Origin of the sequence: Microbacterium meiriae (assembly GCF_040685015.1) — a bacterium.
GTDB classification, from domain to species: Bacteria; Actinomycetota; Actinomycetes; order Actinomycetales; family Microbacteriaceae; genus Microbacterium; species Microbacterium meiriae.
The window spans coordinates 1,230,959-1,454,894 of record NZ_JBFBHD010000001.1 but is presented as its reverse complement, the minus strand read 5'-3'; the positions used below and the strand labels follow the sequence as shown (position 1 = coordinate 1,454,894).

224 protein-coding genes, 4 tRNA genes and 1 pseudogene (2 of these 229 cut by a window edge) are annotated in these 223,936 nt (G+C 69.9%); 103 read left to right on the top strand and 126 right to left on the bottom strand.

All coding sequences use genetic code 11. The features are described from left to right. The 9 genes from AB0N68_RS07160 to AB0N68_RS07120 form a co-directional block, all read right to left on the bottom strand. A protein-coding gene (locus AB0N68_RS07160; RefSeq protein ID WP_187662638.1) for a FadR/GntR family transcriptional regulator crosses the window boundary here: on the bottom strand, positions 1-116 show its start. 601 nt of this gene lie to the left of the window's left edge; the window shows 116 of its 717 coding nt (coding positions 1-116); the start codon lies at positions 114-116; its stop codon lies off the left edge, out of view. Positions 117-298: 182 nt separating this feature from the next. After that, on the bottom strand, positions 299-1,168 hold the full coding sequence (locus AB0N68_RS07155) for a dihydrodipicolinate synthase family protein (protein WP_280564492.1): 870 nt from the start codon (positions 1,166-1,168) through the stop codon (positions 299-301). Continuing rightward, positions 1,165-2,835, bottom strand: coding sequence for a tripartite tricarboxylate transporter permease (locus AB0N68_RS07150; RefSeq protein ID WP_280564491.1), 1,671 nt, complete (start codon positions 2,833-2,835; stop codon positions 1,165-1,167). Before AB0N68_RS07150 ends, AB0N68_RS07155 begins: the two co-directional genes overlap by 4 nt. Further along, complete coding sequence (locus AB0N68_RS07145) at positions 2,832-3,371, bottom strand: tripartite tricarboxylate transporter TctB family protein (protein WP_259953788.1); 540 nt, start codon at positions 3,369-3,371, stop codon at positions 2,832-2,834. Before AB0N68_RS07145 ends, AB0N68_RS07150 begins: the two co-directional genes overlap by 4 nt. A gap of 59 nt (positions 3,372-3,430) precedes the next feature. Next, positions 3,431-4,390 carry a tripartite tricarboxylate transporter substrate binding protein gene (locus AB0N68_RS07140; RefSeq protein WP_292797988.1) on the bottom strand — a complete coding sequence of 320 codons (960 nt, stop codon included), beginning with the start codon at positions 4,388-4,390 and terminating at the stop codon, positions 3,431-3,433. Between the two features lie 93 nt (positions 4,391-4,483). Then, entirely contained in the window at positions 4,484-5,269 is a 786-nt protein-coding gene (locus tag AB0N68_RS07135; protein WP_259955107.1) for a class I SAM-dependent methyltransferase, read from the bottom strand. 100 nt (positions 5,270-5,369) lie between these two features. Then, positions 5,370-6,734, bottom strand: coding sequence for an extracellular solute-binding protein (locus tag AB0N68_RS07130; RefSeq protein ID WP_292797992.1), 1,365 nt, complete (start codon positions 6,732-6,734; stop codon positions 5,370-5,372). A gap of 26 nt (positions 6,735-6,760) precedes the next feature. Further along, positions 6,761-7,714, bottom strand: a complete 954-nt coding sequence (locus AB0N68_RS07125) for a carbohydrate ABC transporter permease (RefSeq protein ID WP_187662644.1) — start codon at positions 7,712-7,714, stop codon at positions 6,761-6,763. Then, positions 7,714-8,634: a carbohydrate ABC transporter permease gene (locus tag AB0N68_RS07120; RefSeq protein ID WP_187662645.1), complete on the bottom strand. Its 921-nt coding sequence runs from the start codon at positions 8,632-8,634 to the stop codon at positions 7,714-7,716. Before AB0N68_RS07120 ends, AB0N68_RS07125 begins: the two co-directional genes overlap by 1 nt. A 198-nt stretch (positions 8,635-8,832) precedes the next feature. Here AB0N68_RS07120 and AB0N68_RS07115 point away from each other — a divergent pair, with 198 nt between their 5' ends. From AB0N68_RS07115 to AB0N68_RS07100, 4 genes are read left to right on the top strand one after another with little or no spacing between them, the layout of a single operon-like run. Then, on the top strand, positions 8,833-9,987 hold the full coding sequence (locus AB0N68_RS07115; protein ID WP_292797997.1) for a PP2C family protein-serine/threonine phosphatase: 1,155 nt from the start codon (positions 8,833-8,835) through the stop codon (positions 9,985-9,987). Beyond that, positions 9,984-11,948: a glycosyltransferase family 2 protein gene (locus tag AB0N68_RS07110; protein ID WP_292798000.1), complete on the top strand. Its 1,965-nt coding sequence runs from the start codon at positions 9,984-9,986 to the stop codon at positions 11,946-11,948. Before AB0N68_RS07115 ends, AB0N68_RS07110 begins: the two co-directional genes overlap by 4 nt. Continuing rightward, a complete protein-coding gene (locus AB0N68_RS07105) occupies positions 11,932-12,264 on the top strand; it encodes an STAS domain-containing protein (protein WP_187662648.1) in 333 nt (110 codons plus the stop codon). Before AB0N68_RS07110 ends, AB0N68_RS07105 begins: the two co-directional genes overlap by 17 nt. After that, complete coding sequence (locus AB0N68_RS07100) at positions 12,254-12,685, top strand: ATP-binding protein (protein ID WP_187662649.1); 432 nt, start codon at positions 12,254-12,256, stop codon at positions 12,683-12,685. The genes AB0N68_RS07105 and AB0N68_RS07100 overlap by 11 nt, the downstream gene beginning before the upstream one ends. A 4-nt stretch (positions 12,686-12,689) precedes the next feature. Here the strand turns inward: AB0N68_RS07100 and AB0N68_RS07095 are convergent, their stop codons facing one another. From AB0N68_RS07095 to AB0N68_RS07065, 7 genes are all read right to left on the bottom strand, one after another. After that, a complete protein-coding gene (locus AB0N68_RS07095) occupies positions 12,690-13,133 on the bottom strand; it encodes a DoxX family protein (RefSeq protein ID WP_313366519.1) in 444 nt (147 codons plus the stop codon). 124 nt (positions 13,134-13,257) lie between these two features. Further along, positions 13,258-13,917, bottom strand: a complete 660-nt coding sequence (locus AB0N68_RS07090) for a GntR family transcriptional regulator (RefSeq protein ID WP_187662651.1) — start codon at positions 13,915-13,917, stop codon at positions 13,258-13,260. A 47-nt stretch (positions 13,918-13,964) separates the two neighbouring features. Further along, positions 13,965-14,378: a heat shock protein transcriptional repressor HspR gene (locus AB0N68_RS07085; protein WP_187662652.1), complete on the bottom strand. Its 414-nt coding sequence runs from the start codon at positions 14,376-14,378 to the stop codon at positions 13,965-13,967. Between the two features lie 94 nt (positions 14,379-14,472). Beyond that, complete coding sequence (locus AB0N68_RS07080; protein ID WP_187662653.1) at positions 14,473-15,456, bottom strand: DnaJ C-terminal domain-containing protein; 984 nt, start codon at positions 15,454-15,456, stop codon at positions 14,473-14,475. A 7-nt stretch (positions 15,457-15,463) separates the two neighbouring features. After that, entirely contained in the window at positions 15,464-16,108 is a 645-nt protein-coding gene (locus tag AB0N68_RS07075; protein ID WP_292794702.1) for a nucleotide exchange factor GrpE, read from the bottom strand. Between the two features lie 2 nt (positions 16,109-16,110). Then, positions 16,111-17,973, bottom strand: coding sequence for a molecular chaperone DnaK (gene dnaK, locus AB0N68_RS07070; protein ID WP_187662654.1), 1,863 nt, complete (start codon positions 17,971-17,973; stop codon positions 16,111-16,113). Positions 17,974-18,123: 150 nt separating this feature from the next. Continuing rightward, positions 18,124-19,389, bottom strand: a complete 1,266-nt coding sequence (locus AB0N68_RS07065; protein ID WP_292794704.1) for an HNH endonuclease signature motif containing protein — start codon at positions 19,387-19,389, stop codon at positions 18,124-18,126. Between the two features lie 190 nt (positions 19,390-19,579). Between AB0N68_RS07065 and AB0N68_RS07060 the strand changes: the two genes are divergently transcribed. Continuing rightward, positions 19,580-20,188, top strand: coding sequence for an HAD-IA family hydrolase (locus tag AB0N68_RS07060; RefSeq protein ID WP_292794706.1), 609 nt, complete (start codon positions 19,580-19,582; stop codon positions 20,186-20,188). A 41-nt stretch (positions 20,189-20,229) separates the two neighbouring features. Here AB0N68_RS07060 and AB0N68_RS07055 read toward each other — a convergent pair whose 3' ends face one another. After that, positions 20,230-20,691 carry a DUF3817 domain-containing protein gene (locus tag AB0N68_RS07055; protein WP_187662657.1) on the bottom strand — a complete coding sequence of 154 codons (462 nt, stop codon included), beginning with the start codon at positions 20,689-20,691 and terminating at the stop codon, positions 20,230-20,232. Between the two features lie 84 nt (positions 20,692-20,775). Between AB0N68_RS07055 and AB0N68_RS07050 the strand changes: the two genes are divergently transcribed. Beyond that, positions 20,776-21,741 (top strand): helix-turn-helix domain-containing protein, encoded by a 966-nt coding sequence (locus AB0N68_RS07050; protein ID WP_313366518.1) that lies wholly within the window; start codon positions 20,776-20,778, stop codon positions 21,739-21,741. Between the two features lie 151 nt (positions 21,742-21,892). Here AB0N68_RS07050 and AB0N68_RS07045 read toward each other — a convergent pair whose 3' ends face one another. After that, positions 21,893-23,089, bottom strand: coding sequence for an MFS transporter (locus tag AB0N68_RS07045; protein ID WP_187662658.1), 1,197 nt, complete (start codon positions 23,087-23,089; stop codon positions 21,893-21,895). A gap of 250 nt (positions 23,090-23,339) precedes the next feature. On the opposite strand from AB0N68_RS07045, the gene AB0N68_RS07040 reads away from it, so the two are divergent. Beyond that, positions 23,340-24,212 (top strand): serine protein kinase RIO, encoded by an 873-nt coding sequence (locus AB0N68_RS07040; RefSeq protein ID WP_292794710.1) that lies wholly within the window; start codon positions 23,340-23,342, stop codon positions 24,210-24,212. An 8-nt stretch (positions 24,213-24,220) separates the two neighbouring features. On the opposite strand, the gene speB is transcribed toward AB0N68_RS07040, so the two are convergent. From speB to AB0N68_RS07020, 4 genes are read right to left on the bottom strand one after another with little or no spacing between them, the layout of a single operon-like run. Continuing rightward, entirely contained in the window at positions 24,221-25,168 is a 948-nt protein-coding gene (gene speB, locus AB0N68_RS07035; protein ID WP_292794712.1) for an agmatinase, read from the bottom strand. 30 nt (positions 25,169-25,198) lie between these two features. Next, positions 25,199-26,815 (bottom strand): thiamine pyrophosphate-binding protein, encoded by a 1,617-nt coding sequence (locus AB0N68_RS07030; RefSeq protein ID WP_292794714.1) that lies wholly within the window; start codon positions 26,813-26,815, stop codon positions 25,199-25,201. Positions 26,816-26,825: 10 nt separating this feature from the next. Further along, on the bottom strand, positions 26,826-28,493 hold the full coding sequence (locus tag AB0N68_RS07025) for an amidohydrolase (protein WP_292794716.1): 1,668 nt from the start codon (positions 28,491-28,493) through the stop codon (positions 26,826-26,828). Positions 28,494-28,534: 41 nt separating this feature from the next. Continuing rightward, entirely contained in the window at positions 28,535-29,878 is a 1,344-nt protein-coding gene (locus tag AB0N68_RS07020; protein WP_187662663.1) for an MFS transporter, read from the bottom strand. A 218-nt stretch (positions 29,879-30,096) separates the two neighbouring features. On the opposite strand from AB0N68_RS07020, the gene AB0N68_RS07015 reads away from it, so the two are divergent. The 4 genes from AB0N68_RS07015 (at position 30,097) to AB0N68_RS07000 (ending at position 34,333) form a co-directional block, all read left to right on the top strand. Further along, positions 30,097-30,993, top strand: a complete 897-nt coding sequence (locus AB0N68_RS07015) for an Lrp/AsnC family transcriptional regulator (protein WP_187662664.1) — start codon at positions 30,097-30,099, stop codon at positions 30,991-30,993. Positions 30,994-31,290: 297 nt separating this feature from the next. After that, positions 31,291-31,803, top strand: a complete 513-nt coding sequence (locus AB0N68_RS07010) for a DUF3253 domain-containing protein (RefSeq protein WP_187662665.1) — start codon at positions 31,291-31,293, stop codon at positions 31,801-31,803. Positions 31,804-31,876: 73 nt separating this feature from the next. Further along, a complete protein-coding gene (locus AB0N68_RS07005; protein WP_187662666.1) occupies positions 31,877-33,283 on the top strand; it encodes an MFS transporter in 1,407 nt (468 codons plus the stop codon). Positions 33,284-33,415: 132 nt separating this feature from the next. Next, positions 33,416-34,333: a cation diffusion facilitator family transporter gene (locus tag AB0N68_RS07000; protein WP_187662667.1), complete on the top strand. Its 918-nt coding sequence runs from the start codon at positions 33,416-33,418 to the stop codon at positions 34,331-34,333. Between the two features lie 6 nt (positions 34,334-34,339). Here the strand turns inward: AB0N68_RS07000 and AB0N68_RS06995 are convergent, their stop codons facing one another. Continuing rightward, positions 34,340-34,897 carry a MarR family winged helix-turn-helix transcriptional regulator gene (locus AB0N68_RS06995; RefSeq protein ID WP_232089121.1) on the bottom strand — a complete coding sequence of 186 codons (558 nt, stop codon included), beginning with the start codon at positions 34,895-34,897 and terminating at the stop codon, positions 34,340-34,342. Between the two features lie 126 nt (positions 34,898-35,023). Between AB0N68_RS06995 and AB0N68_RS06990 the strand changes: the two genes are divergently transcribed. Continuing rightward, positions 35,024-35,803, top strand: coding sequence for a helix-turn-helix domain-containing protein (locus AB0N68_RS06990; protein ID WP_363332390.1), 780 nt, complete (start codon positions 35,024-35,026; stop codon positions 35,801-35,803). Positions 35,804-36,462: 659 nt separating this feature from the next. Here the strand turns inward: AB0N68_RS06990 and AB0N68_RS06985 are convergent. Then, complete coding sequence (locus AB0N68_RS06985; protein WP_313366473.1) at positions 36,463-37,110, bottom strand: TetR family transcriptional regulator C-terminal domain-containing protein; 648 nt, start codon at positions 37,108-37,110, stop codon at positions 36,463-36,465. Between the two features lie 72 nt (positions 37,111-37,182). Between AB0N68_RS06985 and AB0N68_RS06980 the strand changes: the two genes are divergently transcribed. Further along, complete coding sequence (locus AB0N68_RS06980; RefSeq protein ID WP_313366474.1) at positions 37,183-38,184, top strand: alpha/beta fold hydrolase; 1,002 nt, start codon at positions 37,183-37,185, stop codon at positions 38,182-38,184. On the opposite strand, the gene AB0N68_RS06975 is transcribed toward AB0N68_RS06980, so the two are convergent. Next, on the bottom strand, positions 38,117-38,590 hold the full coding sequence (locus AB0N68_RS06975) for a hypothetical protein (RefSeq protein WP_280564478.1): 474 nt from the start codon (positions 38,588-38,590) through the stop codon (positions 38,117-38,119). The two genes, AB0N68_RS06980 and AB0N68_RS06975, sit on opposite strands and share 68 nt — an antisense overlap. Before the next feature lies 1 nt (position 38,591). Further along, positions 38,592-39,197: a dCTP deaminase gene (gene dcd, locus AB0N68_RS06970; RefSeq protein WP_025102697.1), complete on the bottom strand. Its 606-nt coding sequence runs from the start codon at positions 39,195-39,197 to the stop codon at positions 38,592-38,594. 86 nt (positions 39,198-39,283) lie between these two features. Here dcd and AB0N68_RS06965 point away from each other — a divergent pair. Beyond that, a tRNA-Gly gene (locus tag AB0N68_RS06965) sits at positions 39,284-39,357 on the top strand. A gap of 174 nt (positions 39,358-39,531) precedes the next feature. After that, positions 39,532-41,562 (top strand): MMPL family transporter, encoded by a 2,031-nt coding sequence (locus AB0N68_RS06960; RefSeq protein WP_280564471.1) that lies wholly within the window; start codon positions 39,532-39,534, stop codon positions 41,560-41,562. A 25-nt stretch (positions 41,563-41,587) separates the two neighbouring features. On the opposite strand, the gene AB0N68_RS06955 is transcribed toward AB0N68_RS06960, so the two are convergent. From AB0N68_RS06955 to AB0N68_RS06945, 3 genes are read right to left on the bottom strand one after another with little or no spacing between them, the layout of a single operon-like run. After that, complete coding sequence (locus tag AB0N68_RS06955; RefSeq protein WP_280564469.1) at positions 41,588-42,148, bottom strand: dihydrofolate reductase family protein; 561 nt, start codon at positions 42,146-42,148, stop codon at positions 41,588-41,590. Next, positions 42,145-42,759, bottom strand: a complete 615-nt coding sequence (locus AB0N68_RS06950) for a DUF1684 domain-containing protein (RefSeq protein ID WP_259952500.1) — start codon at positions 42,757-42,759, stop codon at positions 42,145-42,147. The genes AB0N68_RS06955 and AB0N68_RS06950 overlap by 4 nt, the downstream gene beginning before the upstream one ends. A gap of 39 nt (positions 42,760-42,798) precedes the next feature. Continuing rightward, complete coding sequence (locus AB0N68_RS06945; protein ID WP_280564467.1) at positions 42,799-43,608, bottom strand: Rossmann-fold NAD(P)-binding domain-containing protein; 810 nt, start codon at positions 43,606-43,608, stop codon at positions 42,799-42,801. Positions 43,609-43,658: 50 nt separating this feature from the next. Here AB0N68_RS06945 and AB0N68_RS06940 point away from each other — a divergent pair, with 50 nt between their 5' ends. Then, positions 43,659-44,687 carry an FUSC family protein gene (locus AB0N68_RS06940; protein ID WP_280564465.1) on the top strand — a complete coding sequence of 343 codons (1,029 nt, stop codon included), beginning with the start codon at positions 43,659-43,661 and terminating at the stop codon, positions 44,685-44,687. Between the two features lie 54 nt (positions 44,688-44,741). On the opposite strand, the gene AB0N68_RS06935 is transcribed toward AB0N68_RS06940, so the two are convergent. After that, on the bottom strand, positions 44,742-45,395 hold the full coding sequence (locus AB0N68_RS06935; RefSeq protein ID WP_187662677.1) for an MIP/aquaporin family protein: 654 nt from the start codon (positions 45,393-45,395) through the stop codon (positions 44,742-44,744). A gap of 171 nt (positions 45,396-45,566) precedes the next feature. Here AB0N68_RS06935 and AB0N68_RS06930 point away from each other — a divergent pair, with 171 nt between their 5' ends. Further along, on the top strand, positions 45,567-46,922 hold the full coding sequence (locus tag AB0N68_RS06930) for an APC family permease (RefSeq protein ID WP_187662678.1): 1,356 nt from the start codon (positions 45,567-45,569) through the stop codon (positions 46,920-46,922). Then, on the top strand, positions 46,909-47,118 hold the full coding sequence (locus tag AB0N68_RS06925) for a multidrug transporter (protein ID WP_259952527.1): 210 nt from the start codon (positions 46,909-46,911) through the stop codon (positions 47,116-47,118). Before AB0N68_RS06930 ends, AB0N68_RS06925 begins: the two co-directional genes overlap by 14 nt. Before the next feature lie 17 nt (positions 47,119-47,135). Here AB0N68_RS06925 and corA read toward each other — a convergent pair whose 3' ends face one another. Both corA and AB0N68_RS06915 read right to left on the bottom strand, forming a co-directional pair. After that, positions 47,136-48,152: a magnesium/cobalt transporter CorA gene (gene corA / locus AB0N68_RS06920; RefSeq protein WP_187662680.1), complete on the bottom strand. Its 1,017-nt coding sequence runs from the start codon at positions 48,150-48,152 to the stop codon at positions 47,136-47,138. Between the two features lie 28 nt (positions 48,153-48,180). After that, entirely contained in the window at positions 48,181-49,461 is a 1,281-nt protein-coding gene (locus AB0N68_RS06915) for a serine hydrolase domain-containing protein (RefSeq protein ID WP_187662681.1), read from the bottom strand. Between the two features lie 85 nt (positions 49,462-49,546). On the opposite strand from AB0N68_RS06915, the gene AB0N68_RS06910 reads away from it, so the two are divergent. Both AB0N68_RS06910 and AB0N68_RS06905 read left to right on the top strand, forming a co-directional pair. Then, the gene (locus tag AB0N68_RS06910; protein ID WP_232089122.1) at positions 49,547-49,861 is read left to right on the top strand and encodes a DUF2470 domain-containing protein; all 315 of its coding nucleotides are present in this window, start codon (positions 49,547-49,549) and stop codon (positions 49,859-49,861) included. A 57-nt stretch (positions 49,862-49,918) separates the two neighbouring features. Further along, positions 49,919-50,566: a biliverdin-producing heme oxygenase gene (locus AB0N68_RS06905; protein WP_060922936.1), complete on the top strand. Its 648-nt coding sequence runs from the start codon at positions 49,919-49,921 to the stop codon at positions 50,564-50,566. A gap of 13 nt (positions 50,567-50,579) precedes the next feature. Here AB0N68_RS06905 and AB0N68_RS06900 read toward each other — a convergent pair whose 3' ends face one another. Further along, entirely contained in the window at positions 50,580-51,989 is a 1,410-nt protein-coding gene (locus AB0N68_RS06900; RefSeq protein ID WP_280564450.1) for an ATP-dependent DNA helicase, read from the bottom strand. A 117-nt stretch (positions 51,990-52,106) separates the two neighbouring features. Here AB0N68_RS06900 and AB0N68_RS06895 point away from each other — a divergent pair, with 117 nt between their 5' ends. Beyond that, positions 52,107-53,177, top strand: a complete 1,071-nt coding sequence (locus AB0N68_RS06895) for a hypothetical protein (protein WP_187662683.1) — start codon at positions 52,107-52,109, stop codon at positions 53,175-53,177. 13 nt (positions 53,178-53,190) lie between these two features. On the opposite strand, the gene AB0N68_RS06890 is transcribed toward AB0N68_RS06895, so the two are convergent. The 17 genes from AB0N68_RS06890 to AB0N68_RS06810 all read right to left on the bottom strand — a co-directional run bounded on the left by AB0N68_RS06890 (position 53,191) and on the right by AB0N68_RS06810 (position 69,383). Next, positions 53,191-55,203, bottom strand: a complete 2,013-nt coding sequence (locus tag AB0N68_RS06890) for a bifunctional copper resistance protein CopD/cytochrome c oxidase assembly protein (protein WP_280564447.1) — start codon at positions 55,201-55,203, stop codon at positions 53,191-53,193. A gap of 82 nt (positions 55,204-55,285) precedes the next feature. Beyond that, positions 55,286-55,573, bottom strand: a complete 288-nt coding sequence (locus AB0N68_RS06885; protein ID WP_017203554.1) for an HU family DNA-binding protein — start codon at positions 55,571-55,573, stop codon at positions 55,286-55,288. Between the two features lie 324 nt (positions 55,574-55,897). Beyond that, positions 55,898-56,203: a 30S ribosomal protein S14 gene (gene rpsN / locus AB0N68_RS06880; RefSeq protein ID WP_017829734.1), complete on the bottom strand. Its 306-nt coding sequence runs from the start codon at positions 56,201-56,203 to the stop codon at positions 55,898-55,900. Between the two features lie 3 nt (positions 56,204-56,206). Beyond that, on the bottom strand, positions 56,207-56,377 hold the full coding sequence (gene rpmG, locus AB0N68_RS06875; RefSeq protein ID WP_017203558.1) for a 50S ribosomal protein L33: 171 nt from the start codon (positions 56,375-56,377) through the stop codon (positions 56,207-56,209). Further along, positions 56,377-56,613, bottom strand: a complete 237-nt coding sequence (rpmB, locus tag AB0N68_RS06870) for a 50S ribosomal protein L28 (RefSeq protein ID WP_017203559.1) — start codon at positions 56,611-56,613, stop codon at positions 56,377-56,379. The genes rpmG and rpmB overlap by 1 nt, the downstream gene beginning before the upstream one ends. Positions 56,614-56,804: 191 nt before the next feature. Continuing rightward, the gene (locus tag AB0N68_RS06865) at positions 56,805-57,527 is read right to left on the bottom strand and encodes a DNA-3-methyladenine glycosylase (RefSeq protein WP_313366475.1); all 723 of its coding nucleotides are present in this window, start codon (positions 57,525-57,527) and stop codon (positions 56,805-56,807) included. A 1-nt stretch (position 57,528) separates the two neighbouring features. Further along, on the bottom strand, positions 57,529-59,376 hold the full coding sequence (locus AB0N68_RS06860; RefSeq protein ID WP_313366476.1) for an Ig-like domain-containing protein: 1,848 nt from the start codon (positions 59,374-59,376) through the stop codon (positions 57,529-57,531). Continuing rightward, positions 59,366-60,178, bottom strand: coding sequence for a TIGR03943 family putative permease subunit (locus tag AB0N68_RS06855; RefSeq protein WP_363332381.1), 813 nt, complete (start codon positions 60,176-60,178; stop codon positions 59,366-59,368). Before AB0N68_RS06855 ends, AB0N68_RS06860 begins: the two co-directional genes overlap by 11 nt. Further along, a complete protein-coding gene (locus tag AB0N68_RS06850; RefSeq protein WP_313366478.1) occupies positions 60,171-61,211 on the bottom strand; it encodes a permease in 1,041 nt (346 codons plus the stop codon). The genes AB0N68_RS06855 and AB0N68_RS06850 overlap by 8 nt, the downstream gene beginning before the upstream one ends. Next, entirely contained in the window at positions 61,208-61,624 is a 417-nt protein-coding gene (locus AB0N68_RS06845; protein WP_187662687.1) for a Fur family transcriptional regulator, read from the bottom strand. The genes AB0N68_RS06850 and AB0N68_RS06845 overlap by 4 nt, the downstream gene beginning before the upstream one ends. A 120-nt stretch (positions 61,625-61,744) precedes the next feature. Then, positions 61,745-62,617: a metal ABC transporter permease gene (locus AB0N68_RS06840; protein ID WP_370428264.1), complete on the bottom strand. Its 873-nt coding sequence runs from the start codon at positions 62,615-62,617 to the stop codon at positions 61,745-61,747. Then, positions 62,614-63,465, bottom strand: coding sequence for a metal ABC transporter ATP-binding protein (locus tag AB0N68_RS06835; RefSeq protein WP_370428263.1), 852 nt, complete (start codon positions 63,463-63,465; stop codon positions 62,614-62,616). Before AB0N68_RS06835 ends, AB0N68_RS06840 begins: the two co-directional genes overlap by 4 nt. Then, entirely contained in the window at positions 63,462-64,475 is a 1,014-nt protein-coding gene (locus AB0N68_RS06830) for a metal ABC transporter substrate-binding protein (RefSeq protein WP_313366479.1), read from the bottom strand. The genes AB0N68_RS06835 and AB0N68_RS06830 overlap by 4 nt, the downstream gene beginning before the upstream one ends. Positions 64,476-64,539: 64 nt before the next feature. Further along, a complete protein-coding gene (locus tag AB0N68_RS06825) occupies positions 64,540-66,231 on the bottom strand; it encodes a glycoside hydrolase family 13 protein (RefSeq protein ID WP_313366480.1) in 1,692 nt (563 codons plus the stop codon). 37 nt (positions 66,232-66,268) lie between these two features. Continuing rightward, entirely contained in the window at positions 66,269-67,147 is an 879-nt protein-coding gene (locus AB0N68_RS06820; RefSeq protein ID WP_085605188.1) for a carbohydrate ABC transporter permease, read from the bottom strand. Beyond that, positions 67,147-68,061, bottom strand: a complete 915-nt coding sequence (locus AB0N68_RS06815) for a carbohydrate ABC transporter permease (RefSeq protein ID WP_101848001.1) — start codon at positions 68,059-68,061, stop codon at positions 67,147-67,149. The genes AB0N68_RS06820 and AB0N68_RS06815 overlap by 1 nt, the downstream gene beginning before the upstream one ends. Beyond that, on the bottom strand, positions 68,058-69,383 hold the full coding sequence (locus AB0N68_RS06810; RefSeq protein ID WP_259952563.1) for an ABC transporter substrate-binding protein: 1,326 nt from the start codon (positions 69,381-69,383) through the stop codon (positions 68,058-68,060). Before AB0N68_RS06810 ends, AB0N68_RS06815 begins: the two co-directional genes overlap by 4 nt. Positions 69,384-69,479: 96 nt before the next feature. Here AB0N68_RS06810 and AB0N68_RS06805 point away from each other — a divergent pair, with 96 nt between their 5' ends. Continuing rightward, positions 69,480-70,694 (top strand): ROK family protein, encoded by a 1,215-nt coding sequence (locus tag AB0N68_RS06805; RefSeq protein ID WP_313366481.1) that lies wholly within the window; start codon positions 69,480-69,482, stop codon positions 70,692-70,694. Positions 70,695-70,942: 248 nt separating this feature from the next. Here AB0N68_RS06805 and AB0N68_RS06800 read toward each other — a convergent pair whose 3' ends face one another. The 6 genes from AB0N68_RS06800 to AB0N68_RS06775 all read right to left on the bottom strand — a co-directional run bounded on the left by AB0N68_RS06800 (position 70,943) and on the right by AB0N68_RS06775 (position 77,071). Then, positions 70,943-71,614 carry an ArsR/SmtB family transcription factor gene (locus AB0N68_RS06800; protein WP_313366482.1) on the bottom strand — a complete coding sequence of 224 codons (672 nt, stop codon included), beginning with the start codon at positions 71,612-71,614 and terminating at the stop codon, positions 70,943-70,945. A gap of 17 nt (positions 71,615-71,631) precedes the next feature. Next, positions 71,632-72,255 carry a flavin reductase family protein gene (locus tag AB0N68_RS06795; protein ID WP_259952566.1) on the bottom strand — a complete coding sequence of 208 codons (624 nt, stop codon included), beginning with the start codon at positions 72,253-72,255 and terminating at the stop codon, positions 71,632-71,634. A gap of 51 nt (positions 72,256-72,306) precedes the next feature. After that, positions 72,307-73,671, bottom strand: coding sequence for a dihydrolipoamide acetyltransferase family protein (locus tag AB0N68_RS06790; RefSeq protein ID WP_363332376.1), 1,365 nt, complete (start codon positions 73,669-73,671; stop codon positions 72,307-72,309). 122 nt (positions 73,672-73,793) lie between these two features. Further along, a complete protein-coding gene (locus AB0N68_RS06785; RefSeq protein WP_187664256.1) occupies positions 73,794-74,759 on the bottom strand; it encodes an alpha-ketoacid dehydrogenase subunit beta in 966 nt (321 codons plus the stop codon). Between the two features lie 11 nt (positions 74,760-74,770). After that, the gene (locus AB0N68_RS06780) at positions 74,771-75,898 is read right to left on the bottom strand and encodes a thiamine pyrophosphate-dependent dehydrogenase E1 component subunit alpha (RefSeq protein ID WP_280569136.1); all 1,128 of its coding nucleotides are present in this window, start codon (positions 75,896-75,898) and stop codon (positions 74,771-74,773) included. Between the two features lie 105 nt (positions 75,899-76,003). Then, positions 76,004-77,071 carry a histidinol-phosphate transaminase gene (locus AB0N68_RS06775; protein ID WP_268776919.1) on the bottom strand — a complete coding sequence of 356 codons (1,068 nt, stop codon included), beginning with the start codon at positions 77,069-77,071 and terminating at the stop codon, positions 76,004-76,006. A 67-nt stretch (positions 77,072-77,138) separates the two neighbouring features. Between AB0N68_RS06775 and AB0N68_RS06770 the strand changes: the two genes are divergently transcribed. From AB0N68_RS06770 to AB0N68_RS06760, 3 genes are read left to right on the top strand one after another with little or no spacing between them, the layout of a single operon-like run. Next, positions 77,139-77,345 carry a ribbon-helix-helix protein, CopG family gene (locus AB0N68_RS06770; protein WP_101847995.1) on the top strand — a complete coding sequence of 69 codons (207 nt, stop codon included), beginning with the start codon at positions 77,139-77,141 and terminating at the stop codon, positions 77,343-77,345. A gap of 3 nt (positions 77,346-77,348) precedes the next feature. Continuing rightward, complete coding sequence (locus AB0N68_RS06765) at positions 77,349-77,732, top strand: type II toxin-antitoxin system death-on-curing family toxin (protein ID WP_292794957.1); 384 nt, start codon at positions 77,349-77,351, stop codon at positions 77,730-77,732. A 34-nt stretch (positions 77,733-77,766) separates the two neighbouring features. Beyond that, positions 77,767-78,171 (top strand): phage holin family protein, encoded by a 405-nt coding sequence (locus AB0N68_RS06760; RefSeq protein WP_187662697.1) that lies wholly within the window; start codon positions 77,767-77,769, stop codon positions 78,169-78,171. Between the two features lie 35 nt (positions 78,172-78,206). Here AB0N68_RS06760 and AB0N68_RS06755 read toward each other — a convergent pair whose 3' ends face one another. Together AB0N68_RS06755 and AB0N68_RS06750 are read right to left on the bottom strand one after the other, a co-directional pair. Next, positions 78,207-79,502 (bottom strand): hypothetical protein, encoded by a 1,296-nt coding sequence (locus AB0N68_RS06755; protein WP_313366485.1) that lies wholly within the window; start codon positions 79,500-79,502, stop codon positions 78,207-78,209. Beyond that, on the bottom strand, positions 79,499-79,753 hold the full coding sequence (locus AB0N68_RS06750; RefSeq protein ID WP_292798010.1) for a hypothetical protein: 255 nt from the start codon (positions 79,751-79,753) through the stop codon (positions 79,499-79,501). The genes AB0N68_RS06755 and AB0N68_RS06750 overlap by 4 nt, the downstream gene beginning before the upstream one ends. A gap of 165 nt (positions 79,754-79,918) precedes the next feature. On the opposite strand from AB0N68_RS06750, the gene AB0N68_RS06745 reads away from it, so the two are divergent. Both AB0N68_RS06745 and purB read left to right on the top strand, forming a co-directional pair. Next, the gene (locus AB0N68_RS06745) at positions 79,919-80,440 is read left to right on the top strand and encodes a low molecular weight protein-tyrosine-phosphatase (protein ID WP_187662700.1); all 522 of its coding nucleotides are present in this window, start codon (positions 79,919-79,921) and stop codon (positions 80,438-80,440) included. A 14-nt stretch (positions 80,441-80,454) separates the two neighbouring features. Then, a complete protein-coding gene (purB, locus tag AB0N68_RS06740; protein WP_292798033.1) occupies positions 80,455-81,837 on the top strand; it encodes an adenylosuccinate lyase in 1,383 nt (460 codons plus the stop codon). Between the two features lie 10 nt (positions 81,838-81,847). On the opposite strand, the gene AB0N68_RS06735 is transcribed toward purB, so the two are convergent. Genes AB0N68_RS06735 through AB0N68_RS06725 form a run of 3 tightly spaced genes read right to left on the bottom strand, consistent with a single transcriptional unit; the run spans position 81,848 to position 84,337 of the window. After that, complete coding sequence (locus AB0N68_RS06735; RefSeq protein ID WP_292798016.1) at positions 81,848-83,281, bottom strand: MFS transporter; 1,434 nt, start codon at positions 83,279-83,281, stop codon at positions 81,848-81,850. A gap of 49 nt (positions 83,282-83,330) precedes the next feature. Further along, on the bottom strand, positions 83,331-83,690 hold the full coding sequence (locus AB0N68_RS06730; RefSeq protein WP_187662702.1) for a hypothetical protein: 360 nt from the start codon (positions 83,688-83,690) through the stop codon (positions 83,331-83,333). Beyond that, entirely contained in the window at positions 83,687-84,337 is a 651-nt protein-coding gene (locus tag AB0N68_RS06725) for an acyl-CoA synthetase (protein ID WP_292798019.1), read from the bottom strand. The genes AB0N68_RS06730 and AB0N68_RS06725 overlap by 4 nt, the downstream gene beginning before the upstream one ends. Positions 84,338-84,626: 289 nt before the next feature. Here AB0N68_RS06725 and AB0N68_RS06720 point away from each other — a divergent pair, with 289 nt between their 5' ends. Continuing rightward, positions 84,627-85,553 (top strand): hypothetical protein, encoded by a 927-nt coding sequence (locus AB0N68_RS06720; protein ID WP_187662704.1) that lies wholly within the window; start codon positions 84,627-84,629, stop codon positions 85,551-85,553. Here AB0N68_RS06720 and AB0N68_RS06715 read toward each other — a convergent pair. After that, on the bottom strand, positions 85,541-86,380 hold the full coding sequence (locus AB0N68_RS06715) for a sulfurtransferase (protein WP_280569897.1): 840 nt from the start codon (positions 86,378-86,380) through the stop codon (positions 85,541-85,543). The genes AB0N68_RS06720 and AB0N68_RS06715 overlap by 13 nt on opposite strands. Positions 86,381-86,495: 115 nt before the next feature. Between AB0N68_RS06715 and AB0N68_RS06710 the strand changes: the two genes are divergently transcribed. From AB0N68_RS06710 to AB0N68_RS06700, 3 genes are all read left to right on the top strand, one after another. Next, on the top strand, positions 86,496-87,146 hold the full coding sequence (locus tag AB0N68_RS06710; RefSeq protein WP_187662706.1) for a GTP cyclohydrolase II: 651 nt from the start codon (positions 86,496-86,498) through the stop codon (positions 87,144-87,146). Between the two features lie 17 nt (positions 87,147-87,163). Continuing rightward, positions 87,164-87,634, top strand: a complete 471-nt coding sequence (locus tag AB0N68_RS06705; protein ID WP_280569893.1) for a MarR family winged helix-turn-helix transcriptional regulator — start codon at positions 87,164-87,166, stop codon at positions 87,632-87,634. Positions 87,635-87,696: 62 nt separating this feature from the next. Next, the gene (locus AB0N68_RS06700) at positions 87,697-88,047 is read left to right on the top strand and encodes a helix-turn-helix domain-containing protein (RefSeq protein WP_187662708.1); all 351 of its coding nucleotides are present in this window, start codon (positions 87,697-87,699) and stop codon (positions 88,045-88,047) included. Positions 88,048-88,117: 70 nt separating this feature from the next. On the opposite strand, the gene AB0N68_RS06695 is transcribed toward AB0N68_RS06700, so the two are convergent. Beyond that, the gene (locus AB0N68_RS06695) at positions 88,118-88,720 is read right to left on the bottom strand and encodes a ClpP family protease (protein ID WP_187662709.1); all 603 of its coding nucleotides are present in this window, start codon (positions 88,718-88,720) and stop codon (positions 88,118-88,120) included. Beyond that, positions 88,717-89,331, bottom strand: coding sequence for a ClpP family protease (locus tag AB0N68_RS06690; RefSeq protein ID WP_187662710.1), 615 nt, complete (start codon positions 89,329-89,331; stop codon positions 88,717-88,719). The genes AB0N68_RS06695 and AB0N68_RS06690 overlap by 4 nt, the downstream gene beginning before the upstream one ends. A 136-nt stretch (positions 89,332-89,467) precedes the next feature. Between AB0N68_RS06690 and AB0N68_RS06685 the strand changes: the two genes are divergently transcribed. Next, complete coding sequence (locus AB0N68_RS06685; protein WP_081811533.1) at positions 89,468-89,938, top strand: acyl-CoA thioesterase; 471 nt, start codon at positions 89,468-89,470, stop codon at positions 89,936-89,938. Between the two features lie 94 nt (positions 89,939-90,032). Here the strand turns inward: AB0N68_RS06685 and AB0N68_RS06680 are convergent, their stop codons facing one another. Together AB0N68_RS06680 and AB0N68_RS06675 are read right to left on the bottom strand one after the other, a co-directional pair. Next, complete coding sequence (locus AB0N68_RS06680; RefSeq protein WP_313366486.1) at positions 90,033-91,439, bottom strand: hypothetical protein; 1,407 nt, start codon at positions 91,437-91,439, stop codon at positions 90,033-90,035. A 150-nt stretch (positions 91,440-91,589) separates the two neighbouring features. Beyond that, entirely contained in the window at positions 91,590-92,828 is a 1,239-nt protein-coding gene (locus tag AB0N68_RS06675) for a trans-sulfuration enzyme family protein (protein ID WP_292797938.1), read from the bottom strand. A gap of 112 nt (positions 92,829-92,940) precedes the next feature. Here AB0N68_RS06675 and AB0N68_RS06670 point away from each other — a divergent pair, with 112 nt between their 5' ends. Both AB0N68_RS06670 and AB0N68_RS06665 read left to right on the top strand, forming a co-directional pair. Continuing rightward, positions 92,941-93,408 carry an Lrp/AsnC family transcriptional regulator gene (locus tag AB0N68_RS06670; protein ID WP_292797935.1) on the top strand — a complete coding sequence of 156 codons (468 nt, stop codon included), beginning with the start codon at positions 92,941-92,943 and terminating at the stop codon, positions 93,406-93,408. A gap of 42 nt (positions 93,409-93,450) precedes the next feature. Next, positions 93,451-95,160 carry an AMP-binding protein gene (locus AB0N68_RS06665; protein WP_292797932.1) on the top strand — a complete coding sequence of 570 codons (1,710 nt, stop codon included), beginning with the start codon at positions 93,451-93,453 and terminating at the stop codon, positions 95,158-95,160. A 3-nt stretch (positions 95,161-95,163) separates the two neighbouring features. On the opposite strand, the gene AB0N68_RS06660 is transcribed toward AB0N68_RS06665, so the two are convergent. Then, positions 95,164-95,565, bottom strand: a complete 402-nt coding sequence (locus AB0N68_RS06660; protein ID WP_187662715.1) for a hypothetical protein — start codon at positions 95,563-95,565, stop codon at positions 95,164-95,166. Between the two features lie 113 nt (positions 95,566-95,678). Then, positions 95,679-97,151 carry an MATE family efflux transporter gene (locus tag AB0N68_RS06655; RefSeq protein WP_280567737.1) on the bottom strand — a complete coding sequence of 491 codons (1,473 nt, stop codon included), beginning with the start codon at positions 97,149-97,151 and terminating at the stop codon, positions 95,679-95,681. Between the two features lie 176 nt (positions 97,152-97,327). Here AB0N68_RS06655 and cycA point away from each other — a divergent pair, with 176 nt between their 5' ends. Further along, entirely contained in the window at positions 97,328-98,791 is a 1,464-nt protein-coding gene (gene cycA / locus AB0N68_RS06650; protein WP_292794749.1) for a D-serine/D-alanine/glycine transporter, read from the top strand. A gap of 4 nt (positions 98,792-98,795) precedes the next feature. Here the strand turns inward: cycA and AB0N68_RS06645 are convergent, their stop codons facing one another. The 3 genes from AB0N68_RS06645 to AB0N68_RS06635 form a co-directional block, all read right to left on the bottom strand. Further along, a complete protein-coding gene (locus tag AB0N68_RS06645; protein WP_259952648.1) occupies positions 98,796-99,248 on the bottom strand; it encodes a DUF2871 domain-containing protein in 453 nt (150 codons plus the stop codon). A gap of 78 nt (positions 99,249-99,326) precedes the next feature. After that, positions 99,327-99,950 carry a response regulator gene (locus AB0N68_RS06640; protein WP_025102775.1) on the bottom strand — a complete coding sequence of 208 codons (624 nt, stop codon included), beginning with the start codon at positions 99,948-99,950 and terminating at the stop codon, positions 99,327-99,329. Further along, on the bottom strand, positions 99,947-101,191 hold the full coding sequence (locus AB0N68_RS06635) for a sensor histidine kinase (RefSeq protein WP_187662718.1): 1,245 nt from the start codon (positions 101,189-101,191) through the stop codon (positions 99,947-99,949). The genes AB0N68_RS06640 and AB0N68_RS06635 overlap by 4 nt, the downstream gene beginning before the upstream one ends. Positions 101,192-101,324: 133 nt before the next feature. On the opposite strand from AB0N68_RS06635, the gene AB0N68_RS06630 reads away from it, so the two are divergent. The 5 genes from AB0N68_RS06630 (at position 101,325) to AB0N68_RS06610 (ending at position 105,899) form a co-directional block, all read left to right on the top strand. Continuing rightward, positions 101,325-101,978: an IMPACT family protein gene (locus AB0N68_RS06630; protein ID WP_313366487.1), complete on the top strand. Its 654-nt coding sequence runs from the start codon at positions 101,325-101,327 to the stop codon at positions 101,976-101,978. Positions 101,979-102,042: 64 nt separating this feature from the next. Continuing rightward, a complete protein-coding gene (locus AB0N68_RS06625) occupies positions 102,043-102,960 on the top strand; it encodes a J domain-containing protein (RefSeq protein WP_187662720.1) in 918 nt (305 codons plus the stop codon). Between the two features lie 68 nt (positions 102,961-103,028). Continuing rightward, positions 103,029-103,448: a Fur family transcriptional regulator gene (locus tag AB0N68_RS06620; protein WP_187662721.1), complete on the top strand. Its 420-nt coding sequence runs from the start codon at positions 103,029-103,031 to the stop codon at positions 103,446-103,448. A 64-nt stretch (positions 103,449-103,512) separates the two neighbouring features. Next, complete coding sequence (locus AB0N68_RS06615) at positions 103,513-104,982, top strand: catalase (protein ID WP_136052327.1); 1,470 nt, start codon at positions 103,513-103,515, stop codon at positions 104,980-104,982. A gap of 116 nt (positions 104,983-105,098) precedes the next feature. Then, positions 105,099-105,899: an alpha/beta fold hydrolase gene (locus AB0N68_RS06610; RefSeq protein ID WP_259952660.1), complete on the top strand. Its 801-nt coding sequence runs from the start codon at positions 105,099-105,101 to the stop codon at positions 105,897-105,899. Positions 105,900-105,986: 87 nt separating this feature from the next. On the opposite strand, the gene msrA is transcribed toward AB0N68_RS06610, so the two are convergent. After that, positions 105,987-106,529, bottom strand: a complete 543-nt coding sequence (gene msrA / locus AB0N68_RS06605) for a peptide-methionine (S)-S-oxide reductase MsrA (RefSeq protein WP_268776906.1) — start codon at positions 106,527-106,529, stop codon at positions 105,987-105,989. Next, the gene (msrB, locus tag AB0N68_RS06600) at positions 106,526-106,993 is read right to left on the bottom strand and encodes a peptide-methionine (R)-S-oxide reductase MsrB (RefSeq protein WP_102209798.1); all 468 of its coding nucleotides are present in this window, start codon (positions 106,991-106,993) and stop codon (positions 106,526-106,528) included. Before msrB ends, msrA begins: the two co-directional genes overlap by 4 nt. Before the next feature lie 152 nt (positions 106,994-107,145). Between msrB and AB0N68_RS06595 the strand changes: the two genes are divergently transcribed. From AB0N68_RS06595 to AB0N68_RS06580, 4 genes are all read left to right on the top strand, one after another. After that, a complete protein-coding gene (locus AB0N68_RS06595) occupies positions 107,146-108,063 on the top strand; it encodes a DUF808 domain-containing protein (protein ID WP_292795787.1) in 918 nt (305 codons plus the stop codon). A 2-nt stretch (positions 108,064-108,065) separates the two neighbouring features. Then, a complete protein-coding gene (locus AB0N68_RS06590) occupies positions 108,066-108,593 on the top strand; it encodes a GNAT family N-acetyltransferase (protein ID WP_268776902.1) in 528 nt (175 codons plus the stop codon). Positions 108,594-108,595: 2 nt separating this feature from the next. Further along, complete coding sequence (pnuC, locus tag AB0N68_RS06585; RefSeq protein ID WP_187662726.1) at positions 108,596-109,303, top strand: nicotinamide riboside transporter PnuC; 708 nt, start codon at positions 108,596-108,598, stop codon at positions 109,301-109,303. Positions 109,304-109,376: 73 nt separating this feature from the next. Next, positions 109,377-110,741, top strand: coding sequence for an LLM class flavin-dependent oxidoreductase (locus tag AB0N68_RS06580; RefSeq protein WP_187662727.1), 1,365 nt, complete (start codon positions 109,377-109,379; stop codon positions 110,739-110,741). Positions 110,742-110,811: 70 nt separating this feature from the next. Here the strand turns inward: AB0N68_RS06580 and AB0N68_RS06575 are convergent, their stop codons facing one another. Both AB0N68_RS06575 and AB0N68_RS06570 read right to left on the bottom strand, forming a co-directional pair. Continuing rightward, positions 110,812-110,988, bottom strand: a complete 177-nt coding sequence (locus AB0N68_RS06575) for a hypothetical protein (RefSeq protein ID WP_268776900.1) — start codon at positions 110,986-110,988, stop codon at positions 110,812-110,814. 9 nt (positions 110,989-110,997) lie between these two features. Continuing rightward, complete coding sequence (locus AB0N68_RS06570; protein WP_292795793.1) at positions 110,998-111,363, bottom strand: DUF4406 domain-containing protein; 366 nt, start codon at positions 111,361-111,363, stop codon at positions 110,998-111,000. Between the two features lie 54 nt (positions 111,364-111,417). Between AB0N68_RS06570 and AB0N68_RS06565 the strand changes: the two genes are divergently transcribed. Continuing rightward, complete coding sequence (locus tag AB0N68_RS06565) at positions 111,418-112,167, top strand: DeoR/GlpR family DNA-binding transcription regulator (protein ID WP_292795795.1); 750 nt, start codon at positions 111,418-111,420, stop codon at positions 112,165-112,167. Here the strand turns inward: AB0N68_RS06565 and AB0N68_RS06560 are convergent. Then, positions 112,100-112,897, bottom strand: a complete 798-nt coding sequence (locus AB0N68_RS06560; RefSeq protein WP_259952672.1) for a MerR family transcriptional regulator — start codon at positions 112,895-112,897, stop codon at positions 112,100-112,102. The two genes, AB0N68_RS06565 and AB0N68_RS06560, sit on opposite strands and share 68 nt — an antisense overlap. A 61-nt stretch (positions 112,898-112,958) precedes the next feature. Between AB0N68_RS06560 and AB0N68_RS06555 the strand changes: the two are divergent. The 7 genes and pseudogenes from AB0N68_RS06555 to AB0N68_RS06525 form a co-directional block, all read left to right on the top strand. Further along, a pseudogene (locus tag AB0N68_RS06555) lies at positions 112,959-113,084 on the top strand (DUF6194 family protein); the annotation flags it as partial. Positions 113,085-113,184: 100 nt separating this feature from the next. Continuing rightward, positions 113,185-113,418 (top strand): DUF6194 family protein, encoded by a 234-nt coding sequence (locus AB0N68_RS06550; RefSeq protein ID WP_292795799.1) that lies wholly within the window; start codon positions 113,185-113,187, stop codon positions 113,416-113,418. Positions 113,419-113,423: 5 nt separating this feature from the next. Continuing rightward, positions 113,424-113,966 (top strand): putative immunity protein, encoded by a 543-nt coding sequence (locus AB0N68_RS06545; RefSeq protein WP_363332512.1) that lies wholly within the window; start codon positions 113,424-113,426, stop codon positions 113,964-113,966. Positions 113,967-114,085: 119 nt separating this feature from the next. Beyond that, complete coding sequence (locus AB0N68_RS06540; protein WP_187662732.1) at positions 114,086-114,763, top strand: response regulator transcription factor; 678 nt, start codon at positions 114,086-114,088, stop codon at positions 114,761-114,763. Beyond that, the gene (locus tag AB0N68_RS06535) at positions 114,756-116,081 is read left to right on the top strand and encodes a sensor histidine kinase (protein ID WP_187662733.1); all 1,326 of its coding nucleotides are present in this window, start codon (positions 114,756-114,758) and stop codon (positions 116,079-116,081) included. The genes AB0N68_RS06540 and AB0N68_RS06535 overlap by 8 nt, the downstream gene beginning before the upstream one ends. Before the next feature lie 170 nt (positions 116,082-116,251). Further along, positions 116,252-117,151, top strand: coding sequence for a hypothetical protein (locus tag AB0N68_RS06530; protein WP_292795803.1), 900 nt, complete (start codon positions 116,252-116,254; stop codon positions 117,149-117,151). A gap of 28 nt (positions 117,152-117,179) precedes the next feature. Further along, positions 117,180-117,407 (top strand): RNA-binding S4 domain-containing protein, encoded by a 228-nt coding sequence (locus AB0N68_RS06525; protein ID WP_187662734.1) that lies wholly within the window; start codon positions 117,180-117,182, stop codon positions 117,405-117,407. Here the strand turns inward: AB0N68_RS06525 and AB0N68_RS06520 are convergent. After that, positions 117,347-118,336 carry a DMT family transporter gene (locus AB0N68_RS06520; protein WP_363332360.1) on the bottom strand — a complete coding sequence of 330 codons (990 nt, stop codon included), beginning with the start codon at positions 118,334-118,336 and terminating at the stop codon, positions 117,347-117,349. The two genes, AB0N68_RS06525 and AB0N68_RS06520, sit on opposite strands and share 61 nt — an antisense overlap. Before the next feature lie 32 nt (positions 118,337-118,368). On the opposite strand from AB0N68_RS06520, the gene AB0N68_RS06515 reads away from it, so the two are divergent. Continuing rightward, entirely contained in the window at positions 118,369-118,974 is a 606-nt protein-coding gene (locus AB0N68_RS06515) for a TetR/AcrR family transcriptional regulator (protein ID WP_187662736.1), read from the top strand. Here AB0N68_RS06515 and AB0N68_RS06510 read toward each other — a convergent pair. Then, positions 118,971-119,447, bottom strand: coding sequence for a hypothetical protein (locus AB0N68_RS06510; RefSeq protein WP_187662737.1), 477 nt, complete (start codon positions 119,445-119,447; stop codon positions 118,971-118,973). The two genes, AB0N68_RS06515 and AB0N68_RS06510, sit on opposite strands and share 4 nt — an antisense overlap. A gap of 91 nt (positions 119,448-119,538) precedes the next feature. On the opposite strand from AB0N68_RS06510, the gene AB0N68_RS06505 reads away from it, so the two are divergent. Beyond that, on the top strand, positions 119,539-120,171 hold the full coding sequence (locus tag AB0N68_RS06505) for a winged helix-turn-helix transcriptional regulator (protein ID WP_292795815.1): 633 nt from the start codon (positions 119,539-119,541) through the stop codon (positions 120,169-120,171). A gap of 9 nt (positions 120,172-120,180) precedes the next feature. Here AB0N68_RS06505 and dnaB read toward each other — a convergent pair whose 3' ends face one another. Then, complete coding sequence (gene dnaB / locus AB0N68_RS06500; protein ID WP_268776890.1) at positions 120,181-121,554, bottom strand: replicative DNA helicase; 1,374 nt, start codon at positions 121,552-121,554, stop codon at positions 120,181-120,183. Between the two features lie 518 nt (positions 121,555-122,072). On the opposite strand from dnaB, the gene AB0N68_RS06495 reads away from it, so the two are divergent. Together AB0N68_RS06495 and AB0N68_RS06490 are read left to right on the top strand one after the other, a co-directional pair. Continuing rightward, a complete protein-coding gene (locus tag AB0N68_RS06495; protein ID WP_292795818.1) occupies positions 122,073-123,137 on the top strand; it encodes a hypothetical protein in 1,065 nt (354 codons plus the stop codon). A 102-nt stretch (positions 123,138-123,239) separates the two neighbouring features. Further along, positions 123,240-124,934 carry a beta strand repeat-containing protein gene (locus AB0N68_RS06490; protein WP_363332357.1) on the top strand — a complete coding sequence of 565 codons (1,695 nt, stop codon included), beginning with the start codon at positions 123,240-123,242 and terminating at the stop codon, positions 124,932-124,934. Between the two features lie 201 nt (positions 124,935-125,135). On the opposite strand, the gene AB0N68_RS06485 is transcribed toward AB0N68_RS06490, so the two are convergent. Further along, complete coding sequence (locus AB0N68_RS06485) at positions 125,136-125,501, bottom strand: cupin domain-containing protein (protein ID WP_062637798.1); 366 nt, start codon at positions 125,499-125,501, stop codon at positions 125,136-125,138. A 16-nt stretch (positions 125,502-125,517) separates the two neighbouring features. Beyond that, the gene (locus AB0N68_RS06480; RefSeq protein WP_313366489.1) at positions 125,518-127,644 is read right to left on the bottom strand and encodes a CapA family protein; all 2,127 of its coding nucleotides are present in this window, start codon (positions 127,642-127,644) and stop codon (positions 125,518-125,520) included. A gap of 87 nt (positions 127,645-127,731) precedes the next feature. Here AB0N68_RS06480 and AB0N68_RS06475 point away from each other — a divergent pair, with 87 nt between their 5' ends. Next, positions 127,732-129,426 carry a S1 family peptidase gene (locus tag AB0N68_RS06475; RefSeq protein WP_292797032.1) on the top strand — a complete coding sequence of 565 codons (1,695 nt, stop codon included), beginning with the start codon at positions 127,732-127,734 and terminating at the stop codon, positions 129,424-129,426. An 80-nt stretch (positions 129,427-129,506) separates the two neighbouring features. Here the strand turns inward: AB0N68_RS06475 and rplI are convergent, their stop codons facing one another. The 4 genes from rplI to rpsF form a co-directional block, all read right to left on the bottom strand. After that, the gene (rplI, locus tag AB0N68_RS06470) at positions 129,507-129,959 is read right to left on the bottom strand and encodes a 50S ribosomal protein L9 (protein ID WP_187662744.1); all 453 of its coding nucleotides are present in this window, start codon (positions 129,957-129,959) and stop codon (positions 129,507-129,509) included. 11 nt (positions 129,960-129,970) lie between these two features. Continuing rightward, positions 129,971-130,225 carry a 30S ribosomal protein S18 gene (gene rpsR / locus AB0N68_RS06465; protein WP_017829850.1) on the bottom strand — a complete coding sequence of 85 codons (255 nt, stop codon included), beginning with the start codon at positions 130,223-130,225 and terminating at the stop codon, positions 129,971-129,973. 71 nt (positions 130,226-130,296) lie between these two features. Next, positions 130,297-130,800: a single-stranded DNA-binding protein gene (locus AB0N68_RS06460; protein ID WP_025102815.1), complete on the bottom strand. Its 504-nt coding sequence runs from the start codon at positions 130,798-130,800 to the stop codon at positions 130,297-130,299. Positions 130,801-130,805: 5 nt separating this feature from the next. Beyond that, positions 130,806-131,174, bottom strand: a complete 369-nt coding sequence (rpsF, locus tag AB0N68_RS06455) for a 30S ribosomal protein S6 (RefSeq protein ID WP_021201450.1) — start codon at positions 131,172-131,174, stop codon at positions 130,806-130,808. 226 nt (positions 131,175-131,400) lie between these two features. On the opposite strand from rpsF, the gene AB0N68_RS06450 reads away from it, so the two are divergent. Together AB0N68_RS06450 and AB0N68_RS06445 are read left to right on the top strand one after the other, a co-directional pair. After that, on the top strand, positions 131,401-132,105 hold the full coding sequence (locus AB0N68_RS06450; RefSeq protein ID WP_292797027.1) for a hypothetical protein: 705 nt from the start codon (positions 131,401-131,403) through the stop codon (positions 132,103-132,105). An 89-nt stretch (positions 132,106-132,194) separates the two neighbouring features. Continuing rightward, positions 132,195-132,434 carry a DUF2283 domain-containing protein gene (locus AB0N68_RS06445; RefSeq protein WP_292797024.1) on the top strand — a complete coding sequence of 80 codons (240 nt, stop codon included), beginning with the start codon at positions 132,195-132,197 and terminating at the stop codon, positions 132,432-132,434. Positions 132,435-132,467: 33 nt separating this feature from the next. On the opposite strand, the gene AB0N68_RS06440 is transcribed toward AB0N68_RS06445, so the two are convergent. From AB0N68_RS06440 to AB0N68_RS06420, 5 genes are read right to left on the bottom strand one after another with little or no spacing between them, the layout of a single operon-like run. Beyond that, entirely contained in the window at positions 132,468-133,307 is an 840-nt protein-coding gene (locus tag AB0N68_RS06440; RefSeq protein ID WP_259952709.1) for an ABC transporter ATP-binding protein, read from the bottom strand. Continuing rightward, a complete protein-coding gene (locus AB0N68_RS06435) occupies positions 133,300-134,115 on the bottom strand; it encodes an ABC transporter ATP-binding protein (protein ID WP_187662748.1) in 816 nt (271 codons plus the stop codon). The genes AB0N68_RS06440 and AB0N68_RS06435 overlap by 8 nt, the downstream gene beginning before the upstream one ends. Then, the gene (locus AB0N68_RS06430; protein WP_292797019.1) at positions 134,112-135,023 is read right to left on the bottom strand and encodes an ABC transporter permease; all 912 of its coding nucleotides are present in this window, start codon (positions 135,021-135,023) and stop codon (positions 134,112-134,114) included. Before AB0N68_RS06430 ends, AB0N68_RS06435 begins: the two co-directional genes overlap by 4 nt. Next, positions 135,020-136,081: an ABC transporter permease gene (locus tag AB0N68_RS06425; RefSeq protein ID WP_280567911.1), complete on the bottom strand. Its 1,062-nt coding sequence runs from the start codon at positions 136,079-136,081 to the stop codon at positions 135,020-135,022. The genes AB0N68_RS06430 and AB0N68_RS06425 overlap by 4 nt, the downstream gene beginning before the upstream one ends. A gap of 11 nt (positions 136,082-136,092) precedes the next feature. Then, positions 136,093-137,676, bottom strand: coding sequence for an ABC transporter substrate-binding protein (locus tag AB0N68_RS06420; protein WP_292797014.1), 1,584 nt, complete (start codon positions 137,674-137,676; stop codon positions 136,093-136,095). Positions 137,677-137,827: 151 nt separating this feature from the next. Here AB0N68_RS06420 and AB0N68_RS06415 point away from each other — a divergent pair, with 151 nt between their 5' ends. Beyond that, on the top strand, positions 137,828-138,415 hold the full coding sequence (locus tag AB0N68_RS06415; protein WP_234024180.1) for an Lrp/AsnC family transcriptional regulator: 588 nt from the start codon (positions 137,828-137,830) through the stop codon (positions 138,413-138,415). A 2-nt stretch (positions 138,416-138,417) separates the two neighbouring features. On the opposite strand, the gene AB0N68_RS06410 is transcribed toward AB0N68_RS06415, so the two are convergent. After that, a complete protein-coding gene (locus tag AB0N68_RS06410; RefSeq protein ID WP_292797011.1) occupies positions 138,418-138,777 on the bottom strand; it encodes an avidin-fold protein in 360 nt (119 codons plus the stop codon). A 65-nt stretch (positions 138,778-138,842) separates the two neighbouring features. Here AB0N68_RS06410 and AB0N68_RS06405 point away from each other — a divergent pair, with 65 nt between their 5' ends. Both AB0N68_RS06405 and AB0N68_RS06400 read left to right on the top strand, forming a co-directional pair. Further along, entirely contained in the window at positions 138,843-139,748 is a 906-nt protein-coding gene (locus AB0N68_RS06405; protein WP_292797008.1) for a hypothetical protein, read from the top strand. Beyond that, complete coding sequence (locus tag AB0N68_RS06400; protein ID WP_292797005.1) at positions 139,745-140,833, top strand: hypothetical protein; 1,089 nt, start codon at positions 139,745-139,747, stop codon at positions 140,831-140,833. The genes AB0N68_RS06405 and AB0N68_RS06400 overlap by 4 nt, the downstream gene beginning before the upstream one ends. Before the next feature lie 223 nt (positions 140,834-141,056). Here AB0N68_RS06400 and AB0N68_RS06395 read toward each other — a convergent pair whose 3' ends face one another. Beyond that, complete coding sequence (locus tag AB0N68_RS06395; RefSeq protein ID WP_259953767.1) at positions 141,057-142,367, bottom strand: glycosyltransferase; 1,311 nt, start codon at positions 142,365-142,367, stop codon at positions 141,057-141,059. 63 nt (positions 142,368-142,430) lie between these two features. Here AB0N68_RS06395 and AB0N68_RS06390 point away from each other — a divergent pair, with 63 nt between their 5' ends. Both AB0N68_RS06390 and AB0N68_RS06385 read left to right on the top strand, forming a co-directional pair. Further along, the gene (locus tag AB0N68_RS06390; RefSeq protein ID WP_259953765.1) at positions 142,431-143,069 is read left to right on the top strand and encodes a TetR/AcrR family transcriptional regulator; all 639 of its coding nucleotides are present in this window, start codon (positions 142,431-142,433) and stop codon (positions 143,067-143,069) included. A 61-nt stretch (positions 143,070-143,130) separates the two neighbouring features. Continuing rightward, the gene (locus tag AB0N68_RS06385; RefSeq protein WP_292797000.1) at positions 143,131-143,559 is read left to right on the top strand and encodes a hypothetical protein; all 429 of its coding nucleotides are present in this window, start codon (positions 143,131-143,133) and stop codon (positions 143,557-143,559) included. Positions 143,560-143,590: 31 nt separating this feature from the next. Here AB0N68_RS06385 and AB0N68_RS06380 read toward each other — a convergent pair whose 3' ends face one another. The 4 genes from AB0N68_RS06380 to AB0N68_RS06365 all read right to left on the bottom strand — a co-directional run bounded on the left by AB0N68_RS06380 (position 143,591) and on the right by AB0N68_RS06365 (position 147,583). Beyond that, a complete protein-coding gene (locus AB0N68_RS06380) occupies positions 143,591-143,995 on the bottom strand; it encodes an arsenate reductase ArsC (protein WP_292796997.1) in 405 nt (134 codons plus the stop codon). An 84-nt stretch (positions 143,996-144,079) separates the two neighbouring features. Beyond that, the gene (locus AB0N68_RS06375; RefSeq protein WP_259953760.1) at positions 144,080-144,469 is read right to left on the bottom strand and encodes a DUF779 domain-containing protein; all 390 of its coding nucleotides are present in this window, start codon (positions 144,467-144,469) and stop codon (positions 144,080-144,082) included. A 70-nt stretch (positions 144,470-144,539) separates the two neighbouring features. Next, the gene (gene exaC, locus AB0N68_RS06370) at positions 144,540-146,090 is read right to left on the bottom strand and encodes an acetaldehyde dehydrogenase ExaC (RefSeq protein WP_292796991.1); all 1,551 of its coding nucleotides are present in this window, start codon (positions 146,088-146,090) and stop codon (positions 144,540-144,542) included. A 170-nt stretch (positions 146,091-146,260) separates the two neighbouring features. Further along, positions 146,261-147,583 carry a GAF domain-containing protein gene (locus AB0N68_RS06365; RefSeq protein WP_268777862.1) on the bottom strand — a complete coding sequence of 441 codons (1,323 nt, stop codon included), beginning with the start codon at positions 147,581-147,583 and terminating at the stop codon, positions 146,261-146,263. A 206-nt stretch (positions 147,584-147,789) separates the two neighbouring features. Here AB0N68_RS06365 and AB0N68_RS06360 point away from each other — a divergent pair, with 206 nt between their 5' ends. Genes AB0N68_RS06360 through treZ form a run of 4 tightly spaced genes read left to right on the top strand, consistent with a single transcriptional unit; the run spans position 147,790 to position 154,335 of the window. Next, on the top strand, positions 147,790-148,074 hold the full coding sequence (locus tag AB0N68_RS06360; RefSeq protein WP_060922071.1) for a hypothetical protein: 285 nt from the start codon (positions 147,790-147,792) through the stop codon (positions 148,072-148,074). Continuing rightward, on the top strand, positions 148,071-150,251 hold the full coding sequence (glgX, locus tag AB0N68_RS06355; RefSeq protein ID WP_292796986.1) for a glycogen debranching protein GlgX: 2,181 nt from the start codon (positions 148,071-148,073) through the stop codon (positions 150,249-150,251). The genes AB0N68_RS06360 and glgX overlap by 4 nt, the downstream gene beginning before the upstream one ends. Then, the gene (gene treY, locus AB0N68_RS06350; protein WP_313366492.1) at positions 150,248-152,596 is read left to right on the top strand and encodes a malto-oligosyltrehalose synthase; all 2,349 of its coding nucleotides are present in this window, start codon (positions 150,248-150,250) and stop codon (positions 152,594-152,596) included. The genes glgX and treY overlap by 4 nt, the downstream gene beginning before the upstream one ends. Then, positions 152,593-154,335, top strand: a complete 1,743-nt coding sequence (gene treZ, locus AB0N68_RS06345) for a malto-oligosyltrehalose trehalohydrolase (RefSeq protein WP_313366493.1) — start codon at positions 152,593-152,595, stop codon at positions 154,333-154,335. The genes treY and treZ overlap by 4 nt, the downstream gene beginning before the upstream one ends. An 88-nt stretch (positions 154,336-154,423) precedes the next feature. Here the strand turns inward: treZ and AB0N68_RS06340 are convergent, their stop codons facing one another. After that, complete coding sequence (locus AB0N68_RS06340) at positions 154,424-155,851, bottom strand: CCA tRNA nucleotidyltransferase (RefSeq protein ID WP_292796798.1); 1,428 nt, start codon at positions 155,849-155,851, stop codon at positions 154,424-154,426. Positions 155,852-155,993: 142 nt separating this feature from the next. Between AB0N68_RS06340 and AB0N68_RS06335 the strand changes: the two genes are divergently transcribed. The 10 genes from AB0N68_RS06335 to AB0N68_RS06290 all read left to right on the top strand — a co-directional run bounded on the left by AB0N68_RS06335 (position 155,994) and on the right by AB0N68_RS06290 (position 166,995). Then, complete coding sequence (locus AB0N68_RS06335) at positions 155,994-158,555, top strand: purple acid phosphatase family protein (RefSeq protein ID WP_292796801.1); 2,562 nt, start codon at positions 155,994-155,996, stop codon at positions 158,553-158,555. An 85-nt stretch (positions 158,556-158,640) separates the two neighbouring features. Beyond that, a complete protein-coding gene (locus tag AB0N68_RS06330; protein ID WP_292796804.1) occupies positions 158,641-159,294 on the top strand; it encodes a hypothetical protein in 654 nt (217 codons plus the stop codon). A gap of 53 nt (positions 159,295-159,347) precedes the next feature. Continuing rightward, positions 159,348-160,373 carry an Lrp/AsnC family transcriptional regulator gene (locus AB0N68_RS06325; protein ID WP_025102843.1) on the top strand — a complete coding sequence of 342 codons (1,026 nt, stop codon included), beginning with the start codon at positions 159,348-159,350 and terminating at the stop codon, positions 160,371-160,373. A 115-nt stretch (positions 160,374-160,488) separates the two neighbouring features. Further along, positions 160,489-161,979, top strand: coding sequence for an aldehyde dehydrogenase family protein (locus AB0N68_RS06320; protein ID WP_280567657.1), 1,491 nt, complete (start codon positions 160,489-160,491; stop codon positions 161,977-161,979). Next, a complete protein-coding gene (locus AB0N68_RS06315; protein WP_363332345.1) occupies positions 161,976-162,734 on the top strand; it encodes a gamma-glutamyl-gamma-aminobutyrate hydrolase family protein in 759 nt (252 codons plus the stop codon). The genes AB0N68_RS06320 and AB0N68_RS06315 overlap by 4 nt, the downstream gene beginning before the upstream one ends. Then, a complete protein-coding gene (locus AB0N68_RS06310) occupies positions 162,731-163,201 on the top strand; it encodes a DUF3830 family protein (protein WP_268777852.1) in 471 nt (156 codons plus the stop codon). The genes AB0N68_RS06315 and AB0N68_RS06310 overlap by 4 nt, the downstream gene beginning before the upstream one ends. Positions 163,202-163,242: 41 nt before the next feature. Beyond that, positions 163,243-164,325, top strand: a complete 1,083-nt coding sequence (locus AB0N68_RS06305; RefSeq protein WP_268777851.1) for an ABC transporter substrate-binding protein — start codon at positions 163,243-163,245, stop codon at positions 164,323-164,325. Continuing rightward, complete coding sequence (locus AB0N68_RS06300; RefSeq protein WP_280567650.1) at positions 164,322-165,149, top strand: ABC transporter permease; 828 nt, start codon at positions 164,322-164,324, stop codon at positions 165,147-165,149. Before AB0N68_RS06305 ends, AB0N68_RS06300 begins: the two co-directional genes overlap by 4 nt. 2 nt (positions 165,150-165,151) lie before the next feature. Further along, the gene (locus AB0N68_RS06295; protein WP_280567648.1) at positions 165,152-165,952 is read left to right on the top strand and encodes an ABC transporter permease; all 801 of its coding nucleotides are present in this window, start codon (positions 165,152-165,154) and stop codon (positions 165,950-165,952) included. Next, positions 165,952-166,995 carry an ABC transporter ATP-binding protein gene (locus AB0N68_RS06290; RefSeq protein ID WP_280567645.1) on the top strand — a complete coding sequence of 348 codons (1,044 nt, stop codon included), beginning with the start codon at positions 165,952-165,954 and terminating at the stop codon, positions 166,993-166,995. Before AB0N68_RS06295 ends, AB0N68_RS06290 begins: the two co-directional genes overlap by 1 nt. A 28-nt stretch (positions 166,996-167,023) precedes the next feature. Here the strand turns inward: AB0N68_RS06290 and AB0N68_RS06285 are convergent, their stop codons facing one another. From AB0N68_RS06285 to AB0N68_RS06265, 5 genes are all read right to left on the bottom strand, one after another. Beyond that, positions 167,024-167,872, bottom strand: a complete 849-nt coding sequence (locus tag AB0N68_RS06285; protein ID WP_280567644.1) for a PrsW family glutamic-type intramembrane protease — start codon at positions 167,870-167,872, stop codon at positions 167,024-167,026. A gap of 122 nt (positions 167,873-167,994) precedes the next feature. Further along, positions 167,995-168,645: a dihydrofolate reductase family protein gene (locus AB0N68_RS06280; protein WP_292796818.1), complete on the bottom strand. Its 651-nt coding sequence runs from the start codon at positions 168,643-168,645 to the stop codon at positions 167,995-167,997. Between the two features lie 107 nt (positions 168,646-168,752). Then, the gene (locus AB0N68_RS06275; protein WP_292796821.1) at positions 168,753-169,220 is read right to left on the bottom strand and encodes a GNAT family N-acetyltransferase; all 468 of its coding nucleotides are present in this window, start codon (positions 169,218-169,220) and stop codon (positions 168,753-168,755) included. 35 nt (positions 169,221-169,255) lie between these two features. Then, positions 169,256-170,314 (bottom strand): LLM class flavin-dependent oxidoreductase, encoded by a 1,059-nt coding sequence (locus AB0N68_RS06270; protein ID WP_259953747.1) that lies wholly within the window; start codon positions 170,312-170,314, stop codon positions 169,256-169,258. A 28-nt stretch (positions 170,315-170,342) separates the two neighbouring features. Continuing rightward, entirely contained in the window at positions 170,343-171,851 is a 1,509-nt protein-coding gene (locus AB0N68_RS06265) for a DUF7059 domain-containing protein (protein ID WP_292796826.1), read from the bottom strand. Between the two features lie 96 nt (positions 171,852-171,947). Here AB0N68_RS06265 and AB0N68_RS06260 point away from each other — a divergent pair, with 96 nt between their 5' ends. From AB0N68_RS06260 to trxA, 4 genes are all read left to right on the top strand, one after another. Then, positions 171,948-174,143, top strand: a complete 2,196-nt coding sequence (locus tag AB0N68_RS06260) for a DUF6049 family protein (protein ID WP_292796829.1) — start codon at positions 171,948-171,950, stop codon at positions 174,141-174,143. Then, a complete protein-coding gene (gene murJ, locus AB0N68_RS06255) occupies positions 174,136-175,752 on the top strand; it encodes a murein biosynthesis integral membrane protein MurJ (RefSeq protein ID WP_280567634.1) in 1,617 nt (538 codons plus the stop codon). The genes AB0N68_RS06260 and murJ overlap by 8 nt, the downstream gene beginning before the upstream one ends. A gap of 79 nt (positions 175,753-175,831) precedes the next feature. Further along, positions 175,832-176,806 carry a thioredoxin-disulfide reductase gene (gene trxB, locus AB0N68_RS06250; protein WP_280567630.1) on the top strand — a complete coding sequence of 325 codons (975 nt, stop codon included), beginning with the start codon at positions 175,832-175,834 and terminating at the stop codon, positions 176,804-176,806. Positions 176,807-176,874: 68 nt separating this feature from the next. Next, entirely contained in the window at positions 176,875-177,198 is a 324-nt protein-coding gene (gene trxA / locus AB0N68_RS06245) for a thioredoxin (RefSeq protein ID WP_025102859.1), read from the top strand. Between the two features lie 71 nt (positions 177,199-177,269). Here the strand turns inward: trxA and AB0N68_RS06240 are convergent, their stop codons facing one another. The 12 genes from AB0N68_RS06240 to rpmH form a co-directional block, all read right to left on the bottom strand. Then, a complete protein-coding gene (locus AB0N68_RS06240; RefSeq protein ID WP_280567628.1) occupies positions 177,270-177,794 on the bottom strand; it encodes a GrpB family protein in 525 nt (174 codons plus the stop codon). A gap of 6 nt (positions 177,795-177,800) precedes the next feature. After that, on the bottom strand, positions 177,801-178,136 hold the full coding sequence (locus tag AB0N68_RS06235; protein ID WP_025102860.1) for a hypothetical protein: 336 nt from the start codon (positions 178,134-178,136) through the stop codon (positions 177,801-177,803). A 9-nt stretch (positions 178,137-178,145) separates the two neighbouring features. Further along, complete coding sequence (locus tag AB0N68_RS06230) at positions 178,146-179,594, bottom strand: sugar porter family MFS transporter (protein ID WP_187662780.1); 1,449 nt, start codon at positions 179,592-179,594, stop codon at positions 178,146-178,148. 61 nt (positions 179,595-179,655) lie between these two features. Next, positions 179,656-180,630 (bottom strand): ParB/RepB/Spo0J family partition protein, encoded by a 975-nt coding sequence (locus AB0N68_RS06225; RefSeq protein WP_187662781.1) that lies wholly within the window; start codon positions 180,628-180,630, stop codon positions 179,656-179,658. Then, a complete protein-coding gene (locus tag AB0N68_RS06220) occupies positions 180,630-181,553 on the bottom strand; it encodes a ParA family protein (protein ID WP_280567624.1) in 924 nt (307 codons plus the stop codon). The genes AB0N68_RS06225 and AB0N68_RS06220 overlap by 1 nt, the downstream gene beginning before the upstream one ends. Before the next feature lie 2,268 nt (positions 181,554-183,821). Then, positions 183,822-183,974, bottom strand: a complete 153-nt coding sequence (locus tag AB0N68_RS06215; protein ID WP_363332337.1) for a hypothetical protein — start codon at positions 183,972-183,974, stop codon at positions 183,822-183,824. Positions 183,975-184,720: 746 nt separating this feature from the next. Further along, positions 184,721-185,368 (bottom strand): 16S rRNA (guanine(527)-N(7))-methyltransferase RsmG, encoded by a 648-nt coding sequence (gene rsmG / locus AB0N68_RS06210; RefSeq protein ID WP_280567620.1) that lies wholly within the window; start codon positions 185,366-185,368, stop codon positions 184,721-184,723. A gap of 24 nt (positions 185,369-185,392) precedes the next feature. After that, positions 185,393-185,884 carry a Jag family protein gene (locus tag AB0N68_RS06205; RefSeq protein WP_187662783.1) on the bottom strand — a complete coding sequence of 164 codons (492 nt, stop codon included), beginning with the start codon at positions 185,882-185,884 and terminating at the stop codon, positions 185,393-185,395. After that, entirely contained in the window at positions 185,881-186,951 is a 1,071-nt protein-coding gene (gene yidC / locus AB0N68_RS06200) for a membrane protein insertase YidC (protein WP_187662784.1), read from the bottom strand. Before yidC ends, AB0N68_RS06205 begins: the two co-directional genes overlap by 4 nt. Positions 186,952-186,954: 3 nt before the next feature. Further along, entirely contained in the window at positions 186,955-187,305 is a 351-nt protein-coding gene (gene yidD / locus AB0N68_RS06195) for a membrane protein insertion efficiency factor YidD (protein WP_259954822.1), read from the bottom strand. Next, complete coding sequence (gene rnpA, locus AB0N68_RS06190) at positions 187,302-187,652, bottom strand: ribonuclease P protein component (protein ID WP_187662786.1); 351 nt, start codon at positions 187,650-187,652, stop codon at positions 187,302-187,304. The genes yidD and rnpA overlap by 4 nt, the downstream gene beginning before the upstream one ends. A gap of 6 nt (positions 187,653-187,658) precedes the next feature. After that, positions 187,659-187,796: a 50S ribosomal protein L34 gene (gene rpmH / locus AB0N68_RS06185; protein WP_022879826.1), complete on the bottom strand. Its 138-nt coding sequence runs from the start codon at positions 187,794-187,796 to the stop codon at positions 187,659-187,661. A gap of 314 nt (positions 187,797-188,110) precedes the next feature. Here rpmH and dnaA point away from each other — a divergent pair, with 314 nt between their 5' ends. The 12 genes from dnaA (at position 188,111) to AB0N68_RS06125 (ending at position 201,484) form a co-directional block, all read left to right on the top strand. Beyond that, positions 188,111-189,502 (top strand): chromosomal replication initiator protein DnaA, encoded by a 1,392-nt coding sequence (gene dnaA / locus AB0N68_RS06180; RefSeq protein WP_187662787.1) that lies wholly within the window; start codon positions 188,111-188,113, stop codon positions 189,500-189,502. Positions 189,503-189,987: 485 nt separating this feature from the next. Further along, positions 189,988-191,130: a DNA polymerase III subunit beta gene (gene dnaN / locus AB0N68_RS06175; protein WP_259954814.1), complete on the top strand. Its 1,143-nt coding sequence runs from the start codon at positions 189,988-189,990 to the stop codon at positions 191,128-191,130. A 49-nt stretch (positions 191,131-191,179) separates the two neighbouring features. Next, positions 191,180-192,394 carry a DNA replication/repair protein RecF gene (recF, locus tag AB0N68_RS06170; RefSeq protein ID WP_280567582.1) on the top strand — a complete coding sequence of 405 codons (1,215 nt, stop codon included), beginning with the start codon at positions 191,180-191,182 and terminating at the stop codon, positions 192,392-192,394. Next, positions 192,387-192,896 (top strand): DciA family protein, encoded by a 510-nt coding sequence (locus AB0N68_RS06165; RefSeq protein WP_268777835.1) that lies wholly within the window; start codon positions 192,387-192,389, stop codon positions 192,894-192,896. Before recF ends, AB0N68_RS06165 begins: the two co-directional genes overlap by 8 nt. Positions 192,897-193,014: 118 nt before the next feature. Further along, positions 193,015-195,096, top strand: coding sequence for a DNA topoisomerase (ATP-hydrolyzing) subunit B (gyrB, locus tag AB0N68_RS06160; RefSeq protein ID WP_187662791.1), 2,082 nt, complete (start codon positions 193,015-193,017; stop codon positions 195,094-195,096). Between the two features lie 72 nt (positions 195,097-195,168). Beyond that, positions 195,169-197,724 (top strand): DNA gyrase subunit A, encoded by a 2,556-nt coding sequence (gene gyrA / locus AB0N68_RS06155; protein WP_280567578.1) that lies wholly within the window; start codon positions 195,169-195,171, stop codon positions 197,722-197,724. Beyond that, entirely contained in the window at positions 197,721-198,125 is a 405-nt protein-coding gene (locus tag AB0N68_RS06150; RefSeq protein ID WP_025102877.1) for a DUF3566 domain-containing protein, read from the top strand. Before gyrA ends, AB0N68_RS06150 begins: the two co-directional genes overlap by 4 nt. Before the next feature lie 162 nt (positions 198,126-198,287). Continuing rightward, a complete protein-coding gene (locus AB0N68_RS06145; RefSeq protein WP_280571630.1) occupies positions 198,288-199,640 on the top strand; it encodes a sensor histidine kinase in 1,353 nt (450 codons plus the stop codon). After that, positions 199,628-200,317, top strand: a complete 690-nt coding sequence (locus AB0N68_RS06140) for a LuxR C-terminal-related transcriptional regulator (protein WP_280569997.1) — start codon at positions 199,628-199,630, stop codon at positions 200,315-200,317. The genes AB0N68_RS06145 and AB0N68_RS06140 overlap by 13 nt, the downstream gene beginning before the upstream one ends. Continuing rightward, positions 200,314-201,222, top strand: coding sequence for a DUF4097 family beta strand repeat-containing protein (locus tag AB0N68_RS06135; protein WP_280569999.1), 909 nt, complete (start codon positions 200,314-200,316; stop codon positions 201,220-201,222). The genes AB0N68_RS06140 and AB0N68_RS06135 overlap by 4 nt, the downstream gene beginning before the upstream one ends. Before the next feature lie 86 nt (positions 201,223-201,308). Beyond that, a tRNA-Ile gene (locus tag AB0N68_RS06130) sits at positions 201,309-201,382 on the top strand. Between the two features lie 26 nt (positions 201,383-201,408). Continuing rightward, positions 201,409-201,484: transfer RNA gene (locus tag AB0N68_RS06125), tRNA-Ala, on the top strand. 20 nt (positions 201,485-201,504) lie between these two features. Here AB0N68_RS06125 and AB0N68_RS06120 read toward each other — a convergent pair. Both AB0N68_RS06120 and AB0N68_RS06115 read right to left on the bottom strand, forming a co-directional pair. Next, complete coding sequence (locus AB0N68_RS06120; protein WP_268777832.1) at positions 201,505-202,626, bottom strand: M24 family metallopeptidase; 1,122 nt, start codon at positions 202,624-202,626, stop codon at positions 201,505-201,507. Positions 202,627-202,677: 51 nt separating this feature from the next. After that, a complete protein-coding gene (locus AB0N68_RS06115) occupies positions 202,678-203,124 on the bottom strand; it encodes a hypothetical protein (protein ID WP_268777831.1) in 447 nt (148 codons plus the stop codon). Positions 203,125-203,260: 136 nt separating this feature from the next. Between AB0N68_RS06115 and AB0N68_RS06110 the strand changes: the two genes are divergently transcribed. After that, a complete protein-coding gene (locus AB0N68_RS06110) occupies positions 203,261-203,683 on the top strand; it encodes an NUDIX hydrolase (protein ID WP_187662798.1) in 423 nt (140 codons plus the stop codon). Between the two features lie 11 nt (positions 203,684-203,694). On the opposite strand, the gene AB0N68_RS06105 is transcribed toward AB0N68_RS06110, so the two are convergent. After that, a complete protein-coding gene (locus AB0N68_RS06105; protein WP_232089133.1) occupies positions 203,695-204,177 on the bottom strand; it encodes an aminoacyl-tRNA deacylase in 483 nt (160 codons plus the stop codon). Continuing rightward, positions 204,174-204,671 carry a hypothetical protein gene (locus AB0N68_RS06100; protein WP_025102885.1) on the bottom strand — a complete coding sequence of 166 codons (498 nt, stop codon included), beginning with the start codon at positions 204,669-204,671 and terminating at the stop codon, positions 204,174-204,176. Before AB0N68_RS06100 ends, AB0N68_RS06105 begins: the two co-directional genes overlap by 4 nt. 145 nt (positions 204,672-204,816) lie before the next feature. On the opposite strand from AB0N68_RS06100, the gene AB0N68_RS06095 reads away from it, so the two are divergent. Beyond that, complete coding sequence (locus tag AB0N68_RS06095) at positions 204,817-205,374, top strand: peptidylprolyl isomerase (RefSeq protein WP_187662799.1); 558 nt, start codon at positions 204,817-204,819, stop codon at positions 205,372-205,374. 21 nt (positions 205,375-205,395) lie between these two features. Then, positions 205,396-206,289, top strand: a complete 894-nt coding sequence (locus tag AB0N68_RS06090) for a rhomboid family intramembrane serine protease (RefSeq protein WP_187662800.1) — start codon at positions 205,396-205,398, stop codon at positions 206,287-206,289. A gap of 151 nt (positions 206,290-206,440) precedes the next feature. On the opposite strand, the gene AB0N68_RS06085 is transcribed toward AB0N68_RS06090, so the two are convergent. Further along, positions 206,441-206,680 carry a cell division protein CrgA gene (locus AB0N68_RS06085; RefSeq protein ID WP_025102888.1) on the bottom strand — a complete coding sequence of 80 codons (240 nt, stop codon included), beginning with the start codon at positions 206,678-206,680 and terminating at the stop codon, positions 206,441-206,443. Positions 206,681-206,784: 104 nt separating this feature from the next. On the opposite strand from AB0N68_RS06085, the gene AB0N68_RS06080 reads away from it, so the two are divergent. From AB0N68_RS06080 to AB0N68_RS06070, 3 genes are read left to right on the top strand one after another with little or no spacing between them, the layout of a single operon-like run. Next, entirely contained in the window at positions 206,785-207,579 is a 795-nt protein-coding gene (locus tag AB0N68_RS06080; RefSeq protein ID WP_187662801.1) for a class E sortase, read from the top strand. Between the two features lie 25 nt (positions 207,580-207,604). Further along, positions 207,605-207,760 carry a DUF4175 domain-containing protein gene (locus AB0N68_RS06075; RefSeq protein WP_136051341.1) on the top strand — a complete coding sequence of 52 codons (156 nt, stop codon included), beginning with the start codon at positions 207,605-207,607 and terminating at the stop codon, positions 207,758-207,760. Continuing rightward, a complete protein-coding gene (locus AB0N68_RS06070) occupies positions 207,757-208,389 on the top strand; it encodes an anthranilate synthase component II (protein WP_292796862.1) in 633 nt (210 codons plus the stop codon). Before AB0N68_RS06075 ends, AB0N68_RS06070 begins: the two co-directional genes overlap by 4 nt. Before the next feature lie 19 nt (positions 208,390-208,408). Here AB0N68_RS06070 and pknB read toward each other — a convergent pair whose 3' ends face one another. The 7 genes from pknB to AB0N68_RS06035 are packed head-to-tail and all read right to left on the bottom strand — an operon-like array spanning position 208,409 to position 217,283. Beyond that, positions 208,409-210,100, bottom strand: coding sequence for a Stk1 family PASTA domain-containing Ser/Thr kinase (pknB, locus tag AB0N68_RS06065; RefSeq protein WP_280570303.1), 1,692 nt, complete (start codon positions 210,098-210,100; stop codon positions 208,409-208,411). 44 nt (positions 210,101-210,144) lie between these two features. Further along, on the bottom strand, positions 210,145-211,896 hold the full coding sequence (locus AB0N68_RS06060; RefSeq protein ID WP_292796865.1) for a serine/threonine-protein kinase: 1,752 nt from the start codon (positions 211,894-211,896) through the stop codon (positions 210,145-210,147). Beyond that, on the bottom strand, positions 211,893-213,347 hold the full coding sequence (locus AB0N68_RS06055; protein WP_268777826.1) for a peptidoglycan D,D-transpeptidase FtsI family protein: 1,455 nt from the start codon (positions 213,345-213,347) through the stop codon (positions 211,893-211,895). The genes AB0N68_RS06060 and AB0N68_RS06055 overlap by 4 nt, the downstream gene beginning before the upstream one ends. Position 213,348: 1 nt before the next feature. Continuing rightward, positions 213,349-214,734 (bottom strand): FtsW/RodA/SpoVE family cell cycle protein, encoded by a 1,386-nt coding sequence (locus AB0N68_RS06050; protein WP_187662805.1) that lies wholly within the window; start codon positions 214,732-214,734, stop codon positions 213,349-213,351. Then, a complete protein-coding gene (locus AB0N68_RS06045; protein ID WP_060922719.1) occupies positions 214,731-216,035 on the bottom strand; it encodes a PP2C family protein-serine/threonine phosphatase in 1,305 nt (434 codons plus the stop codon). Before AB0N68_RS06045 ends, AB0N68_RS06050 begins: the two co-directional genes overlap by 4 nt. 7 nt (positions 216,036-216,042) lie before the next feature. Next, positions 216,043-216,561: an FHA domain-containing protein FhaB/FipA gene (locus AB0N68_RS06040; RefSeq protein ID WP_187662806.1), complete on the bottom strand. Its 519-nt coding sequence runs from the start codon at positions 216,559-216,561 to the stop codon at positions 216,043-216,045. Further along, positions 216,558-217,283 carry an FHA domain-containing protein gene (locus tag AB0N68_RS06035; protein WP_025102897.1) on the bottom strand — a complete coding sequence of 242 codons (726 nt, stop codon included), beginning with the start codon at positions 217,281-217,283 and terminating at the stop codon, positions 216,558-216,560. Before AB0N68_RS06035 ends, AB0N68_RS06040 begins: the two co-directional genes overlap by 4 nt. Positions 217,284-217,427: 144 nt before the next feature. Between AB0N68_RS06035 and AB0N68_RS06030 the strand changes: the two genes are divergently transcribed. From AB0N68_RS06030 to AB0N68_RS06020, 3 genes are all read left to right on the top strand, one after another. Further along, a tRNA-Leu gene (locus tag AB0N68_RS06030) sits at positions 217,428-217,510 on the top strand. A gap of 87 nt (positions 217,511-217,597) precedes the next feature. Continuing rightward, entirely contained in the window at positions 217,598-218,059 is a 462-nt protein-coding gene (locus AB0N68_RS06025) for a hypothetical protein (RefSeq protein ID WP_280568258.1), read from the top strand. A gap of 121 nt (positions 218,060-218,180) precedes the next feature. Next, positions 218,181-223,936, top strand: partial view of a CLIPPER-2 domain-containing protein gene (locus AB0N68_RS06020; protein WP_280568255.1) — the 5' portion only. Its footprint extends 979 nt past the window's final position; only the first 5,756 of its 6,735 coding nucleotides appear in the window; its start codon is at positions 218,181-218,183; its stop codon lies off the right edge, out of view.

Below are 223,936 nucleotides of genomic sequence, written 5' to 3'. Positions count from 1 at the left end.
GCCTCGGTGGGCAGCGGGTCGCCGATCTCCAGCCCGGAGCGCTGCAGGTGCTGAGCCAGACGTCGAGCGAGCGCGTCTGACAAGTCGGACCCGGTGATCTCGATCTTGTCTGACATGTCCCGTTCGCTCCTTCGCGACATCGGCGGAATTTCCGTTCCTGAGCCTAGACACATTCCCTGCGTGTCGTCAAGTAGGCTCCTGCCTGCGCTCACTTGTCGGACAAGTAAAAGCGAGTCCATGCAGAAATGCCGCGACCCGAAGGCCGCGGCATCCCGCCCGTGTAGGTCCCGGAGTCGTGTCAGCGGTGCGTGGCCACCACCTGTGCGACGGCGGCCCGCTCGTCGGCGGAGGGTTCGGCGATCGCCATGCGGCAATGAGTGTCCACGACGTCGAGCACGCGGTACGCCTCCTTCATGCGCGCCATGTCGCCGCCGATGAGCGCGACGACGTCGTCGACGGCTGCCTGTGCCGCCGCGATGGCCTCGGCATCTCCGGAGCGCCCGGCATCGGCGAGGGCGCGGAAGGGCTTCGGCGTCACGGAGGAGACGCCCGAGACGACACCCTGCGCCCCCGCCTCGACGGCCGCGATGAGGTCACGGTCGGCGCCGGTGTAGAGCTCGAAGCCCGTCGGCACGGCCGCACGATAGGCCGCGATGTCGTCGAGCGACAGCTCGCTCACCTTCGCTCCCACCACGTTCGGAAGCGCGGCGATGCGCACGAGCAGCTCCGGCGAGACCGGGTTCCCGCTACGCGCGGGGTAGATGTAGACGTACAGGCGCCCGTCGCCCACCGCCGCCGAGACGGCACGGTAGTAGTCGAGGATCGCATCGTCCGTGGCACGCAGGTAATAGGGGGTGAGGGCCGCGAACTCCGTGGCCCCGAGCTCCTTCGCGATGCCGACCAGACGCACGGCCTCGAACGTGCTCGGCTGCCCGACGTGCACGATGACGCGCATCCGGCCGGCCAGCTCCTCCAGCGCGGCGGCCACGAGCGCCCGGAACTCGTCCGCGTCCACCGCGGGGAACTCGCCCGTGGTGCCGAGGATGAAGGCGCCCTCGTTCCCCGAGTCGGCCACGAATCGGAAGATCGCGCGCGACCCCTCGAGGTCGAGGGTCCCGTCGCGGTGGAACGCGGTCGGGACGGCGGTCAGGATGTCGTAGCGGGTCACTTCTCGGTCTCCTCGGGGGTCGTGCTCTGGCGGTTCTTGCGGTCGGCGCGTCCCCGGCGCGCACCGGCGTGGACGTTGCGGACGGTGGAGGTGAGCAGGTCGGGCTGCGCCGCGAGCTCGTCGTGCGCCTTCTCGATCTGCACGATGCTGTCGGTGTGGAGGATCGAGTCCTCCAACGAGGCCCGCTCGGCGCGGGGCGTGCGGGCGGCACGGATCGCCGGCATGACGATCGACAGCACCGCGAGCGCGAGCAGCACGAGGGCGATCGGGCTGACGACCTCGAAGAACGGCCGCGTCGGCAGGATCGCCAGCGTGCGGGCGAGGTTCTCCTCGGCGAGCGGACCGAGCAGCAGGCCGAGCACCACGGGTCCTGCCGGGACCTGCATGCGCTTGAGCAGCACGCCGATCACCCCGAAGACGAGCATCGTGACGACCGTCGACAGGCTGTTCGAGGTGGCGTAGGTGCCGATGATGCAGAAGATGAGGATGCCGCTCCACAGGTACGGCTGCGGCACGTCGAGCAGCTTGACCATGCCCTTCATCCGCACGAGGCTCAGCGCGAGCGACAGGAGGGTCGCGACGAGCATGATGCCGACGATCGAGACGACGAGGTCGGGGCGGTTGGTGAACAGCGTGGGCCCGGGGGTGATGCCCCAGATGATCATCGAGCCGATCATGACCGCCATCACGGAGTCGCCGGGGATGCCGAGCGCCATCGTGGTGGTGAGCGAGCCGCCGAGCGTGGCGCTGGAGGCGGTGTCGGACGCGGCGACGCCCTCGATCGACCCCTTTCCGAACATCTCCGGGTGCTTCGACGCCTTCCGCGCCCGCTCCCAGCCGATGAGCCCGGCGATGTCGCCGCCGGCCGCGGGGATGAGGCCGACGCCGAGGCCGACCGCCCCGCCGACCGCGGTGGCCCGTCCGCTCTGCTTCAGCTCGGCGCGGTTCGGCCACCACCGGCCGAGGCTCGAGATCGGTCGGACGTGCGACTTCCGGTGCGTGAGGAGCTGATCGAACAGCTCGGCGATGCCGAAGAGACCGATGATGACGGCGATGAAGTTCACGCCCTCGACGAGTTCCAGCACGCCGAACGTGAAGCGCTGGTCGGCGGTGGCCGCGTAGGTGCCGACGCTGCCGAGCATCAGCCCGAAGAGACCGGCCAGGATGCCCTTGAGCATCGACTTCGACGAGATGCCGATCATGATCGCGATGCCGAAGACGACGAGCGCGAACAGCTCGGGCGACTTGAAGTAGTCCCGGGCGAAGCTGGCGATCGGCACGGCGGCGACCGAGAAGAGCACGAGCGAGGCGAGGATGCCGACGGCCGACACGATCGCGGAGATCGTCAGCGCCAGACCGGCCCTGCCCTGCTTCGCCATGGGATAGCCGTCGAGGGTGGTGGCGATGGAGGCGGGTGTCCCCGGGGTGTTGATGAGGATGGACGGCACCCGGTCGCCGAAGTTCGCCGCGACGTAGATCGTCAGGAGCACCGCGAGGCCCTGCACGGGCTCCAGGGTCATGGTGAAGCCGGCGGCGAGTGCGACGGCCATGGTCGCGGTGATGCCGGGGAAGGCGCCGACCATGAAGCCGAGCACGAGGCCGACTGCCATGTACAGCAGGATCGAGATGTCGAGGAGCGAGTTCAGCCCCTCCAGGAGCGCGTTCACAGGGGGATCCTCAGGAGCATGCCGAAGACGACGTAGACGAATGCCGTGACGGCGGCGGAGTAGATGACGAGGCTCAGCCAGCGGCGGTGGCCGTAGAGGAGCATCAGTGCGGCCATGAGCAGGGCACAGGCGATCGGGAAGACCTCGATCCGGTAGCCGAAGAGGATGACCGAGCCGAGGGACCACAGCGCGATGAAGGCGCCGGCGATCGCGATCGTCGCGATCACCCGGAGGACGCCGCCCGGCTGGATGCGCTCGAGATCCTCACGCGTGGGTGCCGGTCGCGTGATCGCCACGGCGAGCAGGGCGATCGCGATCACGACGCCGGTCACGCCGATGACGAGCGGCCAGAAGCGGGCGTCGATCTGTCCGGGGGCGGCCTCGCGGCGCAGCGGGATCTGCGTGGCGAGGAAGAGGTAGCCGGCGGTGATCGCGAGGGCGACGGCGGCGAACGCGATCTCGAGGGGACGGGAGGCGGTCGCTCCCTCGTAGCCGCCCGGCGCGACCGGCTCGGCCGCGGTGTCGGGGCTGGTCATGGTGCTCCTTCGTCGGAGGACCCGGTGGGGTCGGCGCGTGCCGACCCCACCGGAGGTGTTCAGCCCAGGAGGTCCTGGAACAGGGCGAACTGGTCGTCGACGAACCCGGTCCACTCCTCGGAGTCGCGGTAGACCACGAGGTTGCCGGCGTCGGCCTGGAACTTCTGGTAGCTCTCGGACTCCACGGCCTCCTTGACGGCGGCTTCGAGGGCGTCGTGCACGTCGTCCGGCAGTCCGGCCGGTGCGTAGATGCCGCCCCAGCCGCCGAAGACGACCTCTTCGCCGATGGCCTCCTCGACCGTCTCGACATCCTCCGCGTCGGGGTGACGCTCGTCGTTCATGACCGCGAGGATGCGGACGGCCTCGCCCTGCGCGAGCGCCTCGCCGAGTCCGGAGACGGCGGCGACGGTCTCACCGGACGCGGCGGCCGCGACCGCCGTGGCGCCGCCGTCGTAGGGGACGGGGGTGAAGTCGGCGTCGGTCGCCTGGCCGAGGCCGAGGGTGGCGGCCTCCCAGATCGAGCCGGCACCGGAGTTCGCGACCGTGACCGCGCCGGACTTCGCCTGCGTCACGAGGTCGTCGAGGGTCTCGATGCCGCTGTTGGCACCCACCGTGATGACGCCGGGAGCGAGCATGATCTGGCCGAGCAGGTCGAAGTCGTCGGGCAGCACGTCGGCGCTCTGGGTCGTGTTGAGCATCGCGATCTCGACGGGCGCGAAGCCGATGACGTAGCCGTCCGGATCCTGCGAGCCGACGTACTCCATCGCGAGCGCTCCCGCGGCACCGGGCATGTTCTCCGGGATCACGCTGACACCGAGGATCTTCTCGAGCTCGGTGGCGAGCGCGCGGGACGACAGGTCGGAGCCGCCGCCGGGATTGGCCTGGATGATCAGCCGGATGTCGTCCTCGGGATAGGTCGAGGCGGCCCCCTCGCTCTCGTCGACCTTCGTGCAGGCCGACAGCACCAGAGCGGTGGCGGCGAGGGCGGCGAAGGCAGCGGCCGCCCGAGTGATGCGCATGCGGGGCATCTTTGCTCCTCTACGTGGGTCGACCGTGTTGTCGACACCGCGAGGCTACCAGTGTTGACTGTTAACAGTCAACACTGCAGAGCGTCACCGCACCCGGCTCACGACCAGGAGGTGCGGGCTGAGCTCCCGGATTCCGGGAACGGTGCTCCCGGCTCGCGCCAGCAGGAGAGCCGCCTGTGTGAGCGCCGTCTCCTCCGCAGGCATCTCCTCCAGCAGCAGCCCGCCGGGCCCTTCGACGCCATGGACCTCCACAACGTCGAGTCCGGCGGCGGCGGCCTCCTCGGCGAGCGAATCCGCCGTGTGGAAGTGCCCGGCAGGGAAGCGACCTCGCGAGGAGGGCGCCCCGTGCTCCAGCAGTGCGCCGTGTTCATCGTCGAGGTGGAGGTCGGTCACGCCCAGCGCGAGCTGACCGAATCCGACGAATCGCGAGAGGCCTGCCGCGAACACCCAGCCGCCGGATCGCACCACCCGTGCGGCCTCGCCGAGCGCCTGGAGGCGGTCCGCGCGATCCGCCAGGTGGTACAGCGGACCGAGGAGAAGAGCGGCATCGAAGCTGTCCGCGGTGAACGGCAACGAGCGCGCGTCCCCTACACGAGCATCCACGCCCCGCTGCGCCGCGCTGTGGACGTGCCCGCGCACCGGGTCGACGAGGATGACCTGATGGCCACGGTCCAGGAGCGACCGCGCATGGACGCCCGCCCCGCCTCCGACATCGATGACGCGACCCTCGGGGAGGTGCGCGGCGATCAGCTCCTGGATGCGCTGGTGCTCCAGAGGTCCTTGCGCCGAGCGGGTCGTCAACCGCGCCGATTCGTCGAACTGGTCCTCGTAGTAGTCGCGGATCCGCTCATCGAGCTCACGCTGGTCCATGGTCGACCTCCGATCGGTAGGCCTCCATCATCCACGCCGACCCGATCGGTCGACGAGCGCCAGGCGAACATGGCCGCCTGGCGCTCTGCCCCTCCGGGGTCTAGCCGGCCGTGGCGTTCTCGTACGCCCGCATCGCCGCCTCCTGCGCCTCCTTCAGCGCGTCCTCGGGAGACTTGTCCCCGAGGAGCGCTGCGGTGATGGCGTTGTTGAGTTCGTTCTGGATCTCCTGGCCCGCGGGCGAGGAACCGAAGGACTGTCCGTAGTCCACCACGTCGTAGTAGGTCGAGATGACCTGGTCGAAGCCGGCGTTGCCGCTGTCCGTCACGAAGGTCTCACGGATCGACTGATCGGCGGACGGCGATCCGGTGAAGAGCCCGGTGTTGATACCGCCGTCGGTCTTCAGCGTCTCGGCACGGGCCTCGCCCGCCGCGTTCCAGGCGTCGTCCGAGGTGAGGTTCACCATCCAGGCGCACGCCGCCGCGGGGTTCTCCGCGCCGGCCGGGATCACGAACGCGGTGCCGGACGCGACCGAGAACGGCTCCCCGTCGGCATTCCGGAACGGCACAGCCTCGAGGTCGATCTGGTCGGCGTAGGGGCTGAGCACGTTCGGATACCACTGCGCGTTCACCTGCGCGCCGACCTGCTGGGCGACGAACTGGTTCTGGTCGCCGAAGGCGTCGAACGAGTCGGTGAAGCTCTTGACGGCCGCGAAGCCGCCCTGCGCGTCTGTGATCTGCTTGAGCATCTCGATGCCGGCCACGTTGCTGGGGTCGTCCAAGGTCGGCGCCCCCTTCTCATCGTTGAGCTGGCCGCCCATGCCGAGGATCCACAGCCCGGCCTGACCGGTCGCCACGGGGTCGAACCCGAGCCGCGTCGGCACGCCGCCGGACTCCTGGTACATCTTCTCGATCGCGCCGAGCAGCACGTCGGGCTGCGAGGTGTCGATCTCGTCCGCCGTCACCCCCGCCTCGTCGAGCACGGCCTTGTTCAGCAGGATCGCCGGCGGCTGGTAGAACTGCGGCACCGCCCACACGGCATCGTCGTAGGTGACGTCGTCGACGACGAAGGGGTACCAGTGGTCCCGCGGCGAGACGTCCTGGGCGGCGAAGCACTCGTCGAGCGGCATGATGAGGTCCTGCGCGGCATACGTGGTCACGTACCGGCGGTCCATCTGCACGACGTCGGGCACGTCGCCGCTCGCGATCCGCGTGGTGAACTTCTGCGCGTCGAAGGCCGTCGCGTCGAGGTCGACCTCGACGTCCTTCAACTGCTCGGCGGCGTAGTCCATGCGCGAGGTGCCGACGTCGTCGGCGTTCTCGAAGCCCCACGCCTTGAGCGTGCCGCTCGGCTCCGCGCCGAAGTCGGCGTCGGCCGCCTGGTCGTCTCCCCCTCCCCCGCCGCACCCGGCGAGGACGAGGACGGATGCCGCGGCGACCGCGGTGATTCCCAGCATGCGTGTGCGCATGACTGCTCCTTTCGATCTGTGGTTCGTCATCCCTTGCGCCCCTGGGTGGCGACGCCCTCGATGAAGGCACGCTGCCCGAAGGCGAAGAGGATGAGCATGGGGAGGGTCACCAGGAGGGAGGCGACCATGACGTACTGGTAATCACCGTGACCGCCCGCCGTGGGGCTGTACTTGGTCATCGCGTAGGCGATGCCGAGCGGCGCGGTGAACTCGTCCACCGACCCGGCGTTGAGGTAGATGAGGGCGGCCTGCAGGTTGTTCCAGCTCGCCTGGAACTCGAACAGGAACACGATGACGAACGACGGTATCGACAGCGGCATCGCGATCCGCCAGAAGAGGCCCCAGGCGCTGGCCCCGTCGAGCCGCGCCGCCTCGAACAGCTCCCGAGGAAGGCCGAGGAAGAACTGCCGCTGCAGGAAGATGTAGAAGGCCGAGCCGAACAGGTTCATGCCCCACAGCGGCACCCAGGTGCCGAGGAGTCCGGTCTCCTTCCAGATGAGGTAGATCGGGATCATCGTCACCGCGCCGGGGAGCATCATCGTCGCGAGCACGAGGCCGAACAGCAGCCCGCGCCCCGGGAAGCGGAAGTAGGCGAAGCCGAACGCCACGATCGAGCTGGAGATCGCCACGGCACCGGCGGCGAGCAGCGCGATGGCGATGCTGTTGCCCATCCAGTTCAGCAGCGGGAGCTGATTCCACACCTCGACGTAGTTCTCCGGCACGAACGTCTTCGGGATGAGGGCGTTGTCGAACACCTCCCCCCGCGGCTTGAAGCTGGCAGCGATGAGCCACGCGAAGGGGTACAGGAACAGCAGCGCGAACAGCACGAGGATGATGTTCAGCACGATCCGGGCGACGAGGCTCTTCGGCTGTCGCAGGCGCCGTCGCCAGCGCGACCGGGCCGGGGCGGGAGCCGCGACGGCCTCCGGGAGGTCGTCCCCGGTGGCCTCGACGGGGACCTGACGCAGGGTCTGGGACATCAGCGGTCTCCCTCGTAGTAGACGAAGCGGTTGCCGACCTTCACCTGGATGAGCGTGATGATCATGATGATGACGAAGAGCAGCCACGCCATCGCCGCCGCGAAGCCGAAGTTGAACTGCCGGAAGGCCTGTTGGAACAGGTAGATCGCGTAGAAGAGCGACGCCTCAGGAGACGAGTTGCTCTGATCCCGCCAGAACAGCAGATACGCCTGATCGAAGATCTGGAAGGCGGCGATCGAGAGCACGATGACGTTGAAGAACATGGCCCCCGAGATCATCGGCAGGGTGATCGAGAAGAACTTCCTGATCGGTCCCGCCCCGTCGAGCGAGGCCACCTCGTACAGCTCGACCGGCACGTTCTTGAGGGCCGCCAGGAAGATCACCATGGTTCCCGCGACGGTCCACAGCGTCATGATCACGATGCTCGGCTTGACCCACGCGGGGTCGACGAGCCACTGGGGCCCCTGGATGCCGAACAGTCGGAGGAACTGGTTGATCGCCCCGGAATTGCCGTTCAGGAGGAGGAAGAACACGGCGGCCGTGGCGACGGCCGGGGTCATCTTCGGCAGGTAGTAGAGCACGCGGAAGAATCCCGCACCTCGCCCGACCCGGTTGAGCAGCAGCGCGAGGACGAGCGCGAACACGATCTCCAGCGGCACCGCCATCACCACGTAGAACAGCGTGTTGGCGAGCGAGACGCCCACCCGCGGGTCCTCGAAGAGGTTGGCGTAGTTGTCGATGCCGACCGGGCGCGCGCTGTTCGTGGCGAGGTTGTAGCTGCTGAACGAGATGTACAGGCTGTAGACCATCGCGCCGGCCGTGAAGATGAGGAATCCGATGAGCCATGGCGAGATGAAGAGATAGCCGGCGAGGGCTTCTCGGCGGTTGTACCGGTCCCGCTGGCGGGTCTTGAGCGGCATCCACCTGCCTCCTTTCCGAGGACGCGCAGACACGGCGCTCTGGTCCTGGCGCGATGGTAGATCCGGAGAAGCGGTTCTCCGCGGGGCTTGCGCAGAACCGTTTCCTGTGGTTCACCTGAATGCCGCCGGGCGGCCTGGCGCCCCGGGTGCGGTTCCTCCCTAGGATGAGGGGAATAAACACGGAGGAGGGCCGGGGGAATGTTCGACGAGCGACGGCGACAGGCAGCGCTCGAGGAACTGGGGATCCTTGACACGCCACCCGATGAGCGGGTGGATCGGGTGGCACGACTGGCGAAGGAGATGTTCGGCGTGCCGATGGTCAGCGTCTCGCTGATCGATCGCGACCGGCAGTGGCGCAAATCGCAGATCGGCCTCGGGGGGAACGAGGCACCGCGACAGGATTCGTTCTGCGACTACACCGTGTCGCAGGACCGGACGGTGGTGGTGGAGGATGCGAGCACGACCGACCTCTTCGCCGAGAATCCGTTCGTGACCGGCGACCCGCACCTGCGCTTCTACGCGGCCCATCCGCTGCACGCGCCGGGAGGGGAGCCGGTCGGGACGCTGTGCGTGCTCGACACCGAGCCGCACACGTTCACCGACGCCCAGCAGGACCTCCTGCGCGACCTCGCGTTCTGGGTGCAGACGGAGCTGGCACAGGACGCCGACGTCGACCACGCCGCCGTGGTGCAGCGAGCGCTGCGCCCGCGGGCGCACCCGGAGATCGCCGGGTACACGATCGCCGCCGGTGCCGCCCCGCGGGGAACGCTCGCCGGGGACTACTACGACTTCTCGCGCCACGGCGAGGCCCTGCGGGTGACCCTGGCCGATGCCATGGGCAAGGGCACGGGGCCGGCGTTGGTCGCGGCCACGGTTCGGGCGTCCCTGCGCACGGCGCCGGAGCGCTCGCTGTCCGACGCCGTGATCGAGGTGGACCGCCTGCTCGAGGACGATCTCGCGGACACGTCGATGTTCGTCACGGCGGTCGTCGCCGAGCTGCGGCCGGAGACGGGAGAGCTCGAGGTCATCGACGCGGGCCACAGCCTCGCGTTCGTCGTCCGCGCAGACGGGTCGTGGACGCCCCTGCGCTCCACGAACCTGCCCTTGGGCATGGGGATGGGCCTCGCCGACCCCCGGGTCCCGGTGACGACGCGGCTCGAGGTGGGGGACGCCTTCATCTGCTGCAGCGACGGTCTCCTCGACGTCCTCGACGCCGACGACCCGTTCGGCCACGTGGAGCGGGTGCTCACCGCGATGGGACCGGACGGCGCCGTGCGCGAGGCCCTGCGACTCGCGAACGATGAGCGCGCCACCGACGACATCACCGTCGTGGTCGTGCGGAGGGACGCGTGACCGCCCGGTTCGCGACCATCCGCGTCCTCGCGCTGCTGTCGGTCCTGCTCGGCGTGAACTACGTCGCCTGGCGCTGGCTGGAGTCGGTGAACTGGTCGGCCTGGTGGATCGCGGTGCCGCTCGTGATCGCCGAGACGTACAGCCTCATCGACACGTTCCTGTTCTGCCTGACGATGTGGCGCGCGAAGGAGCGTCCGGCGCCGGTGTCGCCTCCGCAGGGCACCGTCGACGTGTTCATCACCACCTACGACGAGCCGATCGAGCTCGTCATGACCACCGCGAAGGCGGCGAAGCGGATCGCCTACCCGCACTCGACCTGGATCCTCGACGACGGCTCGCGCCCCGAGCTCGAAGCCGAAGCCCGGGCCGCCGGCGTCGGCTATCTCACGCGTTCCGAGGACTGGACGGGCAAGCCCCGGCACGCCAAGGCGGGCAATCTCAACAGCGCCCTCTTCCAGACCGACGGCGAGTTCCTCCTCATCCTCGACGCCGACCAGGTGCCGGACCCGCTGATCCTGCACCGCACGCTCGGCTACTTCGCCGATGATCCCGAGGTCGCCCTCGTGCAGACGCCGCAATGGTTCGTGAACGTCGACGAGGCCGACCCGCTCGGCAGCCAGGCGCCCCTCTTCTACGGGCCGATCCAGCAGGGGAAGGACGGCTGGAACGCGGCCTTCTTCTGCGGCTCGAACGCCGTGCTCCGCCGCGAAGCACTGATGCAGCTCGGCATCGTCGGCTACGTGCGGAACGTGACCGACTCCGCCACGCGGGCCCTCAAGACGTCCGAGGCCCTCATCGCCCGCGAGGCCGAGGCGGCGACCGACCCGGCGCTCGCCACCGAGCTCGGCGCGCTCCGCATCGCGATCGCACGCGGACGCAAGGAGCTCGCCGCGGGCGAGTCGGTCGCCGAGGTGGCCGCCCGCGTGGGGGAAGCCGTAGACAGCGCCTCCTGCATCCTCGTCGCCCACGACCTCGAGGGCATCCGTGCCGACCTCGCAGTGATCGAGTCCCTGCCGGTGCAGCAGGACGCGGAGCTCGGGCAGGTGATCGTGGACGAGGCCGGACTCGACGCGCTCGCCGCCTCCGACCTCTCCCCCCTCACCGCCGTCGAGGCCGTCCGCGGACTGCTCGATGCGCTCCGCCTCGACCGTGCGGATGAGGCGCAGCCGATCCTCCCCCTCGCCACGATCTCGGTGACGGAGGACATGGCGACGGCGATGCAGCTCCACGCCCTCGGCTGGAAGAGCGTCTACCACCACGAGATCCTGGCGCACGGGCTCGCCCCGGAAGACCTCCGGACGATGCTCACGCAGCGGCTGCGGTGGGCCCAGGGCACGCTCCAGGTCATGCTGCGCGACAACCCCCTGGCCAAGCGCGGACTCTCTGTGGGGCAGCGCCTCATGTACTTCGCGACGATGTGGAGCTACCTCTCGGGCTTCGCCGCGATCGTCTACCTCGCCGCCCCGGTGATCTATCTCGTGTTCGGCGTGCTCCCCGTCACCGCCTGGTCGGTCGACTTCTTCGCGCGCTTCCTGCCGTACTTCCTCGTCAATCAGGCGCTGTTCCTCGTGGTCGCGAAGGGGGTGAAGACCTGGCGAGGTCAGCAGTACTCGCTTGCGCTGTTCCCCGTGTGGATCCGCGCGTGCTGGACGGCCTTCGCCAACGTGGTGCTCGGCCGACCGCTGTCCTTCGCCGTGACCAGGAAGGACGGCCGCGATCCTCGGGGCATCCCGTGGCGCGAGATCTGGCCGCAGCTCACCGCCATGGTCGTCCTCGTGATCGCCCTCGTCATCGGGGTCGCCCGGGTCATCGTCGGCACCGGCGACGGCACCGGCACCCTCGTCAACACCGCCTGGGTCCTGTACGACCTGGTCGTCCTCAGCGTCATCATCCAGGCGGCACGCTACCGCGGTCCGGCCGCGAAGGTCCTCGAGAAGGAGTCGAATGAACGTCAGCACTGACACCAGGGACGGCTATGCCGTCGTCACGATCACGGGCCGCCTGACCGCCTCGGGAGCGCCGTTGCTGCGCAACGCGGTGAGCGACCTCGTCGCCGCGGGGCAGCCGCGCATCGCGATCGATCTGAGCGGCACCGAGTTCGTCGACTCCTCCGGTCTCGGCGCCCTCGTCGGCGGCCTCAAGAGCGCCCGCGTGGCCGGCGGCGATCTGCGCATCGCCGCCGTTCCCGAGGCCGTGCGCACCGTCCTCCACCTCACCAACCTGGATCGCGTGCTCCGCGACTACCCGACGCCGGAATCGGCGTTCGATGGACGCTGACATCCGGGCCTTCCACATCGACGGGCCCGCCGGGCTCGCCCTCGTCGACCGCGCCCTCGACGAGCTCGACCGGCTGTGGCCGCTGGCTCCGGAGGTACCTGCCCAGGATCAGGTGCTGTTCACCCTGGCGCTGAGCGAGGTCACGACCAACGTCGCCCAGCACAATGAGCACGCGGACGTCGTGCTGAGCATCGACGTCCGCGTGACAGCGGAGGAGCTGCGCGCCTACATCCGCGACACCGCCCCGCCGGCACCGATCGACTGGGACGCCGTGTCGATGCCGGGCGAGGAGGCGGAGAGCGGACGCGGGCTCGCGCTGTCGCAGGCCGCGCTCGACGAGTTCACCCACACGGTCACCGATCTCGGCAACACCTGGGTCCTCGTCCGGCGCGTGGATCCCGCGCGCGAGGCGGGCGACTGACCGGTCAGGCGAGCCAGGCCGGCGCGCGCCCGCGGAGGGCCGCGGCGTCGATGGAGTAGCGCCCGGCGCCGGTGAGCGCGAGCGCGAGAGCCGCGGCGCCGAGCACGGCGACGAACTCGTAGCCGCCGGCCGTCACCCACAGGCCGGCGGGCAGGTGCACGAGCACGAGTGCCACCAGCATGTCGACGGCGAGGAGGATGCCGACCGGGCGCGTCAGCAGGCCGAGGATCAGCAGGATCCCGCCGATGAGCTCGAGGAAGGCGACGACTGGTGCGGCGATCTCGGCGAGCGGGACCCCCATGCCGGCGAAGCTGCCGATGGTGCCGGGGATCGTGAACTCGAAGATCTTCTGAGCGCCGTGGGCGGCGAAGATCGCGCCGACGACGACGCGTAGGACGAGGAGTCCGAGCGACGAGGCGGAGGTGGCGGAGGCTGTGGTGTTCGTCATGAGGAGGTTCTTCCTTCGTGGCAGGACACCCGCGCGGGCGCGGACCAGGGCTCTTGCCCTGGCCCCCACGGTAGGAACCGTTCTTTTCCGTCCGCTGAACGCCTCGCCGCCGGCGGACGCAGGCTCAGCGGGAGCCGACCTCGTGGAGCATCCGCTCCCGGGCGCCGTCGAGGTGAGCCGAGAGGACCGCGGCGGCGTCCTCCGGGGCTCCCGTGCGCATGACGTCGAGCAGCGTCACGTGATCGTCCGACGACTCGTGCAGGTCCTCGTCGTGGTTGATCGTGACCTCGAGGAGGGCCGTGAAGGTCGGGAGGTACTGGTTCCAGGCACCCTCCAGCCGGGGATGATCGGCGAGGGCGTAGATCTGGGAGTGGAAGTCGAGGTCGGCCGTGACGAAGGCCGCATGGTCGCCGGCGTCCGCGGCCTCGGCCATGCGCTGGACGGCGTCGGCCATCGGCTGCCACCGCTCGTCGTCGTCGACCCGCATCGCGCGCGAGAGGGCGAGCTGCTCCAGCGCGCCCCGGAGGCTGTAGAGCTGGTCGACGTCGTCGCTCGTGAGGCCCACGATGTAGACGCCGCGGGGACGCTGCACCTCGACGAGCTTCTCGAAGCTGAGCTGGGTCAGGGCGTCGCGCACGGGGCCGCGGCTGACGGCGAACTCCTCGGCGAGGGCCTCCTCGGTGAGCCGGGCCCCCGGGGCGAGCTCCCCTCGCACGATGCGCTGGCGCAGCACGCGTGCGACCTGCGCTCCGAGCGACTCCCCGCGCGTGACGGTCTGCGTCATGGTGACCTCCTGTTAACAGTTGACAGGATACACACCGGGGTACGCGGTCAGGCTCCGGAGCGCGGACTCCAGAGCACGAGTTCCGTCGAGCGCCGGATGCGGCGGCCGGTCGGCATCGGCACGACCCCCGCGGAGCCGGCGGCGAACACCCGCACGCCGGGGCGGTTCTCCCGCTCGGCACGGAGGGCGCCCTCCAGCGCGAGCACGCGGTCGCGCAGCATCCGGTTCTCGTCCTCCAGGTCGAGGAGACGTGCGATCGCCGGGAGACTGACCCCTTCGGAGGAGAGCTGGGCCACCTCGCGCAGCTGCTCGATGTTGCGGTGCGAGTAACGACGGGATCCGCCGGGCGTCCGACCCGGCACCACGAGGCCGATCCGGTCGTACTGACGGAGGGTCTGGGGGTGCAGGCCGGAGAGCTTGGCGGCTGCGGCGATCGCGAAGACCGGAGTGTCCGCGTCCATCACGCCTTCCTTCCTGGTTTCACGTCAGGCCGTCGCGCCTGGTCAGGCAGCTCCTTCCCGGAACCGCCTGACCCGGCGCGAAAGCCTGTTCTCGTCAACGGCGGGCTTTCGCCATGAGCTCGGCCCGCGGGTTCTCCTGAGGCTCCAGCTCCTGGAACCTCTCGAGGGCCTCGCGCGCGGCGTCGTCGAGGTGCGTCGGAACCGCGACCTGGAGCTCGGCGAGCAGGTCACCGGTCCCCTTCGCGGTCGCGACACCCCGACCCTTGACGCGGAGCACGCGGCCCGACGGGGTCCCGGGGGCCACACGCAGCTTCACCACGTCGCCGCCGAGCGTCGGGACCTCGATGGTCGCGCCCAGCGTCGCCTCGGTGAAGGTCACGGGGACCACCACGCGGAGGTTGAGGCCGTCCCGCGTGAAGACCGGGTGCGGGCGCACCGTGATCTGCACCACGATGTCCCCGTTCTCCCCGCCATCGGGCGAGGGGCGACCACGGCCGCGCAGCCGGATCTTCTGCCCATCGGCGACACCCGCGGGGATCTTCACCTTGAACGGCTTGCCGTCCTCGCCCTGCAGGGTGATCGTCTCGCCCTGCACAGCGGTGCTGAAGTCCAGCGTGGTGCGGGCCGTGACGTCGGCGCCGCGCTGCGGACCGCCGAAGCCACGGAAGCCGCCGCTCGGCTGCCCGAATCGGCCACCGCCGAACGAGCTGCCCTGGCCCTGGTTGAACATCGCGAAGATGTCCTCGAAGTCGGCGGTCTGGCCGCGCCCCTGCTGTCCGAACCGGCTGAAGACGTCTTCGAACCCGCCGGCGCCCGAGCCGCTCGCCGTGAAGCGAGCGCCCGAACCCATGGCGCGGATCTCGTCGTACTCCTTGCGCTGCTCGGCGTCGGAGAGCACCGAGTAGGCCTCGCTGATCTCCTTGAACTTGGCCTCGGCCTTCGCATCGCCCTGATTGGAATCGGGGTGATACTTGCGCGCGAGCTTGCGGTACGTCTTCTTCAGGTCAGCGTCGCTGACGTCCTTCGAGACCCCGAGGGTCTTGTAGAAGTCCTTGTCGAACCAATCCTGGCTGGCCATCGATCACCTACTCCGCAGGGACGGCGACGACGACCTTCGCAGGACGCAGCTCGACCTCGCCGAGGCGGTAGCCCACCTCGACGACCTCGAGCACCGTGGTCTTCGAGGTGCCGGGGGTCGGCTGCTGAAAGATCGCCTCGTGACGCTGGGGGTCGAACTCCTCGCCCTTCTCGCCGTAAGCGACCACGCCGAGGCGCTCCACGACCGCGCGCACCTTCTCGGCGATCACGGCGAAGGGGCTGCCCTCGACCAGATCGCCGTGCTGCTCGGCGCGGGCCAGGTCGTCGAGCACGGGGATGAGGCCCTTGGCGGCCTCGCCCTTCGCGCGCTCGATCTCGATCTGGCGCTGCTCCTCGGTGCGGCGGCGGTAGTTCGCGTACTCGGCCTGCAGGCGCTTGAGGTCGGTCAGCAGGGCGTTCTCGGCGTCGGCGATCGCGGCGTCGCCGGCGGCGGCATCCGCGGTCTGGGTGGCGCCGAGGATGTCCTCGACCGTCAGCCCCTCCTCGGTCTCGGCAGCCGCGTCGACCGGAGTCTCGTCGGAGCCCTCGGCGGCCTTCGCCTCGCGGGAGTCCTGGTTCTGCGGCACGGGGCCGGATGCCTGAGCATCCGACCCCTCCGGAACCTCGTTCTCGTCGAAGTTCTTGTCCGTCATGATTACTTCTTCTCGTCCTCGTCGTCGACGACCTCGGCGTCGATGACGTCCTCCTCGGAGGAGGGGGCGTCACCGGTCGGGGCCTCGCCCTCGGCCGAAGCGCCGGCGGCGTCCGCCTGCGAGGAGGCGTAGATCGCCTCGCCGAGCTTCGACTGGGACTGGTTGAGCTTCTCGAACGCGGTCTTCACGGCCTCGTCGTCGTCGCCGGCCAGAGCCGTCTTGAGCGCGTCGACGTCGGCCTTGACCTCCGTCTTCACGTCCTCGGGGAGCTTGTCCTCGTTCTCGGAGATGAGCTTCTCGATCGAGTAGGCGAGGGTCTCCGCCTGGTTGCGGGTCTCCGCGGCCTCACGGCGCGCCTTGTCCTCGGCGGCGTGCTCCTCGGCCTCGCGCACCATGCGCTCGATGTCCTCCTTCGACAGCGACGAGCCGCCGGAGATGACGATCGACTTCTCGGTGCCGGTGCCCTTGTCCTTCGCGGACACGTGCACGATGCCGTTGGCGTCGATGTCGAAGGTGACCTCGATCTGCGGGATGCCGCGGGGAGCCGGGGCGATGCCCGTCAGCTCGAACGTGCCGAGCGGCTTGTTGTCGCGGGTGAAGTCGCGCTCACCCTGGAAGACCTGGATCGCGACGGACGGCTGGTTGTCGTCGGCCGTGGTGAAGGTCTCGCTCCGCTTGGTCGGGATGGCCGTGTTGCGCTCGATGAGCTTGGTCATCATGCCGCCCTTGGTCTCGATGCCGAGGGAGAGCGGGGTGACGTCGATGAGGAGGACGTCCTTGCGCTCGCCCTTGAGGACACCGGCCTGCAGCGCGGCGCCGACGGCGACGACCTCGTCCGGGTTCACGCCCTTGTTGGCCTCCTTGCCGGTCTCGCGCTTGACGAGCTCGGCGACGGCCGGCATACGGGTCGAACCACCCACGAGGACGATGTGGTCGATGTCGGACACCTTGATGCCGGCTTCGCGGATGACGTCCTCGAACGGCTTCTTGGTGCGGTCGAGCAGGTCCTTCGTGAGGTCCTCGAACTTCGCGCGGGTCACGGTCTCGGAGAGCGAGACGGGGCCCGAGTCGGTCAGCGACAGGTACGGGAGGTTGATGCTCGTGGACGTGGAGCTGGAGAGCTCCTTCTTCGCCTGCTCCGCAGCCTCCTTGAGGCGCTGCAGCGCGATCTTGTCACCCGAGACGTCGACGCCCGTGGTCTCCTTGAACTGCTTGATCAGGTAGTCGACGAGGCGCTGGTCCCAGTCGTCACCACCGAGGCGGTTGTCACCGGCAGTGGCGCGCACCTGGATCGTGGAGAAGTCGTCGTCCTTGCCCACCTCGAGGAGGGAGACGTCGAACGTTCCACCACCGAGGTCGAAGACGAGGATGAGCTCGTCCTCCTTGCCCTTGTCGAGGCCGTAGGCGAGGGCCGCAGCGGTCGGCTCGTTGATGATGCGGAGCACGTTGAGGCCCGCGATCTCACCGGCCTCCTTGGTGGCCTGACGCTCGGCGTCGTTGAAGTACGCGGGGACCGTGATGACCGCGTCGGTCACGGTGTCGCCGAGGTAGGACTCGGCATCGCGCTTCAGCTTCTGGAGGATGCGCGCGGAGATCTCCTGCGGCGTCCACTTCTTGCCGTCGACGTCGAAGCTCCAGTCGGTGCCCATGTGGCGCTTGACCGAGGCGATCGTCCGGTCGACGTTGGTGACGGCCTGGCGCTTCGCGGTCTCGCCGACGAGCACCTCCCCGTCCTTGGTGAAGGCGACGACCGAAGGGGTCGTGCGGAAGCCCTCGGCGTTGGCGATGACCTTGGGCTCGCCACCCTCGAGGACGCTGACGACGGAGTTGGTGGTTCCGAGGTCGATACCGACAGCACGTGCCATGTGTTCTCTCCTTTGTTGGGAAGTCTGTAGTGGTCCGAAAACCTGCGGCGATCAGGGAAACCTGAGTCGCGATGGCTCAAGTGTACGCCGGGGTCGAAAGGCTGTCAAATGAACTTGATATGAACAGGCTCAAGTTTTCCCGCCGGGCGGTCAGAACGGCGCGTCCGTCGATCCTTCGGCGAAGGTGACGGTGTTCGACGGCGGCGGGCGGTCGATGTATACCCTCCCCGTCGGACTCGTCCAGGCATAGAGGCCGTCGCCACGCGACTCGACATGCCAGGCGGACTGATGTTTCAAGACATGATGTCGACGGCACAGATGGCCGAGATTCGAGGCGGACGTCTCCCCGCCCAGCGCGGCGTCCCGGTGGTGATCGATGTCGCACTCCGCGGGCGGATATCCGCAACCGGGGAAGCGGCATCGCTGATCTCGGGCCCGCAGGTGGCGTCGCAGTTCCGCGCTCGGGCGATACCGGTCGACGGCGAGGACGGTGCCCGTGACGGGGTGCGTGAGGATGCGATCCCATCCGGAGGCAGCCCCTGCCAGCCTCCGTGCCGTGGCGGGGTCGATCGGGGTGCGCCCGTCGAGTTCCGCCGGCGCCCGGCCACGGCCGAGGAGGGTCATGACGGGGACCGTGATCGCGACCGTGGGGACGATGGCGGCCAGGGTGCCGTCAGGATCATCATGGCCGGCCGGCGCACCGTTGAGGAGGAGGTCGAGCGCGAGGTCGGCCCGGGACTGGGCGATGGTTCGCAGGTCCGTCGGGTCGTCGCCGGCCTGCGTGGTCGTGGCCATGGTGGTCAGCCGGTCGAACACGCCGTGCACCAGCGCCGCCGGCCCCAGAAGTCCGAGCTCAGCCATCCCGTCAGGGGCATCCCGTACCCACACGCGCCGCCGCTCACGGGCATCCTCGTGACGGTCCGCGAGGGTATGCGGCTGAAACTCCTCCGCGGCCCGGCGCGCCATGCGCGCGACCCGGTTCGGCGCCTCGCTCTCGGCGAAGGCGATCATCCGCGCGGAGAAGGCGTCGCGATCCGCCTCGTCTTCGAGGTGCGCACCCGCCTCCGCGATGACGCGGGCTTGCTGGGCGGTGACCTGCCCCGCGCCCCATGCACCCCACAGCCGCGGAAAGCGCTCGACGATCCAGACCGCATCGGCCATCCGCCGCTGCACCGTCCTGTCGCTCGCCCGCAGCGCGGCAGCGAACTCGGCCGCGACCGTGCGCACGCTCAGATCCGCGCCGTCCGGATGGGCGGCCTGCGCCGCGACCTCCACGGCCAGGCGCGACCCCAGCGCCAGGATCCCGTCCCGCGCGGCCTGCAGTCCATTGATCGACCGCTCGACACCGACGAGCATCTCGGTGAGCGCTCGGAGCGCCTCCACCTGCTCGATCGTCGCGTCCGCCAGTCCTGTCATACCCCGAGTGAAGCAGGGACCACCGACATTGAAACCCCAGTTCAGGTGGAGTAAACGATATGCCGGGATGCAGTGCCTGCGTAGGCGATCACGCCGAGCATGCTCCGCCTCGGTGGCCGCGAGCCGACGTGCTTGACTCTCACACGGTGTCAGACGGGAGAACTGAGACATGTGCGGGCAGGATGGGGGCATGATCCGTGCCGTGCTCTTCGACCTCGACGGGGTCGTCCGTCACTTCCTCCACGACCCCGACCTGGAGGCGCGGCACGGAATTCCGGCCGGGATGATCGCCCACATCGCGTTCGCGTCACCGTTGATCGACGCGGTCACCACGGGGAACCTCACTCGCGAGGAGTGGATCGTCCGAGTCGGCGAGGCCGCGGGATCCGCAGCCGCCGCGCGGGAATGGGGACGCACACCGTTCGCCGCCGACCCGGACGTGCTCGCGCTCGTCGACGAGCTGCGCTCCCACGGGATGATGTGCGCCATCCTCACGAACGGCACGGACACCATCGCCGAGGAGCTTCACGACAGCGGCATCGCCGCGCACTTCGATCGCGTGTTCAACTCCGCAGACATCGGATACGCCAAGCCGGATGTCCGGGCGTTCGGACACGTGGTCGCCGACCTCGCCATCGCGCCGGAGGAGGTCTTCTTCCTCGACGATTCGCCGGGGAAGCTCAGCGGCGCACGGACGCTCGGCATGACCACGCACCACTACACGGGAGTCTCCGCGTTGCGCACCGCTCTCGACGCCGCCGGCGTTCCCGGCGCGACGGCATCGACGCCGATCCCTTAGGGCGCCACATCCTTCGGGCGTCGCGCCGTTCGGGATCGGGGTCACTTGCCCCCGGGCGGGCCGACCAGCAGGAGGATCACGTACAGCGCGACGATTCCCACGACGAGCAGCACCGCGAGCACCCAGGGGCGACGCAGGAACCAGCGCATCAGGCGGTCGTACCAGCGGTGGTCACGCGGGTCGTCGGACGCGTCGAGGCGCCAGTCACCCCGGAGACGACCGGTGCGGTGCAGCCAGATCTCCATCGGGATGGTCGCGTACGGGACGACGGCGCTGACGACCGCGAGCACCCCGACGCCCGGGTGCCACCGCTGGTTGAGCGCGACGAGGACGGCGGTCGCGGCATAGGCGAGGAACACGAACCCGTGGATGCCGCCGCCGACCGTCACCACGACTCCGGGGGCTCCGACGGCCCGGGCGATGATCGCGGCGATGAGGATGGTCCAGGTGATCGCCTCCGCGATCGCGAGGACACGGTACAGGCGGCCAGGGGTGCGGAACACGGAACTCCTCGGGTGGGGTACCCCTCCAGCGTATCCCGCTTCGAATCGCCCACTGTGCCCCATCCGCCGCCTGGATGGAGCAAGGTGAGCGACTCGAAGGGGAATAGGGGGACGGCGGTCAGCGTTGCCGAAGGCATGGTGACGGTGGATGCGGATGCGCTGTCCTCTGTGCTCGGCACGGTGGACCTGCGCGTGGGGATCGCCCGTCGGGTGCAGCTGGGCCGCGGGGGACTGCTGCCGCTGGCTCCCGGCCGGATCACCCTCGTCTACATCGCCGACGGCGCCGTGCATGGGCATCCGCCTCTCGGCACCGGCTGCCGTCTCGACGTGGACCGCTCGTCGCAGCAGCTCACACTCGAGGAGCCCGGCCGCCGAGACCGCCTCGTCACCGGCGATGCCTTCCTGCTGCTCCGCGGCGACACCTTCGCACTGGAGGCCGCCGTCGAGACTGCACTCCTCGTCGTCGACATCGAGCTCGCGGACACCGCGTCTCCCCTCCCGGCACTCCTGCCGCCCTTCCTCACGGTGACAGGGTTCGACGCGCTGGAGCCGGCCGCCGCCGCCCTCGCCGAGAACATGGGGATCGTCGACGCGGCCGCGTGCCCCGTGCGCCAGGGCGACCCGCTGATCTGCCGGATGATGGCGACCACCGTGCTGCTCTCGGTGATCCGAGCCTGGGCGGCCAACGGCTGTGCGCCCGCCGGATGGCCCTCGCTGTCGAAGGACCCCTTCCTCGACCGCGTCGTGGACGCCATCCACGAGCAGCCGGGCCGGGACTGGACCGTCGAACGCCTGGCCGCTGTCGGCGCCATGTCACGGTCGGCCTTCGCGGAGCGGTTCCGTCTCGCCGTCGGCCGCTCCCCCGCCGACTACGTCACCGAGGTGCGCATCGACGCCGCGAAGCGGATGCTCCAGGCCGGGCAATCCGTGTCGAGCGTCTCGCGCGAGCTCGGCTACGCCTCGGACGAGGGTTTCAGCCGCGCGTTCCGTCGCCGCACGGGCATGACCCCGTCCTCCTGGCGCGGCTCGCACTCCCTCGTGCCTGCCTGATCCGCCTGATCCCCACACCCTCGTCCCAGCCTCGGGGCGGGCACGACTTCGGAGACCCGGGGCGACACGCCGGCTCCGAAGCCCGAGGCGACGGCGTGTCGGCGGCCGGCTCCGAAGTTGTGCCCGGGCAACCAGGGGTCAGGAGCAGGGGTCAGGAGCGGGAGCTGCGGCGGTTGGAGAGGCCGAACAGCACGGCGCCGGCGAGGAGCGAGACCGCGCCGATCGTGTAGACGAGCTCGACGCTCAGGGTGTCGACGAGGAGCCCACCGACGCCGGCCGCGAGCGTGATCGCGCCCTGGAATCCGACGACCACGAGGCTCCCCCCGGCCTCCAGGCGGTCCGGCATGCGGTGACCCACCCAGGTGTTCACGACGATCAGCCACGACGAGAAGAAGAACCCCCAGAGGAGCACGACGGCGCCGATCCCGATGATCGATCCGGAGAAGAGCACCATCGACAGCACGGCGGCCGAGATCACCAGCGGCGCGAACACCGCGAAGAAGGCGAAGGAGCGGTCGATCACGAGGCCGATGGAGAGGTTGCCGAGAAGGCCTCCGACACCGAACAGCGCCAGCAGCACGACGATCGTCGAGGCGTCCACGTCCGGGATGCGCTCCAGCGCGAGGCGGACGTAGGTGTAGGCGAGGAAGTGGCCGAGCACGACGAGGACGTGTCCGACCATGCCGAGGCCGATGCCGGGCCGCCGTACCGTGTCGACGAGCAGACGGAGGCTCGACGCGCGCTCGGCCGGAACGGTCGGCAGCGCCCACCGCAACGCGACGGCGAGCACCACCATCAGCACTCCCGCGATCGCGAACACGGCACGCCAGTCGACGACCTCGCTCAGCATGACCCCGAGCGGCACTCCGGCGACCGTGGCGAGGGAGACCCCGGCGGAGGTGAACATCACCCCGCGACCGAGATGCTCGGGCCCCGCGAGCCGCGCGGCGACCGTGATCGACATCGTCCAATAGGCGCTGATCGCCGCTCCCAGCAGGAACCGCGCCAGCAGCACGACGACGAGGTTCGGCGCGATCGCGACGATGAGGTTCGACACGGCCGCGGCGAGCGCCATCCACACCAGCAGCGATCGGCGGTCCAGACGGGGGAACACGAGGCCGACGGTCGGAGCGACGAAGAGTCCGACGAGAGCCGTGACGGTGACGGTCTGCCCGGCCTGCCCGGGGGTCACCCCGAGGCCGTCCGCCATCTCGGTGAGCACCCCGTTGGGGAGGAACTCGGCGGTCACCAGCAGGAACCCCATCACCATGAGGGCGATGAGCCCTCCGTAGCGGATGCGATCGGCGCGGGTCGTCGGCAGGGTCGGGACGGGGGCGGTCGTGGTCATGCTTCCAGACTCGCAACGGGAACGGGGCCGCGCCCGACCAGTCGTCCGCCGCATCCGACCGATCGTCCGGCCCTGGACAATCTCCGATCAGACCCCCTAGGCTCGACGACGCACCGGGAAGCGCCCGGGAAGCCCGAGCGAAGGAGGCGATGAGATGAACGCTGTCGTCGTCGCGCCTATCGCCGACCACCTTCCCTTCGAGGCCACCCGCTCCTGATCGCCGCGTGGCCTCCCTTCCCGGAGCCACACCGTGACCGAATCCCCCGCTTCCTCGGAAGCCGCGTCCTTCGACGCCACCTCCTTCGATTCCCTCGAGACCGCCCTCTCCTTCGCCGAGGTCGAGCCCGGCGCCAACCAGCGCTGGACGACCTGGCCGTCATCCACCCCCACCGAGCGCGGGCCGGAACCGCGCCCCGCGTGGGTCGTGACCTCCGCCGGCGCCCTGGACACCGAGCTCGGCATCCTGAAGACCGGCAAGGAGGCCGACGTGTTCCTGCTGGAGCGCGCCGTGCCCGACGACCCCGCGCAGCGTACGCTCCTCGCCGCCAAGCGCTACCGCGGCATCGAGAACCGGAGCTTCCAGCGCTCCGCGGTCTACACCGAGGGGCGCAGCACGCGGAACACCCGCGACACCCGCGCCCTCGCCAAGAAGACCGCCCACGGACGAGAGGTCGCCGCAGCCCAGTGGTCGCTCGCGGAGTTCGAGGCGCTGTGCCGGATGTGGGAGCGCGGTGCCCCGGTGCCGTATCCCGTGCAGGTCAGCGGCACGGAGGTGCTCATGGAGTTCCTCGGCGACGACCGGGGCATCGCGGCACCCCGGCTCGCGCAGGTGCGCGGGTCGAACGCCGAACTGCAGGAGTACTTCGCGCAGGTGGTCGAGCTCATGCGGGTCTTCGCCACCGCGGGCTTCGCGCACGGCGACCTCTCCGCCTACAACCTCCTCGTGCACGAGGGGTGCGTGCGGGTTATCGACCTGCCGCAGATCGTCGACGTGATCGCGAATCCGCAGGGCCTCGACCTGCTGCACCGCGACTGCGTCAACGTGTGCGACTGGTTCACGCGGCGGCGGGTGCAGTGCGACGCCGAGGCCCTGTTCGCCGACCTCCTCGGGACCCTGTTCTGACTCCCGTGTCAGGAGGCGAGTCGGGCGGCGAGAAGGGTCACCAGCTCGTAGACGACATGGCTCGCGGCGATCCCGGTCATCTGGGCGTGATCGTACGCGGGCGACACCTCCACGACGTCCGCGCCGACGATGTCCCGCTCGCGCAGGGCACGGAGGATGCGCAGCAGCTCGCGGCTCGTGAGCCCACCGGCCTCGGGGGTCCCCGTGCCGGGCGCGTGCGCGGGATCGAGCACGTCGATGTCGATCGAGACGTACAGCGGCTTGTCGCCGATGCGGGTGAGGATGCGGTCGATCGCCGCCTCCACCCCGTGCTCCTCGATGTACTCGCTGGAGACGATGGAGAAGCCGAGGCGCTCGTCGTCCTCGAGATCCTGCTTGGAGTACAGGGGGCCGCGGGTTCCGACGTGGCAGCTCGCCGTGAGGTCGATCAGCCCCTCCTCGCTCGCGCGCCGGAAGGGGGTGCCGTGCGTGATGGGCGCCCCGAAGTAGGTGTCCCACGTGTCCAGGTGGGCGTCGAAGTGGAGGACGGCGACGGGACCGTGCTTCGCGGCCACCGCGCGCAGCAGGGGGAGGGCCACGGTGTGGTCGCCGCCGATCGTGACGATGCGCTGCACCTGCTCGCCGAGCGCCAGCGCCGCGCGCTCGACCTCGGTCACGGCCTCGGTGAGGTCGAAGGGATTCACCGGGATGTCCCCCGCATCCACCACCTGGGCGAGCTGGAACGGCGATACGTCCTGCGCGGGGTTGTAGGGCCGCAGCAGCCGGGACGACTCCCGCACGTGGGACGGGCCGAAACGGGTGCCGGGACGATAGCTCACGCCGGAGTCGAACGGGATGCCGACCACGGCGATGTCGGCGCGCGGCACGTCCTCGATGCGGGGCAGGCGGGCGAAGGTGGCGATGCCGGAGTACCGCGGGTTCACGGAGGCGTCGACGGGGCCGATGTTGTCGGTCATTTCTCGTTCCTGTTCGTCGGGAGGTGGGTCTCAGAGGGCGTGCTGCGGGATGTGCACGAGCTGCACCCCGCCGTCGGCGATGGCTGCGCGGATGCTCGGGGCGATGTCGGCGCGCGATGCCACCCGTCGCCCGGTCGCCCCGAGCGCGGTGGCCAGGGCGGCCCAGTCCGGCTGCACGAGGTCGACGCCCACCGGGGTCATGCCGCGGTCGAGCTCGTTCTGCCGGATCTCGGCGTACCCGCCGTTGTCCACACAGACCACCGTGACGTCGAGGCGCTGCTCGACGGCGGTGGCGAGCTCGTTCACGCAGAACATCAGGGCGCCGTCGCCGATGACGGTGACGACGGGGCGCTCCGTCTGCGCGACCGCCGCACCGATCGCGGCGGGGAGGCCGTAGCCGAGCGTGGCGTAGGTCGGCGTGTAGAGGAGGGAATGCGGATGCTCCTGCCGCAGCACGCTGCCGAGCGCCAGATAGACGATCTGGGAGGAGTCGCCCGCGATGATCGCGTCGGCGGGGAGGGCGTCGGCGATGACCTCGGCGAGCGCGACGGTGTCCGGCGCGGTCTCCCGCGACTCGGCCGCGATCGCGGCCCGCTCGACCGTGAGGTCCCGAGCGGGGTGCGTGGCGTCTGGCAGCAACGGGAGAAGGGCGTCGGTCACCGCGGCCGCGTCTCCCGTGAGGCCGACGGTCGCCGCGAGGTTCTTGTCGCGCTGCTCCGGGGAGATGTCGATGCGGATCACCGCACCGCGCGCCTCGAGCCGCGGTGCCCAGAGCTCCGCCTCGCCCAGCTTCGAGCCGATCACGAGGAGCACGTCGGCGTCCTCGGCCACGGCGCGGGCGGCGGCCAGACGCAGGTTCGATCCGAGCGACAGCGGATGCCGCTCGTCGAGCACGGCCTTGCCGTTCAGGGTCGTGAGCACGGGGGCGCCGAGCCGCTCGGCCACCGCGACGATCTGGTGCGCGGCGTCCACCGCGCCCCCTCCGGCGACGATCACCGGGGTGCGGGCGGCGGACAGCAGTCGGGCGGCCTCGGCGAGCGCGATCGGGTCTCCGGAGATGCGGTCGGGCATCGACCGCGGCCTCCGGTCCTCCGCGGGCACCTCGGCGGTCCCCTCCAGCACGTCGAGCGGGATCTCGATGTGCACGGGTCGGGGGCGGCCGGTGCGGAAGAGGTGGAACGCGTCGTGCACGGCCTGCACCGCCTCCGCCGCGGACGACACCCGCCGCGACCACTCGGCGATCGCACCGACCATGGCCGTGGCGTCCTTCGTCTCGTGCAACGTGCCGACGTCGGCGAACTCCGCCCCGAGCGGCACGCCCGGGGACAGGACGATGAGTGGTCGCGACTCGCAGAACGCGGTGCCGATGGCGCTCATCGCGTTCTGCAGGCCGGGACCGGAGGTGGTGATCACCACACCGGGAAGGCCGGTCTGCTGGGACCAGCCGTCGGCGCCGTACCCCGATCCCTGCTCGTGGCGGTTCGTCACGGCGCGGATGCCGAGGTCGGCGAGGGGGCGGTAGAACTCCAGGTTGTGCGTGCCGGGGATGCCGAAGATCGCGGTGACCCCGTAGCCGCGGATGGTCTCCAGGACCGCGCGGCCCGCGGTGTCGGTATACCGGTCGTCTCCGCTGATGTCGGTGCTCATCGTGTCATCCTCACACCGCGTGACGACGGACGCCGTCGACCCAGGTCTCACGGACCTCGATCGCGGCGATCTCCTCGGCAGGCACCGCGAGCGGGTCGTCCGAGAGCACCGCGAAGTCGGCGTACTTGCCCGGCTCCAGCGAGCCGAGGTCGTCCTCCCGTCCGATCGACACCGCGCCCTCGATCGTGTGCGCCCGGAGCGCCGCGATCGCGGAGATGCGCAGGTCGTCCGGGCCGAGCTGGTGTCCGCGACGAGTGACCCGGGTGACCGCGGTCTGGATCGCCTCCAGGGGGATGGGCTCGGCGACCGGGGCATCCGAGGAGATCGTCATGGGCACGCCGGCGCGCTCGAACTCCCCGAGGGGGTTGAAGCGCTCGCCGGGGGTGCCGATGGCCTCCTCCACACCCTCGCCCCAGTTGAAGTAGTGCTGGGTCTGGTTGACGGGACGGATGCCGGCGACCGCCATCCGCTCGATCTGTGCGGGCGTGGGCAGGCCGCAGTGCTCGATGCGGTGCCGGGCGTCGGCGTCCGGACGCTCCGCAAGGGCCGCCTCGACCGCCGACACGACCATCTCGATCGCGGTGGGCGACTGGGCGTGCGTCGCGGTCTGCAGCCCGGCCGCATGCGCCTTGCGGATGAGCTCCGCGTAGTCGGCGGGCTCGTGGTAGAGCTGGCCGGTGCGGCAGGGGTCGCCGACGTAGCCGTCCGGGAAGTACGCGGTCCAGCCGCCGAGGGTGCCGTCGGCGTAGAACTTGATGCCGGCGAAGCTCAGGTGCGCGTTGCCGAACTGCCCGACCAGCCCCATCTCCAGCGCCTCGTCGAGCAGGTGCGACAGCAGATACATCGACACCCGAAGCTCGAGCCGCCCGGCCTCGGCCAGCCGCAGGTACATGTCGAACTCGCGCCGCGTGACCTGGCAGTCGCCGATCGAGGTGACGCCGCCCGCGAGGAACCGCTGCGTCGCCGCGTCGAGCTGCCGCAGGTGCTCCTCCGGCTCGTCCGCGAGGTGGAAGTTCGGGCCGTGATGGCCGATCTTCACCCCGTGCACGCCGGTGAGGATGTTGCACGCCGCATCCGAGAGTTCACCCGTCAGCTCACCATCGGCGTCGCGGAAGAACTCGCCGCCGTCCGGGTTCGGGGTGTCCCGGTCGACGCCGTTGAGGTCGAGCGTGTACGAGTTCACCACGCCGCCGTGACCGGAGGCGTTCATGAGGTACACCTCGCGGTCGGCGGCCACCTCGTCGAGCTCGAAGCGGGTGGGGTGCCGCTTCTCGGCGAGGTTGCGCTGCTCGTAGCCGTAGCCGCGTACCGGGCGTCCGGCGGGGAGGCCGGCGGCCTCGGCCTTCAGCAGGGCCACGATCTCCGGGATGCTCCCCGCCTTCTCGGGGCCGCAGTCCACCCACGTCATCATCTGCCCGAACATCAGCGGATGCGCGTGTGCGTCCACGAAGCCGGGGACGACGACCGCCTCCCCCAGGTCGACGCGCTCCGGGGTGAGGCCCGCCCGCGCCGCCACGTCCTCGCACTCCGCCGCCGTGCCGAGGGCGACGATGCGCCCCCGGTCGGTCAGCATCGCGGTCGCCGTCGTGTCGGAGGCGTCCGCCGTGTGGATCGCCCGCGCGGTGATGAGGGCGGGAGCGGCCTGGGCCGAGCGGTCGAAGGGAGTGAGCTTTCTCATGGGGAGCCTGTTCGCGGTGGTGTCGTACGGGGAAGGGCCGGTCAGGGCAGGCGGTTCGCCGTGGTGTCGGTTCGGGCGGTGAACGAGGCCGTGACCGGAGCCTCGTCGGAGTGCTGCGGCGCGAGGCGCGTGCAGATCCCCGCGATGACCGCCATGCCCACGAACATCGCGATGACCGACCAGACGCTCCCGGTCCAGGCGATGAGCTGGGTGGCGAACCAGGGCGAGAACCCGGCCCAGATCGCAGCGCCGACACCGTAGGCCAGCGCGATCGACGTGTAGCGGGCCTGCGGACGGAACATCTGCGCGAGGATCGCCGCGATCGGCGCGTAGGTCGCGCTCATCGCGATGCGCACCAGCGAGGCGAAGAGGAAGATCAACGGCTCCACGCGTCCGGGCATCAGCAGCAGGAAGGGCGCGAAGGTCAGCACGGAGGTGATGAGACCGATGTACATGACGTTCTTGCGGCCCCACTTGTCGCCGAGCCAGGCGACCGGCAGCGTCACCACGAACTCCACGAACGAGGCCAGGGTCATCGCGTCGAGGATGACCTGCTCGCTGATCGCGATGGGCTCGCCGGTCGCGTAGGCGGTGGCGAAGGTGGTGGCCAGGTAGTAGCCGCCGGTGGAGATGGGCAGGATGCCGATGCCGAGGAGGATCGGCTTCCAGTTGACACGGAGGGCGAAGGCCAGCGGCATGGACTGCTTGCGACCCTCGATCTTCTCCTCGAAGACCGGCGACTCCTCGACGCGATACCGGACCCAGAGGCCGACGGCGATCAGCACGATGGACAGCAGGAACGGGATGCGCCAGCCGCCGTCGATGATGAACGTGTCGCCGCCGCGGGCCATGATCGCGAAGATGCCGGAGGCGAGGAGGGCACCGGCCGGGTTGCCGAGCTGGGTGAAGCCGCCGTAGAAGGTCTTCGACTTCTCGGGAGCGTGCTCGACGCTCATGAGCACCGCGCCGCCCCATTCGCCGCCGACCGCGAGGCCCTGGATGGCGCGGAGCAGGATGAGGAGGATGGGCGCGAGGATGCCGATGTTCTCGTACGTCGGGAGGCAGCCGACGAGGACGGTCGCCGCGCCCATCAGCAGCAGCGTGATGACGAGCGAGACACGCCGGCCGAGCTTGTCGCCGATGTGCCCGAAGACGATGCCGCCGAGGGGGCGGACGAGGAAGGCGACCGCGAACGTCGCGAAGGCCGCGGCGGTCTCGGCCAGGGGGTCGTCGCTCGGGAAGAACAGCGGGCCGAAGACGAGGGCGGCGGCCGTGGCGTAGACGTAGAAGTCGTACCACTCGATGGTGGTGCCGACGAAGGCGGCGATGCCGGCGCGGCGTGCGCGGCTGTGGACGCCGCTTCGGGGGGTGGGGGTAGTGGTCATGGACCCGCTCCTTCGCGGATGGTGTCGGATAGCGAAGGATGCTACGGACGTGGAGCACCGCGAGCAAGGGCAGAACTCCAGCGGTACGCGTCATTCACTGGAGGTCTGTCGACAGTACCGCGCACAGCGGGCCTTCCTCTCTGCCTCAACGCGCTCTACGCTGAGGTTCTGCACGGACGACCGTGCACTGCGGGGAAATCGACGGAATCGGATCGGACATGGACTTCGACGCGGAACTCATCCGGGCGCTGCAGGAGGACGGCCGCGCCAGCATCCTCTCCCTCGCCGAGCGCGTCGGCCAGTCCCGCGCCATCGTGGCGGCACGCCTGCGCACCCTGCTCGGCGACCGCACGGTGCGAGTGGTCGCGGCCGTCGACCCGGTGTTCCTCGGCCAGCACGTCCTCGCACACGTGTCGATCCGGACCGACGGCGCCGTCGAGGTGGTCGCCGAGCACCTGCGCGACATGTCCGAGACCGTCCTGGTGTCGGCGGTCGGCGGCGCGCACGACATCGTCACGGAGGTGCGGGTGGGGTCGATGTCGGAGCTCCACGACCTGCTCGCGCGCATCCGCGGGAGCGCCGGCGTGCTCGACATCAACACCATCATCTACTCGACCGTGATCAAGGGGTTCTTCGTCTCGGAGTACCACGGCGGGGTGACGCTCGACGGGATCGACGAGGCTCTCATCGAACTCCTGCAGACCGACGGACGGATGAGCTTCCGCGCGCTCGGCGAGCAGGTGCGGCTCTCCCCCAGCGCTGTCGCCACCCGGGTGCAGCGCCTCATCGACGCCGGGGTCATCAAGATCAGCGCCGTGGAGGCCCGCGGGCTCGCGCATCGACAGCTCTCGATGGGCGTGGGCATGACGCTCGGAGACGACGACGAGGCCGTGATCGACGAACTGCGGCGGGGGCGCGGCGTCGACTTCGCCGCGCGGACGCTCGGGCGGTTCGACGCCGTCGCGACCCTCGTGGAGCCCTCAGCCGGAGCCCTGTACGCAAGTCTCGAGCGGCTGCGCGCCCTCCCCGGCGTGACCCGGATCGAGGCGTGGCTGCACCTCGCGGTGCTCAAGGAGGACTACGCCCGCACCCTCCGCCCCCTCCGGACGGACTGAGCTCCTCCCGTCCCGACCCGTCCCGACCCGTCCCGGTCCCCATCCTCATACGTCTCGCTCCGTCCGGTCCCGCCCGTCCCGGGATCGAAAGCGTTCCTCCCCGTCGCGCTCGCGGCACGTTTTCGCACTCCCGTCGGGAGAGGTCCTCGGCGGGAGATGGATTCCGAACCTGGGGGGCGGGTTTTCGGAGCGTTAGTGAGCCGGAACGAGGCGCGGGGGCGGCGGGGGCGGTGGGGGGTGGGGGGGTGGGGCGTCAAGGGGATGGGAAAAGTGGAGGGCACGGCGGAGGATGGCGGCATGGCGGATGAGGAGACCGGAAGCGTCGACGGGGCCGGACCGGAGCGCGCGGCGGACGGGCATCACATCGTCGTGAACGGCCGGCGGTGGCGCGCCACCGATCCGTCGATCCCCGAGAACCTGCGACAGGAGCTCGTGGACGAGCTGATGGCCGCGCGGCGCGCGGTCAAGAACGCGGAGCCCGACGCCCGCGGTCGCGTGCAGGATGCGAAGACCGCCCTCGGCGAGCGGGGGGCGCCGTGGTGGGAGGAGCCCTCCGCAGCCCAGGCGGAGGAGCGGATCGCCGCGACGATGCGCGCCCTCACCAGGAAGCGCACCGACTCGTCGATCTGCCCGAGCGACGTCGCCCGCGCGGTCGGCGGCGAGGCATGGCGCGACCGGATGCCCGACGTCCGCCGTGTCGCGGCGGACCTCGCCTCCCGCGACGTGGTGGTCGTCACGCAGAAGGGTGAACCGGTCCGGATCGCCGACGCCCGCGGACCCGTGCGGATCCGTCGCGGTCCCGCCCTCTGACCCCGCCTCGCGCTCGGGGCCGGTGACGGCGCGCCGTCACCGGCCGTTCACCGTCCGCGGCCAGACTTCGAGCATGACCTCACCCGATCCCGCCGCGGGCGCCCCCGAGCCCGTGGCGACAGCGAACAGCGGCGCCGTTGCCGTCGTCGGACTCGAACTGCGCGGAGACACCCCCGCACCCCGCAAACAGGTGTACTCCTGGGCGCTGTGGGATTGGGCGACGCAGCCGTTCAACACCGTCATCCTCACGTTCGTCTTCACCGCGCTGTACCTCGTCAGCGCCTCATTCCTGCCGCCGGAGGTCGCCGCCCTCGACCCGAGCGACCCGGTCCGCGTCGCCGCGGAGGCTGACCTCGCCTCCGGTCTCGGACTGGGTTCGACGATCGCCGCCCTCGGCATCCTCCTGCTCGCCCCCGTCCTCGGTCAGCGCGCGGATGCGGCCGGACGACAGAAGCTCTGGCTGGGCATCGGCACCGGCGCCCTCATCCTCTGCATGCTGGGGCTGTGGTTCGTGGAGCCGCAGCCGGCCCTGTTCTGGCTCGGCGTCGCGCTGATCTCCGCCGGCTCCGTGTTCGGCGAGATCGCCGCGGTGAACTCCAACGCCATGCTCATCGGCATCGCGAACCCGAAGAACGTCGGCCGCATCTCCGGACTCGGCTGGGGCTTCGGCTACCTCGGCGGGATCATCGCCCTCGTCATCGTCGTCCTGCTGGACACCTTCGACTGGTTCGGGATGTCCACCGACAACGGCCTCGCGTACCGGCTCATCGCGGTGGGGTGCGCGGTCTGGGCGATCGTCTTCAGCATCCCGATCTTCCTCAACGTGCCGGAGCCGTCCCTCGGGCGGCCGGAGCGCAAGGTCGGGTTCTTCCGTTCGTACGCCGTGCTCGTGCAGGACGTGATCGGCCTCTACCGCGACCCGCAAACCCGGTCGACGTTCTGGTACCTGCTCGCCAGCGCCGTGTTCCGCGACGGTCTCGGCGGCGTCTTCGCGTTCGGCGCCATCATCGGCACCGCGGTGTTCCGGTTCGGCACCCAGGACATCATCGTCTTCGGCATCGCCGCGAACCTCGTCGCCGGTGTCTCGACCATCATCGCGGGACGCCTCGACGACCGCCTCGGCCCCAAGCGGATCATCCTCGGCTCGATCGGGTCGATGATCGTCGCCGGACTCGCGGTGTTCCTGCTGCGCGACGCCGGGTCCCTCGTGTTCTGGATCGGCGGCCTCGTCCTCTGCGCCTTCGTGGGACCGGCGCAGGCAGCGGCACGGTCCTTCCTCGCCCGCGTCACACCGGCCGGACGGGAAGGCGAGATCTTCGGCCTCTACGCCACGACGGGCAGGGCGGCGAGCTGGATGGCCTCGGCCGCCTGGACCGTGCTGATCGTCGCCACGAGCCAGACCGCCTACGGCATCCTCGGCATCGTCATCGTGCTCATCATCGGGTTCCTCCTCCTGCTGCCCGTGAAGGCACCGCGCTGAGTCCGCTCCGTGCACGACTTCGGACCTCGGAGCCGACACGCCGGCCGTCGGGCCCTGACGGCGGCGAGTCGCGGCGGGGCTCCGAAGCTGTGCCCGGCGAAAGAGCGGGGCCGGCGGGAGTAGCCTGACCCGGTGACCGTCGTCCTCGCCTTCCTCGCCAACATCCTCGTCGCGATCGCGAAGACGGTCGCCGCCGTCATCACCTCGTCCGCGTCGATGGTCGCGGAGGCCGCGCACTCCTGGGCCGACGCGGGGAACGAGATCTTCCTGCTCATCGCCGACCGGCGCGGCGCGAAGACCAAGGACGCCCGGCATCCGCTCGGCTACGGCCGCAACGCGTTCGTCTGGTCTCTCATCGCCGCGTTCGGCATCTTCACCGCCGGTTCGATCGTGTCGATCATGCACGGGATCCAGGAGCTGTCCGACACCGGCCCCGTGGAGAGCCCGGTCGTCGCCTATGTCGTGCTGGGCATCGCCTTCGTGCTGGAGGGGGCGTCGTTCACGCAGGCGATGGTCCGCTCCCGTCGGCTGGCCAAGGAACGCGGGTCCTCCACGTGGGACTTCGTGCTCGAGACGAGCGACACCACGCTCCGGGCGGTGTTCTTCGAGGACTCCGCCGCCCTCATCGGCCTCGTGCTGGCGGGCGGATCGATCCTCCTGCACCAGCTCACCGGCGTCGCCGCGTGGGATGCGATCGGGTCGATCCTCGTCGGGATCCTGCTCGGCGTCGTCGCCGTGATTCTGATCGGGCGGAACATCGCGTTCCTCGTGGGCACGTCGGTGTCCCCCGCACTGCGCTCGCGGGTGGGCACGGCCCTCCTCGGCATGGACGAGATCGAGCGGGTCACCTACCTGCACATCGAGTACGTGGGGCCGAATCGCCTGTTCCTCGTCGCCGAGGTCGACCTCGCGGGCGATGCGCGCGAGCACGACGTGGCCCGGCGGCTGCGGGAGGTGGAGCGGCGGATCGAGGCCCACGATGCTGTCGAGACCGTCGTGCTGTCGCTCTCGGTGGACGACGAGACCTCGCTGGATTTCGCTCGGGTGTGAGGCCGGTCAGGCGCGCCAGTTGTCGGCGAGCTTGGTGAGCAGCCGCGCGAGCTCGGTGCGCTCCTCCTCGGTGAAGGACTCCAGCGCGCGGCCGAGCATCTCGCGGCGTTCCCCCCGCATCCCGCGGGCGAGCCGCCGGCCCTCCTCGGTCAACGCGATGCGGGTGCGGCGGGCGTCGTCCGGATCGGCCTCGCGCCGCACGAACCCGGCCTGCACGCCCTGCTGCACGAGCCGGGACGCCCGCGGCTGATCCACGCCGATCGCCTGCCCGAGCGCGCTCACGCTCAGGGGCTCCGGCGCGGCGGCGAGCGCCTCGAGCATGCGGAGACGGGCCGGTCCGCCGAGGCGGCCGCCGTCGGCCATCCAGGGCGGCATCCCCGGGTGACCACGATGGTGAGCGAAGTGCTCGTGCGGGTCGCCGTGAGGGCCGTGACCGTGTGCACCGTGCGGCCCGCCGTGCTCGCGACCGCCGGGTCCGGGGCGGCGTCCGCGCAGTCGGGAGAGCGCCTGCGCGATCGCTTCGGCGGCGTCGGGGGACGCGGGGTCGATCGGATCGGTGGCCATGCCCCGATTTTACATGCAGCTTGACATGCGTCTCCCATCCATGTCACACTGCATGCACATGCACACTGACATTGATATGTCGGATGACATCCGTCATCGGTGCACCACAGACCATGAAGGATCACCATGAACACCACGACAGACAACACCTCTGACAACAGCTCCCGTCCGTTCGGCTACTGGCTCAAGGCCGTGGATCGCCTGATGGCCCAGGAATTCGCCACCGCCTTCGCCGCGGAGGGCGCGACCCGTCGCGACTGGCGGTCGCTGAACGTCGTCGACGGCTCGGCGCCCTCGCGCCGCCCGCTGAACCCGCACAAGCTGCACGACCTCGTCGACCGCGGCTGGGTCGAAGCGGACGGCGACGGGTGGACACTCACCGAGGAAGGCCGCGCGGCGAAGGAACGTCTCGGCGCCGCCGTCGACAGCATCCGCGCGAAGGTCGCCGGCGCCGTCTCCGACGAGGAGATGGCGACGACCCTCGCTGCACTCGAGAAGATCGCTCGCGCCTTCGACTGGGACGAGGAGACTCCTCTCCCCCGGAAGCGGCGTCCCGGGTTCGGCTTCGGCCCCCGGCACGGATTCGGCCGCCGGCACGGGCACGGGCACGGCTTCGGACCCGGACACGGCTTCGGACCCGGGGACTTCGAGCCCCGGCACGGCTTCGGTGCCGGACACGGCTTCGGACACGGGGACTTCGAGCCCCGGCACGGCTTCGACCGTCACGATGGCGAGGAGGACGGCGGGTACCGCGGACGCGGTCACCACGACGGTCACGCACACCGCGATCACGGTCACGCGCATCGCGGCCACGGCCACGGCCACGGCCATCGGGCGCAGCGGATGGCGGAGCGCGCATTCGAGCGCGGCTTCGACGCCGGATTCCGCCACGGCCACGCCGCCTGACCGTCCCCCTCAAGCGCCTCACCCGACTCCCGGGTGAGGCGCTTTGCGCTTCGCGAAACCGGAACCGGGATCACTTCCGCACCTTCGGGCGCCCCCGCGGCACTTTCCCAATCCCCCACCCGCACCCCAGTGCGACCCGAGGTGAGGACGCGGGCGAAGCGCCCTGAGCCGAGACGGGATCAGAGTCGCGCCTCCCAAGCCGTTCCGGGGCACATTCTCGATCCCACACCTCGGCGACGCGAGCACCCACTCTCCGAACGAGATCAGAATCGCCCCTCCCGAACAGCTCAGCGGCACGTTCTCGATCCCGCCCGGTGATCCAGGCAAGCGGCGCGGAGGGAGCGGGGACGAGGCGCCCGGTGCATGCGCAAGGGCCCGAGGTGACAAGTACAGGGAAGGCACGTGCGTGGATCAGGAACGGCCCCCCCCCGTCGCGCCTCGCGGCCCATTTCTCACCCCGCACGCAAGACGGCAGGGCCCCGACCGTCGAACGGGGATCAGAAACGCCCCTTCCGGCGGATCTCGGGGCCCGATTCTCATCCCGCACGCGAAGGGGGCAGACCCGGCCGTCGGACGGGAGCAGAAGGGGGCCTTCGAAGCGGGATTGCGGGGCGTTCGTGATCCCGCAGGGGGAATGGGGCCCCGGCCGCGGGATGGGGCTAGAGGGCGAGGAGAGCGAGGGCGGTGTCGGGGGCACCGGCGTCACGGAGGCGTGCGCGCATGGCGGCCACCGCGAGCCCGTACGGCTTGTCGCTCCGCAGGAGGAGCGACCGCGCGTTGGCCTGCTCATTGAGGGCGACGAGCTCGAAGGCCAGGACCTCGACGTCGGCCGCGTCGACCTCGCCCTCCGCCGCGGCAAACCGCAGCTGCGCCTCGATGTACCCGTACCAGTCGACGAGGGCTGCCTGCACGGCATCGCTCACGGGGCCGGGCTTGGAGTCGACGTCCGCCGCAGTCGCCGCGAAGAAGCAGCCGCCCGTGAAGACGCGGTCCTTCGAGTAGACCAAGGCATTGTGGAGGAGCGCGGCCAGGCGATGCGCTCCTCTCGGCTGGGCGCGGGCAGGCTCGATGATCCGCGCGACGAAGATGTCCCGAGCGGCGGCGACCGTCGCGAGCTGCAGGCCCTCCTTGCTCTGGAACAGCGTCGCGATGCTGCTCTTGCTCGACCCCGAGGCCGCGGCGAGGCGCCCGATCGTCACGCCGTCCAACCCCTCGACGGAGGCGAGGTCGGTCGCACTCTCCAGCACGATGCGGCGGGAGGCATCGCCCCGCGCCCGCCGACCGTCCTGCATCACCGTGTCCGTCATAGCCCTAGTATACGAACGATCGTTCGCCTACTATACGGATGATCGTTCGTATAGTTCGGTGAAGGAGCCCCCATGCCGTCCGCGTCCACCCTCCTCGTCCGCACCCTCCCCGCTGTGGGACGTGTCACTCCCCGCCTCGCCGGCGACCTCGCATACCGGCTGTTCTTCTCCACCCGCCCGCGGATGGCCGTGCGTGCCGCCGACGCCGCGACCCATGAGGCCGCCCGCCGCGGGAGCATCCTCGTGCGCGACATCCCCGTCACGACCTACACGTGGGGCGGGGGTCCGCCCACCGTGCTGCTTCTGCACGGCTGGCGTGGCCGCGCCTCGCAGTTCGCGCCACTCGTGCGGGAGCTCGTCGCTGAGGGGCTCCGGGTCGTCGCCTTCGACGCTCCGGCCCACGGCTCCTCCGGCGGGCGGAGGACCGACATCCGCGACTGGGTCGAGGCCGCGCAGGAGCTGGAACACACCCACGGCCCCTTCTCCGCCCTCATCGGCCACTCCTTCGGGGGTCTCGCGGCACTGACCGTCGCCCGGACGTCCGGCCCGGTCCCCGCCGTCGCCGTCGTCGCCGGTGCCGCGGCTCCCGAGGCTTTCCTCGCCCAGTTCGCGCACGACCTCCGCCTCGACCCCGCCACCGCGGAACGGCTCCGCACCCGCTTCCACCGCCGACTCGGCCTCGATTCCGCCTCCGCCGCCGAGCGATACGATGCGGCCGCGGATCCTCTGCCCGCCGGCACCGCCCTGCTCCTCGTGCACGATCGGGGTGACCGCCGGATGACCGACCAGGACACCCTCAGGCTGCACGCCGCCCACCGCGGCCGCTCCCGCCTCGTCCGCACCGTGGGTCTCGGCCATACGAAAGTGCTGTCGGCCGACCCGACCCTCGACGCGGTGGTCGCCCTCGTGACCGGAGGGCTCGACGCCGTCGATGCGCTCGGCACCGCGACGGGACGGGCAGCCACCGACGCCGCACCGGCAGACCGGGCCGCCGCCCTCCGCAGCGCTACACCCGGATCGGCAGGAAGCCCGCGTCCGGGCCGGCCGCCGCGAACGGCAGCCCGACAGTGGTGATCAGCACCACGAGCGTCACCACGGCCGCCGCGAGCAGCAGGAACAGCACGACGAAGACCACGACGGCGAGCACCCGGTAGCTCCCGGTGTCGGCGACCTCCGGCGCGATCGATCGCTGTGCCCAGTCGTCGGCGGCCGCCGCGGGCTGCTCACCCTGGAGGATCGCGGGCGTCGGACGGGATCGTTCCGAGCGACGGGTCGGGGCCGGAAGCGCATCGTCCGCGGCGTCCGGCGTCGCCAGTAGTCCCTCCGGAATCGGCGTCTCCGGTGGCGGGGGCGGGATCACGTCATCGGCGGACGGGATCACCGCATCGGCGGGAGCGATCTCCGGTCCCGCCGCGTCCGGCGGCACTGCCTCGTACGGCGCCCCAGGCTCGTCGGGGGTGGTCCCGCTCGCGTCGCTCATGTCAGCCTCCGACGGCTCCGATGTCGGTCACACCCACGTCCGTGCGGTGGAAGTTCTGGAAGGAGCGGGACGCCGTCGGTCCGCGCTGGCCCTGGTAGCGGTTGCCGTAGGGGCCGGAGCCGTACGGGTTCTCCGCCGGCGAGGTGAGCCGGAAGAAGCAGAGCTGGCCGATCTTCATGCCGGGCCACAGCTTGATCGGCAGCGTCGCCACGTTCGCGAGCTCCAGGGTCACATGCCCGGAGAAACCCGGGTCGATGAAACCGGCGGTCGAGTGGGTGATGAGCCCGAGGCGGCCGAGAGAGGACTTGCCCTCCAGCCGCGCGGCGATGTCGTCCGGCAGGGTGACCTGCTCGAACGTGGCCCCCAGCGCGAACTCGCCGGGGTGCAGGATGAAGGGCTCGTCCGGGTCGACCTCGATCAGCCGTGTGAGCTCGGGCTGATCGACCGAGGGATCGATGAACGGGTACTTGTGGTTGTCGAACAGGCGGAAGTAGCGGTCCAGCCGCACATCGATGCTCGACGGCTGGATCATCTCCGGCGCATGCGGTTCCAGGCCGACGCGGCCGGAGGCGAGTTCTGCTCTGATATCGCGATCGCTGAGAAGCACGGCACAAGCCTAGTCACGAGCGACCCGCGCTTTGGCCATCCGGCCTGCGACAGGTAGGCTTGCTCCACCTGCTCTCGGGCGGGTACGGGGCTGTAGTTCAATGGTAGAACTTCTGCTTCCCAAGCAGACAGCGCGGGTTCGATTCCCGTCAGCCCCTCCACATCTCTGATCCTCGCCTCGACGCGACCGGTTCGGCGTCGCCCTCGCTGACCGACCGGCATCCATCGAAAGAGGGAGACTTCCCTCCATCGTCTTGACGATGTCGCCGCACGACGCTCCTGGTGGAGTGACAGGTATGGCACATTCTCGCGCTCTTCGGCGCTTTCCCGAGTGGATGACCTCCCGTGGCGGCGCATGGATCATGCTCGGCGTGGTCCTCCTGATCATGACGGCTCTCTTCGGCCTGTTCGGGTCGGCGAAGGCCCCGGCCGGCAACGAGCAGGCCCCCGCGGGATCGGAGTCGGCGCGAGCGAGCGCCCTGCTGGCCGAGTTCCCGAACGCGGATCGCCAGTCCGTGATCGTGGTCGCGTCGCGCAACGACGGCGCGACGCTCTCGGCACAGGACGTCGACGCCCTCGAAAGTCTCCTCCCGGTGCTCGGCACGCACGCGGACGCGGATCCGACCGGGCCTCTCGTGAGCGAGGACGAGAAGGCCGCAGTTCTGGTGACGCCGATCGCGGTCGGTCAGACGAGCACCGACACCGCCGCCGTGATCTCGGCGCTCCGCGCCGACATCGACGAGCACGCCTCGGATGGGATGCCCCTGCTCGTGACCGGGGGCCCGGCGTTCGGCGCCGATATCGCCGCCTCCTTCGAAGGGGCCGACTTCACCCTGCTGCTCGTGACCATCCTGATCGTCGCGGTACTCCTCATCGTCACGTACCGGTCACCGGTGCTGTGGCTGCTGCCGCTCGCCGCCGTCGGCCTGGCCGACGGACTCGCCGGCCGCCTGACCGCGGCTGCCGGTTCCGCGTGGGACCTGCAGTTCGACGCCGGGATCATCAGCGTCCTCGTCTTCGGCGCCGGGACCAACTACGCCCTCCTCCTGATCTCGAGGTACCGGGAAGAGCTCGCCACCACCACAAGCCATCGCCGCGCGCTCAGCACCGCGTGGCGGCGGACCGCTCCAGCGATCCTCGCCTCGAACCTCACCGTCGTCCTCGCACTCTTGACGCTCGTCCTCGCGGTGATCCCCGGCACGCACGGGCTCGGCGTCTCCTCCGCGATCGGCCTGCTGGTCGCCCTGGCGTCCGTCCTCTTCCTGCTGCCTCCCCTGCTGGCGGTGTGCGGACGGAACGTGTTCTGGCCGTTCGTCCCTCGTCCCGGAGCTGCCGCACGGCGCGGCGGGGTGTGGCGGACGATCGCGACGCGCGTCGTGAGCCGGCCGGTCGTGAGCCTCCTCGGGGGTGCGGCCCTGCTGGCCGTGATGACGATCGGCCTCGTCGGGACGACCGTCGGGCTCGACCAGGTCGACAAGTTCCGGGTCCCGTCCGAGTCCGCGACGGGTCTCGAGGTGCTCTCGAACCACTTCCCGGCAGGAGAGGCGCAGCCGATCCTCATCGTCACGGACAGCGGCGAAGCCGAAGCCGTCCTCACTGCGGCGCGCGACGTGGAGGGCATCGTCCGCGCCACTCCTGTCGGGACGACGGACGATGAGAAGCTCACGAAGATCCTGGTGACCAGCGAGTATGCGCCCAGCACCGAGGAGAGCCTCGCCCAGATCACCGGACTCCGCGATGCCGTGCACGCTGTGCCGGGGGCCGGGGCGGTCGTCGGCGGTGCGGTGGCGACCGATCTCGACGCCCGTGCCGGGAACCTCGCGGATCTCGGCGTCGTGGTACCCCTGGTCCTGGCGGTGAGCTTCCTGGTGCTCGTGTTCCTGCTGCGGTCGCTGGTCGCCCCGCTGCTGCTCCTCGCCGTCAACGTGGCGAGCGCCGTGGCCGCCATCGGTGCCGGGGCCTGGCTCAGTCGCGTGCTGTTCGGACAGCACGCGCTCGATCTCCCGGTGCCGCTGCTGGCCTTCCTGTTCCTGGTCGCCCTCGGCATCGACTACACGATCTTCCTCGTCCACCGTGCGCGGACCGAAGCGGCGCTGCGGGGCACTCGGGTGGGCATGGTCGAAGCCGTCGCACACACCGGCAGCGTGATCACGAGCGCCGGCGTCGTCCTCGCCGCCGTTTTCGCGGCGCTCGGCGTCCTGCCGCTGGTGCCCCTCGGGCAGCTCGGGCTGATCGTCGGCGTGGGCGTGATCGTCGACACCCTGGTGGTCAGGACCGTGATCGTCCCGGCGCTGTTCGCGCTCGTCGGCGACCGCATCTGGTGGCCGGGGCGACCGACCTCAGGACGCGTCGCTGACGCGAGGTGATCACGGTGGAGACCGGTGCACCCGCTCAGGCCACCGGACGATACCGCTGCATGACGGCACCGGAGCGGAACTCCCGCCGCTCCACGAGTTCGAGCCGAAGACGCTCGTGCACGCCGTCGAGCAGCCGAGGGCCGTGCCCCGCGACGACCGGATGCACCACGAACACGTACTCGTCGATCAACCCGAGGTCCGCGAGGGTCGCGGGCAGGGTCACTCCACCGACCGACAGGCCCGCCCCCGGCTCATCCTTCAGCTGCCGCACCGCCTCCGAGAGATCGCCGCGCACGAGGTCCGCGTTCCAGTCGACGGCATCGAGCGTCGACGACACCACGTGCTTCGGCATGCCATCGATGGTCTCGGCGAAGGGCGTCTCCCACTCCTCCATCCAGTCCGGCCAGACCCCGGATTCCGGACGCCGCCACGCGGCCCGCATCATGTCGTACGTCACCCGTCCGTAGAGCAGAGCGTCGGCGCGCTCCAGCTCCGCGGTCCAGAAGCGCATCGACTCCTCATCCGGCGGGAGCCCCACCTCGTGATGGCAGCAGCCGTCGAGTGTCACGTTGATCGCGTACCGCAGCGGCCTCATCGGAGCTCTCCGACCGGAATCGGCACCGTCAGCACGTTGCCGGGTGGCGCCAGCGGGCACGCCCACGCCGGGTCGTAGGCGCACGACGGGTTGTACGCGAAATTGAAGTCGAGCACGATCGTGCCGCGGCGTGGGTCGGCCCCGAGGTCGGCACCCTTGATCGTGTCGATGAGGTAGCGCCCGCCGCCGTACGTCCCCCCGCTCTGCCCGGCGGAGGCATCGCGCACCGGCACGAACAGCCCGCCGCCGTAGGAGGCGAGCCGCCACACGTCGAGCGATCCGGCGTCCGGGATCTCCACGACGCCGACGCGCTCGAACGGCACGACGCCGTCGGTCCCGGTCGCGAACTCGAAGGATGCCGGTTCGGTGTCGAGGATCGGAAGCTCGAACCGCCAGGCGGAGTCGTACGGCGCTATCGGGAGTCCCTCGAACGGTGCCCTGTCCTCCGGAAGGAGGGGCGTCGCCGGGTGCCGCAGCAGAAGCTCGTCCCGTTCGATGCGCCACAGCTCGTGCGCCTCCTCCGGGGAGTCGGCCCGCCGCACCGCTTCGTACAGGGCGAACACCCGCCGCCGCCAGTCGACGACCTCGACAGCCGTCTGCGCATTCGTCATGCGCCCACGGTACGCCGGACGACGGACGCCCGGAATGCCTCAGCTCCGGTCGATCATCTCCGCGTACCCGTCCTCGTACGTCGGGTACGCGAGGTCCCCGAGAACCGAACGCAAGAGCGTGCCGTCGTAGACGAAGCCGCTCGGCGCACTGCCGTCGTCGGGCGGTACCGGCAGACCGAGGCGGTCGGCGAGGAAGGTCATGACGTCTCCCAGAGGAGCGGGTGCCGCATCGACGGCGTGCACGAGCGCCGGGGGCTCCGGCGTCCGCAGCAGCAGGTCGAGAGCGCGCACCAGGTCGGTCTCGTGGATGCGGTTCGTGCGGCGACGGTGGGCCACCGGAGCCCCTTCCCGGACCTTCCGGAGCAGGAACTCGCGCCCAGGACCGTAGATGCCGGCGGGGCGCACGACCACGGCGTCGAAGAGCTCGACGGCCGCGCGCTCTCCGTCGCGCAGACCGCGGCCGCGATCCGTGGTGGGCACCGGCTCGACCCGCTCGGTCACCGGCTCGGCGCCCCCGGCGCCGTCGAACACCCCGGTCGACGAGACGAAGAGCGTCCGCGCGGGCGGGGACGGCAACGCCGCCGCGAGGCGGGAGAGCGCCGTGCGGTACGACGACACGTCCGGCCCGGGTGGCAGCGTCACCACCATCGCGTCGACCTCGGGCAGCGGACCCGTGAGCGGGACGGCGAGGTCGGCGGAGAGCGCCTGCACACCGTCCGGGACCGCTCCGGCACTGCGGCGGAGTGCCACGACGGCGCCTCCGTCCCCGAGGAGCAGCGGGGCGAGCCGGGCGCCGAGTTTCCCGAAGCCGACGAGGAGGGTACGGCGCGGCGGAGGCGGAGTGGTCATCTCCTCCACCCTCGCACATCGGTGCCGGGCGACGGACGTAGGCTTGATCGGTGACGGAATCGCAGGGACGGGTGTGGACGGGGGTCCTCCGCGTCGGCCCGCACCGCGGCGATCACCGGGTGGCCCTGCGCGCCGCGGTGAGCGTCGCCGTGCCACTGGTCGTCCTGTGGGCGGTCGGCCGGCTCGACCTCAGCATCTATGCGAGCTTCGGCGCCTTCGCCGCGCTCTACGGTCGGCACGACGTCTTCCGTGACCGGATCCGCATGCAGGCCAGCGCCGGCGGCGTGCTGCTCGGCGCGATGCTGATCGGCACGGCGCTGTCGGTCCTCGCCGCCCCCGCCGTGCTGAGCATCCTCGTCGTCGCACTGGTCGCGGCGGCCGTGACGCTCCTCGCCTACGTCCTGCAGTGGCACCCGCCCGGTCCGCTGTTCACGGTCTTCGCGACCGGCGCATGCGCGACCATCCCCGCCACCGGCGCCTCCTTCGGCGCGGTCCTGCTCGTCGGCGGGGCGAGCGTGCTCTTCGGCCTCGCACTCACCGTCCTCGTCGCCGTGGTCACCCGGAGCACGGCGGAGGCGCCGCCGCGACGGCGCCCGTCCGTGGGTCCGGTCGCCGCCGAGATGGCCGCCTCGGTCGCCGTCGCGATCGTCGGTGCCGGAGTCGTGGGCCTGCTTCTCGGCGGCACTCACTGGTACTGGGCGGCGGTCGGCGCGGTGGCGGCGGTCAGCGGCGCGCAGCTCAACGCCCGCGTGATCCGCGGCATCCAGCGCCTCGTCGGCACGCTGCTCGGCGTGCTGGTGGCCGCCGGGATCCTCTCTCTCGACATGCCGCCTCTCGCCGTGATCGCCGTCGTCGTGGTCCTGCAGGGGACGGCCGAGCTGTTCATCGGCCGCAACTACGGCATCGCGATGGTGTTCGTCACCCCGCTGGCCCTCCTGATGGTGCACCTGGCCGCACCCACACCGGTCGCCGACCTTTTGACCGATCGCGTCCTGGAGACGATCATCGGCGTCCTCGTCGGCACGATCGTCGCCGTCGCGTCGGCCGCGCTGCGCCGGCGGGGTCGGCGCCGCCCCTGACGAGACGACGGAGCGCCGCACCCCGGAAGGATGCGGCGCTCCGGTCGATCGTGTCTACTCGGCGTCCGCAGCGATCTTCCGTGCGTCGTCGGCGTTGAGCACCCGGAACAGCAGCGCCGCGATGATCGCACCGGCCGCGGGAGCCACGATGTAGAGCCAGAGGGAGCTCCACGCGAAGTGCCCGCTGACCGAGAGGCCGAGCGCCACCGCCGGGTTGAACCCGCCACCCGAGATGGAGCCGACCGTCGCCGCACCGACGAAGACGGTCGCACCGATCGCGAGCCCGTAGAACGAGTTGCCCGCGGTGTCCTTCGAGGTGGCGGAGTTCAGCACGACCCAGACGAGGATCAGGGTGAACAGCGCCTCGACGAGGAACGCCGGGCCGACCTCGATGACCATCGCCTTCTCCCCCGCCGGCCAGACGGCGAGAGCCACGAGAGCGGCGAGCGCCCCGCCGGCGAACTGCGCGACGAGGTAGGAGACGAAGTCGGCGACGCTGAGCCCGCCGCGCAGGAACACGCCCAGCGAGACCGCCGGGTTGAGGTGGGCGCCGGAGATGTGGCCCGTGGAGTACACGAGCACCATCAACGTGAAGCCGATCGCGAGCGGGGTGAGCGGGCTTCCGCTGTTCACCGCGGCGATGATGGCGAGGACGAAGAGGAACGTGGCGATCGCTTCTGCGAGCGCCTTACGAGGTGTACCGATCATGAGAGTGTCCTTCTGTGGGATCGCAGGCGGCCCCCCGTCTCCCCGGAACCGTCCGGGCGACGACCCGCCTTGCGGCACTGAGGATAGCGCGCGGTCGTCCTGTGCTGGCTCATTGGCGGCGGGACTGTCAAGCCCGTCGCCCCACCGGCTTCCGGGCCGTACCGTGCAAGGATGACCGCCCAGACCGAGCCGCGCGCCGAGACACCCACCCGGCTGCGCCGCGCCATCACCGGCCCCCTCCTGTTCGCGTTCATCCTCGGTGACGTCCTGGGCGCGGGGATCTATGCGCTCATGGGCGTGCTGTCGGAGGACGTGGGCGGTCTGCTCTGGGCACCGCTCGTCCTCGCCCTCCTTCTCGCCATGCTCACCGCCGGCTCGTATGCGGAACTCGTCACCAAGTATCCGCGCGCCGGCGGCGCCGCGGTCTTCGCCGAGCGCGCGTTCCACAGCCCGCTGGTCTCTTTCCTCGTCGGCTTCAGCATGCTCGCGGCGGGTGTGACCAGCGCGGCCGGTCTCGCCATCGCCTTCGCCGGCGACTACCTCAGCACCTTCATCGACCTGCCGACCATCCCGGTCGCGATCGTCTTCCTCGCGATCGTCGGCCTGCTCAACGCCCGCGGCATCCGCGAGTCGATGGGCGCGAACCTCGTGATGACGGCGATCGAGCTCAGCGGCCTCGTCATCGTGATCGTCGTCGTGGCGGTGTTCGTCGGCGGCGGGGGCGGCGACCTGTCCCGGGCGACGCAGGTGCCGGAGGGGGCGAACGTCGCGCTGGCGGTGCTCTCCGGCGCGGTGATCGCGTACTACTCCTTCGTCGGCTTCGAGACCTCCGCCAACATGATCGAAGAGGTCAAGGACCCGCGGCGGACCTATCCCCGCGCGCTGTTCGGAGCACTCCTCACCGCGGGCGTCGTGTATGTACTCGTCGGCATCGCCAGCGCCGTCGCCCTGCCGGCGTCCGAACTGCAGGAGTCCAGCGGTCCGCTGCTCGCGGTCGTCGAGGCCACCGGGGTCAGCGTCCCGTCCTGGCTGTTCAGCCTCATCGCCCTCATCGCAGTCGCCAACGGTGCGCTGCTCACGATGATCATGGTCAGCCGCCTCACCTACGGCATGGCGGAGCAGAACCTCCTGCCGTCGGTGCTCGGGCGCGTCCTGCCGAAGCGGAAGACCCCGTGGGTCGCGATCCTGACCACGACGCTCGTGGCGATGGGCCTCACGCTGGTCGGAGACCTCGCGACCCTCGCCGAGACCGTCGTGCTGCTGCTGCTCGTCGTCTTCCTGAGCGTGAACATCTCGGTGCTGGTCCTGCGCCGCGACAAGGTCGAGCACGACCACTTCCGCGTGTGGACGTTCGTCCCGGTGCTGGGCATCGCGTCCTGCATCCTGCTGCTCACCCAGCAGCGTCCGCAGGTGTGGCTGTTCGGCGCCATCCTCCTCGCCGTCGGCGGGGTGCTCTACGCTGTCGCCCGATGGACCCGCAATCGATCGAAGACCGCCGACACGAAGGAGAGCCATGAGCACGCCTGACAACGCCGCTGACGAGACGTTCGAGGAGAACCGTCACGACCAGCTGACCTCCGCTCCCGATGCCACGGAGGCCGACGCCGCGCCGCGCGTGGACGTCTCGGAGCACGACGGCAACACGCGCATCGACATCCGCGACGACGCGGAGGTGCGCCCGGGCCCCGGTCCTGGCATGCCGGAGGCCGACGGCGAGGACTGATCCGGCGCCGTCGGGCGCTACAGCCAGCCCTTGCGCTTGAACGCCGCGTAGAGCCCGACGCCCATCGCCACCATGAGCAGCACCGCCATAGGGTACCCGAGTGCCCAGTGCAGCTCCGGCATGTGGTCGAAGTTCATGCCGTAGACGGTGCCGACGAGCGTCGGAGCGAAGAGGATCGCCGCCCAGCCGGAGATCTTCTTCACCTCATCGTTCTGGCGGATGCTGAGTTCCGTCATCCGTCGCATCTCGTCGTTCTGGCGTCGCGCGACGATGGTCGACTCGACCGTGAGGGCGTTGTCGAGGACGGAGCGGAAGGTCGTCGCCTTGTCGCTCACGCGCAGGGTGTGGTCGAGGACGTCCCGCAGGTACCGCTGGAGCTCCTCGCTCACGCGGTACTTCTCGGATCCGCGGAGCAGCGCCTCGAGCATGCCGGTCAGCGGCTGCGTCGCCCGCTGGAAGTCGATCACCTCGCGACCGAGGTCGTAGATCCGCTGGGTCGCGTCCGCGTCCTCCTCGAAGAGCTGACCCTCGATCTCGTCGATGTCGTTCTCGAGTCCGGCGAGGACCGGGGAGTACTCGTCGACGACCTCGTCGAGGATCGCGTAGAGCACCGCCTCAGGGCCGTGGGCGAGCAGAGCGGGATCGGCCTCGAGCCGGCGACGCACGCGGCCGAGGTCCGGCGACTCCGCATGACGGATCGTCACGACGAAGTCGGGTCCTACCAGCACGTGCACCTCGCCGAACTCGACCTCCTCGCGCTCGTCGAGATAGCGGGCGGGGCGGAGGACCATGAACAGCACGTCGCCGTACCGCTCCAGCTTGGCGCGCTGGTGACCGGAGAGCGCGTCCTCCACGACCAGCTCGTGGATGCCGAACTCGTCAGCCACGGCGCGGATCTCCTCGGGGCTCGGCCGATACAGACCGATCCACCCCATGCCCCGTCGTTCGCGGATCCGCTCGAACGTGTCGTTCAGGCTCTGCGGGTTCTCGGTGCGCACGCCATCGACGTAGACGGCGTTGTCGACGATCGCCATGCGGACCTCCTGCTCGTCGAAGACGCGCTCAGCCGGCCGGAGGGACGCACGCGAGCGCGGCGTTCGCGATCGCCGTGTGATACTGCTCGGCCGTATAGGGAAGACCGAACTCCGGAGCCGTCTCCCCGGCCGCCGCGGGAGCCTTGGAGGCGATCGCCGCCAGCTCCCAGGAGAGTTGCTGGGCGAAGCGCGCACCGCCCGTGGAGTCGTTCAGCACCACGGCCACCGTGAAGCCGGTCGTCGGGTCGGAGTACGCCGCCGTCGCGTAGCCGGGAGTCCAGCCGTGCTGACCGATCATGGAGCCGACGATGTAGGCGCCACCGGTCGCCTGGTACCACGATGGTGCCTTGTCGTACGCGGGGAGCGGCGACGCGAAGCGGTCCGGCTCGTCCTTCGTGCGCAGCACCTGCTTGGCCTCGGCCTGCATGTACCGCCCGAGGTCGGTGATCGTCGACACCACACCCGAATCGGTGAAGCCGGTGCTGGAGGACATCGTCGTGATGTCGACGGGCGCGGCGCAGGTGAAACCGCCCTCGACGGCTCCCATGTAGTGTCCGCTGAGCGACGCCCCCTCCGACGGCGGTGCCGCAGCGGGCGACGGCAGCGAGGTGTCGGCGAGCTCCAGCGGCTCGGTGACGTACTCGGCGATCAGTTCGCGCGCGCTCATCCCCGAGGCGCGCTCCAACGCGAGGCCGAGGAGAAGGTATCCGGCGTCGGAGTCGCGGAACGTGGTCTGCGGAGCGACGCGCGCGCGGCCGAGACCGTAACCCGCGAGCTCGAGGGGCGCCCAGACCCGCTCCGGGGTGTTCAGCCACGCGCTCTTGACCGTCGCCTCGGACGAACCGGCGCCACTGGTTCCGTTGCACAGATCGAGGAGAGTGACATCGGCCATGTCGGCGACGCCCGAGACGTACTCCGGCACCTTCGCGTCGAGCTCCACGGTGCCCTCGTCGGCGAGCGCGTAGAGGACGTCGCAGGTCATCAACCGGGTGATGTCGGCGATGCGGAACGACATGTCGGTGGAGAGCTCGCCGCCGTCCGCCTTGTCCTGCGTGCCCGTGGCGGCGACCCAGGTGCCGCTCCACGGCACCCAGACCCCGACGATCGCCCCGCTGGCCCCGGAGGCCGCGAGCGCGTTGTCGACCGCGCCCTGCAGCGCCGCGACCGTGTCGTCGGGAAGCGTGGCGTCGACCTGCGGGGGTGGCGTATAGCTGAAGGAGCCCTCGGAGGAGCATCCGGTGAGGACGAGACCGAGAACGGCCGCCGTGGCCGCTGCGGCGCGCCACCGGCGCGACGAGAGAAGCTGCATGTGTGGGAACCCCCGAAGACGTGTCCCCTGAGTCTAGAACGCGGATGCTGAAAGTCGGCCCCGCGTGGCGTCGTAGGGTGTCCCTGTGCCCCATGATTTCGATGCCGACGTGATCGCCGCCGTCCTCCGCCACATGAACGGCGACCACACGGACGACAACCTCCTCATCGCCCGTGCCTTCGCCGAACCGTCCGCGGAGGCGATCGACGGGGCGGTGATGACCGGCTTCGACGGGCAGGTCGGGGTCTGGGAGATCTCCCGCGGTGGCTCGACGTCGGAGCTCCGCGTCCCGTGGCCCGGCGGTCCGATCACCGAGCGCCGAGAGGTGCGCCGCGAGGTCGTGGCCCTGTACGACGCGGCCTGCGCGCGCCTGGGCATCGAACCGCGTCCGCACGACTGAGTCGTCCCGCACGGTTCGGGCTTCCGCCCAAGGTTAGGCTGCCCTTACACTGAAGCCATGCCCGAGATCCTGTCCTTCTCCGCCGCCCTCCGCGAGCGCTCCTCCGGCTCGCACTCCCGCAGCGAGACCGCCGGCTTCATGTCCGACCTACTCAAGGGCGAAGGGTCGCGCGAGGACTACATCGCCCTGGTCGCGCAGCACTACTTCATCTACGACGCCCTCGAAGGCGCGGGAGAGCGGATGCGTCAGGACCCGGTGGCCTCCGTGTTCCTCAGCGACAAGCTCACGCGCCTCCCCGCGCTCGAAGCCGATCTCGCCTTCCTCCTCGGCCCCGAGTGGCGCGAGCGGATCGCACCCCTGCCCACCACACAGCGCTACGTCGACCGCATCCGTCAGGTGGGCGCGACGTGGGCGGGCGGGTTCGTGGCGCACCACTACACCCGGTACCTCGGCGATCTCTCCGGCGGCATCTTCATCGGGCGGGTGATGGCGCGGCGCTTCGGCTTCGAGACCAACGGCATCGGCTTCTACCTGTTCGACGACATCGCCGACCCCTCCGCCTTCAAGGACGTCTATCGCGAACAGCTCGACGCCGCTCCGTGGGACGAGGCGGAGCGCGAACGCGTCATCGACGAGGTGCTGCTGGCGTACCGCTTCAACACCGAGCTCTTCGAAGACCTCGACCGCGCCCGCGCCGCCGCCTGACCCGGCAGCGACCTCAGGTCCTCGGCAGCTCCGGCGTCGAGGCCGCCAGCCACGCATCGCGCATGAACCGGCGCACGTCCTCATCCACGCGGATGTCGCTCGGCCGCAACGGACGGGAGAGGTACAGCCCGTCGAGCGACGTGAGCCGGCTCAGCGCGACGTAGGTCTGCCCCGGCGCGAAGGCCCCGGAGCCCAAGTCGATCACGGCGCGATCGTAGGTCTTGCCCTGGGACTTGTGGATCGTCACGGCCCACGCAAGCCGCAGCGGGAACTGCGTGAACTCGGCGACGACGTCCCGGGAGAGCTTCTTCGTGTTGGGGTCGTAGGCGTACCGGAACCGCTCCCAGACGGCCGGCTCGACGTCGACCTCCTCGCCGTCGATCTCCACCCGCACGGTCCCGCCGAGGATGCGGGTCACCGTCCCGATGGTGCCGTTGACCCAGCGCGGCGGCTCTCCGGTCATCGCGGTGTCGTTGCGCAGGAACATCACCTGCGCCCCCACCTTGAGCTTGAGCTCGGATTCGGCGGGGAGAGAGGCCTCGCCGCGGCCGAAGTCGCCGTTGACCTCCGCCCGCGCGGTCTGCTCCTTGCCGGGCAGCGCGGCGAGATACCGGCTGTTGATGCTGTTCACGATGTCGTTGCGGGTGGCGAGGGTGATCATCGGCACCTCGCCGGGCTCGGGCTCCGGCGGGGTGCGCGCGCCCTGAGCGTTGAGGATCCCGGCGATCTCCGCCGTCACCCGTCCATAGCGGACGGCGTTGAGCATGGACTTGAAGCCGTCGTCCGACTGGCGGTGGATCTGCACGAGCTCCCGCACGTGCAGCTCCGCCCGGGTGTCGACCTCGAACAACGCCCCCTGGGTCTCTTGAGTCCCTGAGCCTGTCGAAGAGCCTGTCGACGGGCCCGCCCACACCTTCGCGTCGAAGAACCAGAACGACCGGTAGTGATCCTTCACGTACCGAGCCTCATCGCCCCGGGGCGGGACCGGAGCGAGCTGATAGGGATCGCCGAACATGACGACCTGCACACCGCCGAAGGGCTCTCCCCGCCGCCCTCTCGCCTGCCGCAGCGACCGATCGATGGCGTCCATGAGGTCGGCGTTGACCATGGAGATCTCATCGATGACGAGGGTCTCGATCGCGTTGAGGATGCGTCGGGTCGCATCGTTCTGATCGATGTCGCCGTCCCCGATGAGGCCGATCGGGAGGCGGAACAGGGAGTGGATCGTCTGCCCCTCCACGTTCAACGCTGCGACGCCCGTGGGAGCGCAGATCGCGATCTGCTTCTTCGTGTTCCAGGCGAAGTGCTGCAGCAGCGTGGACTTCCCGGTGCCGGCGCGTCCCGTGATGAACACGTGCTCGCTGGTGTCCTCGATGAGCCGGAACAGCTCCTGCTGCTCCTCGGACAGGGCGGGAAGGGACACGGTTCTCACAGGGCTGACGGGGCGGACACGGGGCGCTCCCCCATGCTACGTGCCCCGTCCGGGACGGGGCCGCCGACGCTCGGCGTCCCCCCAGGACGCCCTCCTAGACTGACCGGCATGGAGCGGGCCGGGACGCGCGCGCCCCGGCGGTCGCGCCTGGGCGCCGATCTGGCGATCCTGGGCCTCATCGGCGTCCTCCTGCTGGCCGCGATCGGCGCGGGTGGCGCGACGCTCTACCGGCAGTTCTACGGCCCGTCGGCGTTCGTGGTCCGCTATCTCGACCTGCTGTCCGAGGGGCGAGCCGCCGATGCCCTCCGCGTTCCCGGTGTCGCGATCGACCGGGAGACCCTCGATGACGCAGGGATCGACCCCGCCGCGTCCGAGGCGATGCTGCGCCGCTCCGCCCTCGGTCCGCTCAGCGACGTCGAGGTCGAATCCGAGGAGCCCTCCGGCGACGGCACCGCGGTGACCGTCAGCTACCGCGCCGGCGGCCACTCCGGCACCACCACGTTCCACGTCGCGCAGGACGGCTGGGCCGGCGTCACACCGAACTGGCGGTTCACGACCAGCCCCCTCGCCGTCGTCGAGCTCACGGTGCGCGGAGCCGACCGGTTCTCCGTGAACGGGTTCGAGGTCGACCGCCGCCAGGTCTCCGCCGCCGGGCCCGCGGCGTTGCCCCTGGAGCCTCTCCCGCTGCTCGTCTTCACCCCCGGGCTCTACTCCGTGACGGTCGACACCGCGATCGCGGAGTCCACCGGGCACGGCGTGCTCGCCGACGAGCCACTCGCCGTGACCCCTCTCGACGTGCAGACCGAGCCGACGGAGGAGTTCGTCGACGTGGTCCAGGAGCGCGTCGAGGAGTTCCTCACCGCGTGCACCACGCAGGAGGTGCTGCAGCCCACCGCGTGCCCGTTCGGCCTGCGCGTCGAGAACAGGATCGCCGCGCCGCCGAAGTGGTCCATCGCCCAGCAGCCCGAGATCATGGTCGCGCCGTCCGACGACGGTCACTGGCAGATCCCGGCCACCGACGCCGTGGCGCACGTCGAGGTCGAGATCCAGTCGCTCTTCGACGGCTCCGTGGAGCCGGTCTCCGAAGACGTGCCCTTCCGGGTCAACGGCTCCATCGCCATCCTCCCGGACGGCTCGGCATCGATCCGCGTCGGCTCCCCGGACGATCCCGTGAAGTGAGACCGGTGCCCGGTCAGCGGCCCTGGCGCTCCGCCGCGCGCTGATCCCGGGCCGCGAGGTCGGCGAGCCGCGCGTTGTACTCCTCCAGCTCGGCATCGCCGGTGCGATCGGCATGCCGATCGCGGCGACGCTGGAGCTTGGTGTCGCTCCGGCTCCACTGGATGGCGACGGTGATCGCGAGGATGAGCGTCGGGATCTCCCCGATCGACCACGCGATGCCACCGCCCACGTACTGGTCGGTCATCGGGTCGGCGCCCCAGTCGCGGCCCATCGCACCGAACCAGTCGGCGACCATGAGCCCCTCCTGCATCATGATCGCCATGCCGAAGAACGCGTGCATGGCCATCACGGCGATGAGGGTGATGAGCCGGCCGGGGTACGGCAGGCGATACGGCACCGGGTCGGCGCCGATCAGACTCATCACGAAGAGGTACCCAGAGATCAGGAAGTGGGCGACCATCCACTCGTGCCCGAGGTGCTCGAACATCGACCAGCGCACCAGGTCGGTGAAGTAGAACGCCCAGAGGGAGAGGATGAAGATCGCCGCCGCCACGATCGGGTGCGTCACGACCCTCGCGAACGGCGAGTGGACGGCCCACATGATCCATTCGCGACCACCGCGGGTGCCGTCGTCGCGCTTGTGGATGGCGCGCAGCGCGAGGGTGATCGGCGCCCCGGAGACGAGGAGCAGCGGGATCGCCATCGAGAGCATCATGTGCCCCAGCATGTGCACGCTGAAGAGGTACTCCTGGTACGCGTTGATGGGTCCGCCGGTCACCCACACCAGCAGGAGCAGACCGAGCACCCAGAAGACGGTGCGGTGGATCGGCCAGCGATCGCCGCGCAGCCGGAGCCGGCGCACGCCTGCGAGGTAGAAGAAGAGTCCGAAGCCCGCCGCGACGAGCCACAGCACGTCGATGTCCCAGGCCGTGAACCAGCGCTCCAGAGTGAGCTCCGGCGGCAGCAGCGAGCCGGTGAGGATCTGCGCGGGGGTCTGCGCGAACGCGGCGACCTCCCCGGTCGGCGGGGGCGTGCGAGCGAGCGCGGCCGCCGCGCCGGAGGCGAGGCCCATGAGCGCCACCTCGCCGAGGACCAGAGCCCAGAACCACCGGGAGGCGCGGGCGCCGCTCAGCTTCGGGATCAGCCGCGTGCGGTACCAGGCGCCGAGCAGTCCCATGCCGACGAGCAGGACGGCCTTGACGACCACGATGAGGCCGTAGGGGGTCGTCCACACGGCCTCCCAGCTTCCGACGGCCACGATCGACCGCGTGAAGCCGGAGAAGGCGACGACCGCGAAGGCCGCGATCGCCAGCGACGAGTAGCGGCCGACGAGCCGGGGGAGGTCGAGCCCGTGCTGCCCGCGCAACAGCACGAGAAGGAGCAGCCCGCCGAGCCACGCCGCCGCGCCGATGGTGTGCAGGAGGATCGAGTTGACGGCCATGTTGTGTCCGTCGAGGTCCCCGGCGTGCCCCTGGGTCGCCAGCGGCAGGAAAGACACCGCGGCCAGCAGGGCGGTGAGCAGCGTGGGTGTCCAGGTGCGCCAGGCGAACGCGAGCACCGTGATGACGGCGCCCAGGATCGTTGTGATCAGCCACGACTGCCCCAGCGGGAGCTCGAGCAGGAAGCGCCCGAGCTGCGAACCGAACTCGCGCTCGATGCTGAGCTGCGGGTTGAAGGCGGCCATGAAGGAGAAGAACCCGGCGAGCCCGGCGGAGACGGTGAAGACGGCGGCGCCGATGGACGCGATGTTCAGGGCCGTGTCGAAGGTGCGCTCCCCCGCCTGCAGTCCGAAGAGCGCCAGCACGAGGGAGCCGAGCATGACGGCGCCGGCGATGTTCATCACGAGCTTCGCCAAGGGTGTGCCCCACAGCACCACCGGCCCTGGGTCCTGCAGCAGCGGCGGGTTCGCCCCTCCCCCGACCAGGAGCGCCCAGACCAGAGCGGCTCCGGCTGCGACGAGGAGGATCACGATGCCGGCGAGACGGTACGCCGACGTCGGGCGCGGCGTCTCGGTGCGGGAACTCACCCCTCCAGCCTAGGCGCGCGCAGCAGGGAGAACGCACGAAGGCCGCCCCCGGAGCGGGGGCGGCCTTCGAACGGGTGCGGTCTTACTTGACGGCAGCCTTGAGCTTGGAGCCGGCGGTCACCTTGACGCGCTTGCCGGCCGGGATCTTGATCTCGGCGCCGGTCTGCGGGTTGCGGCCCGTGCGGGCGGCCGTGTCGACCTGCTCGAACGAGATCCAGCCCGGGATGGAGACCTTGCTGCCCTTGGCGACGGCGTCGGAGACCGTGGCGAACAGCGAGTCGAGGACACCGGAGACGGTGGCCTGGCTCTGGCCGGTGGCGGAAGCGATGCTCGCGACGAGCTCGGTCTTGGTGATGGACTTGTCAGCCATGTCATCCTCCAGCGACGAAGGACCGTCGCATCGTGTGTGGGTGCGAGGAGCGGGTGCTCCCCGTTGGTCGTGTGACCGCCTCGAATGTACCAACGGCCACCCGGATTTCCGCGTCATTTCGCGGGTTTCGACCGATTTCCCGGCGTGTCGCGTCACATTGGCCACTCGCGTCACACGTTTTCGGGCGCCCGCTCGCGGGTTCAGGCCGCCGCGCGGCATCAGGCACTCCCTGACATATGCGCCTGATTCGGCGTGATCGCCTGCGTTCCCGGGCATGCAAAAGGGGCGAGGATCCGAAGATCCCCGCCCCTTCTCGCTGGGTGCTTACCAGCTCGACTTGGTCACGCCGGGCAGCTCGCCACGGTGCGCCATGTCACGGAAGCGGACACGCGAGATGCCGAACTTCGTGAGGACACCACGGGGGCGGCCGTCGATGACGTCGCGCGAACGCACGCGAGCCGGCGACGCGTTGCGCGGCAGCTTCTGCAGGCCGACGCGGGCGGCCTCGCGGGCCTCGTCGGTGGCGTTCGGGTCGACCAGGGTCTTCTTCAGCTCGGCACGACGCTCGGCGTAGCGCTCGACGATGACCTTGCGCTGCTCGTTGCGCGCGATCTTGCTCTTCTTAGCCATGGATCAACGCTCCTCTCGGAATTCGACGTGCTGACGGATGACCGGGTCGTACTTCTTGAGCACGAGGCGGTCGGGGGTGTTGCGGCGGTTCTTCTTGGTCACGTACGTGTAACCCGTACCCGCCGTCGAACGCAGCTTGATGATCGGACGGACGTCCTGAGCCTTCTTGGCCATTAGAGCTTCACACCCTTCGCCTGGAGGTCCTTGACGACGTTCTCGATGCCGCGCACGTCGATCACCTTGATGCCCTTGGCGGACACGTTGAGCGTGATCTTACGACCGAGCGAGGGCACGAAATAGGTCTTCTTCTGCACGTTCGGGTCGAAGCGACGCTTCGTCCGGCGGTGCGAGTGCGAGACGTTGTGACCGAAGCCGGGAACAGCTCCGGTCACCTGGCACACTGCTGCCATGATGATGACTCCTTCATTACCGTGAGACCGGACGGCCTCACCCAAGATCCCTTGTCTGCACGCCGCCCCGCATGCCGATCTCTCGGCGGAAGAAGGGGGAGCACACGAACTGCGCACAGGAGCGTGCGCAGACGAAGAGTCAGTCTAGCACGGCTCCGAGCAGCCGCTCGAATCGCCTGAATGGCCCCATCTCAGCCCGAAACGCCGCCATTCGCGCGACTCGAAGCGTCGGCGGCGCCCCGGCCCCACCGGAACGCGGACACCGTGGGGTCGCCGGGGATCCAGAAACGCCAAGGGAACGCGTCCGTGCCGGCGATGCCCGCCACCCCCACCCGCGGGCCCTGGGCCACGTCGACCACGGGAGGGCCGAGCCACAACTCCGCCCTGGCGCCGTTCCGCTCCTCGCCGGTGATGGCGTCGATGCCGTCGTGCAGGGAGTGCCGCAGTCCCGCGGCCTGTCCGAGCCGTCCGGGCCCTCGCGCGAGGTCCCGCCGAGCGGTGCGGCCGAGCGGGAGGACCGCACGCCGTCGCCGCGCCGCCTCCTCCACCCCGGTCACGATCTCCCCCGCGCGCAGCAGCACCCCGTCACCCTGCCCCTCGGGACCGCAGGCCACGTTGACGCAGGAGTGGATGCCGTGACTCAGGTATACGTAGAGATGGCCCGGCTCGCCCCACATCGTGGCGTTCCGGGCGGTGCGGCCCATGCGGGCGTGGGACCCCGGGTCCGCCAGCGCTCCGGTGCCCTGCCCGTGATAGGCCTCCACCTCGGTGATCCGCACGCGCACCTCCACCGGGCGACCGTCCTCGACGACCACGGTCCGCAGCTCCGCGCCGAGGAGGGTCGGCGCGACCTCCACGGCGGAGCGCATCACGTCTTCGCGGGTCGCGCGCCGCAGCGCCAGGGGCCCCGTCATGTCAGAACCGCGGCGCCGTCTGGCACCAGGACGCGTCGAAACCGGTCAGTGCGACGATCTCGTCCCCGGTCTTCATGTCGATGAGGTGCGTCTCGAGCTTCTCCGGCAGCGGCAGCAGCATCCCGTCGTAGGCGTTGTCCGCCATGTCCGGCGCGATCACCACCGCGGCGTACTGCCCGCTCGGCGACGCACAGGCCTGGAGGATCGAGTCGGCCGAACTCACCTCGACCAGCGGCGTGGCCGCGCCGGAGTCGTCGACGCGGATGACGGCCTGTCCCACCGGGAGGCCGCCCTCGTCCCTGGCGACGACGTGACGCAGCGTTCCGCCGGGGAACGGCGTGATGGAGGTCGCGGTGCCGTAGTCCGGCTCCGACGCCGCGAGCGGCTCCTCCGATCCGTCCGCCAGGTCGAGCTCCACCACCGATCCGTCCAGTCGCTCGACGATCGCGGTGTAGGTGCCGCGGGAGATGCCCTGGATCGTCGTGGCGAGACCGAGGGACTGCACGCCGGTGTCGGCCGACTGGTCCACGAGGGACAGCGCTCCGTCGAAGTCGATGAACAGGACGGCGGCGCTGTCCGGCACGAACTGCCACACGAAGACGCTCACCTGCTTGTCCCCGACCTCGATGATGCGGGGCTCGTCGTCGCCGCTCAGCGACTGGGTGACGAGCACGCTCGCGCGCCCCTCGGTGTCGCTGAGCTCGCGATCGGAGTAGCTGTAGCCGACGAGGTTGCCGCGTTCGGACACCTGGATCGCGCCCACGTAGCCTTCGCCGGGGAGGGGGAGCTCGCGCTGGTCGGAGCCGTCCCTGTCCATCACGAGCAGCCGCGACTGGTCGTCATCCTCGACCGCGGCCACGAGCTGCGTGGACGTGGCCCGGAAGTCGTCGATCCGCGGGTGGGAGAACACCGGCTGCGCGTTCTCGCCGCTCAGGTCGGTGCGGAAGATGATGTCGTCGCCGTCGGGGTCGCGGCGCAGGAGGAAGATCGACGACGCCGGGGTCTCGAAGGATGTCGTCAGATCGGCGGCCGGGCCTCCTCCCGCACCCGTCACGTCGGAGACGGTCACCGTGTAGGTCGTGTCGTCGTCGAGGGGCACCGTGAAGCGCACGCCGACGCCCCGACCGGCGGCATCGACCGTGAACGGCACGGACGGCTCGACCGTGACCTGCTCGGGGTCGATGGCGGAGAGCGGCTGATTCGCCGTGAGGATGACGCGGCTCCCTGAGGATTCGATGGCCTGGGCGGCGTCGACCTGCACATCGGTCACCCGGGGGCCCTGGAGCAGGCTGACGATTCCGAGTCCGGTGCCGACGAGCACGAGCACTCCGACCACGGCACCGATCGTGACGAGGAAGCGGCGGCGGGACCACGGCGCGGGCGGAGGCGCATCGTCGTCGGTGGGGAGGTCGGTGGTCGGCGTCCAGCCCGGATCCGATGCATCTCCCGGTTCGCTGCTCGCCGCGGGGGTGGACGCCGGCCCCGCGGGGGTGAACACCGGCTCGGGCGCCTGCGGGATCGCGGGGACGCCGGCGGCCGCATCGGGAGCAGCGCGCTCTGCGGCCTCACGCTCCGCAGCCTCACGCTCCGCAGCAGCGCGCTCTGCCGCTTCACGCTCCGCCGCAGCTTCGCGATCGACGGCGGCATGCTCGGCGGCGACCTCGGCGGCCATCCGCTCCACGGCCGCACGTTCCGCCGCGACCTGCTCCGCTTCAGCCTGCTCGGTGGCCGCGCGCTCTGCGGCCGTCTGCTCCTCGGCGGCGCGCTCCTCCGCTTCCCTGGCAGCGCGCAGCTCGGCGCGGGTCCGCGGGACGGCGGGCGGCTCCGGCCGCTCGTCGTCAGTACTCATACGGGTCCTTCGGCTCGTCGATCGCCACGACATCGGTCGGCTCGATGTGCAGGGAGCCGTTCTCATCCGCACGGACGGTCCCGGTGATCTCGACCCATTGTCCGGTCTTGTACGCGTCCGCGTCGACGCTCACCGGCAGCGCCGCCGTCTGGGCGTCGATGACGCAGTGGGTGATCACGAGCCGGGTGAGGTTGACGCCGTCGCCGTCGCCCGGCGTGACGAAGCCCTGCAACGTGACGTCGGCCCCGTCATAGGCCGTGGTGTTCGTCGCGGCGGCGAAGACGCTCGCCCAGTCGCCCACGCCGAACGTCGACGTGTCCGCGACCCCGAGGGCGACCGTGTCGGCGCCGGCGAACAGTGCGGTCTCCTCCCCGGCGCGCGACATCGCGAGCTCGACCGAGAGCGAGGCGGGAGGCAGGACGAGTGCGAAGACGACGACCCCCGTCGCCACCACACCGCCGGCCAGCGCACCGACTCCGGCGAGGGTCCGGCGCGACGGGACGGAGGGGCGCTCGCTCTCCTCAGCGGAGGAGTGCTCCGACTCCGCAGATCGGGCGGAGGCGGGACCGTGGTCGTGCCCGTGATCCTCCTCCGCGCCCAGGGGCAGCGTGCACGACCAGACGGCTCCGGCGAGAGTGACCACGGCGGCAGCCGATGCGAACCACACCGACTCCGGGCTGATGTAGAGGCTGAGGCGGTCGGTCACCGCGAGGCCGAGGGTGACGACGGCGACGACGGAGGCCAGACCGATCCCCAGCCACCGGGTCGCGAGGGCGCGCGTGCGGACGGAGAGCTCAGGCAAGGACGTTCACCCCGATCCCGATCGCGAAGGCCGACGCCAGCACGACAGCGGTGATCCCGACGAGCGTCCGGGTGGTGAAGGTCGTGCGCATCAGCGCCAGCATCTTGATGTCGACGAGCGGCCCGACCAGGAGGAACGCCACGAGGGCCCCCGAGGAGAAGGTCGACGCGAACGACAGCGCGAAGAAGGCGTCGACATTGGAGCAGATCGCCACGACGATCGCGAGCAGCATCATCGCGACGATGGACAGCACGGGGTTGGCGCCGATCGTGAGCAGGACGTCGCGCGGGATGAGGACCTGCACGGCCCCCGCCAGCGCGGAGCCGATCACGAGCGCCGGCATCACGGCCCGCAGCTCGACGAGGAACTGCGTGAGGCTGCGGCGCACGGGAGTTCCCGGCTCGTGGGTCACGCGCTCGCACGTGTCGACGAAGCGCTGGGTGAGCAGCGACTCCGGCGAGGGGTGGCGGCTGTAGATCCAGCCGATGAGGTTCGCGATGAGGTAGCCACCGACGAGGCGGGCGACGAGGATGCCGCCGTCCCATCCGAACGCGGCGTGCGTCGTGAGGATCACGATCGGGTTCACGATCGGCGCCGCGATGAGGAAGGTCAGCGCTTCCGCGGGGGCGAGTCCGCGCATCATGAGTCCGCGGGCGAACGGGACGTTCCCGCACTCGCAGACCGGGATGAGCATGCCGAGCAGGGAGAGCACGGCGCGGCGGGCCCAGGCGTGGCGCGGGAGCCAGCGGTGGATGACGTCCGCCGGGAGCCAGACCTGCACCACGATCGACAGCAGCACGCCGAGCACCACGAACGGCAGCGCCTCGATCAGCACGCTGAGAGCGAGTGTCAGACCGTCCTGCGCGCGGGTGGGCAGCGAGGCGGGGAAGAGGGTGGGGAGGAAGGCGTCGATGAGGAACAGCGCCGCGACGATCACGACGCCGATGCCGACGGCGATCCACGTCGAGCGCGGCGAGGGCGCTCGACGGTGCGTGTGGCCCGGACGGGTGGCCGTTCGTGCCGGGGCGGTCACGCTGTCGCAGTCCTCTCGGCGTCGCGCTTGTTCGCGCAGGGGGTGCACAGTCCGAAGATGTCGACCACGTGCGCGGCCTCGGTGAAGCCGTGCAGGGCGGCCGTGCGGTGCGCCCACTGCTCCACGTCCTTCGCCTCGATCTCGACCGTGAGGCCGCAGGACCGGCAGATGAGGTGGTGGTGGTGGCCCTGGGTGGTGCACGCCCGGTAGAGCGCCTCCCCCTCGGGGCTCTGCAGCGAGTCGGCATCTCCGGCCGCCGCGAGTCCGGCGAGGGCGCGGTATACGGTGGCCAGGCCGATCCCCGTGTTGTCGTCGCGGAGCGTCGCGTGCAGGCTCTGTGCGCTCACGAAACCGCGCGCGTCGGCGAGCGCTTCGCGCACGCGTTCGCGCTGCCAGGTGTTCCGCTGAGCCATGCCATCGATTCTAGGCCGCCGGGATCGGCGAGGGCTGGGAGCGCCCCCACCGCGGATTCGAGTCGCCCGATTGGCGGCATCTGCGGCCGAAATGGAGCGAAGTGCGCGACTCGAAGGGGGTCAGACGCGGGTGACCCGGGAACGGACGCGCTGCACGATCCAGCACACGACGTAGATCGTGAAGGACAGGGTCGTGATGTAGGGGCTGACGGGCAGGGTGCCGGCGAGCGCGAGGAGGATGCCGCCGACGGCCGAGACGAACCCGAACAGCGCCGCCAGCACCGGCACCGCGACCGGGCCCGCCGTGATCCGCATGGCTGCGGCAGCGGGCGTCACCAGGAGCGCCATCACCAGCAGCGCGCCGATGATGTGCACGCTCACCGCGACGATGAGCCCCAGAAGCACCATGAACAGCAGGCTCACGGTGCGGGTGGGCACCCCGCGGGCTGCCGCCGACTCCGGATCGAGCGAGTCGAAGCGCAGCGGATTCCACATCACGAGCAGGCCGAGCAGCACCACGAGGCTGATGCCGACGAGCCAGCCGAGGTCGGGACTCGAGACCGACACGATCTGCCCCGTGAGGAGGCTGAACCGGTTGGCGCTGCGGCCGTCGTACAGCGACAGGAACAGGATGCCGAGACCGAGGCCGAACGGCATGAGCACGCCGACGATCGAGTTGCGGTCCCTGGCCTTGGCGCCGAGGACCCCGATGAGGATCGCCGCCACGAGGGCTCCGCCGAGTGAGCCGAGCACGACGCTGCCGCCGAACAGCAGCGCCGCCGCCGCTCCCGCGAAGGAGAGCTCGCTCACCCCGTGTACCGCGAACGCGAGATCGCGCTGCATGACGAACACCCCGATGAGACCGCCGACGAGCCCGAGCACGGCGCCCGCGATGATCGAGTTCGCGAGCAGGGCGACGAGCTCGCCGTAGTCCTGGAAGGAGAAGATGTCGTCCCAGCCGACCATGGGGACGAGAGCGGACGCGACGGTCATGCGGCGCCCCCGTGCTCGTGGTCATGGTCGTGGTGCGGCTCCGCATCGGGGACGCCGACCACGACGAGCCGGTCACCGGCGCGGAGCACGAACACCGGGGTGCCGTAGAGATCCGTCAGCACCCGGGTCTGCAGCACCTCCTCCGGGGTCCCGAGGAGGAACCGGCCGCCGGCGATGTAGAGGATGCGGTCGACGCGGTTCAGGATCGGGTTGACGTCGTGCGTGACGAAGAGCACGGCGGCTCCGCGCTCCCGACGCTGCCGATCGATGATGTCGGTGACGGCGACCTGGTTGGCGAGGTCGAGGTTCGACAGCGGCTCGTCGCAGAGGAGCAGCGCGGGTTCGTCGGCCAGCGCCTGCCCGACGCGGAGGCGCTGCTGCTCTCCGCCGGAGAGGAGGCCCACCCGGCGGTCCGCGTACGAGGTCGCCCCGACAGCGGCCAGCAGGGCGTCGACCTTCGCCCGGTCGCCACGGTGCGGGACCGGGAAGCCGAAGCGGCTGCCCTGCACGCCGAGGGCGACGAGATCACGGGCCCGCATGCTCGTGTCGGGAGCGAGCGAGCGCTGCTGAGGGATGTAGCCGATGCGGGCGTTCCCGCGGTGCACGGGCTCGCCGGCCACGCGGATGCTCCCGCGCGAGAGGGGCTGGAGTCCCAGGATGCTGCGGAGGAGCGTCGTCTTCCCGGATCCCGATGGGCCGAGCACGGCGATGAACTCCCCGGGCTGCACCGAGAGGTCGAGTCCCGACCAGAGCTCGCGGTCGCCCCGCTGCAGGGCGCCGTCGGCGATCTCGAGGACCGGGCCGGTCTCCCTCGCGGGTCGCTGAGCCTGTGAACGGGCTCCGCTCACGACTGGACGGCGGCGGCGAGGCTCTGGATCGCGTCACTCATCCACTCAGAGTACGACGATCCGTCCTCGAGCAGCTCCGTAAACGCGACCACGGGCACCCCGGCGTCCTCCGCGGCCTTCTCCACGCGCTCCGTCTCCGCGCCGCCGGTCTGGGCGTTGGTGAGCACGGCGGTCAGATCGCCGGACCCGACGACCTGCAGCGCCTCGAGCAGCACGGCGGGCGCGACGTCACTGCCCTCCTCCACCGACTCCGCGAAGCCCTCGGGGGTGACGTCGGTGAGCCCGGCGGCCGTGGCCAGGTATCCGGGCAACGGCTCGGTCATGAACACCGTCGCACCGCTGGCATCCGCCTTGATCGCCTCGAGGTCGCCCTCGAAGCCCTCCAGCTCCGCGACGAGCTCGTCCGCGTTCGTGCGGAACGTGTCGGCGCCGTCGGGGTCGATCTCGGTGAGCTCGTCGGCGATCGCCTCGACGACGTGGATCATCGTGTGCGGGTCGAACCAGACGTGCTCGTTGAAGCCTTCGATGTGGTCGTGGCCGGCGTGCTCGTCCTCGCCCTCGGCGTGCTCGTGATCGTGCGGCTCCTCGGTCGCGGCCTCGTCGTCGCCGTGATCGTGGTCCTCGCCCTCGTCGTGACCCTCGTTGCCCGGGTAGTCGTGCGAGAACTCCACCGCGGTGACGACGTGCGGGTCCTGCGCATCCTGCAGGAGGCTGTCGATGAACGCGTCGTAGCCGCCGCCGTTCTCCACCACGAGATCGGCCTTCTGCAGCGTGAGACGGTCGCGGGCACTCGCCTCGTAGGAGTGCGGGTCCTGGGTGACCGAGTCGATGATCGAGGTGACGTCGACGCGGTCCCCGCCGACCTGCGCGGCGATGTCGCCGTAGACGTTGGTGCTCGCGACGACCGTCACCGCGCCGTCGTCCTCTGCCGCGCCCGGGGTGGTCGAGCATCCGGCCAGCGTGAGGGCGGCGACGGAGGCGAGTGTGAGGGCGAGGACGGGCTTCTTCATGATTCCCACTCTAAACGCTAATGAGAACCATTATCAAACCGGTGCCCTCGCCCCGACTCTGCAGTCAGTCCGCGAGCGCCCCCGAGGCGATCCACGCCGTGGCCTCGCCCGGCAGCACGGAGCCGTCGAGGGGCACGGTCGACAGCACGGCATCGTCGGCCGCGGCGCCCAGATCGAACGGAGCGGTGCCGAAGTTCGTCACGACCTCCCACCCGTTCGGGCGGCGGAACCGCAGCACGTCCTCCCGACCCGTGTCGACCCACTCGAGCGTCTCCCCGGTCTGCAGCAGTCGCCGGAGACGCAGCGCCTCGCGGTACAGGTTGAGGGTCGAGCCGGGATCGGCGTCCTCCACCTCGACCGCGTACTCCGCGAACCAGGCGGGCTGCGGCAGGTGCGCGCCGGCCGCGCCGAAGCCGTATGAGCTGCCGGACGCCGTCCACGGCAGCGGCACGCGGCAGCCGTCGCGCCCGAGGCCGTCGAAGTCCGCGCCGCGGAAGAACCCGGGGTCCTGGCGCTGGTCGGGGGTGATGTCCGCGACCTCGTGCAGGCCGAGCTCCTCGCCCTGATAGAGGTAGGCGCTGCCGGGCAGGCCGAGCAGCAGCAGCGTCGCGGCGTGCGCCCGACGCAGACCGCCTTCCCGATCGAGTCCCTCCTCCGGGCCGCCCGCGCGCACCCACTCGGTTCCCTGCTTGACCGCGCGTCCGCGCAGCGGCGGCAGGCCGTAGCGGGTGGCGTGCCGGGTCACGTCGTGGTTCGAGAGCACCCAGGTCGTCGAGGATCCGGCGGCCTGCGCCTGGGCGAGGTTGTCGGCGATGATGCGCTGGAAGTCCGCCGCGTCGAAGTCGGCGACGAGCAGGTCGAAGTTGAACGCCTGTCCGAGCCCCTCTGCGGAGGCGTACTTCGCGCGGCGCTCCGGGGTCTCCACCCACGCCTCCGCGACCGCGGTGCGCGGCGGGTCGTACTCGTTGAAGACCGCGCGCCACTGGGCGTAGATCTCGTGCACGTCGTCGCGGTCGATCATCGGGTGCGTGCCGGAGGTGCGGTCCATCGCGTCGAGCTCGGCACGCGACGGCAGCGGCTCGGTGAGGTCCTTCGTCAGCATGTGGGCCACATCGATGCGGAACCCGTCCACGCCGCGGTCCGACCAGAAGCGGAGCGTTGTGAGGAAGTCCTCGCGCACCTCGGGGTGGTCCCAGTTGAGGTCGGGCTGCTCGACGGCGAAGTTGTGCAGGTACCACTGGCCGTCCGCGACGCGCTCCCAGGCGCTGCCGCCGAAGACCGAGACCCAGTCGGTGGGCGGCTCCGCGCCGTCGGGACCGGTGCCCTCGCGGAAGATGTAGCGCTCCCGGGCGGCCGAGCCGCGGCCGGCAGCCAGCGCCTCCTGGAACCAGGCGTGCTGGTCGGAGGTGTGGTTGGGGACGATGTCGACGACGACGCGGATGCCCCGCGCGTGCAGCGCCTCGACCATGGCGTCGAAGTCGTCGAGGGTACCGAGGCGGGGGTCGACGTCCCGGTAGTCCGCCACGTCGTACCCGCCGTCGGCGAGCTCCGACGGGTAGAACGGGCTCAGCCACACCGCGTCGATGCCGAGCTCGGCGAGGTAGTCGGCGCGCGACACGATGCCGGGGATGTCGCCGAGGCCGTCGCCGTCGGCGTCCGCGAAGCTCCGCGGATAGATCTGGTACACGGCGGCCTGACGCCACCAGGTCGCGGTCTTGTCGTCTTCGCGGGTCGCGGTGAGCAGCGAATCGGTCATGAGGAAGAGGCTCTCCTTGTTTCTTGCGGGGGTCGGGTCAGCCCTTGACGGCACCCTGCGTGACACCCTCCATCACCCAGCGCTGAGTGAAGAGATAGGCGACGATCGCGGGCGCCATGGCCATCAGGTACGAGGCGAAGGCGACGTTGTAGTTGTTGCTGAACTGGTTCTGGAAGAGGTTCTGCCGCACCGGGAGCGTCTGCAGCGCCGGGTCGGAGATGATCAGCGACGGCATCATGAAGTCGTTCCAGGCGTAGAGGAAGGCGAAGATGCCGACCGTGGCGCTCATCGGCGCGAGCAGCGGGAAGATGAGCCGCCAGAACGTCTGCCAGGTCGTGGCGCCGTCGATCCGCGCGCTCTCCTCCAGCTCGATCGGGATCGAGCGCAGGAAGGCCGTGAACAGCAGCACGCTGAAGCTGAGCTGGAACATCGTGGCGAGGATGATCACGCCGAACGGGTTGTCGAGGCCGACGCGTCCGGTGAGCTGGATCTGCGGAAGTGCCACGACGGGGAACGGGATGAACATCGCCGCCAGCAGGTAGAAGAAGGAGTACCGGAACAGCCGGCGGTCCCAGTTGCGCACGATCGCGTACGACGCGAAGGCCGCGAGGACGATCGTCGCGATGACCGTCCCTGCCGTGACGAGCAGCGAGATCGCGGCGCCGACCGGGAACTTCGTCAGCGTCCACGCTTGCACGAAGCCGTCGATGCTGAACGGCGCCGGCAGCGAGAACGCGTTGCCGTCGACCGCCTGCCCGGTGGTCTTGAACGCCATCGAGATCGTCACGTACAGCGGGATGAGGATCGTCGCCGTGCACAGGATCAGGATGATGGTGCCCGACCAGTTGACGCGCTCCATCTTCTGCCGCTTCCGGCGTCCGTCCGCGGGGATGGTGGTGAGGGTCTCCGTCGACATCAGAACGTGTTCCTTCCGCGGGTCAGCGAGAGCTGGAGGACGGAGATGAGCACGGCCACGATGAAGAAGATCGTGGCGTTGGCCATCTGGTAGGCGTAGTCGCCGCCGTTGAAGCCCGCGATGATCGTCATCGCGACGCTGCGGGTGGCGGTGCCGGGACCGCCGTTGGTGAGGCCGACGATGATGTCGTAGGCGTTGAGGAAGCCCTTGAAGCCGAGGATCACGTTGATGACGACGTATCCGGCGACGAGGGGGATCGTGATGCGGGTCAGCTGCTGCGTGCGGCTGGCGCCGTCGATGCTCGCCGCCTCGTACACCTCGCCCGGCACCGACAGGAGTCCGGCGATGTAGATGAGGAGCGTGCCGGGGACCGCCTGCCAGGCGGTGACGATCACGATCGCGACCCAGGCGAGGTCGGGGTTGGCGAGCAGGCTCGTCTCCAGCCACGGGATGCCGGTGGCCGCGCCCGCCGCGGGGATCGAGTTCGAGAACAGGAAGTTGAAGACGTAGGCGATGATGATGCCCGAGATCACCATCGGGATCACGAAGATCGTCCGCAGCCCCGTCTTGAACCGGATGCGGGAGGTGAGGCCGACCGCCAGCAGGAACGCGATGACGTTGACGACGATCACTGTCGCGATCGAGAACCCGAAGGTGAAGAGATAGCTCTGCAGGATCGCCGGGTCGCTGAACAGCGCGATGTAGTTCGTCAGCCCGTTGAAGCTCCATTCGCCGATGCCGATCGAGTCGGTGAAGCTGAAGAAGATGCCGATGACGCCGGGGACCGTGATCGCGAGCGTGAAGATCACCAGGGTCGGCAGCAGGAACAGGTAGTAGATCGGCTCGACGCGGCGCGTGTGGCGGCGGATCTTCCGCTGCTCGCCGGTGACGATGGCGGTCGTGCTGGTGCTCATGGCGCGGACTCCTCTGTCTCGCCCGATGCGGAATCCTCGGAACTCGGGATCGGGGCGCGGAAGGCGATGCGGGCCCAGTCCGCGTCCATGGTGCGGAGGATGGAGGACGGGTCGGCGCCGAGCACCATGGCCTGCGCGTAGTTGTTCATCGGCAGGGTCTTCGGGACGAGGACCGACGGGCCCTGGTAGATCCGCCCCTCGTCGTAGTACTCGATCATGCCCTCGATACGCGGGTCGTCCGGCGGTGCCGCGTCCGTCGTCGGGGTGAACCCGAGCTGCGAGGCGTTGTACTCCTCGATGTTCTCCGGGAGGTAGAGGTACTCCAGGAAGTCGCGCGCGGCCTCCTGGTGCTGCGACTCCTCGGGGATCATGACCGCGAGGTCCATGTTCACCCGGACGGCGAGGTCGCCCGGATCGTCGGTCATGGGCAGCGGGAAGGTGCCGAGGTCGAGGTCGGGGTCGGTCTTGGCGATCTCGCTGAAAGCCCACGGCCCCTGGAGGTACATCGCGGCCTCCCCCTTCGCGAAGGCGAGGTTGCCGTCTCCGTACGCCCGGCTCGCCGCATCCTCGTTCGTGTACTCGTTCGCGAGCACCATCATCCGGTCCATCGGTTCCGCGAAGTCCTTCTCGAAGGAGACCTCCGAGTCCGGGCCCACCTCTGTGCCCTCGGCGGCGAGCGCGTCGAAGAAAGCCAGCACGTCCAGCGAGCCACCGGCCGCGTAGTCGTACCAGCCCTGCGCGACGGTCCAGTCGTCCTTGAACGTGGCGTAGAACGGGTCGATCCCGGCCTCGCGGAGGCTGTCGCTGACGGCGAGGAGCTCGTCCCAGGTCTGCGGCACCTCGAGGCCCTGCTCCGCGAAGATCTGCGTGTTGTAGATGACCGAGGCGGCCATGACCGAGTACGGCAGGGCGCTGGTGCGCCCCTCGCAGGAGCCGTACTGGTCCATCAACGGCTGCAGGTCCTCACGGATGCCGGCGGCGGCCTCCGTGTCGGAGAGGTCGGTGAGCGCGCACCGCTGCACGAACCGGGCGACCTCGTAGTTGTAGTTGGCGAGCATGATGTCGGGCGGGTTCCCGCGGACGAAGCTCGCCGAGACGACGTCGACGCCGGACGTGTCGATCTCCACCCGGACGTCGTCCTGCGACGCGTTGTACTCCGCGACGAGCTCCGTCATGAACGGGATGGCCTCGCGCTTGCTGAACGTGAAGCGGATCGTCTCCGCTCCCCCGCCGGCGGCACAGCTCGTGAGCGCCGCGCCGGTCAGCACGAGGCCGAGCGCTCCGGCGGTCCAGCGCACCGCCCGTGATCGTGTGGCAGACACCGTCGTCCTTTCGTAGATCCGCGGAATAAATCTAGTGAGCGAATTTAGTCCGTCTAGAGGTACTGTCTCATCTGGGCGACAGGAAGGTCAAGGGGAGTGACAGAGGTCTCGACGGGACTCGGCACCGGCCGCGCGAGCGTGAGCGCGGTGCTCGACTTCGCCTGGACGGCCGGCGAGTTCACCGCCACCGAGGCCATGGCCGGCACCTCGCTCACGCGCTCGACCACCATCGACGCGATCGACACCCTCGTCACCGCGGAGGTGCTGCGCGAGCTGCCCAACGCGCGCGCCATCGGCGATTACCGCTCCGGGCGCCCCGCGCGCCGCTTCGCCCTCGCGGCAGACCTCGGCGTGGTGATGGGCATCGACGCCGGCGACACCCATCTCGCCGTCACCGTCGCGGATCTGCTCGATCGCACGCTCGTGCACCATCGCGTGGAGGTCGACCCCGCGCAGAGCGTCGAGGACCGCCGGGCGACGATCCTGCAGCACCTCACCGCCGCGCGCGACGAGGCCGGGGTGCCCGCGGAGCGCGTGCTCGCGGTGTGCGCCGGCGTCGCCGCCCCCGTCAACCGCGACGGCATCTCGCCCCCGCACCCCGACGGCTTCTGGGAGCGCACGAACCCCGGGCTCGCGGAGGCCCTGCGCGACTGGGCCCCGGTGGTCGAGGTGAAGAACGACGCCCAGCTCGCCGCGATCGCCGAGGGGACGCTCGGGGTGGCCGTCGACTGCCGCGACTACGTGGCCCTGCTCGCGAGTGAGCGCTTCGGCGGCGGCGTCGTCGTCGACGGGCACGTGCTGCATGGCGCCCACGGCGGCGTCGGCGAGGGCGTGGTGTTCGATCACATCATCGGTGTCGGCTCGGCGGTGGGCCTCCGTCACGCCGTGGAGGAACAGGCTCGGAGCGCCGTCGAAGACGGGGGCGCTCCCGCAGACGGAATCCTCGGACGGCTCGTGGCGGACGGGCCGGTCGATCCGCGGCTGGTGCTGACCCTCGCCGCCTCCGGAGACGCCGACGCCCTCCGCGTCGCCGAGCGCGTGGGGGCCACCCTCGCCCGTGTCGTCGGGGTGCTCGGCAGCATGTACGACCCCGCGCGCGTGATCATCTGCGGGGCCGTGGCGGAGAGCATCGAGCCTGTGCTGGCCGCCGCCCGCCGGATCCTCCCTGACGAGCTGCACCTGCCCGCACCCGAGATCCTCGCCTCCACACTCGGCGCGGAGGTCGTGTCGGCCGGCGCGATCGCGACCGCCCGGAGGGCTGCCAGGGAGCGTGCCGTCCCCCGCCTCGCGGAACAGCGTCTCACCGCCTGACCCCCCTCTTGCGTCAGCCGCCCCCTCCCCTCGCGACCCGCCCTCTCTCGCGAGAACAGGCAAGCGCGCGAGTTCAGGCTCTCCCACCCCTGGCAGCCTGTTCCCGCGCGAACGCCTGTCCCGCCAGCCTGTCGCGAGAACAGGCCCCCGCGCGAACTCAGGCGAACGCGGGAGTTCAGGCTCTCCCTCACTCCAGAGCCTGTTCTCGCGCGAACGCCTGTGTCGTGGGACGCGGATGCCGATCGCGGTCAGGACAGTGTCGGCGGAATACCGAAGAGAGTGTGGAAGGCGGCCGCGCCGGCGGGAGAGACCATCACGGCACGCGAGGTCTGCTGAGGGTGGATCCAGCCTCGGTCGCGCGCGGTGCGGAGGAGGACCGCGCCGAGGTGACCCGAGAGATGCGAGCGCCGTTCCGTCCAGTCGAGGCAGCTCCGCACAAGAGGACGACGAGACGACGGCACCAACGCGTCCGGCCCCGCGATGCTCTCGAACAGGTCGCGCCCCGTCGCGGTCACCGTCAGGTCCGGCGTGAGGTGCCCCCGCTCGACGAGGGCGTCGAAGAGGGCGACCCCCAGGCGACCGGCGAGGTGGTCGTAGCAGGTGCGGGCCAGGGCCATGCCGTCTCGCGCCGTCGCCGAACGGAGGCTCGAGACCGGAGCCGCCTTCCCGGCGTACGCCGTCGCGGCCTCGATGATGTGCGCGGCGCCGGGGGAAGCGAGGGTGACGTAGGAGTGCCGCCCCTGTCGGCGGAGTGCGACGAGCCGGACGTCGAGGAGCGTCGTCAGATGCTCCGACGCCGTCGACCTCGACACCCCGGCGGCACGCGCGAGCTCGCCGGCCGTCCATGCCCGGCCGTCGAGGAGCGCCAGACACATCTGCACCCGCGTCGGGCTGCTGAGCGCGTGTCCCAGCTGGGACACGGACGAGGGATCGACGATCACGCCACGACGGGGTCGTCGAGGAGCGGCGCGCGGAAGTTGGAGCCGACCCGAGGCCCCTGGGCGAAGTAATGGCGGAAGGCGTAGGACAGAGGGTCCCACTTGTCCGTGTCGATGCGGTCGGGTCCGTACGCCTTCAAGATGTCCTCGTGCACGTGGACCTGCAGGACCTCGGCTTCGACCGCCAGCGCGTCGCCGCCGTCGATCGGGATGATCTGGGCCACGCGCGCTTCGATCTGCACCGGGCATTCCGCGATCCGGAACGGGATCACCGCCTCCGACGGCACAGGGGTGAAGCCCCCGAGACTCCATTTGTCCGGCTCATGCCGGTACGCGGGAACCTTCTCGGCGGGAACCGGCGAGCGACCGGTGGTCGGCGCGATCGCCTCCACGGCGTGCACGAGGTCGGCGGAGGGGAGGTTGATGACGAGGTCCCTGACCCGTCCGATGTTCGCGGCCGCCTGCCCTTCGGCACCGAGCCCGAGCATGTACCGCGTCCCCAGCGCCCATGCGGACGAGATCGGGCTGATGTTCGACGACCCGTCGGGGTTGACGGTGGTGATCAGCGCGACAGGAGTCCCGAAGTACAACACCGGCAGGTCGACGCTCCGCGTGGTTCTCATCCGTCCATTCTCGCCACCCGATCGTTCGGGCCGCGCCGAACCGTGGCCTGCTCAGTCCACCAGGAGCGCGGGCTCCTCGAGGATGGAGGCGACGTCGGCGATGAAGCGGCTCATGCCGTCGCCGTCGATCACGCGGTGGTCGAACGAGCCGGCGACCGTGGTCACCCAGCGCGGGCGCACCTCGCCGTCGACGACCCAGGGCTTCTGGCTGATCGTGCCCATGGCGACGATGCCGGCCTCGCCCGGGTTGATGATCGGAGTGCCCGCGTCCATCCCGAACACGCCGATGTTCGTGATGGTGATCGTGCCGTTCTGCTGATCGGCCGGCGGGGTCTTGCCCTCGCGCGCCGTGAGCGTGAGCCGGTTCAGCGCGCGGGCGAGATCCTTCATGCTGAGGTCCTGGGCGTCCTTGATGTTCGGCACGAGCAGACCCCGGGGCGTGGCGGCGGCGATGCCGAGGTTCACGTAGTGGCGCACGGCGATCTCGGCACCGGCCTCGGTGTCGATCCAGGCCGCGTTGACCATCGGCGTCCGGCGCACCGCCCAGATCACCGCGCGAGCCATGATGAGCAGCGGCGAGACCTTGATGTCGGCGTAGTCCGGCGAGGCCTTGAGGCGCTTGACGACTTCCATCGTGCGGGTGGCGTCGATCTCCTTCCACACCGTCACGTGCGGGGCGGAGTACGCGCTCTGCACCATCGCCGACGACGTCGCCTTGCGCACGCCCTTCACGGGGATGGACTCGGTACGGTCGTCGCCGGCCGCCGACGGGCGCACCGGTGCGAGGCCGCGAGCCAGGCCGGACGGGACCTGCGGCGCGGGCACCGTCTCCTCGCGCACGCTCCCCCACTCCGGGGTCTCGATGTTGCGGAAGACGCTGGCCTGCGAGGCGTGCTTCATGACGTCGTCGCGGGTGACCTCGCCGTCGGCACCCGTGGGCGTCACGCTCGTGAGGTCGACGCCGAGGTCGCGGGCGAGCTTGCGGATCGGCGGCTTCGCGATCACGCCGACCGACGACCGCACGGGGCGCTCGGCCGGGCGCTTGCGCCGCGAGGTCGCGCCGCTTCCGGAGCCGTAGCCGACGAGCACCGACCCGCCGCCCTCCTCGGGCGCGGGCGCCTCCGCCGTCGCGACGGTGCCGGGCGCCACCGAACCGTTCCCCGAGCCCGCCGCAGGGTCGGTCACGAAGGTGATGATCGGGGTGCCGACCTCGACCGTCGCCCCCTCGTCGACGAGCAGCTCGCCGACCACGCCCGCGTGCGGGGAGGGCAGCTCGACCAGGGACTTCGCGGTCTCGATCTCGCAGATGACGTCGTTGATGGCGACCCGGTCACCCGGCGCCACCTTCCACGCGACGATCTCGGCCTCGGTCAGCCCTTCGCCGACGTCCGGGAGGGGGAAGTTCTGCGTGCTCATGCGGAGTCCTTTCGTGGGCCGCGTTCATAACTCAGGAGACTCGAACCGGTGCGCGCCCCTGCGCCCGCGCTGGACGGGTGAAGGGGGCGGTTGTCCTGAGTTGTGAACATGGAACGTCGGTGTCAGTAGGCCAGGGAACGGTCGACGGCTTCGAGGATGCGGTCGGCGTCCGGCAGGTAGGCGCCCTCGAGCTTCGCGGGCGGGAACGGGGTGTCGTAGCCGGAGACGCGCAGCACCGGAGCCTCGAGGGCGTAGAACGCGCGCTCCATGACGGTCGCGGCGATCTCGCTGCCGAGGCTCGTGAATCCCGGGGCCTCCTGCGCGTAGACCATGCGGCCCGTCTTGCGTACCGACCCGAGGATCGGCTCGTAGTCCACCGGCGACAGCGAGCGCACGTCGACGACCTCGCAGCTCGTGCCCTCGGACTCGGCGAGGGCGGCGGCCTGGAGCAGCGTCGTCACCATGGCGCCGTGTCCGACGAGGGTCACGTCCGTCCCGGTCCGCACCACCCGCGAGGAGTGCAGCGGGACGGCGGGAGCGTCGAGCTCGACCTCGCCCTTCGGCCAGTACCGGCTCTTCGGCTCCAGGAAGATCACCGGGTCGTCCGACGCGATGGCCTCCTGGATCATCCAGTAGGCATCGTTCGCGGTGGACGGCGACACCACGCGCAGGCCGGGGGTGTGCGTGAAGTACGCCTCCGGGCTCTCCTGGTGGTGCTCGACCGCCCCGATGTGCCCGCCGTACGGGATGCGGATCACGACGGGCAGCCGCAGTGACCCCTCGTGCCGGTTGGTGAGCTTGGCGAGCTGGGTGGTGATCTGGTCGAACGCGGGGAAGACGAAGCCGTCGAACTGGATCTCGACGACGGGACGGAACCCGGCCATCGCGAGGCCGATCGCGGTTCCGACCAGGGCCGACTCCGCGAGCGGGGTGTCCAGCACACGCTGCTCCCCGAAGTCGCGCTGCAGGTGCTCGGTGATGCGGAACACGCCGCCGAGCTTGCCGATGTCCTCGCCCATGAGGAGGACTTTCGGGTCGTCCTCCATCGCCTTGCGCATACCGGCGTTCAGCGCCTTGCCGAGCGGCATGGTCTCCCGGGTCACTGGCCCTCTCCTTCGAACGACGCCTCGTAGCGGGCGCGCCAGGCTTTCTGCTCCTCGATCAGCGGATGCGGCTCGCTGTACACGTGGTCGAACATGAGGTCGGCGCGGGGCGGGCCGAGCTGCACGGTGCGGGCGCGGAGGTCTTCCGCGGCGTCGGCGGCCTCGGCGTCGACCTCGGCGAAGAAGCCCTCCTCGGCGCCGCGGTTCTCCAGGAACGCGCGCATCCGGACGATCGGGTCGCGCCCGGCCCACGCGAGCTCCTCGTCGTCGCCGCGGTACTTCGTGGGGTCGTCGCTGGTCGTGTGCGCGCCGAGCCGGTAGGTCACGGCCTCGATGGCGCGAGGGCCGCCGCCGCCGCGCGCCTCGTCGAGGGCCACGCGGGACACCGCGTAGCTGGCGAGGACGTCGTTGCCGTCCACGCGGACACTGGGGATGCCGTACCCGGCGCTGCGCTGCACGAGCGGCACCCGCGACTGCGTGGAGACGGGCACCGAGATCGCCCAGTGGTTGTTCTGCAGGAAGAACAGCGTCGGGGCCTGGTAGCTGGCCGCGAACACCATCGCCTCGTGCACGTCGCCCTGGCTGGAGGCCCCGTCGCCGTAGTACACGACGACCGCCTCGTCGCGCTCGGGGTCGCCGGTGCCGGTGCGCCCGTCGAACGTGAGACCCATGGCATAGCCGGCGGCGTGCAGCACCTGGGAGCCGAGCACGAGCGTGTAGAGGCGGGTGTTGCCGTTCTTCGGGTCGGTCGGGTCCCAGCCGCCGTGGGAGACGCCCCGCATGAGCTTGATGATGTCCACCGGGTCCACGCCGCGGATCCGGGTGACGGCGTGCTCGCGGTACGAGGGGAAGATCGTGTCCTGCGCGCGGGCGGCCCGACCGGAGCCGACCTGCGCCGCCTCCTGTCCGCGGCTCGGCGGCCACAGGGCGAGCTGCCCCTGGCGCTGCAGGTTGGTGGCCTGGGTGTCGATCGCGCGGATGCCCACCATGTCGCGGTAGAACTGCGCGAGCTCGTCGTCGGGGATGGCCTCGATGAGCGGCAGGTACTGCTCCGCGGCCGGCGTCGGGGCGACCTTTCCGGTCTCGTCCAGGACGCGCACGAGGGGGGTCTCAGAGGTGCTCACGGCCCCCACGCTACCCGCGTCGGCATGCCGGGTCACGCATACCTAGGACGCCCTCGTATCTCCCCGGAACCCCGAGATTCCGCGGTTCGCAGGGCGGCGTCGCGCTCAGCGGAGGGTTGCGGCGACCTCCAGCACACGGGTGACGGCCGCCTCCTCGCCGACGGAGATCCGGATGCCGTCGCCGGAGAAAGGGCGCACGATCAGGTCGGCGTCGACGAACGCCGCCGCGACCTCGTCCGTACGCGCGCCGGTCGGCAGCCAGACGAAGTTGCCCTGGGCGTCCGGCACCTCCCAGCCCTGCGCGCGGAGCCCCTCGACGAGACGGGCGCGGCGTTCGACGATCACGGCGACGCGCTCGAGGAGCTCGGCTTCGGCGTCGAGGCTCGCGATGGCGGCGTTCTCGGCCGCGGATGTCACCGACAGCGGGATGCCGGTCGTCCGCGCCGCGTCGAGCACCTTCTCGTGGCCGATCGCATAGCCGACCCGGAGCCCGGCCAGACCGTAGGCCTTGGAGAACGTGCGGAGGACGACCACGTTCGGGTGCGCCTCGAAGACGCGCTCGGCCAGGCCGTCGACGGCGTCGGGGGCGGTGACGAACTCCGCGTAGGCCTCGTCGAGGATGATGAGCACGTCGGACCGCACGCGATCCACGAACGCCGCGAACTCGGCAGAGGTGATGATCGGGCCGGTCGGGTTGTTCGGCGTGCAGACGATGATCGCGCGCGTGCGGTCGGTCACGGCGTCGGCCATCGCGTCGAGGTCGTGACGGGAGTCGGCGGTCAGCGGCACCTGCACCCCGGTCGCCCCGGCGACGAGCGGCAGGCTCGGGTACGCCTCGAACGACCGCCAGGCGTAGACGACCTCGTCGCCGACCGACGCGGTGGCGAGCACGAGCTGATGCAGGATCGCGACGCTGCCGGAGGCGACGTGGACCTGCTCGGGCTCGACCCCGTAGCGGGCTCCGAGCCGCGCACGCAGGCGGCCGGCCGTGGCGTCGGGATAGCGGTTGATCGGCGTCGTGTGCTGCAGCGCCTCGACGACCGAGGGCAGCGGATCGAACGGATTCTCGTTGCTGGAGAGCTTGAAGGCCTCGGGACCGGCCTGCTTGCCCTGGCGGTACGGCGCGAGGGAGGCGATGGCGGGACGGATGCGGGGCAGGGTCGGCTCGGTCACGCGTCGAGTCTAGGACGTGTGTCCCGCCACCCTTTCGAGGCCGAGGGTGCGGTGATACCATTCTGGTATGGCTATGACGGTGCGACTTCCTGCGGAACTCGATGCACGGCTCGAAGACATCGCACGAGCCCGGCACGTCTCCAAGCACGCCGTGATCATCGAGGCGGCCACCCGGTTCGCGAACAGCGAGTCCAAGACCGATCGAGTTCTGGCGCTCGCGGACGAGGTGACCGAACGCTACGGCGACGCCATCACGCGCCTCGAGGACGCCTGATCGATGGCCACCGAGTACATCGAGCCCGAGCAGGCCCTCGCGCTGATCGCGAAGCTCGGCCTGCATGTGCGCGACGAGGGACTGCTCTTCTCCGCTCTGGCGCGACCTGCCGCCGGGATGTTCGGCGTCGATGCGTATCCGACCTTCGCGAAGAAGGCGGCCGCCCTGATGAGCTCCGTCGCCCAGAATCACGCACTGTTCGACGGGAACAAGCGCACGGCGCTCTATCTCACCTTCATCTTTATCCGGCTGAACGGCTACGACCTCACCTTTACGAACGACGAAGCCTTCGAGTTCGTGATCGATGTCGCGCAGAGCCGGATGGATCTCGGGGAGATCTCCCAGGTCCTCGCCGCCCACATCCGTCCGGTGGACGACCGCGGCTGACACCGCGAGCCCCGCGTGGGAGACTGAACACATCATGCGCTTCATCATCCGGGTCGTCGTCAACGCGTTCGCCATCTGGGTCGTCACGCTCATCCCCGTGCTCCAGGTCACGGTGCGCGCCTTCCCGCCGGGCGAGACGCTGCAGCTCGTCCTGACGCTCCTCGCGGTGGGAGCCCTTTTCGCGCTGGTGAACACCATCATCGGCACGGTCGTGAAGATCGTCGCCTTCCCGCTGTACATCATCACGTTCGGCCTCATCGGCTTCCTCATCAACGGCTTCCTGCTCTGGCTGACCGCCTGGATCACCAGCAGCTTCGGATGGGGCCTGACGGTCGAGTCGTTCTGGTGGGGTGTTCTCGCCGCCCTGATCATCTCGATCATCAACGGCATCTTCGGCTTCATCCTGCGCCCGCAGAACAAGCGCTCCCGCCGCGACTGACCCGTCCACCGACGTCTGCCGACGCCGCGTGCGGCTCACGGATCGGGGAGCACACGCTCCGCGCGGTACTCGGTGCGGTCGACGGTGACGGCGCGGTCCAGGTCCGCCCAGTAGGCGTCGAGAGCCTCCGCCCGCGGGTCGGCGGAGGCATCCACCATCGCCGCGGTCTCGACATAGTTCTCCAGGGAGTGCGTCTCGAGCGCGAGGTCCTGCTGACCGGCGTCGGGGTCGCCCACCCGGCTCGCTGTGAAGCTGTCGGCCGAGCCTGTGCCCTCCCTCGCCCCTCCCGCGGCGAGCGCGGACACCACGTCGTCGGTGTGCCGAAGCTGCACCAGGGTGTGATCGGCGGAGAGCGTCGGCTCCACGGGGCTTCCAGCGGTGATCTGAGTCGTGACCGCGAACGGGCTCTCCATGGCCAGGTGCGCCGCGATCATCCCACCCTGCGAGTGCGCGACCACATCCACCCGATCCCCGGGCCTCGCACCGGCCGCGGCCAGGGCGTCGAGGGTCGCCTGATACGACGCGGACCGGCCCCCGGTGTAGAGCTCGATGTTCGACTTCATGTCCCACGGTTCCGTCCCGCCGGCCGTGCGGAGCGACATCGAGCGGCTGCCGGCGAGGTAGGCGACGTATCGCGGCGCCTCACCGGGCATCGTGTACTTCTCGATCGCCACCTGCGCCCCGGAGGCGGAGGGCAGTCGGCGGAGCGCACTCGCCAGTCCGCTCGGTGCGCCGGTCGGCCGCGAGCGGGAGGCCACGGAGACGCGTACCGGAGCGGCCGTCGCGCCGAGTGCCATTCCCGGTCGGACGCGCCCGAGTCCCGACGTCACGCCTACGAACGCACCGCCCAGGAAGACCGGTGGGAGCAGACCGGCGGCGTCGTACTGGTCGTCGAGGCCGCGGAACCGCCGGGCATCCGCGGTCCGCTCCAGAGTGTCCGCGAGCGTTCCCACACTCCCGTCCGAGGCGAGGAGCCGCGCCAGGCGCGCCTCCACCGCGGCGGCGGCGGCCGCGTCGGTGTGCGCCAGCGCCTCCGCCTGCGCGCGCAGCTCGACGACCTCGTACGCCTCCGCCATCAGGACGAGGTCGGCGGCCGTCTTCTCGACGCGGGCCGTCAGCCCGTCCAGCGACGTCGCCACGGACCGCAGCGACCAGGCCGCGGGGGCCAGCTCCGTCCACGCCGCCGTGGCGAGCAGCGCCTCGGCGCGCGCCACGGCATCGGCCACCTCCGCCAATACCGGGATGACGCCCCGCACCCGTACCGCGAGGTCGCGAAGCTGCGCGGTGTCCACGGCGATCGCGCCGCCGTGGTCGATGCTGAGCCCGCTCATGCCGCTTCCGCCTCCCTGCGGCACTGCTGCATCATGGCGCGCACCGGCGCCGCGTCCTCGGACAGCCGCCAGAGCGCCATCCGCAGCGCCTCGACCCCCTCGGATTCCCAGGAGCACGCATCACGCAGGACCGTCAGCACGGACGCCGCCTCGTCGAGTCGCTCCCCGGCCGCATCCAGCTCGGACAGCACTGCGGCGCGCAGCGCGGGGTCGACACCGGGAGAGAGGGCGGTGAGAGGGAAGGACGACATGGATCCACCCTTTCCCCGCCCTTCGTTCCCCGGCTCCGGATGCGCCTCACACGGGCACGGACCGTGGACAGTCGTCGCCCACACACCACGGTGCAGGAGAGTCGAAGGCGGGTCGCGATCCGGGCGGCGCTGTGCAGGAACCGCATCGACCGGCAGAATGGATCCGTGACAGCCCGAGATCCCTTCCGCGTGATCTTCGTCTGCACCGGCAACATCTGCCGCTCCCCCATGGCGGAGGCCGTGTTCCGGGACCTCGCGGAACGGCAGGGTCTCGGTTCCCGGATCGTCTCCCGCAGCGCGGGCACCGGGGACTGGCATCTCGGGGAGCGCGCCGATCACCGCACCATCGATGCGCTCGCCCGTCGCGGCTACGACGGCTCGCTGCACCGCGCCCGCCAGTTCACCGCCGCGTCCTTCGCCGAGAACGACCTCGTGGTGGCCCTGGACCGCACGCACGAGCGCATCCTCCGCGAATGGGCCAGAGACGAGGACGAGGACGGCAAGGTGACCCTCCTCCTCGCCTTCGATCCCGACGCCTCGACCCACGATGTCCCCGACCCCTACTACGCGGGCCCGGAGATGTTCGATTCGGTGCTCGGTATGATCGAGACGGCGACTCGCGGCTTGTTCCGCCAGCTCGAACCCGCCCTGCGCCTGCCCCGCACGCCCCGAACCTTCGGGGCCTGATCAGGAGGATTCCCCTGACTTTCCAGCCTTCGCTCCCGCCGCAGCCCCTCAGCCCCCTCGACGGCCGCTATCGCGGCGCCGTCACCGGGCTCGCCGACTTCCTCTCCGAGGCCGGACTCAACCGCGCCAGGGTCGAGGTGGAGGTGGAATGGCTGATCGCCCTCACCGACCGCTCGCTGTTCGAGACGAGCCCCCTGTCGGGCGACGACAAGGAGCGCCTGCGCGCGCTCTACCGCGACTTCGGGGAGGCCGAGATCGACTGGCTCGCCGAGAAGGAGGCCGTCACGCAGCACGACGTGAAGGCCATCGAGTACCTCGTGCGCGACCGGCTCGCCACGCTCGGCCTCGACCACATCGCCGAGCTGACGCACTTCGCGGCGACGAGCGAGGACATCAACTCCGCGTCCTACGCGCTCACCGTCAAGCGCGCCGTCGAGGAGGTCTGGCTCCCGGCTCTCGACACCGTGATCGCGAAGCTGCGGGAGCTCGCCGTCGAGCACGCCGACGCCGCCATGCTCTCCCGCACGCACGGGCAGCCCGCCACGCCCTCGACCATGGGCAAGGAACTCGCGGTCTTCGCCTGGCGCCTCGAGCGCGTGCGCAGCCAGATCGCCGGCTCCGAGTACCTCGCGAAGTTCTCCGGAGCGACCGGCACCTGGTCCGCTCACCTCGCGGCCGACCCGGACGCCGACTGGCCGACCATCGCCCGCGAGTACATCGAAGGGCTCGGTCTCGGGTTCAACCCGCTGACGACGCAGATCGAGTCGCACGACTGGCAGGTGGAGCTGTACGACCGCGTGCGTCACGCCGGCGGTATCCTGCACAACCTGGCGACGGACATCTGGACCTACATCTCGCTCGGCTACTTCGCGCAGATCCCGGTCGCCGGGGCCACCGGCTCGTCGACGATGCCGCACAAGATCAACCCGATCCGCTTCGAGAACGCCGAGGCCAACCTGGAGATCTCGGGCGCTCTGCTCGCCTCGCTCGGCCAGACCCTCGTCACGAGCCGCCTGCAGCGCGACCTCACCGACTCCACCACGCAGCGCAACATCGGCGTCGCATTCGGGCACTCGCTGCTCGCGCTCGACAACCTGCGCCGCGGCCTGAACGCGATCTCGCTGTCGCGCGACGTGTTGCTCGCCGACCTCGACGTGAACTGGGAGGTGCTAGCCGAGGCGATCCAGACGGTGATCCGTGCCGAGGTCGTCGCCGGCCGGTCGAGCATCCAGGACCCGTATGCGCTCCTCAAGGAGCTCACGCGCGGACACCGGGTGGGCGCCGACGACCTCGCCGAGTTCGTGCAGGGCCTGGAGATCGGCGACGCGGCCAAGCAGCGGCTGCTCGCGCTGACCCCCGCGACCTACACCGGTATCGCGGAGCGCCTCGCCCGCTGAGCCCGGGGAGCTAGGAGCCGGACTCCCCGGCGTGCTCCTCGACGCTGTCCTTCGGCATGAACGCGGCGGCGATCAGGGTGAGCACGGCGGTCACGGCGACCGCGACGAACACCCACACCGACGCGTGGATGATCGTGTCGGGGTCGTCGGGTCCCGCGCCCTGCGCGATGACGGCGTTGGAGATCGCCCCGAACGCCGCCACCCCCACGGCGCTTCCCGCGGACCGTGCGAACGCGTTCATCCCGGTCACCGCTCCGCGCTCGCCCCAGCCGACCGACGCCTGAGCGGCGATGAGGGTCGGCGCGGCACTCCACCCGAGCCCGAAGCCGAGGAGGAACGCGATGCCGGCGACGACGAACGGGTTCGGCCAGGAGGCGACGGCGGCGAGCGCGACGGCGGCGACCGTGGTGATGCTCATGCCGATCAGGGTGGTGCGGCGGAAGCCGATTCGCAGGTACAGCCGGCCGGCGTTCGCGGCGGCGAGCGGCCAGCCGAGGGTCAGAGCAGCCACCGCGAGACCTGACAGCAGCGGAGCGATGCCGATGGACCCCTCGAGGTAGGCGGGGGCGAAGCTCGTCACCCCGAGCATCAACGCCCCGATGCCGAGCGACACGATGGTCGTCGTGAGGATGAGCCGACGTGTGACGAGGCGCAGATCGACGATCGGCTCCGCGACCCGGCGCTCGACGAACCCGAAGGCCACCAGCGCGACCACCCCGATACCGAAGCAGAGGGCGCTCGGCACCGACAGCCAGGCCCATGCGTTCCCACCTTCCAGCATGCCGAGGATGAGCGCCGTGAGCCCGATCGTGAGCAGCACCGCTCCGCCGTAGTCGATGCTGTGCTTCTGCGTCTGCTTCTGCTCCCGGTAGGTGCGCAGCAGCATCCACCCGGCGATCAGACACAGCGGGACGTTGATCCAGAAGATCCATCGCCAGGCGTCGAGCTGCGCGAAGATCCCGCCGAGCGCCGGGCCCACGACCGAGGAGATGGCCCAGACGCTCGCGACGTATCCCTGCACCTTGGCGCGTTCGGCGACCGTGTAGATGTCGCCGACGATGGTCATCGACATCGGCGCGACGGCACCGGCGCCGATGCCCTGGATGATGCGGAACACGATCAGCGCCGGCATGCTCCAGGCGAACCCGCAGAGGATCGATCCGAGCAGGAACAGGGCGATGCCGAGCAGGATGATCGGCTTGCGGCCCACCGTGTCCGCGAAGCGGGAGTAGATGGGCACGCTGACGGCCTGCGCCAGGAGGTACACGGAGAACAGCCACGGGAACTGCTGATAGCTGCCGAGGTCGCGCACGATGCTCGGGACAGCGGTCGCGAGGATGGTCGCGTCGATCGCGATGAGGCCGGTGGCGAGCATGAGCGCGCCGAGGATGGGTCCGCGCTCCGACCGGAGTCCGATGGAGGCGCGGTCGACGGAGGCAGTCACTCCAGGGACAAGCGGAAGGACCTCACCGATATTCCGCCCGTATGACGGATCAGGTGGAGGCGGGGCGTCCCGGCTCGTCGGTGGTGCCGTCACCCTTGCCGTCGTCCTCCGCGTCGTAGAGCACGGGACGGTCGATGGTCTTGGTGACGTCGGCGGGGTCGATCGCGAGCATCAGCATCGCGAGGATCAGGAGCGTCGCGATGAAGGCGCCGCCACCCACGACGAGGCTCAACGCCACGGGGGTGAGACCCTCGTAGGTGCCGTTCGCGATGGCCGTGTTCACGCGGAGGGTGAACGCGCCGGTGGAGACGAGAGTGACCACCATGGCGAACACGCCGCAGCCCAGGGCGATGCCGAGCAGGTGGAGGGGACGCAGGATGTCCCGTCGGGTGGGCTTGTCGTCGCTCATCGCTCTCCTCCGTGCTCCACAGGAGCCGCATCGATCTCGGGGGCGGGAGCGACGTCATCGGCGTCCGCACGCTTCGGGGTGAGGCCGGCGATGCCGAGGAAGACGGCGACGATGGCCGCATACCCTCCGAACATCCCCACGCCGAGGATGATGCCGGACAGCTGGAACGTGCCCGCCTTCTCGATCGTGTACTCCTGGACGAAGCCCGAGGGGATCAGCAGCAGGACGACGGCGAGGAGCAGCCCGAGAGCCCCGACGGTGATCGCGTCGGTGGCGAGCGCTCCCCCGGCACGGCGGGCCCGGATGCCGGCGAGCAGCTCGAGGCCACCGCTGAGCACGCCCCAGGTGATGAGGACGATGAAGAACATGTCGTCCGTGCGCCACACGGGCACACCGCTCGCCATACCCGCGATGACGCTGACGACCGCGAGGAGGATCGCCGCCCAGCGCGACCCCGCGGGGAGGACGAGCCAGGCCGCGAGGATGTGCACGAGGGCGGTGACCAGAGCGAAGCCGCTGAAGACGGCGAGACCGACCGCGGCGGAGTGATCCGAGGAGAAGGTGATCATCAGGGCGGCGACGGCCGCGAACAACGCGCGCAGCAATTGCACGTGGCGCATGGTGAACGCGCGAGCAGGGGCAGACATAACGGCCAGATCCTCCGGGGTTTCCCCCCAGTCTACGCGGGGCCGCGAGCCGCACGCGCCCGGGGATGCTCGTGAAGCCCGGCGGATCTCCCCAGATCGATTGCCGGGCTTCACGACATACGCAGCAAGGGGGGCATCACTGCGTCGGGCCGCTGTCGCCGGGTCGGGCACCCTCCCCGCGACATCGCAGCCCCGTGACCCACATGCCCACCTGGTCCCCTGAGGTGCGCGCGTGCGGTCTTATGCTCACTGTAGAGGTGTGTTCTTCACATACCGGGCGGGGGCTGTGATGGGTTTTGGGGACGGCGAGAGGAGAGCGGCGACGCCGGACGCGTTCGCCGCGGCGCTGCGCGATGCGATCAATGCGAGACCGGTGACGCTGTCGTGGTTGCAGCGGCAGCTCCACGACCGGGGCAACCGCGTCTCGATGGCCACGCTGAGCTACTGGCGCTCGGGGGCCCGTCGCCCGGAAGGACCGCAGTCCCTCGCCGCCCTCGCCGACATCGAGGACCTGCTGTGCCTCGAATCCGGGGCGTTGAGCCGTCTCCTCCGTCCGCACCGCACAGGACCCCTGGGACCGCAGGGGTTCCCGCTGGAGCAGGTCGACATGGAACGGGCCGTCCGCGAGGTCTACGCCGCCCTCGGCGCCACGTACCCGGACCCGTCGCGGGAGCTCACCGTCCATTCCGTCACGGACGTCGACGCCGACGGCGAGGTGTCCTCCTGCCTCACCCGCAGCATCGTGCAGTCGACGAGCGGCGTGATCACCGCCATCCCCGTCCTCGACCTCACCCCCGGCGTGCCCGGGCCTCCGCCGCGGCTCACGGCCGTGGCCGGCGGACGGGTCACCGCGCGCTACTCCCACCCGAACGGCGAGGCGCACGGTGCGCTGATCGAACTCGACGTCCCGCTCGAAGCCCCGGACACCGCGGTCGTCGAGTGGTCGGTGCAGTACGAGCCGGGCCACCCGTCGGATCGGGAGACCGGTCACGCCCTGTCCCGCCAGGCCCGGGAAGTCCTGGTGTGGACGCGCTTCCACCCGGATGCCGTCCCGGACTGGTGCGACGAACTCGTCGAGACCGCCGGAGGCACCGTCGTCACCGCGCTCCCCCGACCTCGGGGCACGTCGGTGCATCAGGTCCGTCGGGCATTCGGCCCCGGCGCCCTCGGTCTGCGCTGGGGGTACGGTCCTCGCGGGGGCGATCAGCCGGGCTGATCCCCCGTCGCGACCGGCCGCCCCGGGGTGTTCGACCACTGGCTCCAGGAGCCGGGGAAGACCTTCGCCGGGATGCCGACCTCGTGGAGCACCAGAGCCGTGTGCGCCGCCGTGACTCCCGACCCGCAGTAGGCCGCCACCGGCGTCTCCGGGGTGACCCCGACCTCGGCGAGCGTCGCCAGCACCGTGTCACGGTCGCGGATGCGCCCGTTGTCGTCGAGGTGCCGCGTGGTGGGGAGGTTCCGGGCGCCGGGGATGTGCCCGGCGATCGGGTCGAGCGGCTCGGTCTCGCCGCGGTAGCGCTCCGGGGCGCGGACGTCGAGCAGCACCCCGTTCTCCGGGAACGCCGCCGCCTCATCGATCGAGAGAGCGTCCTGGCCCGGATCCGCGAGGACGACATCGCCGGTCTCCGGCACGACGTCGTCGGTCGCCAGGTCGTATCCGGCCGCGGTCCACGCGCGCAGCCCGCCGTCGAGCACCCGGACGTCGACCCCTGCCTGCCGCAGCAGCCACCACGCCCTGGCCGCCGCGAGTCCCTTGGTGTCGTCGTAGGCGACGACGGTATCGCCCTGCCGCACACCCCATCGCCGGGCCGCCGCCTGCAGGGTCTCCGTCGAGGGGAGCGGATGGCGGCCCTCGGTCGGCGCCCCGGGTGTGGAGAGCTCCTGATCCAACGACGCGAACACCGCGCCGGGGATGTGGCCGGAGCGATAGTCGCCCGGGCCCGCCTCGGGGCGGTCGAGGCGCCAGCGCACGTCGATGACCCGGATCGGGGCGCCGTTCTCGAGGAGGTCGTGGAGCTCGGTCGCGGTGACGAAGTGACTCATGGTGCGAGGCTACCGAGTGCGCGGCGCTCCCCGTCTGCCTCCGTCACGGACGGACACGGTCATCGCCTCCCGACGGTTGCGGGAATAGCCGCGCGTCTCCGGCGTTTCCCCTCACATGATTGAAACTTCAACGGTCGCCGCTGAGCGCACCCGCGTGCGGGTACCCCTGCGCTTCGCGGACGGCTTCGGCACGACGGCCGACGTCGTGACCTTCGACGGACTCGTGGACGGCCGCGAGCACCTGCTGCTCGGTCTCGGCGACTGGCAGGCCGCCCTCGATCGCGCCGCCGACGGCGGGGTCGCGCCCCTCGTCCGCCCGCACAGCGAGTGCCTCACCGGTGACGTGTTCGGCTCGGAGCGCTGCGACTGCGGACCGCAGCTGCGGGAGGCCGTGGAGCGGATCGCCGCGGAGGGCGGCTTCCTCCTCTACCTGCGGCAGGAGGGCCGCGGCATCGGGCTGTACGCCAAGCTCGACGCCTACGCGCTGCAGGACGCCGGTCTCGACACCTACGAGGCGAACGTGGCCCTCGGCCGCGGCGAGGACGAGCGGGACTACACCGTGGCCGCGCAGATGCTGCGAGCGCTGGGCGTGGACCGCATCCGCCTACTCAGCAACAACCCCGACAAGGCCGCGCAGCTCGACGGGCTCGGAATCCAGGTCACCGAGCGCGTCCGCACCGAGGTGCACCTCTCCGCAGCCAACTCGCGCTATCTCCAGGCGAAGCGTGACCACACGGCCCACACGATCGACCTGACCGCGGCGTGACCTCCGAGGAGCACGACATGAGCGAGGCGCGGCACCCGCGGCGGCTCGACGACGACGAGCTCGCGACCTGGCTGCCGATCATCCGGTTCGTCCAGCTGCTGCCGCAGGTCCTCGACCGGGCACTGAAGGACGAGGTCGGGCTGAACCACGCCCGCTACGCGATCCTCGTCACCCTCGCCGGCCAGGGTGAGGACGCCGTCACCATGACCGAGCTCGCGCGCATCGCCGGACTCAGCCGGTCGCGCCTGAGCCACGCCCTGGACTCCCTGGAGGAACGCGGGTGGGTGGAACGGACCTCGTGCAGCACGGACAAGCGCACCCTCTCCGCGACGCTGACCCCGGCCGGACGGGACATGCTCCGCGCGGCCGCACCGGTCCACGTGGCCCAGATCCGCGAGCTCATCCTCGACCCGCTGTCCGCGGAGGATCGGCAGCGGCTGCAGGACATCCTGGGGGCGCTGCTGCCGGGCGTCACGGCCGCGCTCTGAGCCGCGTTCTGCTCTGAGCAGAACGTCTCGATCGCCCCGCGGGCGGCGGCTTATCGTGAGGCATGGCCGACATCGTCCCGTTCCCCCGCGCCCCGCATCCCGTCCGTCCGCCGTCCAACGGACCCGAACCGCTGTGGCGCGAGATGCTCGGCGATCAGCTGCGACGGCGACGCCATGACCGCGGGGAGACACTCAGCGAGACCGCGGAGAAGGCCGGGGTCTCGCCGCAGTACCTCTCCGAGGTCGAGCGCGGCCGGAAGGAGCCGTCCAGCGAGATGATCGCTGCGATCGCCGGCGCGCTGGACTCCTCCCTCGTGGAGCTCACGAGCGCGGTCGCCGAGGAGCTTCGTCAGGCCACCCCCGCCGCGGCTGCGGTCTCGACCTCCCGCGGCGCCTTCGCTCTGGCCGCCTGACCCCTTTCACCTGCACGACCCGAGTCCGGGTGCACGACGGATCTCGGGAATCCGTCGTACACCCGTCACCTCATCGTGCATCCGGATCACGGGGACCGAGCACGGTGTCGATGAGGCCGTACTCGAGAGCCGCGGCGGCGGTGAAGACCCGGTCCCGGTCGGTGTCGACGCGGAGCTCCGCGAGCGCGCGACCGCTGTGCCGAGCCAGGATCGACTCCATGTCGGCCCGCACCCGCACGACCTCGTCGGCCGCGAGGATGAGGTCCGGGATGGCTCCGCGTGACTGCCCGGCCGGCTGATGCAGCACGATGCGCGCGTGGGCGAGGGCCGCCCGCTCCCCCGGCGCTCCCGCCGCGACCAGGAGCGCCGCCGGACCGATGGCCTGGCCGACGCAGGTCGTCGCGATCCGCGGGCGGATGTGCTGCATGGTGTCGTAGATCGCCAGCGCGGCACCGGGATCCCCACCCTCGCTGTTGATGTAGAACTGCACGGCGGTCTCCGGGCTGTCCGCGTCGAGGTGCAGGAGCTGCGCGATGAGGGCGTTGGCCACCCCCGCGTCGATCCCGGTGCCGAGATAGATGACGCGCTCGGCGAGCAGATGCGAGTAGACGTCCATGACGCGCTCACCCCGCGGATGCTGCGCGATGACGTGGGGGATCGTGTAGCTGCTCATACGTCCGCCCCCAGTCCCACCCGCGCACGACGGCGGGGCATGATCTCCGCCGCGGACCGCACGATCTCGTCGATGAACCCGTAGCCCTGCGCCTCGGCCGCGGTGTACCAGCGATCGTGGAGGGAGTCCTCGAAGATCCGCGCGAGGGGCTGGCCGGTGTCGTCGGCGATGAGGCCGAGGACGGTGTCGCGCATGTGCCGGAGGTCGTCGGCCTGCGCCTCGATCTCCACCGCCGATCCGCCGATCCCCGCCGAGCCCTGGTGCATGAGGATCCGGGCGTGCGGGAGAGCGCGCCGCTTGCCCTTCGTCCCCGCGGAGAGCAGGAACTGTCCCGCGCTGCAGGCGAGGCCGAGGGCGAGGGTGGAAACGTCGTTGGGGATGAGGTGCATGAGGTCGCGGATCGCCAGCATCGACGGCACAGAGCCGCCTGGCGAGTGGATCCAGAGGGCGATGTCGGTCGTCGGGTCCTCCGCGGCGAGGCCGAGGAGCTGGGTCATCAGAAGGGTGCCGTTGTCGTCGTCGAGGGCGCCGTCGAGGACGAGCACCCGTTCGTGGAACAGGGCGCGCCGGGCCTCGGGGCCGAACTGCGGGAGAGGGGTGTCTTCGCTCATGTCCCCAGCATCCGGCTCCGCTCAGGACCGCGGGAGCGAATCCGCCCGGAGCAGATCCGCTGTGAGCGGCGGCGCGTGCATCCGTCCGAAAACCCGGCGTAACACCGCCGACGCACGAGCCGCCTAGCCTCGGGGCATGGCGAAACAGAAAGCACCGGCATGGCAGTCCGAGGACGGCCTGAACTTCCGCACCCGCAAGTGGGTGCGCCCGGAAGACCTCAACGCGAACGGCACGCTGTTCGGCGGGAGCCTGCTGAAGTGGATCGACGAGGAGGCGGCGATCTACGCGATCGTGCAGCTCGGCAACTACCGCGTCGTCACCCGGCACATCTCCGCCATCACGTTCGAGGCATCGGCGGTGCAGGGCGACCTCATCGAGATCGGGCTGCAGGCCACGCGCTTCGGTACGACGTCGCTCACGATGCGGGCCGTCGCGCGCAACATGATCACCCGCAAGCGCATCCTCACCATCGACGAGATCGTGTTCGTCAGCATCGGTGAGGACGGCCTGCCGACCCCGCACGGTTACGACGAGATCACCTACGATCGCGACCGCATGCCCACCGAGCGCATCGCCACCGGCACGATCCCCCTCCCGAAGCGCTGACCCGCGCTCGCCGACCCACCCCCTTGCGGTCGACCCACCCCCGAAAGTGCGTCACTTACGGGGGTGGGTCGCGCGGAAGGGGGTGGATCGACGATCAGCGGTGGGCGACGCGGTGGCCGATCCAGAACCCGATCGCGATCAGGCCGACGAGACCGATCCCGAGGATCCACGGGAGCAGAGAGGGCGCGGCGCCCGCCGTGGCCGTCGCGAGGGTGCCCGAACCGTCGGCGATACGTCCGTTGCCGGCCGCGAGGTCGGCGGCACCGGCGTCGAGCCTCGCGCCTCCGCTCGCAAGGGCCCCGGAGCCCTCGGCCACCGCGTCGGCGCCGGTGCGGAGTTCGCTCATCCCGGATCGGAGGTCACCGGCACCCGACTGCAGCGCGCCGACGCCCGTGGCCAGCGACCCGGCGCCGTCGTCGAGCCGCGCCGCGCCGGCGCTGAGCTCCGCGGTGCCGGAGTACAGCGACGACGCCCCGGTCGAGAGGGTCTGCAGCCCGGACGAGAGATCCGCCGCACCTGCCGCGAGCCGGGAGGTGCCGTCCTGCAGCGTCTGCGCTCCGGCCACAAGGGCGGGAGCGCCCTTCGGGGAGACCAGCACCACCGTCCCCGGCCAGCCCTTCGAGGGGTCCCCGTTGATGAGCGCGCCGACGCCTGCCGTGACGCGAGCGGAGCCGTCGGCGGCGCCGATGAGTCCCTGTGCGAGGCCCGGAGCAGCCGCGGCGGGGGCGGCCAGCGCGCCGACCTGCTTCTCGACACCGGCGGCGAGCGTCGCGAGCTGCTGGAGCTGCACGTCATCAGGGTGTGCGGCGAGGAGACCTTGCAGACCGGCGGCGAGCGTCCGCGCATTGCCGGGAGCGCTCGTGGCGACGCCCGTCAGCAGCGTCTGCGTGTCCGGATGGGCGAGCTTCTGCACGTCGGCGCTCACTCCGGCGCGCAGCGTGGTGCTCAGAGTCGTCGCGCCCTCGAGCACGCCGTTCGCGTACCGGTGCGCGCCGTCGACGCCCGCGGCGAGCGTGGTCGCTCCCGCGACGAGCTCTCGGGCCCCGGCATCCGCCGCCGCCATCTTCGCCGCGAGCTCCTGCGACCCGGCGAGCGCCGTCTGCGCTCCGCCGCTCACTCGTCCTGCACCGTCGAGAGCGGTGGCGGCTCCCGCCGCGAGGGTTCCGGCGCCCTCGGCGAGCGTCGTGGCGCCCGCGGCGGCCGTCGTCGCCCCGTCGCTCAGCTTCTCGGAGCCCTGCTGCGCCGTCGCCGTGCCTGCCGCGAGATCCTGCGTGCCCGCGGCCAGGTCGTCGGCTCCCGCGGCGAGGTCGGAGGCACCGGCGGCGAGGTCCGCGGATCCGCCCCGCGCGGTGGTCGTGCCGTCCGCGAGCTCGGCGGCCCCAGCGGAGACCTTGCTCATCGTGGCGAAGAACAGCAGCACCATCGCCGCCAGCAGAAGACTGAGGACGATCACGGCGATGCGCATGCCGAGGCCGTGCGCGTGGGTCTTTTCACTCGTCATTGAGGACTCCCGAGGTCAGTGGCGTCGTTGCCACCCGCGACTGTAGGCCCGCCCTCTCCGCGACCCCCCGGTTTTGCCGTCAGGTACCAAGTCCCACCTCAGTCGAGACTCAGTTTCTTGTCGTCCTCACACAATCGCCGACCCGGCCCCTTATGTGCGAGCCACCCCCATATGTGACGCACTTTCCGGGGTGGGTGGCACGGAAAGGGGTGGGTCGGCGAGAGTGGCGAAGGCGTTCGCGAGGTCGGCGAGGAGATCGTCGACGTTCTCGAGGCCGATGGACAGGCGAAGGACGTCGGCGGCGGGACGCGCCTCCGCGGGGACCGGGCGGTGCGTGAGCGCGGCGGGATGCTGGATGAGGGAGTCCACGCCGCCCAGTGACACCGCATGCGTGAAGAGGCGGGTCCCCCCGGCCACCGCCGCGGCCGCCGCACAACCGCCTCGCAGCCGCAGGGCGATCATCGCCCCCGGCCCGCGGAGCTGCCGTTCCAGGATGCCCCGCGGATCCCCGTCGAGCCCCGGATAGAAGACCTCGGCGACCTCGGGTCGATCGACCAGCCACTGCACGATGCGACGAGCACTCTCCTGCTGGTGCCGCACGCGGACCGGCAGGGTCGTGAGACCGCGGTGCAGCAGGTACGCGCCGAGCGGGTGCAGGAGCCCCCCGGTCACCGCACGCACGCGACGCAGCGCCTCCGCGGTCCTCTCGTCACAGGCGACGACGCCGGCGATGACATCACCGTGGCCGCCGAGGTATTTGGTGGCGCTGTGCAACGACATCGCCGCGCCGTGGTCGATCGGGTTCTGCAGCACGGGGGTCGCGAACGTGTTGTCGACGACCACCGGCACGCTCCCCGCCTGCCGCACGACCTCGGCGATGTCCGCGACCTCGAGGGTCGGGTTCGCCGGCGTCTCCACGACGACGAGTCCGGTGTCGGCGCGCAGCGCGGCGGCGACCTCGTCCGGACGGCAGTACGTCGTCTCCACACCGAGCAGACCCGACCCCAGCAGGTGGTCGGTCCCTCCGTAGAGCGGACGCACCGCGACGACGTGCCGCGCCCCCGTGGCACCGGTGTGCGCGAGGATCACGGCGGTCATGGCCGCCATCCCGGAGCCGAAGGCGACGGCGGCTTCAGCGTGCTCGAGCTCGGCGAGGGCGTCCTCGAAGCGCGCGACCGTCGGGTTCCAGAGGCGGGCGTAGACCATGCTGCCGTCCTGCGGCGGACGACCCCCCGTGGCCATCGCCTCGTACGAGTCCCCGCCGCGCTCGACGTCCGGCAGCGGGTTGGTCGTGGAGAGGTCGATCGGCAGGGCGTGGACCCCGAGCGCCTCGAGGTCGGCTCGGCCGCTGTGGACGGCGACGGTGTCGGGATGCAGCGGTGCGGTCATCCCTCCACGGTGACCGAATCACGAGGTTCTCGCTGATCATCGACAGAACAGCTCGCCGAAGCCGGGATTCTCGCTATTCTGTGCAACATCCGGTCGTACCGAGGAGGGCACGTTGGCGAAAGCGCAACTCGACGGGATCGACCTGGAGCTGCTCGCGGCCTTGAGCCGCGATGCGGCCGTGACCAACAAGGCGCTGGCTCATCGGCTCGGCCTCGCGGAGTCCACATGCGCACACCGCATCCGCGCGCTCCGAGACCGGGGAGTGATCCGCGATACGCGCGTCCGCCTCGACGGGTCGGCTCTCGGCTACCCGCTGCAGGCGATCATCAAGGTCCGGCTCGCTCACCACACCGGCCCCAAGGTCACGGCACTCTTCGACGCGCTCGTCGCGATCCCCCGGGTGCTCCAGGTGTTCCATGTCGCCGGGGTGGACGACTTCCTGGTGCACGTGGCCGTGCAGGATGCGACCGCCCTGCGCGACATCGTGCTCGAGCACATCACCGTGCACCCCGTCGTCCGCGGCACCGAGACCCAGCTCGTGTTCGAGCTCCGCGACGGCACGGGTTTCCTCCCCCGCTGAACGAAGGGGCAGGATGGAGGGACGCCGTTGCAAAGGAGCACCATGAGCCGTCGTGCCACCCCCGCCACCGAAGCGATCCGCGGGATGAGGGACCTCCTCTTCACGCACGCCACGGACTACGACGCCGCGCGCCGCGAGTTCGCCTGGCCGGACCTGACCACCTTCAACTTCGCGCTCGAGTGGTTCGACGTCGTCGCCGGCGAGAACCCCGATCGTCCGGCCGTGCAGATCGTCGAGGCCGACCTCAGCCTCCGGTCCTGGACGTACGGGGAGCTCTCCGCGCGCTCCGATCAGGTGGCCGCCTGGCTCCGCAGCCTCGGCATCAGCCGGGGCGACCACGTGATCGTCATGCTCAACAACACGATCGAGTTGTGGGAGGTGATGCTCGCGATCACCAAACTGGGCGCGGTGTCGATCCCGACCTCGACCCTGCTGTCGGCCTCCGACCTCGCGTACCGCATCGAGCATGGTCGGGCCGACGCCGTCGTCACGCTCGGCGCCCTCGCCGACCGCCTCGAAGGGATCGACCCCGCGGTCCTGCGCATCGGCGTCGGCGCATCGCTGCCAGCGGACTGGAAGCGGTTCGCGGACGCCGCCGCGACCACGGAGGAGTTCGTCCCGGACGGCCCGACGCCCGCCGGCGACACGGCTCTGCTGTACTTCACGTCGGGCACGACGAACCGCCCGAAGCTCGTGCAGCACACCCACGTCTCGTACCCCGTCGGCCACCTCTCCACGATGTGGTGGCTCGGGGTGCGCCCGGACGACGTGCACCTCAACATCTCCTCCCCGGGGTGGGCCAAGCACGCCTGGTCGAGCTTCTACTCCCCCTTCCTGGCCGAGGCGACGGTGTTCGTGTACAACTACGACCGCTTCGACGCGAACACGCTCATGGAGGTCATGGACACCCACCACGTCTCGACCTTCTGCGCCCCGCCCACGGTCTGGCGCATGCTCATCCAGGCCGACCTCTCCCGGCTCGCGCGCCCTCCGCGGGAGCTCGTCGGCGCCGGCGAGCCGCTGAACCCCGAGGTCATCGACCGGGTGCGCGAAGCGTGGGGCGGCACGATCCGCGACGGCTTCGGGCAGACCGAGATGACGGCCTGCATCGGCAACTCCCCTGGCCAGGCGGTCAAGGTCGGGTCGATGGGCCGTCCGCTGCCCGGCTACCCGGTCGTGCTGCTCGACCCGTCGACGGGCGAGGTCGTGGAGGACGAGGGCGAGATCGCGCTCGACCTCGCGCAGCCGCCGCTCGGCCTCATGGCGGGGTACTACGGCGACCCGGAGAAGACCGCGGAGTCGCGGGCCGGGGGCTTCCACCACACCGGGGACATCGCCGTGCGCGACGCCGACGGCTACCTGACCTACATCGGACGCTCCGACGACGTGTTCAAGGCCTCCGACTACAAGATCTCGCCGTTCGAGCTCGAGTCCGTGCTGCTGGAGCACGACCTCGTCGTCGAAGCGGCCGTCATCCCCAGCCCCGACCCCACGCGCCTCGCGGTGCCGAAGGCGTACGTGTGCCTGACACCGGACGCGGGCGCGGACGAGGCCGCCGCCGCGCGCGCCGTGTTCGGCTACGCGCACGAACGGCTGTCCTCGCACCTGTGGGTGCGGATCATCGAGTTCGTGCCCGAGCTGCCGAAGACGATCTCCGGGAAGATCCGCCGCGTCGAGCTGCGGGCACGCGAGAGCGCCCGCGTGGCCGCGGGCGACGAGGCGCGGCAGCACCGCGACCGCGACTACCGCTGAGCGCTAGGAGACGACGGCGACCGGCGCCGTGGGCGTCGCGGTCGAGCCGGTCTTGAGCGTGGCCGTCGTCGTGGTCGCCGGCGCCGGCTTCACGCGCGCGGCCCGGCGTCGCGACTCGAAGCCGCCCGCCGTGAGCATCGCGCGCACGATCCCGCCGATCACGAGCATGCCCCCGAGCGACGCGCCCGCCGCGATCAGCGGAAGCCACTGATTCGCGAAGCTCGCGGTGAAGCTCATCAGCGCGCACACGATCCACAGTCCGACCGCGCCTCCCGCGAGCCCCCCGGCTCCGCGGATGATCGCGATCGCGGCCACGATCGCGCAGACCGCGGCGAGCGCCGCACCCACGTATCCGATCGGTACCAGAATGGCGGCCAGATCTCTGGCCACTCCCAATGTCGTCATGACGACCCCCCGTCCGGCGGAACCCCTCCGCACCTTCGACATTAGAAGTGTCTCTCCGGAAGGCCATCCGTCTCAAGTCCGATCCGGGTCATCCTTCCGGTGGATATCGCGGATCAGCGCCGGACCGGCCACCGCAGCCGGCGCGGGCGCACGACGCGGACCGGGCGGGTGACGACCGCGTCGACCACCATCGAGCCGTCGGTGGGGCCGACGATCGCGATCGCGGAGGTCTCGGTGGCCTCGGTCGGGGCCACGGGCTGGGTCGCCAGCGCGCGATGCGCCTTGACGTAGGCCGGCACGAGGAGCACGATCGCGCCCACCCAGGCGAGCGGGTTGCTGAGGGCCACGCCGTCGAACCCGATCATCGCGCCGAGGACCACTGCGGCGACGACGCGCATCACGAGCTCGATCACGCCGGTGACGGTCGGCACCAGCGTGTGGCCGAGCCCCTGGAGTGCGCCGCGGAGCACGAAGAGCATGCCGAGCGCCCAGTAGCCGCAGCCGTTGATGATGAGCATGCGGTGCGCCATGGCGACGACGTCGTCCGAACCGTCGCCGACGAACAGCCGGACCATCGGCGCGCCGAACGCGATGAGCAGCCCGCCGAGGACGATCGCCGCGGCGACCGCCATCCAGGTGGCCTCGACCACGCCGCGCCGGATGCGGTCGGGGCGGCGGCCGCCGTGGTTCTGCGCCGCGTACATCGACACGGCGAGCCCGAGCGAGGAGAGCAGGGCGACCGCCAGGCTGTCCACGCGGGACGCCGTCGTGTAGGCCGCCACCGCGTCGGCGCCGAGGGTGTTGAGGGCGACCTGCACCGTGAGGGTCCCGATCGCGATGATCGAGGCCTGGAAGCCCATGGGCAGACCGAGGCGCAGGTGGTCGGCGATGTCCGTGCGGGAGATGCGCCAGTCCGAACGACGCAGGTGCAGCATGGGCAGCCGCCGGCGCACGAACTCCAGGCACAGGATCACCGACACGGCCTGTGCGACCACCGTGGCGAGCGCGGCACCCGCGACGCCCCACTCCAGCGGACCGACCATGAGCACGACGAGGCCGACGTTGAGCGCGCAGGAGATCGTGAGGAACACCAGCGGGGTCTTCGAGTCGCCGATGGCGCGGATGATGGCGGAGAGGTAGTTGAAGAACATCGTCGCGCCCGCACCGAGGAAGCTGATCTGCGTGAACACCGTGGCCTCGGCCATGAGCTCGGGCGGCGTCTGCAGCAGCGTCAGGATCGGCCCCGCGATGAGCGGCGCGACCACCGTGAGGACCACGCTCGTGATGCCGCTGAGGAGCACACCCGTCGCGACCGAGCGGCGCACGGCGGCGTCGTCGCGCGCACCGAAGGCCTGGGCGATGGGGATCGCGAAACCGCTCGTCAGACCCCAGGCGAAGCCGAGGAGCAGGAAGAGCAGGCTGCCCGTCGCGCCGACGGCGGCGAGGGACTGGACGCCGAGGTGGCGTCCGACGACGATCGCGTCGGCGAACTGATAGAGCTGCTGCACGACGTTGCCGAGCAGGAGCGGGATCGAGAACGCGAGGATGACGCGCCACGGACGGCCCGTGGTGAGGGTGGTGGCCATGAAGGAAGGGGCTCGCAGGGAAGGAGGGATGGATCGGGGGTGCGCTCAGTTTATCGAATCGTTTCGGGCGAAGGGAACACACGAATGCCGAAATGCCGGTCCACGCCCGTCGATTTCGGCCTAGCACATCCCGGTGGTTACTCTGCATCAGTCGACGACGACCGGAGGAGAAGAGCGTGACGAAGGAAGACACGGGGACCATCCGCCAGGGGCAGACCGGAGCCGGAGGCGAGGAGCACCTGCGGCGCGCGCTCAGCAATCGGCATATCCAGCTGCTCGCGATCGGCGGGGCGATCGGCACGGGCCTGTTCATGGGCAGCGGCAAGACGATCTCGGTCGCCGGCCCCTCCGTGATCTTCGTCTACATGATCATCGGGTTCATGCTGTTCTTCGTCATGCGGGCGATGGGCGAGCTGCTGCTGTCGAACCTCAAGTACAAGTCGTTCAGCGACTTCGCGAGCGACCTCCTCGGCCCCTGGGCGGGCTTCTTCACCGGCTGGACGTACTGGTTCTGCTGGGTGGTCACGGGCGTGGCCGACGTGATCGCGATCGCCGGGTACACCGACGCCCTGATCCCCGGCGTCCCGCTGTGGATCCCGGGTCTCCTCGTGGTCGTGATCCTCCTGGCGCTCAACCTGCCCACCGTCGCGGCGTTCGGCGAGATGGAGTTCTGGTTCGCGCTCATCAAGATCGTCGCGATCGTCGCCCTCATCGTCACCGGCCTGGTGATGATCCTCACCGGCTTCTCCCACGACGCCGGCACCGCGAGCTTCTCGAACCTGTGGGAGCACGGCGGGATGTTCCCGCACGGCTTCCTCGGATTCGTCGCCGGCTTCCAGATCGCGGTGTTCGCGTTCGTCGGGATCGAGCTCGTCGGCACCGCCGCCGCGGAGACCAAGGACCCGGAGCGCAACCTCCCGAAGGCCATCAACGCCATCCCGATCCGGGTCCTGCTGTTCTACGTGGGCGCGCTCATCATCCTCATGGCCGTCACGCCGTGGACCGAGTACGTCGCCGGTGAGAGCCCCTTCATCGCGATGTTCGCCCTCGCCGGACTCGGCATCGCCGCCACCGTCGTCAACCTCGTGGTGCTCACCTCGGCGATGTCCAGCGCGAACTCCGGCATCTACTCCACGTCGCGCATGGTGTTCGGTCTGGCGCAGGACGGCGACGCCCCCCGGCTCTTCGGCCGGCTCTCCAAGCGCCGCGTGCCGCAGAACGCGCTGTTCCTGTCCTGCATCCTGCTGCTGTCCGGCGTCGTGCTGCTCTACGCGGGCAAGGACATCGGCACGGCCTTCGAGATGGTCACCACGGTGTCGGCCGTGTGCTTCATGTTCGTGTGGACGATCTTCCTCTGCAGCTACCTCGTGTACCGGCGACGACGTCCGGAGAAGGCGGCGACCTCGGCGTTCAAGATGCCGGGCGGCGTGTTCATGGTGTTCGTCGTGCTCGCGTTCTTCCTGTTCATCCTCTGGGCGCTGACCACCCAGCCGGACACCCTGATCGCGCTGCTCGTGACGCCGATCTGGTTCGCGATCCTCATCGTGGCGTGGCTGTTCGTCCGGAAGTCGCCGCACCACCTGGAGCGTCACGCCGCGCACATCGCCTACCTGCGCGACGACACGATCCCGGCCGACTGAGGCGTCAGGCCACCGACTCGAGGGTCGCGGGCCCGGTGGCCGCGACCTTCGGCGCGAAGACACGAGGGCGGAGCGCGAGGAACAGCAGCACCATGCCGGCGGCGAGCAGCATGTGCCCCACGCCCGCGATGCCGGCGATCATCTTCGTGGACTCCTGCCCGAGCACCGTGAGGCAGCCGTGCCAGACGAGCATCGCGGAGGTCAGCACGAGACCGGCGGTGTAGGTCCAGAAGAACCAGCCGAACAGGCGGCTCTCGGAGAGCGCGAATGCCTTCTCCAAGAGCATCACCACGAGGAAGACGACGAAGCCCAGCACGAGCAGATGCGTGTGCACGAGTCCGAGCTGCGTCGGCGCCCCCTCGGGGAAGCCGTTGATCTTGGTGAACTCGCGGTAGAAGAGTCCGGAGGCGACGCCCACCAGCATGGAGGCGAACGCGGCGGTGAAGAGCCTGCGCATGGGAGTCCTTTCTGTCTGCCTCCAGCCTCGCCGGGGAGCCGTCGCCGCGGATCCATCGAACGGTGGAGACCGCGGGCGTCAGAGCAGACCGGACTCCCTGGCGATCGCGACCGCCTTCGCGCGGCTGTCGGCCCCGAGCTTCTCGAAGACGTGCACGAGGTGGGTCTTCACCGTCGCCTCCGTGACGAACAGCGCCTTCGCGATCTCCCGGTTGGAGGCCCCGGTGTCGAGCAGCCGCAGCACGTCGAGCTCGCGCCCCGTGAGCTGCACCCGCGGGGCACGGAGGGCCCGCCCGACGCGCGCCGTGAGCTCCGGCGTCAGCGCCTGCCCGCCCGACGCGGCCTGTCGCACGGCACGGACGATGTCCTCCGGGTCGATGTCCTTGAGCAGATACCCCGCCGCCCCCGCCTCGATCGCGCCGAGGATCTGGGCGTCGCGGTCGAACGTCGTGAGGATGAGCACCGCCGGCGCCGGGTCGAGCGCCCGGAGCGCCGCCGTCGTCTGCACGCCGTCCATCCCCGCCCCCAGACGCAGATCGCAGAGCACGACGTCGGGACGCAGGTGCCGCGCGAGCACGACCGCCTCCTCCCCCGACGCCGCCTCGCCCACGACCTCGGCGTCGTCGCGGCGGTCGAACAGCGAACGCACGCCGGCCCGCACGATCGGGTGATCGTCGACGAGGAGGATGCGCACCGGGGTCACGACCGTCCTCCGAGCGGCAGGTGGGCGGAGAGCGCGGTGCCGTCGCCGGGGGCGCTCTCCACGTCGAGACCGCCGCCGAGCTCGCGCAGTCGGGCGCGCATCGCCCGCAGACCGTAGCCGCCGCCGGGCCCCGCCGACTCCAGCCGGGACGGATCGAAGCCGCGGCCGTCGTCGACCACGTCCAGCCGCACGGCGTCGCCGGCGTCCGCGAGGGTCACCACCACCCGGGTCGCGGCGGCATGGCTGCGCACGTTGGCGAGTGCGGACTGCGCCGTCCGCAGCAGGGCGACCTCGGCGTCGAGGCCGAGTGCGGGGAGTTCCTCGTCGGCGTGGAGGGTGGCCGCGATCCCGGTCTCGGCGGTCAGGCGCTCGAGCATCCGGGCGAGGGCGTCGCTCAACGCGGAACCGTCGAGCTCGGCGGGCATGAGGTCGTCCACGATGCGCCGGGCGTCGGCGAGCCCTTCCGCGGCGAGCGCCCCGATCTGCCCGAGCGCCTGCTCCCGACCGTCCTCGTGCTCGGCCGCCGACCGCGCCAGCAGGACGATGGACGACAGGCTCTGGGCGACCGTGTCGTGGATGTCGCGGGACACCCTGGTGCGCTCGGCGGCGGCGCCGGACTCACGCTGGGTCCGGGCGAGCTCGTCCTGGAGGGCCGCCATCTCCTGCTGCGTCGCGACGAGGGAGGCGATGAGCCGCCGCCGCTCGCGCCCGTCGCGGACCAGTTCCAGGTAGCCGCGGGAGATCCCGAGGGCGAAGATGCCGCCCACGAGCGGTCCGATGACGTTCGCGTAGGTGGTCGTCCCGGTGTGCAGCAGCGGCGCGACGATCACGACGGCGAGGACGAGGAGGCTCAGCGGTACGGCCCATCGCAGCCGCAACAGGAAGCCGGCGAGCAACCACAGCGAGAACGCGAGCCAGACGAATTCCGGCGACAGCGCCACCGCCCCCAGCCAGATGGCCGTGAGCCCCAGCAGCCAGCCGGCGGCGAGCGCGCGGTCGTCCGTGCGGGAGGAGAGCAGGAGTCCGCCGCCGTACCAGCCGAGGAAGGCGAGGGCGGTCGCGAGCAGCCACGGCACCGGGACCCCGTCGGCGAGGGAGCGGACGACGCCGACGACGGTGAGCACGACCGTGATGACGGCCTGCCCGATCCGGAGCGACGTGACCAGGCGCCCCCAGGAGCGCGTGCGTGCTCCCGTCCGCCCTCCGGGGAGGTCGGGCTCGGCGGTGTCTCCGGTCGGCATGCTGACATTCTCGTCCGCCGGGCCACAGTCCGCCTCCATCGTTCGGTCGAGCCGGTTCGAATCGCCCGATTGGCGGCATCCGGCCCGGATTCGGGACCAATCAGGCGATTCGAACGGAGGTATCGTGGGGCCGATGTCGACACCGCACCCATTCCCGGCGACGATCGCGGCGGCCGTCGACCACGAGCTCGTCATCCGGAAGTCGCGCTTCCTCACGCACGTCGCACCGGTGTCTTCGGTGGCCGAGGCGGAGGCCGTCATCGCGGCGATCCGGAAGCGCGCCTGGGACGCGAACCACAACTGCACCGCGATGGTGACCGGCCTGCACGGGGATCAGGCGCGGTCCTCGGATGACGGCGAGCCCTCCGGCACGGCCGGCGTCCCGATGCTCGAGGTCCTGCGGCGTCGCGGCCTCACGGACGTCGTGGCGGTGGTGACCCGGTACTTCGGCGGGGTGAAGCTCGGGGCGGGCGGCCTCATCCGCGCCTACTCCACCGCCGTGTCCGAGACGCTCGATCGTGCTTCACTCGTCCGTCGCGAGGCGCTCACCCAGGCGACCGTCGAGGTCCCGCACGCCGACGCCGGCCGCTACGACAACCTGCTCCGCGACTGGGCGGCGTCGCACGGGGCCACGCTCGGCACTCCGACCTACGGGGCCTCCGCGCACCTCGAGCTGTGGGTGCCCGCCGCCGCGCTGCCGCGTCTGACCGCCGACCTCGCCGCCGCGTCCGGGGGCGCCGTCGCCCCGGTGGCCGGGATCGAGCGGATCGTCGACGTCGCGGACTGAGGCTCCCGGCGGCCGCACACCGTCCGCCGGATATCCTGGACGCCGCGGTCGCGGAAGGAGAGCGATGTTCGACAGTCCGCTCTCGGCCTCGCCGTACGAGGTCCTCGGCGTGGATCCGGCCGTCGACGACGCCGAGCTCCGGCGGGCGTATCGGCTGCGGCTGCGGCAGACCCACCCCGACACCGGCGGCGACGCGGCCGTGTTCATCCAGGTCCAGCGCGCCTGGGAGCTCATCGGTACTGCGGAGGACCGTGCCGCGTACGACCGCCGCGCGGGCCTGACCGACGACGGCGGCGAGTGGAGCGGCTGGCGCCCCCAGACCGTGCGCACCGACACCCGGCCGCGCGCCCGCTCCTACGGACACCCCGGGGGCTGGCGGCGAGAGCGCTACCTCTCCCTCATCCGCGAGTGGGCGGGCCACGGGGTCGAGGTCCCCGATCCGTATGCCCCGGCTCTGGTCCGTGCCGCCCCGCGCGAACTCCGGCGGCTGCTCGCCGATGCGCTCGCGGAGGAGGCCACGGCCCGCACGGTCTCCGACCTCGGCATGGGCTTCACGGTCTGGCACGACGTCGCCGCCGGGCAGACCCCGGAGGACAAGCTCGACCACGTCGTGCTCAGTCCCTCCGGCCTCTACGGCATCATGTCCGAGGACTTCGGCGGGGTCGTGGGCTTCCGCCGCGGGGAGATCACCGGTCCGAGCCTCGGCACCCGCGCCCCGGTCACGGCGGCTCTCGCCCGGATGCGCGCGGTGGCGAAGGCCGCGAAGGTGAAGTTCGGCGGCGCGATCGTGGTGCTCCCCGACGACGACCTCGCCCAGGCCGTCACCCCGCTCGGCAGCAGTCGCGGCGTCCCGGTCGTGGTGGTCCGACGCAGCGCGCTGGCGATGGTGCTGCGGCAGGGCGTCCCCGGGGCGCGGGCGATCGGGGGCAACGAGCTGTTCGACGTCCGCACCCGTCTCCAGCAGACGGTCCGCTTCGTCTGAGTCCGCGACGCGCCCGGCATCCCGGCATGCTCTTTTGAATCACTCAAAACACGTGTAGAGTCGGAGGCATGGAGACGGAACTCGACTCGGCGTTGCGCGACGCCGGGCTGCGTGCGACTGCGGGCCGCGTCGCCGTCCTCGAGGCTCTCGGCTCCATGGCCCACACGGATGCGGAGCGGGTCTACCGCGCCGTGTCCGACGTGCTTCCGACCACGTCGATCCAGTCGGTGCACAACATCCTCGCGGACCTGACGACGGCGGGCCTCATCCGCCGGATCGAACCGGCAGGATCCGCGGCGCTGTACGAACGGCGCATCGACGACAACCACCACCACATCGTCTGCACCTCCTGCGGTGCGGTCGGCGACGTGGACTGCGTCGTCGGCGAGGCGCCGTGTCTCACCCCGTCCTCGACGGGGGGCTTCACCGTGCAGACAGCTGAAGTCACCTTCTGGGGCCTCTGCCCCAGCTGCCAGAACGCCGCGTAGGCGCATCCACCGATCCCCTCCCCGAGGGTCCGTTCGGCATGTCCGCGCGGAGAAGGAGAAGACCATGACCAACCCCACCGACGCGGGCCGTCCGGCCACGACGACGCAGGCCGGAGCGCCGATCGCGAGTGACACCCATTCGCTGACCGTGGGCCCCGACGGCCCCACCGCGCTGCACGACCACTACCTGGTCGAGAAGCTCGCCTCCTTCAACCGCGAGCGCGTGCCGGAGCGCAACCCGCACGCCAAGGGCGGCGGCGCGTTCGGCGAGTTCGTCGTCACCGAGGACGTCTCGAAGTACACCCGTGCGGCCGTGTTCCAGCCGGGCGCCACCTCGGAGACCCTCCTCCGCTTCTCCTCCGTCGCCGGTGAGCAGGGCTCGCCCGACACCTGGCGCGACGTGCGCGGGTTCTCGCTGCGCTTCTACACGACCGAGGGCAACCTCGACATCGTCGGCAACAACACCCCGACGTTCTTCCTCCGCGACGCCATCAAGTTCCCGGACTTCATCCACTCGCAGAAGCGCCTCGGCGACTCCGGTCTGCGCGACGCGGACATGCAGTGGGACTTCTGGACCCTCTCGCCCGAGAGCGCGCACCAGGTCACCTACCTCATGGGCGAGCGCGGACTCCCCCGCAGCTGGCGTCACATGAACGGCTACGGCTCGCACACCTACTCCTGGATCAACGCCGAGGGCGAGGTGTTCTGGGTCAAGTACCACTTCATCTCCCACCAGGGCGTCGAGGCGATGAGCCCGGAGGAGGCCGAGCAGCTGGCCGGTTCCGACGCGGACCACTACCGTCGCGACCTGTTCCAGTCGATCGACGGCGGCGACTTCCCGAAGTGGGACCTGTACGTGCAGATCATGCCGTACGACGAGGCGAAGGACTACCGCTTCAACCCGTTCGACCTCACCAAGACGATCTCGAAGAAGGACTACCCGCGCATCAAGGTCGGCACGCTGACCCTGAACCGCAACCCGGAGAACTTCTTCGCGCAGATCGAGCAGGCCGGCTTCGCGCCGGGGAACCAGGTGCCCGGTACCGGCATCTCCCCCGACAAGATGCTCATGGGCCGGATGTTCGCCTACCCGGACGCCCAGCGTCACCGCATCGGCGCGAACTACAACCAGCTGCCGGTGAACCAGCCGCACGCCGCCGAGACCCGCAACTACCAGCACGAGGGCTCGATGCGGTATCAGTACAACGACGCCGCGCACCGCACCTACCAGCCGAACTCCTTCGGGACCCCCGGTGGCCCCGAGGCCGACCCGGCCAAGGGCATCGAGGTGAACTGGTCGGCGGACGGCGAGCTCACCCGCTCCGCCGCGACGCTGCACGCCGAGGACGACGACTTCGGTCAGGCCGGCACGCTGTACCGCGAGGTCTTCGACGGCCCGCAGCGCGCCCGCTTCCTGGAGGTGCTGACCGGTCAGGGCCGTTCGATCACGGTCGACGCCATCCGCGAGCGCTTCTTCCAGTACTGGACGAACGTCGACGCCGAGCTCGGCGCCGCTCTCCGCGACCGCGTCTGACCCGAGACCCCGGGTTCTCCTCGAAACCCCCTCCCCGCGACACCGCGGGGAGGGGGTTTCGGCGTGTAACCGGGGTCTCGGCGTCAGGGAAGGGAGAGTGGGGGGAGGATGGAGGGGTGGCTGTTTCCCTCTCCGACCTCACCGAGATGCCCGCCCCGCAGCACGTCTACGCGGCGGACGGCACACGACTGGCGACGTACACGTGGGGCGAGCTCGACGCCCCGGTCGTGGTGACCGTGCACGGCTTCGCCTCCGGCGCCCGCGACAACTGGGTGCTGACGGGCTGGGTGCGCGAGCTGACCAGGGCCGGGTACCGCGTGCTCGCGCTCGACCAGCGGGGCCACGGGCAGAGCGACAAGCCGCATGAGTCCGACGCCTACGCCATCCGCAACCTCGTGACCGACGTCGAGACCGTCATGGACACATACCTCGTCGACGACGCGTTCTACCTCGGCTACTCCCTCGGCGCCCGGGTGGGCTGGGAAGTGGCCCGTGAGCTCCCGCATCGGATCGGCCGGGCGGTCCTGGGCGGTGTTCCCGACGGCATCCCCCTCGCGCGTCTCGACCTCGACCAGGTGCGCGCGTACATCGCGGACGGCACCTCGGTGGAGGACCGCACGACACAGAACTACATCGCGCTGACCGAGCGGGTGCCCGGGAACGATCTGCGTGCGCTCGTCGCGCTGGCCGAGGGGCTGCGGGGCTCCGGCACGATCGACCCCGATCCCGCGGACGCCCCGGTCGTGCCGCTGCTGTTCGCGACGGGATCGAAGGACGCGATCATCGAGGGCTCCCGGGCACTGGCCGCGGCGGCTCCCGATGCCCGCTTCGTCGAGCTCCCGAACCGCCACCACTTCAACGCCCCCGGCTCCCGCGACTTCAAGGAGGCCGCGCTCGCGTTCTTCGCCGAGTCCTGAGCCCGCCGAGACCCCGTCTTCGCGCCGAGACCCCCTCCCGCACGCGTGTGCAGGAGGGGGTTTCGGCGCATAAGCGGGGTCTCGGGATCAGGCGGTGGCGTCCTCGCGCTTCGGGAGGACCCAGCCGGCGCGGGGGAAGTGACACGTGTAGCCGTTCGGGTACTTGATCAGGTAGTCCTGGTGCTCGGGCTCGGCCTCCCAGAACGGACCAGCGGGCTCGATCGTCGTGACGGCCTTCGCCGGCCACAGGCCGGAGGCGTCGACATCGGCGATCGTGTCCCGGGCGACCTGCTCCTGCTCGGGGGTGAGCGGGAAGATCGCCGACCGGTAGCTCGACCCGATGTCGTTGCCCTGCCGGTTCAACGTCGACGGGTCGTGGATCTGGAAGAAGAACGCCAGGATGTCGCGATAGGTCGTCGCACTCGGGTCGAACACGATCTCCACGGCCTCCGCGTGACCGGGGTGGTTGCGGTAGGTCGCGTGGTCGTTCTCGCCGCCGGTGTAGCCCACGCGGGTGTCGATGACGCCGGGCTGGCGGCGGATGAGGTCTTCCATGCCCCAGAAGCAGCCGCCCGCGAGGACGGCCGTCTCGGTCCCGGGGGTGCGGGTGATGGTTCCGGTGTCGGTCATGACTGCTCCTCAGAGGTGTGGGTGGTGAAGAGGGGGCTGTAGCGACCGTACCCCTCCTTCTCGAGATCCTCCGCCGGGATGAAGCGGAGGGCCGCCGAGTTCATGCAGTAGCGGAGGCCGCCCTCGGCGCGGGGTCCGTCGTCGAAGACGTGTCCCAGGTGGCTGTCGGCTCCGGAGGACCGCGCCTCGGTGCGGGTCATCCACAGCGTGCGGTCGGTCTTCGTGGTCACGGCGTCGGCGTCGATCGGGCGCGTGAAGCTCGGCCAGCCGGTGCCGCTGTCGTACTTGTCCCGCGAGGAGAACAGCGGCTGGCCGGAGACGACGTCGACGTAGATGCCGTCGTCGTGGGTGTTCCAGTAGGCGTTGCGGAAGGGCGGCTCGGTGGCGTCCTGCTGCGTGACCTCGTACTGCAGGTTCGTGAGACCGCTGACGGCCTCGGGGGTCCTGCCGTAGTCGTTCGACATGAGTGGCTCCTTGTCCGACGCCGCTGGCTGCGGCGTCATAGAGGAGAACCACGCGGGCGCGGCTTTTGGTCCCGCGGGGCTGGGAGCGGGCTGGGAGTTTTCCCACTCGATAGAGTTGCCTCCGCACCACACACCACCCGAGGGGAACTGCCATGTCCGTTGGACTGCTCGCCGTCGTCGACGACATCCTGAGCGCCGCGATGAAGGCGTCGGCGAAGGCTGCGGGAGTCGTCATCGACGACGCCGCCGTGACGCCGCAGTACGTGCAGGGCATCACGCCGGCCCGCGAACTCCCCGTGGTCGGCAAGATCGCCCTCGGGTCGCTGGTGAACAAGTTCGTCATCATCATCCCCATCGCGCTGCTGCTCACCGCCTTCGCGCCATGGGTACTGCCCTATCTGCTGATCCTCGGCGGCTCGTACCTGTGCTTCGAGGGGGCGGAGAAGGTGCTCGAGTGGTTCGGGGTGCAGCACGGTCACGCGGACGAGGGCGCCCGCGACGAGAGGAAGCTCGTGCTCGGCGCCGTCCGCACCGACCTCATCCTCTCGACCGAGATCATGCTCATCTCCCTCGCCAGCCTCGACAAGGGACTCGGCATCTGGTCCACCCTGGCGATCCTCGCGGTGATCGCGCTGGTCATGACCGTCGCGGTGTACGGCGCCGTGGCGCTCCTGGTGAAGATCGACGACATCGGCCTGAAGATGGCGAAGAACCCCGTGCAGCGCGTGCGGCACACCGGCACGCGTATCGTCCGGTCGATGCCCGCGGTCTTCCGCTTCATCAGCGTGCTCGGCACCGTCGCGATGCTCTGGGTCGGCGGGCACCTCGTCCTCATCAACCTCGGCGAGGTCGGGCTGCACGCGCCGGCCGACGTGCTCCATGCGGTCGAGCACGCGCTGGAGCCCCTCGGCGGCTTCGTGGTCTGGGTGGTCGACACCCTCATCTCCGCCATCGCCGGTCTCATCTGGGGTCTCGTGATCGTCGGCGCCGTCCTCGGCATCGCGAAGGTCGTCGGCAAGAAGCCGAGCTTCCACGAGGGCGAGGCCTCCCCCGCCGACATCCACGTCTGACGATGACCGCCGTGCACCTCAGGGCCGCCGAGAGCGACGACCTCGACACGATCACCGAGATCCACAACCACGCCGTCGTGCACACGACCGCGATCTGGAACGAGGTGGCGGTGGATCGCGCCGACCGGGAAGCCTGGCTCGCCGACCGGACCGCGCGCGGCTACCCCGTGATCGTCGCCGCCGACGACAGCGGGGTCGTGGGCTATGCGTCCTACGCCCAGTGGCGCCCGCACAGCGGCTACCGCCTGACCGTCGAGCACTCCGTCTACGTGCGCGGCGATCAGCGCGGGCGCGGCATCGGCACGCTCCTCATGACTGAGCTCATCGCCCGGGCTCGGGCAGCCGGGATGCACGTGATGATCGGCGGGGTGGAGAGCGGCAACACCGCCTCCATCGCCCTGCACGAGCGCCTCGGGTTCCGGGAGGTGGGCCGCATGCCGCAGGTCGGTGCGAAGTTCGGCCGCTGGCTCGACCTCAGCATGCTGCAGCTCGTGCTCGACGACCGCCCCACCCCCGACGCGGCGCTCTAGCGATGGGCTTCCTGCAGTGGCTCGTCGACGCCTTCTCCTCGTCCTGGGTGCTGCCGGGAGGCCAGACCCTCCTGGTGCGTGAGGTCGTCGGGAACGCGTTCGGACTCGCGAGCGCCCTCGGGGGCATGCGGCGCAAGGTCTGGGCGTGGCCGGTCGGCATCGTCGGCAACGTCCTGCTGCTGACGGTGTTCCTCGGTTCCGCGCTGAGCCCCGACCCGTCGCTCCCGCATCTCCTCGGTCAGGCCGGGCGGCAGATCATGTTCATCGCCGTCGCGATCTACGGCTGGATCCGCTGGCGGAATGCCGACGGCGGTCGCATCGTGCCGCGGTGGGCGCCGACCGGTGCCCGCGTCGGTCTGGTCGTGGTCCTCGTCGTCGGAACCGTGGCGCTCACCCCCCTGTTCCGCGCCCTCGGTTCGTGGGAACCGGTCTGGGCCGACGCCTGGACCTTCGTCGGGTCACTGCTCGCGACGTACGGCATGGCCAAGGGCTGGACCGAGTTCTGGCTCATCTGGATCGCCGTGGACGTGGTGGGGGTGCCGCTTCTGTTCAGCTCCGGCTACTACGCGACCGGCCTCATGTACGTGTTCTACGGCGTCTTCACCGCGATCGGGTTCGTGATCTGGTGGCGGGCGCAACGGCAGGCTGCCCGTCCGATCGAGATCCTCCCGCCCGACCCGAGCCCCCGCCGTCCGGACGACGAGGCCTGACCGGCGTCGCGATTGTTTCGGTGCGTGTCGCCGTCGCTCGCCCCGATGCCGCCCGGTCCCGTTTCATGGGGGCATGACCCGGCAGATCCGTTTCAACGCCTTCGACATGAACTGCGTCGCCCATCAGTCGTCCGGCCTGTGGCGGCATCCCGACGACCGGTCGCGCCAGTACAACACGATCTCGTACTGGACCGACCTGGCGAAGCTGCTGGAGAGCGCGACCTTCGACGGCATCTTCATCGCCGACGTCCTGGGCACCTACGACGTCTACGGCGGCACGAACGAGGCCGCCATCCGCAACGGCGCCCAGGTGCCGGTGAACGACCCGATCCTCCTGGTCAGCGCGATGGCCGCGGTGACCGAGCATCTGGGATTCGGCGTCACCGCCGGCACGGCCTTCGAGCACCCCTACCCGTTCGCTCGACGACTCAGCACGCTCGATCACCTCACCCAGGGCCGCGTCGGCTGGAACGTCGTGACCGGGTACCTGCCCAGCGCCGCCCGGAACATGGGGCAGGAGGACCAGCTCGCGCATGACGACCGCTACGACCACGCGGACGAGTACGTCGAGGTGCTCTACAAGCTCTGGGAGGGGTCGTGGGAGGACGACGCGGTGGTGGAGGACCGCGAGCGCGGCATCTTCACAGACCCGTCGAAGGTGCACCCGATCCGGCACGAGGGGAAGCACTTCTCCGTGCCCGGCATCCACATCTCGGAGCCGTCGCCGCAGCGCACTCCGGTGATCTACCAGGCCGGCGCCAGCCCGCGCGGAGTGCGGTTCGCGGCGGAGAACGCCGAGGCCATCTTCGTCGCGGCGCCGTCGAAGGAGGTGCTCGCCGGCACCGTGAAGCGGATCCGCGACGCTCTCGAGGCGGCGGGGCGCGACCGGTACGACGCCCGGATCTACACCCTGCTCACTGTCATCACCGCCGCGACGAGCGAGGAGGCGGCCTCGAAGCACGCCGAGTACCTCTCCTACGCGAGCCCGGAGGGGGCGCTCACCTTCATGTCGGGGTGGATGGGCGTCGACCTGTCGCAGTACGCCGAGGACGAGCCGGTGGGGAACGTCGAGTCGAACGCGATCCAGTCGGTGCTGCAGCACCTGAAGGAGGAGGCCGACCTCGGTCGCGAGTGGACGGTAGGCGACTTCGGCCGCCACAACGCGATCGGCGGGCTCGGCCCCACGATCGTCGGCTCGGGGGTCGAGATCGCCGACGAGCTGCAGTCGTGGGTCGAGGAGACCGACATCGACGGCTTCAACCTCGCGTACGCCGTCACCCCCGGCACCTGGCAGGACGTCATCGAGCACGTCATCCCGGTGCTGCGCGAGCGCGGCGCCTACCCCGAGGAGTACGTGCCCGGCACGCTCCGCCACAAGCTGCACGGCCGCGGCGACCGGGTCCAGCCCACGCACCGCGCCGCCCAGTACCGCCTCTGACCCCGTTCGAATCGCCCGCTGTGCTGCAAATCCGGTCGGTGTGGCGCAAAGTGGGCGATTCGAAGGCCGATCAGTCAGCGTCGCGGGTGAAGAGGTTCCGCAGCACGAGGAAGACCACCACGGCCACGACCGCGACGATGGCGAGCTTGGCGATGAACCAGAGCACCGAGAACAGCGCGCTGACGATCCACCACGCGATCACGACGGCGAGGATGACGCCGAGGACGGTCCAGATGTTCTTGGTCATGCCTCCAGCCTACGGAGTCACAGCGACCGGGATCTCCTCCACCGACCGGTAGACGGGCAGCCCGAGCTCGCGGGCGATGGCGACATCCTGGTCCGCGCCCGTCGAAGCCCCCGGAAGGCGCAGCACCGCATCGCAGTGCTGGAGGAGGCGGTGCGCGGTCTCGTACATCACGTCGCCGGTCTCCACTTCGGCCGCGTCGAGGGTGCGGAGGATGGGCAGAGCGGCCCACTCCCCGATCATCGGCATGTGTCCGAGGCGGAAGATCGGACCGGACGCCTCCTCCAGACGCGCGAGATTGCGGGCGATCAGGGTGGGGTCGCCGTTGGTGCCGGAACGGTAGGGGCCGGCGATCAGGATCAGGAGTGGCTTCATCATGGAGATGACTGTAGTCTGAATCATGCATAAACGTGCAACTTCGTGAGGAAACGTATGCTCGCTGCTCAGCGCAAAGACCACCTGCTCGCCGTGCTCGCCCGTGAGGGACGGGTCGTGGCGAAGGCTGCGGCCGATGACCTCGGAGTATCGGAAGACGCCATCCGCCGCGACCTCCGCGAGCTCGCCGAGGAGGGCAGGCTCCAGCGCGTGTACGGCGGCGCGCTGCCCATCGCCGCGGCCGATCGCCCGGTGCGCGAGCGCCATGACCTGGCGACCGAGAGCAAGGAGCGGGTCGCCCGCCAGGCCGTCACGACCATCCGGCCCGGATCGACGATCGTGCTGGATGCCGGAACCACCACGCTCGCGATGGCGCGACTGCTGCCCTCCGGCACCGGCGTCACGGTCATCACCCCGAGTCCCGCCATCGCCCTGGCCGTCGCCGAGCACTCGGATGCGCGCGTGATCATGATCGGCGGCGAGCTCGCCCGGCACTCTCTCGTCGCCGGAGGGGGACTCGCGATGGAGGCGATCCAGCACCTCGCTGCCGACGTGTTCTTCGTCGGGGTCACGGGTGTCGACCCGCGTCACGGCCTCACGACGGGCGAGCTCGACGATGCCGTCACCAAGCGGGCGATCGCCTCCCGATGTGCCGCGACGATCGTGCTCGCGAGCGACGAGAAGATCGGCGCCGCCTCGCGCTACCCGGTGCTGCCGTTCGAGGCGGTCGCCGCGGTCATCACCGACCCCCTCGACGAGAATCCGCTGATCCCCGAGGTCCTGGCGCAGATCCCGGCGGGGGCGTGAGCGAGGATCCCTCCTCCGCGAGGCGTTCCGCGAGCAGGGCGTGCAGGTGACCTGCCGCCGCGAGGAGCGCCACGCTACGGCGCGTGAGGTCAGCCAGCCGCTCCGCGAGGATGCGCTGCACGTCTTCGGTGTCACCATGCGCGCGCACCTCGTCGATGATCCGGGATACCGCGGGGATGCCGTAGCCGCCCGAGCGCAGGGCGGCGGCGATCCGCGCCTCGGTGATCGCCAGGGAGTCATAGGAGCGGACCGATCCCGCGCGACGAAGGGGGCGCACGAGCCCTTCTCGCTCCCAGTGCCGAAGTGCGGAGGAACGGACGCCGAGCGCCTGGGCGAGTTCGCCGATGGCCATCGCATCGTCCTCGACGAACGGATCGTCGGCCTCCGCCACGGCGTCCTCGAGTCCGCGCAGGGCCGCGCGCACCCGTGAGCGATCGAGGGCGACGTCCGCGTGCAGGGCGTCGATCCGCTCCGCCGCGTGCTCGACCGATCCGCCGATGAGAGCGGGCATCAGTCGACGCGCGGGCACCGGACCGAGCGCCGCCGCCAACGCGCGATAGGCACGCAGCGCCAGGGCATGCGGCGTCCGATACCGCCGGTACCCGTTCGCGCCGCGCTCCGCGGCGGGGAGGACGCCGAGGCGCTCGAGGTCGCGCACCTGCTGCGTCGAGTAGTCGACCAGCCGGCCGAGCGCCGCCGTCGTCATCACCTGCTCTTGAGGGTTCTGCACACTCCTCCTCGTCTTTCCGGTCCTTGAGTCCACATAAGCACGTCAGCCTCAGCATTGAAGGATGGAAATGCAGGAGATCATCGCAGAGGTCCGTTCGTTCGACGGCGTGCTCGTCATCGCCCCGGAGGCGGGCAGCGACTTCCCCGAACTGTCATGGGGAGACGCGTACTTCTACCACGCGCCCGACGGCCGGATGCCCGAGCGCACTCAGCCGTACGGGACGATCATCACGAAGGACTATCCCCGACGACACGTCCTCCGCGCTGGACGCTCCAGGGCGCTTCCGGGTGAACATCCACGTCGGACGCGAGCGCGCGGAGTCGATCATCGCGGCGGCGTCTCTCACAGGCGACGACACCGACCCGACGGCGGTCGACGTCTTCCGCCCTCACCCCCTGTACGGCCACGCCGGCTGGGTGTGCGTGATCGACCCCGCAGAGGCGACGGAGGGTGCCGTGCTCGCCCTTCTCCGCGAGGCGCACGAGGCGGCACGTGCGCGCACCGGACGACGGGCGAGATGAGTCCCGTGTCGACTCCTCAGGGCATGACCGAGTCCGACCGTCGCATCGTCGCGGTGTGGGCGGCCGACTGCGCCGAGCGCGTGCTCCCGCTGTTCGAGAGGGAGGCCCCGGACGACGACCGTGCGCGTGATGCCATCGCCAGGACGCGCGCCTTCGCCCGGGGCGAGCTCGCGGCTGCGGGCGAGATCCGTCGTCGCTTCGTCGCGGGCAGGGCTGCCCGCAGCGCCGTGACACCTGCCGGCACCGCGGCCGCTCGCTCCGCGGCACAGGCCGCCGGGGTCGCGCACATGGGTGCGCATGCTCTCGGGGCAGCCGCCTACGCCGCGCGAGCTGTCGAGCTGGCACACCCGGACGCCCCCGACGTCCGCGTCGCAGAGGTGCGCTGGCAACTCGCGCACCTCTCCCCCGAGGCCGCTGCGGCCCTGCGCACCCTCCCGCCCCTGGGCACCGACCCCGCCGGCCCGCTCGGCCCCGGGCTCCTCTCCTCCGGCCCCCTCGGCGAGGTGATCCGCGACCTGCAGGCACACCTCTCGTCCGCCGTCGATTGAGTCCCTCTTCGAATCGCGCAACTGGCTGTATCTGAGCCGCAGATGGAACCAGTTGCGCGATTCGAAAGCGGCCCGACGGCTTCAGCCCCGATTCAGCGTCGACCCGCCACACTGGGGGGATGCGGATCCTGGTGGTGGACGACGAGGTGCGTCTGGCCGAAGGCGTGCGCCGCGGACTCGAGGCGGAGGGCTTCGCGGTCGACGTCGCCCACAACGGCGTCGACGGCCTGTGGCGGGCCCGCGAGACCCGGTACGACGCCATCGTGCTCGACCTGATGATGCCCGGCATGAGCGGGTGGAAGGTCTGCGAGGCCCTGCGCGCCGAGGAGAACTGGACCCCCGTGCTGATGCTCACCGCCAAGGACGGCGAGTGGGATCAGGTGGAGGCGCTGGAGAGCGGCGCCGACGACTACGTCACCAAGCCCTTCTCGTTCGCGATCCTCGTGGCCCGACTCCGGGCACTCGTGCGGCGCGGCGCCGTGGCGCGACCGACGATCCTCGAGGCCGGCGACCTGCGACTGGATCCCGCGGGACACCACGTCTGGCGCGGCGAGGCCCCGATCACCCTGACGGCGCGCGAGTTCGCTGTGCTCGAGCACCTGATGCGGCACCGGGGGCAGGTGCTGTCGAAGCGCGACCTGCTGGCCGGCGTCTGGGACGACGACTTCGACGGCGACCCGAACATCGTCGAGGTCTACGTCGGCCACCTCCGCCGCAAGGTCGACAAGCCGTTCGGGCGCGAGGCGATCGAGACCATCCGCGGTGCGGGCTACCGGCTGGCGGCGAACGGTGGCTAGGCGGCTCTGGCGGTCGGTCCGCGGCCGGACGACCCTGGGTGCCACCCTGGTCGTCGCGGTCGCGCTGCTCCTCGGTGCCTTCTCCTTCTACGGGGTGCTGAGCGCGAGCATCCACGGCAGCACCGAACGCGCGGCGGAGCAGCGGCTGGAGGAGCTCGTCAGCCGGTTCGACGGTCCGGGCCGGCGTGGCCCCGACCAGCTCGACGACGACCTCGTGCAGCTGCTCGGACGAGACGGATCGGTGCGGGCGTCCAGCGAGGAGGCTGCCGATGCGCTCGGCGCCACCCCGCTGCCCGTGGACGACGATCCGCAGGTGGTCCGCATCGACGGGGAACCCATGGTCGTGGTGTCCGACGACGTCGAGGGCGACCAGACCCTCGTCCTCGCGGTGCCGATGGACGAGGACGCGGAGACCCTGGCCACCGTGGCGACGCTGCTCGTGATCGCCGTCCCCGCGCTGCTGCTGCTCGTGGCCGTCACCACCTGGCTCGTCACCGGGCGTGCGCTGCGGCCGGTCACCCGGATCCGCCAGGAGGTCGAGGGCATCACCGCCGAGCGGCTCGATCATCGGGTGCCGGTTCCCGACACGGCGGATGAGATCCACTCCCTCGCCGTGACGATGAACGGGATGCTCGACCGGCTCGACGCGGCGGCGACCGCGCAGCGCCGCTTCGTCTCCGACGCCTCGCACGAACTGCGGTCTCCCCTGGCGACGATCCGTCAGCACGCGGAGCTCGCCCAGGCGCACCCGGAGGTGACGAGCATCGACGAGCTCGCCGAGGTGGTGGCCGAGGAGGGGCTGCGGCTGCAGGGCATCGTGGAGTCGCTGCTGCTCCTCGCCCGCCTCGACGAGGGTGTCACCGGGAGCACCGAACCGGTCGACCTGGACGACCTGGCCCTCGCGGAGGTGCGTCGGCTGCGGGCTGCCGGGCTCGACGTCGACGGGTCCGGCATCCGCGCGGCCCGCACTGCCGGCGATCCCCGCCTGCTGGGCCAGCTGCTGCGGAACCTCGCGGACAACGCCGCCCGGCACAGCAACGGCCGCGTGGCGATCGGGGTGGAGTCACGGCCGCCGCACGTCGTCCTCACGGTCGAAGATGACGGCGCCGGCATCCCGCCGGAGGAGCGGGACCGCATCTTCGAGCGCTTCGTCCGGCTCGACGAGGCCCGCAGCCGCGACGCGGGAGGCAGCGGGCTCGGTCTCGCGATCGCCCAGGGTATCGCCACCGCCGCCCACGGCGCGATCGCGGTGGACGCCTCCCGGTGGGGCGGCGCCCGCTTCACCGTCACCCTCCCCTCGGCCGGCCCTCTCTCCTGACCCCGCCCCCGGGCACAGCTTCGGAGATCGCCCACGACACCCCGGCCATGACCTCCTCCCGGACGGCGTGTCGTCGCCGAGCTCCGAAATCGTGCCCGGGATATCGGTTCCTGAACGGGGCTTCAGGAGGCTTCAGGGTGGCTTCAGCGGCGTCGGGAGACCATCGAGACATGAACGACAAGACTCCTGCTTCCGACCAGAACCCCACGCCGGACGAGAACCGCGCCTCCGGACCCGACTCGGCATCCGCCGTCCCGAACGCGGGCCAGGACCACACCGCCGGACAGGGCTCCCCCGCCGGCCCCGGCACGAACGCGAACGCCGACGACCCGACGGTGCCGGTCGCGCCGACCACCGATCCTGCCGCGACGCCGAACGGCGCGCCGGAGGCACCGGCCGCCGCAGCGACCCCCGCCAAGCCCGGACGCAAGCGTGCACTCCTGATCGGCGGCGGGATCGCGGCCGCGGTGCTGCTCGCCGGCGGAGGCGTGGCAGTGGGTGCCGCGATCGGCGACGAGTTCGGTGACGACGACGACCGTCCCGCCATGGAGGGCCCCCGACACGAGGGCGACCACGGCCCGCGCGGAGACCACCGCGGCGACGACGACGCGCGCCCGAGCGGAGACCGGGGCGACCGCGGCCCGGTGACCGGCATCGGCACCGACGACGTCGACGAGCTCCTCGCGATCGCCGCCGCCGCCCAGGACGCCGCGGAGGGCGAGGTCACCTCGATCGACGCGAAGCGCGACGGGACGTGGGAGGTGCAGCTCACCACGTCCGCTGGGGACGAGACCGAGGTGCGCGTCGACGACGAGCTCGCCGCGACCGTGGTGTCGACAGACGCTGCGGACGGCGACGACCAGGGTCCGACTCTCACGCTCGACGAGGAGACCATCCGCACGCTCGTCGATGCCGCTCTCGCCGAGGCCGAGGGGATGATCACCGACCTCGACGTGGACTCCGACGACGTGAGCCCCTACGACGCCTCCGTCCTGACGACGGACAACCGCTCGATCGACATCTCCTTCGATGCCTCGTTCGCGGTCGTGGGCACCGACGTCGACGAGTGACGGTCGGCCCGACGGCTAGCATGCAAGGATGACGAACTCCGATCCGATCGACGAGGTCTCCATCGGCGGCGAGGTCATCCGCCTCGGGCAGTTCCTCAAGTTCGCGGGCCTGCTCGATTCGGGCGGCGACGCGAAAGAGGTCATCATCGACGGCTACGTCACCGTGAACGGCGACGTGGACCGGCGCCGCGGGCGTCAGCTCCGCGATGGCGATGTGGTGACCTTCGAGGGCCGGGCGGTGCGCGTCCGGCCCTGACTCGGCACCGCGGAGCCGTCCTCCTCCTGGCCCCGATTCCGCGCCTCGCTCACGAGCACGGCGGTCACCCCGGCCCCGCACAGCGCGAACCCGCCGAGCGTGATCGCGGTGAGGGGCTCGCCGAGCAGCAGCGCCCCGCCGATCGCGGTCGCCGGGGCGACGAGGAAGAGCAGGGCCTGCAGCGCGGTGATGCCGACCCGGCGCAGCAGCCACCAGTACAGTCCGTAGGCGCCGAGCGTAGGGAAGACCGCGGTCAGGACCACGGCGATCCAGAACGACGGTCGAGCCGGCGGCACGAGTGCCCCGGCGAGCGCGCCGATGACGAGGAGCAGCACGGCGGTCACGCTCACGTGGATGGTCAGGGTCAGCAGCACCCCCGTGCGCACGGCCGTCCGCCGCTGCACCAGCGTGCCGATCACGAGGCAGACCATCGCCGTCGCCGGAAGCAGGTAGGCGACGAGCGGCGCGCGGCCGGCGCCGAACTGCGACTGGACGACGAGCAGCACCCCCACCGCCCCGATCACCAGCCCCGCGACCTGAGCGCCGCGTACGCGGAGGCCCAGCACCGGACCGACCAGCACGGCGACGAGCAGCGGCTGGACGGCATCGATCAGCGCGACGGTGCCGGTGGCGATGCCTGCGGCGACGGCGGCGTACACAGCGGCGCAGTATCCGAACTGGGCGAGCGATCCGACGAGCGCCTGGACGCCGAGTTCGCGACCGGTAATCCCCCTCGCCGCACCGGACACCGCGACGAGGACCACGAGCACGACGGCGAGCGGCGTGAACCGCCAGACCAGGAGCGTCAGCGGGTCGACGTCCGCGGTGGCGACCGCGGGGATGAGGAATCCCGAGCTCCACGTGAGGACGAAAGCCACCGCGGCACCGACGGTGAGGAGGCGCCCGAGTATACCGATCTGTTTACTCATCCGCCCACTATACAGGTTGGTATACTCGGCGCATGTCGATCCCCGTCCCGGAACTCCCCCCATTGACCCCGGGAGCACGCCGCGTGCTCGACGCCGCCTCCGACCTCTTCTACGAGCGCGGCATCCACGCCATCGGAGTCGACACCATCGCCGCGGCCGCCGGCGTCACGAAGAAGACGCTGTACGACCGCTTCGGATCGAAGGAAGCGCTCGTCGTGTCGTACCTGCAGCACCGGGACGCCCGCTGGCGCGATCACGTCGCGGCCCACCTCGCGCGGGTGCCGGAGCCGGGGCCTGCCCGTGTGCTCGCGATCTTCGACGCAGCCCTAGCCTGGGTGCCCGACAACAGCACCAAGGGATGCAGCGCCATCAACGCGCGTGCCGAGATCGACGGCCCCGGGGATGCCCCGCTGGTGCTCGCCGAGGCCCGTCGCGAGAAGGAGTGGCTGCTCGCGGTGTTCGCAGAGCTCTGCGATGAGGCGGGCTTCCGCGATCCGGAACGTCTCGCGGCGACGCTCATGCTCCTCTATGAAGGGGCCATCGTCACCGTCGGCATGGGGACCTTCGCCGAACCGTTCGTCACCGCTCGCGACAGCGCGCGGCGGATCCTGGAGTCCACACCGTCCGACGCGTCCTAGACGTCGGTCGTCGGCAAGGACGCGCGCGGCGGCAGCACAGCGCGCACCGTGACCACGAGAAGGGCCACGAGCAGCACGACCATCGTCACGTCCGCGACGATGTAGGCGTAGTGCGCGCCATCGGTTCCCGGAGCCTCCTGCCCTGCGATGACGAGATCGCTGCGCCGATTGAGGATCGGGCGGATGACGATCACCTCGACGAGGAACGCCAGCCACAGCCCGCCGAGCAGCAGCGCCGAGGGACGTCCGGCCCTGGCGCGGATGCTGACCGCGGTCAACACGAGGAGCACCGCTCCCGCGAGGACATTGAGGGCGGTGAAGACGAGGCGACCGATGCCGAGCCCCAGCGGGATCGTGATTCCGGGAGCCAGGAACTTCAACGGCGCCTCCAGGAATGAGATCGCGACGATCGCCCCGAGCAGGAATGCGGGCAGGAGCAGGCGCAGCGCGGTCACCGTGCGTCCACCCGTCATGGCCTCAGGCTAACCGGACCGGTCGCCGCCGTCGCCAGACCTGGCCGTGGAAATCGGCCCCTCGCTCGGCGCGCAGGGGATAATGGGTAACATGCCACATCCTACCGACGCCTACCGCGGGCTCATGCAGAGCAGCCGGCTGCGGGTTCTCGCCGCCTTGATGGACACTCCGGGAATCGGCCTCGCCGAGCTCTCCCTCCGCATGGGCCTCCACGTGAACACGCTGCGCGACCACCTTCGCGTGCTCGAAGGCGAGGGACTCGCCCGGTCCGAGGTGGAGCACACCGGTCGGCGCGGACGGCCGCGGCTGCGCTTCTCCCCCGTGTTGCCGAGCGAGCCGAATGAGATCGAGGAGCGGCGGGTCCAGGAGGCGATCCGTCACGGCGACCTCATGCGCGCGGTGCTCCCGGCGACGCGATCCGGGCTCCCGGAGGCCGCGACGCATCAGCTCGATGCGCTGTTCCACCACCTCGACGACGTGGGCCTGCAGCCGGACATCGACGAGAAGGCGATGACCGTCGACCTCTCCCCCTGCCGCTTCCACACGCTGCTGACCGATGACCAGACCGTGGTCTGCCGGGTGCACGAGGAACTCATGAAGTCGGTGCTGGCGAGAGCGGGCGGCCCCGTGGAGATCGAACGCGTGATCCCGTTCACGACGTCCCACTCCTGCCACGTCCGGCTCAGCCTCCGCGAGGAGTCGGCGTCCGACGCAGGACGCTGATGCCGCGGCTCAGTTGAAGTCGCCGCCCGGCGCCATGTCGGCGAACCGAGAGTAGTGCCCCTGGAAGGCGACCGTGATGGTCGCGGTCGGACCGTTACGGTGCTTGGCCACGATGAGGTCGGCCTCGCCGGGACGGACGTCCTTGTCGTAGACCGAGTCGCGGTGCAAGAGGATGACCATGTCGGCGTCCTGCTCGATCGATCCGGACTCTCGCAGGTCGCTGATGGCGGGCTTCTTGTCCTGTCGCTGCTCGGGACCACGGTTCAGCTGCGACAGCGCGATGACCGGCACCTGCAGCTCCTTGGCGATGAGCTTGAGGCTTCGGGAGAACTCCGAGACCTCCTGCTGACGGGACTCGACGCGCTTGCCGGATGTCATGAGCTGGAGATAGTCGATGATGACCATCCGCAGACCGGCCCGCTGCTTCAGCCGCCGGCACTTCGCCCGGATCTCGACGAGCGTCATGTTCGGGCTGTCGTCGATGTAGAGCGGGGCGTCGTTGATGCGGCCGCGGGTGGCGGCGACCGTCGTCCAGTCCCGCGGGTCGAGCGTTCCCTTGCGCATGTTCTGCAGCGGGATCGCCCCCTCGGCGCTGAGCAGACGCATCGCGATCTCGCTCTTGCCCATCTCGAGCGAGAAGAAGATCGAGGGGAAGTCGTGCCCGATCGAGGCCGCACGGGCGAAGTCGAGGGCGAGCGTGGACTTACCCATCGCGGGTCGCGCGGCGACGACGATCATCTGGCCGCCGTGCAGGCCGTTGGTGAGCTCGTCGAGCTCGCGGAAGCCGGTGGGGATGCCGGTCATGGAACCATCGCGGCCGTTGGCCGCCTCGATCTCCTCGACGGCGGCATCGACCGCGACGGTGAGCGGTACGTAGTCCTCGGCCGTCTCCGAGCCGGTGACCGAGTAGATCTCCGCCTGCGCGTTGTTGACGATGTCGGTCGCGTCGCCCTGGCCGTCGTAGCCGAGCTGGACGATGCGCGTCCCGGCGTCGACGAGGCGGCGGAGGATCGCTCGCTCGGAGACGATGCCCGCGTAGTAGCCGGCGTTGGCCGCGGTCGGGACGATCGACGTAAGGGTGTGCAGGTAGTCCGCGCCGCCCGCCTTGTTCAGCTCACCGGTCTTGATGAGCTCGTCGGTGACGGCGACGACGTCGGTCGGCTCACCGTGGGAGTAGAGGGAGAGGATGGCCTCGAAGATGAGCTCGTGCTTCGGGATGTAGAAGTCGGCGCCCTTGAGCGTCTCGATCACATCGGCGACGGCGTCCTTCGACAGGAGCATGCCGCCCAGGGCGCTCTGCTCGGCGAGGAGGTCGTGCGGAGGGGTGCGCTCGGGCGGACGCTGCCCTCCCAGGCGCTCCGCGGAGATGTCGGCGATCGACACTGTGTTCCCTTCGATGCGACGGTTCTGAGGCGGGCCCCGCGCTCGCATCCGCGGATGCCGGTGCGGGGGACCGCGGCCGCGCGGCGGCCATCCCCAGACAAGCAGGTGCCCCCGACATTCGGTCGCTCGACCACGCTATGAGCGGTCTCCACACGGTGCAACACGGCCTGTGGATAACCATGTGGACAGCGTGCGGACAATCTCGGAGTGTCTGTGCAGAACGGGTGTGGATAACCCGGTGGACGGTGTGAAGAGCGAAGTTTTTTCTACCAGCCGACCAGGCATAAATCGTTTCCCCAGCCTGTGGATGAAAACGAGTTTAAATTGCGCGTTGAAGGTTTCCCCTCGGGAGGGGGCATGTGTAGAACCTGGGGAAAGTCAAGCCGGAAATCCGCCGGGCGCGTCACGATCTGACACGAGACGAATCGGATGTAAACGCCCCTGGACAGAGAGGGGGTGCGCGAGTATTCTCCCTCCCATCGACACACCCCGTAGACCTTTCGGAGGGGGAGGACCACGTGGACGCTCGGACCACCCGACGCGGCGTACCCCACGCCGTCCTCTGGGGTGGCGTCGGCGTGCTCGCCTGGGCGGCCCTGACCGTCCTCACCGGTGGGGGCTCCGCGCATGCGGCCGAGGAGCCGAAGGGTCCGCTCGACGGCCTCACCTCCGTCGTGTCGGAGACGGTCACCGCCGTGACGAAGCCGGTCGTGAACAACGTCGTGGCTCCGGTGGTGAAGCAGGTGGCGACGCCGGTGGTCCAGGAGGTCGTGGCCCCCGTCGTGCAGGAGGTCGTCGCGCCGGTCGTGACCCACACCGTTGCTCCCGTCCAGGAGGCGGCTCCCGCCGTCGTCGAGACGGTTACCGAAACGGTGACGCAGGTCCCGGTCGTCGGAGACACTGCGGCTCCGGTGCTCGAGGCGGTCGCCGAGACCACCGAGACGGTCGTCGAGCCCGTGACCGACGTGCTCGGCTCTGCACCGGTCTCGCAGATCACCGCGCCCGTGCTCGACCTCGTCGGCGGCCTTCCGCTGGTCGGCGGCATCGTCGTGGACTCCGGCGCCATCGACCTGGTCGAGAACGTCGTCGGTGTCGTCGACGGCACGACCAGCCTGATCGGCGGCGTCGTCGAAGAGACCGTTCCGCCGGTCGTCGAGGTGCTCACGCCACATGAGCCGGCTGCACCGCAGACCCCGGAGGGCTCCGTCCCCATGGGCGTCCCCCCTGTGCGCGAGGACATCGCCGCGCTTCCCGAGCCTGCTTCCGCACCGTCGGCCTCGCCGAGCACGGGCCAGGACTCTGTGCTCCGCACCGTGGCTTCCTTCGCAGGTCCGGTCTCCGCACCCGACTCCTCGGACGCCGGTGCCGGTGACACCGCTCCGGTGCCGTTCGGTGCTCCTCCGGCCGCTCCGACCGCCCCCGCCTCTTCCTCCGCCACCTCGGCCGGAGGTTCCGCCAGCGCCCCCGCTCGCCTCAGCGAAATCGGCGCGACCCCGCTCCGTGCCTGGGAGCGGGCCGCCGGCGCACGGGACGACGCCCTTCCGGGCGCACCCGTCGCCGACACCGACGTCTCGCCTGACTGACGGACTGTCGCGTCATCCCACCGGGATGACAGATGCCGTGCTGCGCGCGCACTTCCTCGCGCGCATCCCATCAGACAGACCAGTCACGTCAGGAGAACCATCATGCGTACCTACGCGAAGCGCGTCCTCTGGGGCACGCTCATCGCCGGCGGGATCACCCTGCTCGGCGCGACGGCCGCCAATGCGGCCGAGACATCCGGAGACGACGGCTTCCTCTCCGGCACCCAGGCAGTAGCGCCCATCACCGCCCCGATCACGGTCGTCGACAACGCGATCTCCGTGCTCGGCGACGCGGCATCCACCGCGCCGGCTCCGGCCCCGGCTCCCGCCCCTGCTCCGGCTCCCGCACCGGCGTCCGCCCCCGCTCCGCAGACGAGCGGCGAGGAGGGCACCGCATCCGGCACCCAAGCCGTGGTGACCGTGAACCTCCCCGTCACGGTGACGGACAACGCGATCAGCCTCACCGAAGACTCCACGACCAGCACCCCGGCCGCCGCTCCTCCCCAGAGCGCGGCTCCCCAGGCCCCTGACGCGGCCGGGGTGCTCTCCCTCGACACGGACGGCCTGGATGGCGTGCTCTCGGGCACGCAGGCTCTGGTGGCGGTCAACGCCCCGGTGACCGTGTCCGACAACGCCATCTCGCTGCTCGGTGACTCCGAGTCGGCCGCTGAGGGAGAGAGCGCCGCAGCACCGGCGCCTGCCCCGGCGACCGGGTCGAGCACCTCGGGCGAGGACGGCACCGCGAGCGGCACCCAGGTCGTCGCCCCGGTGACGGCCCCCGTCACCGTGAGCGGCAACGCCATCTCGCTCCTCGGCGACAGCGAGGCCACCGGCACCACCGGCGGCACCGCGGCCCCGACCGCACCCGCGGCCGGAGGCAGCACCACCGGCGGTGACGACAGCATCCTCGGGGGCACGCAGGCCGTGGCACCCGTGACGGCGCCTGTCACCGTCGGCGGCAACGCCATCTCGCTCCTCGGCGACAGCGAGGCCACCGGCACCTCCGGCGGCACCAGCCCGGCACCGGCTGCGCCCGCGGCCGGGTCGAGCACCTCGGGCGAGGACGGCACCGCGAGCGGCACCCAGGTCGTCGCGCCGGTGACGGCCCCGGTCACCGTCGGCGGCAACGCCATCTCGCTCCTCGGCGACAGCGAGGCCACCGGCACCACCGGCGGCGCCACGGCCCCGACCGCACCCGCGACCGGAGGCAGCACCACCGGCGGTGACGACAGCATCCTCGGCGGCACCCAGGTGGTCGCGCCCGTGACCGCCCCCATCGGCGTCACCGGCAACGCCATCTCCGTCACCGACGACGCCACCGTCACCGGCACCACCGGCGGCGCCACGTCCCCGACCGCACCCGCGACCGGAGGAAGCACCACCGGCGGTGACGACAGCGTCCTCGGCGGGACTCAGCTGGAGCTCCCGGTGACGCTTCCCATCACGATCGGCGGGAACGCGATCTCCGTCGTCGGCGAGAGCACGGTGACCGATCCCGGCACGAACCCCGGCACCGATCCGGGCACGGACCCGGGCACTGATCCCGGAACGGACCCGGGCACCGACCCCGGAACGGACCCCGGCACCAACCCCGTAACCGACCCCGGAGCGAACCCGGGAACGACGCCGAGCACTGGAGCCGGCATGACCAGCATGCCGTGGGCTGCGGGTGCCGCCGCGACGGGTGAGGCCACCGGTCTCGCGATGACCGGTGGCGCCTCGGCCCCGTGGCTGTGGGCCCTCGCCGCTCTCCTGCTGCTGGGAGGTGCGGGCCTGCTGCGCCGTCGCACGGCGTAGGCGCTGAGCCCCGGCGGTGGCGATGTCCTCGGGGGAGGAGACTCGCCCCCGCCGGTGCGCGGCAGCGTCCGCCCGTGCGGTGCAGCCCTCGCTGCGCTTCCTCTGCCGAGCGTGACCGTCGCGCAAACGGCGGATGCCCCGTGGTCCCCCCACCGCGGGGCATCCGTGCGCCCGTTCGGCGAAGCGCGCGGGATGTGGTGGTTAGCCGAGCTCCTGGAGCTCCGCCGTCATGTCGCCGCCTGCGTCTCCGGTATTGACCGTGCCCTTCGGCTCGAAGAGGATCGCCTGCACCTCTTCCTCGGCTTTCGGGCAATGCTCGACCCCCCGAGGAACGACGAACACGTCGTTCGGGTTCAGGACGACGTCGCGGTCGCGGAGCTGGATCGTCAGGCGCCCGCTCACCACGAAGAACAGCTCGTCGGTCTCGGGATGCGTGTGCCAGACGAACTCGCCCTGCAGCTTCACGACCTTGACGTCGTAGTCGTTGACGCTCGTCAGCCGGTGCGGCTGCCAGTGCTCGTGGATGGTGGACAGGGCCTCGTGCACATTGCGAACGTCGTCCGTCATGGCCAGCAGCCTATCCTCACGGCGGGGCGATCAACCCGTCGGCGTCGACGACGGCGGCACTGCCCGGGAAGTCCCGTCGGCCGCGCTCGTCCATCAGGGCGCCGGCCCGACCGGTCGGATCGGGCGCCGGGGCGCCGCCGTCGGCCTCCAAGACGATCGAGCGGACCTGTCCGCCGAGATACGTTCCGTCTGCGCGGAGACGGACCGACAGGTAGGCGCCGAAGCGCGTCTCCTCCTCGGCCCCGAAGACGCCCCCTCCCGCGAAGTTGCCCAGGCTGTACGCGATGAGCCGGCCACGGTAGAACTCCGCACCCCGGACGACGTGCGGACCGTGCCCGACCACCAGATCGGCCCCGGCGTCGACGGCCGCGTGCGCGAACGCCTGCGGATCGCCCCGGTTCTCCCCGAAGCTGAGCTCGGTCCCCCCGGTGACCGCGTCCGCCTCCGGTCCCTCGGCGCCCATGTGCGCGTGGACGACGACGAGATCGGCCTGCTCCGCCGCCGCGCGCACCACCTGACCGACGTGACGGAGGTCGGTGACCCGGTTGAATCCCCTGTACGGCGCGAAGCCGACCAGGGCCACGGTGGTCTCCCCCACCCTCGTCACGACGACCTCGTTCCGGTCCCCGACGGCGTCCATGCCCTCCGCGCGCAGAACGGCCCTCGTCTCGTCGACGCCCTCCCGGCCGAAGTCGTGACTGTGGTTGTTCGCCTGATTGAGCACGTCGAAGCCGCGCAGCGCCGCAGCGGCATCCGGCTCGCTGCGGAACGCGAGGCAGTGGTCGCTCCCGCCGCACTTGTCGACGCCGGTGTCGGCCGCGATCACCTGCTCGAGGTTGCCGGTGACGATGTCTTCGGTGAACCACGGGCGCACGGCGTCGAAGGTCGATCGTCCGCGATCCACCGGGATCCCGCGCGACGCGTCGTACAGCAGGATGTCGCCGACGGCGCCGATGCTGACCTCGCCCTCGTTGGTGGCGGCGCGGTCGGCGGTCGCGGCCGGCCGCGCGGGAATCGCCGCTGCCGCGCTGACGGCGAGGCCGACCCCCAGCAGTGCCAGCATCGCGACCGGGGTCCGCCAGGGGACTCTGCGAGGCGCGCCGTCGACCGCGGCCCGCCGACGAGGCAGATCCCACAGCCAGGCGAGTCCATCGCGAGCGGTGAGGCGATCGAGGCCGATGCACGCGGCGACGAGAGCCGCCGTGAGCACGACCGGGAGCAGGACGGCCGCGATCAGCTGCACCGCCTGCCCCGCCTCGGACAGCACTCCCCCGAGCGCGGCGTCGGCGAGCGCGAGCAGCGGCATGTGCAGGAGGTAGATCGGCAGGGTCCGGACGCCGAGCGCCTGCAGGCCCCGCCCGACCAGAGGGAGGCCCGCGAGGATCGGGGCGACCGCGAGTCCCATCGCCACCCCGAGGACGGACACCGCCGGCCACACCCCGGGAACGGTCTCCGTACCCGTCACGCGCATGACGGCGTAGGCGGCGAGGTACCCGAGGATCAGGGCCCCGGCGAGTGCTGGTCGCGGACGAGCGGTGAAGCGACGGATGCGCGGTGCGAGGTACGCACCTCCGAGGAAGAAGAAGAGGTTGTAGAGGAGCGATCCGCGGTTGCTCACCACATCGACCAGCCCGGCGGCCACCGCCACCGAGAGGACTCCGGAACCCGCCAGCAGGACGCCGCGCGGCAGTCGCTGCAATCCCTTCGCGACGACGAAGTACAGCGCGAGGGCGTAGAGGTACCAGGTGTTCGGCGGGCTGATCGTCACCCCCTCCACGAACGCGGAGACACTCCTCGGTACGAACGTCGGGAAGTCGGGGAACGCCCACATCGCGGCGGCATGGATGAGGCTCCAGAGGAGATAGAGGTAGAGGAAGCGGCCCACGCGCGGACGGAGCACGGCCGCCCACGGTCGAGCCAACGCTGCGGAGGCGAAGTATCCGGACAGGAACAGGAACAGCGGCATGAGGAACGGCCAGATGAGGTCGCTCGCGAGACCCCAGGCTCCGGGAAGGGGGATGCCGAGCCGCCAGTCGACCTGCAGGTAGGTCTTCAGCACGACGTGCCAGAACACCACGAGGACGATCAGCAGCCCCTTCGCGGCATCGCCCCAGGGCGCGCGCGATGTCGTCGCTGCGGTCATGACACCAGCCCACCCCACCGGATGTTGCGAGAGCGTATGCGAATCCGGCGACAGTCCTGCAACATCCCCGTCCGTACGGTCCTTCGCATGACACGCATCAGATACCTCGTCGCCGCCGTGCTCGCCCCGCTCCTGGTCCTCGCGGGCACCACGCCCGCGCTCGCGATCAGCGACGGCAGCGACGCGACGGAGTCCTACCCCTTCATGGGCGCCTACAAGCCCGGCTACCCGAAGACGCCGGGGCCGGGAGGCAACGGCTGCGGCGTCACCCTGATCGACGCGCACTGGGGCCTCACCGCCGCGCACTGCCGCAAGAACAACCTCGTCAGCACGGGAACGCCGAAGGGGTGGACGGTCCAGTTCGGTTCCGCCGACGTGACGGAAGGCGGTGAGGTCGCCACGGTGAGCCGGTTCTTCCGCCTCCCCGAGGGTACCGAGCCCGTGCTCGGTGAAGACCTCATGCTGTTGCGCTTCGACGAGCCGGTGTCGCAGACGCCGATCCCTCTCGCGTCGGCGCGGCCGAAGGTCGGCACGGCGGTGCGTTTTCTCGGTTGGGGTAATGACGCGAGTCCGGGCGAACAATCCCACTACCCGACGATGCTGAAGGAGTTCGACGCGCGAGTCCTCGACAACGCCGACTGCCCCACCATCGAACGAGCCAGCGAGATGTGCGCCGGCGACGGCGACGGCAAGACCGGAAACGCAGACTCCGGGGGGCCGCTGCTCGTCCGCGTGAACGGAGGGTGGGCCCTCGCCGGCATACTCACCGGCAGCGAAGACCAGAACCCGGAGGTCAGCGGCCTCTTCACCGACGTGACCGCGCACGCCGACTGGATCCGGACCGTCATGTCGACGTACGAGTCGATTCCTGATGACGTCGTGCCCCATGACCCCCTCGCCGGCTACCCGGGCGTCGGGCCCTGCGCGTCCTCCATCGTCAGAGCCGCGGCGTCGACGGACGAGGACCATGCCCTCCTCCTCACCAACGGGCACTGCACCCCGGCCGTGGATCCGTCTCGAGACATCCCGCAGCCTGGAGCATTCGAGCTCGACCGATCATCGGACTCCTCGGTCCCGTTCAAGGACGAGAAGGGGTACCTCCTGACCACGTCGAGGACCGAGCGGCTGCTGTTCGCCACCATGACCGGCACCGATCTCGCGCTCTATCGGCTCGACGCCTCCTACGCCGACCTCGAATCGCAGGGCGTCACCGTCCTGGACATCGCCGCCGCGCCGCCGAAGATCGGAGACGTGGTCACCCTCCAGGCGGATGAGGGCCTCACCTGCACCGTCGAGACGGTCGTCCCCACCCTGCGCGAAGGCGAGTATGAGCTCTACGACTCGCTGCGACTGGCGAAGGGCGAGGACTGCGAGACCTACCACGGCACCTCCGGGGCAGCCCTCGTCGCCGCCGACGGGAAGACCATCGTCGGGGTGAACAGTTCGAGCAACACCGACGGGGAGAAGTGCACGGAGGACAACCCGTGCGAGGTGGGGGCGGACGGGAAGATCAGCGTCCACACCGATCAGGCCTATGCCCGTCAGGTCACCGTGCTGAACGACTGCATCGCGGCCGGTTCGGTGTTCGACGTGGACGCTCCCGGGTGCACCCTCGCCGCCGCTGCCCGTGGCGAGGAGCCGCTGAACGTCCCGCTCCTCGTCGGCGGTGCGGTGTTCGGCCTCGGCATCGTGGCGTTGGCGTGGGCGCTCGTCGCGCAGCGTCGACGGAGGCGTCACCTCATCGACCAGACGATGGAATCAGGCAGCACCCCCACCGCCTGACCCGCGCCCGGACGCAGAAACGCCCCCTGTCCCGGAGGACAGGGGGCGTTCTGTTCGACAGGCAGGGCCCGTCGGGCGCCTTACTTGGCGGCGACGACCTGCAGCGTGATGACGGCAGTGACGTCCTCGTGCAGACGCACGGTCGCCTCGTGCTCGCCGGTCGCCTTGATGGGCGAGGTGATGTGCACCTTGCGCTTGTCGATCGAGCCGAGGCCCGCAGCCGTGACGGCCTCTGCGACGTCGGCGGTCTTCACCGAGCCGAACAGACGGCCTTCCTTGCCGGCCTTCACCGCGAGGCGCACCTTGGTGCCCTCGAGGGTGTTCTTCAGAGCCACAGCCTCGTCGCGGTCGTGGATCGCGCGTGCCTGACGCGCGGCCTGGATCGATGCGACCTGCTTTTCGCCACCGCGGGTCCACGCCGTAGCGAAGCCCTGCGGGATGAGGAAGTTGCGGGCGTACCCGTTCTTGACCTCGACCACGTCACCGGCGCTACCGAGCCCGGCGACCTCGTTCGTGAGAATCAGCTTTGCCATCTCGATACCCCTTACCGGCCGGCGCCAGCGTAGGGCAGGAGCGCCATTTCGCGCGCGTTCTTGATCGCCGTGGCGATCAGACGCTGCTCCTGCACCGAGACACCGGTGATACGACGGGCGCGGATCTTGCCGCGCTCCGAGACGAACTTGCGAAGGGTGGCGACATCCTTGTAATCGATGACACCGACCCGGATGGACTTCGCGGGAGCGGTGGGCTTGCCACCCTTCCGCGGCTTGCGGCGGTCGCCGCTCGACTTTCCAGCCATAGTTTTTCCTTAGTGATGAGCGGGGTGCGGCCCTTCGACAAGCTCAGGGACCCACCCGTGAAGAAGTGTTTTCAGAAGGGGGTGTCGTCGCCGAAGCTGCCCGGAGTGCTCCAGGCGTCGGCGCTGGTCGACGAGCCGGGCGTGGACCACGGCTCCTCCGACACCTGCTGCTGCTGCGCGGGACGGGACTGTCCCCCGCCGCCACCGCCCGAGGCCGCACGGGTGACCTGCGCGGTCGCATACCGCAGCGAGGGGCCGATCTCGTCGACCTCCAGCTCGATCGCGGTGCGCTGGTTGCCCTCGCGGTCCTGGTAGGAACGCTGGCGCAGACGACCCTGCGCGATCACGCGCATGCCCTTGGTGAGCGAGCCCGCCACGTGCTCGGCGAACTCACGCCACACCGAGGCGCGGAGGAACAGCGCTTCGCCGTCCTTCCACTCGTTCGCGGCACGGTCGAAGTTGCGAGGCGTCGATGCGATGGTGAAGTTCGCCACCGGCAGCCCGTTCTGCGTGTAGCGCAGCTCGGGGTCGGCGGTGAGGTTGCCCACCACGGTGATGACGGTTTCGCCGGCCATGAGACTTAGGCCTTCGCAGCCTTGGCGGCCTTGCGGGCAGCCTTCTCTTCGGAGCGCTTGGCCTCGGAAGCGATCATCGCCTGAGCCTCTTCAGCGCGGAGCACCTTGGTGCGCATGATCTGCTCGTTCAGCTTGAGCTGACGGTCGAGCTCCTGCGTGGCGGCGCTGGTCGCGGTGAAGTTGACGACGGCGTAGATGCCCTCGGTCTTCTTCTGGATCTCGTAGGCGAGACGGCGCTTGCCCCAGATGTCGACGTTCTCGATAGAGCCACCATCGTTGGTGATGACCTTCAGGAACTTGTCGAGCGTCGGGGCGACCTGGCGCTCGTCGATCTCGGGGGTCAGAATGACCATGAGTTCGTACTGGTGCGTCACTTACCCACCTCCTTCGGACTAGAACGGCTCTCGGGGCTTTCCCGGGAGCAGGAGGGTGTGTGCACGTGCCCGCCCGTGGAATCCCGAATGGACGCCGCAAGGCAGACAACCTCGACAGTCTAGCGGAGTTTCCTCGGAACCGCCTCCCGCACATCCGCTCGGTCCTTGGCATGCTGGAGGGCGTGCCTGGTGACGGTCATCGGCACGTGACCTGGAGGGGGGCGCCATGCGCGTCAACAAGTGGGGGGTCGGCGTCGTGCTCGCCGCCGCCGTCATGCTCACCGGATGCTCGGCGGGAGCGTCGGACAAGCCGGCCGAGTCGAAGCCGAGCGGGGCTGCGTCGCAGGAGGCCGAAGCGCCGTCCACCGACTGCCCCGAGCTCACCGACGGCGCCACCGTCGACGGCTCTGCCCTCGGCGCCTGCATCGCCGAGGCCATGACCGACACTGCCGGCTACGCCGCCAAGACCGTCGTGATGGGCATGGAGTCCACCACGCGCTTCAACCCGTCCGAGAAGGCGCTGGAGTCGCTCTCCCCGATGGGCTCGATCGTCGCGATCGGCGACGACGTCTGGGTGAAGTCGCCGTCGAGCGACTGGCAGACCGCCGACCCGTCGTCGAGCGACCCGATCATCGCGGGCCTCAGCACCACCGCGAAGGACGTCACCGCGATGGACCCCGCCGAGACGGCGAAGGCCATCACGGGTGACTTCACCGTGACCGGCACCGGCGAGCGCCTCGGCCAGAAGGTCTACCTCGTCAGCGGCACCGTCGAGCAGGCGGGCACGCCCGTCGAGGTCGTGTTCGAGATCACCGAGGACTACGTCAACCTCGCCTCGACCAGCTCCGCGACCGTCCAGGGGCAGTCGGTCGACGTCGCGCTCGAGATCACCGAGTGGGACGTGAAGCAGGACATCGTCGCGCCGCTCTGATCGGACGAGACACGCGAAGGGCCGGGGTGCATGCTCCGGCCCTTCGCCGTCACCAGGACCGGTGGCGGAGGAACGAGCGGAGGCCGTTGATGCACCTCAGATATGACCCCGAAGCGGATGCTGCGTACCTCCCGGTCGGACGTGAGCTCCACGCGGGCGAATCCGCCGCGCAGGTACCGGAGATACGCAACCCGCACGGCGCCGGGGAGATCATCCTCGATTTCGACGCCGACGGGCATCTTCTCGGCGTCGAGATCCTTCAGGCGTCGAAGCTCCTCCGGGTCGAAGACCTCGATCGGGCTCAGCGCATCTCCGACGAATCTCCCTGACGGAGCATCGGGTCCGCCCCGCCGTGTCCGGCGTCAGTAGGCGACGGGAGGCACCTCGGCCCAGACCGCGCGGTCGTCGGCGGAGGGGGCATCGGGGATGCGGCCGGTGCCGTCGGGCTCCGGGATCGCGGCGAGCAGCGCCTGCGTGTAGGGGTGCCGCGGCGCCGCCCAGAGCTCAGCGGTCGGCCCTGATTCGAGCACCCTCCCGCCGAACATCACGAACGTGCGGTCGGCGATGCGGCGCACGACGGCGAGGTCGTGGGAGATGAAGAGCATCCCGGCGCCGGACTCGGCCACGAGGTCGCGCATGAGCCCCGCGACACTCGTCTGGGTGGACGCGTCGAGCGCGGAGATCGGCTCATCGGCGACGAGCAGCGAGGGCCGCGCGGCGAGCGCTCGTGCGATCGCGATGCGCTGCTTCTGGCCGCCGGAGAACTGATGCGGGAAGCGGGTGCGCACCTCAGCGGGCAGTCCGACCCGCTCCAGCCACTCCTCCACGGTGGAACCGGCGGCACCGCGCGCGCGGGCGGTCGCGATGCCGTCGGAGATCTGGTCGCCGATCCGCCGGCGCGGATTCAGCGAGGTCGCCGGGTCCTGGAAGACCATCTGGATGCCCGTGAGCGCCGTGTCACGACGACGGATCCCCAGCGGCGCGACGGGGGCTCCGCGGAACGACACCGTCCCGCCGGCGGTCTTCTCGATGCCGACGACAGCGCGGGCCAGGCTCGACTTGCCGCTGCCGGACTCGCCCACGAGGGCGACCGTCTCTCCCGCCGCGACACTCAGCGAGACGCCGTTCACCGCGATCACGGGCGGGGTGCCCGGATACCGCACCACCACGTCGCGCGCGTCGAGGACGCTGACCTCACTCATCCGCGGCCTCCTCCGGGCTCTCATCGATGCGCGACCCCGGCAGGGCCGCGAGCAGCATGCGCGTGTACTCGTGCTGCGGGGCGCGGAACAGCGTCTCCCGGTCGGCGAGCTCCACGATGCGACCGTCCTTCATGACGGCGACCGTGTCGGCGATCGCGCTCATCACGCCCAGGTCGTGAGTCACGAGCAGGACGGCGAGGTTCCGCTCGATCGCGAGGTCGCGCAGCAGCTTCAGGATGCCGGCCTGCACCGTCACGTCGAGGGCGGTCGTCGGCTCGTCCGCGAGCAGCACCTCCGGATCGCACGCGAGGGCGCACGCGATCGCGATGCGCTGCCGCTGCCCGCCGGAGAACTGGTGCGGATACCGCTTCAACGCCTCGGCCGGATTCGGCACCTGCACGGTCTGGAGCAGCTCCACCGCCCGCTCGCGCGCAGCGGCGCCCTTGAGCCCGAGATGCACGCGCATGTGATCGGTGAGCTGCCGACCGACCGGAAGCTGCGGGTGCAGCGAGGCCGACGGATCCTGGAAGACCATCGCGATGCGCTTCCCGCGGATGCGGTTGAGCCCCCGGCGGTTGCGACCGACGAGCTCCTCCCCCGCGAGCAGGATCGAGCCGCCGGTCTTCGCCTGTCGCGGCAGCAGGCCGAGCACGGCGAGGGAGGTGAGCGTCTTGCCGGAGCCGGACTCCCCCGCGAGGCCGTGGATGCGCCCCGGTTCGAGTTCCAGGGACACGCCCTTGACCAGCGGACGGCCGATGTCGATCGTGAGGTCGCGGATGCTCAGCGTCGCCGTGCTGTGCGCGGTCATGCGGGCACCCCCGTCGCGGAAGCCGTGTGCTCCGCCTGCTTCTCGTGGGCGATCTCGGCGGTCGGGTCGAGCACGTCGCGCATCGCGTCTCCGAGGAAGTTGAACGCGAGCACCACCGTGAGGATCGCGAGACCGGGGAAGACTCCGAGCCACCAGGCGTCGAAGTTCTGCATCGCACCGGAGATCATCGACCCCCACTCGGCCGTCGGCGGCTGCGCCCCCAGGCCGAGGAAGGAGAGGCCGGAGAGCAGCAGGATCGCCGCGCCGATGTCGAGTGTCGCGAGCACCAGGACCGGGCCGGCGATGTTCGGGAGGATGTCGACGAACAGGGTGCGCACCGGCGAGTGTCCGAGCAGGCGTCCCGCGATCACGTAGTTCTGTCCGCGGAGACCGAGCACGATGCTGCGGGTGACGCGGGCGTACTGCGGCCACGAGACCACGATCGCGGCGATGACGGCGTTGAACAGCGAGGGGCCGAGCGAGGCCGCGACCACCATCGCGAGGATCACGGTCGGGAACGCCATGAACAGGTCCGTGATGCGCATGAGCGTCTCGTCGACGGCGCGCCCGAAGTACCCGGCGACCGCGCCGACGAGGGTGCCGATGATGAGGGCGGCGATCACGAGCATGAGCGCGAGCGGCAGACTCACGGTCGCGCCGGTCATCAACCGGGAGAAGATGTCGCGGCCGTTGCCGTCGGTACCGAGGATCGTGTCGATGCCCGGCGGCTGCAGACGGGGCAGCACCTGCGCGTTCGGCGGGTAGGGCACCCACCACTGCGCGGTGAAGGCGACGATGATCCACGCACCGGCGATGACGGTGCCGATGATGCCGAGCGGGGTGCGCCAGGCGCGCGGCCAGCGGAAGCGGAAGCGTCCGGCGGGGGTCGCTGCGGCGATGCGGCTCATGCGATCCTCACTCTCGGGTCGAGCACGCCGTAGAGCAGGTCCACGATGAAGTTGATGAGGAGGTAGATGACGCCGACCACGAGGCCCACGCCCATGATGCCGGGCAGGTCGAGGTTCGCGGCGGAGTTGTAGGCGTACGTGCCCAGCCCCGGCCAGGCGAACACCGACTCGACGAGCACGGTTCCAGAGAGCAGGGCTCCGAAGGCCACGCCGACCACGGTGAGGATCGGCAGCGAGGCGCCCCGCAGCACGTAGTCGAGGATGACGCGCATCGCCGGCAGGCCCTTGGCACGGGCTGCCCGCACGTAGTCGCTGCCGAGGACCTCCAGCACCGAGGTGCGGATGAAGCGGGTCAGCAGACCGATGGTCACGAGCGAGAGCACCATGACCGGCAGCGCGAGGTGCGCGAGGGCGTCGAAGAAGCCCACCGCGTCGCCGTTGAGGAGGTAGTCGACCGTGTAGAGCCCGGTCACACGGGGCGGCGGGGTGATCGACGGCGAGATGCGTCCGGAGCCCGGCGCGATGCGCAGCTCCAGGAAGAACACGTAGAAGCTGACCAGCGCGAGCCAGAAGGTCGGGACGCTGAGCCCGACGAGCGTGACGACGCGGATGACCTGGTCGGTGACGAGTCCGCGGCGGTAGGCGGCGAGCGTGCCGAGCACGACGCTGACCGCGAGGCTGACGATGATCGCGCTGATCGCGATCTCGATCGTCGCGGGCACGGCGGTGGCGAGGTCGCTGGTGACCGGGCGTCCGGTCACCAGCGACGTGCCGAGGTCCCCGCGGAGCAGGTTCCCCATATAGATGAAGTACTGCACGAACAGTGGCTGGTCGAGACCGTTCGCCGTGATGAACGCCTCGCGCGTCGCGGGGTTCTGCGACGCGCCCTCGCCGAGCGCGGCCGAGACCGGGTCTCCCGGCACCAGGTTGGTGAGCGCGAACGTGACGATGGTCACGCCCACCAACAGGAGCAGGGAGGTCCCGGCCCGCCGCAGCAGGTACCCGACGAGAGGCGAGCGGCGCCGCTGCGCCTGCCTCTGCACGGCCACTGTCGTCATGAGTCGTCCGATCAGCCGGCGGGCGTGATCTCGGCGATGTCCATCTCCCACACGGAGTTGTAGACGGCGCCGGACACGCTGGAGGCGGAGGAGATGTTGCGACCGGGGACGATCAGCGGCACGAACGGGCCCTCGGCCTGCATGGCCTCGGCGAACTCCGTGAAGGCCTCGGTGCGCTGCTCGGCGTCGGTCGCGGCGGCCGCACCGGCGGCGATGCCCGCGATCTCCGGGTTCGCCTCGGCCGCCCAGCCGGCGCGGAGGCCGACCTTCAGACCGGGCGCGAAGGGCAGGAAGTTCGCGGAGTCGGCGTAGTCCGGACCCCAGAACCAGAGGCCGAAGCCCTCGGTGCCGTTGACGTACGCGTCGAGCTCGGTCGCGAACGGTGCAGGAGCGAGGTCGACGGCGATGCCGGCGTCCTCGAGCTGCGCCTGGATGCGCTCTGCGAGCGGCGTGAACTCCACGCCGCCGACCGGGTAGTCGTTCGGGAACTGGAGCTTGAGGGTCTGACCGGTGTAGCCGGCCTCCTCCAGCGCGGCCTTCGCCTTGTCGAGGTCCTGCTCCACGCCGCTGTCGAGGGCACCCTCGAACCCGGGCGGGATGACGCCGGTCGCCTGCACGGCACCCGCGCCCGCGAGCTCGAGCAGCGCGTCGTAGTCGAGCGCGTAGCGGATGGCCTCCGCGATCTTCACGTTCGCGAGGTCACCGCCGGCCTCGCCCTGGTTGAGCAGCAGGAAGATGGTCTGACCGGAAGGGACCGAGTCGACGCTGATGTCGTCGCCGAGGCCCGCGACCTGGTCGCCGTTGAGGTCCATCGCGACCATCGAGTCGCCACCCTTGAGGTTGGCGAGCTGGGTCGCGCTCTCCGAGACGTTGCGCACGACGACGCGGCTGTAGGCCGACTCCTCGTCGCCGTTGTACTCGTCGTTGCGGGTGAGGACGACCTGCGAGCTGAGGTCGAGCGTGTCCAGCACGAAGGGGCCGGATCCGGCGGACTCGCCGTCGAGGAAGCCCTGGGCGCTGTCGGAGCCGTCGGTGGTCCCGCCGTTCTCCATGACGACGTCGGCGTTGACGATGCCGAGCGCCGGGTTCGCGAGGATCGCGGGGAGCTGCAGCAGCGGGGTCTCCGAGGTGAACCGGATGGTCTTGTCGTCGACCTCCTCGATCGTCAGGCCGCCGAGCAGGAAGTTGGGCTTGGCGTCTGCCATGCCCTGGATGCGCTGCAGCGAGAACACGACGTCCTTCGCCTCGATGGGCGAGCCGTCGGAGAACACGCGGTCGCCGTCGAGCGTGAAGGTGAACTCCGTCGCCTCGTCGTTCTGCTCCCACGACGCCAGGCCAGGGACCGGGGTCGAGACGTCGGAGCCCTCGAAGTCGACGAGGGTCTCGTACAGCGCCTTCGCGATCATGTTGCCGGTCGGGTCGTAGGTGTGACCGGGGTCGGTCGTCTCGACCGAGAACGCGGTGTCGATGACGAGGGAGTCGGAGCCCTGGGACGACTCGGAGTTGTTCGCCGAGTTCCCTCCCGAGCAACCTGCGAGCGCCAGGAGCGCGACGGCTCCGAGCGCGATGACCGGCGTGATACGGCGTGACGACATCAGGGCCTCCAAGGGCGAGGAGTACATTCGGGTCCGGTCGCCACCGATGTGGACGACCGGGGATCAGATTCGCATCATATGCGACGATGTGTCCAGCAAGTGCGCGTCACACAGGCACGCATTGTCGAGAACCTCGGATGTGAGGAGCAATATGTCCAGCAAGGACGCGGATCCGTCGAAGCAATCTGGACGAAGTGCCGCCCCTTTGGATGAGACGGCGTACAGAATCCTCGATGTGCTGCGCGATAACGGTCGCGTCTCGATCGCCGCGCTGGCCGAGAAGGTCGGCATCTCGCGGGCCAGTGCGTACACGCGGGTCGAGTCGCTCGTGCACGACGGCGTCATCACGGGGTTCAGCGCGCGCGTGGATCAGGCGAAGGCCGGGCTGTCGATCGGGGCGCTCGTCTTCGTCACGGTGATGCCGCAGGCCTGGGCCTCGTTCCGGGAGCGCATCATCGAGATGCCGGACGTGGAATGGTGCGCCATCACGACCGGGGAGCACGACGCGATGCTGCTCATCCGCGCCGTCGACGTGAGCGGCGTGCATGAATTCTCGACGGGGGTCATCGCGCAGCTTCCGGAGGTGCGGACCGTGGTCAGCGTCGTCGTGCTCGACGAAGTGATCCGGCGGCCCTACCTGCTGCCCGGCGACCTGCCGGAGCGGCAGACCGAGGTCCCGCTGGGGATGACCCGGTGGACGCCGGCCTCCCCCGGTCGGGATGCGCTCCCGCCGCGCTGAGGTCAGGCGGCCGGGATCTCCTCGACGACACTGAGCTGCGGGAGTCCGTGCATCTCGTAGTGCTCGACCAGACGGATGCGGCCGTCGTCGGTGAGCTCCAACTCGCTCTCGCCGTCGCCGGTGACGACGGTGCCGTCGGCCTTGAGCACATGGACGAACGAGACCCAGATCGTGTCGCCGGTACGCGTGCCCACGAACTTCCCGAAGGTGACCGTGTCGCCCTCGTACCCGCCCCAGATCGCGCCGTCGCGTTCGAAGTACTCGAAGACGCTGGGGGCGTCGGGGTCGACGGCGGAGGTCGTGGACGAGACCATGCGGAAGCGTCGGCCGTCGAGGGAGGGGAGGATCGCGGTGGCAGTCACCCCTCGATTATGAGGGATCGACGGCCGCGGCTCGCGTCGTCGGACACGGCCGGTACCGTGGTCGCATGGAGTGGATCGCAGACCCCGGCGTCGGCGCGTGGCTGCGCGAGACCCTCGACGACGGTCTGGGCAGCATGCACGCGGTCGTCCCCCGCGGCTTCCCCGCGTACGCCCGGGTCTTCCATCCCGCCACCGTGCGGCAGAGTCCCACGGCAGCGGATTCCGAAGTACGCGTCAGCTGGGCGCAGACCGCCGCCGCCTTCGGCACGACGATGCACGCGGAGGCGCAGTGGCACCGGATCGTGCGGACTGCCGTCGACGCCGATTGGCGGACCCGCATCGCTCCGGACGGCCGCGAGTTCACGGCGCCGCTGGAGGGTGCGCTCGACAGCGACCTCGTGTCGATCCTGGCCGGGCACCTCGCCGCCCACACCGCGACCCCGGACGACGGGGTCGTCGCGCTCTGGGACGGGTTCGGCGCCCTCGTCGGGTTCTTCGGCGACGGCCCGTCCCGCGCGTTCCTCACGTTCAGCGACGACCCGAACCATCAGGCGATGCTCGACCGGAGCATCCACGACCCGTTCAACAACGTCTTCCGGAAGCCCACCTGGCAGGACGGCATCCTCTCGCGGGAGATCTCCGAAGGGCCGCGGCTGCAGCTCCCCGGGCGCGACTACGTGCTGTTCTCCGGCGGCGCCAGGGACTTCATCGATCCGGCCTGGGTGCTCGGCGTGCCGTGGCGCGACCGGGTGGGCGAGGAGCACGGCTTCCCGCCCTCCGCGCAGAGCCCGAACATCCTCTGGCCCGCCGATCACGCGTGGGTGATGGTCTCGGAGATCGACTACGACTCCACGATCGTCGCGGGCTCGCCCGACCTCGTCCGCGCGATCTGCACGGACGAACGTCTGGAGGCGAAGGCGCTTCGCGAGGGCGCCGACCTCACCTGGGACGCCGACGAGGTCAACCGATGACGTCTCCGCAGGCGTCGGCGTCGTTCGACGCGCGTCCCCTCACCGATCCGGTCGACCCGGCCGCCGTCCGCGCCTTCACGGCGGAGCTCCGGTCCCGGCGGACGACCGGCATGGCGGTGTCGTCGATCATCGCCGTCGTAGCCGTGGCGATCGCCGGAGTCGTGCTGCTCCCGATCCTCGCCTCCGTGGTGGTGGCGCTGGCAGCGGGCAGTGGGTCCCCCGCCTCCGCGGCGATCCCGCTCGTCCTCCTGCTCCTGGTGGCGGCGGGGGTGGGTGTGCTCGTCTGGATGGGCGTCCGCAACGCGCGCACCGCCCGGTACCGCCTGCACCGGTTCGCCCAGGCCAACGGCATGACGTACGAGTCCCGCGTGGACGATCCGCCGCTGCCCGGAATGATCTTCCACCTCGGCCGTTCGCGCCTGGCCACCGACCTCGTCCGCGGAACCCACCCGCGGTTCGTGGAGTTCGGCAACTACCAGTACACGGTGCAGTCCGGGAAGAACTCGACGACGTATCGCTGGGGCTACGTCGCCGTGAAGCTGGATGTGCCCCTGCCGAACATCGTGCTCGACGCGAAGGGCAACAACGGCTTCGGCTCCAACCTGCCGGCATCGTTCCAGCGGGCGCAGCGTCTGTCGCTCGAGGGCGACTTCGATCAGCACTTCACCCTCTACTGCCCCGACGGCTACGAGCAGGACGCGCTCTACCTCTTCACGCCCGACATCATGGCGCGCTTCATCGACAACGCCGCGCAGCTCGACGTCGAGATCGTCGACGACTGGCTGTTCCTCTACACGCCCCGCCGGGCCTCCACACTCGATCCGGCGACGTGGGCCTGGCTGTTCGGGACGGTGGGCGCGTTGCTGACCAAGCTCGACCAGTGGGCGCGGTGGCGCGACGACCGCCTGGCTGCCGCGGCGACGCCCGGGGGCCACGCGCTCCCGTTCGCTCCGCCGGCGGGGATGATCACCCCGCCACCGGGGGTCGCGCCGCAGGGTCGGCGCCTCAAGCGCACGGGCACGTGGGTCCCGATCCTCGTGGTGATCGGATTCGCGGTCTTCTGGATGCTCAGCCGCTGGAACTGACGACGGTCCGATGTGGGGGTGGGTGTCGTTCTGGGGAACCGACGCCCACCCCATCCCCCCTCGGGATCGAAAGGAATTCGACGTTCCCTCCGCATTGACGGTTCGACCGTCCCGCCCGTGGTCAGCTGGGGACTGACGCTGCGTGGCGATACCCGGATGGTATACCGGCGGACGTTGCACCCGGTTGCGTTCATGCGCGGGAATGCACTTTCCCGCGCGGCAGTCAGCGGTGCATCGCGCTGTCTGGTGCGGCCCGAGTGGCCTCCCCCGCCAGGACCGCGTCGAGCGTCTGCCAGGCGTCCGCAGCGCGCATCGCCTCTCCGACCTGCCGTGCGCGGTCGCGGAACGCCGGCTCGACCAGCACCCGGTGCACGGCCGCGGCGACCTGTCCCGGCTTCGGCGCATTCGTCCGCAGGTTGACGCCGACGCCGGTCCACCCGACTCGGGCGGAGACCTCGACCTTGTCCTCCGTCTGACCCGCGACCACCAGCGGGACGCCCTGGGCCAGGGCCTGCTGCACCCCGCCGAAGCCGCCGTTGGTGACGAACACGTCGATCTCCGGCAGCAGCCGGTCGTAGGGCAAGTACTCGGCGACCCGGACGTTCGCCGGCAGCTCCGCCGGGAGCGCGTCGACAGGACGGCCGCCGGTGGATACCACCACGAGGGCGTCGGTCGCGGCGAGCCCGGCGATCGTGGGAAGCACGAGCTGACCGAAGTCCGCGTTGGCGATGGTGCCCTGACTGACGTGGATCACGGGCCGCCGACCGTCAAGGTCGGACCACCAGTCCGGCAGCGGTGCCGTCGACGGCGCGGCCGGAAGGGGCCCGGCGAAATGCACGGACGCCGGGAGGTCGGACCGTGGGTATTCGAACGCGGAAACCGAGAACTGCACGTACGCGTCGGCGCGGCCCGCCCAGTCGAGCACGAATCCGCCGAGATCGCGGCCGACGGCCTCGCGCGCCATGGCATCGGCCTCCTTCTGCACGCCCCCGAAGATCACGCGCTCCGCCACCAGACGCAGGAAGGCGTTGCGCACGCGTCCGAACGGCCCGGGCATCGGCGTGACTCCGAGCCCGAACGGGGCCGTGTCGACGCTGCGAGCGCCGAGCGGGAAGATCCCGAGGACCACGACCGGGGGCCGCTCGGCCTTCGGCAACCGCTGCAGCAGCGCCGCACCGACGAACAGCGGTTCGGTGAGGACCGCGTCGATGCGGTTCCGCGCCAGCTCGACGCGCACGGCCTCGAGCTGAGCCCGACCCGGGCGGATGAAGAGGGTGCTCATATCAAAACGGAGCGCGGCCGCCCCGGTGAGACCTTCGCGCTCGGGGAACGCGCCGTTCGCGTCGTCGAGATCGACGTCGGCCTCCGCGGGCAGCGGGCGGAACAGCGCACCGGCCGCTGTCACCCGCTCCTCGTATCGGCTGCTCGTGAGGAAGAGGACCTCGTGCCCGCCCGCGACCAGGTGCCTGGCGACCTGCAGCAGCGGGAGCACGTGCCCGTGAGCGGGAGTGCAGGTGAGGAGGTAACGGGACATGGCGGCTCTCTCGATAGGGTTGGTTGTACCGTTGAAGTATTCATCACCCTTTGAGGAAAGTCAATGACGTCGAGTGTGCGCCCCTACCGCTCCGCCCTGCGGACCCGCCAGGCCGAGGAGACCCGTGCGCGCATCGTCGCGGCGGCCGCCCGCCTCTTCGCCGCGCAGGGATACCAGGCGACGACGATCTCCGCGATCGCCAAGGAGGCCGGGGTGTCCGCGGAGACGGTGAAGACCACGGCGGCGAAGGCGGAACTGCTCATCGCCGCCTTCGAGGTCACCTTCTCCGGCTCGGAAGCCGCCGAGACCCTCGCCGACACCGAGGCCGGTTCGGGACTGACGGCCCTGCCCGACGATGTCTTCCTGGACGCCGTCATCACGCAGATCGGCGCCGCGAACGAGCGCGGGCATGCCCTCTGGACGGTCCTCCTGGGTGCGGCGCTCTCCGACCCGGTCGTCGATGCCGCCCTCCAGCGCATCCTCGCGAACCGGGCGGCGGACTACCGGGGGTTCGCGGCGGAACTGCAGCGCCGGGGCATCGTCGCCTCCGACCGCGACGGCGACACCCTCGCCGACGTGCTCTCGTTCCTGCTCTCGCCCGAGAGCCACCAGCAGCTCGTCGTGCAGTCCGGCTGGTCGCCGGACCGCTACCGCTCCTGGCTGCGGAGTGCTGTGCTCGCCGCGGCCTCTCCGTCGGCGTGACGACGAGGTCGGCGAGGACATTCGTTGACCGATTCGTCAACCAACGCGTAACGTGCTACTCATGCGCATCAGGACACCGACCGCCAAGGTCGGGTATCTGCTCGTCGTCATCGTCGGGATCGTGCTCACCGTCGTACCGCTCACGGTCCTCAGGTTCGAACTCGGATTCGTGTGGGCCACCGTGGTTATCGTGGCGGCCGTCGTCGTGGCGGCACGAACGTTCCGTAGCCCCGGAGAGTCGGACGCCCCACGCCCCTGGTGGAAGATGACCAGCACACGAGGGAGCGGAATCCTCCTCAGCGCAATGTTCTTGATCCAAGGGATCATGGCCTCCTCCGGAGCATTCGCTTCACCGAGTCCGGTGCTGGCCGTGATCGGTGGCCTGGTGGCGCTCGCAGTGGCAGCTCTCTACCTGAACTCCGCAGTCCGGGTCCAGGGCACTCCGGTGCCGTCGCTGCCAGAGAGCTCCAGGCCGAAGCTCTCCCCCTGACAGGTGCTCGACGGGGCGGGCTGCGCGCGGGTCAGAGCAGCTCGGCCACGAGGGTCTCGATGCGGCCGCGGATATCGTCGCGGATCGGCCGGACGGCATCGATTCCCTGACCGGCGGGGTCATCGAGCACCCAGTCCTCATAGCGCGTGCCGGGGAAGAACGGGCACGCGTCACCGCAGCCCATCGTGATCACGACGTCCGACGCCTGCACGGCCTCGGTCGTGAGCACCTTCGGCTGCTCGGCCGTGATGTCGATGCCGAGCTCCCCCATCGCCGCCACCGCGACGGGGTTGATCTCGGCAGCGGGCATCGACCCGGCGGAGCGCACCTCGATGCGGTCGCCGGCGACGTGCCGGAGGAAGCCGGCGGCCATCTGCGAGCGCCCCGCGTTGTGCACGCAGACGAAGAGGACGGAGGGTCGGTGTGGTGCGTTCACGATGGGGCCAGCGTATCCCGTTCGAGTCGCTTGATTAGCTGCATCTCCGGCCGAAATGGGACCAATCAGGCGATTCGAAGGCCCTCAGGCCAGGCCGAGGCCCGCCAGCTCGGCGGGGTCGAGCATTCGCGACCGGATGAGGAACCGCATCCCCGTCGGGCCCTCGACGCTGAACCCGGCGCCGCGTCCCGGCACGACATCGATGGTGAGGTGCGTGAACTTCCAGTACTCGAACTGCGAGGCCGACATGTAGACCTCGACCGGATCGTCGAGCCCGACGTCGAGGGTGCCGAGGAGCACGTCGCCGGGACCGGTGAGGAACATCCCCACGGGGTAGCACATGGGGGCGGAGCCGTCGCAGCAGCCGCCGGACTGGTGGAACATGAGCGGCCCGTGCTGCGCGGTGAGTTCGCGGACGAGCGCGGCGGCGGGGTCGGTCACCGCGACGCGGGCGGGCGTGGTCTGACTGGCCATGGGACTCCTTCCGGAATGCCGAGTGCCGGACGGCGCGGCGAGCGCCGCCCGACACTCGGGCTCGGGCGGATCAGAAGAAGCCCATCGGGCCCTCCGCGTACGAGACGAGGAGGTTCTTCGTCTGCTGGTAGTGGTCGAGCATCATCTTGTGGTTCTCGCGGCCCACCCCCGACTGCTTGTACCCGCCGAACGCGGCATGCGCCGGGTACTGGTGGTAGGTGTTCGTCCACACGCGACCAGCCTCGATCGCCCGGCCCGCGCGGTACGCGGTGTCGCCGCTGCGACTCCACACACCGGCCCCCAACCCGTACAGGGTGTCGTTCGCGATCGAGATCGCGTCGTCGAAGTCGTCGAACGAGGTGACCGAGAGCACCGGACCGAAGATCTCCTCCTGGAAGATCCGCATGTCGTTCGTCCCCTCGAACACGGTCGGCTGCACGTAGAAGCCCTCGCTGAGGTCGCCGCCGAGGTCGGCGCGCTCGCCTCCCGTGAGCAGCCGGGCCCCGCCCTGCTTGCCGATGTCGATGTAGCTGAGGATCTTCTCCAGCTGATCGTTCGAGGCCTGCGCGCCGATCATCGTCGCAGGGTCGAGCGGATTGCCCTGCACGACCTTCTCCACACGCTCGAGGCCGTCGGCGAGGAAGCCGTCGTAGATCGAGCGCTGGATGAGGGCGCGTGACGGGCAGGTGCAGACCTCGCCCTGGTTGAGCGCGAACATCGTGAAGCCTTCGAGCGCCTTGTCGTAGAACGGGTCGCTCGTGGAGCGGGCGACATCCTCGAAGAAGACGTTCGGGCTCTTGCCGCCGAGCTCCAGGGTGACCGGGATGAGGTTCTGCGAGGCGTACTGCATGATGAGGCGGCCGGTCGTGGTCTCGCCGGTGAAGGCGACCTTGCGGATGCGCTTGTGCTGCGCGAGCGGCGCGCCGGCCTCGATCCCGAAGCCGTTCACGATGTTCACGACCCCGGCCGGCAGCAGGTCGCCGATGATGTCGAACAGGAACAGGATCGACGCGGGGGTCTGCTCCGCCGGCTTGATGACGATGCAGTTGCCCGCGGCGAGCGCCGGCGCCAGCTTCCACACGGCCATGAGGATCGGGAAGTTCCAGGGGATGATCTGCCCGACCACGCCGAGCGGCTCATGGAAGTGGTACGCGACGGTGTTCTCGTCGAGCTGGCTGATGCCGCCCTCCTGCGCGCGGAGCACCCCCGCGAAGTAGCGGAAGTGGTCGATCGCGAGCGGGATGTCGGCGGCGAGGGTCTCCCGCACGGGCTTGCCGTTCTCCCACGTCTCCGCGACCGCGATCTCCTCGAGGTGCTGCTCCATCCGGTCGGCGATGCGGTTCAGGATCACGGAGCGCTCCGCGGGGCTGGTCTTGCCCCAGGCGCTGAAGGCCTTCCAGGCGACGTCGACGGCGCGGTCGATGTCCTCGACGGTGCCGCGGCCGACCTCGGTGAAGGACTTGCCGTTGACGGGACTGATGTTCTCGAAGTACTGGCCCTTGGCGGGCTCGACGAACTCGCCGCCGATGTAGTGACCGTAGCGGGGCCGGTAGTTCGCGACCGCTCCGGGCTGTCCGGGGGCGGCGTAGGCGAGGGACACGTCTTCTTCGACGATGGTCATGGGGTCTCCTTCGACGGGGGCGCCGCGGCGTCGATGCCGCGGTGTTCCCTCGACGCTAGGCCGCTCCCCGTTGCACTCCCGGTGCGCAACGTTGCACGCGGTTGCACCCGGCTCGAATCGCCCACCTGGCTGCATCCGCGGCCGAAATGCGACCAATCGGGCGATTCGAATCAGTCGAGGCGCTCGATCCGCGTCACGAGACCGGCACGACGCGGCGAGCGCGCCGGCAGCATCTCCAGCGCGAGCCGTAGCACCTCCGCGTCCTCGCTCCCCTCGGGGGTGTCCGCATAGGCGAGCAGCACGTCCAGACTCGCCCCCGACAGCATCACCTCCCGCAGCGCCGCACGGACCGAATCGCGGAACTCCTCGACGCCGGGCGAAGTCGAATCCGGCAGCACCGGCCCCCGGTAGGCCGTCAGCGCGACCCGGTGGGCGCCGCGATCAAGGAGGGATAGCACGTCCTGAGCATCGGTCTCCAGCGGCACTGGAAGGCGATACGGGCGGGACTCCGGCACGAGATCCGGGGCCGCCCGCTCCAGGACCTTGCGCAGGCGCACCATCTCCGGCCGCAGGGTGTCCGGCGAGACCCCGGGACCGTAGACGAGCTCCGCGAGCCGGTCGGCGGAGAGGCCCTGGCGGTGCACGGCCAGCATCAGGAGGATGGCCGCGTGCCGGGCGCTGAGCTCGGTGACGGCCTCCTCGTGTGCCGACGCGGTCTCCAACCGGGCACGGTCGCGTCCGAGCACCTGCAGTCGCGCGCGAGCGAGGGGTTCCGGCGGGGTCCTGCCCGGCAGGCGTCGAGCCGGAGGCTCCGCTCGTCGCTGCAGCCGCGCCACGAGGAGCTCGGACTCGACCGCCCGCGCCGTCGCGTCGACGAGCAGTCGCGCCTGCGGGGTCACCACTTCGGGTCCGCCGGTGATGTCGATCACGCCGAGGACCCGCTGCGTCTCCGGGTCGCGCACGGGCGCCGCACTGCACGACCACGGGTGCACCAGGCGGTTGTAGTGCTCGGCCCCACGGATCTGCACCGACCGCTCCAGGGCGAGCGCCGTGCCCGGGGCGCTCGTGCCGACGGCGTCCTCCGCCCAGTTCGCGCCGGCCACGAACCCCATGCCCTCGGTGAGGGACCGGAGCTGCGCATCGCCCTCGATCCACAGCAGGCGCCCTGCCTGATCTCCGACGGCGATCACGACCCCCGAGTCCTCGGAGTCGCCGGGAAGCAGCAGCGCGCGGATCATCTCCATCGCGGAGGCGAGCGGGTGAGTCAGACGATAGGCGTCGAGCTCGTCCTCGAACAGGTCGAGCGGTGGCAGCGCCTCCGGACCGACACGGCGGCGCCAGGACCGCTCCCACGACTCCCGCACGAGTGGCCGCACCTCGCGGAGGCGGTGGTCGTCGAGGTTGCCGGCGATGAGCTCCTCGTGCGCACGCTCGACGAGGAGGCGAGACGCCGTCGGCGACGCCTCCCGCGGATCGTGCCACGTCGCAGACACGCGTTCTCCGTTTCTGGAGTCGAGAGCGTGCCCTCAGTGTACGAGCAGGATCGACCGGGCGGAACAGCGGCCGCGGCAGTGGTCAGGGCAACAGGGAGTGATCCCGCCGTCATCGGGTGCGTAGCCGGTCGAGGCCCGGATGGCAATACCGTTCTCGAATCCGTTCCCGGTTCCTATCGTGGTCCCATCACGAGTCAGGAGGCGCCATGAACGTCCACACCCCCACCAGCACTGGCTCCTCGCAGCGCGCCGACGCGGCCCACCCCGCCGCGACCGAGCCGGCCTGCGAGCGGATCGACTTCGACCGGTACGTCGTCGCGCACGACGCTCCCGTCGGATACATCGAGGTCGTGCCGCCGCTCTACGTCTGCTACCTCGGACACCCGTATCCTCGGGCTGTGGAGATCGCTCAGGTGTACGACTACGACCATGCCGTCAGCATCGTCAGTGCCATGGCCGCGGGTTCGCGCGACCACGCCCTCGCCGGATGAGCGGCGAGGTCTGGCCCGGGTCCGCGTACCCGCTGGGGGCCACCTTCGACGGTCAGGGCACCAACTTCGCGCTCTTCAGCGAGGGTGCGGAGCGCGTGGAACTCTGCCTCTTCGACGCGGACGGCACGGAGACACGAGTGCCGCTCACAGAGGTCGACGCGTTCGTCTGGCACGGCTACCTGCCCACGGTGCAGCCGGGGCAACGCTATGGCTACCGTGTGCACGGTCCGTACGATCCCGCGCAGGGACAGCGCTTCAACCCGAACAAGCTGCTCCTCGACCCGTACGCGAAGGCCGTCGCCGGTGAGATCGACTGGGGCCAGTCCCTCTTCGGCTACGACTTCGGCGACCCCGACTCCCGCAACGACGACGACTCCGCAAGCGCGATGGCGAAGGGCGTGGTCGTCAGCCCGTTCTTCGAGTGGGGCGGCGACCGTCCGCTGAAGACCCCGTACGCGGAGACGGTCATCTACGAGGCCCATGTCAAGGGGCTCACCCAGCGGCACCCCGAGGTCCCGGAGGAGCTGCGCGGCACCTACGCCGGCATCGCGCATCCGGCGGTCATCGAGCATCTCCAGCGCCTCGGCGTCACGGCCCTGGAGCTGATGCCGGTGCATCAATTCGTCAACGACTCGGTGCTGCAGGACAAGGGCCTGTCGAACTACTGGGGCTACAACACCCTCGGATTCTTCGCACCGCACAACGCCTATGCCGCCGGCGGCCAGGACGGCCAGCAGGTGCAGGAGTTCCGCGCCATGGTGCGCGCGCTCCACGAGGCCGGCATCGAAGTCATCCTCGACGTCGTCTACAACCACACCGCTGAGGGCAACCACCTCGGGCCGACGCTCTCCATGCGCGGGATCGACAACGAGGCGTACTACCGGCTCGAAGAGGACAAGCGGTACTACACGGACTACACCGGCACGGGCAACAGCCTGAACGCGGGCAACCCGCACGCGCTCCAGTTGCTCATGGACTCGCTGCGCTACTGGGTGACCGAGATGCACGTCGATGGTTTCCGCTTCGACCTCGCGGCGACCCTCGCCCGCGAGTTCTACGACGTCGACCGCCTCGCAGCCTTCTTCGAGCTCGTGCAGCAGGATCCGATCGTCTCGCAGGTGAAGCTCATCGCCGAGCCGTGGGATATCGGCCCCGGCGGCTATCAGGTCGGGAACTTCCCGCCGCAGTGGACGGAGTGGAACGGCAAGTACCGCGACACCGTGCGCGACTTCTGGCGCGGCGAGCCCCAGGCGCTCGGCGAGTTCGCCTCCCGCCTCACCGGCTCCGCCGACCTGTACGAGCACTCCGGCCGGCGCCCGGTCGCGTCCATCAACTTCGTCACCGCCCACGACGGCTTCACGCTGCGGGACCTGGTGTCGTACAACGAGAAGCACAACGAGGACAACGGCGAGGACAACAACGACGGCGAATCCCACAACCGCTCCGACAACATGGGCGCGGAGGGACCGACCGACGACATCGACATCAACCGGCGCCGTGCGCGTCAGCAGCGGAACTTCCTGGCGACCCTGCTGCTCTCGCAGGGCGTGCCGATGATCTCCCACGGCGACGAACTCGGCCGCACGCAGCACGGCAACAACAACGGCTACGCGCAGGACAACGAGCTCACGTGGATCGACTGGGAGGCGGCCGACCTGCCGCTCGTGGAGTTCACGGCGGCGGTCGCTCGGCTCCGGCACGAGCACCCGACCTTCCGCCGCAGCCGCTTCTTCGACGGACGCCCGGTCGCAGACGAGGACGAGGACGGCGAGCGCATCCCCGACGTCGTGTGGCTGCGCCCGGACGGTGCCCGCATGACGCCGGAGGACTGGGACTCGGGCTTCGGACGCTCCGTGGGCATGTTCCTGAACGGCCGCGGCATCCGCGAGAACGACCGCCGCGGACGCCCCGTGGAGGACGTGAACTTCCTCGTCTACTTCAACAGCGGCGACGAGCCCGTCGACCTCGCCCTGCCGGACGACCGGCACGGCGCGGAATGGCTCGTCTCCGTGGACACCGCCGGCGAACTCGGTGACCGGAAGCTCCGGGCGCGGGACAGCGTGCCGCTCGAGGGCAAGGCCATGCTCGTGCTGCAGGAACTCGACGGCGAGCCCGTCGACACGGATGACTCCGTCGATGCCTCGCTCCGCGCGCAGAGCGAGCAGGCTGCGTCATGACCGACAGACCGGTCTCGACGTATCGCCTGCAGATCAGCGAGGACTTCCCCCTGGACGCGGCCGCGGGGGTGACCGGATACGTCGCCGAGCTCGGCGCCTCGTGGGCCTACCTGTCACCGTTGCTGGCGGCGACCCGCGGCTCGAACCACGGCTACGACGTCGTGGACCACGGCCGCATCGATCCCGACCGCGGCGGCGCGGAGGGGCTCGTCCGCTTCGCGGCGGCCGCCCGGGCGGCAGGCCTCGGCATCCTCGTCGACATCGTGCCCAACCACGTGGGGGTGGCCGTGCCGCGGCAGAACCCGTGGTGGTGGGAGGTGCTGCGGCTGGGCCGGAAGACCCGTCATGCGGCGGCGTTCGACATCGACTGGGCAGCGGGCGGCGGGCGTCTCCTGCTGCCGCTGCTGGGCGCGAGCCCGGACGAGGTCGTCGCGAACGGCGAGCTCGTGGTCGACACCACGCCGGCCGCCGACGCGCCGGACGGCGTTCTGCGCTACTTCGAGCATGAGCTGCCCCTCGCCCCCGGCACCGCGGCACTGGCGGACGATCTCCCGGCGCTCCTGGGCGCCCAGAACTACGAGCTGCGGTTCTGGCAGGACCAGAACACCGACCTCACCTACCGCCGGTTCTTCGCCGTCTCCGAACTCGCCGGCATCCGGGTCGAACGGCCCGAGGTGTTCGCCGAGTCGCACCGGGAGATCCTGCGCTGGATCCGGGAGGGTCTCGCGGACGGTCTGCGGGTGGATCACCCGGACGGCCTCGTCGACCCCGGCGCGTACCTGGAGCAGCTCGCCGACGCGACCGGACGCGCGTACACGCTCGTCGAGAAGATCCTGGAGCCGGGCGAGGCCCTGCCGGCCTGGTGGCGGACCGACGGCACCACCGGATACGACGCGCTGGCCGAGCTCGACCGCCTGTTCGTCGACGCGGAGGGCGTCGCGGCGCTGGACCGGCTGGATGCCAGGCTCCGCGCGGAGACCGGTCTCCCGGACGCGCTCCCCTGGCACGACCTCATCCACGACACGAAGCGGATGATCGCGGACACCCTCCTGGCCGCCGAGGTGCGCCGACTGGTGCGTACGCTCCCCCACGGGATCGTGCACGCCGACGACGCGCTGGCCGAGCTCCTCGCCTGCTTCCCCGTGTATCGCTCCTATCTCCCGGAGGGCCGCGAACACCTGCGCGCCGCCTTCGCGGAGGCCCGTCGCCGACGCCCCGACCTCGCGACCGCGTTCACAGCGCTGGAGCCGCTGCTGAACGATCCGCGCCTCGAGGTCGCGCAGCGATTCCCGCAGGTGAGCGGCGCCGTGATGGCGAAGGGTGTGGAGGACACAGCGTTCTACCGGTTCACCCGCCTCGGAACACTGACCGAGGTCGGCGCCGACCCGTCCCTCCCCGCGCTGTCGGTCGAGGAGTTCCACGACGCGCAGCGGGCGCGGTTGGCGGCGTGGCCGCACTCGATGACGACGCTCTCCACGCACGACACGAAGCGCTCGGAGGACGTGCGCGCGCGCCTGTCGGTGCTCTCGGAGATCCCGGAGCGCTGGGCCGAGGTGCTGGCCGAGCTGCGCGACGTGGCGACCACCGGGCACGGCCCGCTCGACGCGCTGATCTGGCAGGCCGCGGTCGGCGCCTGGCCGCTGCCCTCCGACCGGCTGCTCGCCTACGCCACCAAGGCCGCGCGTGAGGCCGCGGAGCGGACGACCTGGCAGCATCCGGATGCGGAGTTCGAAGAGGGCCTGGCCGCGATCGCCCGGTCCGTCGAGGGCGATGCCGCGCCGATCCTCGACCGTTTCGTGGCCGAGATCGTCGATGCGGGGCGCTCCAACTCCCTCTCCGCCAAGCTGCTGCAGCTCACCGGCCCCGGCGTGCCCGACGTCTATCAGGGCACCGAGCTGTGGGACCTCTCGCTCGTCGACCCCGACAACCGTCGACCCGTCGACTTCGCTCTGCGCGCCCGGATGCTGCGGGAGCTCGACGCGGACCACGCCCGCGGTGTGGTCCCCCCGATCGACGACTCCGGCGCCGCGAAGCTGCTGGTGACCTCGCGGGCACTGCGACTGCGGCGGGACAATCCGGAGCTGTTCCGCTTCTACCGGCCGGCCGTCGTCGAAGGTGAGGCCGCAGACCACGCGATCGCCGTGCACCGCGGCGGCGCGACCGCCGTGGCCACACGGCTGCCGGTCGCGCTGGCGCGCCGCGGGGGCTGGGGCGACACGGTCATGATGCGCCCCGAGCTGCCGGGGACCGACCTCCTCACCGGCCGGCGGATCCCGCCCGGGCCCGTGCGACTGGCGGAACTCCTCGACACCTACCCGGTCGCGCTGATCGAGCTGGCTCGATGATCTCGGTGTGGGCGCCGCGGGCGACCCGTGTGCGGGTACGACGCCTCGACGACGCGGGCACCACCGTGGAGGAGCGCGCACTCACGGCGGGGGCAGAGGGGCACTGGGCCGCCGACGTCGTCCTCGCGGACGGTGAGCGCTACGGCTTCCTCCTCGACGACAGTGATGACCTGCGCCCCGATCCGCGGTCGCGACGGCAGCCGGACGGCGTGCACGGGGCCTCGGCGGCCTTCGACCCCGCCGCCTTCGCGTGGACCGACGCCTCGTGGACCGGACGGCAGCTCGCGGGGGGACTGATCTACGAGCTGCACCTGGGCACGTTCACGCCGGAGGGCACTCTCGACGCGGCGAGCGGTCGCCTGGCGCATCTCGTCGACCTCGGCGTCACGCATGTCGAGCTGCTGCCCGTGAACGGCTTCAACGGCCGCTGGAACTGGGGATACGACGGCGTGCTCTGGTACGCGGTGCAGGAGGAGTACGGCGGCCCCGCGGCCTATCAGCGCTTCGTCGACGCCGCCCACGCGCACGGGCTCGCGGTCGTGCAGGACGTCGTCTACAACCACCTCGGCCCGAGCGGCAACTACCTCCCGCTCTTCGGTCCGTACCTGCGCGAGGGCGAGAGCACCACCTGGGGCGACTCGGTGAACCTCGACGAGGACGCCGTGCGGGAGTACATCCTCGACAACGCCCTGATGTGGCTGCGCGACTTCCAGGTCGACGGACTCCGGCTCGATGCCGTGCACGCCCTCCACGACCGGCGGCCGGTGCACCTGCTGCGGGAGCTCGCCGAACGCGTGGACGCCCTCTCCGCGCAGCAGAACCGGCCGCTGAGCCTCATCGCGGAGTCAGACCTCAACGATCCGACGCTCATCCTGCCGCGGGAAGCCGGGGGCTACGGGCTCACCGCGCAGTGGTCCGACGACTGGCACCACGCCGTGCACGTCGCGCTCACTGGAGAGACCGCCGGGTACTACACCGACTTCGCCGCAGACGAGGCGGTGGCCAAGGTGACGGAGGGCGGCTTCTTCCACGACGGCTCCTTCTCGTCCTTCCGCGACCGTCCGCACGGGTCCCCGATCCCGGCCGAGGTGCCGAGCTGGCGGCTGGTGACCTTCGCGCAGGATCACGATCAGATCGGGAACCGCGCCGCCGGGGATCGGCTCCCTGCCACCCTGTCCCCCGATCGGCTCGCGGTGGCCGCCGTGCTCACCCTGACGGCCCCGGGCACCCCGATGCTGTTCATGGGCGAGGAGTGGGGCGCCACGACCCCCTGGCAGTTCTTCACCTCCCACCCCGAACCCGAGCTCGGCCGCGCGGTCGCCGAGGGCCGCACGGCGGAGTTCGCCCGCATGGGATGGGATCCGGACGCGGTGCCCGACCCGCAGGACCCCGAGACCTTCCACCGCTCGCACCTCGATTGGGCCGAGGCCGAGGCCCCGGAGCACTCCCGGCTCCTGTCGCTGTACCGCGACCTGGCACGACTGCGGCGAGCGCGACCGGAGCTGACCGACCCGGACTCCGCGCACACGACGGTCGAGGTCCGGGAGACGGACGGCCGCCCCGAGCACCGCGTCTACCGCATCGATCGCGGTGGAGTGTCGGTGCTCGTGAACCTCTCCCCCGCCCCCGCGACGTTCAGTGTCCCCGCTACGGCTGACCTCCTCCTCGCCACCGCCGCCCTGACGCGCTCCTCCACGTCCCTGACACTCCCCCCGGACGCCGCCGCCATCGTCAACTGAGGTCGACCCACCCCTCTCCGGTCCTCCCGGCCCCCTGCGTGCGGCCGTAAGGGGCCGGGACGCACGGAACGGGGTGGGCCGGCAGGAGTCAACCGCGCGACGCCCACCACTCCCGGAGTCGCTGCTCCGCGACGGCCTCGCCCAGCACACCCTCGTCGAGGCGCAGATCGAGGAGGAACCGGTACGCCTCGCCGACCTCCCGGCCCGGCTTGATGCCGAGGACCTCCTGGATGCGGTTGCCGTCGAGCTCCGGACGGATCGCGTCGAGCTCCTCCTGCTCCCGGAGCGCCGCGATCCGTGACTCGATGTCGTCGTAGGCGGCGGCGAGCCGGGCGGCCTTGCGCTTGTTCCGCGTGGTGACGTCGGCGCGGGTGAGGATGTGCAGGCGCTCCAGCAGATCGCCGGCATCGCGGACGTAGCGGCGCACGGCGGCATCCGTCCACGCCCCCTCCGCATAGCCGAAGAACCGAAGATGCAGCTCGATCAGGGTCGCGACGGCATCCGTGGTCGCCGAGTCGAAGCGCAGCGCCTGCAGCCGCTTGCGGGCCATGCGCGCGCCGACCACGTCGTGGTGGTGGAACGTCACCGCACCGCCCGGCTCGAGCTTGCGCGTGCGGGGTTTGCCGATGTCGTGGAGCAGAGCTGCGATCCGCAGCGGCACGTCCGGCGCCGCCCCGGGGTTCCGGGCATGCTCGAGCGCGATGGCCTGGCTGAGCACCATGAGGGAGTGCTCGTAGACGTCCTTGTGGTGGTGGTGCTCGTCGACCTCGAGCTTGAGAGCGCTCACCTCGGGGAGGAACTCGTCGATGAGTCCGGTCTCCACCAGCACCCGGATGCCGCGGACGGGGTCGTCGGTCTGCATGAGGCGCACGAGCTCGGACTGCACGCGCTCGGGGCTCACGATCTTCAGCGTCTCGCGGAGCTCGGTGATCGCCCGCTCTGTATCCTCCTCCACCGTGAAGCCGAGCTGCGCGCTGAACCGGGCGGCCCGCAGCATCCGGAGCGGGTCGTCGCCGAACGACACCCGAGGATCCGTCGGCGTCCGCAGTACCCCCGCCACGAGGTCCTCGACCCCGCCGGTCGGATCGACGAGCTTCACCGCGGGCACCTGGAGGGCCATCGCGTTGACCGTGAAGTCGCGGCGGACGAGGTCGCCATCGATCGAGTCGCCGAACTCCACCGTCGGCTTGCGCGTCACGCCGTCGTAGCTGTCCGCCCGATAGGTCGTGATCTCGACCTGCTCGCCGCGCACCCGGGCGCCGATGGTCCCGAAGGCGCGACCGATGTCCCAGTGCGCGGAGGCCACCGGCTTCACGATCGCGAGGATCTGATCCGGCGACGCACTCGTCGTGAAGTCGAGGTCGTGCGTCTGCCGCCCGAGCAGCGCATCGCGCACCGGACCGCCCACGACGGCGAGCTCGAAACCGGCGGCGTCGAAGGCCTCCGCGAGGGTACGGACGACGGGATTCTCGGCGAGCGCGCCGAGACGGGCGAGGCCGTCGGCCATGTTGAGCATGGGTTCCAGCGTACCGGCCGCCCCCTGACGCGCCCGCGTTCACCTCCCCGTCGTCTTGATGTCAGACCCCGGTCATCCGGCTCCGCTGGGCTGGGGGCGCCCCGTGCGGCTGAGCACGGACACCCACCCACGAAGGACAGACATGACCTCCCCCACCCCTGCGGTGCGGTGGCGGCGTCGCGGACTGACGTCCGTCGCGCTGCTCGCCGTGCTCGGCGGCGCCGTCGTCGCCCCCGCGGCCCTCGCCGCGCCCGATCCCGAGGTGCCGACCGGATCGCTCCTCACCGGCGACACCCCCTGGCACTACCTCGACGACGGCTCCGACCCGTCGCCCGCCCCGGCCGCGCTGCGCGACTGGACCCTGCCCGCGTACGACGACAGCGCCTGGAAGACCGCACCGGGCAGCTTCGGTGCCAAGAACGGCGCCCTCGCGCCGGTGGGACCGCAGACCCCGAAGACACTCCTCAACCACTACCTCGACGGGGTGAAGGCACCGACGGTGCCGACGTACTTCTTCCGCACGACCTTCGAGCTGGAGGCCGGCGTCGCCGAGCAGGTCGCCGCCCTGCAGAGCACCGTCACCTTCGACGACGCGATCATCGTGTGGATCAACGGCGAGGAGGTCGCCCGCTACGTCGACGGCCGCATCACCGACACCACCAACGTCGAGTACGCCGGAGACTCCAACGGCGACCCCCTGACCAGCACGTTCAGCGCCGAGGGCGACCTGCTCCGCGACGGCACGAACACCATCGCCGTGTCGCTGTTCCAGGACCGCGCGTCGAGCTCCGACATCTACTTCGACATGTCGTCGCTGACCCTCGTGAAGGCCTCCGACCCCGGCACTCCCGTCGTCGCCCCGCCGACCCGCGTCATCCTCACCCCGACCGAGAAGCCGGAGGTGTCGCAGTCGTTCTCCTGGCTCGCGGGCGACCCGTCGCACACGGCAGGTCAGGTCGAGATCGGCCCCGCAGCAGGTGGGGCCACCCGGACGGTCGACGCCTATGACGCCGGAGTGGTGAACGGCAACCCGAACAAGCACTTCTCGGCCACGGTCATCGACCTCACCCCGGCCAGCGCGTACCGTTACCGTGTCGGCCTCCCCGGCAGCTGGAGCGACTGGCACGAGTTCCGCACCGCGGACCCGAAGGCGAGCGACTTCCAGTTCATCTACTACGGCGACGCCCAGATCGGTCTCGACACCACCTGGCCGCGCGTCGTGAAGCAGGCAGAGGCCCACGCCCCGCGATCGATCGGCTCCGTGCACGCCGGAGACCTCATCAACACGTCCAGCAACGAGAACGAGTGGCTGAACTGGTTCAAGGGCATGGAGGATTCCGCCGTGCGCACCAACGTGATGGCCGCCCCCGGCAACCACGAGTACTCGGGGGACAAACTCCTCACCGCCTGGAAGGCCGCGTTCGAGTACCCGCACAACAACCCGTCCACGAGCTCGATCGGGGAACTCGCGAACCTGGCGAAGGGCGACTCCGAGGTGGCGCAGCAGTACCGCGCGTTCTTCGACCACTGGAGCTCGTTCGCCGCAGAGACCGCGTACTACACCGACTACCAGGGCGTCCGTTTCATCACCCTGAACGCGACGCGCGACACGACCTTCCTCACGCCGGCCGGGCTCCCGTCCTGCACGGGCGCGGAATGCCCGTCGTCGCAGATCGGCACGCTGTGGACCCGCTTCCAGGCGGCGTGGCTCGACCTGCTGCTGCAGAGCAGCCCGTCGAAGTGGAACGTCGTCACGTTCCACCAGCCGGTGTTCTCGGCGTCGGCCGGTCGTGACGAGCCGGTGCTCCGTGCCGAGTGGCTGCCCGTCTTCCAGCGCAACGACATCGACCTCGTGCTCATGGGCCACGATCACACGTATGCCCGCGGTTTCGTGAACACGGACGCCACAGACACCGCCGGACTCACCACGGGGCCGGTGTACGTCGTGTCGAACTCCGGCGCCAAGCACTACGACCTGGAGACCCCGGAGAAGAACGTCTGGACCAACAACGGCGCCACCCAGGTGCTGCGCGGTCAGGGCGTGACGACCTACCAGGTGATCGATGTCTCGAAGAACCAGCTCGTCTACCGGTCGTATCTCGCCGAGAAGCAGCCGGACGCCACGACCGAGCTCCCCGTGGGCGCGGTCTACGACACGTTCACGGTGACCAAGTCCGACGCGGGCGAGAAGTGGGTCACCGAGGCCGGCGTCACCCCGCCGGTCACGGAGGAGCCGGAGCCCGAGAAGCCCGCGACCGTCGAGCTGGGCGCGTCCTCGGTCACCGCCGGCGGCACGCTCGCCGTGTCGGGCAGCGGCTTCGCGGAGGGCGCCGAGCTCGCGCTCGAGCTGCGGTCCGACCCGGTCTCGCTCGGTACGGTCACGGTCGCGGCGGACGGCACGTTCGCGCGCACCGTCACCATCCCGGCGGGCACCCCGGCGGGTGCGCACACCCTCGCCGTGATCCTCCCCGACGGCTCAGAGGTGACGGCCTCCCTGGCCGTGACCGCGGCGGCCGGTGGCGGAGCGATCGTCCCCGGTGAGAGCGACTCGGGTGGCGCGACCGACGGCGACCTCGCGACGACCGGTGCCGACAGCACGCCGTTCGTCATCGGGGCCGTCGTGCTGCTCGCCGCCGGCCTCGGCCTGTTCGCCCTGCGTCGCCGCCGTGCGCACGCAATGATCGAGACGACGGACGCCGAGTAACCCCCTCCTCCCTCCACGGGCGCCGCCGGCACTCCCGGCGGCGCCCGTGCCGTCTCCCCCCACTCCCGGCCTCTAAGCTCGCACCATGCACCGGTCCCTCCGCAGCGCCGCCACCGCGGGCACCGTCCTTCTCCTCGCCATGGCCCTGACCGCCTGCGTCCAGGAGAACTCCCCCGTCGATCCGGCCCCGACGGTACCGGCCGGAGCGTCCTCGACGCCGGAGACGTCCGTCGCACCGGAGCCCGCGGATCAGACCGTGGTGATCTCGGTGGACGGGATCGCCGTCAACGGCGGTCCCCTCGTTCCGTTCGACGAGAGGGAGCTCGTCATCGATGCGCTGGCCGACGCGATGAGCGTCGCGCCGGAGGAGGAGCCGCTCGAGGGTCCCTACGGCGGCGAGTACACCGCGTACGTCTGGGACGGCCTGCGCGCGACCGACGATGACTCGAGGATCGTCGTCTCGGTGACGGCGGATGCCCCGTCCGTCTCGTTCACGACCCCGGAAGGGGTCGGCCTCGGCGCCAGCCGCGCCGAGGCCCTGTCGGCGGGCGCGGAGGACGAGTGGGATGAGGACGGCGACGGCATCGCGGACTACCTGAAGATCGGAATGCGCGAGGTGTCCGGCACCCGATCGCTGGTCCACCCGGGACAGGTCGGCGTGGAGTACGTCCTCCTGGTCCTCACCGAGGACGTGGTGACCGGCATCCAGAGCGGCGCCAACGACTACTCCGACATCTGACCCGCTCCGGGTCTGGGATAACCTTCACGTGCCCGACCCGCGAAGGAGAACCCGTGCCCGCGAACGATGCCCTGGCCGATGAGACCGATCGGATCGTCGCAGCGGCCCTGCAGGTGAACGGCCGCGCCTCCTGGGGGGAGATCGCCCGCGTTGTCGACCTCCCGGAGCGTACGGTCGCCCGCCGCGGACAGCGTCTGCTGGACCGCGGTCTTGTGCGCGTCTCGACCTACGTCGACCCCGCCCGCGTACTCCATGCGCGGGCCGTCCTGTTCCGGATCACGACCGAACCGCATGCGCTCTGGCACGTCGCCCGCACCCTCGCCCGTCGCGCCGACGCCTCGTCCGTGTCGGTCCTCGAGGGCAGCAGCGACATCGCCGGCATGCTCCTCCCCCACGACGACGCATCGATCCGCGAACTACTGTTCACGGACTTCCCCGAAGTGGAGGGCATCGCGTCGATCAACGTCACCACGGTGCTGAAGTTCTTCCGCTCCGGGCACGATTGGCGGGTGGGGGTGCTGTCCGACGAACAGGTGCGGATGCTGGACGAGTCGTCCGGATCCGAGGTCGACCCGGCGGACGCCCTGAGTGAGGACGAGGAAGCGCTGATCCGACTCCTGCTGAAGGACGGACGGATGCCCGTGGCACAGCTCGCCCGCGCGCTCGGACTGAATGTCACCACGACGCGCCGACGGATGGAATCGCTCAACCGCCGCGGGCTCATGCACCCGCGCACGGAGATCGTGCCGAGCCTCTTCGGCCTCGGGCTGGAGGCCCTCGTGTGGCTGCGGGTGCCGATGGATCGGCTGGAGAAGGTGGGATCCGCCCTCGCCGCTGCCCCGGAGGTGAAGTTCATCGTCGCGACGACAGGCACGTCGCAGCTCCTCATGAACGTGCTCGTGCGCGACGCGGACGAGTTCTACGACTTCCTCACCGGTCCCGCGGTCGCCGGCCACGACGGGCTGGAGGTCGTGGAGTCCCTCGTCGTCATCACACCGGTGCTGCGCGGCTCGCTGATCGTGGACGAGGCGCCGGCGGCGCTGGCGCAGGACATGCCGACGGGAGCCATCCGCTTGTAGGCCGATTCTGTTACGGACGTGTAAAGAAATGGCGAGATCGTTCGCATTGCCTTGACGCGATGGCGAAATAGAGCGAGTATCCCTTCCAGGGCCTTCACCCCTGGAGAGGACGATCGTGTTCACGGCAACTGGAGACGACTGGGCGGACCGCGCGGCGGCACTGTCGCTGCACACCCGCATGTTCATCGACGGCTCCTGGGAGGACGGGACCGCCGAGCCCCTCGCACCGATCAGCCCCCGGGACGGCCGGGCTCTGCCCCCGATCGCGGCCGCCTCCGCCGCCGACATCGACCGCGCGGTCCGCTCCGCCCGTGCCGCGTTCGACGCGGGCGTCTGGTCGCGCATCGCCCCCCGCGAACGCGGCCAGCTGCTGATCGCCTTCGCGCAGAAGATCCACGACAACGCCGAAGAACTCGCCCTCACCATCTCCCTCGAGATGGGCAAGCCCGTGCGCGAGGCGCTGCAGACCGAACTCCGCGCGGTCGTGAACTGCTTCCGGTGGTACGGCGAGGCCGCAGACAAGGTGCTCGACGAGCTCCCCGTCACCGCCCCGAACAGCCTCGCGCTCGTCACCCGCGAACCGGCCGGCGTCGTCGCCGCGGTCGTGCCGTGGAACTTCCCGCTCACGATGACGGCCTGGAAGCTCGCCCCCGCTCTCGCCGTCGGCAACAGCGTCGTCCTCAAGCCCGCCGAGCACACCACCTTCTCGGCCCTGCGTCTGGCCGAGCTCGCCCACGAGGCCGGCATCCCGGCCGGCGTGCTGAACGTCACCCCCGGCGCCGGCCACGTCGCCGGCCGCGCACTCGGCGAGCACCCCGACGTCGACGTCGTCACGTTCACGGGCTCGCCCGAGATCGGCCGCCGGTTCCTCGGATACGCCGCCGCGTCGAACGGCAAGCGCGTGTGGCCGGAGCTCGGCGGCAAGACGGCGAGCCTCGTGCTGCCCGACGCCGATCTGGAGCGCGCGGTCCGAGCCTCGGCCGACGGCTGCTTCTACAACCAGGGGCAGATGTGCACGGCCTCGTCCCGGCTGCTCGTCCCCCGCGCGCAGTACGACAGCGCCCTGGAGATCGCCGCCGAGGTCGCCCGCACGAGCCTTCCCGCAGACCCGTTCGACGTGTCCACGTCGATGGGGGCGATCGTCAGCGAGAAGCAGCTCGCCGGGATCGCCGGGTTCGTCGAGCGCGCGGAGGCCGAGGGCGCCGAGCTCGCGGCCGGGAGCGCCGAGCGGTTCTCCGCCGTCGACGGCGGCAGCTACTTCGCCCCGGTCGTGCTCGGCGTGACCCCCGCGCACGAGGTGGCGCAGCGCGAGGTCTTCGGCCCCGTGCTGTCGGTCATCGCGTACGACGACGTCGACGACGCCCTCGCCATCGCCAACGGCACCGAGTACGGCCTCGCCGCCGCGCTGTGGAGCACCGACCTCAACGCCGTGCACACCCTCTCCCGGCGGCTGCGGGCGGGTGTCGTCTGGGTCAACTGCTTCGAGGAGGGCGACATGACCATCCCCTTCGGCGGGGTCAAGGGCTCCGGCTTCGGACGCGACAAGAGTCTGCACGCGATGGAGAAGTTCACCGACCTGAAGACCACGTGGATCGAGCTGTCGTGACCCGCCCGCTCATCGGCATCACCACCTGGCGCCGCGCCATCGACACCGACCTCGGCACGGGCCGCCCCGCGCACAGCCTCGGCACCGAATACGCCACGCCGATCGAGGCCGCCGGCGGCGCCGTCGTGCTGCTGCCGCCGACCGCCGGTGTCGACGAGGTCCTCGATTGGCTCGACGGACTGGTGCTCTCCGGCGGGGAGGATCTGCACCCCTCGCACTACGGCGCCGAGCCCCAGGACGGGAAGTCGTACGACTCGGCCCGCGACGGCTACGAGATCGCGCTCGCCCTCGGCGCCCGGGAACGCGGCCTGCCGGTGCTGGCGATCTGCCGCGGGCTCCAGGTCTGCACCGTCGCGTTCGGCGGCTCCCTCATCGTCGACATCCCCGGCACGGCCGACCATCACCCGGTGCGAGGAGCAGACGAGCAGCTCTCCGCCCGGCACGCCGTCGCGTTCGCGGAGGACAGCAGGCTCGCCGCGCTCTACGGGACGACGACGAGGACCGTCAACACCATCCATCACCAGTCCGTCGACACCCCGGCCCCCGGGCTGCGCCCCGTCGCCTGGGCTCCCGACGGCATCGTCGAGGCCGTCGAGGCGGACGACGACTGGGCCTTCTGGGCGGTGCAGTGGCACCCCGAGAAGATGACAGCCCCCGAAGAGGCCGCCGAGGAGCGCCCGCTGTTCGCGGCGTTCGTGGCGGCCGCCCGTGAACGCGCAGCGGAACCGTCCGCTGGCCAGAAAGGAACACGATGACCAAGCAGGTCTTCCTCGAGTACGAGAACGGCGTCCGCGCCGTCGCCACCCTGTTCGAGGACCTCGCCCCTCGCACGTGCGAGGCCATGTGGGGTGCGCTGGAGAAGCCGGTCACCATGCAGGCGATGCACGCCATGTACGCCGGACCCGAGGTCATGGTCGGCCTTCCCGAGGAGGCCCAGAACTTCGACCCCGAAGCCGTGCCCGCGGAGAACCAGCAGGTCGTGCCCGCACCGGGTGACCTGCAGTGGTACTGGCAGCGCCCCATGCAGATGGGCGGACTGCCGTTCGAGTGGTACGAGATCGGAGTCTTCTACGATCGTGGTGCCCGTACTCTCGGCCCCCTCGGATGGACACCCGTCAACATCTGGGCCGGCATCACCGAAGGACTCGCGGAGTTCGCTCAGGAGAGCGCCGCGATCCGCATCGACGGAGCGAAGCAGCTCACCATCGGACGCCTGGTCTAGGCGTCCACCCCCGTGCTGGACCCATCCCGAAGGAGCAGTGCATGAACACCCGCAGAATCCTCACCGCCGGCGCGCTCGTCGCCACCGGTGCCCTCGTCCTCGCCGGCTGCGCGTCCGGCGACGGCGAGTCCTCGTCCGGTGGTGACAAGGAGTTCGCCGGCGAGACCCTGGTCGTCACGTCGTTCGGCGGAGACTGGGAGAAGGCCTTCATCGAGGCCGTCGTCGACCCGTTCGAGGAGGAGACCGGAGCGAAGGTCGAGCTGATCACCCTGTACAGCGCCGATGCCCTCGCCCAGGTCACCGCCCAGAAGGCGAGCCCGCAGATCGATGTCGTGCACTTCTCCGGCGGACAGGAGTTCACCGCCGCGGAGCAGGGCCTCATCGCCCCGATCGCCGCTGACGACCTGTCCGCGTCGGGAGACCTCATCGACATCGCCACCGCGGGCCTCGAGCGCGGCGAGGGTCCGGTCATCCAGCTCGCGCCCATCGGGCTCGTCTACAACACCGAGGCCGACGCCCCGGCACCGACGTCCTGGGAAGACCTCTTCGACGACGCCTACGCCGGTCACATCGCCCTGACGGACTTCTCGAACACCTACGGGGTGCTGTCGATGCTCCGCGTGGCCGACGCACTCGGGGGTGGCATCGAGGACCCGTCCGCAGCCATCGCCGACCTCGGGGCGCTGGCTTCCTCGGGCGACGCGATCGTCGTCCCGACCTCGCCGGACCTGCAGACCGCCTTCGCCCAGCGCGGCACGTGGCTGGCGCCGTACGCGATGGACTACGCGGGCACCCTGCAGGACGCGGGTCTTCCCGTCGAGTTCATCGTCCCGGAGGAGGGTGCGACCGCGTCGCTCATCACGGCGAACGTCGTCGAGGGCCGGGACAACGCCGAGCTGGCGACGCTCTTCATCGACTACGAGCTGCGCCCCGAAGCGCAGGCCGTCTTCGCGGAGAACATGCGCTACTCCCCCGTCAACACCGCGACCGAGCTGTCGGATCAGGCGGCCGAGGCCGTGCTCACCGGCGACGAGCTCGACGACGTGGTCGTCTACGCCCCGGGCGACATCGCCGCGTCGCGTCAGGCGTGGACCGATGAGTGGAATGCGCTGATCACCAAATGAGCGTCCGAACCCGTAGGGAGCCCTGGCTCCTGCTCCTGCCGGCGATCGTGCTGCTCGCGCTCGCCTTCGTCACCCCGGTGGCCGGCATGCTGCTCATGAGCGTGCAATCGCCGGCAGGCGGGTTCACGCTCGACAACTTCACCCGCTTGTTCGCGAGCGAGTATCACCTCCAGGCGGCGCTGCGATCGCTCCGCCTGGGGGTGATCCAGACGGTGATCACCCTCGTCATCGCCATCCCGCTGTCGTACATCATGGCGCGCGCCGGCTCGAAGGTGCGCTCCTTCCTCCTCATCGTCGTGATCCTGCCGCTGATGACGAGCGTCGTCGTCCGCACCTTCGGCTGGGTGGTGCTCATGGGGCCGTCCGGCCTGATGATGCAGATCCCCGGGGCGGAACTCCTCATCGGCGGTACGCAGGGATTCCTCGGCACCGAGACGGGCGTCGTGATCGCGATGGTGCAGGTCCTCCTGCCGTTCGCTGTGCTCAGCATCCTCGGCGTCATCTCCGGGATCACGCCGCAGCTGGAGGAGGCCTCCCGCACGCTCGGCGCTGGATTCTTGCGCACGCTGCGGCACGTCGTGCTGCCGCTCTCGGTGCCCGGCATCGTCGCCGGCGCCACCCTGGTGTTCGTGCTCTCGGTGAGCTCCTTCATCACCCCCCGCTTCATCGGCGGTTCGCAGATCCCCGTGTTCGCGCAGACGATCTACGTCGACGCGACCACCAACCTCGACTGGGCGTTCGCGGCGGCGCAGGCCGTGCTGCTGTTCGCGGGCGTGATGCTCGTGCTCGCGGCCACGTCCCGGCTCGGGAAGCAGAAGGTGTGACCATGGTCCGTTCCGTCCCGCTCCTCGGCCGTATCCTCGCGATCCTCCTCGGCGTCATCGTGACGCTGTACATGCTCGTCCCGTTGTTCGTCGTCGCCGGCGCCTCGGTGGGAGAAAACCGGTTCCTCACGTTCCCCGGACAGGGCTTCACGCTCGACTGGTACGTGGAGGCCCTCACCTCCGACACATACCTGGAACCGTTCCGCCTGAGCCTCGTGGTGGGGGTGACGGTCGCGATCCTCGCCGCCTCCATCGGCACCGCGGCCGCCCTGGCGCTGACGCGGTTCCGCGTTCCGGGAGGGGCGGCGATCCAGGCGCTGCTGATGTCGCCGCTGACGATCCCCACGATCATCCTCGCGATCGGCGCCCTCTCCATCGCTTCCCTCACGATCGGCTCCCCCAACGTGGGCGTGCTCATCGCGATCCATGTGGTCATCGCGATCCCCTACGTCATGCGCACCGTGACCGGCGTGATGACCCGTGCCGACCACTTCACCGAGGAGGCGGCGCGCACCCTCGGCGCCGGCACCTGGAACCGCTACCGCCTCGTGGTGCTGCCCATCGCGCGTCCCGGCATCGCGGCCGGAGCGTTCTTCGCTTTCAACATCTCGTTCGACGATGCGGTCATAGCCCTCTTCCTGCGCACCCCGCAGCTGGAGACCCTGCCCATCGCCATCTACGGCCAGCTGGAGTTCAGCACGTCCCCCACCGTGGCGGCCGTCTCGACCCTCATGGTCCTGCTCACCGTCGTCCTCATGATCGTCCTCGAACGCATCATCGGCCTGGGAAGGTTGTTCGTCTGATGACAACGCTCACCATCACTGCTCTCACCAAGGACTTCAAGGGGACGAAGGTGCTCAAGGGCATCGACGTCTCGATGCGGTCCGGCGAGTTCGTCTCGCTCCTCGGTCCTTCGGGCTGCGGGAAGACGACGCTCCTCCGCTGCATCGCCGGCCTCGAGTCGCCCACGAGCGGCACGATCGAGATCGCGGGGCAGGACGTCACGAAGCTGCCACCCGAGAAGCGTCACCTCGGCATGATGTTCCAGAGCTACGCGCTCTTCCCCCACATGAGCGTCGCCGAGAACGTGCGCTTCGGGCTGCGGATGTCCGGTGAGAAGTCGAAGACGGAGCAGAAGGAGCTCGCCGTCCGGGCGCTGGAGCGTGTGCAGATGGGCCACCTCGCTGATCGCGTGCCCGCCCAGCTGTCCGGCGGACAGCAGCAGCGGGTCGCTCTGGCCCGCGCGATCGCGTTCGAACCGCGCGTGCTCCTCCTCGACGAACCGCTGTCGAACCTCGATGCGCGTCTGCGTGAGGACATGCAGGTGGAGCTCAAGGAACTGCACCGCACGCTCGGTCTCACAACGGTGTTCGTCACGCACGACCAAGAGGAGGCGATGAGCCTCTCCGATCGCATCGTGCTCATGAACGGCGGGATCATCGAACAGGAGGGCGCGCCGGCGGCCCTGTACAGCACCCCGCTCACCCCGTTCGCCGCGGACTTCATCGGTGCCGCGAACCTCCTCCCCGCCACGCGCTCCGGCGCGGTAGCGACCCTCGAGGGCACCGCCGTGCAGGTCCCGCTCACGGGCGCCGGGTCGGACGGCTCGGGCGAGGTCGTGCTGCGGCAGGAGGATCTGCATCTGTCGCCCGCGGCGGGGCCGGGTGCCCCCGTCCCGGTCGAGGTCATCGCGCACGTCTACCGCGGTGCCGACGTCGTCTACATCGTCGAGCTCGCCGGGCGCCGCCTCCGTGTGGTCCGTCCCCGGCACGAGGACCCACTCCCTGAGGGCCCGGCCGGCCTCGGCTGGCGCGACGGCGCCGTCCTCTGGATCCCCGCCGCCTGAGCCGCCCGGCACACGTGCTTCCGAGGGCTCAGGCTCCGCGGCGGGTCAGCACTAGGCGGAGGGTCACGGCGAGGACCGTCGACACCGCGATCCAGCCGAGGGCCGTGCCCAAGGCTGTGAAGAACGAGGCCTGATCGGTGGCACCGGCGAGGTTCCCGTAATTGATGGCGGCGTGGGCTCCGATAGCCACCGTGAGTCCGGCGAGCGCGACGAGCGGGCGGGACCAGGCGCGACGGGCGTCCAGCGCAAGGCCGAGCGCCGCCCCGGTCCAGACGGTGAGAGCGGCATGCGTGGGGAAGGTGAGCGTGCGGACGATCCACGTCACCACGCCGTAGCCGACATCGTTCGCCGCGATGTCAGCCGCGATGGCGGAGGCGTCCTCCACCGCCGCGAAGCCCACGCCGATCAGCGCCCCGGCCATCGCGCCGAAGAGTACGCCGCGGCGCCCGACGCGCCGGGCGAGCACGAGGATGAGCAGCACCCCGAGACCCTTCCCGAGCTCCTCCACGATGGGCGTCAGCACCCACGTCGAGGGGATCGCCTCGCGCAGGATGCCCTGATCGTCGACGTACAGCGCCTGCTCGGAAGACCACGCGCCGAGCCCGGTGGCGATGAGCACAGCAGCACCGGCGCCCCAGGCCGGCGCCAGCAGGGAGGACGTCCAGGAGCGTGAGACCCGCGGAGCGATCCAGCGCGCGGCGAACATCGTCACCGCCGCCGCGGGGAGGACGGCCACGAGACACAGGAGGAAGACGGGGCCGGACTCGACGGTGAACAGCAATATCGCCAGAGCCAGCGGGATGAGGAACACCGAGAGCACCACGGAGCGGCGCCCCCAGAACGGGACGGTTTCGGAGGGAGCGAGCGCGGAATGCACGCCCCGATCCTTCCAGACCGATGCCGCGACTCTCCTGGGCGCAGCCGCACTTCCGCACGAGGTCGCAGGTTCTCCCGGCAATCCGTGCGACCTCGGTGCAATCTGCGACCGCGTGCCGGGCCTCAGGCCCCGCGGGAGAACGTGATGTGGGTCACGCCGGACTCCGCGACCTCGGAGGTCACGCGATAGCCGGCCTCGAGGCCGCGCAGGTCGTCCCACAGACGGATCCCGCTGCCGGTGAGGATCGGGGTGATGCCCACGTGCAGGTCGTCGACGAGCCCCGCGCGCAGGAACTCCCGGACCGTGGTCGCCCCGCCGCCGACACGGACGTCACGCCCTCCGGCCACCGCCACGGCCTCCCGCAGCGCCTCCTCGGGGGTCGCGGTCAGGAAGCGGAAGCTCGTGCCGTTCGCGAACTCGATCGGCGGGCGCGGGGTGTGGGTGAGGACGAACACCGGAACCTCGAACGGCGGCTCCTCGCCCCACCAGCCGCGCCACTCCGGGTCGTCCGGGTTCGCATGGAGGCCGAACATCCCGGCGCCCATGATCTCGGCACCGATGGCCTGGAAGTACTGTGCCGCGTACTTCTCGTCCACCCCGGTCGTGCCGGCGCCGCTGGTGTCGTGGAAGACGCGCTCCTGGAAGGTGCGGGTCGCGGTGTAGGCGGCGGTGAGTCGTCCCCAGTCCTCACCGAACGGGTTCTCCGGGGTCTGATCGGTCGTCGTGGCGAAGCCGTCAAGAGTGATGTTGAGGTCGACGCGCACGCGGGTCATGGTGCCTCCGAAGCGGTGGGGACGGGCACCGGTCGGCGCGCCGTCCCCAGCGTCGGGCGTTCCGCGGCCGGTGTCAAGAGCGGGCCGCCGTACCGGACTCCCGCGGATCAGGCCTTGGGGTCGTCCGAAAGCGCCATGTGGATGATCGGATAGGGACGACCGTCACCGTCGAGCGCGCTCCGGCCCACCTCCACGAAGCCTCGGCTGCGGTAGAACCCGCGCGCGCCCGGGTTGTCCTCGTTCACATCGACCCTGGCCACGCCCTGGTGGACGACGACCTCGGCGAGCAGGGCAGAGCCCACACCGCGTCCGCGAACGGCATCGGAGACGAACAGCATCTCCAGCCCGTCGTCGTGGACGCCGGCGAACCCGACCGGAACCCCGTCCTGCTCGGCGACGGTGAGGGTCACCGCGGGGAAGTAATCGGACGCGAGGTGCGATTCGATCCGGGCGAAGTCGGTCTCCTCCAGGAAGTCATGGGTGGCGCGAACGGCGCTGCGCCAGATCTCGACGAGTTCCGCGTACTCCTCCCCCCGGCACGGCCGGATGGTGAGGGGGGAACTGCCTGCGGACATGCCTCCGACACTATCGGTCGGACCGCCATGCCGGATCAGACCACGGGGTCGCCCTGGACCGGACCCTCCGTGTTGGGCTTCCACCCGAGGGCCGGCGCCACGTGCTCCGCGAACGCCTCGAGCACGTGGAGGTTGTACTCCGGCCCGAGCTGGTTCGGGATCGTCAGCATGAGGGTGTCCGCGGCCATGACGGCCTCGTCCTGCCGGAGCTGCTCGATGAGCACATCGGGCTCCGCGGCGTAGGTCTTGCCGAACGTGGAGCGGAACCCGTCGATGATGCCGATCTGGTCGCCGTTCTCCTCGCTGCGCAGCCCGAAGTAGGCGCGGTCCATGTCCGACACGAGCGGGAACACGCTGCGGCTGACCGACACGCGAGGCGTCCCGGTGTGGCCGGCCTCACGGTAGGCGGAGCGGAAGAGCTCGATCTGCTCGCGCTGCAGCTCGTGGAAGGGCTGACCGGTGGCCTCCGTCACGAGCGTCGAGCTCATCATGTTGAGTCCCTTGCGGCCGGTCTCCTCGGCCGTCGCGCGCGAACCCGAGCCCCACCAGATGTGGTCGCGCAGCGTGGGGGACTGCGGCTCGATCGCGAGGTACTGTCCCGCACCCACCATCCGGGGGTCGCCGGGAGCGAGTCGCTCGCCGTCGATGGCGCGGAGGAAGATCTCGAACTTCTCCCGTGCGAGCACGCTGCCGCGCTCCGGGTCCTCCTCGTCGCGGAAGCCGAAGGTCTCGTAGCCGCGCAGCGCCGTCTCGGGTGACCCGCGGCTCACGCCGAGCGCGATACGGCCGTCCGCGATGAGGTCGAGTGCGGCCGCCTCCTCGGCGAACTGGAACGGGTTCTCGTACCGCATGTCGATCACGCCGGTGCCGACCTCGATGCGCTCGGTGCGCGCGGCCATGGCCGTCAGCAGCGGCATCGGGGACGCCGCCTGGCGTGCCCAGTGGTGCACGCGGACGTAGGCGCCGTTGACGCCGAGCTCGTCGGCGCCCTCCGCGATCTCGATGGTCTGCTTCAGCATGTCGCCCGCCGTGCGGGTGGCCGAGCCGGGCACGTCGGCGTAGTGACCGAACGAGAGGAATCCGAAAGCCTTCATGGTGTATTCGAACGCATGGAAGCCGGGACTATTCCCCCGGGAGCAGGAAGCCGTCGAGGACGAGCCCTCGGATGCGCGGATCGAGCTCCGCCCACAGCTGCGCGAACGGCACCTCGAAGAGGTCCGCGAGGGCGGGGGCGATCTGCAGCACCTGGAGCTCGCCGTCGCACGCGCCGACGAAGCCGGCAAGCGCGGGGTCCACCGCGACGGTGCGCGCGAACCCGCCGCCCTGACGCAGCTCGATCACGCTCGGGTCGTCGTTACCGGGGAGAAGGTGGCGCGCCTCGGTGACGTCCGGAGCCACGACGAGGGTGTCGGGCAGCCCTGCGGCGAGCGCATCGTGGGCCGCGAGCCCGAGGCCGAGCGCCGCGCCCACGTTCGCCACGGGCTGCGTCACCCGCTCCGATCGCCGCAGCGGCTCCCCCCGCCCGCGGCGGAGCAGCACATAGCCGAAGCCGATCGCGGTCACGCCGCGCGCCGCGAAGTCGTCGAGCCACGCGGTCAGCAGCGGAGTGAAGGCGGCATCGCGCGGCGTGATGCCGCCGTCCCTGATCCACAGCTCGGCATAGGCGAGAGGGGACAGCTCTTCCCGCTCCACGACCCACAGGTCGAGGTCGGCGGGCACCCACGCGTCCAGCCGCGCGAGGCCGGTGATGCCCGTCCGCGACTCCCAGTTGCCCAGCAGCTGCGCGATGCCGCCCGGGGTGAGGTGCGCCGGTGCCGTGCGCACGAACTGCTCGACCAGTGCGTCGCCGACCAGACCGCCGTCGCGATACTCGTAGGCGGGCACCCCCGCCGTGCGCGGGGTGATCACGAACGGCGGGTTCGAGACGATGAGGTCGAACGCCTCCCCGGCGACCGGCTCGAACATGCTCCCGTGACGGAACTCGATGTTCGTGACCCCGTTCAGTTGCGCGTTCAGCGCGGCGTAGGCGAGGGCGCGGCGGGAGACGTCGGTGGCCACGACCCGGCCGGCGCGTCGTGCCACGAGGAGCGCCTGGATGCCGCAGCCCGTGCCGAGGTCGAGGGCACGATCCACCGCGAGCGGGACGACCGTCTCAGCGAGCGTGCGGGAGGCGCCGCCCACACCGAGGACGTGGTCGGCGGGCAGCGGGCCGTCGAGGGCGACCTCGTCCAGGTCGCTGGCGATCCACCATTCCCCGACTCCGTCCTCGTCGACGAACGACTGCGGGCGCAGCAGCGCGCTCGGCGTCACGGTGTCGGCGTCGGTCGTCGCCAGCCCCAGAGCCTCCAGCCCGTCCACGCCGAGCGTCGGCAGTGCGCGCTCCACGGCCGCGCGCGGCTGGGGAAGGCCGAGCACCAGGAGGCGTCCGAGGGTCGCGAGGACCCCCTCATCCTCGGCGATCGCCCGAAGGATGGGCTCGCGCAGACCACGGGCGAGTGCATCATCCGCCTCCTCGCCCCAGAGACGTCGCAGCGGCTCGGATCGGAGATCGGCGGCATCGAGATCCGCGGCGAACGCAGCGCTGCGGAGCGGGTCGGGGCGGGGGGCGGGGGTGTCGGACACGGCCGTCACTCTACGCGTCTTCAGGGTTCTCCTCCGTCCGGCCTCCTAGAATCACAGGGTCAGTACTCACGATCCGCCTCTCCCCGGCGTTCGAGGAAGACCTTCATGACCGCGATCACTCCCCCGACGGGCCTCCGCGCGCGTGCGCGCCGGCTCGCGGCGTTCGTGGTGGCCGCCGGCGTCTGCGCGGTGGGTGTCGCCGGTCCCGCGATGGCGGCCGACCAGCCCGCCGCGGACGACGACCACCGTGTCGAACTGCACGTCACGGCGGGTCTACGCGGCACCGTCGCGCCGGGCACGTCGACGTCGGCCGTGGTCACGATCGAGAACGAGACCGAGGCGGAGCTCTCCGCGGGTCGCGTCGAGATCGAGCTCGGGAGCACGCCACTGACCGACGACGATGCCGTGACCGAATGGCTGGACGAGGGACAGGCCGCCGGTTCCTTCCTCTCCCTCGGCGAAGAGGCCACCAAGCCGGCGGAGGCGGGCGGATCCGCCACCACCACCGTGTTCGTGCCGAAGGAGACGCTGAAGCCGTTGAAACCGGGGGTGTACCCGCTGCGGGCCGCCCTGAGCGATGCCGGTACGGAGGACGCCGAGGGGGAGCGCACCACCACCTGGGACACCAGCGCGACGAGCGTCCTCGTGGTCAGCTCCAGCCCGACCAGTCCGGTCGGCGTCCTCGTGCCCATCACCGCCACCCCGGCCGGCGGTGCCCTCCTGAGCGCTGACGAGCTCACGGAGCTGACCGCCCCGGACGGCGACCTCACCGCGCAGCTCGACGGCGTCGCCGGGACGACGGCTGTGCTCGCGGTCGATCCCGCCATCCTCACCTCGATCCGCGCACTGGGCACCGCGGCTCCCTCCACGGCGAGCGACTGGCTGCAGAGGCTCGACGAACTCCCCAACGCCCGCTTCGCCCTGCAGTTCGGCGATGCCGACCTCACGGTGCAGGCGCAGGCCGGTCTGCCCGAGGCGCTGGCGCCGCTGCCGCTGACCTCGCTGCTCGATCCCGCGGCCTTCCCGCAGCAGCGCGCCGTGACACCGACGAACACCCCCGCCGCCACCGCCGACCCCTCGGCGACGCCGACCGACGGGCCCGCGCTTCCCACCGACGACGAGCTCACGGAGATCGACGGCGCGGTCCCGGGAATCGTCTGGCCGGAGAGCGACCTCACGCAGGCTGACCTCGCGTCGTTCACCGGCTACCTGGGGGGCACCGCCACGACGGTCGTGTCGTCCGAGACGGTCGGCGGTCAGAGTGCGGCTCATGCGACGGCGGGCGGACAGGACCTGCTCGTCACCGACGCGGCCACGTCGGCGGCCCTCTCCGCAGCGGCGACCGAATCCGCCTCGGCTCCCCGCCAGGGGCTGCTGGCAGAGGCGGCAGCCCGGCTCTTCCTCGCCGGTGCCCGGGCGCCTGGCGCTCCGCTCCTCATCGGCCTGGAGCGCGACGAGAGTCGTCCCGCAGAGGCCCTTCGTGACGCGATCTCCACCGCGGATTCCATCGGCTTCGAGCTCTCGGCGGTGCGGGCGGCCCCTGCCGTCGCGGTGACACTGCCGGAGACGGCCGCGGCGACCCGGGCGTCCGACCTCACGAACCTCCTCGCCGATGAGCGCTCCCTCACCGCTTTCGCGACCGTCCTCAGTGACCCGCTCGTGCTGCTGAGCCCGGAGCGGATCCGGATCCTGCGCACCATCGCGGTCGGTTCCTCCGCGGAAGCCTTCACCGAGAAGGTCGCGGCCCATCGCGCGCGCACCACCGAGACGCTCGGCGCCGTCAGCATCCCCGACTCCAGCACCATCCAGCTCCTCACGGCCAACGCCGACCTCCCCATCGCCGTGCGCAACGACCTCCCGTGGCCGGTGACGGTGCGGTTGTACGCGTCCCCCACTGATCCGCGCCTCGAAGTGACACCCGTGATCGACGTCGCCGTACAGGCGAGTTCGACCACGAGGGCGAAGGTGCCGGTGTCGGCCCGGGTCGGCAGCGGCGAGCTCGACCTGCGCCTCAGCCTGACCAGCCCGACCGGAGTGCCGATCCAGTCGGAGCAGACCATCCGGGTCGCGGTGCGCGCGGAATGGGAGACCATCGGTCTCATCGTCTTCGGCGGCCTCGCCGTGCTCCTCATCGCCCTCGGGGTGGTGCGCACGGTGCGCCGGAAGCGTCGGGAGGCCATCGAGGAGCAGGCCGTGGAGGCCGCCGTCGAGGAACTGATCGAGGAGAAGGAAGCGGAAGCCGCGGTGCAGGAGCGCCCCGACGGCCCGGATGCCCCTCCCACGAAGGAGTCGCGTGACTAGTCTCGGGCGCGCCAGCGCCATCATCGGCGCGGGCACCCTGGTCTCCCGCGTGACCGGGCTGCTGCGCAGCATCGTCCTCGTGGCGGTGATCGGCTCGTTCAAGTCGGGCCCGGCCGACGCCTTCGCCGCGGCGAACACGCTCCCGAACAGCGTCTTCTCCCTCATCTCCGTCGGCATCCTCACCGCGGTGATCGTGCCGCAGATCGTCAAGGCCACCGCCGACGCCGACGGGGGCAACGCGTTCATCTCGAAGCTCTTCACCCTCGGGACGGTCGTGCTCGTCGCCGTCACGGCTCTCGCCACGATCGCAGCGCCCTGGCTCGTGCAGATCGTGGCAGGCGGGCTCTCCTCGACGACCCAGGCGCTCGCCACCGCACTCGCCTACTGGTGTCTCCCGCAGATCCTCTTCTACGGTCTGTACGCGCTGTTGGGTGAGGCTCTGAACGCGCGGCGCATCTTCGGTCCGTTCACCTGGGCGCCGGTCGTCAACAACATCGTCTCGATCATCGGATTCCTGATCCTGGGATGGGCGTTCTCGCCGGTGTCCCGCGACTCCGCCGACTGGACGCCGGAGATGATCGCCCTGCTCGGCGGCACGGCGACCCTCGGCATCGCCGTGCAGGCGCTCGTCCTGCTGCTTTTCTGGCGTCGGACGGGCCTCTCGCTCCGCCCCGATTTCCAGTGGCGGGGCGTCGGCCTCGGCAACGTGGGAAAGCTCGCGGGATGGACCTTCCTGATGGCGTTCGCCTCACTGTCCGCCGGCGTGCTGCAGGGCAACATCGTCAGCAACGCCTCGGAGTCGGGCGCCTCGCTCGCCGTGACCACGAACGCCTGGCTCATCTTCATGCTCCCCTACTCGGTCATCGTGCTGTCGATCGGGACCCCGTACTTCACGCAGATCAGCGAGCACGCCGCCGCCGGGCGGCACGACGAGGTCCGCGGAGACATCTCGCGCAGCATCCGCACGCTGCTGTTCTTCATCGTCGCCGCCGTCGCCGCGGTGGCCGCCGCGGCGATCCCCGCCTCCCGTGTCTTCACCGAGAGTCCTTCCGACGCCGAGGGGGCGGCCGTCGTCCTCCTCTGCTACCTGGTCAGCCTGATCCCGCTCACGATCCTGTTCATCGTGCAGCGCACGTTCTACGCGTACGACGACACGCGCACGCCCTTCTGGTTCACGATCTTCCAGTGCGCGCTGATCGTCGTGACCGCGCTGGGAGCCGTCGCCCTGCTGTCGGCGGAGGTCATCGACCTCACGCACCTGGCCGCCGCCGTGGCTCTGGGGCAGTCCATCGCCAGCACGCTGCAGACGATCGTCGCCACCTGGCTGCTGCATCGCAAGATCGGCGGCATCGGAATCCTGTCCTGGCTGCGTGCTCTCGCGCTGTTCGCGGTCGCCGCGATCCCGGCGGGGCTCGCCGGATGGGGAACGTTCCTCCTGATCGGGGGGACGACCGGATGGGCCACGTCCGGAGTCATCCCCGGCGCCCTGGCGACCGCCGTCGTCGGCCTCGTCGTCGTGATCGTCTACGTCGCGATCCTCGCGGTCTTCCGCGCCCCGGAGCTGAAGGCCGCCGGCGGGCTCGTCCGCCGCTTCCTGCCCGGCCGCTGACGCGGGAATGCCCCGCGGTTACCATGGGTTGAAGCAGTCGGACGTCTTTCGACGGCACCGCCTTTCTAACGGAGATCACATGCGTCAGGTCATCATCATCGGCTCCGGCCCCGCCGGATTCACGGCTGCCATCTACGCGGCGCGCGCGAACCTGGAGCCGCTCCTCATCGCGAGCTCCGTCGAGGTCGGCGGCGAGCTCATGAACACGACCGAGGTGGAGAACTACCCCGGCTTCCCGGAGGGCATCCAGGGCCCTGAGCTCATGGCGAAGTTCCAGGAGCAGGCCGAGAAGTTCGGCACCGAGGTGCTCTACGACGACGTCACGGAGCTCGATGTCGCCGGTCCCGTCAAGAAGGTCACCCTCGGTTCGGGTGCCACCCACGAGGCCAAGACGATCATCTACGCGACCGGTTCCGCCTACCGCAAGCTCGGCATCGAGGGCGAGGAGCGCCTCTCCGGTTTCGGCGTCTCCTGGTGCGCCACCTGCGACGGCTTCTTCTTCCGTCAGAAGACCATCGCGGTCGTCGGCGGCGGCGACTCGGCGATGGAGGAGGCCACCTTCCTCACGCGTTTCGCGGACAAGGTGTACGTCATCCACCGCAAGGACTCCCTCCGCGCCTCGAAGATCATGCAGGAGCGCGCCTTCGCGAACGAGAAGATCGAGTTCGTGTGGAACAGCGAGGTCGTCGAGATCCTGGGCGACACCGCCGTCTCCGGCGTGCAGCTGCGTTCCACGGAGGACGGGTCGCTGCGCGACCTCCCTCTCGACGGCCTGTTCATCGCGATCGGCAACGACCCGCGCACGCACCTCGTGCACGAGAAGCTCGAGCTCACGCCCGAAGGGACGATCTGGGTCGACGGACGCTCCTCGCGGACGTCGGTCCCCGGTGTCTTCGCCGCCGGTGACGTGATCGACCCCACCTACCGCCAGGCCATCACCGCCGCCGGGACGGGCACGATCGCGGCTCTCGACGCCGAGCACTTCCTCGCCGACCTCGAGGACGCGTCCGTCGAGGTCCCCGCGGCCGAGGCCGCCGAGGTCATCACGGCCTGACCAGGGCCGGGAACACTTTCCCCCCGCCCGTTGTTGCAACAGGCGAACCTCGAACAAGGAGAACTCTGATGAGTGCAAAGGCAACGAGCCAGGCGACCTGGGAGCAGGACGTGCTGCAGGCCGATGGTCCCGTGCTGGTGGACTTCTGGGCCGAGTGGTGCGGTCCGTGTCGTATGGTCGCGCCGGTGCTGGACGAGATCCAGTCCGACAACCCCGACAAGATCACCATCCTCAAGCTCAACGTGGACGAGAACCCGGAGCTGGCCATGAAGTACCAGATCACGTCGATCCCGGCGATGAAGGTCTTCCAGGGCGGAGAGGTCAAGACGACGATCATCGGCGCCAAGCCGAAGTTCGCTCTCGAGCAGGATCTCGCCGCTTTCCTCGGCTGATCCCCACGACCACGAGAAGGGCCGCGCCTCCGGGCGCGGCCCTTCTCGCATGCTCGGCCAGCCTAGGGTGATCAGCGCTTGTCGTACACGTCCACCGGCTCGAGCCCGCGTGCTGCCCGCGCCCTGTCGACGATCTCCTGGATGACAGCAGTCTTCGCTGCGTTGTAGGAGGAGTTCCCCTCCTCCGCCGCCCGCGCTGCGTCGTGCTTGACGCGTTCGTATCGCTCCGCATCGTCCGGGTGCGCGCACAACCAGTCCCGCAGCAGGCGCTGAGGCGCGGCATCCCATTCGGCTGCCGTGAAGAAGTGTGCGATGGCGAGGCGCTCCCCGGCCGCCTCCATGATCATCACCGGATGACTGCGGATTCCGCTGCCGGTGCGCCATCCCACCGCCTCCAACGCGGACCGGTACGCGTCGAACTCCCCTCGCGTCTGCACGCGCACCGCGAGGTCGACGATCGGTTTCGCGCTCATCCCGGGAATGGCCGTCGAACCGATGTGCTCGACGATCCAGCCGTCCTCCCCCGCAGCGCGGATCGAGGCCGCGAACTCCTCGAATCGCTGCGGCCACGACGGGTCGTAGGGAACGAGGAGCATCGGTCGTCAGGAGGCGTCGGCGATGCGGGGGTCCCAGCGACGATGGCGCTGCTTCTCGTCCAGGAGTCCCCAGACGGCCGGCGTGAGCTCCGGGTACTCCAGGGCGATCTGGCGCAGCACGCGGTAATGCCGCGCGGCGTTGGGACGTACCCCGTCGTTGGCGGCGATGTTGTCGGCGCGCAGCAGGTAGACGACGAGTTCGTCGACACTGGGCAGCTCCTCCATGAACTCCCAGGGGTCCTCACCGCCGAGCAGGCGCTCCTGGACGAGGACGGCGAGTTCGTCCGAGGCCTCGGCGCGCAGCACTTCCAGGCTGGCGCGACGGGGGACGGACTCGGTCATCCCTCCAGCCTACGCGCGTGCGCGACGGGGTCGGCGCTCCACCTTCGCATCCTCGCTCATGTCCTCGAGCTCGCGGCCCTTGGTCTCCGGCACCTTGAAGAACACGAAGAAGAACGACAGCAGCGCGAAGAACGCGTAGAAGCCGTACGCGAAGGTGAGGCCGATCTCGGCGAACGCCGGGAACGTCGTCGAGATGAAGAAGTTCGCCACCCACTGCGCCGCGGCGGCCACGGCCAGGGCACCGGCACGGATCGAGTTCGGGAAGATCTCGCCCAGGAGGACCCACACGAGCGGTCCCCAGCTCGCACCGAAGAACACCACGAAGCCGTTGGCGCAGACGAGGGCGACGGTGGCCCAGGGGTCGGGAAGCGTCGCGGTGCCCGAGGCGTCCAGCGTGCCGAACGAGAAGGCGAGCGCCATGAGTCCCAGGGTCACCGTCATGCCGACGGAGCCGACGAGCAGCATGATCCGGCGTCCGATCCGGTCGACGAGCAGGATCGCGACGATCGTGACGACGATGTTGGTCACAGAGGTGATGACGGAGGTCAGGAGAGCGCTGGACTCGTCGAATCCGACCGACTGCCACAGCGTCGTGGAGTAGTAGAAGATCACGTTGATGCCGACGAACTGCTGGAACACCGACAGCAGGATGCCGACCCAGACGATCGGCTTGAGGCCCAGACGGCTGCCTCGCAGGTCTCGCAGCGACTCGGAGCGCTCCGTGTCGATCGTGCCCGTGATCTCCTTGATCTTCGCCTCGGTATCGATCGTCCCGGTCACGGTCTGGAGCACTTCCGCGGCACGCTTCACTTCGCCCTTGCGCACCAGGTAGCGCGGGGATTCCGGCAGCCGGAGCGACATCAACCCGTAGACGAGCGCGGGGATGGCCGCGACCATGAACATCCATCGCCACGCGGTCAGGCCCCACAGCGGCTGGTCGGCCTCCCCCGCGATGCCGGCGAGGAGGGCGTCCGACAGCAGGGCGGCGAAGATGCCGAGGACGATGGCGAGCTGCTGCAGCGATCCCAGACGACCGCGGATCGCGGCGGGAGACACCTCCGCGATATAGGCGGGGGCGATCACCGAAGCCGCGCCGACGCCGAGTCCGCCGATCACACGCCAGACGATGAGGTCGACGACGCTGAACGCGAGTCCGGAGCCGATCGCCGAGACGAAGAACATCGCCGCGGCGACAACCATCACCGGGATGCGTCCGAACTTGTTCGACACCGGGCCGGCGAACCAGGCGCCGACCGCACAGCCGATCAGGGCGGAGGAGACAGCGAAGCCCTTGAGACCCGTGCCGAGGTCGAACCCTGAGACATCTCCCGCCAGGGCGTCGACAGCACCGTTGATCACCGCGGTGTCGAATCCGAAGAGGAATCCGCCCAGAGCCGCCGCAATACTGACGGCGATCACGCGACGCTTGATACTCGCTGGATCAGCTGGTCTGGACATGACATCCCCCTCGCATCGACAAGATGACGCGAGTCTATGTCACCCCCGACCGGGGGCGGGGTCAGCGCGCGGAGCCGTATCCTTCTTCGCCGAGCTCCTCGAGAATGCGGTTCAGGTCCTGGATCGATGCGAAATCGATCGTGACCTGGCCTTTCCGAGCTCCCAGTGCGATCCGGACGCGGGTGTTGAGCCGGTCCCCCAGCTTGCCGGCGACCTCATCCAGGTACGCCCGCCGTGCCCCGGGCGTGGGCTTGGGAGTCTTCCCTGCGGAGGGCTGCGACTTGGCCGCCTCTTCCGTGGCACGGACGGAGAGGTCCTCGTTGACGACCTTGTCCGCCAGGCGCTGCATGGCCTCCGGCGAGTCCACGCTCAGGATCGCGCGCGCGTGTCCGGCGGTCAGGACACCAGCGGCCACCCGCTGCTGCACGGGGACAGGAAGCTTGAGCAGGCGGATGGTGTTGCTGATCTGCGGACGGGAACGACCGATGCGCGTCGCGAGCTCCTCCTGCGTGATGCCGAAATCGTCAAGGAGCTGCTGGTAGGCCGATGCCTCTTCCAACGGGTTCAGCTCCGAGCGGTGGAGGTTCTCCAGGAGCGCGTCCCGCAGCAGGTCCTCATCGGCGGTATCCCGGACGATGGCCGGGATCGACTCGAGTCCGGCCTCGCGGGCAGCCCGCGTGCGCCGCTCCCCCATGATGAGTTCGTACTCGCCGTCGCTGTTCTTCCGGACCACCACCGGCTGCAGCACGCCGAACTCGCGGACGCTGTGCACGAGCTCCGCGAGGTCCTCCGGGTTGAAGTGCGTGCGCGGCTGGCGGGGGTTGGGGACGATCGCCTGCGGGTCGACCTGGATCAGGTGGATCCCGGGCACCGCCTCGAGCTCAGCCTCGGGTGCCGCGTCGGCGTTCGCGGAGGGAGCCTCGGGTGCCGGAGCGATCTTCGCGCCCGGGAAGAACACGTCGACAGGACGTTCGGCCTGGTCCGCCGTCGGGATGAGGGCGCCGATGCCGCGGCCGAGTCCAGTGCGCTTCGCCATTATTTCTCCTTGCTCTGCGTCTGTCGCGACGCGATCTCGACGGCGGCCTCACGGTAGGCGATCGCTCCGGCGGACTGACCGTCGTAGGCGATGACCGTCTGGCCGAAACTGGGGGCTTCCGATACGCGTACGGACCGCGGAATCACGGTGTCCAACACCTGTGACGGGAAGTGCGAGCGCACTTCCTCCGCAACCTGCTGCGCCAGACGCGTCCGCCCGTCGAACATCGTCAGGAGGATCGTCGAGAGATGGAGGCTCGGATTGAGGTGCTTCTGGATCATCTGGATGCTGCCGAGCAGCTGGCTCAGGCCTTCCAGGGCGTAGTACTCGCACTGGATCGGGATGAAGACCTCGTTCGCCGCGGTGAACGCGTTGATCGTGAGGAGTCCGAGCGATGGAGGGCAATCGATGATGACGAAGTCGACAGGGTTGTCGACGAGGTAGTCCTCCAGAGCGCGGCGAAGTCGGTGCTCCCGGGCGACCTGTGCGACGAGTTCGATCTCGGCACCCGCAAGGTGGATGGTGCTCGGCGCACAGAAGAGATTGGGGCTCTCCGGGCTGGGCTGCACGATCTCCGCGAGCGGGAACTCGTCGATGAGGACGTCATAGACGCTCGGTGTGTCGGCATTGTGTGGCACCCCGAGCGCCGTGGAGGCGTTCCCCTGAGGGTCCAGGTCGACGACGAGCACCTTCGCACCCAGACCAGCCAATGCCGAAGCGATGTTGACGGCGCTCGTGGTCTTACCCACGCCACCCTTCTGGTTCGACACCGTCAGGATTCGCGTGTCTCCCCCGAACTCCACGGTGACTGCTTCGAGCGCGCGGCGACGAACGGAGAGATCCGCGATTTCTCGCGCGAGGGGGGTGTCCATCCCGAACGATTCGTTCGACGATGCCTTCTCGGACTGTTTCACGTGAAACATCCACTCCTTTCGGGGCCGCGTTCCACTCTAATCGCAGCGACCGACGTCGGATCACAGGCACGACCGGGCGGCAGAGATGCTTCCCGTCCGCGCACTTCCGCATACACGCGGACAGTCAGCTCCGGTGAGGTTCGTTTCACGTGAAACGACGCCTTCAGCACGGCCCGCTGAACGCGGCTTTCGTCACCGGTGGCTTCGCGCAACTCCATCGACGAAAGGCGAAGGGACGCCCCCAGCGCTGACACCGGGGTCCCCTGCTGAGACGGATGTCTGAATCACGCGACTGGGGTCCCTACCGCTCCACCGGAGCGTGCTCGCGAGCCGACCTCGTGCCCCTCCTCGATGAGAGCGCCTGGCGGTCTGGCGTAGCTTCTTCGCGTCGTCCGGTTCGACGCCACATTTCTCGAGGCCCAGTCCCGCGCTCGCAAACCTCCGCCTCCCCACCTCACTCGGGTACCTTGTCGCAGCTTCCCACGCGGGGTGCCTGCCGCGGTCAGGCGAACTCGCGACCGCATCCTTCTGGATAACCCCTGCCTACACCCGCGAGCCACCGCCCTGCCGGGCACCTCCCCCGCAGAGCACGCGGATCCTTCACGCGTGCACCCTCCGCCGGGAGGACGGCCGCGTCGCGCGGCACCGATCCGATCCGCTCGCGCCCCGTGCTCCGTATGACAGCGCAACAGGCGCGTCGCGTTGTTCTGGCCCCTCCATGACCTGCCTGCCCGCACAACTCGCGGAGCATTACACCGCTGCCTCCTCCAGCGTCCGAGCCGGCAGGTGGACGAAGGATCGCGCCGCATGGGGGCACCGACCCCAATGTGGCCCGTCCCTTCGCCCTTTGCGACGGCTCGTCTCCCGTGAATCCGCCGCCCGATCGCGGTCTGTTTCACGTGAAACACAACCCCTCCTGACCTGTTCACATCCGTTCACCATCTCGGGCACGCACAGCAGCACGTGTTCCCAGCCGCTGCTCGGGTCGCCCCACGACGACGGAGCACACCTGGGAGCAGTTCTGGCGCGGAAGGATTTCCCTTCACGGCGATGCCCATCGAACGACGTGGCGTCGCCCATCCACGCACACCACTCGGCATGCGTGCCCGAAGTGTGTGGAACGACCGTCGCTCAAGAGCCATCTGCGTCACGCGAGCGGTAGCCCCGCGGTGGCGGCCTGGCACGTTCACACCCGACTCTCGCGCAAACGCCCACTCCCCTTCCTCTCCACACCGTCCATAGCGAGGATCAGAGCTCGCCGCAGCAGGTCCACCGCGGACCGCTATAGAGAGGAGGCATTGCGGCACGTCTGCCACAGCGGCGCCCGGTCACACCGTTGCCCACTCCTCCGCGGGAAGGCCGATCACCGGGCCCCTCCCACTCATCGAGGGACGCCGTTGAGCATCAAGGCCAGTCCGGTTGTCCGGGGTCATTCCCCGGACGAAACACGAGCGAGGCATGAGCGCCTCTGCCGCAGCGGTCAAAAGCTCCAAAGCCCAGTCCCGCGTCAAGGCACTCACCGGCCCCCTCCACACATGGACACACACCATCCAGTACCAGGCCTGCACCGGTTACACCCCGTCTCCCCCGACGACACTCGAGACCAGGCACGAGGGATCCGATAGCGCCGCAGAAAGGTTCAGAGGCCACTCCTCCGAAGAAGGCCACTCACCGGGTGCCTTTACACGTCGACACACCATCGAACGCCAGGGCCCGGCCTGGTTGCCCCGAGTCGTCATTGACCAGGCACGGGACAAAGTATCGCGCCGCCTCCCCGCCGCAGAACCCGGCGACACCATCACACTTTCCCACGAGAATGCCGCCCGCCGGCTCCAGTCCAGGCTTCGAGGCATACCCCGAACGTCACTGACAGGACTGGTGGCACCATGTCCGTCTCAGACGGCAGAGGAAACGAGGCACCGAGGCACCCCCTGCGGTAGCGTCGCCGAGCGGATGACCTTCTTGCCTGTCGACACCCCCGCGGGGGACCTCCACTGCCGCAGCGACCTGCAGGAGCCAGCGGTACGACCCAGTCGACTCTGACGAGGGCTCCCCCCGACGACCGATGACACGTTCGCCCCGTGCCGCGCTCACCGTCACCACACTCTGCGCACGCGCTGAGGATCGGTGCCCCTCAGCGCAAGGACGGGCACTCGGGCACCGTGGAAGCCACCCCGAGAGACCGACTGTTTCACGTGAAACAGTCATTCAAGATCGCTGCGACTGAGGGATACCTCCCCCACTTCCGAATGCGCCATGGCAAACGGTCGGAGATGGTCAGCGGACGAGGTACGCCGCGTGCGATAACTCGTCGAAGCGAATCGCGCGACGTTTCACGTGAAACGGAGGTGTGTCTGATGCGACCACATCGACCACATCGACCACATCGACCACATCGACCACATCGACCACATCGACCACATCGACCACGATCCCACCTCCTGCGTCTGCCTCACGGGAGGTTCCGCGATCCGGAGCTCACCACGCGGCACCGTGAAGACAGGACCCCTCCGCCCGCTGACCCACCAGCACGGGCAGGTATCAGTGTCGAGCAGAAGGGCACTCAACGAGCAGTGCGTCCGATGACCTCGCAGGAAGACATCACTTTTGACCTACGGACCGCTCGGGGGCAGCGCCCCACGCTCCTTGGCTCGATCGGCGGATGCCCCACCGGTCTCCACACGCGCTTTCCATAAAGACTCGGAGACGTTGATGAGTACGCCCGCCCACAGTTCCGATGCCAAGGAGTTGTGTGGCGGCGCCCACCGATTCCCTCTCCGAGGCCGGCCTCCGGAGTCGTGGTACTCGCCCCTGACCGCCTCAGCGAAGATGGTACCGCGATGGATGAACCTCTACGCCCCCGAACCCAGCGCTCCCGACAACCGTGTCAGACAGAGGTCGGTCACCGTTTCCGGTTCACCGTAACTGGAGCAACCAGACACCGACGTCGCCGATGCATCCAGTGAACGCGATTCCCGACTCAGCGCCTTCGGAGCCGAGAGTAGCGTCCTACCGCACTGCTCCGAGACTCGTTGTTGTTTCACGTGAAACATGGCCTGTCCGGGCGGACCCCATCCGTGAGCGGGCACAACCTCTTCGGATCAGTCGATCAAGGGGTATTGCCCGCTAAAGAAGGACACTCTGACGGCAGTGTTTCACGTGAAACGACAAGGTCCTCAGCGCACGTGGGCACGGACGACCCGGGTCGTCTCGGGAAGCAGTCCCTCGCCCAGAACCTCGACGCGAACGTCGGAGAGTGTGAACTTCGCGATCTGCTTCCGCGCCGCCTCGATCTCGTTCGCGGCGTTCATGCCCTTCAAGAGGGTGAGTTCACCACCATCGCGCACCAGCGGAGCCGTCAGTGGAATCAAGGTACGCAGCGCGCTCACCGCGCGAGCCGTGACGACGTCGAAGGCACCCTTCGCACGGACGTCCTCCGCACGCGCCCGGAGGATGGTGACGTTCGAGAGCTCGAGATCGTTCACCTGCTCCGTCAACCAGTTGATCCGACGCTCCATCGGCTCGACCAGTGTCCACGACACATCGGGGCGGGCGATGGCGAGCACCAGACCGGGCAGTCCGGCCCCAGACCCGATGTCCGCCACGGAGCCATGGAAGAGCGGTGCGGCGATCGCGCTGTTCAGGATGTGACGGGTCCACAGGCGGGGCAGTTCGAGCGGCCCGATCAGACCCCGCTCCTCCCCCTCACGGGCGAGGGAGTCCGTGAACCGCCGAGCGATCTCCAGGCGGTCTCCGAAAAGATCGGCAGCGACAGCCGGCTCCTGCTCGACGGTCTTCTCGCCGGAATCGTTCGTCTCAGACACCCGCCCGTACTCGCCTTCGGTACGTCAGTGACGACGCAGGACCGTGTGACGGTCCGCGCCCTCGCCGTACGACTCGGAGACGAGCCCTCGCTCGGCAGCGATGTCGTGGACCAGCTTGCGCTCGTAGCTCGACATCGCCGGCAGCGACGCCTGCGACGAGCCCTCATCGAGCTTGGCGGCCGCCGCCTCGACCAGGGTCACGAGCTGCCGGCGGCGCGTGTCGCGGGATCCTCCGATGTCGAGGATGAGACGCGAGAACGAGCCAGTCTTGTTCTGCACGGCGAGACGCGTGAGCTCCTGCAGCGCCTGCACCGTGTCCGGAGCGGAGAGCAGCGCGAGGCCGTCACCCTCGGCCTCGACCGAGACGTAGGCACGCCCCTGCCGGACATCGAGGTTCAGGTCGCCGTCGATGTCGGCGATGTCGAGCAGCTCCTCGAGGTAATCCGCGGCGACATCGCCTTCGTTCTCGAGCTGCGCCACAGTGGGCTCGGTGCTCCCGGTCACGACCTCACTCATGACGCGTTCCCCTTCTTCTTCGCGCGCTTCTTCCCTACCGGCTGCTGTCGCTTCGGTGCCTCGGCCTTCGCCTTCTCGGCCTGCTCCAGCAGACGCTGCTGCTCTGCCTCGTACACCGACATCGGCACGACCTTGCCCGAGGAATCGATGGCCTTGCCCTTACGCGCCAGACGCTCTTCGCGCGCCTTCGCCGCCTCCGAGCCCGGGGTGGGCATCTCACGGATGACGAGGAACTGCTGGCCCATGGTCCAGAGGTTCGAGATGAACCAGTACACGACGACACCGAGCGGGAAGAAGACACCGGAGAAGATGAAGCCCAGCGGCAGCACGTAGAGCATGATCTTCTGCATCTGGTACGCCTGGCCGGTCTTGGCCTCCGGCGAGAGGTTCTTCGAGATGATCTGCAGCTGGGTGAAGAACTGCGACGCGATCATCAGGACGACCAGGGTGACGAGGATGATGATCGCCGTGACGTTCTGCGCATCGATGGCGTTGCCCAGCGTCTCGTGCAGCGAAGCGACGCCGAAGAGCTTCGCGTCGTAGAACTCCTTCGTGAGCTCCGGGCTCAGCAGGCCGACGCCACCCACGTTGTCGCGGGCGTGCTTGCTGACGTCGCTCAGCACGCTGTAGAGCGAGAAGAAGATCGGCATCTGCACGAGCAGCGGCAGACAGCTCGACATCGGCGTCGTGCCGTGCTTCTTGTACAGCGCCATCGTCTCGCGGCTCATCGCCTCACGAGAGAGCTGATCCTTCTTGCCGCGGTACTTCTCCTGAACTTTCCGCAGTTCAGGAGCGATTTCCATCATCTTGCGCTGGCTCTTGATCTGCTTCACGAACAGCGGGATGAGCGCTGCACGGACCACGATCACGAGGCCGACGATCGAGAGGACCCAGGTGATGCCCGAGGCCGCAGGAAGACCGACGGCGGTTAGCAGCCAATGCCAGGCGACGAGGATGAGCTCGACGACCCACTTCAGCGGCCACAGGATCGTGCCGAGCAGGTCGAATCCGCCGGATGCCGGCTCCGGGCTGGGGGTGGCACTGGCGAACAGAAGGTCAAGACCCACCGATCAGTCCTTTCGGGAGGGGACGACGAAACCGTGTGCGGTCAGGTCGTAGCGGAAGTGTCGGTGCGGTGTGACGTCGTCGACGCCTCCGCGAGACCAGGGATTGCAGCGGAGGATGCGCCACGCCGAGAGCAGAGCCCCCCGCACGGCGCCGTGCTGCTGCACCGCACCTACAGCGTAGGCGGAACAGGAGGGGTAGTACGCACACACGTCCCCGTACATCGGCGAGACCACCCTGCGGTACCCCGCCAGGAAGGCGAGCACGACGTTGCGTGGCAGGAGCGGGATGCTGCGAAGCACGTCGCGCCCGTGCATCTCCCCCGTCCCCACCGACGAGGCCGGCAACGCGGTCATGAGGCGGCCTCGGCCGGTGCGAGCCGCGCCAGGCAACGATGCACATCGCTGCGAAGCTCCGCGTAGGAGGCGGTCGCGGACGCAGGAAGGGCACGGATGACGACATCCGTGCCCTGAGGAACACGCGGGAGCGCCTCCGCACAGACGGCTTTGAGTCGCCGACGGACGGTGTTGCGCACCACGGCCGTGCCCACCTGCTTGCTGATGATGAAACCGAACCGCGCGGCCCTGCTCTCGCCCGTCGCCAGCATGGAGGTGAGGACGCGGGCCCCGCCACAACGCGATCCGCGTCGAACGACCAGTCGGTAGTCGCTCCCGCGGGTCAAACGGAACGGGCGGGCGAGCACAGCTGCTTACGCGGAGAGCTCGGTACGGCCCTTCGCGCGGCGTGCCGAGAGGATGGCACGGCCGGCGCGGGTACGCATGCGGGCACGGAAGCCGTGCTTCTTGGCGCGACGACGGTTGTTGGGCTGGAAGGTGCGCTTGCTCATGAGATCACTCCGGGAATGCTGTCACCGGATTCACTTCGACCGGAGACATAGGGAACTGCCAAACAGGCATAAGTCAACCGACTAAGGGTACGTCTTGGCGGCGGACAGGGCAAATCTGCGACCTGTACCGCTTGTCATCCCATGCGTACCGCACAGCCATTATCCACAAGCCGGACGCATCCGCCACATCCAACACGCCCGCGTCTTTTCAAGGGCAGGTTGCCGTTCCGAGCCGGTGTGACTACCGTGGCATCCGAAGTTATCCACAGGGGAGCGGCACGTCGACCCCGACCCGATCCGTCGTCCGGAGCACCATGTCCTCACCAGCCCAGCCCGAAGTCCCGATCTGGACCACGGTGCAGGAGCTGCTGGAAGCCGACGATCGGGTCACGCCGCAGCTCCAGGGCTTCCTGAGCCTCGCGGTGCCGGCCGGGGTGATGTCGGCGACCCTGTACCTCGAGGTGCCGAACGACCTCACCGCAGCCCAGATCAACAAGCGCCTCCGCCTGCCCATCATGGAGGCCCTCGCTCACGTCGGCGAAGAGGTCACGTCCTACCGGGTGGTCGTGAACCACGAACTCGCGGACCAGCCCACGGCCCCCATCGCGGTCGCCGACTTCGGTCGCCAGGAGCCGGTGCGCGCCGAGTCGCCGATGGAGCAGCCGACGGCGCTGCGCCACGAGTCCCGCCTCAACCCGAAGTACACCTTCGACAACTTCGTGATCGGCCAGTCCAACCGGTTCGCCCACGCGGCCGCCGTGGCCGTGGCCGAAGCTCCGGCCAAGGCCTACAACCCGCTCTTCATCTACGGCGACTCCGGACTGGGCAAGACACACCTCCTCCACGCCATCGGTGACTACGCGCAGTCCCTCTATGCCGGGGTGAAGGTGCGGTACGTGTCCAGCGAGGAGTTCACGAACGACTTCATCAACTCCATCGCCAACAACCGCGGCGCCGCGTTCCAAGCGCGGTACCGCGACGTGGACATCCTCCTCATCGACGACATCCAGTTCCTCCAGGGACGGGCGGAGACGCAGGAGGCGTTCTTCCACACGTTCAACACGCTGCACGACCACAACAAGCAGGTCGTCATCACCAGCGATGTCGCACCGAAGCACCTGACCGGCTTCGAGGACCGCATGCGCAGCCGGTTCGAGTGGGGCCTCATCACCGACGTGCAGGCGCCCGACCTCGAGACCCGTATCGCCATCCTGCGGAAGAAGGCGCAGAGCGAGGCCCTCCACATCCCGGACGAGGTGCTCGAGTACATCGCCACGGTCGTGTCCTCGAACATCCGCGAGCTGGAGGGTGCACTCATCCGCGTCTCCGCGTTCGCGAGCCTGAACCGCTCTGCCCTCGACATCTCCCTGGCTCAGACCGTGCTGCGGGACATCATCGACACGGCCGAGGACAACATCATCTCGCCGACCGACATCATCACCGCGACCGCGCAGTACTTCAAGCTCACCGTCGACGACCTCTACGGCTCCAGCCGTTCGCAGCAGATCGCCACCGCACGGCAGATCGCCATGTACCTCTGCCGTGAGCGCACCAGCCTCTCCCTCCCGAAGATCGGTCAGCTCTTCGGCAACCGGGACCACACGACGGTCATGTACGCCTACAAGAAGATCAGCGAACTCATGAAGGAGCGTCGCTCGATCTACAACCAGGTGACCGAGATCACCACACAGCTCGGTCGTCGCTGACGAGCTGCACCCACGAGAGGGACGCCGCATCCGACACCGGACGGCGTCCCTCTCGGCGTTTCGGCGACATGTTCCCGCCGGATAGATGCGTCTATGCACATGTGGATAACTTGTGGATGAACGTGGAACGCGCCGTCTCGAATGTGGGGCGATCGGAGAAACCTGTGGATAACCCCGGGACGGCGAAACGACGAACGACCCCTGTCCACCCGCGGATTCCTCAGGGTCTCCACAAGTGACACGTGTGTAGTTCCCTACTCGCGCCTGCTTTCCACCGACTTATCCACAGTATCCACAGGTGTTAACACCGTTAAGGAGTTAAGTCATTCAGGGTGCGATCCGATCACCAGACGGTGGGGAGAACCGGCGGCGGCATGACAAGTCCTCCGGCGTAGGGAACCGCAGGACTGTGGGGCTAGCATGGGATTCCCTGCAGTGGCAGGACCCGACGACGACCCGTCATGTTCGACGACAAGGGAGCACCCGTGAGGTTTCAGGTCAACCGCGATGTCTTCAGCGAGGCTGTGTCCTTCGTCGTCAAGCTGCTGCCCCAGCGCAATCCACAGCCGATCCTCGCCGGTGTCCTGATCGAGGCGGACGGCTCCGGACTCACCCTCTCGGCCTTCGACTACGAAGCATCCGCACGGACGACCATCGAGGCGACGGTCGAGACACCGGGCACGATCCTCGTCCACGGGCGGCTGCTCTCCGACATCGCGAGCCGCCTCCCGAACGCTCCCATCGAGATCGCCGTCGAGGATGACGGCGGAATCGCCGTGACCTGTGGCTCGGCTCGCTTCACCCTCGCGGCCATGCCGGTCGAGGAATACCCGTCCATTCCCGAGGTGTCCGGATCCTCCGGCGTCGTCCCGGCCGACGATTTCGGCACGGCGATCGCGCAGGTCGGCTTCGCCGCGTCCCGTGACGACGTGACTCCCGTGCTGACGGGTGTCCAGCTCGAGGTCACCGGACAGACGCTCAGCCTCGTCGCCACCGACCGCTATCGGGTCTCGCTCCGCGACGTGCCCTGGGACGGCGAGGCCGTCGAGGCCACCGCACTCGTTCCCGCCCGCACCCTCGTCGAGGTCGGCAAGACGTTCGGACACGCCGGCACGATCCAGATCGCCTTCTCGGGTGCCGGGGATCGCGAGATCATCGCGTTCACCGCCGGCAACAAGACCGTGACGTCGCTGCTCATCAAGGGCAACTTCCCCCCGGTCCGCCGCCTCTTCCCCGAGCAGACCGACCACTACGCTGTCGTCAACACCGCCGATCTCATCGAGGCCGTCCGCCGTGTCTCCCTCGTGCTCGACCGCGCGGCGCCACTGCGTTTCACGTTCTCGACCGACAGCGTCACGATGGACGCATCGGGCAGCGAGCACGCCCGCGCGTCCGAGTCGGTCGACGCGATCCTCTCCGGCGGCGACGAGGTGACGCTGGGTCTCAACCCGCAGTACCTCATCGAAGCCCTCGGTGCGGTCAAGAGCGAGTTCGTGCGGGTGACCTTCACCTCCAGCGACAACGCCAACAAGCTGAGCCCGGTCCTCATCACCAGTCAGACGTCGGTCGACCAGGCCGGTCTGGACTCGTTCAAGTACCTCCTCCAGCCCAACCTCCTGCTGCGCTGAGCACCCCCGGCCCCGAGGGAGTGTCCGACCCGGAAGGTAGGCTGGCTCCGTGATTGTGGAGCATCTCAGCCTGGTCGATTTCCGCAATTACGCGACCGCGGAACTCGCCTTGCACCGCGGGCCGAACGTCCTCGTCGGGCGGAACGGCCAAGGCAAGACGAACCTCGCGGAGGCGGTGGTGTTCCTCGCGACGCTGGGATCGCATCGGGTGTCCTCGGACGCGCCGATGGTGCGGGACGGGCAGGAGTTCGCCGTCATCCGGGCCCGGCTCGCGCACGGTGAGCGACGCGTGCTCGTCGAGGTGCAGCTCAATCGCCAGGGGTCGAACAAGGCGCGGATCAACGGCTCCCCGTCGAAGACGAACGAGCTCCCCCGCTACGCACATGTCGTGCTGTTCGCGCCGGAGGATCTCCAGATCGTGCGGGGCGACCCCTCGGCCCGCCGCCGGTTCGCCGACCAGCTCCTCATCCAGCGCACCCCGCGACTCGCCGCCGTGCTGGGTGACTACGACCGCGTGCTCAAGCAGCGCAACGCCCTGCTCAAGTCGGCGCGGGCGCGGGGCATCCGCGGTGAAGCGCTGAGCACCCTCGACGTCTGGGACGACAAGCTCGTCTCCCTCGGATCCGAGATCATCACGGCACGGCAGCGGCTGGCGTCCGATCTGCAGCAGCCCGTCGCCGATGCATACGCGGCGATCGCCGGCGCGGACCACCGTCCCCGGCTCGACTGGGCGCTGTCGGTCGCCGGCAGCGATCCCGAGGATGACGACGACCGCGATGACGCGGACGGTGCCGCTCCCGTCGACGACGTGCGCGGGGACGCCCGTCGCATCGCCGAGATGTTCCGCGCCTCTCTCGCGGCGAAACGCTCGAACGAACTCGACCGCGGCCTCACCCTCACCGGACCCCATCGGGACGACCTGGTGCTGCGGGTCCGGGACCTGCCGGTGAAGGGGTACGCCTCCCACGGCGAGTCCTGGTCGGTCGCACTCGCCCTGCGACTGGCATCCGCCGAGCTGCTCCGCAGCGAGTCCCCGGCCGGCGACCCGGTACTGATCCTCGACGACGTCTTCGCGGAGCTGGACGCCGATCGGCGGCAGCGGCTCGCCGCGCTCACCGCGGGCTACGAGCAGGTGGTGGTCACGGCCGCGGTGGAGGAGGATATCCCCGACGTGCTCCATGCTCACGTCGTCCGCATCACGGCGGGGACCATCACCGATGAGCGGGACCGGCTGCAGGGAGAGGGCGGTGCGCCGAATGACTGACGTGGTCACCGACAGCCCGGCCTCGGCGGAGGCTCCCGAGACCGTCGCCACCTACCTGCGACTGCGGGGACTCAAGCCGAGCGCCAAGAACTGGAAGCGCAAAAGGCGGATCTCCGTCGACGACGACAACGCGCCGTTCACCCCCGGCCGTGATCCGGGAAGCCTCGGCGCCGTCCTCGACACGCTCAGCCGCGAATCCGGCTGGGAGACGACGCTCGCCCGGGAGGACCTCGTCCGCCAGTGGGCTGACCTCGCGGGGGCGGACACCGCGAAGCACTCGGAGCCGGTGTCTCTCGAGCGCGGACTGCTCACCGTCAAGTGCGATTCCACCGCGTGGGCGAAGAACCTCCAGTTCATGCGCGCGACGATCCTCACGGAGATCGGACGACGGTACCCGGAGGCGGGAGTGGAGAACCTCCGCTTCATCGGACCGGACGTCCCCTCGTGGAAATGGGGTCCCAGAGCCGTTCCAGGGCGGGGCCCGCGCGATACCTACGGGTAGGGCACCATGCAAGGGGTCCGAAACGCTCAGAGGGCCACACGCGGCCGTTGAGCGGCATTTCGACTCGAAACCCGGCTAGAATGGGAGTTCGAGATATCGATCTGGAGAATGCCCTCTGATGACGCCTGAATCCCCTGCTGACGAGACGGAACCGAACAACGACGCTTCGTCGGGCTCACAGGCCGGAGGATCGGCGGCACCCGCACCGAAGAAGCAGCAGCCCGGTGAGTACGGCGCCGACTCGATCCAGATCCTCGAAGGACTCGAAGCGGTCCGCAAGCGACCCGGCATGTACATCGGCTCGACCGGTCCCCGCGGACTGCACCACCTCGTCTACGAGATCGTCGACAACTCGGTGGACGAAGCGCTGGCCGGGTATGCCGACACGATCTTCGTCACCCTCCTCGCCGACGGCGGCGTGCGCGTGGTCGACAACGGTCGCGGTATCCCCGTCGACCCGCACTCGTCGGACCCCTCGAAGTCGACCGTCGAGGTCGTGCTCACGATCCTGCACGCGGGCGGCAAGTTCGGTGGCGGCGCCTACGCCGTCTCCGGCGGTCTGCACGGCGTCGGATCCTCGGTGGTGAACGCCCTGTCGACCCGCTTCGACGTGGAGGTCAAGCAGAAGGGCTTCGTCTGGCGGCACAGCTTCGCCGACGGCGGCGTCCCGCAGCAGAAGCTGGAGAAGGGCGAGGCCACCGAGGAGACCGGGACCAGCATCACGTTCTGGCCGGACGCGGAGATCTTCCAGGAGACCGTCGAGTTCGACTACGACACGCTCCGCACCCGGTTCCAGCAGATGGCGTTCCTCAACAAGGGACTGCGCATCGAGCTCTCCGACGAGCGGCCGGAGTCGGCGTACGAGACCGAGGAAGACGGCCAGGCGGTCACGAAGCAGCCGGGCGACGTCTTCTTCTACGAGCGCGGTCTCGTCGACTACGTCGAGTACCTGAACAAGGTGCGCCACGCCGAGGTCGTCAACGAGGAGATCATCGCCTTCGAGTCCGAGGACACGGCGCGCAAGATCTCGCTCGAGGTCGCGATGCAGTGGACGACGTCGTACACGGAGAACGTGTTCACCTACGCCAACACCATCAACACGCACGAGGGTGGCACGCACGAGGAGGGCTTCCGGGCGGCGCTCACCACGCTCGTCAACCGCTATGCCCGTGCGAACAACCTCCTCAAGGAGAAGGACGACAACCTCTCCGGAGACGACGTGCGCGAGGGGCTGACCGCCGTCATCTCGATCAAGCTCGGCGAGCCCCAGTTCGAGGGTCAGACCAAGACGAAGCTCGGCAACACCGAGGCGAAGGCCTTCGTGCAGAAGGTCGTCGGCGATCAGCTCGGCGACTGGTTCGAGCGCAACCCGAACCAGGCGAAGAACGTCATCCGCAAGGCCATCGACGCGGCGACGGCACGCCTCGCCGCGCGCAAGGCACGCGAGACCGCGCGTCGCAAGAGCGTGTTCGAATCCGCAGCGATGCCCGACAAGCTCAAGGACTGCACGAGCAAGGACCCGTCGATCAGCGAGATCTTCCTCGTGGAGGGCGACTCGGCCGGCGGTTCGGCGGTGCAGGGTCGGGACCCGCACACGCAGGCGATCCTGGCGCTGCGCGGCAAGATCCTCAACGTCGAGCGCGCGCGTCTCGACAAGGCGCTCGGCAACAAGGAAGTCCAGGCGATGATCCAGGCCTTCGGCACGGGCATCGGCGAGGAGTTCGACATCGAGAAGGCGCGGTATCACAAGATCGTGCTGATGGCCGATGCCGACGTCGACGGTCAGCACATCACCACCCTGCTGCTCACCCTGCTGTTCCGCTACATGCGCGGACTCATCGAGGCCGGCTTCGTGTACCTCGCGATGCCGCCGCTCTACCGCCTCAAGTGGTCGAACGCGGCACACGAGTACGTGTTCAGCGACGCCGAGCGCGATGCGCTGCTGGCCTACGGCCTGGAGAACGGCAAGCGCATCCCCAAGGACGCGGGCATCCAGCGCTACAAGGGTCTCGGCGAGATGAACGCCAAGGAACTGTGGGAGACCACGATGGACCACACCACCCGGACGCTTCGTCAGGTGACCATCGAGGACGCCGCCGCCGCGGACGAGATCTTCAGCGTGCTGATGGGCGAGGACGTGGAATCGCGTCGGAGCTTCATCCAGCGCAACGCCAAGGACGTCCGGTTCCTCGACATCTGATCACCGCGGGGTCCCTGAGTCCGTCGAACGGGACCCGCTGCTCCGACCAGCTCAGCCCACCAGGAAAGACACATGACTGACGAAGAACGCCCCGACATCACCGAGGGTCACGAGCACGGCAAGATCGACCAGGTCGATCTGCAGTCGGAGATGCAGCGCAGCTATCTCGACTACGCCATGGCGGTCATCGTCGGCCGCGCCCTCCCCGACGTCCGCGATGGCCTCAAGCCGGTGCACCGCCGTGTCATCTACGGCATGTACGACGGTGGGTTCCGCCCCGACAAGTCGTTCTCCAAGTGCGCCCGCGTCGTCGGCGAGGTCATGGGTCAGTACCACCCGCACGGCGACTCGGCGATCTACGACGCCCTCGTCCGTCTGGTGCAGCCCTGGTCGCTCCGGTACCCGCTCGCCCTCGGCCAGGGGAACTTCGGCTCCCCCGGCAACATGGGTGCCGCAGCCCCGCGATACACCGAGACGAAGATGGCTCAGCTCGCGCTCGAGATGGTGCGCGACATCGAGGAAGACACCGTCGACTTCACCGACAACTACGACGGTCAGACGCAGGAGCCCACGGTCCTGCCCGCCCGCTTCCCGAACCTGCTCGTCAACGGCTCGGTCGGCATCGCGGTCGGGATGGCGACCAACATCCCGCCGCACAATCTGCGCGAGGTGTCCGACGCGGCGCTCTGGGCTCTCGACAACCCCGGGGTCTCGCGCGATGAACTGCTCGAGGGTCTGATCCAGCGCATTCCGGGCCCGGACTTCCCGACCGGCGCGCAGATCCTCGGCACCAAGGGCATCCACGAGGCGTACCGCACGGGTCGCGGCTCGATCACGATGCGCGCAGTCGTCAACGTGGAGGAGATCCAGGGTCGCACCTGCCTCGTCATCACCGAGCTGCCCTACCAGGTCAACCCCGACAACGTGGCGGTGAAGATCGGCGACCTCGCCCGTGACGGCAAGATCACCGGCATCGCCGACATCCGTGACGAGTCGTCGGACCGCACCGGTCAGCGCCTGGTCGTGGTGCTCAAGCGCGATGCGGTCGCGAAGGTCGTGCTGAACAACCTGTACAAGCACACGCAGCTGCAGGAGAACTTCGGCGCGAACATGCTCGCGATCGTCGACGGTGTCCCCCGGACGCTCGCGATCGACGGCTTCATCTCGCACTGGATCGCTCACCAGATCGATGTGATCGTCCGGCGCACGGAGTTCCGCCTCCGCGAAGCCGAGAAGCGCATGCACATCCTGCGCGGCTACCTGAAGGCGCTCGACGCGCTCGACGAGGTCATCGCCCTGATCCGTCGTTCGCAGACCACCGCGGATGCGAACGAGGGACTGCAGAAGCTCCTCGACATCGACGAGATCCAGGCCGACGCGATCCTGCAGATGCAGCTGCGTCGACTCGCCGCTCTCGAGCGTCAGAAGATCATCGATCAGGCCAACGAGCTCGAGGCTCAGATCACCGACTACAAGGCGATCCTGGCCGACGAGGGCCGCCAGCGCTCGATCATCCGCGAGGAGTTGACGGGCATCGTCGAGCGGTTCGGCGACGAGCGGCGGACGCACATCCTGCACGGCTTCGACGGCGACGTGTCGATGGAAGACCTCATCGCCGAGGAGGAGATGGTCGTCACCGTCACGCGCGAGGGCTACATCAAGCGCACGCGCAGCGACAACTACCGCTCGCAGCACCGCGGCGGCAAGGGTGTCAAGGGCGCCCAGCTGCGCGCGGACGACATCGTCGAGCACTTCTTCGTGACGACGACGCATCACTGGCTGCTGTTCTTCACCGACAAGGGCCGGGTCTACCGCGCGAAGACGTACGAGGTGCCGGAAGCAGGGCGCGACGCGAAGGGCACCCATGTCGCGAACCTCCTCGCGCTGCAGCCGGACGAGAGCATCGCGCAGGTCCTCGACATCCGCGACTACGCGGTGGCGGACTACCTCGTCCTCGCCACGCGCGAGGGCCTGGTCAAGAAGACCCGTCTGGACAACTACGACACGAACCGCCAGGGCGGCGTGATCGCGATCCGTCTGAACGACGACGACGAGCTGGTCAGCGCCCTCCTCGTCAACGCCGAGGACGACATCCTCCTCATCAGCCGCAAGGGCATGTCGGTGCGATTCCAGGCGACCGACGAGGCGTTGCGCCCCATGGGCCGTGCCACCGCCGGGGTGAAGGGCATGAAGTTCCGTGAGGGTGACAGCCTGCTGTCCGCCTCCGTCGCCGCACCCGGGAAGTACGTCTTCGTGGTCACCGATGGGGGCTACGCGAAGCGCACCGCCGTCGAGGAATACCGCGTCCAGGGGCGTGGCGGATACGGCATCAAGGTCGCCAAGTTGAACGACGATCGGGGCACTCTCGCGGGTGGTCTGATCGTGTCCGAGGACGACGAGGTCTTGGTGGTTCTGTCCAGCGGCAAGGTGGTACGCTCTGCCGTGGCCGAGGTCCCCGCCAAGGGTCGCGACACCATGGGAGTGGTGTTCGCCCGCACGACGGAGGCCGACCGCATCCTCGCCATCGCCCGGAACGGCGAACGTGGTCTCACCGAAGAGGAGACCGAGCCGGATGCCGACGCCGAGGCCCCCCAGACGACTGAGACACCCGAGGATACAGACGCATGAGCACAGTGGCTGACAAGCTGGCGAAGAAGTCGACACGCAAGACCGGTGGCAAGCAGGTCCGGCTGCGGCTCGTCTACGTCGACTTCTGGTCCGCGGTGAAGCTCTCGTTCCTGGGAGCGGTCGCTCTGGCCGTCGTCACGATGGTGTCGTTCTTCCTGATCTTCCTCGTGCTGCAGGCGACCGGCATCATGTCCACGGCCGACGAGTTCGTGCGGAGCTTCACCGACGGCGCGATCCCGCTGTCCGAGCTCGTGGGGCTGCCGCAGGTCATGGCGTTCGCGGCGGTTGTCGCGATCCTCAACCTCATCGTGTTCACGGTGCTCGGCGCCGTCGTCGCGGGCATCTACAACCTGGCCGTGAAGGTCACGGGCGGGTTGCTCGTCGGCTTCATGTCGAACTGACCCGAAACCCCGTCTTTCCGCCGAAACCCCGGCCTGCGCACCGATGCAGGCCGGGGTTTCGGCGATAGCGCGGGGTCTCGGCGGGTGGGGTAGGGAAAACCCGAACGGGAGTGTCCGGTTGACTCGGTGGGCGAGGTCCGGCGGCGGCCCTACCGTGGAAACATGACCACACAGACTGCGACCCCGGGCACCGCGCCGGCGGTGAAGCCGCCGTTGCGCATCCCGCTCACGATCCTGCATCTCGCCGGTGTCGGGGTGATCGGGGGCGCCATCTTCGGCATGCTCGGCGGGCTCCTCGGCACCGGACTCGGCCTCCTCTTCGTCTTCGGCGTCGGCATCGTGGTGCTCGTGGGCCTCGTGTACGCGCTCTTCGGCGTCGGCTGGTTCGAGATCGCTCGCGTCGCCGCCCTGTACCGGGTACCGAACGCCCCGCTGCGGCTCCAACCGCGGGACCGTCCCGGCTTCGGCGGCTGGCTCCGCGCGCTCGGGAGGCAGGCGATCGATGGGCGGATGTGGCGTGCGGTGGCGAACTTCGCCATCACCGCGGTCCTCGGCTTCGTGGTGCTCCGACTGTTCTGGGCACTCCTCTGGTCGATGATCATCGCCTTCGCACCGCTGACCTCGGCCGAGACCATCGTCGGCCCCTTCGGTGGCGGGCAGATCCCGGTGTCCTGGGCGCCCGTGATCGGCATCCTCGGCGCACTCGCCTCCGCCGCCGGGATCATCGGCCTCGCGCTCCTGGCCCGGACACTCGCGCTGGCGATCGTCGCCCGGGCTCGTGAGGTCGAGCTCACCGAGCGTGTCCGCGCATCCACCGCCCAGCGTGAGGGTGCCGTCCGTGCGGCCGATGTGGAACGGACGCGGATCGAGCGCGATCTGCACGACGGCGTCCAGCCGCGGCTCGTCTCCGTCGGGATGACCCTCGGGCTCGCCCAGCAGAAGATCGACACCGACCCCGACGCCGCGAAAGAGCTCATCTCCGAGGCCCACACGTCGACGAAGGCCGCCATCACCGAACTGCGGCAGCTCGCCCGCGGGATCCACGCCTCCGTGCTCGACGACCGCGGACTCGACGCCGCGTTGTCCGCGCTCGCCAGCCGCTCCCCCATCCCCGTGCAGTTGGACGTGCGGATGGACCCTTCGACAGGCTCAGGGACCCAGGGTGGCGGGGCAGGGACCCAGGGGTACGGCTCAGGGACCCAGGGTGGCGGCGCCGGAGCAAGCCGGCCGGGACGTGATGCGGAGGCGGCGGTGTACTTCTCCATCGCCGAATCGCTGACCAACGCGGCGAAGCACTCCCGAGCGAGCGAAGCGCGGGTCACCGTCCGGCTCCGCGAGGGAAACGTCCTCTGGGCGCGGGTCGAGGACAACGGCATGGGCGGCGCCCAGGTCATCCCCGGCGGGGGCCTCGACGGCATCGCGAACCGGATCCTCGCCGCGGGCGGGACCTTCCGTCTCGACAGTCCGCAGGGCGGCCCGACCAGCCTGGAGGTGAACGTGCCATGCGCATCCTGATCTGCGAGGATTCCGTCCTCCTGCGCGAGGGGCTCGTGCGTCTGCTCGAGGACGCCGGCCACGAGGTGGTCGCGGCCCTCACCGACACGACCGGTCTCCGCGAGGCCGTGACGTCGACGACGCCGGACCTCTGCATCCTCGATGTGCGGCTGCCGCCGACCTTCACGGACGAGGGCATCCGCGCGGCGCTCGATCTGCGGGCGGTGCATCCGTCGCTCGCCATCCTCGTGCTGTCCCAGTATGTGGAGGAGCGCTACGCGTCCGATCTCATCGCCGCGCAGGGCGGTCCGCTCGGCTACCTCCTGAAGGACCGGGTGGCGGATGTCGCCGAGTTCATCGATTCGGTGCAGCGGATCGCCGACGGCGCCACGGTGCTGGACCCGGAGGTCGTGGCCCAGCTCCTGACCCGCCGGAACCGCGACGATCGCATGATGCGGCTCACCGAGCGGGAGCGCACCGTGCTGGCGCTGCTCGCCGAGGGCAAGTCGAACCAGGCGATCGCTGCCCTCCTGTTCCTCTCGGGAGCGAGCGTCGAGAAGCACATCACCTCCATCTTCCAGAAGCTGGGCTTCGAACAGGACGAGTCGGGCAACCGCCGCGTGCTCGCCGCGCTGGCCCACCTCGAGAACACGGGCGGCACGACGCCGCCGAACGGCCAGACAGGAGTCTCACGATGACCACCGAGAACACCGGAGCACAGGGCGGACACACCCCGATCACTCCCCCGCCGCCGCCGTCCGTGGCTTCCCCCACGCCGTCGCCGAGCGCGCCCGGACCGCGGCGTTCATCCGGAGCGACCGCCGTCATGATCGTCACCGCCGTGGTCGGTGGGATCGCCCTGCTCGGAGCCGGAGGCACGGCGGCCGTCGCGGCGACCGGCACCCTTCTGTCCTCCAGCCGACCGGATTCGGTGCAGACGGTGGACGTCGACGGCGTCACCGCGATCGATCTCGACGCCGATGCGAGCATGGTCCGCATCGACTTCGGAGATGTGGACGCGGCGGAGCTCTCCGTGACCAACGGTCGAGGTTCGTGGACGTTCGAGCGCGAAGCGGACGAGCTCGTCGTCCGGAGCCCTCGGCCCGCCTTCGGCTGGTGGTTCGGCAACTGGTTCGGTGACGACGAGCGCGCCGTGCTCACCCTTCCGAAGGAGCTCAGCAGCTCGGACCTCGACGCGAGCCTCACGCTCGATGCCGGCGCTCTCGACGTCTCCGGCGAGTTCGGCACCCTCGAGGTGCAGATCAACGCCGGATCCCTCGATGTCTCCGGAGCGGCCTCGGCCGTCGATGTGCAGATGAACGCGGGGCGGGCGGACGTCCTCCTCGACGGCGTCGACCAGGCGGATCTCGGCATCGCCGCGGGTGATCTGACGGTGGAGCTGACCGGCGACGCGCCGACGACGACCACCATCGACGTGAGCGCCGGATCCCTGAACCTGACCCTTCCGGATGTGGAGTACCGGATCAGTCAGGACGTCAATGCGGGGTCGTTCGATGCCCGTGTCGACGAGTCGCCCAGCGCCCGTCGCACGATCGACGTGTCCGTGTCGGCCGGCAGTGTGAACGTCGACCCCGGACGATGAACCGGGCGAGGGTGGGGCTCCAGCGCGGGGTCCCCGCCCTCGATTCGGATTTTCGCCGAAACTCCGGTAAAGTTCTGGAGGTTGACGGGGCTATAGCTCAGGCGGTTAGAGCGCTTCACTGATAATGAAGAGGTCCCAGGTTCAAGTCCTGGTAGCCCCACCCTTTCAATTCAAGAATTCCCTCACGGGGCCTTAGCTCAGTTGGTAGAGCGCCTGCTTTGCAAGCAGGATGTCAGGAGTTCGAATCTCCTAGGCTCCACCATCCTCTCCCCCCGCCTCACCTCACCCGTCGGTTGCCGTGAGTCCGTGCGGTGCCGTGTTCAGGCGTTCGACCCCGTCCGCCGTCACGACCACGATGTCCTCGATGCGGGCGCCCCACTCTCCCGGGAAGTAGATGCCGGGCTCGATGCTGAAGGCCATGCCCTCTCGGAGCACGAGGTCGTTGCCGGGGGCGATGTAGGGCTCCTCGTGCACCGAGACGCCGATGCCGTGACCGGTGCGGTGCAGGAACGCCTCCCCGAGCCCGGCCTCCGCGAGCACCGAACGGGCGGCCGCGTCGACCTCCGCCGCCGTGGCTCCAGGGCGCACCGCATCCACCGCCGCCTGCTGCGCGCGGACGAGGGTGGCGATGCGGTCCACAGCAGCCGGATCAGGCGTTCCGACGACATAGGTCCTCGTGCTGTCCGAGTTGTAGCCGCTCGGCACGGCGCCGCCGATGTCGACGACCACCACGTCGCCCTCCTCGATGACCCGGTCGGAGACCTCGTGGTGCGGATCCGCGCCGTTGGGCCCAGAGCCGACGATGACGAACTCGACCGTCCGATGGCCTTCCTCGACGATCGCGGCGGCGATGTCGGCGGCGACCTCTCGCTCGGTGCGCCCCGCGCGCAACCAGGCGGGTACGCGGCGGTGCACGGCATCGATCGCCGCGCCGGCGCGACGCAGCTCGGCGATCTCCTCGTCATCCTTGATCATCCGGCCCTCCCGGAGGACGGGCGTGGCGAGTTCGAGCCGCGCCTGCAGCCGCTCCCCGATCGGCACGACGTGCAGCGCGGGAAGCGCATCCGAGACGCCGACGCGCGAGACCGAGCCCGTCGCCGCGGCCACGAGGGCGTACGGGTCCTCGCCGTCCACCCAGTCGGCGACGGTCAGTCCCAGCTCGCCGATGGCCGTGCTGCGCACCTTGGCGAGCTCCATGCGTGGGACGACCACCGTAACCGCGCCGCGGGGAGGAAGGACCAGCGCGGTCAGCCGCTCGATGGTGTCGCCCTCGACGCCGAGGAGGTACTGGAGGTCGGGGCCGGGGCCGACGACGATCGCGTCGAAACCGGCAGCATGCGCGAGGTCCTGCGCGCGCTCCAGGCGGCGGGCGTAGACGGCGGCGGAGAAGGGGAGGGTGCTCACAGCCACCACGCTAACGCGAGCGACACCGCTGCGTCAGGCCTTCACCGCGAATCAGCTGATCGCCTGGCGGATGCGCGCGGCGAGGAACTCGAGATCCTTCTCCGTGAGCGCGGTCACCGCGTACGCGGTCGGCCAGACGGTGCCGTCGTCGAGGTGGGAGATCGGCTCGAAGCCGAAGGTTCCGTAGCGGACCTTGAACTTGCTCGCCGGCTGGAAGAAGCACAGCACCTTGCCGTCTCGGCCCCACGCCGGCATGCCGTAGTACGTACGGGGCACGAGCTCCGGCGCCACCTCGGACACCAGCGCGTGCAGCTTCTCGGCGAGCTGCCTGTCCTCGTCGGTGAGCTTCGCGACGGCTTCCTTGAGATCGGCCTCGCCGGCGGCGCGCAGTTCCTCGGGCGACTTCTTGGCTCGGGAGCGTCGGGTGCGCGCCTCCTTCGCGGCGGCCTGCATGGCCTCGCGCTCCTCGGGGGTGAAGTTCTTCTCGGTGTCGGCCATGATGGTCCTCTCGTGCGGCCTCGATGATGGTCCCAGCGTAGGGACGCCGACCGCTCCCGTGCTTCTCGATTCGTGATCGATCCGCCGGTCCCGTCACGCGGCGGGCGATGGCACGATACCCGGATAGGGTGTCTCCATGGACCTGCGCGTCGCCGCATACGGGGTCGTCACCGATGAGGGTGGGCGCCTCCTCCTGGCGCGATGGACCGAGGGCCGGCGAGTGGCCTGGACCCTCCCCGGCGGTGGGCTGGAGCCGGGCGAGGCGCCCGAGGATGCCGTGCGCCGGGAGATCCGCGAGGAGACGGGCTACACGGTGAGGGTCGGGTCGCTGCTCGGTATCCATTCCCGTGTCATCCCCGCCGGGCGGCGCGTGCAGAAGTCGTCGGATCCGCTGCACACCTTGCGCATCGTCTACCGGGCGGAGGTATCCGGCGGGAAACTCCGCTGGGAGACGGAGGGATCCACCGATCGCGCGGAATGGTTCCCGCTCCCCGCGGTCGCGGGTTTGCAGCGTGTTCGCCTGGTCGACATCGCGTTGCGGATGGCCGGCATCCTCTAGGAGTCGAGCCGTCAGCGTTCGTCGGGAACCGAGATGTCGGCGACGGTGGCGTCGTACGCGGCGATGAGGTCGTCGGCGTCGACGAAGAGGCTGTAGCCGTGCGTGCCGGCGCCCATCGCCACCCGCTGACCGACGATCGATGCGTCGGCGTAGACCGGCCAGTCGGTGGTGCTGCCGATCGGCACGATGGTCCCGCGCTCGTAGCCGGTCGCCGCGAGGGCCAGCTCGGGCTCCGGGAGGCGCAGCTTGTTGACGCCCACGAGGGCGCGCAGCTTGGGCCAGGAGATGGATCGTCCGCCGGGGACGAGAGCGAACAGATACGTGTCGTCCGAGCGTTTCACCACGAGGGTCTTCACGATGCCCGACGGCGGGATGCCGAGGATCTCGGCGGCCTCGACGAGGCTACGCGCCTGCGGCCGCTCGCGGATCTCGATGTCGAGTCCACGGGCGGCCGCAGCATCCCGCACCCGCGCGTGCGGGTCGGGAGTGGTCACGCGTCGGGAGCCGACAGCGGGTCGTCGGCCACCCACAGCTCGTCGTCGGCCCGCAGCGCCTGCCAGGCGGCGTAGAGCACGCCGACCGCGGCTGCGGCACCCAGGACGATGGCGATGACGGATCCGAGACCAGGACCCTTCTTCTGCGAGACGGCCTTGCGCGCCTTGTACTCGACGCCGTGACGCTTGGCGTTCGCGACGTCCCAGGCGGTCAGCGCGGTGCCGACGACACCGCCGACGATCGGGACGACCTTGTCGTCCACGACGTGCTTGCCGGCCTTCACCGAGCGGTCGACGACGGGCGCGACGCGACGGTTGTAGGTGTCCTGGACGACCGGGACGATCTGCTCGCGATTGAAGTTGCCGAGCTGGCGACCCGCCTCACGAGCGACGTCGGCGGCGTGGCCGACGAGCACCTGCTGGTCTTCCCACAGCTGGTTCGCGTCCTTCTGAAGACGACGTAGCTGCTTCTTCCGCTTGCGGCTGAGGCTCACGATGCTCTCCTGTCCATTGGAGTACGGGTTCCCCATCTTGCCACGAGAGGCTGGATGCGGCGAGGGAATCGCCCGCCCCTTGCATCATCGGCCCCTGCGTTGTACACGCCCGCCCGCTCACCGGAAGCTCTGCGAGAATGAACGCATGGTTCACGCTTCCCACGTCGCAACTCTGCACACCAACCACGGTGACATCGTCATCAACCTCTTCGGCGACCACGCCCCGAAGACGGTCAAGAACTTCGTCGGCCTCGCCGACGGCTCCCAGGAGTGGACGCACCCCGCCACCGGCAAGCCCGGCGAGGGTCCTCTCTACAAGGACGTCGTCTTCCACCGCATCATCCCGAACTTCATGATCCAGGGCGGCGACCCGCTCGGTCAGGGCGTCGGCGGTCCGGGGTACAACTTCGACGACGAGATCAACAACGAGCTCAACTTCAACGAGCCGTACATCCTCGCGATGGCCAACGCGGGTCTTCGCCGCAACGCCATCACCGGCAAGGTCGAGGGCACGAACGGCTCGCAGTTCTTCATCACGACCGACCCGACGCCGTGGCTGCAGGGCAAGCACACGATCTTCGGCGAGGTCGCCGACGACGCGTCGCGCAAGGTCGTCGACGCGATCTCCGCCGTTCCGACCGCGGCGGGCGATCGCCCGATCGAGCCGGTCGTGCTGCAGTCGATCGACATCGTCGCCGCCTGACGACAGCGACGGCCGATCCGGATGACGACGCCCGAGTTCACGAACAACCGTGAGAACTTCTGCTACCGGCATCCGGATCGGCAGAGCTTCGTGCTCTGCCAGCGGTGCCTTCGGACGATCTGCCCGGAGTGCCAGACGCCTGCCCCGGTCGGCGTCATCTGCCCGGAGTGCATGAACGCGGAGCGCAAGAACCGCACCCCTGCGCAGAAGAAGGCCGCGCGTCGGTGGCGTGGCGGTGGGGCCGCCACCATGGGTGCCGTGCGCAGCGGCAAGCCCGTGGTCACGTACGCGCTGCTCGCGGTGACGTCGTTCATCGGCCTCGTGCAGCTCATCCCCGGGCTCAACGCCCCGATCATCCAGGCCCTCGGCTTCTACGCGCCGTTCCTGTACCCGAACCTCTCCCTCCTGCCGTTCGAGCCGTGGCGGTTGCTGACGGTGCTTTTCGTGCACGGCGGCTTCGTGCATCTCGCCCTGAACATGCTCGCCCTGTGGATGCTCGGACAGAATCTCGAACCGATGCTCGGTCGCGTCCGCTACCTCGCGCTGTATCTCATCAGCGGTCTCGGCGGTTCGGTCATGGTGGCCGTTCTCGCGCCGGAGACGTGGACGGTCGGCGCCTCGGGGGCGATCTTCGGACTCCTGGCGTCGCTCCTGATCATCGGACGGCACATCGGGGCGAACGTCACCGGCATCCTCGTCATCCTCGGCATCAACTTCGCCTTCGGATTCTTCGCGGGCGGCATCTCCTGGCAGGCGCACCTCGGCGGCGCGATCACGGGTGCTCTCGTGGCGCTGATCTACGTCCGCACGAAGCGCCGCGACCAGCGGACCTGGCAGATCGTGTCGCTCGCAGCCCTGGTGGTGCTGTTGATCGTCGTGGTCGCCGTGGTACCGCCGCTGATCCTTTTGGCCTGATCCCGAGTTGTTAACAGGGTTGTTAACCCCTGTGAATAACATCGGTGTAATTCTCCCCAGTGTGGGGATAACCTGTGGATAACTTCCGCTTCGCTCCACAGACGAAAACCCCCCGCCGAAGAGGCGAGGGGTTTTCCGTCGTTCTGCGCGGTCAGCGCCAGCGTGTCGTCATGAGGAATCCGATGAGGGCGATGCCCAGGCCGATGGCCAGATTCCAGTTGTCGAGCCCGGGGATGGGGAACTGCATGCCCGAGATGTAGAAGACGAGGATCCACGCGAGGCCGAGGAGCATGAAGCCGATCATCACCGGCTTGAACCAGACGGCGTTGGGAGCGGCGTCGCCTTCGGCGCGCTCGACGGCGGGTTCTTCGGTCTTGCGGTCACGTGCCATGCCGTCATTGTACCCGGGAGACCTCGGCGCCGACGAGCCGTCAGGGCGCGGATCGGCGATGCCCCAGCTCCTGCTGCACAGGTCGGACGGATATGATCACGCCCATGACTGCATCTGTCGCGCCTGGGGGGCGGCGCGAACGGCGGCAGCGACCACGGTCGCGAGCCACGTTCGCGAGCGTGCTCGGCGAACTGCTCCTGACCGCGGGCGTCGTCGTCCTCCTCTTCGTCGCCTGGCAGATGTGGATCGGCGACATCATCATCGCGGCCCAGAAGAACGAGGAAGGTGCCGCGATCTCGCAGCAGCTCGCCGCGGGGGAGGCACCGGAACTGCCGCCGCTGGTCGAGACGGACGACGGCGAGACCGTGTACGAGGCGCCCGTCCCCACGGCGCCGGCCGACGGGGAGTGGTTCGGTCAGATGCACATCCCCCGATTCGGGGCCGACTACAACTTCGGCATCTACGGGGGCACGAGTCGCGCGCGCACCCTCGACCAGAAGGGCATCGGCGTCTACACGCAGTCGAAGATGCCCGGAGAGGTGGGGAACTTCTCGCTCGCCGGCCACCGGACGACCTGGGGGAAGCCGTTCAACCAGCTCGACAAGCTGCACGTGGGCGACGCGATCGTGGTGGAGACGCCCGACGGCTGGTACACCTACCGGTTCCGCACCCTGGAGTATGTGAAGCCGACGCAGACCGACGTGCTCGCCGACGTGCCGCAGATGCCGGAGCAGCAGACCGGCGAGCAGTACATCACACTGACGGCGTGCTCGCCGCTGTACTCGCTCGCCGAGCGCATCGTCGCCTACGGGGTGTTCGAGAGCTTCCAGCCTCGGGCCGAGGGGCCTCCGTCCGCCCTCACCGACCCACCGCCCCCGCCGGCCGCGCCGTCCGTCTGACCCGCCACCAGGAGAGAGAAGACCCATGTACGCCGCACTCTGGCGCCTGCTGCCCGGCCCGTGGTGGCTGCGCGTCCTCATCCTGCTCGTGGTGATCGCCGCGGTGCTCTACGCGTTGTTCTGGTACGTGTTCCCGTGGGTCAGCCCGCTCATCGCGCCGGGCGAAGTCGACGTCGAATGACCAGGGTGCTCGTGGTCGACAACCACGACAGCTTCGTGCACACCCTCGTGGGCTACCTCCGGGAACTCGGCGCCGACACCACGCTGGTGGAGTCGGACGCGACCGACCCGGCCGGGATCGACGCGCTTCTCGGCGCGCATGACGCCCTCCTGCTCTCTCCGGGGCCGGGGGCGCCCGTCGATGCCGGCGTCTCGGTCGACGCGGCACGCATCGCGATGCGGCGGGGAGTGCCCACCCTCGGAGTATGTCTCGGGCACCAGGTCATCGGGGCCGCATTCGGCACGGCCGTCGGTTCCGCCCCCGAGGTCATGCACGGCATGGTCTCGGCCGTCCGGCACGACGGCTCCGAGCTGTTCGCGGGCCTGCCCTCACCCTTCGACGTCGGGCGCTACCACTCGCTCGCTCTCGCGGCGGGTGACCTTCCCGCCGACCTCATCGTGACCGCGACCGCCCCCGACGGCACCGTCATGGCGCTCGCGCACCGGACACTGCCGGTGCACGGGGTGCAGTTCCACCCGGAGAGCGTCCTCACCCCAGGGGGCTACCGGCTCCTCGCCAACTGGCTCCGGCTGTGCGGCGACGAGGAGGCCGTCACCCGCTCCGTCCGCCTCGACCCGCTCGCACGCTGAACCGCCGCGGAGTGTCGCGTCAGGATCCGGTGCAGTAGCGGAGTTCGACCGACGACCCGACGGGGACGTCGCCCGGCGCGACGGACATCGAGTGCACGGTCTCCGGATCCGTCGCCGGGCACTCCGGCGCCTCGGTCGGCACCGGGGTGAGCCCCAGGTCCTCGACCGCCTGCGTGGCCGAGTCCAGGGACCAGCCGACGACGTTGTTCAGGGTGACCTTCCCGCTGGCGACCTCGAGGTTCACGACGGTGCCGGGAGCGACCTCGGCATCCGCCTCCTCGCTCGCCGTCATGACGGTGTTGGCGGCGAGGCCCTTGTCGTTGCGCTGCGTCACGGTGCCGAGTTCGAGGCCGGCGGCCTTCAACGCCTTCGTCGCGGCATCGAGGGACATCCCCTCGAGCTTCGGCACGACCACTGTCTCTTCGCCGGAGGACACGTAGAGGGTGACGGTCGAACCCTGCTCCACGGAGACGCCGCCCTCGGGGTCGGTGCGGATCACGTTGCCCTCGGCGATCGACGGGCTCGACTCGATGACGATCTTGGAGGAGAGATCCAGTTCGGCGAGATCGTCCTGCGCGCGCTCGGAGGCGACGTTCGTCAGGTCGGGGACGACTCGCGAGGTGCTGGGCACGTCGGCGGGACGCATGCTGATCGTCCAGACCCAGAACAGCACCGAGGCCAGGAGCACCGCCAGCAGGGCGACTCCCGCCCAGATCCAGGCGACGGGCGGTCCCGACTGCGTGCGGGCCATCGTGGTGTCGGTGCTGAGCTGACGCAGCGACCGCGCCGTCTCCTGCGCCTGGCGGGGGCTCGGGCCGTAGAGCTCGCTGGTCAGCGCGCCGATCTGCTTGCGGGTGGGTGCGGCGCCCGTCACCGCGGCATCCAGAGCGGCGCGGAAGTGCGCGGCATCCGGGTACCGCTGGTACGGGTCCTTGGCGAGGGCACGCAGCACGATCGGGTCGAGGGCGGCGGGCGACTCCTCGTTGACCTCGGAGGGCGGGACCGGCGTCTCGCTGACGTGCTGGTAGGCCACGGCGACCGGCGACTCGCCACGGAACGGCTGTCGCCCCGTCAGCAGTTCGTAGAGCACGACCCCTGTGGAGTAGAGGTCGGCACGGGCGTCGACAGGTTCGCCCTTGGCCTGCTCGGGGGAGAAGTACGCGGCGGTGCCGATGATCTGAGTGGTCTCGGCCACCGTCGAGGACGAGTCGGACACCGCGCGCGCGATGCCGAAGTCCATGACCTTCACCTGGCCCTTGTCGGTGACCATGACGTTGCCGGGCTTGATGTCGCGGTGCACGACGCCCGCGCGATGCGAGTAGTCCAGCGCTTCGAGGATCCCGTCGACGTAGCGCACCGCGTCCTCGACGGGAACCGGACCGTCGGCGATGATCTTCTTGAGCAGGGTGCCCTTGACCAGCTCCATCACGATGTACGGCGGCTCGTCCGAGGAACTGTCGACCGTCGACGGATCACCGGCGTCGTACACACGGACGATCGACGGGTGCGACATGCGCGACGCCGACTGCGCCTCCAGGCGGAACCGCGTGCGGAAACTGGTGTCGCGGGCGAGATCGGGATCGAGGATCTTGATCGCGATCTCGCGGCCGAGGGTCAGGTCGTACCCGCGGTACACCTTCGCCATCCCGCCGTGTCCGATGAGCTCGTCGACGCGGTACCGGCCCGCGATGACTTGTGGCTCTGTGGACACGGATGACCCCCTGGAAACGACTGCGGCTGGACTGGATACTCAGGCTACCCTTGGGCGCCGTCGCCGCCGTCACCCTCGCCGTCCTCCGGTGCCACGATCGTGACGGAGAGCGGGGGAGAGGCGTTCGACGTGCGCTGGTCGCCGCCGGAGCACAGACCCTGATACGTCGCGATGAGCTGCTTCCCGACGGCGTCGCCGACCGTCACCTGCGCGTTGCGCTCCGTCGGCTGGAAGTTCGGCCCGCCCGAAGCGAAGGTGCCGTTCTGCAGTGACACGACGTAGCCGGACAGCGTCGTGCCGCTGGGGCAGGTGAAACCGGTTCCCCAGGAGATCGTCACGGTGCTGCCCGCGACCGGGTCGCCGGTGATCGTCGGCTCGTCGGTCGGCGTCGGCAGCGGCGTGCGGCCGGCGTAGACCGTGAGCGCGATCGGCGTGGTCGTCGCGACGTTCCCCTCCGGCTGCACCCGGTAGACCTTGCCGACGTCGCCGTCGCTCGGGGCGGGGTCGCCCTCGCCGCAGGCGATGTCGGAGAACCCGGCCTCCTTGAGCGTCGCGGTCGCGGTGCCGCAGTCCATGCCGTTGAGACCGAGTGCGGTCACGTCGACCCGGGTCTCGTCGGGCGTGGGCTCCTGCGAGGGCGTCTGCGTCTGTGTCTGCGTGGGGGTGCGGCTCGCGGACCCGGTGGGGTCGGGGTCGGCATCCTTGCCCTGGTTGCCGAACAGCGCCCACAGCGTGCCGGCGACGACGATGAGCAGCAGGACCAGCAGCGCGATGAGCGGCCAGGTCCAGGCGCTCTTCTTCTTCTTTCTCTTCTCCTGCTCCTCCGCGGCGGCCTCGTCGGTGGGAAGCTGCGCGGTGGTGGGGAGGATGCGTGTGGTGCCGTCGTCACCGGTCGCAGTGAGCATGCGCGTGGCGTCGTCGTCGCCGGCGATGCCGCCCGTCGCGATGGCGGGCACGGCGATGGCCGCGGAGTTCAGGTCTCCGCGACGCAGGGCCTGGGCCGCACGAGCGACCGTGGCCGAGGAGGAGGGGCGATCCGCCGGCTTCTTGGCGATCATCGCCATGACCAGGTTCTGCACGGGGATCGGGACCGTCGGCGGCAGCGGCGGCGGCTGCTCGTTGATCTGCGCCATGGCGATCGCGACCTGCGACTCGCCCGTGAAGGGGCGCTTGCCGGCGAGGCACTCGTACGCGACGATGCCGAGCGAGTACGTGTCGGTCGCGGGGGAGGCAGGGTGACCCGACGCCTGCTCCGGCGACAGGTACTGCACCGTGCCCATGACCTGACCGGTCGCGGTGAGCGGTACCTGATCGGCGATCCGGGCGATGCCGAAGTCGGTGATCTTCACACGGCCGTCGGGCGTGATGAGGAGGTTCCCGGGCTTGATGTCGCGGTGCACGAGACCCGCGGCGTGCGCGGCCTGGAGGGCTGAAGCGGTCTGCGCGACGATGTCGAGCGTCTTGTCGGCACTCAGTGCGCCGTCCCGCTCCAGGATCGTCGACAGGGCCTCACCCGGCACGAGCTCCATGACGAGGTAGGCGCTGCCGTTCTCCTCGCCGTAATCGAAAACGCTGGCGATGCCCTCGTGGTTGACGAGCGCAGCATGACGCGCTTCCGCGCGGAACCGCTCGAGGAACCCGGGGTCCCCCATGTACTCGTCCTTGAGGATCTTGATGGCGACGGTGCGTCCGATGACGTGATCCGTCGCCTCCCACACCTCGCCCATGCCGCCGATCGCAATCCGCGACTGCAGCTCGTAGCGACCACCGAACGACACACCCTGCGTCGGCCTCATCTGCCCAGCACCGCCTCTATGACCTTCTTCGCAATCGGAGCGGCGATGGTGTCCCCGCTTCCTGATTGACCCTGTCCGCCGCCGTTCTCGACGACGACCGCTACCGCGACCGCGGGGTCGTCCGCGGGGGCGAACCCCGTGAACCACAGCGTGTGCGGCCTGTTTCCGTTCTCCGCCGTTCCGGTCTTACCGGCCACGTCGACCCCGTCTATTCTTGCACCCTGCGCCGCGCCGTTTGAGACGCTCGCGACCATGGCGGAGGTCACCTCGTCGGCGACATCCGGCTCCATCGCGCGACCGAACTCGGTGCTGTCGAACGACCGGATCACCGAGAGGTCGTTGCCGATCACGGCGTCGACCATCTGCGGGTTCATGACGACGCCGTCGTTGGCGATGCCGGCGGAGACCATGGCGATCTGCAATGGCGTCGCGGTCACCTGCCCCTGCCCGAATCCGGTGAGGGCGGTCTGCGCGTCGTCGAGCCCCTGCGGGTAGCTCGAGGGCGTCGAGGTGAGCGGGATGTCGAAGCTGCGGTTGAACCCGAACTTCTCCGCCATCTCCCGGATCGTGTCATCGCCGAGCTCGACCGCGAGCTCGGCCATGGGGATGTTGCAGCTGAGACGGATCGCCTCGGCGATCGTGACCGTCGCGCCGGAGCCGCAGGTGCCGCCCCACGCGTTGGAGACGCGACTGTTCGAGCCCGGCAGCGTGTACGAGGCGGGGTTGGGGAGGGTCGACTCCGGCGTCCACTCTCCGCTGGCGTAGGCGGCCGCCGCCACGACGATCTTGAAGGTCGACCCCGGGGGATTGAGGTCGCCGGCGATCGCCCGGTTCGACAGTGGTTTGCCGGGGTCGGCCACGAGCTGGTCGTAGGTCGCGTTGGCGGCGTTCGCGTCGTGGGTCGCCATGCTGTTCGTGTCGAAGCCGGGGGTGGACGCCAGTGCGAGGATGCGTCCGGTCTTCGGATCCATCGCCACGACGGCGCCCTGCAGGCCGTCCAGTGCCTCGGTGGCGGCGCGCTGCGCAGCGGTGTTCAAGGACAGCTCGACGCTGAACCCGCGCTGGGGCTGACCGGAGAGGATCCGCTCGATCTCCGCGAAGAACGCGTTCGAGCCGGTGCCCGAGAGATCGGCGTTCATCGCCTCCTCGATGCCGGTGCTGGAGCCGAGCGCGGGGTTGAAGTAGCCGGTGACGGGCTCCCACATCTCGGCGTCGGTGTAGACGCGCTGGAACCGGTACGTGTCGTCGCTGGGGACCGAGTTGGCGATCGCGGTGCCGTCGACGATGATCGCGCCGCGCTGGATCTCGTAGCTGTCCAGCCGGGTGCGCTTGTTGTGCGGATTCTGCGACAGCCCGTCGGTCTCGACGACCTGGATCCAGCTCGTCGCGGCGAACAGCGCGATGAACATGAACAGCATGACGATGCTGAGTCTGCGGAGTTCTCGTGTCATGTCAGCCGATCACCACCCGGGGCTGACGGCGGACGCCGTCGGAGATGCGGAGGAGGAGTGCCACGATGAGCCAGTTCGCGACGAGCGACGAGCCACCGGCGGCGAGGAACGGGGTGGTCAGACCGGTCAGCGGGATGACCCGGGTGACGCCGCCGACCATGATGAACACCTGCAGCGCGATGGTGAACGACAGGCCCGTGGCGAGCAGCTTGCCGAAATCGTCCTGACCGGCGAGACCGATGCGGACGCCGCGGCTGACGAACACCATGTAGAGGCAGAGGATCGCGAAGAGCCCGATGAGGCCGAGCTCCTCGCCCAGGCTCGTGATGATGTAGTCGCTGTGCGCGAGCGGCGTGATCTCCGGGCGGCCCTGCCCCCAGCCGGTGCCGATGAGGCCGCCGCGGGCGAGCCCGAACAAGCCCTGCATGGGCTGGTATCCGGCGCCGTCGGGGTCGACCTTCGAGGAGTCGAACAGGAAGAGCCAGTTGACGAAGCGGCCCTGCACGTAGCTGAGGATCTGGGAGGCGACGGCGACGCCGGCGACCACGAGGCCGAGACCGATGAGCACCCAGCTCGTCTTGCCTGTCGCGACGTAGAGCATGGCCACGAACATGCCGAAGATGAGCGTTCCGGTACCGAGGTCGCGCTGGACGACGATGATGCCGAGCGAGACGAGCCAGACGACCAGCACCGGACCGAGCTCGCGCATCCGCGGCCAGGTGATCCCGAGCACCCGCTTGCCCACCGACGTGAGGCTCTCCCGCGTGCGCACGAGGTAGCCGGCGAAGAAGATCGCGAGACAGATCTTGGCGAGCTCTCCGGGCTGGAAGGCGAACATGCCGCCGAGCGAGACCCACACCTGTGCGTTGGCGTCGGGGATCCGCAGACCGGGCACGAACGGCAGGAGCAGGAGGAGGATTCCGGCGAGTCCGAAGATGTAGGTGTACCGGAACAGGATCCGGTAGTTGCGCAGCAGGATGACCACCGTGATCGCCCCGGCCAGCGAGATGGCGGTCCAGGCGAGCTGTTTGGTGGAGTAGGCGTTCCACCCGGTGTTCGCGAAGGCGATGTCGATCCGATAGATCATCGCGACGCCGAGTCCGGTGAGCAGCGTCGCGATCGGGACGACGAAGGGATCGGCGTCGGCGGCGACGAAGCGGAGCACGATGTGCAGCGCGAACGCCAGAGCTGCCAGGCCGCCGCCGATCGCCAGGATCATCGGGTCGATGGTGCCGAGGGCGCCGAGCTGGACGAGGGTGAGGGCGGCGCCGCTGATCGCACAGGCGAAGAGGAGCAGCCAGAACTCGCGGTTGCGCTGCGTCTGCGGCATGCGCAGCCGGCGCAGCGCCTTGATGACCGTGGTGTCGGCCTGGACGTCGGTGCTCACCCGGCACCTCCCGACGGTGTGGCGCTCGGGGAGGGGAGCGGTGTGGGCAGCGGGGTCTGCTCGATGATGTTCGCCTCGGCGCCCGTGCGGAGACGGTCGACGATGGCCATCGCGTCGGAGAGCGAGCGTGCGCTGATCGTGCGCTCGACCGAGGCCCGCTGATACGGGGGCAGGTCGGCGAGGAGGATCTCGGTGTCCTCCACCGGCGTCGACAGCGTGATCGGACCGATGTTCTGCTGCACACCTTGGAAGATCACGACACTGTCCTCATCGGCGCCGATGAAGTAGCGCGTCTGCGTCCAGCTGTAGGCGGCGAACGCGGCGAAGCCCAGCATCGCGAGGACGACGAGGGTGCCGGCGATCCAGCCCAGCCGGCGGCGCTTGGCGCGACGGCGGTCCTCCTCGATCAGCTCCTCGAGGTACTCGGGTGCCGGCTCGAAGTGGCTCGGCTCATTCGCGGCCTGCCGCACCGGGTGCAGCCAGTTGCTCCGCGGGGCCCGCACCGGCGGCACGTAGACACCCGACGGGTTCGATGCCGCTCCGACGATCGTGGCGGTGCCGGAGTGGACGGGGTGCTGACCGCCGACGTCGACGATCACGATCGTGACATTGTCCGGGGCGCCGCCGTCGAGGGCCTGCTTGAGGAGGTTGTCCGCCGTGCGGCCGGGGGCGAGCCCGAGCTGCATGGCCTTGAGGATGCGGGCCTCGTCCACGACACCGGAGAGGCCGTCGGAGCACAGCAGCCAGCGGTCGCCGGGCTGCGCGTGCATGACGAACATGTCCAGCTCGGGGTCGGCGTCCATGTCGCTGAGCACGCGCATGAGCACGGAGCGCCGCGGGTGGTACCTGGCCTCTTCCGGCGTGATGCGGCCGGAGTCGACCAGGCGCTGCACGAAGGTGTGGTCGGCCGTGATCTGCGTCAGCGCGTCGTCGCGGTAGAGGTAGATGCGGGAGTCGCCGATGTGACCGATGACGGCATACTCGTCCACCATGATGATGGCGCTGAGCGTGGTGCCGAGCCCGGCGAGCTCCGGACGATCCTTGGCGGCGCGGATGAGGTCGCCCGCGGCGGTCGTGGCGGCGGCCTGAAGGGCGGCCTGCGCGTCCTCCGTGGAGGAGTACGGCTGGTCCAGCGGCTCCATGCGCTGGATCGCGATGCTGGAGGCGACGTCGCCGCCCGCGTGCCCGCCCATGCCGTCGGCGACGACGAACAGGTTCGCCCCGGAGTACCCGGAGTCCTGGTTGTTGGAGCGGACCTTCCCGGTGTGGGAGATCGCGGCGCTCGAGCCTTCGAAGACCATGCCGGCGTCAGGCCCTCAACTCGAACGTCGTCGCGCCGACCTTGACCGGGGTGCCGAGGCTCAGGGAGACCGGGCCGCCCGTCACCCGCTGGCCGGCCACGAACGTGCCGTTCGTCGAGTCGAGGTCCTGGATCGCCCAGGTGTCACCGCGGAGTATGAGTCGGGCGTGATGGCTGGACGTGTAGTCGTCGCGGATCACGAGGGCGGATTCGCTGGAGCGGCCGATCGTCATCGCGTCGGAGCCGAGGGGGAGCTCGAGACCGGCCTTCGGCCCGGACGTGATCACGAGGCGCTTCGCCGTCGCCACGGTCGCGGGGCCGGTCGAGGGTCGCGCCGACGAGGGACGGGGCGGAGCGGTCGGTGCCGGAGCGGCAGCAGCGGGTGCTCCCGCGGTGGCCTCGGCGGGGAGCTTGCGAGCACGCACCCCGAACAGGTCGGCGCGCAGGGAGTAGACGACCCCGAACACGAAGAACCACATCAGCACGAGGAAGCCGATGCGGAGAAGGAGCAGGACCAGTTCGCTCATCCGAGGGCTCCGAACACGCGGGTCGCGTCGTCGTCGGGGCGGGACGACCGCGACGGGGTGGCGACGGGGACGATGCGGAACACGAGGTCGGTGCGACCGATCGTGATCGTGGTGTCGGAGGGGAGGGCGGCTTCGCGGAGCTTCTGCCCGTCGACCTTCGTGCCGTTGGTGGATCCCATGTCGCGGAGCATGGCGCGCTCGCCGTCCCAAAGGATCTCGGCGTGACGACGGCTCGACCCGGCGTCGGCGATGGTGATGTCGGCGTCCGAGCCACGGCCGATCACGGTGCGGGCACGCGTGAGGGTGTGCCGGCGTCCGTCGACGTCGACCACGGCCTGCCAGCTCACGCGTCCTTCGACGGTTCCCGAGGTGACGCGCACGGTGCCGGTGGCGACCTTGTCGTCCGCCTCGAGTGTGAGGGACAGCGGGCCGGCGAAGCTGTAGCCCTGCGACTTCGCGTGCTTCGTGAGGAGGGCGTGCAGCTCGTCCGTCAGCGCGCCGCCGAGCCCGCGCATGCGCTCCGCGTCGTCGGGGCTCAGACGCACGACGTAGTTGTTGGGCGCGATGATGCGGTCACGGCTCACCACGGCCGCAGTGGTATCCGCCTCGCGTCGCAGCGCCGAAGCGATCTCCACGGGCTGGATGCCGCTGCGGAAGGTCTTCGCGAACGCGCTGTTCACTGCGCGCTCGAGACCCTTCTCAAAGCTGTCAAGTAGTCCCACTGGGCTCCTCTGGCATGCCGACCGGTAGGGACATCGTAGCCAGGTGACCTGGGGGAACGCCGCCGACGCCCCACCGGGGGTGTGCAACGAGGCCGAAAACGCGTGATATCCTCGGAAAGTTGAGTTCTTCGGAACGAGACGCTCGCGCGAGTGGCGGAATGGTAGACGCGCTGGCTTCAGGTGCCAGTGTCCTTATGGACGTGGGGGTTCAAGTCCCCCCTCGCGCACAGCGAGACATTCATGAAAGAGTCGGTCAGAGTCTGACCGGCTCTTTCTTCTTCTCCGCCGCGAACGCCCATCGATCGGTCTCACGCATGACCCCTTGGATGCACACCGTCGGACTCATCCTCGTCCGCATCGTCTTCCCCGGCGTCCTGGGCCTCATCAGTGGGCTGCTGCTCTGGTTGGGCATGCTCGAACGGGACGACGCGCCCGGGTTCGCCTGGGTGATGATCGCGACAGGGGGAGCAGGGGTCCTGGTGTCCCTCGCCGTGCTCTGGCGACTCAACAACGCGCGCGGTCGCGAGGATTTCCGGTGGTACGTCGTGCCGGAGGGCGAGGTGGAGGAGGCCGTCCCGCCGGAGCTGCTCTCGGACGAGGACAGGGAGCGCCTCACCCGTGAACTGGCCGAGGTGAACCGCCGGTGGCGAGAGGCACTGGAGGCGGGTTTCCTCTCCGGCGGCTCGCTCGCCGCCCACGAGATCCTTGCGGAACTCGAGGAGCGCGCCGCGGCTCTGCGCCACCGGCTCGGCCTGTCCGCCGAGCAGGAGAACTGACTCACGTCCTCATCCTGGAGGGACGAAAGTCACCCTGGAGTTCCCTGATCGCTCCCCCTACTCTCAGCCGTATCCCAGTTCGGAGGGGTGGGTGAACTGGGCACGGAACAGGGGAGTGTCCATGCAGTTCTCTCTGCATACGAATTCCGAACGCGAACAGAAGAACAAGGACCGGAGAACGCGACGACGCCTGCTGTCGCCGCGACGACCGTGGGCGGTGGCGACGATGCTGGCCCTCGTGCTCGGGTCGCTCGTCGCGCCCGTGCTGCCCGCGACGGCAGCCCCTGGTGACCCGGCGCAGCTGTACCTCGGCGTCTCGTACGAAGGTCCGATCGTCGGCTCCGACAAGGACCTCACGGCACCCACGGAGTGTCCGGCGAACTCGGTCCTCACCGCGGTGCAGACGGAGAACCGGACGGCGGAGGCCCCCGGCGCGACCGGCAACTCGATCCTCACGCGCTTCAGCCTGCAGTGCTCCACGATCACCGTGAGCAACGCGGGCGTCGTCACCGCGACGGTGAACCCCACCTGGATCACCGGGCCGGTCTACGACCAGAGTCGCGGGAATGTGCAGACGGCGACGTGTCCGGCGAACACCTTCGTGCACCGGATCACGGGTACGACCTTCGTCGGCGACAACGGCGCCCGCTGGCCCTCCTCGGTGCAGATCACGTGTCGTCCGATGACCTTCACGGCGGCCGGCGAGCTGCGGGTCAACCTCGCGGCGACCCCCACCGTGCTCACCGCAGGCCAGAACTTCAACACCAACGGCGGCCTCGACACGCCCACACCGCGATGCGGGCCGGCCGGGACGACCGGAACGAGCGACATCGTCGTGCGCGGTTATCGGGCGCAGAGCGGTGGCGAGGGCATCGACGGGTTCAACCCCTCGTGTACGACGATTCCCGACGACTTCGGCGATGCGCCGACCAGCTACGGTTCGGTCTCCCAGGAGCTGAACGCGGCGACATATCTGGGGTGGTCGGCGGATGCCGAGAGTGCGATGCAGTACAGCGCGAACGCCACGGGTGACAACGTGGTCGGCGGTACGGCCCCGAACCAGACCATCAACGACGAGACGGGGGTGGCGTCGTTCGGGCCGATCATGGCGAGCGTGACCAACACGTATTCCGTGTCGGTGCTGGCCTCGAACAAGGTGCCAGGGGTGCCGGCGACCTTGGTCGGCTGGATCGACTTCAACCGCAACGGCGTGTTCGATGCGAACGAGGGTGCCACCGCGGCGGTGCCCGCAGGGACGGCGGACGGCTCGTCGGTGACGCTGAACTGGTCCGGCATCGCCTCCCAGACGGTGGGCGGGCAGACGTTCGCGCGGTTCCGCATCCAGAGCGGGACGGGTCTGACCACGGCGACCCCGACGGGGACCGGTGGCCCGGGTGAGGTGGAGGACTATGCCCTCGCGATCACGGCTCCGGCGCCGTCTCTGGCGTTGACGAAGACGGTCACGCCGACCACCGCCTCCGCGGCGGGGGACACGGTCACGTACTCGTTCGCGGTGTCCAACACCGGCAACGTCGCCGTCTCGGGTCTCGGCATCCGCGAGTCCGCGTTCAGCGGCACGGGGACGCTCGGGGCGGTGAGCTGTGCGGCGACGACGCTCGCCGTGGGGCAGAACACCACCTGTACGGCGGCATACACGCTGACGCAGGCGGACATCGATGCGGGCACGGTGACGAACACCGCGCTCGCGACCGGTACCTCTGAAGCGAACACCGGTGTGGAGAGCAACCCGAGCACCGCGACGGTCACCACGACCCGCACCCCGGCGCTCACGGTCGTGAAGTCGGCGACCCCGTCCGGACCGGACGACTTCACGGTCGGACAGGTGATCGACTACTCGTTCATCGTCACCAACACGGGCAACGTGACCGTCTCGAACATCGCGGTGAACGAGACGGCGTTCACGGGTTCCGGCTCCCTGTCGACGATCGAGTGCCCGGTCGCCCCCCTCGCCCCGGGTGCGCAGACGACCTGTAGCGCGAGGTACACCCTGACGCAGACGGACGTGGACGGGGGATCGGTCAGCAACACCGCGACCGCCACCGGCGTGCCGCCGGGGTCGCTGACGCCACCGGTGTCTCCGCCGTCGACCGTGCGCGTGCCGGTGGACCCGGCTCCGGCGATCTCGCTGGAGAAGAGCTCCGAGACGACCGCGATCACGGCCGCCGGACAGACGATCGACTACTCCTTCCTCGTCACCAACACCGGGAACGTGACCCTGACCAACGTGGGCATCGATGAGGAGGCCTTCTCGGGCACCGGGGCGCTGGACGTGAGCTGCCCGGCCGGCGCCGGATCCCTCGCCCCGGGAGCCGAGGTCACCTGCACCGCGAGCTACACCGTGACCGCCGCGGACTACAACACGTCCGCGCTCACGAACACGGCCACCGCGACGGGCACGCCGCCGACCGGCACGGCACCGGTGTCCTCGCCGTCCACCGTCGAGATCCCCGTCACCTCCGCTCCGGCGCTCACGGTGACGAAGTCGGCGGACCGCACGGAGATCACCGCCGCGGGTCAGACCATCACCTACTCCTTCCTCATCACCAACACCGGAAACGTGCCGATCGCCGACGTCGGGGTGACGGAGACCACCTTCACCGGCACGGGTACGGCTCCTGTCATCACCTGCCCCGCGGCCGCCGCATCGCTGGCTCCGGGTGCGCAGGTGACGTGCACCGCTCCCTACGTGGTGACCCAGGCCGACATCGATGCCGGCGGCGTGACGAACACCGCGACCGTGACGGGCGAGCCCCCCACGGGCGAGCCGCCGGTGTCGCCGCCGTCGACCGTGGTGGTCCCTACGGACGAGACGCCCGCGATCAGCCTCGTCAAGACCGCCGACCCGACGTCGATCACCGCCGCCGGCGCGACCGTCGACTACGCGTTCCTCGTGACCAACACCGGCAACGTGACCCTGACCGGCATCTCCGTGGCCGAGACCGCCTTCTCCGGCACGGGCACGGCCCCTGTCATCACCTGTCCGGCCGCCGCCGCCACACTCGCGCCGGCCGCCCAGGTCACCTGCACCGCGTCCTACGAGGCGACGCAGGCGGACGTCGACGCGGGTCAGGTGACCAACACCGCCACCGCGACGGGCACGCCGCCGCGCGACCTCGAACCGCCGGTGTCCGCGCCCTCCACGGCGATCGTCACGGTCCCCGGCGCGCCCGCCCTCACGGTCGTGAAGACGGCCGACCGGCCGGAGATCACCGCCGCGGGGGACGTCATCACCTACTCCTTCCTCGTGACGAACACGGGCAACGTGACCATCTCGGACGTGACCGTCGACGAGGTGTCGTTCTCGGGTACCGGCGCGACACCCGTCGTCACCTGCCCCGCAGCGGCCGCGTCCCTCGAGCCCGGGGCTCAGGTGACCTGCACCGCGACCTACGAGGTGACGCAGGCCGACGTCGATGCGGGTGGCGTGACGAACACCGCCACAGTGACGGGCGACCCGCCCGGAACCCTCGAGCCGCCGGTGTCGCCGCCGTCGGAGGTCGAGGTCCCGTCGATCGAGACGCCCGGGATCACCGTCGTGAAGTCGGCCGATCCTTCGACCGCCGCCGGCTACACGGTCGGAACGGAGATCACCTACACCTTCGTCGTCACGAACACCGGCAACGTCACGCTCACCGACGTGACGGTGGATGAGACGGCCTTCACGGGCTCGGGCGAGCTGTCGGCGATCACCTGTCCGGCGGGGGCCGCGGCGCTCGCGCCGGGAACCCAGATCGCCTGCACCGCCACGTACACGCTGACGCAGACCGACGTCGACTCGGGGCAGCTGTCGAACACGGCGACGGCGACCGGAACGCCGCCTTCCGGAACGCCGCCGGTGTCGCCGCCGTCGACGGTGGAGATCCCGGGTGACCCGGCGCCGGCGCTGACCGTGGCGAAGACCGCGGATCGAACCGAGATCACGGCGGCGGGGCAGACGATCACCTATTCGTTCCTGGTGACCAACACCGGCAACGTCACGGTGCGCGACGTGACCGTGGACGAGGGCACCTTCACGGGCACAGGGACGGCTCCCGTCGTGACCTGTCCGGCGGGTGCGGCCACCATGGCACCCGGGGCCCAGGTCACGTGCACCGCCGAGTACGTCGTCACGCAGGCGGACATCGATGCGGGCGGGGTGACGAACACCGCGACCGTGACGGGCACGCCGCCGTCGGGGGAGCCGCCGGTGTCGCCGCCGTCCGAGGTCGAGGTGCCGTCGGAGCCGTCGCCCGGCCTGTCGGTCTCGAAGACGGCGGACCGGACGGAGATCACGGCCGCCGGGCAGACGATCACCTATTCCTTCCTCGTCGTGAACACCGGCAACGTGACGCTGACGGATGTCGAGGTGACGGAGGCCTCGTTCACCGGCACAGGGACGGCACCCGTCATCGAGTGCCCGGCCGCGGTGGCGTCGCTCGCTCCCGGGGACGAGGTGACGTGCACGGCCGAGTATGTCGTCACGCAGGCGGACATCGATGCGGGCGGGGTGACGAACACCGCGACCGTGACGGGAACGCCGCCGTCGGGGGAGCCGCCGGTGTCGCCGCCGTCCGAGGTCGAGGTGCCGTCGACGCCGGCACCGGGACTGTCGGTGGTGAAGTCGTCCGACCGCACCACGATCACCGCAGCGGGCCAGACGATCATCTACTCCTTCCTCGTGACGAACACGGGGAACATGACGATCGCCGACGTGACGGTGGACGAGACGACCTTCACCGGTACCGGCACGGCTCCGGTCGTGACGTGCCCGGCGGGAGCCGCGTCGCTCGCGCCGGGCGCCCAGGTCACCTGCACCGCGCCCTACGTGGTCACTCAGGCCGACCTGGATGGCGGCGGGGTGACGAACACCGCGACCGTGACCGGTACGCCGCCCACGGGCGAACCCCCGGTCTCACCGCCGTCGACCGTGCTGGTCCCCGGCGACCCGGCACCCGCGCTGACCGTGGCGAAGACGGCCGACCGGACGGAGATCACCGCCGCCGGGCAGACGATCACCTATTCGTTCCTCGTCACCAACACCGGAAACGTCACGCTCACGGAGGTGGGCGTGGACGAGGTCTCGTTCACCGGTACCGGCACCGCGCCGGTGGTGACCTGCCCCGCGGGAGCAGAATCGCTCGCCCCGGGGGCGGAGGTGACGTGCACCGCACCGTACGTCGTGACGCAGGCCGACATCGATGCGGGCGGCGTGACCAACACGGCCACCGGTACGGGAACGCCGCCGTCCGGGGAGCCGCCGGTGTCGCCGCCGTCGACGGTCAGGGTGCCGTCAGACGGGTCGCCGGCCCTCACGGTCGCCAAGACGGCGGACCTCACCGAGATCTCGGCCGCAGGGCAGACGATCACGTACTCGTTCCTCATCACCAACACGGGCAATCTGACGATGACGGACGTCGGTGTCGGGGAGGTGTCGTTCTCGGGGACGGGAACCGCGCCGGTGGTCACGTGTCCTGCCGAGGCGGCATCGCTGGCCCCGGGAGCGACGGTGACCTGCACCGCGCCGTACGTGGTCACCCAGGCCGATGTGGACGCCGGGCGACTGACGAACACGGCTGTCGCGACGGGGGAGCCCCCGACGGGACCGCCGACCAGCGAGCCGCCGGTCACGCCGCCGTCGACGGTCGAGGTCCCCGGCGACCGGAACCCGGCGATCACGGTCGTGAAGTCGGCCACCCCGAATGCTCCGGACTCCTATGTGGTGGGCCAGGAGGTCACGTACTCGTTCGTCGTGACCAACAGCGGCAACGTCACGCTGACGGATGTCGTGGTGAACGAGGGGGTGTTCTCGGGGACGGGGACGCTGTCGGCGATCGACTGCCCGGCAGGCACCGCATCGATGGCCCCCGGGGCGCAGCT

Bases quoted from the DNA above. Each gene is read 5' to 3' on its own strand.
- AB0N68_RS07145 (WP_259953788.1), bottom strand. From the start codon at position 3,371: ATGACCAGCCCCGACACCGCGGCCGAGCCGGTCGCGCCGGGCGGCTAC.
- AB0N68_RS07140 (WP_292797988.1), bottom strand. From the start codon at position 4,390: ATGCGCATCACTCGGGCGGCCGCTGCCTTCGCCGCCCTCGCCGCCACC.
- AB0N68_RS07135 (WP_259955107.1), bottom strand. From the start codon at position 5,269: ATGGACCAGCGTGAGCTCGATGAGCGGATCCGCGACTACTACGAGGAC.
- AB0N68_RS07130 (WP_292797992.1), bottom strand. From the start codon at position 6,734: ATGCGCACACGCATGCTGGGAATCACCGCGGTCGCCGCGGCATCCGTC.
- AB0N68_RS07125 (WP_187662644.1), bottom strand. From the start codon at position 7,714: ATGTCCCAGACCCTGCGTCAGGTCCCCGTCGAGGCCACCGGGGACGAC.
- AB0N68_RS07120 (WP_187662645.1), bottom strand. From the start codon at position 8,634: ATGCCGCTCAAGACCCGCCAGCGGGACCGGTACAACCGCCGAGAAGCC.
- AB0N68_RS07115 (WP_292797997.1), top strand. From the start codon at position 8,833: ATGTTCGACGAGCGACGGCGACAGGCAGCGCTCGAGGAACTGGGGATC.
- AB0N68_RS07105 (WP_187662648.1), top strand. From the start codon at position 11,932: ATGAACGTCAGCACTGACACCAGGGACGGCTATGCCGTCGTCACGATC.
- AB0N68_RS07100 (WP_187662649.1), top strand. From the start codon at position 12,254: ATGGACGCTGACATCCGGGCCTTCCACATCGACGGGCCCGCCGGGCTC.
- AB0N68_RS07095 (WP_313366519.1), bottom strand. From the start codon at position 13,133: ATGACGAACACCACAGCCTCCGCCACCTCCGCCTCGTCGCTCGGACTC.
- AB0N68_RS07090 (WP_187662651.1), bottom strand. From the start codon at position 13,917: ATGACGCAGACCGTCACGCGCGGGGAGTCGCTCGGAGCGCAGGTCGCA.
- AB0N68_RS07085 (WP_187662652.1), bottom strand. From the start codon at position 14,378: ATGGACGCGGACACTCCGGTCTTCGCGATCGCCGCAGCCGCCAAGCTC.
- AB0N68_RS07080 (WP_187662653.1), bottom strand. From the start codon at position 15,456: ATGGCCAGCCAGGATTGGTTCGACAAGGACTTCTACAAGACCCTCGGG.
- AB0N68_RS07075 (WP_292794702.1), bottom strand. From the start codon at position 16,108: ATGACGGACAAGAACTTCGACGAGAACGAGGTTCCGGAGGGGTCGGAT.
- dnaK (WP_187662654.1), bottom strand. From the start codon at position 17,973: ATGGCACGTGCTGTCGGTATCGACCTCGGAACCACCAACTCCGTCGTC.
- AB0N68_RS07065 (WP_292794704.1), bottom strand. From the start codon at position 19,389: ATGACAGGACTGGCGGACGCGACGATCGAGCAGGTGGAGGCGCTCCGA.
- AB0N68_RS07060 (WP_292794706.1), top strand. From the start codon at position 19,580: ATGATCCGTGCCGTGCTCTTCGACCTCGACGGGGTCGTCCGTCACTTC.
- AB0N68_RS07045 (WP_187662658.1), bottom strand. From the start codon at position 23,089: ATGACCACGACCGCCCCCGTCCCGACCCTGCCGACGACCCGCGCCGAT.
- speB (WP_292794712.1), bottom strand. From the start codon at position 25,168: ATGACCGACAACATCGGCCCCGTCGACGCCTCCGTGAACCCGCGGTAC.
- AB0N68_RS07030 (WP_292794714.1), bottom strand. From the start codon at position 26,815: ATGAGCACCGACATCAGCGGAGACGACCGGTATACCGACACCGCGGGC.
- AB0N68_RS07025 (WP_292794716.1), bottom strand. From the start codon at position 28,493: ATGAGAAAGCTCACTCCCTTCGACCGCTCGGCCCAGGCCGCTCCCGCC.
- AB0N68_RS07020 (WP_187662663.1), bottom strand. From the start codon at position 29,878: ATGACCACTACCCCCACCCCCCGAAGCGGCGTCCACAGCCGCGCACGC.
- AB0N68_RS07015 (WP_187662664.1), top strand. From the start codon at position 30,097: ATGGACTTCGACGCGGAACTCATCCGGGCGCTGCAGGAGGACGGCCGC.
- AB0N68_RS07010 (WP_187662665.1), top strand. From the start codon at position 31,291: ATGGCGGATGAGGAGACCGGAAGCGTCGACGGGGCCGGACCGGAGCGC.
- AB0N68_RS07005 (WP_187662666.1), top strand. From the start codon at position 31,877: ATGACCTCACCCGATCCCGCCGCGGGCGCCCCCGAGCCCGTGGCGACA.
- AB0N68_RS06995 (WP_232089121.1), bottom strand. From the start codon at position 34,897: ATGGCCACCGATCCGATCGACCCCGCGTCCCCCGACGCCGCCGAAGCG.
- AB0N68_RS06990 (WP_363332390.1), top strand. From the start codon at position 35,024: ATGAACACCACGACAGACAACACCTCTGACAACAGCTCCCGTCCGTTC.
- AB0N68_RS06985 (WP_313366473.1), bottom strand. From the start codon at position 37,110: ATGACGGACACGGTGATGCAGGACGGTCGGCGGGCGCGGGGCGATGCC.
- AB0N68_RS06980 (WP_313366474.1), top strand. From the start codon at position 37,183: ATGCCGTCCGCGTCCACCCTCCTCGTCCGCACCCTCCCCGCTGTGGGA.
- AB0N68_RS06975 (WP_280564478.1), bottom strand. From the start codon at position 38,590: ATGAGCGACGCGAGCGGGACCACCCCCGACGAGCCTGGGGCGCCGTAC.
- AB0N68_RS06960 (WP_280564471.1), top strand. From the start codon at position 39,532: ATGACCTCCCGTGGCGGCGCATGGATCATGCTCGGCGTGGTCCTCCTG.
- AB0N68_RS06955 (WP_280564469.1), bottom strand. From the start codon at position 42,148: ATGAGGCCGCTGCGGTACGCGATCAACGTGACACTCGACGGCTGCTGC.
- AB0N68_RS06950 (WP_259952500.1), bottom strand. From the start codon at position 42,759: ATGACGAATGCGCAGACGGCTGTCGAGGTCGTCGACTGGCGGCGGCGG.
- AB0N68_RS06945 (WP_280564467.1), bottom strand. From the start codon at position 43,608: ATGACCACTCCGCCTCCGCCGCGCCGTACCCTCCTCGTCGGCTTCGGG.
- AB0N68_RS06935 (WP_187662677.1), bottom strand. From the start codon at position 45,395: ATGATCGGTACACCTCGTAAGGCGCTCGCAGAAGCGATCGCCACGTTC.
- AB0N68_RS06930 (WP_187662678.1), top strand. From the start codon at position 45,567: ATGACCGCCCAGACCGAGCCGCGCGCCGAGACACCCACCCGGCTGCGC.
- AB0N68_RS06925 (WP_259952527.1), top strand. From the start codon at position 46,909: ATGAGCACGCCTGACAACGCCGCTGACGAGACGTTCGAGGAGAACCGT.
- corA (WP_187662680.1), bottom strand. From the start codon at position 48,152: ATGGCGATCGTCGACAACGCCGTCTACGTCGATGGCGTGCGCACCGAG.
- AB0N68_RS06915 (WP_187662681.1), bottom strand. From the start codon at position 49,461: ATGCAGCTTCTCTCGTCGCGCCGGTGGCGCGCCGCAGCGGCCACGGCG.
- AB0N68_RS06905 (WP_060922936.1), top strand. From the start codon at position 49,919: ATGCCCGAGATCCTGTCCTTCTCCGCCGCCCTCCGCGAGCGCTCCTCC.
- AB0N68_RS06895 (WP_187662683.1), top strand. From the start codon at position 52,107: ATGGAGCGGGCCGGGACGCGCGCGCCCCGGCGGTCGCGCCTGGGCGCC.
- AB0N68_RS06885 (WP_017203554.1), bottom strand. From the start codon at position 55,573: ATGGCTGACAAGTCCATCACCAAGACCGAGCTCGTCGCGAGCATCGCT.
- rpsN (WP_017829734.1), bottom strand. From the start codon at position 56,203: ATGGCTAAGAAGAGCAAGATCGCGCGCAACGAGCAGCGCAAGGTCATC.
- rpmG (WP_017203558.1), bottom strand. From the start codon at position 56,377: ATGGCCAAGAAGGCTCAGGACGTCCGTCCGATCATCAAGCTGCGTTCG.
- rpmB (WP_017203559.1), bottom strand. From the start codon at position 56,613: ATGGCAGCAGTGTGCCAGGTGACCGGAGCTGTTCCCGGCTTCGGTCAC.
- AB0N68_RS06865 (WP_313366475.1), bottom strand. From the start codon at position 57,527: ATGACGGGGCCCCTGGCGCTGCGGCGCGCGACCCGCGAAGACGTGATG.
- AB0N68_RS06860 (WP_313366476.1), bottom strand. From the start codon at position 59,376: ATGAGTACTGACGACGAGCGGCCGGAGCCGCCCGCCGTCCCGCGGACC.
- AB0N68_RS06845 (WP_187662687.1), bottom strand. From the start codon at position 61,624: ATGGCTCAGCGGAACACCTGGCAGCGCGAACGCGTGCGCGAAGCGCTC.
- AB0N68_RS06840 (WP_370428264.1), bottom strand. From the start codon at position 62,617: ATGACCGTCGCGTCCGCTCTCGTCCCCATGGTCGGCTGGGACGACATC.
- AB0N68_RS06830 (WP_313366479.1), bottom strand. From the start codon at position 64,475: ATGAAGAAGCCCGTCCTCGCCCTCACACTCGCCTCCGTCGCCGCCCTC.
- AB0N68_RS06825 (WP_313366480.1), bottom strand. From the start codon at position 66,231: ATGACCGATTCGCTGCTCACCGCGACCCGCGAAGACGACAAGACCGCG.
- AB0N68_RS06820 (WP_085605188.1), bottom strand. From the start codon at position 67,147: ATGTCGACGGAGACCCTCACCACCATCCCCGCGGACGGACGCCGGAAG.
- AB0N68_RS06815 (WP_101848001.1), bottom strand. From the start codon at position 68,061: ATGAGCACCAGCACGACCGCCATCGTCACCGGCGAGCAGCGGAAGATC.
- AB0N68_RS06795 (WP_259952566.1), bottom strand. From the start codon at position 72,255: ATGAGAACCACGCGGAGCGTCGACCTGCCGGTGTTGTACTTCGGGACT.
- AB0N68_RS06790 (WP_363332376.1), bottom strand. From the start codon at position 73,671: ATGAGCACGCAGAACTTCCCCCTCCCGGACGTCGGCGAAGGGCTGACC.
- AB0N68_RS06785 (WP_187664256.1), bottom strand. From the start codon at position 74,759: ATGCCGCTCGGCAAGGCGCTGAACGCCGGTATGCGCAAGGCGATGGAG.
- AB0N68_RS06770 (WP_101847995.1), top strand. From the start codon at position 77,139: ATGGCTATGACGGTGCGACTTCCTGCGGAACTCGATGCACGGCTCGAA.
- AB0N68_RS06765 (WP_292794957.1), top strand. From the start codon at position 77,349: ATGGCCACCGAGTACATCGAGCCCGAGCAGGCCCTCGCGCTGATCGCG.
- AB0N68_RS06760 (WP_187662697.1), top strand. From the start codon at position 77,767: ATGCGCTTCATCATCCGGGTCGTCGTCAACGCGTTCGCCATCTGGGTC.
- AB0N68_RS06755 (WP_313366485.1), bottom strand. From the start codon at position 79,502: ATGAGCGGGCTCAGCATCGACCACGGCGGCGCGATCGCCGTGGACACC.
- AB0N68_RS06750 (WP_292798010.1), bottom strand. From the start codon at position 79,753: ATGTCGTCCTTCCCTCTCACCGCCCTCTCTCCCGGTGTCGACCCCGCG.
- AB0N68_RS06730 (WP_187662702.1), bottom strand. From the start codon at position 83,690: ATGAGCGACGACAAGCCCACCCGACGGGACATCCTGCGTCCCCTCCAC.
- AB0N68_RS06725 (WP_292798019.1), bottom strand. From the start codon at position 84,337: ATGTCTGCCCCTGCTCGCGCGTTCACCATGCGCCACGTGCAATTGCTG.
- AB0N68_RS06720 (WP_187662704.1), top strand. From the start codon at position 84,627: ATGGGTTTTGGGGACGGCGAGAGGAGAGCGGCGACGCCGGACGCGTTC.
- AB0N68_RS06715 (WP_280569897.1), bottom strand. From the start codon at position 86,380: ATGAGTCACTTCGTCACCGCGACCGAGCTCCACGACCTCCTCGAGAAC.
- AB0N68_RS06710 (WP_187662706.1), top strand. From the start codon at position 86,496: ATGATTGAAACTTCAACGGTCGCCGCTGAGCGCACCCGCGTGCGGGTA.
- AB0N68_RS06705 (WP_280569893.1), top strand. From the start codon at position 87,164: ATGAGCGAGGCGCGGCACCCGCGGCGGCTCGACGACGACGAGCTCGCG.
- AB0N68_RS06700 (WP_187662708.1), top strand. From the start codon at position 87,697: ATGGCCGACATCGTCCCGTTCCCCCGCGCCCCGCATCCCGTCCGTCCG.
- AB0N68_RS06695 (WP_187662709.1), bottom strand. From the start codon at position 88,720: ATGAGCAGCTACACGATCCCCCACGTCATCGCGCAGCATCCGCGGGGT.
- AB0N68_RS06690 (WP_187662710.1), bottom strand. From the start codon at position 89,331: ATGAGCGAAGACACCCCTCTCCCGCAGTTCGGCCCCGAGGCCCGGCGC.
- AB0N68_RS06685 (WP_081811533.1), top strand. From the start codon at position 89,468: ATGGCGAAACAGAAAGCACCGGCATGGCAGTCCGAGGACGGCCTGAAC.
- AB0N68_RS06680 (WP_313366486.1), bottom strand. From the start codon at position 91,439: ATGACGAGTGAAAAGACCCACGCGCACGGCCTCGGCATGCGCATCGCC.
- AB0N68_RS06675 (WP_292797938.1), bottom strand. From the start codon at position 92,828: ATGACCGCACCGCTGCATCCCGACACCGTCGCCGTCCACAGCGGCCGA.
- AB0N68_RS06665 (WP_292797932.1), top strand. From the start codon at position 93,451: ATGAGCCGTCGTGCCACCCCCGCCACCGAAGCGATCCGCGGGATGAGG.
- AB0N68_RS06660 (WP_187662715.1), bottom strand. From the start codon at position 95,565: ATGACGACATTGGGAGTGGCCAGAGATCTGGCCGCCATTCTGGTACCG.
- AB0N68_RS06655 (WP_280567737.1), bottom strand. From the start codon at position 97,151: ATGGCCACCACCCTCACCACGGGCCGTCCGTGGCGCGTCATCCTCGCG.
- AB0N68_RS06645 (WP_259952648.1), bottom strand. From the start codon at position 99,248: ATGCGCAGGCTCTTCACCGCCGCGTTCGCCTCCATGCTGGTGGGCGTC.
- AB0N68_RS06635 (WP_187662718.1), bottom strand. From the start codon at position 101,191: ATGCCGACCGGAGACACCGCCGAGCCCGACCTCCCCGGAGGGCGGACG.
- AB0N68_RS06630 (WP_313366487.1), top strand. From the start codon at position 101,325: ATGTCGACACCGCACCCATTCCCGGCGACGATCGCGGCGGCCGTCGAC.
- AB0N68_RS06625 (WP_187662720.1), top strand. From the start codon at position 102,043: ATGTTCGACAGTCCGCTCTCGGCCTCGCCGTACGAGGTCCTCGGCGTG.
- AB0N68_RS06620 (WP_187662721.1), top strand. From the start codon at position 103,029: ATGGAGACGGAACTCGACTCGGCGTTGCGCGACGCCGGGCTGCGTGCG.
- AB0N68_RS06615 (WP_136052327.1), top strand. From the start codon at position 103,513: ATGACCAACCCCACCGACGCGGGCCGTCCGGCCACGACGACGCAGGCC.
- msrA (WP_268776906.1), bottom strand. From the start codon at position 106,529: ATGACCGACACCGGAACCATCACCCGCACCCCCGGGACCGAGACGGCC.
- msrB (WP_102209798.1), bottom strand. From the start codon at position 106,993: ATGTCGAACGACTACGGCAGGACCCCCGAGGCCGTCAGCGGTCTCACG.
- AB0N68_RS06595 (WP_292795787.1), top strand. From the start codon at position 107,146: ATGTCCGTTGGACTGCTCGCCGTCGTCGACGACATCCTGAGCGCCGCG.
- AB0N68_RS06590 (WP_268776902.1), top strand. From the start codon at position 108,066: ATGACCGCCGTGCACCTCAGGGCCGCCGAGAGCGACGACCTCGACACG.
- pnuC (WP_187662726.1), top strand. From the start codon at position 108,596: ATGGGCTTCCTGCAGTGGCTCGTCGACGCCTTCTCCTCGTCCTGGGTG.
- AB0N68_RS06580 (WP_187662727.1), top strand. From the start codon at position 109,377: ATGACCCGGCAGATCCGTTTCAACGCCTTCGACATGAACTGCGTCGCC.
- AB0N68_RS06575 (WP_268776900.1), bottom strand. From the start codon at position 110,988: ATGACCAAGAACATCTGGACCGTCCTCGGCGTCATCCTCGCCGTCGTG.
- AB0N68_RS06570 (WP_292795793.1), bottom strand. From the start codon at position 111,363: ATGATGAAGCCACTCCTGATCCTGATCGCCGGCCCCTACCGTTCCGGC.
- AB0N68_RS06565 (WP_292795795.1), top strand. From the start codon at position 111,418: ATGCTCGCTGCTCAGCGCAAAGACCACCTGCTCGCCGTGCTCGCCCGT.
- AB0N68_RS06540 (WP_187662732.1), top strand. From the start codon at position 114,086: ATGCGGATCCTGGTGGTGGACGACGAGGTGCGTCTGGCCGAAGGCGTG.
- AB0N68_RS06530 (WP_292795803.1), top strand. From the start codon at position 116,252: ATGAACGACAAGACTCCTGCTTCCGACCAGAACCCCACGCCGGACGAG.
- AB0N68_RS06525 (WP_187662734.1), top strand. From the start codon at position 117,180: ATGACGAACTCCGATCCGATCGACGAGGTCTCCATCGGCGGCGAGGTC.
- AB0N68_RS06520 (WP_363332360.1), bottom strand. From the start codon at position 118,336: ATGAGTAAACAGATCGGTATACTCGGGCGCCTCCTCACCGTCGGTGCC.
- AB0N68_RS06515 (WP_187662736.1), top strand. From the start codon at position 118,369: ATGTCGATCCCCGTCCCGGAACTCCCCCCATTGACCCCGGGAGCACGC.
- AB0N68_RS06510 (WP_187662737.1), bottom strand. From the start codon at position 119,447: ATGACGGGTGGACGCACGGTGACCGCGCTGCGCCTGCTCCTGCCCGCA.
- AB0N68_RS06505 (WP_292795815.1), top strand. From the start codon at position 119,539: ATGCCACATCCTACCGACGCCTACCGCGGGCTCATGCAGAGCAGCCGG.
- AB0N68_RS06490 (WP_363332357.1), top strand. From the start codon at position 123,240: ATGCGTACCTACGCGAAGCGCGTCCTCTGGGGCACGCTCATCGCCGGC.
- AB0N68_RS06485 (WP_062637798.1), bottom strand. From the start codon at position 125,501: ATGACGGACGACGTTCGCAATGTGCACGAGGCCCTGTCCACCATCCAC.
- AB0N68_RS06480 (WP_313366489.1), bottom strand. From the start codon at position 127,644: ATGACCGCAGCGACGACATCGCGCGCGCCCTGGGGCGATGCCGCGAAG.
- AB0N68_RS06475 (WP_292797032.1), top strand. From the start codon at position 127,732: ATGACACGCATCAGATACCTCGTCGCCGCCGTGCTCGCCCCGCTCCTG.
- rplI (WP_187662744.1), bottom strand. From the start codon at position 129,959: ATGGCAAAGCTGATTCTCACGAACGAGGTCGCCGGGCTCGGTAGCGCC.
- rpsR (WP_017829850.1), bottom strand. From the start codon at position 130,225: ATGGCTGGAAAGTCGAGCGGCGACCGCCGCAAGCCGCGGAAGGGTGGC.
- AB0N68_RS06460 (WP_025102815.1), bottom strand. From the start codon at position 130,800: ATGGCCGGCGAAACCGTCATCACCGTGGTGGGCAACCTCACCGCCGAC.
- AB0N68_RS06450 (WP_292797027.1), top strand. From the start codon at position 131,401: ATGCGCGTCAACAAGTGGGGGGTCGGCGTCGTGCTCGCCGCCGCCGTC.
- AB0N68_RS06445 (WP_292797024.1), top strand. From the start codon at position 132,195: ATGCACCTCAGATATGACCCCGAAGCGGATGCTGCGTACCTCCCGGTC.
- AB0N68_RS06440 (WP_259952709.1), bottom strand. From the start codon at position 133,307: ATGAGTGAGGTCAGCGTCCTCGACGCGCGCGACGTGGTGGTGCGGTAT.
- AB0N68_RS06435 (WP_187662748.1), bottom strand. From the start codon at position 134,115: ATGACCGCGCACAGCACGGCGACGCTGAGCATCCGCGACCTCACGATC.
- AB0N68_RS06430 (WP_292797019.1), bottom strand. From the start codon at position 135,023: ATGAGCCGCATCGCCGCAGCGACCCCCGCCGGACGCTTCCGCTTCCGC.
- AB0N68_RS06425 (WP_280567911.1), bottom strand. From the start codon at position 136,081: ATGACGACAGTGGCCGTGCAGAGGCAGGCGCAGCGGCGCCGCTCGCCT.
- AB0N68_RS06420 (WP_292797014.1), bottom strand. From the start codon at position 137,676: ATGTCGTCACGCCGTATCACGCCGGTCATCGCGCTCGGAGCCGTCGCG.
- AB0N68_RS06415 (WP_234024180.1), top strand. From the start codon at position 137,828: ATGTCCAGCAAGGACGCGGATCCGTCGAAGCAATCTGGACGAAGTGCC.
- AB0N68_RS06405 (WP_292797008.1), top strand. From the start codon at position 138,843: ATGGAGTGGATCGCAGACCCCGGCGTCGGCGCGTGGCTGCGCGAGACC.
- AB0N68_RS06400 (WP_292797005.1), top strand. From the start codon at position 139,745: ATGACGTCTCCGCAGGCGTCGGCGTCGTTCGACGCGCGTCCCCTCACC.
- AB0N68_RS06395 (WP_259953767.1), bottom strand. From the start codon at position 142,367: ATGTCCCGTTACCTCCTCACCTGCACTCCCGCTCACGGGCACGTGCTC.
- AB0N68_RS06390 (WP_259953765.1), top strand. From the start codon at position 142,431: ATGACGTCGAGTGTGCGCCCCTACCGCTCCGCCCTGCGGACCCGCCAG.
- AB0N68_RS06385 (WP_292797000.1), top strand. From the start codon at position 143,131: ATGCGCATCAGGACACCGACCGCCAAGGTCGGGTATCTGCTCGTCGTC.
- AB0N68_RS06375 (WP_259953760.1), bottom strand. From the start codon at position 144,469: ATGGCCAGTCAGACCACGCCCGCCCGCGTCGCGGTGACCGACCCCGCC.
- exaC (WP_292796991.1), bottom strand. From the start codon at position 146,090: ATGACCATCGTCGAAGAAGACGTGTCCCTCGCCTACGCCGCCCCCGGA.
- AB0N68_RS06360 (WP_060922071.1), top strand. From the start codon at position 147,790: ATGAACGTCCACACCCCCACCAGCACTGGCTCCTCGCAGCGCGCCGAC.
- glgX (WP_292796986.1), top strand. From the start codon at position 148,071: ATGAGCGGCGAGGTCTGGCCCGGGTCCGCGTACCCGCTGGGGGCCACC.
- treY (WP_313366492.1), top strand. From the start codon at position 150,248: ATGACCGACAGACCGGTCTCGACGTATCGCCTGCAGATCAGCGAGGAC.
- treZ (WP_313366493.1), top strand. From the start codon at position 152,593: ATGATCTCGGTGTGGGCGCCGCGGGCGACCCGTGTGCGGGTACGACGC.
- AB0N68_RS06340 (WP_292796798.1), bottom strand. From the start codon at position 155,851: ATGCTCAACATGGCCGACGGCCTCGCCCGTCTCGGCGCGCTCGCCGAG.
- AB0N68_RS06335 (WP_292796801.1), top strand. From the start codon at position 155,994: ATGACCTCCCCCACCCCTGCGGTGCGGTGGCGGCGTCGCGGACTGACG.
- AB0N68_RS06330 (WP_292796804.1), top strand. From the start codon at position 158,641: ATGCACCGGTCCCTCCGCAGCGCCGCCACCGCGGGCACCGTCCTTCTC.
- AB0N68_RS06310 (WP_268777852.1), top strand. From the start codon at position 162,731: ATGACCAAGCAGGTCTTCCTCGAGTACGAGAACGGCGTCCGCGCCGTC.
- AB0N68_RS06305 (WP_268777851.1), top strand. From the start codon at position 163,243: ATGAACACCCGCAGAATCCTCACCGCCGGCGCGCTCGTCGCCACCGGT.
- AB0N68_RS06300 (WP_280567650.1), top strand. From the start codon at position 164,322: ATGAGCGTCCGAACCCGTAGGGAGCCCTGGCTCCTGCTCCTGCCGGCG.
- AB0N68_RS06295 (WP_280567648.1), top strand. From the start codon at position 165,152: ATGGTCCGTTCCGTCCCGCTCCTCGGCCGTATCCTCGCGATCCTCCTC.
- AB0N68_RS06290 (WP_280567645.1), top strand. From the start codon at position 165,952: ATGACAACGCTCACCATCACTGCTCTCACCAAGGACTTCAAGGGGACG.
- AB0N68_RS06280 (WP_292796818.1), bottom strand. From the start codon at position 168,645: ATGACCCGCGTGCGCGTCGACCTCAACATCACTCTTGACGGCTTCGCC.
- AB0N68_RS06275 (WP_292796821.1), bottom strand. From the start codon at position 169,220: ATGTCCGCAGGCAGTTCCCCCCTCACCATCCGGCCGTGCCGGGGGGAG.
- AB0N68_RS06270 (WP_259953747.1), bottom strand. From the start codon at position 170,314: ATGAAGGCTTTCGGATTCCTCTCGTTCGGTCACTACGCCGACGTGCCC.
- AB0N68_RS06260 (WP_292796829.1), top strand. From the start codon at position 171,948: ATGACCGCGATCACTCCCCCGACGGGCCTCCGCGCGCGTGCGCGCCGG.
- trxB (WP_280567630.1), top strand. From the start codon at position 175,832: ATGCGTCAGGTCATCATCATCGGCTCCGGCCCCGCCGGATTCACGGCT.
- trxA (WP_025102859.1), top strand. From the start codon at position 176,875: ATGAGTGCAAAGGCAACGAGCCAGGCGACCTGGGAGCAGGACGTGCTG.
- AB0N68_RS06240 (WP_280567628.1), bottom strand. From the start codon at position 177,794: ATGCTCCTCGTTCCCTACGACCCGTCGTGGCCGCAGCGATTCGAGGAG.
- AB0N68_RS06235 (WP_025102860.1), bottom strand. From the start codon at position 178,136: ATGACCGAGTCCGTCCCCCGTCGCGCCAGCCTGGAAGTGCTGCGCGCC.
- AB0N68_RS06230 (WP_187662780.1), bottom strand. From the start codon at position 179,594: ATGTCCAGACCAGCTGATCCAGCGAGTATCAAGCGTCGCGTGATCGCC.
- AB0N68_RS06225 (WP_187662781.1), bottom strand. From the start codon at position 180,630: ATGGCGAAGCGCACTGGACTCGGCCGCGGCATCGGCGCCCTCATCCCG.
- AB0N68_RS06220 (WP_280567624.1), bottom strand. From the start codon at position 181,553: ATGTTTCACGTGAAACAGTCCGAGAAGGCATCGTCGAACGAATCGTTC.
- AB0N68_RS06205 (WP_187662783.1), bottom strand. From the start codon at position 185,884: ATGAGTGAGGTCGTGACCGGGAGCACCGAGCCCACTGTGGCGCAGCTC.
- yidD (WP_259954822.1), bottom strand. From the start codon at position 187,305: ATGACCGCGTTGCCGGCCTCGTCGGTGGGGACGGGGGAGATGCACGGG.
- rpmH (WP_022879826.1), bottom strand. From the start codon at position 187,796: ATGAGCAAGCGCACCTTCCAGCCCAACAACCGTCGTCGCGCCAAGAAG.
- dnaA (WP_187662787.1), top strand. From the start codon at position 188,111: ATGTCCTCACCAGCCCAGCCCGAAGTCCCGATCTGGACCACGGTGCAG.
- AB0N68_RS06165 (WP_268777835.1), top strand. From the start codon at position 192,387: ATGACTGACGTGGTCACCGACAGCCCGGCCTCGGCGGAGGCTCCCGAG.
- gyrB (WP_187662791.1), top strand. From the start codon at position 193,015: ATGACGCCTGAATCCCCTGCTGACGAGACGGAACCGAACAACGACGCT.
- gyrA (WP_280567578.1), top strand. From the start codon at position 195,169: ATGACTGACGAAGAACGCCCCGACATCACCGAGGGTCACGAGCACGGC.
- AB0N68_RS06150 (WP_025102877.1), top strand. From the start codon at position 197,721: ATGAGCACAGTGGCTGACAAGCTGGCGAAGAAGTCGACACGCAAGACC.
- AB0N68_RS06145 (WP_280571630.1), top strand. From the start codon at position 198,288: ATGACCACACAGACTGCGACCCCGGGCACCGCGCCGGCGGTGAAGCCG.
- AB0N68_RS06140 (WP_280569997.1), top strand. From the start codon at position 199,628: ATGCGCATCCTGATCTGCGAGGATTCCGTCCTCCTGCGCGAGGGGCTC.
- AB0N68_RS06135 (WP_280569999.1), top strand. From the start codon at position 200,314: ATGACCACCGAGAACACCGGAGCACAGGGCGGACACACCCCGATCACT.
- AB0N68_RS06115 (WP_268777831.1), bottom strand. From the start codon at position 203,124: ATGGCCGACACCGAGAAGAACTTCACCCCCGAGGAGCGCGAGGCCATG.
- AB0N68_RS06110 (WP_187662798.1), top strand. From the start codon at position 203,261: ATGGACCTGCGCGTCGCCGCATACGGGGTCGTCACCGATGAGGGTGGG.
- AB0N68_RS06095 (WP_187662799.1), top strand. From the start codon at position 204,817: ATGGTTCACGCTTCCCACGTCGCAACTCTGCACACCAACCACGGTGAC.
- AB0N68_RS06090 (WP_187662800.1), top strand. From the start codon at position 205,396: ATGACGACGCCCGAGTTCACGAACAACCGTGAGAACTTCTGCTACCGG.
- AB0N68_RS06085 (WP_025102888.1), bottom strand. From the start codon at position 206,680: ATGGCACGTGACCGCAAGACCGAAGAACCCGCCGTCGAGCGCGCCGAA.
- AB0N68_RS06080 (WP_187662801.1), top strand. From the start codon at position 206,785: ATGACTGCATCTGTCGCGCCTGGGGGGCGGCGCGAACGGCGGCAGCGA.
- AB0N68_RS06075 (WP_136051341.1), top strand. From the start codon at position 207,605: ATGTACGCCGCACTCTGGCGCCTGCTGCCCGGCCCGTGGTGGCTGCGC.
- AB0N68_RS06070 (WP_292796862.1), top strand. From the start codon at position 207,757: ATGACCAGGGTGCTCGTGGTCGACAACCACGACAGCTTCGTGCACACC.
- AB0N68_RS06060 (WP_292796865.1), bottom strand. From the start codon at position 211,896: ATGAGGCCGACGCAGGGTGTGTCGTTCGGTGGTCGCTACGAGCTGCAG.
- AB0N68_RS06055 (WP_268777826.1), bottom strand. From the start codon at position 213,347: ATGACACGAGAACTCCGCAGACTCAGCATCGTCATGCTGTTCATGTTC.
- AB0N68_RS06045 (WP_060922719.1), bottom strand. From the start codon at position 216,035: ATGGTCTTCGAAGGCTCGAGCGCCGCGATCTCCCACACCGGGAAGGTC.
- AB0N68_RS06040 (WP_187662806.1), bottom strand. From the start codon at position 216,561: ATGAGCGAACTGGTCCTGCTCCTTCTCCGCATCGGCTTCCTCGTGCTG.
- AB0N68_RS06025 (WP_280568258.1), top strand. From the start codon at position 217,598: ATGACCCCTTGGATGCACACCGTCGGACTCATCCTCGTCCGCATCGTC.